Here is a 230,686-nt window from a genome sequence, read left to right as displayed (position 1 = left end):
ACTTGCCTTAAATTCACTTTGTAAAAGCTTCATACTAGCATTAATTTTACTTACACCTTTCGTAAACAAATCATCACTTATGGTAGTTTTGACCGCTAAACCTTGTATTTCATCTGCCATTCTCTCACCTCGCTTCTAAAATAAAATATCATCAATAAAACCTGTTTCTTTTTCTTGTTGCCCTTCTGGATCATTAATTTCTTGCAGAACTTCTAAATATTCTGTAAACATTCTAGGCGTTGTTTTCCAAAACTTTTCTTCTTCAAACCCTAGTTTTTTGCGCCAAATATATAAGCTTCTCGTCCAATCCCAACCTTTTTCGGAATCGGACGTATCTATTCCCCCAACTCTTCACCTGTAGGATCGCCAAAACTTTGTTCCATAGCTAAATTCATTTTTTCTATAACTCTTTCCATGAAATCAACATTCAACATTCTCTCGACTTGTCTTACTGTCAAATTCTCATTATCATCCTGTACGAGCATGTTCGCCCAAATCCATCTACTTATAGCTTTGATTTTACCTTTCTGTAGTTCTTGCATAGCTTTTTCTACAGTCCCGTAACATTCCTCTAATTCTCCCAAAACTCCGAAATTATATGTTAATTCATATTCTTTTCCGCCTATCTCCAAAGTTACTGGTTTCTTACCTTGCAATTCTTTTGCAGTTACTTTTTTCTTTGCCATTCTGCTTCACCTTTCTTTCAAAAAATAAAGAGAGTAGTAATTAACTACTCTCGAAATAATTTATTTTTATGCTGCTACTGGAACGGTAGGCACTGTAGTAAACCATTTATCTAAATCTGCTACTACTGCCCCTGTTGCATCACTGTCACCGATTAATCTCCAATTACCATCAAATTGCCTTGGCATGAATGTGCCTTTTAATTTAGCAGTTTGAGCCTTTATTTTATCTGCTGTTGTTTCATAATCTTCCTCTGCTAATTCAAATTTACCTTTATACAAACAAACATATCTATAAGCACCGTTACTCTTTTTAGATTTAAATATCAAAGCAACATAAGGGGAAGTTGTTACATCATCCTTATTTTCTACCATAACACCATTAATAAGTGTCTTGCCTAGCAAAATTGCTCTACTTGCTAAAGATAATTGATTTAATTCTATTTCTACATCTACAGAAGAAAAACTGTTTATTACTTCTTCCAAAGAATCATCACTATATTGAGGGGATGAATCTGTTTTAGGTGTTATTTTCGCTGAAACTGATCTCTCTAATTTTTTAACTGCATCATATGTTACCCCTGATATATCATCAGTTTTTAGAACTGCTATACTAAAATCTTTTAAACCTATTTGTCTACTCATTCTATACTTCCTTTCTATAATTTCTTTAAGTTGTTTTCTATTGCTTCTTTTAACCTCTTAAAAATTTTATCTTTGTTATTGCTATATGCTAATCTAACAAATTCTCTTGGATCATGTGGCTTACTTTTAGTACTTCCATATTCAACATACCAAGAATACTTTGTTTTATTATCTACATCGCCTACCCACACCATATAGCCAAATGATGTTTTTTTAACTGGACTTACTTTTAGGCTTTCTCTTAGTTTCCCTGTCCTATCTTTAAATTTTGTAGTGTTTTTCATGTCCTTCAAAACTGGCTCAACTGCTTCTTTTAAAGACTCGGCTTTTATAACTGCCCCTTCTTTTCCCAAGTTCTCTAATTTTCTAAGTAAAGTGTCTAGTCCTTCAACTTCAAAATCATTCGTACTCATATTTCCACCCAAAAATTAAACCTTAAAGCTTTATGATATATCTTTACATCATCTTCGTATAAGTCTGCTCCACTCTCATATGTGCAATTATCCAATGTTTTCATAGTTGCTTTTATGTTTTCTTTCAATGTTTCCATGTTTTGTTTGCTCCAAATATCAACTTGAATTAGATAATTTATACTTTCTGCTTCATCGTCTGAATAGTCTTCTTCGGTATCACTAACCAATATAAAAGTTACATGAGTATCATTGATATCCTTGTCATACCATCCGTAAAAGCTTTCTATTCCAAGTGGCTTAAGTAATGTTGATAATACATCATCTACTTTTTCTACAATGTCCATCTAAACCACCTCTTTAGCCTTTATTGTTATTTTTTCTTTAGTAAATCCGTAAAAATCTATTGCAATTATGTTAAATACTCTATCTTTCCAAACCACTCTGTAATCTTTAGTATTTAAAACCTCTAAATTTTTACTATATCTAACTGTAAAGTTAAGTACATTTTCCTCTCTTATTTCTAATGCTTTATATAATTCACTACCATATAAGCTATTTATAAAACACCAACAAGAATAAAAGGCATTCCATACATCAGTTGGCACACCTTTAACTTTTGATATTGTTCTGTTTTCTATTAGAATTCTATTATTCATTTTGCTTGTTTCTAACATAACATCACCTCAAAAAGAGTGGCGCTAAGCCACTCAAAAATTAGAATGATATTACATAGCAGTTTCTTGCATATCCTTTTGATACTCCAAATCTGCCTAGAACTCTTAATTTAATAGTATCATTGTTGAACCCTGCTTCTGTACTTCTTGCTATTGTTATTTCGTTTCTCTTGAAAAGTTTTACTAATTCTTTAGAATTGCACACATAAAAAGTAGCAGTTTTAGTTGCTTCTGTTGGTAATAAAGTTTCATCCACAACAACTAATTCTTTGTTATTGAAATAGTACTTTCCATTTATTTCTGTAACTAGATTTAATGGTCTTTTTTGTGCATCTTTCATATTCTTCAACAAAGAATATCCAGTTGGATTTGTAAATGTCACTAATCTAGCTTTTACTGCTGGAACAGCCTTATCTATAACTGTGTTTATGTCCTCATAGCTTCCTACTCCTGTAAATGCAACCGCATTATCCTTTATAACCTTGGTGATCCTTGCATTCTTAGTTCTAACTGTTTTTGCTGTGAAATTATTTTGTGCCAGCCCTTCAATTTCAGCTTCTGCATCATCAACTAATTCACTTGTTAAAGTATAAATTTCTCCAACCTTAGAACATTTAAAGGCTATATCAGAAGTTGTTAAAGATGAATCAGTAATATCATCACCCTCTAAAACATCCGGTAATTCAGTTTCATCTACTATAGAAACTGGCATTGTTCCCTCATTCTTTGTAACCGGGATAACATCAACATACTCTTCAAGTGATCCGTATCCTTTTTCAATTTGCATTAATTGATTTATAAATTGTTTTGGTAATACTGCTGCATTATCTGTTGTTTTTACTATTGCTCTTTCCTCTGCTGTCATTTCCTCGCCAAGTACCTTCTTGGTTATTGATCTCATTTCATTAACTTCTTCACCTAAAGTCTTTTTATTATCTCTTTGTGTTTCTAAATCTCTTTTTTCTTCTTCTTCAAGTTCTTTTGCTGCTGTTATAAGTTTCTCTAAATCTCTCTTTTCTTGTGTGGCTTTTTCAGCGTTTTCCACATCTTTAGCAGCAATATAACTTCTTATTTCTGCCTTTTTACCGTCTAATAATGCCAATAATTCTTTTAAATTCATTTTAATTCCTCACTTTCATATTTAGAAAATTGCATAAAAAAAGAACTGTTATAATTCCAGTTCTAAATTTAATAACTTAAGTTTTAATTCTGTTTCATCTTCTCTTTTTTCTTCTTCCTTTGTATCTGCTGTAATAATCTCAATTTCATCTTTTACAAATCTTTGCTCAATGCAAATTTCCTCATTGTCCCTCGCTTCTACGGAAGTACCGTAATAAGCTGGTGTTCGCGTATCATCTAATATAGAAACTTCAAACAAATCAACATCATCCAAGTACCTTCTTTCTGTTCCTGCATCACTTTTCCCCCAGCTTTGTTTATTAGCTTTAAAGCCAAATGACCAGCCGCTTAGTTTCTTGTCTTTTGCTTTTTGAATTACATCTTTATCGTAAATTCTAGCTTCTGCATAAAGTCCGATATTGTCTTCTTTAAGCTTAAGATTATCTTTAGTTGATCCTAGTTTTCTATTCCAATCATGGTTTAATAGAACAGCAATATCCGGATTTTTATTTATAGCATTTTGCCACACTCCACTTCTAACCTGTTCTACAAATGAGCCTTGCGGCGAACTCAATGCCCTGCTATCTCTCTCAACTGCATTGACATAGCCTGCTATCAAAACACTATCTTCTCTTATTTCAATTCTCAAACTATCACCTCGGTATAATTACTTAATTTATCTAAGATACTTGTAACTATCATATCTTTCTTAGTCTTGGCTTCAATCTCTGTTCCTCTGTTATCATACATATCTGATATAAGTTTCATTTGTAATAATCCTGCCAACTTAGTGGCTTTTGTGTCTATCTTGTAAGCTTCACCGACCATAGAATCGATGTAAATTTGTGATACTTCTATCAAATTAGTTAAATAATTATCTTCCTCGGTATAATCAATTTTTAGATATTCTTTAACATCATTGAGTGTCAACATTATCACCTTCTTTTTGAGTTGGTTCTTTGTTATTTTGATAACTTACATTACCTGCTAACAAGTCTTTTAATAAAACTTGACCGCTTGGTAAAGTAATTATCATATCATCGTCTATTTTCTTTACCCCCACAATATCTCTAGCGTATTCTAGGTCATAAATTCCATTCTTAACATAATTGCAAATAACCTCTGATTGTGTTTTTGCATCTGTTCGCAATAATGTACTAATATTAAACCTTATCTTGTAGCCTTTTGCACGATCCTGTGGGGTTAAAAGCTTCCAATCCATTTCCTGTTCAATCTGTTCAAAGATAATTAGCAAGCAATCTGTTAAGAATTTTATATTATCCTGTTCTTCACTTACTGCTGTATCTCTCATTATGCCAAGTTTAGAAAGTGGAACTATAAAGCTTGCTGCAATTTCTTCTTTTGATAGCTTTCTAAGTTCTGTATACTGTGCATCACTTAAAGATAAATTTAAAGAACTTACGTTATAGCCTGCTGGAACTGTGAATACTCTTCCATTATTTTGGTAGATTCTATCAAACTTATCTTGGACTTTCTTTATTTCCTTCTCTTCTTTGATATCAGAAGTCATTTGAACCACTATTTTGTTAGTAAGTCCATTACTAAACAGTTTATTGAGGTAATTTTGGCTCTTTATGCTTGTATCTAAGCTTTCCGAAAGTATAGTTCTATTAGATTTTCCCTTTATTCCATCCAGTGTAAAATCTCTTAAGATAAGTATTTCTTTATCGAAACATGATCCAATTTCGCCGTTTACGCCTTGAAAATCCCACAATATTTTATTTTGCTTAGTGCTTTTTATTAATCCAGCATCGTCTATGGTACAATTAGTTATTCTAACTGGATATAATCCCTCTATTTTGCTGCCTTGTCTATTTATAAACATGCCGGAATAACCATAATGTTTAGATAAAGCAACAAAAGTTTTGAGTGTATCAATAGCGTTCATATAAGCATTAGGTCTTAAGCTTAACATTTCGTAAAGGTAATGATCTTCTCCAAGTATTTCGCCCTTATCAGTTTTTTGTTTAACTTGCAGATTACATTTCGCTATTGATTCAGCTATTATTTTTATACAAGTAAAATAAACACTCTCTTTCATTTCCAAACCAAAAGGTGTAACATCATAACCATTCTCAAAGCTATATATAGTTTTCCATTCGTTTACGTCTGTTTCTCTTTTCTCTTGTATTCTGTCAAATATCACTGTTTATCACCTCTTTTTATTGGAAATTTAAATAAAAACACGCTGAAAAGTATTAAAATCACACCTAAAAAGTACAATCCAAGCACCAAATTTACAATAAAATTAGTGAAAACAATGATAAAAACCCCAATAAAAAAGATCGTTTCAATGATAAACAACTCATTCGAAACGGTCTTTTTGAGTAAATTATTTAGTTTTTCCTTCACATTTTCACCCCTTTTCTTACCAATCCATCTTATCTAAAGCATCAATAGCGTTGTAATGTTCCACATCATTGTCACATACTGCTAATAATAGGCTCATTAGCAATGCAATAATTCCATCTATCTTTAGTTTAGATTTTAATTTACTGTATTTAACCCCGCTTTCTGTTACTATTGCTATACAGTTCTTTGCCATAAAGTTAAATGTAGCATTATTTGCAATTATTAATCTTTCATCAGCTAATAGATTTTCAAATATATTAATTGCCTGTGTCATTGTAACGGTGCCTTGACCTAGCGGAATAACAGTCCAGTTACTTTCTAATACATTTAAAATAGTTGGAGTTCCCCAACGGTCAAACCCTAATTTTTCGGTTGGATTGTCTTCATCAAGCTTCATAATATACTCTAGTACCTCATTAAACTTTATATATCGCCCCTCAAACGCTATTAATTGTTTATCTTTAACCCAAGTTGTATATGTGTTGCCGTCTTCTTCCTCACGCTCCTGCAAAGTATCAAGCGGCGTAAATAAATGTGGGTAAACTATATACTTATCGTTGCTCTCATCGTAAAAAGTTTGTACAAATCCAGTAATATCATTCTTACTAGACAAGTCCATACCGCTCCATGCTTTCATACCTATTAACTCTTTTAGGTTTACATCTCTTAAGGCTTTATTCCATAGTTCCATATTAATAGCGTTCTTTATATTATCTGTGGCGACATGCTGATTTAAGTACAACCTTCTAAACTTAGCTTCAAAAGTTTTCATGTTTACTGCTTTCTTGGCAAGTTTAATAAAATCGTCTATCTTTTTAAATATTCCTAATGCTGGATTTGCTGCTATCCATTGCTTAACATCCATTATGTCGCAACCTTTTTCAGCTTCGTAAATATCATAGAAAAAAGTATCGTCACCGTCTTCTATATCTCCAGTTTCTAGCTTTTTAGAATAACTGTACATTTGATACTCTAAGTTTGTTTCATCTTCTCCGCTGGATGCCGTTGTTGTAGTGAACATAATTGGATTATCCCAAAGTCCCATACCTGTTATCAATTTCGAGTATGCTTCATCACTTGCATATTCATGAACTTCATCCAACACAACTATATACGAAGCGTAACTGTCTAGGTTAGAACCATCATTACTCAATACCCTTAACGTACTATTGAACTTCTTACGTTCTATCATCTTTTTGCTTTCTGTGATTTTTACATACCCCTTAAGAGTTTCATTATTCTTTATAGTTATTAATATACTGTTATATAAATTAGTAGCTTGATCTCTTGTATTAGCAACGATAATATATTCCGCTCCATAAACCGGCTCTGTAAAGAATAGATAAATCATTATCCAAGTTACTAAACTTCCTTTTCCATTCTTACGACCAATATTTAAATGTGCTTCTTTAAATCTTCTGAAACCTGTTTCTCTATCCTTAACACATAAAATAGAAGTAAGTATATTGAATTGAAATCTTAATAGTTTTACTTTCTGTCCTTTCTTGCCCTTATCTAAAGTAAGCTTACTTATAAAATCAAAAACTCGATGTGCTTCTTCAACATCAAAAAAGTATTTATCGTTGTCATACTTTTCTTGCTGCTTCTTTATAGCATGATCGAGTTTGTAATTTGTTTGATATTCTATGTTTTTTTTAATTAGTTTTAAGCTTTCTTTTAATTCTTTGCTTATCATTTAGCAATCATCCTGTCCATTTCTTCATCTACATTAGAATTAGGCTTTATTAGCTGCTTAATTTTAGATCGTGCGGCAGGGCTTAAACCAAGTTCTCTCATTGCTGACATCATTTGTTTTTGTGCATTATTAGATATTGTCACTTCGGGGTATGGTGAAGGGTACCCAGTAGAACATATATAACTATAGCCATGTTCGTCTAAAAACTTTTCTGCATTTATCCACTTTTCATAGTTCTTACAGTAGACTTCTAATAATGCAAGGTCTTTGTCTGTAAAATCTTTGCACTCTTTTTCTATTAACTTGTACATTCTTTTCCATTCTTTTTGACCTATTGTCCCTAAACTTTCTGGTGCTTTTTTTGCCATCCTACCACTTCCTTTCAAACCACCCCTTGTAAAATATTGCGAAATAACTCACGCTAGATTACCATTGCGACTTCCGCAACACAAAAATTAAAGAGTCACCCTCCCCCGGGTATTTAATTTACTTTTCCGAAAATCATTCCAATAAAAAATAAACATAATAAAAAGCTATTGAACGCTGCAATAGACTTTAACTTCTTAATATCATTTCGTTTGATTACATATCGTACATCCATCACTGTACTTATAGTCGCTATTACTGCCATTGCCTTTATAAACATAGTATCTCTCCTTCCATTCTAAAGCCAATATCTTAGTTTGTAAGCAAGCTGGCTTAAATCACTGTCATGAGCAAAAGCTACTATGCTTATGTCCTTACATGCTTTTAGTTTAAGGGTATCATCATAAGCGTTGTTATAGTATTCTTTCTTATAATCAAAGTTATCTGTAGGATTTATTATTAGCTCTCTACCTTTGCTATTTGCATTGACAACCACTACTGCTATATACTTACTTTTATTATCTATAGCTATGTCTATCATGTTCAATAATGATTCTTTATAATTCATTCTCTTACTCTCCTTAATAATATTCTTCATTAAACTTCTCTACTGCTGAATACAATATCTTTTTCATTTGTTCCTTTTCCTTCTCACCATTGTTATATTCAACGTGTGTTCTTTGGTGGCACTTACTACATAAGCATATTAAGTTGTCTTCATCTAATCTTAAATCATATCTATCGCTTAATTCCTCTATATGATGTGTTGTACTACATTCATTTATTTTACTTCTATTTGTTTTATTTCTTACCCAACATATTACACACATACCAAAGAAATGTCTTTTTATGGTTTCACTTAGATTTAGCCATGGACTAGAACTGTAAAAGTCTTGGTATACTTTCTGTTCTGCATCATGTCTGCGCTTATTCTGATACACTCTATATCTTTCTTTTTCTTCTTTTGCTGCTCTCTTAGCATGATACTCACAATACTTTGTATCTTGATCTACTATCTTTATACAATTTCTATAACTGCATTGTTTTAATATTGGCATTTTATTTACTTAATAATAATATTTGTTCTGCTAAAACCATTAAGAAAATTGCTATTGCTACACAATAACTTGCCCTTTCTGTTGCATCATAACTTTTTATTAATTCTTTAGTCATTGTTATTATTACAAGTACAGATATGAATAATAAAATTAATTCTAAAATAAACATACTATCTCTCCTTTAACAAAATACTTTATTAAAATAATCTACACTGTAAAAACATATTTCATTTGGCTTTATACTTACTATTATAAAGTTATGATTTTTCCTTAGCTTATTCCATTTTTCATTTACTTTTTCTATGTCTGTTTCTGTATGTGTTGACATATAAGACTCCACAAAGTCACGTTTAGTCCATATCTCAAATTCTGTACCATATAGTTTTTTCTTTATAGGATGCTTATTTTCTAATTCCAAAAGTGCTGAATATTTTCTGTCCATAGCTTTTAATTGCTCAATAATTCTTCTTCCAGTTATTAAAAATTTCATCTTTTTTCCTCCTTATATTATGTAACATGCAACAATACTCACACCCTTGCTAATTCTTTTTGATGGTGATTGCTGCATGACATACCTATGTGTACTATATGTGTTTAGGAAGATTTCACCTTCCTTTTATAAATTATTTTTTATTGGTATGTATTTACTATTGTTCGTGTTTATGTCAAAATTATCGGCTTTTTATTTTCCTTTATCCTCCTATTGTTCGCACTGGTTAGAACATTACTATTTTTATGCAACAAAAAAGCACCTAGCAATTAACTAGATGCTTTAATCTAATAAGGAGGGGTTCAATGAAATAATCTTACAATATCTATTTTACCTTACTTTTATGCTTAAAAATCCCAACTTTGTACCACTTTTGTACCACTTTTTTTAAAGTATGACCATTGCCCCAAATCTTGTATTATCTCTTCTCTTTTTCTATATGCTGTAGTTCTAGCACCTTGGAACATTTCTATTGCTATCCAATCCATTGACTTTTGTTCTCCATACTTCCATTCCAGGAACCTTTTATTTTCTTCGTTGAGCATTTCTATATTGCTTCTCATGTCTTCCTGTTCTTCTTCTATTGTTCTGATCCTGCAATTTGTCTTTTGCATCTTCTTTATTTTATTTATTCTCTCTTTCTCTAACTTGTCTATATATTTTATTGTTTCCCTCTCTGCTTCACTTGTACCAGTAGAACTACTTTGTATTTTCTCTCTGCTGTAGTCCACTCCTAAATTGGTGTAGGTATCTAGGCTCATGTGTTTAAGTTCTACTTTCTCTTTTGATATTGCTTCTACTTGCTTATATAGTAATACTACTTTTCTTTTAAGCTTTTCTATTAGCTTTATATCCCTATAGTATTTATATAACCTTGATTCTATTTTTCTAAATTGCTCTTTATCCATTTTACACCTCGCTTGATTTTAGAATCACTTCAATTTACTTTCTGCTTATTAATATTATTGTAATACTTTACACTTATAGTAAAAAAGTGTACAATGTTTTTGTACAGCTTGCTTGTACAAATTGTCATTTTATTATCTCTCCTTTTTATTTTTTAAATTTATTAATAATTTTAAAAAAATAAAAGGGGGGTGAGTTTATGGTTGAATTTACTTTAACCGTAAAGATTGATGTAGTAAAGCTATTAACTACTGGATTTATAGGCGGTGTGTTGGCAGGTATTCTTGCTAATATGGTTTGTAAATACATAGGGCTTTAGTACATGCCAAGGTTGGCTGTTTTGCCTTCCTTGGTTTTTTATTTACCGTCGCCCTTGTATTAGCTACATTTTGCCTGTTATTCAACTTCACACACTCTAAAATCTGCTTTGATTTCATACCCTGTACAATATAATCCTTCTTCTTCCTGCTGTTCCCTTTCTGTACACTGATAAGTTGTCAAAGCGAGCTCACCTTTACATTTGCATGTCCCTAACTCTGTACCCTCTATTACCTTGTCACACACCCAAGCATTATCTTTAACTACTGCTGAATTATATTTACATGTTAACCAACTACATAACATTTTCTAATTCTCCTTTGCTCTTGGTCTATTTTTAATCTTTTCTAAGTGCTTAGAATACCCTAATGTGATCTCGTCCGCTGGTATGCCTAATTCAATGTCTAATATTCCTAGATATACTTGCACTACGTCCCAAAATTCCTCAATCGCGTTTTCCTTGTCCTTTTTCTCTAAGGCTGTCATAAACTCTCCATGTTCTTCCGCCAGCTTTGCATATTCCTCTGTTTCTGTTATTCCTGTTAAGTCTATATTCTTAAGTTCTACTTTTCTTCGTTTGGCTGTTAATGGTGATCTCTTTTTTAAGTAAACAATTCTCCACTGATAATAATAATGTTTTGCTGTATCTGGACTTATTCCAAAATGTTTCGCTAACTTTTTAATTCCTTCTTTAGATTCCAGCTTATTTTCATATGTTTCTCGATGTTCTTCTAAATACTTCATTACTTTTTCTGTCTGCGTTGTGTTATTTTCTTTTCCGTATCTTCTATCTAATCCTTGCTTTATTGTCTGCGGAGTTTTTTCAAATTGTTTAGCTATTACTATATACTTGGCTCCGCTTTCTCTTAATTCCTTGGCTTTTTCCCAATCCTTTTCTGTCATAGTTTTCATTATATCCACCCTAATTCCTTAAAATCTCTTGCTCTGCCTGCTTTTACTCTTAACCACTCTTTGTCTTTCTTAAAAGTTAATAATGTTTCTCTTGGCTGGCATACATCCGCAAAATTAAAACTTTCTTTACTAGCCAACTTTTCATACTGAATAACAATATGATGTGGATATATAGCCACAACCTCACCGACTTTTACATTTGGTCTTGCTATTTCTGTTCTATTAAGTCTTACATTCTCTATTTTTACTTTACAACCTATATACATAAATTCACCCTCTCATTAATTTTCTTTTATTCCTTTTAAGATGTGTGTTATAACATCAACTGTCCATCCATTCCCTAGACATTTATACCTTTGTGTATTACTTATTCCTTCTGTATAATTGTCCGGTAATGTTTGCAGCCTTTCACATTCTACTGGAGTTAACTTTCTAAACCAATCTGATGTAACCTTGCAATAATTAAAGTTTGTTGCTGTAAGACAATTACTCTTTTCAATCATTAATCGTCCACGCCTTGTTTTTGACTTTATGAAAGTTAAATCTATACATTGACCTTCTGAAACCTCAACATAGCCTTTTTTAGTTGCTTCTGGAATCATCCAAACAATTTGTCTTTTGCTTTTAGTTAAATATGTTTTAACATTAGTTCCTTTAAAATAATTTGCATCTAAACAATATGCTTTGTCCTGATCCACATCACCATTTTCTAATATAGATTCTAGTAATATTCCTTTATCTTCTGGAACTTCAACGTCAGGTATATTTGTCCAATATAACCTATCCCTTTTCTGCGCTGACACCAAACTTGAATTTATCCTTATTGGCTGTACTCCTAAATAGCTTGAGATAATATCTCTATATTCTTGTTTCATACATACATTTTCAAGTAAGAAATGCTTAGGATTAAGAATTTCTAATACTTCTACGTATTCAAAAAATAATTTACTTCTTGGATCATTAAAGTTTAATTGCAATCCTGCTTTTGAAAACCCTTGACATGGACTTCCACCAATAATCAAATCTATTTTATTGTTTTTTAATTCTAAAATTAATTTTGCGTACTTATTATTTTTTAAAATAAGCTTTTTTAATACTGACATCTTAGCTTTTAAGAACCTTTTTAATTTAACTACGTCACCTAATTGAATATTATCTGGATAATTATTTTTAGTAACAGATATTGCATTTTTATCAATTTCACTTGAATAATATTTATCTACTTTTATTCCTACTCTTTCTAAAGCTACTCTCCCGCAGCTTATACCGTCAAATAGACTTACTATAATCATTTTTACCTCTCATTTGATTTTCATATGAGAATAGAGAAGTATAACAATAAAGCTTTTATTCTCTATTCCCTATTTAGTTTTTATTCTCTGTAGCAATTATAAATTTCTATAGATCATTTGATGCGTTGCATCTATACCCACACATTTCTTCGCATCCTTTACAACATTTCTTATCGCAATCTTTATCTTCACAAAGTTGCATAGTCCATACTGCCCAATAATGTGTACATGGATATTTACTATCGAATAAACATTTATCTCTTCCAAAACCTTGATCCAAGAAATTTTGCTGCCCTTTTTCTTGTTTCATATCTCTACCTTCACCCTTTCTACAAGCTAAGTATTAAAAAGGTATATCTCCATCGTCAACTGGTGTCATGTCCTCACCGAAGCTATTTGTATTGCCTTGATTTTTCTTTGATCCATAAAACTCTACATTCTCTACTACTGCTTCTAGTGTATAATGCTTAACTCCATCTTTTTCATAACTTCCGCTCTGCATCCTTGCCTCTATCTGTATACCTTGTCCTTTAATGAAGTTATTGGCTATAAACTCCGCTGTCTTTCCAAATGCTACTACTGGAATAAAGTCAGATTTATATTCATCTGTTCCCTTTTCTTTAAACTTTCTCTTACTTGCTATTGTATTTTTTAATACTGCTGTTCCTGTTCCTGCTACAAATTGTAAATCTATTTCTTTTACTAGGTTTCCATTAACTATATATTTATTCAACTTCTTCCCCTCCTAATGTTTTCATTTCATCATGTTCAATTTGTGGCACTTCTTTAATCTCCTTTATAGAATCGTTTATAAGCTGTAGTTTTTCCTTAATGACATTTATATCGTCATTAGTCCTTAAAATGTCCTGTGGAATGAATTTCAAAGCACCTTCAAAGTTCCTACAGTATGCTACTACTTTATAAACTTCTTTGCCTATATTTTCTTGCTTAGTAAGTCTGCTTTCTTCTATTACCTTTTTAGACTTAACTATGAATTGTAAGTTATCTGTTTCTATTAGATAATCTCCTATATTAATTTTCAATCAATCCACCATCCTTATTTAGATACATATCATGGTAAGTTACACCTACAGCATAAGCTTGCCAAATATCTTTTTTAAATCCATAAAACCACTCTGGATTTTTCTTCGTTCCCTTGCCTTTATTACTAGCATTAGGTGCAAACCTATCGATTAAAGCTTGAATAATATTACTATCTTTAGCTTTCATACTGCCACACAAATTCATTTTTTCATCTTTGCGGTAAATATAAGTTATATCAGAAATTCCCCACTCACTATCTATATTTTTTAGAGTTTCGTAAAATCTGCCTATCCACACGCAAGTTTCGAAAACTGTTGCCCCTACTGCCATTCCATAACTAGCTACCATTTCTATAGCTGCATATTTAATGTCATAGTTTGCATATAGGCTCCTTAAATAACCCAGCAAGGCTTTATTTTCAATCTTTGCAAATTTTACAGGTTCTAAATCTTTTTCTCTTATTAGAACATAAGCACTTTCTATATTTCCTGGATCAATTGCTAGTATCATTTTTTCCTTTAACTCCTCCTGCAACGTTCTATATTTTTTATTCTTTCATCCACTAATTGTTTAACTATTGGCTTTAATTGTTCTTTTAACCACTCAACTTCTTCCTTTGTCCAGCATTTGTGGAGTATATCTCCTATTTCTATTTCAGCCTTTGCTTGATTAAATTCTAGCTTTCCATCTTCTCTATTTAGCACTTTAAACACTTCCTTTTGTAGCTTTGGCAATCCTTACACTTGCATTTCTTATTATCTAAAGAACACCTTTCATTCCTGTTGTATAAACAAGTTTCCTTTGATAGTTCTATCCCTGCTATATAGTTTTTAAATTGAGTTATAGCTTCTTTAAATTCCATGTTTGCCCTCCTATTGATTATTCATTTCACTTCTTAGCCAAGTTAATTGGCTTCTTATGATCTCAATTTCTAGCCTTATATTCTCCGTTGCACTTATTGCCGTAAAATAAGCACTTTCAGCTATATCACTTTTTAGTTTTAATTCTGCTACCTTCTCATTGCCTTTTGTTAAATCTGCTATTAAGGTAACTGGATATTTCTCTGCTTTTAGTCTTAATATCTCCTTAGCCTTTGCCACTCTGTAGCTTTGTTCTGCTTCTGCTTTCTCTCTCCCTAGTTGCTTTTGTTCCTCGTTCTTTTTTCCCAACTGGCTAACTAGGTTTTCCATTCTATTTATTAAACCCTGTGGATTCATACTATATCTCTTTAATTTCTTTTAAAATTTTTGCTATTATTCTGTCGTACTCTTCTAAAAGTACAGTTTTAATTTTTACTATTGTTTCTTCGTTTACTAGAAGCTCTTCCCCTCTTATTAGTACAAAGCAATCACCAGATGGTATATCTTCAATCCTTTCTCTGTAGCTTTCTGCTGTTTTAAGTTGCTTAATTAAACAATCAAACTTTTCTATTCTTTCTTTAATACTCATTTTTATTGCTCCCCTTCTAAAATTAATTTACCGCCTAGACAGGCTTTTATTATTTCTAACCTCTCATAACCCTTTGAACTGTATTCAACCGTTTTTAACAGCCTTCTAACATTCTGTATAGATATTTCCAAACCTTGCCTTATATCTTCCTCGGTTAGATATTCTTTATCAAAAACAGCTTCTAAATAATTTTGAAATTCTAACTTTAATTTGTGGTCTAATGCTTTATTAAAATGAACTCCTGTTTTATGATCCCTATGGTGTTTTCTGCATAGGTAAATATGGTTTCTCTTGCAATTCTCTAGTGGCTTGCATTGGCTCCTAAAAACTATATGGTGCTTTTCTATGCCTTGCCAAGTTCCACATATTTCACAATAATGTTCCACTTTCTCACCTCAATCTATAATTATTTTCCTTTCCTTCTACTTCAATTTCATAATCTTTACACATTTCGTGTACTCTGCTGCCTATTGCTTCGTCAAACTCTAATAGCCTTTCTATGGAAAATTCCGTACTTACTATCATAGGTAAATTATTGAGGTACCTATAATTGATTAACTCAAACATGATATTAATATCTGTTTCATTTATCTTTCCTTTGTATAGATCATCCAGGAGTAAAACTTCGGCTGTTTGATACTTGCTTAAGGTCTTTTTATAGTTTTCTTCATCCACCATGTTTTGTTTTAAATTTGTGATTATATCTCGATAAGGCATGTAAACAACCCTTATACCTTTTTTAAGAAAGTTATTAGCCAGTGCTAAGGCTATATGAGTTTTACCACTTCCAGGATTCCCACACAACAATATACTGTTTTTTCTTTCTTTTCTTATAGTGTTAAAGCACCTATAGTAATCTATAGCCTTATCTTTCATTTCTTTAGCTTTAGTTGACCATTCTTCAAAATTAGTGAATGTCTTATCTAAGTTGTCAATATTTATACCACTAGCGTTCCATAGCCTTTTAAGTTTTTCTCTTTCTTGGCATTTGCAAGGAGTGAACAAAGGTTGAGAGTGTTCTTGAGGTGTCATTATATATCCTAAGTCCTTGCATAAATCACACTTATATTGGATCGTCGCCCCCTGTTGCTTTTGGTTTCCATTCGCTTGGCTTGACATTGTATTTTTTCTTATCTGCTCCAGTATTCTGTCCAGTGCTTCCATAGCTTCCCTCCTTTAATGGAAATATCCCTTGCCAACAATTAAAAATACTTTGTTCTAATATTTTTATCTGTATAGATTCATCTTTGGATAGTTCATTTAATTTATTTATCATGCTTTTCAGCGCTCGGTCTGTAACTGGCTTCTTAATCTTTTCTCGCATCTTCATAAAGTCTATTATTGTTTTTATCAAATCTTTGTTTTCTGTAAATTCTCGAATGTATATATACTTCTTATCTTCTTTATCATTCTTTTCATTCTTTTCATTCTTGTTTGTGTCGGTCAGTGGCTTTTCAGTGGCTTTTCTGTGGCTTTTTACTGGCTTTTCTTGAATAATTGTATCTTGGTAAACACTGTAATTCACTACGTTTACGATGGTTTTTTTGTGGTCGGTTTTATACGTAATCATTCCATCACTTTGAAGCAAATCTAAAAAACGCTTTGTTTTATCTCTTGACCATTTCCACCGCTCGCTTAGATGCCTTATTGAAAGTATTCTCTCGCCTCTTTTGCACTCTACTAAGCCACCATCAAATAATATTTTTTTGTCCTCATGATTAACCATTAAAAGTAAGTCAACCCAAGCTTGACCTCTGCTAAATACATCTTGTGTCCATAGAGGGTTGTTTGTTATTCCTCTATGGAGTTTTATCCAACCCTCTGCCATGTCCTTCCTCCTAGAATGGTATTAGTATTCCTGTCGTTTCAAGTTGTTCCAATCCCCTATCAATGTCCTCTATTAAAAGCTTGTCATTTTGTTTCTTAGCTTCAACCAATAGAAATTCCAAAAATTCTTTTACATTTTCTTTAACCCAATGGTCCATTTAAACCCTTCCTTTTCCAATTACTTTATACTTATAACCATTATCATTTAAGAATTTGCTTAAGGCTGCTATTTCTTCCCTAGTTCCTTCGGTTCTTAAATTTACGAAATATACTATTTCTTCCTTTGCCTTTTCTATTGGTTTAGGTTGAATAACTGGCGTTGTCTTAACTTCCAGCTTAATTTCTTCTTTTATTTCTTCTTTAGGTTCAACTTTTGGAGGATTTTCAGCTTCATAGATCATTTGTGCTCTTTGATTTACAGCTTGCAATATAGTTGATAAAGGTTGATTAGAACTAATATATCTTTCAAAATCTTCAAGTTTTAGTTTTTTATTAATGTTTCTATTAGCACTTTCTAAAGCTGTTTCTATTGCTGCTTTTCTCTCTGCCCTTTGTTGTTCTTCCCTGTCCTGTTCTTGCTTTAAAAATTTTGCTCTAAATTCTATATCCTCTTTAACTGCCTTTACACTTCCATTAAGCACTAAATATTTATCTACTATAGTAAGCTTACTAGCATAGTTTCCATTTAACTGGTGGCTTTCTATAGCTTCTTTGATAAGTTCTAAAGCCTTGTCTTTCTTTTCCTCTCTGCGCTTATTATCAAATACAGAAATTCCATTTTTAATAGGCTGCTCCGCATTTTCTATAAGTCCTATTAATTCTTTGCATTGTCCCTCAAAAGCTTTGATAGGCACTTCCATTTCTTTTTTTACATCTTTTCTATAGGTGTCTATCTTAATTCGGATTCCTGCAAGTTCTTTTTGTGTTGCTTTACAATCTTGCAATGTGTCCTCTGTTACTATAATTCCTTTGTACTTCTCCATGGTCTGCACCAAGGATTGCTTAACTTCCTCAAAATTCATTGTTACTATTGGTAGTTGTTTGTTTAATTCAATTTCTTTCATTTCTAAATTGCCCCTTTCAAATCATCTTCTATTTTTTTCATTTTTTTATCTAGCATATTTATACACTCGTAAAATGCTATGTTTGTTATGTCTTCAATACTCTTTACTTTTCTCCATTTCAAAAAGTCAACTTCTTTGGTACCTGTTTTTTCTATCAAATTTTTTAATGTCTGAACTTTACTTGAATCTATCTTTTGCATACCCTCAACGGCTTCTTTATCTTCTTCTAGCTTGTTCAGTAGATCACTTTCTGATATTTCAAACGCTGACATATATAAATACCTTCTGGCATAAGTCTGTGTTCCTCCTACATTCTGCATTTGGTTACACCCTTTTAATTGAGCAATAGCAACCGGAGTTGAAAATTCTATTTTTGAATTTAAGTCCTCGGTGTCTATAATTGTTAGAGTTGCTTTTTCTATTCCAAATTGGAATAAGGTACATAAGTTATTATTTTTAGCAACCTCGTTAACTGCTGGTAAAAAGTCTGAAAGTTCTAGGTACTCATAATTTGAATATTCATTTTTACCAGTGGCTTTAATTTTTTTGTTTTGTATCTCAACTCTGCATTTCTGCAACTTTTGATATATATTTAATTTAACTTCTGTCAATTTGAATTACCCCTTCCATAGTGATATAATAAATTTGCGTTTTATTTTTGGTTAGGCGGTTAATATATCTATTAACTGCTTATCCATTTTTCTCATTTTGCGAGAAATGGAGCCTTGTCTCATTCCTACTATTTCGGCAACTTCTCGTTGTGGAATGCCTTGTAATATACATTTCTCGAATATAGTTCTATTTATTTCATCTAAACTCGCTTTGAATTTATCTAACATAGCATTTAAAATGCTTTCATCTTCGAAACTTTGTTCATGGATGTAATAATCCATCGGAGAACTGCTGTCTTTATCTTGCTTAGATTCATTCAAACCCTCATAGAAACTAAAAGGTGTAGGCTTATGAACTCTATAAGTTCCTCTTTCTGCCTTTGAAGCTATAAAACCAGACATATCTCTTATAGCTGATTTTATTGTTCCGCTTATATAAAAGTAAGCAAATGTAGAAAATGCAGTGCCTTTGCTTGGATCATATCTTCTCGATGCTATAGTTAAACCAACCATTCCATAACCTATTAAATCATCATATTCCATTAAGTTTTGTAACCACCTGTTTTTCTTTACATATGAATAAACTAAACCTAGATTGTTTTCTATTAACTCATTCATTCTTTTTCTACCTCTATACCTGTTATTGATTTGAATTTATCATTATCAAAGTTAGGTATATTTTCAATAACTTCTTTTTCTCTTGTGGTTAGGCAGCCCCACATATTTTTGCATGCTTCTCTAAATGTAAACTCTTTAAGATAACCGCCTGTAGTTTTATAAGAAGGATGTTTCTCTTTTTCTTCGTCTGTCATATTTTCTTCATATATCCAAACTGTAGAGTTAAAATTCCAAGCTAATATACTGCAAGCTTCGCTGTTTCTCCATGCGTCGAATGTCATATCTGTTTCTTTATCAAATATCTTAAGTTTTTCTTGTTTGGTAGAAAAAACATTGCTAGATCGGTTAGTGCTATTCCAGTCACCACTATTCCTGTCACCACTATTCCTGTTACCACTATTCCCGTTACCACTATTCCCGTTACCACTATTCCTGTTACCACTATTCCAGTCACCACTATTCCTGTCACCACTATTCCAGTCACCACTATTCCAGTCACCACTATTCCTGTCACCACTATTCCTGTTACCACTATTCCCGTTACCACTATTCCCGTTACCACTATTCCTGTTACCACTATTCCTGTCACCACTATTCCTGTTACCACTATTCCAGTCACCACTATTCCCGTTACCACTATTCCCGTTACCACTATTCCTGTTACCACTATTCCTGTCACCACTATTCCTGTTACCACTATTCCAGTCACCACTATTCCTGTTACCACTATTATTTAAGCCTGTGCAATCTTTGCCAGTGTTAACTATAGTTAATAACTCTTGCCAGCTTATTTCTCTAACTATTCTCAATTCATCTGTAACAGATTTATCCTCTCTAGTTTCTACATGTCCTACTGCTTCAACTTCTGCGACTTTGTTGTTGCTGTTAAAACTGTAGTAATTAAAACAATCACTAGCCTTTTGGCAAAAGTGAAATCCTGCTCCACACATTTCGATATTTCCTTCATGTTTAAAAGTCTTACCTACCTCGTATTGATATTCCCTACATGTCCAATCATTTTCAAATACTTTAAATCCTTTTATCATTTTGAATCCTCCTAAAATTTAATTTTTTATTTATTTTTCTTATTTTCATCTGTCAACACTATTGCTACACTTGCTATCCCTGCTACGGCTGCTGCAAATGGTGTCCACGCTATTACTGCCATAGCTGCTAAACCACCGATTGCGAACAATTTATACTTGTCCATTACTTCGCCCTCCTTATTACTCTATCTACTAGAAAACTAACTCTATAAGCGAACAATGCTTTTTCTCTTAAATACTTTCCGTATTTCTCTACATCTTCCATTGACTTACTTGGATATGCCTTTCTTAGTTCCTCGTTAAGGTTTTGCTTAATAATTTCCAACATAATCATCCCCACCTATTTGTAAATTTTAAAAGTTATAGTTTCTAAAACCATTAACATTAAAAGCCATACTGTACTATAAAATACATTCGTTCTTATTTCTTTTTTGCAACTTTTAGTCATGTTCACACCTATATGGTTACTTGGCTATTTAAAAGTGTTATTTCTTCTTGTAATACCAGTGGTGCTTTATATGCTTTTACTATCTCGCAAGCACGATTTAATTGTGATCTTTTGATTGCTTCGTACCTGCTTACTCCGAACTCTCGCCTTAATTGTTGTTGTAAGTCTGAATATACTTTACTTCTTAGCCATTTTTCATTGTAGGCTTGGCTCTTATATCCTCCTAGTTCTCTAGTTGCTACCTTTTTAACTAATGCTTGGAGCTCTTTGCACTCTACATTAAACAACGGAATGTTATTTTCTAAATGATCCATTTTATTTTCTATATTCCCTAGTTTCTTTTCCTGTTCTTCTATTGCTGCGTATTGAAGTCTTAGCAACTCCAAAGGTGCTAATTGTTTTTGTGGTTGTTGTAATTGCTGTTCCATTACTGCAAATTTGTCCATATATTTATCTGTAAATAAGTTTCCTTTTGTTCCAGTAGTCTTATGTGCTAAAAACTCACAACCTCTTTTAGTAATTTGATATTCTTTATTAGATTTACCGCTTGTATCTTTGTAAGTTCCTTCAACCCAATATTTACTGAGACCAATTTTGGACTTAGTTAAATCTTCATTGATTCCTTCTATTTTTCTTAATAAATGCTTATGATCCATTTCCATCATTCCAGCTACTTCTCTGCTTGATAATTTGTTTTCTAATTTTTCCATTTTAATCACTCCTTTTTATATTTGCTGCCCCTTGCAATATTTTTTATAAATGATAATATTTAGTAATGGAAGGGGGGTGTTTTTTCATGGACTTATCTGTTTTTGACCAAAATTTAATATCAGAATTATCTAAAAAATATGTTTTTGAAACTTTTGACTTTTCTAATAAAACCGCCACAGAATTATTAGAAAGTTACCAAAAAACATTTGAAGAACTTAAGGCGAATATTTTAAAAAGTGAAGATTACCAATATAGCGCATTAAGTGGTTTAGATAATATGGAACCCTAGTTACTTTTTGATCTACAATTTTTAAACTTACAAAGTTTAATACAAACATTTAATATTGCTGTGGCTCTAAATACATTTATTCCGTTTAGATTTTCTATAATTTTTAGAGCCACTTCAAGTTCATCTGCTTCTAAAATTTCACTTTCATAAGCATTTTCTGCTAACCTCTCTAAAAATTTTCTATCCTTTTCTGATAATTGTTTTTGATTTTCCATACTCATTACTCCTTTTTTTATTGGTTTAAGAATCTTTGCAATTCTGTTTCTGTAATCTTATAAATCCCAATTTTAATTGCTTTTAACTCTCCGCTTTCTATTAATGTGTAAATTCTTTTAATACTTGTTTTAAGCATTTTTGACACTTCTTTAACTGTATAAATATTTTCCATACTAATTATCCTTTCTAAATTTTCTAACTGTATTGTGAAACTCGCATGCTTCTAATAAATCCTCCGCACTACATTGATACGTTTGTAACATTTTTATCACAATAGGTATCGGTGGCAATCTGTTAGAACACTCATATTTCCTATAAGCCGATTCACTAATCCCAAGCTTTTTAGCAGTTTGAGTAGCACTCATTTTGCTCATCTTCCTTAAATCTCCGAATGTTTTTCGTTTCATGTTTTGAACCTCCTTACAGTTATTATAATATCACCCACAGTGATATTTTCAAAACCTTAGTATCACTTTTATCACATCGTTGACAAAAATAGGCTTGTTCGATTACTTGGTTTATATCATTTGCTTTGAATTATTAAGTTTCTCTTTAATTTTGTCACACAATGTGATATAATCGATAAAAAAGTATATGTTTTGAGGTATTAATATGAAAGGTGAAGTGTTAAAAAAACTAAGAGATAGTAAGCATTTAACGCAAAATCAACTTGCAAAAGAATTAAATATTTCTGGAAGTAGCATAAGAATGTATGAAACTAATAAAAGAACTCCTACTTTAGAAACTGCTAAAGCTATAGCAGAATTTTTTAATGTTACTGTTGAAGATTTGGATGATATTGATTGTATAGAAGGAAATGATAAAGCTTCTCTAGCTGTTGTAGATAAATTAATAGATAAACTAATAGAAAGTAATATTATCACTGATGTAAATAATATAGATCCCGATACAGAAGAACTTATCGCATACGCTGTTAAATTACAAATAGACAAAAAAATAAAAGAAAAAAGCTAGCTTTTACTAGCTTTTTTCTTTTCTGCAACATAATTAATTATGGTTTGAATATCTTCTTCTTTTAATTGTTTAATTTTTTTAAATTTTAATAACCTCTGCCTTAACATAAAAGCACCCCCAAAGTTGCGTTACAAATATATTACAACTATAGGAATGCTTTTACAACACTCGATGTGACTCACATCTTGTCGAATACGTCACATTTCTAATACTATAACGGTTCTGTTGTACCTGGATCATTACTAAAACAAACTATTCTAGTTGCAGGATTCACAACTGTAAATGTACACGCTAGCATTAATCCAGCTAAAAGTATTGATATTTTCTTCTTCAATTCCAACACCACCCTTCATTTCTATAATAACCCACGTAATTTATCGTCGCAAGAAAAACTTTTCACTATATTACTTATCATTCTTACATCTATCGGCAAGTTACATTTTTTCAATATTATTTCTAAAATTTTATATGAATATGATTCGGACTTACTAAAAAACGGGAAAATATAATTATACATTTTTACCACTTCTTTTTCATTGTTCATTTTGCTAAGTAAGTATGCTACATCTGCAAATGTGTTAAAAACATTTTCTTCCGTATCTTTTTTAGCAATTTGTAAAATCATTTTATTGCTTAATACATTATATTTGTACCAGATTCTAATATTACTTATATTTGCACACGCTTTATCAATATATTTCTCTGCAGTTTTGTAATGATGTAATAATGTATATATATAAGTAATACTAGCATAAGTGTTAGCTTTTAGATTCTCGTCATTAGTTCTGCGAACTATTTTGCAATATATGTTTAATGCTTCATCATATTTTTTTAGCATAGTTAATGTATTAGCTTCTAAAGTCAATACTGTTTCTATATTTTCTTTGATTTTTAACTTTTTAATTAATTCGAGTATTTGCAAAGTCTTGCTATAATTTTTTTCTTCATAATATGCAACTCCTAAATTATAATAATAAGACAGTTTTTTCTTTTCGTCTTTTATTATCTCGATATCGTATTGTATTAACTTACTAGTATCAATTACATTTTTATAATCTCCTGTTGCATAAAAAGATTTAATTAACAATAAAAAATTATCTATTCTTTCATTGCTATTAAGATTTAGATGAATTAATTTAAGACAATTTGTTTTTATTAAAGAACTGCTTGTATATAAATCTTTTCCTAACTTTTCATTTGCTTTCATTAACATATCTTTTTGTTCTTCTGGTACAATAAATCTAAGAGCATTTTCAAATTCCTCTATTGTTTTTTCATTATTTATATCTAAATTTGCAAGGATTTCTTCAACATCGCAAGCCACTATCCCCATTAAAAAATCGGAATTTATTGCGTAATCTAAGATTATGCCTTTTTGCCTTTGCACTTCAACTGCTTTATTGGCTAACTTTATTGCTTGCCTGCGTTTTAATTTATTCTGTCCATTTTCTAACTTACTCACAGCAGTTCTGCTTAGCCCTTGGCAAGCTAATTCTTCTTGTTTTATTTTTAAATCTTTTCTTATTTGCTTAAGTCTAGTCTCCATAGCTCTCCCCCAACCACAGTATTTTTTATTTATTCAGTTTACTTATTCCATATCAATATATTACCATATAGGTTATACACTCGTCAACACTGTGGCAAAAACTTTTTGCAATTTTATTTTCGTAAACAACTTGCTTATAAGTGTATATAAGTGTATACTGAAATTGCAATGATATTGAGGTGATATAATGGCTATTGCGGAGAACAAAGACAAAATCATGGTTGTTTCAAAAAAAGCAACAAAGGACAAATTAATAGAGTTAGCGGAAAAGGATGGAAGAACTTTAAGTAATTTTTGCAATATGATTTTTGAAAATTACTTATCCGAGTTAGAAAAAGCCACTAAATAGTGGCTTTTTATTTCCAAGAAGGAGGAAAAATGAAAGGTGCTGTAAGGAAACGTGGTGACACATGGAGTTACTATTTTAACCTAGGATTAATCGACGGGAAACGTAAAAAGAAAGAAAAAGGAGGTTTTAAAACAAAAAAAGAAGCCGAAAAGGCTCTCCGTGATGCAATAAGCGAATTTGAAAAAGGATATATTGAGCCTACTAAAGTTAACTTTACAAGTGTATCTACACAATGGTTAGAGGAATATATAAAACCTCTTAGAAAAATAACGACATATAGTAGATATAAAGAAATGAATAAAAAATATTTGATTCCCTATTTAGGTTTTAAAGAAATAAATAAAATAACCGCTTTAGATATAGAACGAATGTTACTAGATATAAAAAAGAATAATATTAGCGATACTACTTTGCAAGGAATATATACGCTTTGTAATTCCATATTTGAAAGAAGTATAAAACTGCATCTGATACAAAACAATCCCTGCAAAGGCGTTGAGCGACCACAGAGAAATAAAAAACAAACCGATGTATTAGAAGTTGAAGAAATACCATTATTAATTAAAACTTTAGATTTAGAAAATGAATATGATTATATGTTTTATGTAGCTTTTAGATTAACCTTAGAACTAGGTCTTAGGCGTGGAGAATTAGCTGGGTTGACTTGGGAAGATATAAGCTACGGAGAAAATGTGGTATCCATTCACAATAATTTAATTTATAACTACGGACACACTTACATGGAAACTACAAAAACAAAAGGAAGTACCAGAACTATTTATGTTTCAAATGAACTTTTAGAGATGTTAACTCAATTAAATAAAAGGCAAGAATTCAAAAAAAATGAATACGGAGAGTTCTATGAAAATAATATTTTTAATGATAAAAGTTATGATCTAGTCATGAGGTGGGATAATGGAAAATACATTCACCCTATGTACTACACTAATAAAATAAAAAAGGTTGTAGCTGCTGCTGGAATAGATAAAACTATTCGTTTTCATGACTTAAGACATACTAATGCGACTTTATTAATTCAACAAGGTGTGGATTTTAAAACAGTGCAAACAAGACTAGGGCATGAGGATATTAATACAACTTTAAATATTTACGCTCATGTTAATAAAGAGATGCAAAAAAATGCTACAGAAAAATTAAATAATATTTTTGGTGGCAAATTGGTGGCAAAAAAATAATAGCTAGTCGTTAAACTAGCTATATTGTTGCGAGATAAGTCGTATAAGCCGAGTTCTGTATTAAGCAATCATCTATCTAGGCCTATCGTTGCCAATAGGCTCAAGCGACACACCCGGAGGCGGGACGGGCAATCCCATAATGCCCCTCTATTCGGTCTTGCTCCAAGTGGGGTTTACATAGCCATATAGTCACCTATATGCTGGTGAGCTCTTACCTCACCTTTCCACCCTTTCCCTAAGGTTTCTGGTGAACCTTAAGGTGGTATATCTCTGTTGCACTTTCCTTCGAGTCACCTCGACTGGCCATTAACCAGCACCCTGCCCTGTGGAGCTCGGACTTTCCTCTCCTAAGTAAAACTTAGCAGCGATTGCCTGGCTTACTCGCAAGATTTATATTAACATATTTAAATCTGTATTGCAAATTTTTTTAAATTAATCTTATTGGTTACAAAGATTTTTAGTACCAAGTGTTCTATTATTTTCTCTGACTTTTTCATTAGCATTGTATTATTCGTTATCTTCTTCTTTTGTTTTATCTTCCATTATTTTTTTTAAATCAATTTCTTCTCGTATGCTAATCCTAATTTCATCTACTTCCATTCCGCCTTGAGCAAAATAGATTTTTAAATAACAGTTTTGATTAAATATAACACCTAAATCTCTAGTTACATTTATCCATTCTCCATTGGTGCCATTGATAGTAATCATTGAAACTATACTTCTATCAATAGAAATTGTAACTGGCATCTGAGCTAATTCACCCGAATGGGATTTGACCTTTAAGCTGATATCATAAAGTCCTCTCTTAGCAAAATTCAAAGCAAACATAGTAGTATCTCCTCTACCTGTTTTCAATCCTGTTAAATCAAGTAAAGTGTCATCTTCTATTCTCTGATATGCTAAATCAAAAGCAATATTATCTTCATTCTGAGCATTTTCTGATGCTGCCTTTTCTTCTTCACTCATTCTTCCAAGGAAACGTTCCATAACAGGAGAATTCATTAACATATAGCAAATGTTTGCTGCATTTCTGATAAGTTCACCACGAGTAACAACACCATTGTTAAAGCTCTCTTCTAAAATGTCATTACCAGTATTTTTTGCTGCATTTTCAACTACCATATAAAGATCATTTTGAGCACGAACCATGTATTGTGTGTTGGTATGAGCTGCTGTTTCTTCGCCATCTTCATTCATCTTTGCCCACCAATCTGTCATTACGATTCCTTTAAATCCCCATTCTTTTCTCAAAATAGTGGTAAGTAAATCATAATTACCTGCTGTCCAAATTCCATTTAGTGCACCATAGGTAGACATAACACTTCTAGCTTTTCCTTCTTTTACTGCAATTTCAAAGCCCTTTAAATAAATTTCACGAAGAGCTCTTTCAGAAATTACACTATCACTTTCATTACGCCCAAATTCTTGATTATTTCCTGCAAAATGCTTTATTGTTCCTGTAACACCAAATTCATGCATACCACTTAAGCAAGCTACTGCCATCTTACCAGTTAGTAAAGGATCTTCAGAAAAATACTCAAAGTTACGTCCATTTAGTGGATTTCTATGAATATTCAAGCCTGGTCCAAGTAAAGTATCAACTCTATTCTTTCTTAGTTCTTTACCTTCCATAACGTATAATTCTTTAACAAGTTCAGTATTGAATGAACAAGCAAGACAAGTTCCGTTTGGCATACTGAAAGCATAAGTTCCACAATCCATTCTTATTCCTGATGGGCCATCTGCACAGCAACCAACTGGAATTCCAAAGCCATGAAGATTATCAGTAACCCCTCCAAAAGCCCCAGCAGTTCCTGGAGTTACCTTAGGAGAACTCATACCTTCTCCTCTAGACATATGAATTAGATCTTCGTCAGAAAGCTGTGCTAAGAACTCATCCAATGAAATCTTATTATCAAAAACATCTCCTAATTTATAACCTTTATCACCTGTATAAGGGATTTCTTCTGGGCGACCATCTATAATACGTTTTTGTAAATCAATAGTACGTAATGGTGTCGCTTCATTTACTAATTCTACTCCAGCAACTGTTTCATTTGCATGAAGTCTTTCATAAGCTATTTTAGGAGCTACTGCTTCCTCAAGTTCTTCTACCACTATCAATTCCGCAATTTCTAAAACTCCAGACAAAGCTGCATTTCTAACATCTGTTCCAACATAGAATTCGTATTTTCCAGCCTCTAATACATAGCAAGACTTATGTCCTGTTACTCCACTATCGTCATAGGATGCAATATCTTTTACAGAAATACTAAGTTCTATTGTTTCATTTGAGCCTGGTGCTAATTCTTTAGTTTTTCCAAAGGCTTTTAACTCTCTAGAAGGTTTTCCTAGTTTTCCTTGCGGTGCAGATAAATATGCTTGAACAACTTCTTTTCCTTTTACATCTCCAGTATTTGTTACCTTCACCAAAATATTAACTATTCCTGATTTATCATGCTTCAACTGACAATCAGATTCTTGTCCATCAAACTTTGGAACTTGAAACAAGATATTTTCTGTTTTGAATGTAGTATAAGAAAGACCAAATCCAAATGGATACATCACTTTATCTTTTGCTACAGTTTCAAAGTAACGATATCCAACAAAAATATCTTCAGCATAAAAATTACGCTTTTTATCTCCAAAATAAGCTGTAGAAGGATAATCTTCAATATTATAAGCAATAGTATCACTTAGCTTACCGCAAGGTGTTACCTCTCCTGTTAGTACATCTAGAACTGAATTTCCACCTTCTTGACCACCATGCCATGCATATAATACAGCTGCTGGGTTATAAGTATCTACCCACTTCATATCAATAATATTACCAACATTTAAAACAACAGCTACTCTTTTGAATGCTTTGCAAACCTTTTGAAGCATATCTTCTTCTAAATCAGTTAGAAGGTAACTTCCTTTTTCTGCAGAGCTATCCTTATCTTCTCCTGCAGTTCGGCCAATAATAACTACTGCAAGATCAGAGTTTAAAGCTGCATTAGAAACCACTTCATCAGTTAATGGCATTTCTTCTTGAGACCAAGGTTCTTCTCCCCAATGTATACCTCTGTTACATGGATGTTCCTTTACCCATTCTTCGTAAATTCCTAACAAATCTTTGTTTATATATATGTCTTTACAATTCTTTAACGCATCTAAAATACCAACCACATATCTAGTATTAACCATACCACCTGAACCAGTACCACTCTTATAGTAGTCTAATTGAATTCTTCCAAATACAGATGCTGTTTCTCCTTTTTTAATTGGTAGAGCCTTATTATCATTCTTTAAAAGGACTGCTCCTTCTGCTGCAGCTCTTCTAGAAATATCAGCATATAAATTCCAATCTATATCATACTTTCCCATTATATAATATCCATCCTTCTATCTTTTATAGTTTACGTATCTAGAAATAAATAACAAGTCCAAATAAACTAGTATCTGGACTTATTTATTTTTTGAAGATAACTTATAATTCTTTAATTGCTTTTGCAATTTCTATACATAAATCTTCTGCCTGTGGAACAATTCCTATTTTATCAATAAAGGCATGAGTCATACCCTTATATCTAAAAGTAGTAACAGGTACTCCATCATCAGATAATTGTTTTGCATAAAATTCTGTTTGAATACGTAATCCATCAAATTCTGCTCCAAACAATAAAGCTCTTGGTAAATCAGCATGAGACTTAGCCATCATTGGACTAACATATGGATTGTACATATCCTCTTTATTGGTTATATAACAACCGCTCATAGGATCACTTGAAGCATCCTTTGCTGGTCTTCCAAGCATCAAGCATCCTTTAATTATCTCTTTCTGTTCTTCTGATATTTCAAAAAGATCTTCTGACCATTCATACCCAGGAACACTAGCATCACCAATAGCTACTCCAGGATATATCAATGCTTGTAGTGCAATTTTAGGTGTTCCTTCCTCTCTTGCTTTTAAACAAACTGCAGCTGTATAGTTTCCTCCAGCACTATCTCCTGCTACTGTAATTTTATCAGGATCAATGCCATATTCTTCTGCATGGTCATACACATGCTTTACTGCATAATAATTATCATTCAATCCATTTGGATATGGTTTTTCTGGTGCAAGAGAATAATCTACATTAAATACTACTCCATCAATCAATTCGGCTAATAATCTACAGAAATTCTCTACAGTGTAAACAGAACCTCCTATCCATCCACCTCCATGAATGAATACAACTGCCGGACGTTTTCTATTCTTTTCTGATTTTCTTGGATAATAGCGCCAAAGTCCTACAGTATTCCCACTTTCCTTTAACTCCTCATATTTTGTATGAATTTCAACTGTATTTAAATTACGATTTGCAAATCCCATAAACTCACGCATTATAGGAATTAAAACTTCCATAGGTATAGGTTCCTTCGGAGGCTCTTGTTGCATGTTTCCAGCCCAGTGTTCCTTCATAATATTTAACTCTCTTGGATCTAAATATCCTGGTCTATCTTCTCCAGGGCTTGGCTTAAAAATAACATCAATTCCATTATTTTTAATAGTAATCGTTTTCTGTTGTAATTCATCTAATAAAGCTTGTTCATATTCTTTCAAACTAAACACCTCTCATCAATTTTTTTCTCAATGTTCTATATAATGTTCATATTAATGAATATATATCTATTAACCCTATAAATAACTTCTTAATAGTACTCATCAATATATTAGTTATATTTTACTATCAAATAAATGTTTGTTTATAACTATCATCATATTTTTATAACTTTATTCCTTTAGTTATCGTTTTCAATGCTTTTAATAAAGTATTATAATTTAATATTCTCCAACCTGTATTCATGATTAAGTAATTACGCACTTTCTATGTAAATAAAAATAGCATGCTAATTGGCATACTATTTTTATAAAGATATAAACTTAACTAAATTTTATAAATCTATGAATAATATATATTCAAAAAAATATATAGTGAATTTATTTCTGCCTTTTCAAATTATAACTTAATGGCATAAAACCATAGCGAGCATAGAATGGTAGCGCTTCTTCATTACCATAAATTACTCCAATGGCTATATTCGCTATCTCATTTTCCTCAAACCAACTCAAAGCTCTTCCCATTAACTTTCCACCAAGACCATACTTTCTATACTCCTTTTCAATATAAATTGATTGCACCTCTCCTGAAGCACCATCTATAGAACTTAAACAATAACCTACATATTTATTATTATCATTATCTAAAATCACATCAAATTTATAATTTCCTTGAGCATTAATAGATACAAATCTTTGATCAAAGGTAAAGTTCTCAAATCTCCTCTTAAAATATTGAGTCTTATCCTTATGCATAACATTTAACTTTTCCCATAAGGATCTTATAATATCAATTTCAGTTATATCTTTTTCAACTATACTTATATTCAAAATCTATCATCTCTCTATCATAGAAATATTATTAATTTTACTTTAATTCTTATGTGATTCCTTAAATTATAATCTATAAAATCTTACTATTGTATTTTTTTCATAAGTTCTACAGTCGCATCAACTGCCTGCTTAACTTGTTCTTCTTGAGAAATTGTAGCTTGCTTATCCCCAGATTGAGCTCCATAATCTCCAAATTGCCCATGATTTCCACCTTTTATTTCTACAAAAGTTGTATCCTTTGGCAAAGCTGCATTTCTAACCTTATCAAGCTTAGCAACACCATCATTACTTCCCCATATAGATACTACCTGCTTATTACTATTTTTAAGTTCATCACCTTGTGGATAAGAAGCATATAAAGCTACGCCTTTTATTTTGTCATGCTTTGAAGCATACTTACACGCCATAACTCCACCTAAGGAATGACCACCAATTGCCCAGGTTTGTATCTGTGGAAATTTTTCTATAACTTCATCTGCTTTGTTTGGAGAAAATATTGCAAAATTTAATGGCATTGATACTATTACTACCTTATATCCTGCATTTGCAATTTGTCTGCACAAAGGTGCATATGCCATAGGATCAACCTTTGCTCCAGGGTAAAAAATAAGTCCTTTAGTTGCATTTTCATTTTTAGAATCAAATATTATAAAATCTCCATCTGTCACTGCCATACTATTATCACTTTTAAGTGCTACAGTCGCTAAAGACTTATGCTTATAAGAATTTGTCATCCAAATTAAAGTTCCTCCAATGAATACAACTAAAACTATAGCTATACCTATAAAAATTCTTTTTTTCATGCTCTTCCTACTTGTTTTTGTGTTACTCAAATTTATACTCTCCTTCAAATTATTATATTTACCTTGTATTTTTTATAATGTAATTCTTCGTAATTATAATGATTCATATTTGTTTCTTCCTTAAGGATAATGGCATATTCTAATCTATTTTCAGATTTCCTAATACTTTTTAAGCTTGTATAGAAATTATATCATTTTTAATATTCTTCATAATATAAAACTGTTTGTAGTTGTCTATGCATCTCCCATATGTTACAATCTTGGTTACACAAAATTATAATTGTTGTATCAGCTTTAGGATAATAAGAAAGCATTGCTCCAACACCATAATTCATCCCATCTTTCCTCATACAAAAAACCTGATCCTCTATTTCAACAAATTCAAAAGCAAACCCATTTCTTATAGTTGCAGTAGGAACGGGTTTCCATTTTGAAAAAGGCTTAGAGAACTTTACCTGTGGTGAAAATATCATATTTGTATATTTCTCATTCAGTATTTCTTTATCTTTGAGCTTTCTTAAAAAGATGTCCAAATCATTTACAGTAGTATAAACGCCTGCATCTGGTGCACCTATTGGTGGATATGAATATATATTTTTTCTCCATTCTATAAACTTTCCATCCTCATCACAATATTCATAATAACCTTCTGCTGTATTTTCATTTACACAATCCATAGCTAAGAATTTTGTATTATGCATTTCCAAAGGCCTAAAAATATTTTCAGTAACAAACTGATGATAACTTATACCTGTTATTTTTTCTATAGCTAGTCCAAGTAGTACAAAAGCACAATTATTATACCTTACATCTGTCCCCGCCTTAAATACAGGCTCTTTATACGCGAACTGTGGAAGAAAATCAGCAGTGTTACGAATTGAATAATTAGGTTTTTCTTTAAATAAATCTGCATAATCTTCCCCAGCCTCTTCATCTGCATCATCAGCTATGCCTGAGGTATGAGTTAATAAATGAAAAATTGTTACATCTGTTGGTATGGTAGTTCCCTTTAGATCAATAATATCTGTAATCTTATCTTCAAGCTTCAATAAATTCTTTTGTATTAGCAGCAATATAGCTGTAGCAGTAAACACTTTTGTAATTGATGCTGTATCAAACTTTGTATTTACTTTATTCTCTATTATAAACCCCTTATGAGCTAATCCATAAGCTTTTTCGAATATCTTTTTTTCCCCTTTTTTTATTAAACATACCCCTGAAAAATTATTATTTTCACTAAATCTTTGGCATATTTCTTGAAATTTTTCTTTCATCATATCCTCCACTATAGTTATATATGAAATATTAGTTCCATTATGCTTCCTCCAGAAATTCCAAAATACTCAAATAACATAACTGTATGTATAGATCAATAATATGAAACACTAATATGCATAATTGCCATTCTAAATTATACCACCTATTTAAAATTAATGCATATAGCAAAAACTACACCGCATTATTCTCAATAAATTACAGTGTAGCTTCTATTCATAAATACCTATTCTTCTAAACATATTAAAATAAAATAAGATAAAGAATAACAAAGAGAAGGATAAGCATTACTAATGGTATTCCTATTCTGCTTAAAATAAATAGTCCTACAAGTACTGCTAATAAAATTAATATAAGATTTAATCTATTGCTTTTTTCCATCTTCTTTTTCCATTTATCAAACCAATGAGATAATTTAATTCCTTTTCCTCCAATATTGCCTTTGAAACCTTTATCTGATACGCTATCCTTAACATCATCCATTACTTTTTTAAAGTCATCCCCTAAATTATCAAATCCTCTGGATTTATCTTCACTAGTACCTTTTCTGTAATATCTACTTCCCTTTCTTTTGGCCATTTATAACATTCCTTCCCCCATTAGTTCATATTAAATTATATGATGAGAGAAGTCACTTTATTTAATAATCTTCTATTTTTATCCGATAGCTAGCATCCGTAACACTCCAATCTTATATGAAACTCCTCTTCCTAAAGTCAGATGAGTAAGCGATTCACACTAAATCATAGATTTAGGTTCTCTGCTTAAGTTGGAGATAACGGCTGCACGCTCCTGGATAAGTTCAACTAAGATTCAGATGGGGATCAAACCCCACCTGAATCAAGTTTCACTTGATATCCATATGCTTTAGATCAGCCCCATCTTTCTCCATTTACCACTTTTCCATCTAAAAAGCATTATTATTCCTCGTAACCATTCATCCATCCCACAAGCTATCCATATTCCTGCTAAAGCAAATCCAAATTTCACACCAAAAATAAATGAAAATAAGACTGATACTCCCCACATAGACAAAATCCCGCAGTATACTGGAAACTTCACATCTCCTGCAGCTCTTAATGAACTTATAATTACTACATTAAACACCTTACCAACCTCTACCAATACATCAATAATAAGCACTAAAGAGGCAATTTTTATTATTTCTTCATTTGAAGTAAATATAGATGTCAGAGCTCTGCTGAATACGGCTGACATAAGTGCTACAGAAACAGAAATTCCAATTCCAACCTTCACACTATCTAAACATATATGGTAAGCCTCTTCTTGTTTTTTTGCTCCTATCTTATTACCTACTAAAATACTTGTACCTTGTCCTATAGCTGCTGTAAATACAATGGTAAACATGGTAATATTATTTATATATGCCTTTGCAGCCAAAGTATTTGTTCCCATCTGCGTAATAAATGATGTTATTACCATTTGAGATGTATTATAAGAAATCTGTTCTCCTGCACTAGGTATTCCTATCTTTAATATCCTCTTAAGCATATCAAACGGAAAAGGCCTAAGTAACTTAAAGGATATATTTTTATCTACCTTTTTAACCAAAATAATAAACATTACTATTAAAGCTAAACTTCTACTTACTGAGGTTGAAAGGGCTGATCCTCTCACCCCTAATGCAGGCAATCCAAACTTTCCAAATATCAATAAATAATTTCCTATAATATTAAGAATGTTCATTCCTATTGCTGAATACATAGTTATCTTAGTAAAGCCATGGCTTCTAACTATAGCGGATATAGTGCTTAGCAATGCTTGTACAAAAGCCGCTCCACCAACTATAGTTAAGTAATCCACTCCATAGGGCATAACCTCTTGAGGTACATTTAGTAAGGATAATAAATTTTTTGCAAATAAAATTAGTACTAAGCTCAATACAATTCCTAAAGTAGCATTAAAAAGCAGTGATACTGTAGCTACTATTCCTAAATTTTTCTCATCTTTCGCTCCTTTATATTGAGCACAGAGTATTGCAGTACCTGTAGTAACTACTGCAAATAATAAATTTATAAATCCTGCAATTTGATTACTGACACTTACTGCTGCTACTGCCTTATCTGAGTATCTGCTTAACATTATTGTATCTACTGTTCCAAGTAGCATAAATAATGAGAGTTCGATAAATAAAGGCCACGTTAATCTAATTAGCTCTTTTCTCATAACCCTTTTATTCATTTATATTCCCCCCAAAAACTTGTTAACTTAAATAATTTCATAAGGATCTTTTATTTTAGAAGATACTATAAATTCTATATTACTATATTGTTCCTTTACTTTAGTTTTAAGCATTTCTATTGCTTGCAAGAATGATAACCACTCTGTACCAAAATGTCCTGCATCAATTATATTCATACCCATTTCTTTATAATCACTAACAAAGTGATAAGTAGTATCACCAGTTAATATAGTATCTGCTCCTTTGGCTCTTGCCAACTCAAAATAATCTTCTCCACTTCCATTTACTATAGCCAATTTTTTTACACTTGAATTTAAATTTCCTGCATATCTTAAATTCTTCAAATTCAATTTATCTTTCACTAAGTCTATAACCATTCCAAGACTTGCATCCTTAAGTTCTACTATTCTACCAATACCAGCTGCATTATAATTACTATCATTAACTTTTTCAATAATGTCTCCTTTTTCAAAACCTAATATTCTAAGAAGACTATCATTTAGGCCTCCACATACAGTATCAAAATTAGTGTGAGAACTATATAAAGCTATATCATTTTGAATTAAATTTATAACCTTTCTGCCCTGCAGAGTATCTGTAGTTATATTAGATGGTTTTATAAACAATAGAGGATGGTGGGTTACAATAAGCTCCACCTTATTCTCTACTGCTTCCTCAATTACATCCAGAGTGCAATCTAAAGCTAATAGTATTTTTGTTATCTCTTTTTGTGAATCTCCAATCATAAGACCTACGTTATCATAACTCTCTTTAAGCTCTTTTGGAGCTATACTTTCCATAATCTCAATAAAATCTTTTAACTTCATTTGTATATCATCACCTTCAATCTTTTAAATTGATTAGTTTATCATTGCCTTCAATCTCTTAACTTTTTCCTCTAAGTCATGTTTCCTCTCTTTAGCAGACTCACTATTATCTTTTAGATATCCTAATATTTTTTCATAAGATTCTATCTTGCTACTTATATAATTTTTAATAGTGCTGTCACCTTTATCAATTAATACTGAACTTATTTCATAATCAAGTTCATCATATGTACCTACATTTTTAACATCCTTATTAAACTTTACCTTGAAACACTCATAGTATTTCCCATCATCCTCGCAGATATCCTCATCTAGAACTTCAAAAGAATTGTTATATAAAAATTCTCTAAGCACCTCTGGATTTTGAGCTGGCTGTAATACTAAATAATCCATTAACTTCACCTTTGACATATCAGCTAAGATAATATCTCTTATTAGATTTCCACCCATTCCTGCAACTATAACTGCATTTACTTCTCCCTTCTTTATTGGAAAAAAGCCACCTCCAAGCCTGCAGTAAACTCTATCCAACATTCCTTCAAATCCTATATTTGTTTTAGCCTTTTCTAAAGGACCTTTATTTATATCTGTAGCAATTGCCTTTTTGCATAATTCTCTTTTTATTAATTCTACCACTACATATCCATGATCTGTTCCAACATCAGCAATACATTCACATCTATCTACTTTACTTAAAATCATGTTAAGTCTTTTGCTTAATTCCATTGACTTTTGCTCCTTTTCAACCTTTTGGAAATCTTTTTGAAGATTCCTTGTTATCCTTGCAAATTATATCACAAATAGCTCAATAATTTAAAGCTATAACCTTGCATTTTCTCACATTTATATATTCTAACAAATAAACTATATACTCATTTCTAACTGTACTTATGTTATCAATATAAAGTATTAATTACAATTTATATCTTAATCAGATATTCTTATATAAAAAAATAGCACCTAAGTGCTATTTTAGTCTAAATAATCTTTTAATTTTTTACTTCTACTTGGATGACGAAGTTTTCTTAAAGCTTTAGCTTCTATTTGTCTTATTCTTTCTCTTGTTACATTAAACTCTTTACCAACTTCTTCTAGAGTTCTAGCTCTTCCATCATCAAGACCGAATCTTAATCTTAATACTTTTTCCTCTCTTGGAGTTAAAGTATCTAAGACATTTATAAGTTGCTCTTTAAGCATTGTAAATGCTGCTGCTTCTGCAGGAGCCAATGCATCATCATCTGGAATGAAATCACCTAAATGGCTATCCTCTTCTTCTCCAATTGGAGTTTCCAAAGAAACTGGTTCTTGAGCTATCTTTAAGATTTCTCTTACCTTTTCCACTGGCATATCCAAATGCTTTGACAATTCTTCTGGAAGTGGATCTCTTCCAAGTTCTTGAATTAATTGTCTTTGCACTCTTATAAGTTTATTTATAGTTTCTACCATATGAACTGGTATTCTAATAGTTCTAGCTTGATCTGCTATAGCTCTAGTAATAGCTTGACGTATCCACCATGTAGCATAAGTACTAAACTTAAAACCTTTTCTATAATCAAACTTTTCAACTGCTTTTATAAGTCCTAGATTTCCTTCTTGTATAAGATCAAGGAACATCATTCCTCTTCCCACATATCTTTTAGCTATACTTACAACAAGTCTTAAATTTGCTTCAGCAAGCTTTTTCTTTGCTGCTTGATCGCCTTCTTCTATTTTTTCAGCAAGAACTATTTCTTCTTCAGATGAAAGTAGAGGCACTTTTCCTATTTCTTTCAGATACATTCTAACTGGGTCATCAATTGCAATCCCTTCTGGAATAGATATATCTAATTCTTCTTGTACTTCCTCATTAGCAGCAATATCACCTATTATCTCTATTCCTAATGATTCAAGCACCTCATATATTTTTTCAATATGTTCTGGATTTATATCTATCTCTTCAAGTTCGCTCATTATTTCTTTATAGGTTAAAGTCCCACTTTTCTTGCCTTTATCTATAAGTCTCTTTACTATGACCATTTTAGCATTTTTATCTTTATTAATTGCATTAGCCTTATCCTCAACTAACACTTTCTTTTCTTTCATTAATTTGCCTCCTTCCGCCATATCCTTAACTTCTGTTCAAGTTTTTTAACTTCATATCAATTTCTTTTTTAGCCTTAACAAGATTTAATGATTCCTCAAATAAATTATTTTCTTCACACTGTTTAAGTTGCTTCATAATTTTCTTTCTTTCTTCTTGAAGCTTAAACTTTTTTATTTCATACATATAATCATTAATTTCCTGCAAAACATCATTCTCATTGACAACCAACACTAACTCTTTAATTGATATCCATTCTTTTAATATCTCAGGACTTTGGCATTTAAACTCTATCTTTGATTCCAAGTTTTCTTCTTTATTATCTACAAGTTCCTTAATTATTCTATATAACTCATCATGGGACTTCATTGCAAAGTCGCCTTCTTCGATATATTGTATAATATTACTATAATATTCTTTTTGAAGCATTAATTTTAATATACTTCTTTCAGCCTTAACATAAGCAGGCTCCACATATAATTTTGTTCCATTTTTTGTATTATTATTCTCTAATTCTAAGTTTCCTAAAGAATTTGTCATTTTTTTAGATAACATATCATATATTGATTGTTCTCTTAATCCAGTTTCCTCTGATATCTTTTTTATATAAACATCTTTTTCCACTGGATTCAAATTTGCTAAAATCTCAGTAACCCTTTCCCCATACTCAATTACTTTAGTATTGTCTTTAAAGTCAATACCTTCCTTTGCTTTGAGAAGCCTATATTCAATTAAAGGTATAGCATTCTCAATAAGTTTCATAAACGCTTCTTTACCATTACTTCTAATGAACTCATCAGGATCTTTACCTTGAGGTACTGTAAGTACTCTAACATCAAACCCAACATCTCTTAATATGTCTAATCCTCTTAATGTGGCCTTCTGTCCAGCTAAATCTGCATCATAAGATATTATAACTTTTTCAGCATAACGCTTTAATAATCTAGCTTGATTAATAGTAAGAGCCGTACCAAGGGATGCTACTGTATTAGAAATGCCATATTGTTGCAAAGATATACAATCCATATATCCTTCTACTATTATAAAATACTTTTCTGGCAATCCATTTTTTATAGCATAATTAAGTCCATAAAGATTGAAGCCTTTATTAAACACAGGCGTTTCCGGTGAATTTAAGTATTTAGGTTTAGAATCATCTAAAACTCTTCCTCCAAAACCTATTACTTTTCCTTTGTAATCAAAAACAGGAAACATCACTCTATTTCTAAATCTATCAAAAACGGTGCCTCTTTCACTTTTTATAGCTAATCCTGCTTCTATAATAGTTTGGTCTTTGTATCCTTTTCCTCTCAAATACGTTAATAACGTACCCCAATTATTCATTGAAAAGCCTAAACCAAATCTATTAATAGTTTTTTCATTTATTCCTCTTCTCATAAAATATTCTTTTGCTGCAGAATTCTTTCTAAGATTAGAAAAATAAAATCTAGCTGCATCCGTGTTGACCTTAATTATTAAATCTTTTTTCTGGATTAATTTTTTATTTTTCCCTTCATCAAGATTTAATGGTATGTTTGCTCTTTCAGCTAAGTATATTGCTGCATCAACAAATCCTATATTTCTTGTTTTCATAACAAACGAAATTGTATTTCCTGCTTCTCCACATCCAAAACACTTATAAATTTGCTTATCTGGAGATACGCTAAAGGATGGCGTTTTCTCATGATGAAAAGGACAAAGACCTGAATAGTTTCTTCCGGCTCTTTTTAGCTTAACTACCTCAGAAACTATATCAACTATATCATTTTCTTCTTTTATTCTTTCAATAATTTCTTCTGGAATTTGCAATAAGAAACCCTCCACCTTTAATATTTTTTCGCAACTCACTATATATTCGACACAAAATGATAGTTTCCTTTTTTTATTTTAAAATTTTTCACATCATTTTTATTACTTAAGTTTACATAGATATTTTGAGTTACTATAAGAATATTTATACACATTTTTTAGAAATATATCTATTACCTGCTAATATACCACAATTTTAGGTACATAAATTTTATTAAATGTGCTAAGACAATAATCATCGCTCATTCCTGCTATGTAGTCTGCAACTCCTCGCTCTATTCCTTCTTCTTCAGCTATATTCCTATAAATTAGTGGCATTTGCTCAGGATGGACGAAATAATATTTTACCACATTTTCAATAACAAAACTAGCCTTTTTTCTTTCTATATCTAAGATATCCCCAAGATAAATATTTTTAAACATAAATTTTCTAAGTTCAGCTAAAGCTTCTCCTTTTTCTTTGCTTAAGGATACTTTAACCTCATTATTTTCTATATTTCTAATAGTATTATTAACTAAGTCATGAACTAAAGTGTCTATTCTTTCACTATTACTTTTCCCCAAAATCTCTACTATATCTTTAGGTAATTCTTCTTCTGATAGTAAACCAGCTCTAATAGAATCATCAATATCATGATTTACGTATGCAATCTTATCACTAAATCTAACAATTTGTCCTTCCAAAGTCTTAGCTTCAGAAAATTCATTGCTAAATCCACTATGATTGAGTATTCCGTCTATAACTTCTCTTGTTAAATTCAGACCTTTTCCATCATTCTCCAATTTAGATACTATTCTTACACTCTGCTCATTATGCCTGAATCCATCTTTAAGCATACTATTTAATACACTTTCTCCTGTATGTGCAAAAGCTACATGCCCTAAATCATGCCCCATGGCAATTGCTTCTGCTAGATATTCATTAACTCTGATTCCTACAGCTATAGTTCTTGCAATTTGTGATACTTCAATAGTATGAGTAAGTCTCGTTCTATAATGGTCGCCAGAAGTTTTTATAAATACTTGAGTCTTATGTTTCAACCTTCTAAAAGATTTGCAATGAATAATTCTGTCCCTATCCACCATAAAGACAGTTCTTATATCATCTTCCTGTTCCTTAAACACTCTACCTAAGGTGTCCTTTGAACATTTAGCCTCTTTAATCAATGTCAACTCTTCTAAACTTTGATTTTTCTCTCTTATATTCATACAACCCCTCCTTAAATATATTATTCTACTCTAATTGAAAAAATCCTCTAACTTTAAATATATATCTTTGTATCAACTTATATATTACTTATTTATTATTTTAAGTATAATAAATAAATTTCATTAATATCTTATATTAATAAGTTGCTTAATAAGGAGGTCTTCTATGCCTATGAAAGAACAAAATATACAAAAATTCAATTTATCTCAGGAAGAAATAATTAAAAATATATTACCTGAATTTAATGTTTTTAATTCAACTATAGAAGAAATTAAAGTAAAAAATACTGATAAGCAAAGGGCTGTTTACAAAATTGAATCTCAAGATAACACTTTGTTTTGCCTAAAAAAAGTATACTATAATGAAAAAGACTTGCTTTTTATTTATTCAGTAGTGGAATGGCTATATAGAAATGGCATTCATGTAGCAAGATTTTTACCTTCAAAGAATGGAAGTAGATTTGTAAATTATAATTCAATGCTTTTTATATTAACCCCATGGATTCACGGTGAAAAGTGTGACTATGATTCCATGGATACTTTGATAAATGTTACAAAAACTCTAGCTAAGCTTCACAAATGTTCAGAAAATTTCACTCCAATACATGGTAGTAATTTTAAAACCGGATATGATGATTTATACATATCCCTTGGGAAACATCTTGAACAACTATTGAATTGTTATAATAAAGCTGTCATTACCAATGATACCTTTTCCTCTATGTTTCTATCTACTTTTGAAATAAACTTACAATTAGCAAAAAAAGCATTTAATCTAGCTGCTTCAATAAATGTAGACAATCTATCTCGTTCAATATGTCATGGTGATTATGTAAATAAGAATATTTTAATAGATTCAAATGGTGAAACTTGCATCATAGATTTTGACAAATGTTGTATAGATTTTTCAGCTCACGATATAGGTTATTTCTTTAGAAGATTATTAAGACGGGACAATACTAATTGGAATCTGGATCTTACTCAAAATTGTCTAGCTGCTTACAATTCAATAAAGAAACTTAATCAAGATGACTTAGCTTATGTATTAGCTTATATTTTATTTCCTCAAAAATATTGGCGTCTTAGTAGAGATTACTATAATAATCTCAATAAAGTAAATAAAATATCATTTTGCAATTTAATGCGAAAAATAAACGATAAAGCTGAATCACAATTTGACTTTATGTGTAAAATATCTCATGATTTGCTAAATTAGTTTATATAAAAAACTTCAACTTACCAAATTAATATTACATAGGTGAGTTTGAAGTTTTTTGTGTTTATTGTTAAAGATATGGCAAATCTTCTTAATTTCTATATAAATACTTCAAAATACAAATAGGATAGTGTACTTAAAATCAATAATGAATTTAAGTTACACTATCCTACATTCTTACTTTAATCTTTTAGCAACTATATAAGCTACAGTTATATTTTTTTATTTCAAATTATCTCTTATTCTTTACTTGTGCTTGAGCTGCTGCAAGTCTAGCTGCAGGAACTCTGAATGGAGAACAAGAAACATAGTTTAGACCTATATTGTGGCAGAATTCAATTGATGATGGATCTCCACCATGTTCTCCACAAATTCCAAGCTTAATGTTTGATCTAACTGATCTACCTTTTTCAGCTGCCATTTGTACTAATTGACCAACTCCTGTCTGATCAAGCTTTGCAAATGGATCTTGTTCGTAAATCTTCTTTTCATAGTAATCTTTTAAGAACTTAGCAGCATCATCTCTTGAGAAACCAAATGTCATTTGAGTTAAGTCATTTGTACCAAAAGAGAAGAATTCAGCTTCTTTTGCAATTGCATCAGCTGTTAATGCTGCTCTTGGTATTTCTATCATTGTACCTATATGATAATCAAATTTAACATTCTTTTCTGCAAGAACAGCTTCAGCAGTTCTAACAACTATATCCTTAACATATTTCAATTCCTTAATTTCTCCAACAAGAGGAATCATAATTTCAGGAATAATTTCATATCCCTTTGATTCTCTAACCTCTATAGCAGCCTCAATAACAGCTCTAGTTTGCATTTCAGCTATTTCTGGATAAGAAACTGCAAGACGACATCCTCTATGACCCATCATAGGGTTAAATTCATGAAGTTCATCAATAGTTTCCTTTAAGTCTTCATAAGTTAAATTCATTTCCTTAGCTAAGTTTTGGATATCTTCCTCAGCTGTTGGTAAGAATTCATGTAGTGGTGGATCCAAGAATCTTATAGTAACTGGTCTACCTTCAAGAGCCTCAAAAATTCCTATAAAATCACCTTTTTGCATTGGAAGTAATTTTTCTAATGCTTTCTTTCTTTGCTCTATGCTCTTAGAAACTATCATTTCTCTAACAGCAGCTATTCTATCTTCAGCAAAGAACATATGCTCTGTTCTACATAGACCAACACCTTCAGCACCAAATTGTACTGCTTGCTTAGCATCTCTTGGGGTATCTGCATTAGTTCTTACTTGTAATTTTCTGATTTCATCTGCCCATTTCATAAATGTTGCAAAGTCACCTGATATTTCTGGAGAAACAGTATTAACAGCTTCAGCATAAACATTTCCTGTTGAACCATCAATAGAAATCCAATCATTAGTAGTTAAAACCTTACCTTGAACTTCTAAAGTTTTCTTTGCTTCATTAACTTTAAGCTCTCCACAACCAGCTACACAGCAAGTTCCCATACCTCTTGCAACAACTGCTGCATGAGAAGTCATACCACCTCTTACAGTAAGGATACCTTGTGCTGCTATCATTCCTTCAATATCTTCTGGTGAAGTTTCAAGTCTTACTAAAACTACCTTTTCACCATTTTCAGCTCTTTCCTTAGCTTCTTCTGCAGTAAATGCAACTTTACCACATGCTGCTCCTGGAGAAGCTGGTAAGCCTTTTGCCACTAATTCCGCCTTCTTTAATGCTTCTGGAGCAAAAGTTGGGTGAAGTATTGAATCTAATTGTTTTGGCTCAACCTTTAAAATTGCTTCCTCTTTTGAAAGCATTCCTTCCTCAACTAAATCAACAGCAATCTTTAATGCAGCTTGAGCTGTTCTCTTGCCATTTCTAGTTTGTAAGAAATATAATGTTCCATCTTCTATAGTGAATTCCATATCTTGCATATCTTTGTAATGATTTTCTAGAGTATGAACTATTGATTCAAATTGCTCATAAATCTTAGCATTTTGTTCTGCTAATTGAGAAATTGGTTGTGGTGTTCTTATACCAGCAACAACATCTTCACCTTGAGCATTCATTAAGTATTCACCATAAATCTTCTTTTCTCCTGTAGCAGGGTTTCTTGAGAATGCAACTCCTGTACCAGAAGTTTCTCCTTTATTACCAAATACCATTTGTTGAACATTTACGGCTGTTCCCCAGTTTCCAGGTATATCGTTCAATCTTCTATATACAATAGCTCTTGGGTTATCCCATGATCTAAATACTGCTGTAATAGATTCAATTAACTGTTCCTTTGGATCTTGTGGGAAGTCCTTTGACATTTCTTTTTTGTATAATTCTTTGTATCTTTGAATTAAAACCTTTAAGTCATCAGCAGTTAATTCTGTATCAAACTTAACACCCTTTTCAGCTTTAATTTCATCAATTCTATCTTCAAATAATCTTTTCTCAATTCCCATAACAACATCTGAGAACATCTGAATAAATCTTCTATATGAATCATATACGAATCTAGGATTATTAGTTAATTTAATCATAGCTTCAACTGTTTCATCATTTAACCCTAAATTTAAAATAGTATCCATCATTCCTGGCATTGATACCCTTGCACCAGATCTTACTGATACTAGTAGTGGATTCTCTAAACTACCAAATTTCTTTCCTGTTATCTCTTCTAATTCACCCATCTTAACAGAAATTTCATCCATTATTTCCTTGGAAATCATCTTTCCATCATCATAGTACTTATTACATGCTTCTGTAGTTACTGTAAAGCCTTGTGGAACTGGAATACCTAATAAGGTCATTTCTGCTAAATTGGCACCCTTACCTCCCAAGAGATTCTTCATTGATGCACTACCTTCTTTAAAAAGGTATACATACTTCTTATTTTCCATCTCAATACTCCTCCGTTCAATACTAGATTTAATTTATTTATATTTATATTAAAGCAAAGCAAAGCTTTGTTAATAGCTTATTGACCATTTAAAACATTTACATTTTTTCAATTGTTTTAATTTCTATATTTATATATTATTATCTGCTAACTTTAAAAATAACTTAGTTATATTAGTTTTAGATATTTTTCCTACTATTCTAAGTTGTTCTTTTTCCATTGTAGAAGCTACCCTTTCAACTACAGGAATACAATCTATTTCATGTGTTATAATCTTTTTTGCTGCACTAAATGCACTTTCCTCTGATTCTGCCCAAATAATGTTAGGCATTCTTGTCATAATAACACCAACTGGTACCTTATGTATATCTGTTCCTCCAATAGCAATCTTCAAGAAATCTTTTCTAGAAACTGCTCCAATCAAACATTGATCACTATCTACAACAAACATAGTTCCAACATCATTTAAAAAGATCAAGACTATAGCATCATAAACAGTAACCTCTTCACTAATAAAAACTGGTTTTGACATTATCTCTCCAACCTTAATATTAGATATATATTGCTTAACTAAGCTCTCAGATGGCTTTTCTACATATATATATCCAACCTTAGGACGTGCATCCAAAATTCCAAGCATGGTTAATATAGCTAAATCTGGTCGCAATGCTGCTCTGGTAACCCCTACTTTAGCGGCAAGAGCTTCACTTGTTATTGGTTGTCCATCCCTCACTAGATTGACTATAACTTGCTGTCTTGGCGTTAACTTCAAACTTTTCCCTTCTTTCTAACATCTATAATAGATATAGAATTTCAGTGATTGTAGCTTTGTTTATGATATATATTCTATATATCAATTATATAATACAAACAATTTTTTTACTAAGCTGAATTTTCTGAAAAATCGCACAAATCACTGAAATTTTTCTATCAATAGATGATTTATTTAGCAGTATATCCCTTTTACTTCAAAATGCTACTGTTCTTCATCAAAATTAACAGTATAGGAATAAATACTCTCACTTTCAGCTTTTGTATTTCCATTTTTTGTGTGATGTCCTAAATCTGATTTAACTGAAGACACTTTAGCTTTTACATTTGAAACAACATCCTGAGTCTTTTCAGAAACATCCTTAGCAGCTTTTGCTACCATCTTATTTATTACCTCTACAGTACCATCATCCTTAGTGATTTCTATTGTAAGCTTAGTAGCAATGGCAGTTATTATACCTATAGCAAGTAATTGAGGTATAACTATTGCAATGACACCAGCTGCTATTCCTGCATTAACAGGTATATCTACTAGAACTTTTTCATCTTTTCTTATCTTGACTCTGCTTACATTACCTTTATTAATCAATTCCTTTAACCATACTTTAAAATCTTCAATTGTTTCATACTTATTGTTTTCGTTCTCTTCATTCCAACAATTTGCATCGCCATATTTTTCTGTAAGCTCATCATTAATTTTTTTCTCTAAGTATATAATAGCTTCTAAAACATCTCCATCATTCATCTCTAATGCTTCTTTAGCTTCAGCATAACTTACACCCATTCTATCTTTTACAAGATCAACTTTTTCCAAAGTAATTTCGCTCATTTTTTTCACTCCTCTATAAATTTTAACATTTCCAGACTTTTTGGTTTCTTCGAATAATTAGAAAAAATAATTGAAGTATTAATCTTCTCTATTTCCTTCTTTACATCTTTGCTCAAAGATAATCTATAAACTTTATCCATAGAAGTCTTATTTAAAAATCTCAAAGCACTGAAAGCTGCTTTTGAAATCTTTAATCCATTTGTTTTTTCACAATCTTCACAAACGCCTCCATAATATGATAAATTTATGTAATCAGAGCTATTCAACTTTCTCTTGCAAATAACGCAATTATCAAAATTCAATCCATATCCTGTGGCTTTTAGCACCTTCAGCTCAAACGCTCTAATTAGCAATTCATAATCTAAAGCATCTGTATCTAGTAAGTACAGACATGTTATAAAATCCTTATATAGCTCTTCATTTGGTTCTTCATCCTGCATTGATATATCTACTAATTCACAAACGTAAGAGGAATATGTAAGCTTTTCTAAATTATCAAGTAGCTTCTGAAAGGAATTTAATAATTTTACCTCTTGTAAATTATATAAACTTTTTCCTTTGAACATTACAAATTCTCCATAAGCTAAAGGAAGAGTAGGAGACAAAAACTTACTTTTGCTTTTTTTTGCTCCCTTCGCTATAGTTGTAATTTTTCCCCTTTCCTGAGAAAATATCCATACCAACTTATCATTTTCTTTAAAATCCTTTGTTTTTATTACTACACCCTTAGTTTTTACTAAACCCAGAATAGATGCCCCCTTTATTTAGACTTTTTATAGCCTAATTCGTTAAGCAACAGTTGGTTGTCTCTCCACTCTTTTCTCACTTTTACCCAAATTTTAAGATTAACTCTAGCATCTAGGAATTTTTCAATATCCATTCTTGCTCTTTCACCAATTTTCTTTAATGTTTGGCCATCTTTGCCTATTATGATTCCTTTATGAGATGCCTTCTCGCAAATTAAATCCACTTCTATATTATACATTCCCTTATCATTTTGCTTCATCTGAATTATATCAACAGCTATTCCATGAGGAACTTCTTGACTTAAATTTCTAAGAGCTTTTTCTCTTACTATTTCGGAAATTATAAATCTTTCTTGTACATCTGTTATCATGTCCTCTGGATAATATTTAGGACCCTCTGGCATATAATCTACCATAAGTTTTAATAATGTATCTGTATTTTTAGATTTCAATGCTGAAATAGGAATTATTTCTGCAAATTCTAAAGCAGATGAATACTTTTGAAGTGTTTCAGCTACCTTTTCTCTTGTATTTTCATCCACCTTATTTAATACTAAAAATACAGGTGCCTTTGTATTTTTAAGTGCTTCTAAAATAAACTGATCCCCTTTTCCAAGATCTCCTTCTGGAGTTGTTAAGAATAAAACCAAATCAACATCCTTAAAACTATCCTTAGCGGCATTTACCATGAATTCTCCAAGTTTATGTTTTGGCTTATGTATACCTGGTGTATCTACAAATATCATTTGATAATCATCAGTTGTTAATATAGTTTGCATATTTTTCCTAGTTGTTTGTGGTTTATTAGAAACTATTGCTAACTTTTCTCCCATTAATAAATTCGTTAATGTTGACTTTCCTACATTAGGTCTCCCTACAATTGATACAAATCCTGATTTAAACATTGTTCCTCCTTGTTTTTGCAAGCCTTTAAAAAGCAACTGGCAAAATTTTTTCTATTGTCTTTTTACATAATCTTTTTCATTATATAATTCTATTCTCTCATCTTGCGCAAATCTTACAATTGTCTTCATACATATGTCACAAGAATGCTAATTTTCTTGCTTTAATAGATTCTTTCATACTTATCTTCAAAAATTAGTGTATCTCATATTATACTCACTAATTCATCTAATTACAATTATTTTTCTTACTGCCCAGCAAATATCTTAAAAACCAATATTGTTAATAAAGTTCCAAATACAGCGCCTGCTGCTACTTCCCATATTGAATGTACTTCTGCATCCACTCTACTTTGAGCAGTAATTAGTGCCATAAGAAAACTCAAAACAATACAAATTGGCTGTTCTGTAATTAAGGTTATAGCTGTTGCTAAGGAAAAAGATAATGCACTATGCCCTGAAGGCATTCCTCCCTTTAATGGAGTTCCTTCCCCAAAATATGCTTTCACTATTATAGTTAATATACATACAAGCACTAATGCAATAAAAATAGTGTATGGGCTTGAACTTTTAATTGCTCCAAGCACCTTAAAGGTTATATTAGTTAACTTATCCCAAAAAATAATATAGCCAACTACCACTGCATTCACAGCAGTTATTAACACAGCACCAGCTGCTGCATTCTTAGCAATCTTAGCAACAGGATGATAGTAATTAGCAGCCAGATCCACTACACTTTCTATGGCTGTATTAACTAATTCAGCAGAAATCACCATACATATTGTTATTGATAATATTAAAAATTCAATTTTTGATATGTCAAACAGAAGACAGGAAATCAGTACTATTACAGTAACAGCAAAGTGAATTTGCATATTCCTCTGAGTTCTTAATGTATCTAAAATTCCGTTTATTGCATAGTTAAAGCTATCTACTAATTTTCTTACTTTCATATTCCCTCACCTAATCTCTTGTTAAATATAATTTTTTAAGTATTTCTTCTTCTCTTCCTCTCATAATTATCTTTTCATCTTCTTCCATATGATCGTAACCCAATAAGTGTAATATAGAATGAACTACAAGATAAGCAACTTCTCTATTGAAAGAATGATTAAATTCTTTGCTTTGCTCTAAGGCTTTCTCTAAGCTAAGTACTATATCCCCTAGAATTAAATCTTCTCCATCCAAAAAGGTTTTATCGAAATTATATTCTTTATAAACTTCTTTAAACACCTTGGCTTTTGGATAATCAAGCATTGGAAAAGACAATACATCTGTTTCTTTATCAATATGACGAGTTTCATTATTTATTTTTCTTATATCTTCATTATCAACAAATACTAAACTTACCTCATAGGGAACTTTTACTTCTTCTTCCTGTAACGCAAAGCTTATTGTCTTTGAAAGTATTTCCTCCAACTCAGAATTAACAGTTATTTTATTCTGTCTATTATCTACATAAATCATGTCTAACTCTCCTTCTTGCTATTCTTATCTGTAGGATATTCTATTCTTTGATGATATATTCCATTTAAAGCCTTTAAAAAACATAATTTTATATTTTTTATATCTTTCAAAGTTAAGTCACATTCATCTAATTGTCCATTATCTAACTTATCTTTTATTATCTTTTCTACCATTTCTTCAATTTTTTCTTTTGTTGGATCATTTATAGATCTAACTGCCGCTTCCACAGAATCAGCTAACATTATTATTCCAGCCTCTTTACTTTGAGGTATTGGACCAGGATATCTGTATTCATCCTCATTAACTGCCTCTGGGTTTTCAGCATTATTCTTAGCAGTTATATAGAAATACTTTACTAAAGTTGTTCCATGATGCTGCTGTATTATATCTTTTATACCTGTAGGTATTTTATTCTTTTCTGCAAGCTCAATTCCATCCTTAACATGAGAAACAATAATAAGTGCAGACAAATCTGGTGATATTTTATCATGTGGATTTTCTTTTCCCATTTGATTTTCCTTGAAAAATATAGGTCTTACAGTTTTCCCAACATCATGATAGTATGCTCCGATTCTTGTCAAAATAGGGTTAGCACCAATGTTTTCAGCAGCCATTTCACCTAAATTAGCAACAAGCATGCTATGATGATAAGTTCCTGGAGCTTCCATAAGTATCTTTCTCAACAATGGATTATTAGGATTTGATAACTCTAATAACTTTACATTAGTCATTATATCAAAAGCATTTTCAAAAAAAGATAACGCTCCAATTGCTAAAATACCAGAGAATATTGATCCTAAGGCAGATATTCCAGCTTTAATCAAAACATCCATGTTATTATTGGATAGTAACAATCCCGAAGAAAATGTAATCACACTACAAATTACCGCCATATATATACTTGCATAAAGTATATCATTTCTTTGCTGCATTTTCTTAAGCAATACAGATCCCAAAATAGTACTTAGTACTCCAAGAACCATACTCTCTACATTAAAACCTGTTGCAGCACTTATTAGTAATAAATTACTCATACTTACTACCAACGAAACTTTATAATTAAGCAATAAAGCAAGAAGCATAGGTCCAAAAGCAAAAGGAATTAAAAATGGTGTAGCTATATTTATCCCTCTAGCTAAAACTAACGATAATATATTAATTAAACTAATCAACAGTAACTTACTATTATCTTCATATAATTCCTTATGCTCTTTCTTCAAAAATCCATATTGAAGAATAAATATAGCCAGTATATATACAGCCAAAGCTATATATATAATAAAATTAAATTTAGAATTATTCATTAACCCAATAGAATTTAAAAGCTGAATTTGCCTAGCTGTCACTGGCTCTCCTTCTTTTACTATTATCTGATTCTTCTTTATCAAAACAGGGGATAAATTTTTCATTGCCTCCTTCAACTTTTCATCTGTTTTTTCTTTATCATAAAAAAAGTTAGGTCTAATTTGGGAGTAAGCAATGGCTTTTAGTGTTTCTTTAAGAGATCTGCTGTAATCTAAAGTAGAAATTTTATTGTCAATAATAATCTTAGCAGATTCAATATCACTCTGCTTATCTTCTTCAATAGGTGTGGCATAAACCTTTCCCATAGCCTCAATTAAAATTGACTGTATAGTACCTATATCAGATTTATCCAATGCTAGCAGAGCCATATAACCTTCACTATCAAGCTTAACAATATCTACTTTACTTAGGTCGTCTTTCTTTTTTTTATCATCAGAATTTTGTTGTTTTATGCTAAGTAAATCAGCAAAAAAATTTCTTATATTATCTTCTGAAGTTTTTTGAACATCTTTCTTCAATGTGTACTGAAGTTCTACTTTATCACCAATTTCCTTCTTATATGCGTTAGTAGCCTCCTCATCAACAAATTCTCTAGGTGCCTTAATATCTGTCTTTGGAATTTCTCCTACCTTTAAATCGTATTTTTTAGTTACTAGTGCAGTTGTTAGGATTACATATGCTGCTAAAAATGTGATTACAAATATTAATCCTCTTTTTGTGTTGCTTAAAATACTACTTTTCTTTTTGTGCACCTCTTTCACCCTCTTGCTATTATTTAGACATCTGAAAGTATATAGGTTTATATGTTAATCTATTTGGACTTGCTATTTATCTTCAGATACCTTATTGTTTCAAAGTTATATCCCTTTCAATAACAAAAACAACTTTTAATCTAAGTTTTCCATTGCCTAAATCTTCTTGATTAATTATTTTATCTACTATTTTATCACTTTTTTCAATGTTTTGCTGAACTTCAGCTTGAAGTTTATTTACTGTTTCTTCAATTAATGATTCTTTTGAATCTGTTATAGGCACTTCTTTTTTAGGAAAATATTGAATTTGTTTTATAAAATTATCTTTACTTTCTATTTTATCATAGTCTTGATAAGATTTAGTAGCCTTTTTAAGATAAATTTTCTTTCCTGCTACTTCAATATATAAATCAGTATCTACTTGACCTGTTCTTTCTTTCTTATTTCCAGAAATCTGAATCTCAACTTGTTTTTCTTCATAAGTTTTTGCAATTACAGTACCTTCTGGTTCAACTTCATATCTATGTTCTTCATTACCTTGGGCACCTTCTATTAATAAATCACCTTTCTTAACATAGTCTCCTCTTTTAACCATTGGAGACCCTGAGCTTGAATATATCATGACAATTTCCCCGTCCATTTTTGCCACAATTTCTTTATAATGAGCTACCTGTTCATTATTCTTTTGTAAGTTTCTAGGTGGTGTTATTCTTTCTTGAACTGTCACCTTTAATACTGAACCTTCTATTCTTGCTCTAACCCACATTATATTTTCGTTGCTATCTTCTATTCCTTTTTCTAATTGTTTAATATTGATTTTATCCTTTCTAACCCCTGGCTTAGCCCCTAAAGAATATACTGCCTTTCTTACTTCATACGGAGATAGGAACTTATTATCATCTACCTCAACCCCCCATACAAAACCTGACAAGAAATAAAATATTCCTAAAAACAAAATAATTCCTACTATATAGCTGCTTCTATTTTTAAACTTAATAAGCCATACCACTATTCCTTTTTTATTTTTAATACTAATTTCTCCATGTAATTCTTTAACCATACTCCTAATTTCATTGTAATCTGCATACTTTATTTGCATGCATAAGGTGATCACATCTTTTTTTTCTATTTTTTCTACTCTAATTCCCCTGTTCCACAATAAATTGATTAATCTCTCTGGATTAAACAATTTTATTTCTACGCTTATATATCCTTTCTTCAAAAAATCTAAATACATTATACATCCTCCCTATATGCTATTGATTTAAATTTTCCTCCGATGGTTATAGTTTCTCCTCCCATAAATAATATTTCTAAACCTTCACCAACCAAAGTTATTTTTCCTATACTTGAATTAATTTCTATCTTATTTTTATCAAAGCTTTTTATTCCCTGATGATTTTCAACTGTAATTTCTTCATCTCCTAGTATTTCTATCCTCGGAAAGCCTTTAACCAAATCTCTAGGCAATTCGATTTTTTCAATCATACCATTTTTAATTTTATCTAAATTCATAAAATACCCCCTATAAATAACTGCTTTCATATTAATCTATGAAAAAAATTAAATTTTAGAATTAAAACAAAAAAACTACTGATAAAAATATCAATAGTTTTAATAGCTTAGATTAATATTTATTTTTACGCAGCAAAAAGAGTTCACATAAGTGAACTCTTATTTATTATTTAAGTATTCTTTAACAACATTACTTACTAGTTTGCCATCAGCTCTACCAACAATCTGAGGTCTAACTTCTGCCATAACTTTTCCCATGTCTTTCATGCCACTAGCACCAATTTTATCAGCTGCTTGTTTAACAATATCTTTTATTTCTTCTTCACTTAACTGCTGAGGAAGGTATTCGAGCAAAATTTCTATTTCAGCCTTTGCAGCATCAACTAAATCTTGTCTATTTCCTTTTTCAAATTCAAGCATAGCTTCTCTTCTTTGCTTGACTTCTTTTGATAGAATCTCTATCACTTGTTCATCCTCTAACTTAATACTGTCAGTTTTTTCAACTAATAGTATTGCAGATTTTGCAGTGCTTATTGTTGAAGTTCTAAATTTGTCTTTAGCCTTTAACGCACTCTTCCAATCTTCTTGTAATCTTTCCTTTATTGTTGGCATTACTTTACCTTCTTTCAAATACTAAAATACTATTTGAATTTTCTTTTTCTAGCTGCTTCTGACTTCTTCTTTTTCTTTACACTTGGCTTTTCATAGTGTTCTCTCTTTCTAACTTCTGAAAGAACCCCTGCTCTCGCGCACTTTCTTTTAAATCTTCTTAATGCACTATCAAGTGTTTCATTTTCTCCAACTTTTATTTCTGACATCTTCTCTTCCCTCCCTCCGCTAGCGATACTTCCACTATTGATATAAATCACAGCTGTGGGCTTAATAACACATGGACTATTATACACTAGTAAAATTCAAGCTGTCAAGAATTTCAGCAAATTGATTTAAATTATTTAACCAGGAGGCCAATTCAAGCTTCTTCCCCCTAGTAAATGGAAATGTAGATGATTTACAGTTTGACCACCATCTTTGCCACAGTTATTAACAATTCTATATCCACTATCTGCTATTCCGAGTTCAATAACTATTTTATTTATAGCTTTAAAGATTTGTGAAACTATTTCCAAATTTTCTTCATTTAAATCATTCACACTTTGAATATGCTGCTTTGGTATAACAACTACATGTACAGGTGCTTCTGGACTAATGTCATAGAATGCTAATACATTTTCATCTTCATAGACTTTTTTTGATGGAATTTCACCATTTACTATTTTACAAAATATGCAATCCGACATTCTTTCACCTCCTCACCTATAAAAACATTAGTTTCATTATACCATTATTTAAAATATTATTAAATAATTTTTCCTATTATATTTTCATTTTCCAAAGATATTAATTTAACGTTAACTATTTTTCCTATAATAGAGTTACAATCATGTGGAACTATAACTTTCATATAATTAGTTGTATATCCCTCATAATATCCTACTCTATCATTACATTCTTGTTCAAACAAGACCTTCATATCCCTATTTAAGAACTTCTCCATAAAATCTTTCTCATTTTTATTGCTAAGTGAAATCAAAAGTTTACTTCTCTCATCTTTTTTGTTTCCATCCACTTGTTCTTCCATTGAAGCTGCTTTCGTTCCTGTTCGTGGACTATATTTAAAAACATGAGTCTTAGTAAGTTTAACTTCTTTTAAAAACTCATAAGTATTATTAAATTCTTCATCTGTTTCTCCTGGAAAACCAACAATAACATCTGTAGTAATTGATACATCATCTATATTTTCTCTTAAAAAGTTAACTATATTCCTATATTCATCTGAAGTGTATCTTCTATTCATTCTTTTCAAAGTTTCATTACATCCACTTTGAAGTGAAAGATGATAATGAGGACATAATTTTTTAAAATTAGTTATTTTCTTTACAACTTTTTCTGTAAAAAAGGTAGGGTCTATAGAACCTATTCTTATTCTTTCAATTCCTTCCACCTTTTCAATTTCTTCGATTAAATCAATTAGTCCTATGTTTTCATCAAGATCTGTTCCATAAGAAGCCGTATGAATTCCTGATAATATTATCTCCTTAAATCCATGCTCAGCTAATTTTTTTACTTCTTCTAAAACTTTTTTTGAATCCTTTGAACAAACAGCCCCTCTTGCATAAGGAATAAGGCAATATGAGCAAAATCTATTACATCCATCTTGAATTTTTAAGAAGGCTCTAGTTTTATCTTGAAACTCTTCTATATTTAATTCTTCAAAGGATTTATTTTTAAGCACTTCATTAACTACAACCTGCTTACTACCTTCTTCTTTTGCTTTATTAACCCAGTATAATATATCACCTTTGTTTCTAGTACCTAGAACTACAGAGACTCCTTTTATATCTTTAACTTCATCTGGAGCAATTTGTGAATAGCATCCTACTACTGCTATAACTGCTGCAGAGTTAAGTCTTCTAGCTCTTCCAATAACTTGTCTTGATTTCTTATCTCCCATATTAGTTACAGTACATGTATTAACTACATAAACATCAGCTTTTTCTTCAAATCCTACTACTTCATAACCTTCTCTAATGAATTTTTCTGCCATAGCCTCAGATTCGTATTGATTTACTCTACACCCTAAGGTATAAAATGCCACCTTCATTAAATCGTTCCTCCTAAATCACCAAATTCATACTGCAATAAAGAACTGCATACAAATCCTGCGGTTTCTGTTCTTAGTATTCTGTTTCCCAATGTTATTATCTCAGCACCATTCTCAACAAGTGTGTTTATCTCTTCCTCTTCAAAACCACCTTCTGGTCCTACTACAATGGCAACAGTCTTAATTTCTTTATCTCTATACTTATTAGCAATGTACTTCATACCTTTATTTTCTGCATTTTCATAAGGAACAACTACCAAGTCAAATTCATCTGCCTGTGCTAGCAAATCCTTGAACTCTACTGGTGCTTCTACCCTTGGTACAAGAGTTCTTTTACATTGCTTACAAGCTTCATTAGCTATTCTTTGAAGTCTATCTAACTTCTTAAATTCTCCCTTTAATTTTACATCTACTCTTCCAGTAATAGTTGGGATTATCTTTTTAACACCTAGTTCTGTAGCTTTTTGTACAATCAAATCCATTTTTGCTGCCTTAGGCAAACCTTGAAATAAATATATTTCTATATTACTTTCATTATTGATTTCTAATTTTTCAATTATTTTCACCCTAACAGATTGCTTAGTAATCTCTTCTATATTGCAAAGGAACTCTTCCCCAATATAATTATTCAAAACTATCTTATCGCCTTCTACAAGCCTTACAACCTTATATAGATGCTTTACATCATCACCATATATAAAAGCTTCATCACCTTGAAAATTCTCTGCTTCTGTAAAGAACTTATGCATCTCAGTTTCATCCCTTCTTAAATTTAAGCTTAGATTCATAAATTGTATTCCTGTAACTATAATTCTTTTTATTTAAGCTTAGCTACTATACAATTCCATTCTCCATCCTTATTTACTTCTATAACTTCAAAACCATTTTCCTCTAATTTGTCTATAACCATTTGTCTTCTGTCATGAATTATTCCTGAAGAAATGAATACTCCACCTTTATTTAAAGCCTTCTTAACATCTTCAACAACAAAACATATTATTTCTGCTAAAATATTGGCAACTACTAGATCTGCTTTACCTTCAACCACATCTAATAAGTTACCTTCTAATATCTCTATGTTATCTACTGAGTTAAGTTTTAAATTCTCTTTAGCTGAATCAACTGCAACTGGATCTAAATCTACACCAACTACATGGTTAGCCCCAAGTTTTGCTGCTACTATAGCTAATATTCCTGATCCAGTTCCTATATCAAAAACTACAGTATCCTTGTTAGTATACTTCTCTAATGCAGCTACACACATTCTTGTAGTCTCATGAGTTCCTGTTCCAAAAGCCATGCCTGGATCCAAATCTACTACAACTTCATTAGCTTTAGCCATATATTCTTCCCACATAGGCTTTATAACTATGTTATTACCAATCTTAGTTGGATTGTAATACTTCTTCCAATTGTTCGCCCAATCTTCTTCGTGTATTTTGGCAACTATGACTTTACCTTCTCCTACATCTATACCAAAACTCTTTATTTCTTCAACTTTTTCATTTATGTACTTTTCAATTTGTGCTATATTTTCCTCTTCAGCAAAATATGCTTTAACTACTGCAGCTTTTCCTTTATACTCTAATATGTTTATATCAGCAAAATCCCAAGTTAATGGTCCTTGTTCTCTTGTAGTTATATCTTCTGGATCTTCTATAGCTACCCCCTTACAATCAAGTCCGTAAAAAATACCAGATATAGGTTCTAAAGCCTCACTTTTAGTTATAACTCTTATTTCTATCCAAGTTCCTTCCATTTATATCATCCTTTCAATCTCACATACTTCAATTAATAATTAATTTTACACTTTACCTTTTTCTATGTCTATAGAAATTAATAAAGTGTTCATTATACACTCTAGTGTACTAAATACAATTGGAATTTTTACACATAAAAATAATCTATATATTAAACAAATATAAAGTCCTTGAGATTTCAATAACTCTATCTCAAGGACTTTTCTAAATAGCTCTTTAAATTATGCCCTATTTTACTTTTTATTAAACATATCTTTAAGAGATTTTTTGTGTGCCTTAACTTCTACTGTTTCACCACAAGCTTCCATAAAGTTTGCTAAGGCTTCTTTTTGCTTGTCAGTTAAATTCTTAGGAATATCTACAATTATATTGACGTATTGATCTCCTCTTCCACTAGAATTTACTCTTGGTACACCTTTACCTTTTAACCTCAACATTGTGCCAGATTGAGTCCCTTCTGGAACAGTTATTTTAACATTACCGTCTACAGATGGAACTGTTAATTCTGCTCCTAAAGTAGCCTTGCCTATGCTTACATGCTCATCTATATATAAATCTGTTCCTTTTCTTTTAAATGTCTTAGAATTGGCTACATTTATTCTTATATATAAATCACCTGCTGGTCCTCCATTAACTCCATGTTCTCCTTGTCCTCTTAAAGGCATAACATTACCAGTGTCAACTCCTGCTGGAATATTAACAGTAATCTTCTTGTTCTTTCTTACATGACCTCTTCCTCTACAATCTGGACATGGTGTTTCAATAGTTTTACCTCTTCCACCACACTTATCACAAGTTGAAGTTGAAACAAAATTTCCTAGAGGAGTTTGTCTTTGTACTTTTATTTGACCTGTTCCACCACATTTGCTACAAGTTACAGGACTAGTTCCTGGTTTTGCTCCTGATCCAGAACAAGTAGTACACGTTTCATTTCTTGTAACTGATATTTCTTTTTCAACACCAAAAACAGCTTCTTCAAAAGTTAAATTTAAAGTATATTCAATATCATCGCCTCTTTGAGGTGCATTTCTTCTATTAGAACTGCCACCACCAAAACCGCCTCCAAATATAGTTTCAAAAATATCTCCAAAGCCACCTCCCATATTTGAGAAGTCAAAGCCACCATCAAAACCACCATTAAAATCAGCAGTACCATACTGATCGTATCTTGCTTTCTTTTCAGGATCTGATAATACTTGGTAAGCTTCATTTATTTCTTTGAACTTTTCTTCTGCTTCATCATTACCTTGATTTCTATCTGGATGATATTTTAATGCTTGCTTCTTAAAAGCTCTCTTTATTTCTTCATCACTTGCACCTTTCTCTAGTCCAAGTACCTCATAATAATCTTTACTAGCCATGGGTTCACCACCTATACTTATTTAGAAAAGGGAAGACGTAAATGCCTTCCCTTTGTTATTATAACTAAAACAGTGTTTTACTTCAAATTATTTTTCATCGTCTACTTTAAAATCAGCATCTACTACGTTATCGTCTTTAGGTTGTTGTCCTTGTTGTGCTCCACCCATATTGTTTGGATCAAAACCTGCTGCACCTGGATTTTGTCCTTGTGCATCTGCATACATCTTTGATGATATAGCATAGAATTCTTGAGTTACTTCTTCAGTAGCCTTCTTTATTGCTTCTAGGTCTTCTCCATCTTTAACTTTCTTTAATTCATCAAGCTTAGCTTCTACCTTTGATTTATCTTCAGCTGAAACCTTATCTCCAAGATCAGTTAATGCTTTTTCAGTTTGATAAACCATTTGCTCAGCATTATTCTTTATTTCTATTGATTCTTTTCTCTTCTTATCTTCTTCAGCAAATCTTTCTGCTTCTTTTACTGCCTTATCAATTTCATCATCACTTAAGTTTGTTGAAGCAGTAATTGTGATATTAGCTTCCTTGTTTGTAGCCTTATCAACAGCTGATACCTTAACAATACCGTTAGCATCAATATCAAAAGTTACTTCAATTTGAGGAATTCCTCTTGGAGCTGGCGCAATTCCTGATAAAGTGAATCTTCCTAAACTCTTATTGTCAGCTGCCATTTGTCTTTCACCTTGAACTACGTGAATTTCAACTGAAGTTTGGCTATCAGCTGCAGTAGAGAACACTTGGCTCTTTCTTGTTGGTATAGTTGTATTTCTTTCAATTAATGGAGTTGCAACTCCACCTAAAGTTTCAATTCCTAATGTTAATGGTGTAACATCTAATAATAATACGTCTTTAACTTCTCCAGTTAAAACTCCACCTTGAATTGCTGCTCCAACTGCAACACATTCATCTGGATTTACTCCCTTTGAAGGTTCTTTTCCAGTAAAGCTCTTAACTGCTTCTTGAACTGCTGGTATTCTTGTTGAACCACCAACTAAGATTATTTTATCTATATCGTTTATTGAAAGTCCTGCATCACTTAATGCTTTTCTCATTGGTTCTAAAGTTCTTTGAACTAAATCATGAGTAATTTCATTGAATTTTGCTCTTGTTAATGTTAACTCTATATGCTTTGGACCTGTTGCATCAGCAGTAATAAATGGTAAGTTTATTATAGTTTGATTTGAAGATGATAATTCTATCTTAGCTTTTTCAGCTGCTTCTTTTAATCTTTGTAAAGCCATCTTATCATTTCTTAAATCTATATTGTTCTTAGCTTTGAAATCATCTGCTATGAAATCTATAACCTTTTGGTCAAAGTCATCTCCACCAAGTTTAGTATCTCCATTTGTTGATTTTACTTCGAATACTCCATCACCAAGTTCAAGAATAGATACATCAAAAGTACCACCACCAAGGTCAAATACTAATATTTTGTGAGTTGAATCCATTTTATCAAGACCGTAAGCTAAAGCTGCAGCTGTTGGTTCATTGATTATTCTTAATACATTAAGTCCTGCAATCTTTCCAGCATCTTTTGTTGCCTGTCTTTGGCTATCATTGAAGTAAGCTGGTACTGTAATAACTGCATCTGTTACTTTTTCTCCTAAGTATGCTTCAGCATCTGCCTTTATCTTTTGAAGAACCATAGCTGAAATTTCTTGTGGAGTATGATCTTTTCCATCTATATTAACTTTGAAGTCTGTTCCCATATGTCTCTTTATTGACATTATAGTTTTATCAGGATTAGTAATTGCTTGTCTTTTTGCTACTTGACCAACTAATCTTTCTCCATCTGCTTGGAATGAAACAACTGATGGAGTTGTTCTTGCTCCTTCTGAGTTAGCTATAACGACTGGTTCTCCACCTTCCATTACTGATACACATGAGTTAGTAGTTCCTAAATCTATACCTATTATTTTTGCCATTTTTTATTCCTCCTAATTTTTCCATATTATATATTTAATTTGCAACCTTAACAATTGTAAATCTTAAGACTTTATCAGCTTTTTTATAACCTTTTTGAAACACTTCCACAATGGAATTTTTTCCAAAACTCTCATCTTGCACATGCATAACTGCTTGGTGAAAGTTGGGATCAAACTCGCCTGAAGCATCTATTTCTTCAACTCCTAGCTTTTCAAAAGCACCATGGAATTGTCTAACTGTCATATCAACACCTTGTTTTAAATCTTCAACTGAACCTTCAACAGCTACAGCTCTTTCCAAGTTGTCTAACACTCCAAACATCTCTTTTAATACATCTGCACAAGCATCTGTATATATAGCTTCTTTTTCTTTGGCAGTTCTCTTTCTAAAGTTTTCATATTCTGCATTTAATCTAACAAGTCTATCTTTTAAAGCATTCATTTCATTATTTAGTTTGCTGTTTTCATTTTTAACTTTGAATAATTCTTCAGTTAACTTTTCAAATTTATTCTCTTCAGTTTCAACATTGTTTTCTGTTTCCTCTGATTCAGCTTTTACTTTTTCTTTACAATCCTCATCAGAACAGCAATCACAATTATCTACAGTTTCTTCTTTTTCCTCTATTTCTTCTTTTAAATCTTCATTTTTTTTATCATCCATCGCTTTATCTACACCTCATCTCTATTTCTTTTTGAGTTACTATCTATATTTGTTTATTTTTAATAGTTTCATTTAATTCCTTCATAACCTCAGCCATAATAGAGACTACTTTAGAATAATTTATTCTTCTTGGTCCTATAAGTCCGATAGTGCCAAGCGGCATATCATCAATGAAATAAACTGCTGAAATCACACTACAATTTTGAGCTTCGGGGATGTAATTTTCATCTCCTATCTTAATTGATAGCTCTCCTTTGCTTTCTAATAATTGATTTAAATTTTGCTTATCATCAAACAAATTCAAAATTTCCTTTGCTCTTTCTATATCATTGTATTCTGGGTAATTAAAGATATTTGTAGTACCCTCTGTAAAAACTTCTGATACATCATTACTATTTAAAGTATCATATAACACCTTTATTAATGGATTAAAGATTTCTTCATAGCCTTCTAAATCTCCCCTAAGTGAATTTATAACCTGAAGGTTTATTTCATTTATAGTTAAATTTCTAAGCCTTGAATTTAATATCTCATTAATTCTTGTAAATTCAGTGTTGCTTAATATTTTAGCAACTTTTATAATATTGTTTTTTACACCCCTATCTGTAACAATTACTATTAAAACATTCTTTTCATCAATTGGCATAAGCTGCAATGATTTAATATATGCACTTTGTAGAGAAGGTGTCTTTACTACACAGGTTAACTTTGTTAGTTCTGATAATAAAGAGCTAACTTGTTTAACCATCTTATCTACTTCAAGTAATGCCATATCAACTATTTGATTTTTTATAATTAACTGTTCTTCTAGTGATAGCTTTTGATGTTCCATCAGCTTATCTACGTAGAGCCTATAGCCTTTACTTGATGGTATTCTACCAGCAGAGGTATGAGGCTGCTCCAAATATCCCAACTCTTCTAAGTCTGACATTTCATTTCTAATTGTTGCTGAACTTATTCCAAGATCATATTTTTTAGCGATAGTTCTAGACCCTACTGGCTCTCCAGTAGTTATATAGTCATTAATAATTACTTGTAAGATTTTAATTTTTCTCTCGTCTATAACTAACACCGCCTTTCTGTTAGCACTCACTTCTATTGAGTGCTAATGACTATGTTCTAAATATATTATTTCTTAGCCAATTTGTCAATTTGAATAAAACTGTTTTTTGCATTTATTTTTTTAATTTCTATGGTTATTTTAATTTTTTCTGTAACTTTCTTTATTTTTCTTTTAATATCTCATAATTTCAAAATATTTTATTTAAAATTATACTATTATTATTTTATCTATATAAAAAATTATTCTTAACTACACTTTAACAAAAATATTTAGACACTATTTGAACATTCATTGTTAAACATTAGTATTCTTTTATAAATTCATTAATTCATTTTTATACAAAACAAATTAATTATTAAGCTGTCACTCCTTCTAATGTCACATTTTTAAAATCAATATTTCTCAAAACTTTATTACTATTCAATAAGTGTATAAATAGCTGTTTTATTGCAACACAAAACTGAGTTTCCTTGTTCTTAATATCCCAAACATATAAGTTGAGATAATAATTTACATATTTTGTGGCAACCCCCATGAACTTAGCAGTATATATATTAAAATTCAAACCATTTCTTCTCGCTATTTTATTATCTAACCACTCTCCTGTTTTTGTTTTATGCTTTGTAGATTTATTTAATTCTATCTTAAGCTTACTTTGTTTTGCAAAACTCACATATGCAAAGTTTCTTGCAGTACATAATATTGATTTTGGCTTTACTAACGGGGATAAGATTTTTTTTGCATCTGTACAACTTATATCACTAGTATCTATTCCCCTTATAAATATATTTTCCGAATCATCTATACAACTCATTACTCTTATTCTTTCATTTTCTGGCGTTTCAAATACTGAATACATTAATCTACCCTTTTTCTTTTCTAATGGAACTTTCTTATTACCTTTTAGGTTTTTTCTCATTATAACGTCATCAATTTGAACATGATGATAAAGCTCTTTGGCCATCACTTTATTCTCTATAGCACTAAGTATCTTATGTCGCCACGCAAAAGCTGTTTTAACATTTATTTTTAATTCTTCTGATATTGCTCTTAATGTCATACCTTTAGCCATACAGCCTATATATTCTATCCACATATTTACGTTTTTTTTACTATAACTTAATGGGAATGTTGTAATTTCAGAAAATGTTTTATTGCAAGCTTTGCACAAATATCTTCTATGCTTATTTTCACCAGATTTCATACTCCCATACTTTATAGTATTCTTGCTACCACAGTGTGGGCAACTTGTTATTTCTTTGCTATATTTAAAAAAGTCACTATAGTAACTTATACAATCATTCATATAGTTTTCACTAGCTTCACAGTTATATTGGTTAGTTGAAAATAAGTCTAGGTCTAATTTATTAATCCACACAAGAATCACTCCATTCAGAAAATATGTTCTATTATGATTATTAACTGCGCAAATTAATTATATTCACTCATTTGGAACTTTTTATAAAGGTGATATTATATGTATCAATTTAAATCTGTATAGAACTATTCCATAATAATGTTGGTGGACAAGTTGCAAAAATTCGACACTTTTTTCACCAACATTTAAGTGGAATAGTTCTACATACGTTCTGAATACATATATAACATGTATTCTCTTATATATAAAAAACACTTGTGAATAGTGCAATCCACTACTCACAAGTTAAAATAAAATCACTCATTACATAATTTGAAAATTCTATACCTTTGGGCGTTAATGCTAAAGTATTATCTTTTCGAATCAATAATCCTTCATTTATGTGCTTATTAATAACATCCAAATATACATCATCAATCTTTACTTTGAACTTATCAAAAAATTTTTCTTCATTTATACCTTCTATCATCCTAAGTCCCATAAATATAAACTCTTCCATAGTATCTTCTAATGAATTTTCAACTTTCTCTTCCAATGCTTCAACATTTCTCTCTATTGATTCAATATACTCTTCAATAATTTCTTTGTTCTTATACCTTATTCCATCAATATAGCCAGCTGCTGATGAACCACAACCTAAATATTCTTCCAACCTCCAATAAACAATGTTGTGTCTGCATTGTTTACCTTCCTTAGCAAAATTAGATATCTCATATTGATTATAATTTTTAAACTTCAAAAATTCTATAGTCTTTGAGTACATTAATCTTTCCTCATCTTCAGACGGAAGATTAAGTTTATCCTCATTATATAATTTACAAAAAGGTGTGCCTTCTTCAATAATTAAGCTATAGGCAGATATATGTTCTGGATTCAATTCTGTAACCTTGTTCAAAGTTTCTTCCCAATCTTGCACACTTTGATCTGGCAAAGCAAACATTAAATCAACATTTATATTCTTAAACCCAACTTTTCTAGCAAGTAAAAAATTTTCTTCAAATTCCTTAAAATTATGAATACGTCCAATTGTTTTTAATAAAGTATTTTGTGTTGCCTGAAGTCCAATACTAAGTCTATTTACACCTGCGGTTTTCATAAGCAGTAATTTTTCCTCACTCAAAGTTCCTGGATTGCATTCTACAGTAAACTCTAAATCTTCGGCAAAAGCTAATTTATTGATTGAAGCAAATAGGTTGTTCAATTCTTGTATAGACAAATAGGTGGGAGTTCCCCCACCTATAAAAATAGTCTTTATTTTATATTTACTTGCCTTAAGTTCAATTTCTTTACATAAGGCATCTACATATCTTTGCTTTAAATTATCTTTACCGGAGAATGAAGGAAAGTCACAATACATACACTTATTTTTACAAAAAGGTATATGAATATATAATGAAATTTCTTTCATTTTATCACTCCATTTTCTTATTAATCTACTTTTAAAATACTCATAAAAGCTTCCTGTGGCACCTCTACAGAACCAACCTGTCTCATTCTCTTCTTTCCTTCTTTTTGTTTTTCTAAAAGCTTCTTCTTTCTAGAAATATCTCCACCATAACATTTTGCAAGAACATCTTTTCTCATAGCTTTTACAGTCTCTCTTGCTATTATCTTGCTTCCAATGGTTGCTTGGATTGGAACCTCAAACATTTGTCTAGGGATTATTTCTTTCAATCTTTCACAAATTCCTCTTCCCCTATCATAAGCTCGTTCTCTAGGTACTATCATAGACAACGCATCAACTACATCTCCATTTAAAAGAATATCAAGCTTAATTAAGTCAGACTTTTCATATCCAATCAATTCATAATCTAAGGATGCATAACCCTTAGTTCTAGATTTTAAGGTATCAAAGAAATCATAGACTATTTCATTTAAAGGAATGTGATAGTGAATCACTACTCTTGTTTCCTCAATGTAATCCATATTAATGAACTTACCTCTTCTATCTTGGCAAAGTTCCATTATAGATCCTACATAGTCAGTAGGTGATATAATAGACGCCTTAACCAATGGTTCCTCCATAAAATCTATTTCAGTTGCAGGTGGTAAGTTTGTTGGATTTGTAAGTTCCATTAACGTTCCATCTGTCTTTGTAACCTTATAAATAACTGATGGAGCTGTAGTTATAATATCTAGATTAAATTCTCTTTCAATTCTTTCTTGAATGATTTCCATATGCAATAAACCTAGGAAACCACATCTAAATCCAAATCCTAAGGCTACTGAAGTTTCAGGTTCAAAATTTAAAGCTGCATCATTAATTTGAAGCTTTTCTAAAGCATCTTTTAATTCACCATATTTTGCGCCATCTACAGGATATATACCTGAATAAACCATAGGTATAGCTGGCTTATATCCTGCTAAAGCCTTTTCTGTAGGTCTATCAGCATAAGTTATAGTATCTCCAACTCTGGCATCTCTAACATTCTTTATTGAAGCTGTAATGTATCCAACGTCTCCAGCACTTAATTCAGGCACTGGTAATACATTAGGTGTAAATACTCCTACTTCAACAACCTCATAAATCTTATTAGTCGCCATAAGCTTTATTTTAGTCCCTGGTTTTACTCTTCCATCTATAACTCTAACGTGATTTACAACACCTTTATAGCTGTCATAATATGAATCAAAAATAAGAGCCTTCAATGGAGCTTCTGCATCTCCTGTTGGACAAGGTACCTTTTCAACTACTGCCTCTAAAACATCCTCAATATTAAGTCCTGTTTTTGCTGATATTAATGGTGCATCTGAAGCTTCAATACCTATAACATCTTCTATTTCTGTTTTAATTTCATCAGGTCTAGCACTCGGAAGATCTATTTTGTTTATAACCGGTACTATCTCTAAATCATTATCTAAAGCAAGATAACAATTTGCAAGTGTTTGTGCTTGTATTCCTTGAGTTGCATCTACGACTAACACTGCGCCCTCACATGCTGCAAGACTTCTTGATACCTCATATGTAAAGTCTACATGTCCAGGAGTATCTATTAAATTCAATATATACTCTTGACCATCCTCTCTTTTATATATAAGTCTTGCTGCTTGGGATTTTATTGTTATCCCTCTTTCTTTCTCAAGTTCCATGTTATCTAGAACTTGTGCTTCCATTTCTCTTGCTGTTAATGTTCCTGTTTTCTCTAATAATCTATCTGCTAAAGTTGACTTACCATGATCAATATGAGCTACTATAGAGAAGTTTCTTATATACTTTTGTCTATCTTCTGTCATATCATAACTCTAAACTAAAACTCTATGTTTAGCTTAGAACTCACCCCCATTTTTAAATCTCGTAAAATTATATCATAACTTGCTGGAGAATTGTCAATATGATAAATTTCATCTTAGTCCAAGTTTTGCTTTTATATCTCTTAAGTCTATTTTATAAAGTTTATTATCTAAATCTATATAATACACATCATCTTTATTATACAATTTTATTTGACTTTTATCACTATAAAGTTTTGATACACCTTTTCCAAGTTCAGAACTCAATAAAGATTTATCAACAGATCCGTTTAAACTTTCTAAAGAAGCAGTATTATCGTTTAATACCAAGTTAACCTTTACCAAAGCTCCGAATACTACAAATAAAATAATAAATATACTAAAAATAAACAGTTTCCTTTTCAAAAAAGAACACCCCCTAGAATCTATATCTATAAGGATGTTCATTTACACTAACTTTTATTCACTATTTTCCACCATTTATTACTTCTGCTAATAATCTTGCAATATATTTTGCTGAAGTATTAGCCTCTTGTGGAGAATTCACTTGGGATCCAACTTCAATTAAAATAGAATTTTTACTCAAATTTTGATTAAAAGCATTATTCTTTCCATTCCTATATCCATCTACGCCTCTACAGAATCCTGGGAATAGCTTCATTGATAAATCATTTAATTTATTCATTAAATTCTGATTATCTTTTGCATGTGGATTATTATTAGCAGTAACAAACATTATCTTAGCCATTTTTTCATTATTCAACGTAGTAGTTATTGTATTTTTATCATCTATAGAATCCCTATGAAGATCAATTATTATTTTAAAGTCTCCATATTTCTTAAGATAATTTTTAACTCTATCAGCAGATCTTTCATAACTTTCATCATAAGATGTAGTTATTGATTTGTCATTTATAGCTGATATTCCATACTTCTTTAATTCATCCACTAATGTATCTCCAACACCAACTACACTTATTCCAAAATTCGTGCTGTCATTACATCCATAAGCCTCCATAGTATGACTATGATAAATCAAAACTTCTGGGTTTCCTTCATTTAAATTTTTTACTAACTTTGGATTAAATGCTTTAGATGCAGTGCTATCTTGAACCTCTTGGGTCACTTCTGGATTTACTTTTGTAATACTACTATCATTTAATGTAAAAGAGTTAATGCGAGAATGTCCCTCTTCACTTTCTTCTTTACTAGTATCCTGATTTATTACTTGATTAAAAACTGGTACCTCACACTTAATAATACTGACTGGGTTAAATAATCTATCTTTAAAGAAAGTTACGATACTATTTTCATAATTTGAATCTTGACTATACTCCTCTCTGCTCATATAAGGAATCGTATATTTAATTATATTTTTGCAAACGTTCGTATCAAATGAGCTGCCCAAATTTACAATAGTATTTAACTTAAAAATCGCAATCAATGAAATAGTTATAGGCAGCGTATATACTAAAATTATTTTTAAATTACCTGAAAGTTTATTTTTTATATTTATTTTCAGCATTATATCCCTCCTCATTTTTAATTATATGAGGAGGAAATTCCTAATATGCTAATTCATAAATTTGTTAATATCCTCCATATCCAAATTAGGCTGTAGAGCTTTGTTTATTCCCATTGATATTATTTTAGCAGTAGAATCTATAACTACATCTACTTCTTTAGGCGTAACAATTAAATCCCCTACATGTGGATTTAACACCGATTTTATTAGTGCTGCCTTTTCATTCTTATCAATATCCTTAAGCATATTATAAAATGGTCCTTCTTTGGTAGCCTGAGATATTAATTCATCAATTATTAAATCTATAGAATCATTTACTATAGTAGCTGCATCAACTACTGTTGGCACTCCAATAGCAATAACAGGTACACCTAAACTTTCTCTATTTATTGCCATTCTATGATTGCCAACTCCTGCTCCTGGTGATATTCCTGTATTCCCAACTTGAATTGTTCTATTTATTCTCTCAAGCCTTCTAGAAGCCAACGCATCTATACATATTACTAAAGAAGGCTTTATTCTATCTACAACTGCCTTAATTATCTCCACAGTTTCTATACCAGTTATCCCTAAAACTCCTGGTGCTAAAGCACATACTGGTCTAACTGAATCATCAATTGCATCCGGCATAACCTGTTTCAAATGCCTTGTTATCATTATTTCTTCAGCTACCTTTGGCCCCAATGCATCTGGAGTTACATTCCAATTTCCAAGTCCAACTACCAAAGCTGTCTTATCCTCTTTAACTTCAATTAGATTATCCAAATAATCTGCTAAAACCTGTGATACATCATTCATAATTTCACCATCATAATGAGTGTAATCTGGTATATCTATAGTTATATATTTTCCTACAGGTTTTCCTATTTTCTCAGCTCCTTGTTCTGAAATAACCTCAACTGTGGTTATATTTATATCGTCCTTTTTTTCTTCTTTAAATATTACTCCATCCGCTTCCTTTCTATGTATACTTTTATATATTTCCCTTGCTTCTACTGCTAAATCCGTTCTAACATCTATCATATTCCATCACCTCTTACTATAAAATTCTCTTTTTCTAGTATTTCCTCAAAGGAGAATTTTATTTATTTTTCATAAAAGCCTTGAATAGAGGTTATATAAATGCTATAATAACCCTTGTTGAATATGAACTCGGACGCAGATTTCCCCAAAAACTGCTGAGAACCCTAAAATAACGAAGGGGGTGAAATACCAATGGCAAACATAAAATCAGCTCAAAAGAGAATTAAAGTTACAGCAAATAAGACTTTAAGAAATAAGATGATAAAATCAGCTCTTAAGACAGAAATAAAGAACTTTGAAGCATCTGTTGCTGGTGGCAACAAGGAAGAAGCTAGTACTCTTTTCACAAAGACTGCTAAGACTTTAGACATGGCTGCTACTAAAGGTGTTGTACACAAGAACATGGCTGCTAGAAAGAAATCTAGATTAGCTACAAAGTTAAATGCTATGGCTTAATTGTTGATAAACCGGTCGTTTGACCGGTTATTTATTTTTGTACAAAAATAAATTAAATCCACAAATATAAAACAATACAATGTTTTATATTTGTGGATTTATTTTTACGCTGAACTTACTCCTATTTTTACATTATTGTTACTTTGATCCTATCTCTACTATTTGATAGCTAAATTTAGAAATAATAATTCCATCTCTGTCTTTTTATCTGCAGTTGAGCTTTTCAATTTTTTTTCAGTTTCAATACAAGACTTCATTCCCTCTTGTAATGATTTATATGAAAATTTTCTACTTTGAGCTATTAACTTTTCAACTACAAATAGAGGTCTCCTTATTTCTCTAGAAATAACTTCCTTAGACTTTCTCTCATCAATGCCAACCTTAATCTTAAATAAAAGATTTAATTGTCCTTCAACTAATGATAATATCTTTGTTATTGACTCTCCTCTAAATAAAAGATCATTCATTAAATCGATGGCCTTTTCAGGTCTTTTCAAGCTTATAAATTCAATTAAATCAAAAACATCTTCATCTTCTTTTTTTGGTAATAACAACTTTATATCGTCAAGAGTTATTTCTTTTTCACCTACATAACAAATGAGTTTTTCTATTTCACTTTGAATTATGTTAAAATTATTTTCTATTGAATCACAAAAATATTTAAGTTCGACCTTTTCAATATTTTTACCCTTTTCATCAAAAATACTTTTAACCTTTCTTAAGAATTTTTCTCCTCTTAATTTATCAGCCTTTACTACCTTACAGTTTTTATCTATTGCTTTTAAATTAGTGCTTTTTTCTGCCCTATCCCTTTTATCTTCAAATAAATAGTACATAATAAGAACACAGTGTTCAGGAATATCCTTTAAATATTTTTGCATTTCCTTAAATAAGGACTTAGAAGCACTATCTGCTTTATCCTTTAGAAAATTAGCTCTATAAATTAATACTACTTTCTTTGCTGCCATAAAAGGCATAGTTTCACACGCATCCATTATTGCTGTAAAATTAGTATTCATACCGTCAATCTTCACCAAATTTAATTCCCTAAAGTTTATATCTAAAACTTGATCTATAATCGAAGTAGTATATTCTTTGATTAACATCTCATCAAGTCCAACAAAAGCATATTTATTTTCAATTTTACCTTGCTTCAATTCAGTATCTAACACTTCTAAATCAATCATCTATTTCTAACCTTTCACTCGCTTTTTACTATTATCTTATCTCCTAAAACTAAGGTTCCACCATTACTTTCTAAATTAATTATATCATAAATCCCCTCATTCTCCACAAAATTATCACTCCAGTTAACTCTAGTATATCTATCACCTTCATCTATATATATCTTATTTAACTTACTATCATACAATAAGCTCCTTTTTCCTAACTTAAGGCCACCATTTCCCTCTAAATATTTTTCTTCATTATACTCCAAATTAATATTATTCTTATAACTATCCTTCTTACAAACTAAGGTCTTACAAAAACCTTGTTCAACTAAAATAAATTTAGTATATCTCTCCTTAAAAAAGACTATTTTAGGCTGAAAACTATAATTAATCACCATAAAGTAAACAAGTAACGGAATAGGAGTATATCCAAACTGTTTATATCCCTTCTTATAAAGAACTATAGCTATTGATAGTGAAAAGTAACAGCACACTATAGCTTTAGTACTTTTCAAGAATGGTAATGCTATAATATTCAGCACATTTATAGCTCCTTGTATCACATACAAATTCAAATGTAACACACCACATATACAACGAAATATTATAGTAATCCTAACAAGTACAATTGAAATATTGCCAAGCACCACTATTATTGTAAAGAACGGTGTCAAAATAAGATTTCCCAAAATAAAATTCAGAGAGAAATTTTTTAAAGCTAGTGATACTATAGGAAAAGATAAAATTTGAGCTGCTAATGTTAAACTCACACTATCTCTTATTAGATTAGGAAGTCTATATAATTTATCATTAATTTTTTTATAGAATAGCAATATACTTAATGTTGAAGAATAACTTAAGATAAACCCTAAATCATAAGCATTGTATGGTTTATATAATATAAGTATTAAAGCTGATAATGCTAAGGCTGATATAGCATCATAATTTTTTCTAATTTTCTTTCCTACTTTAAGAACTAGTATCATTAAAAAGGCTCTAATAACCGCTGGTTGAGCTCCTGTAAAAACTACATATACTAATGCTACAAAAGTTGAAATATAAAATCCAAATATGCTCTCTAATATTACATATATAAGGCTCATATGAAACCCTGAAACGCTTATTATATGTACCACCCCATATTCATTCAAAACGTCCTTTTCAGACTTATCTATACCCTTTGTATTACCAAAAGCAACACTTGAAATTATACCTGCTTCTTTTTCTCCCAACACTTGCTTAAAACTGTTATATACATAATCACTATATCCAGTTATTTTACCTGTAAAAGATTGCTTCATTCCTAATATTGAATTTATTTGAACCGTCCCCACAGTCCCCTTTTCTATATTAGTTTCTTTTTTAAAATTGCCTTTAATAGTATACTCATAGCCTTCATTTAATTTTTCTTTACTACTAACTACTACTCTTCTCCCATTTAGTTCTCCTTGAATTTCATAATTGCTGACTTTAGTTATTTCTATCTTAATAATTGATGATTGATTTCTAAAACCATAATAAAAAGCTGTATTCATAAAAGAAACAAAAAACATAATGATTGCAAGCATTAACATTTCTTTGCCTCTATACAGATAAATCAATAAAAAAAATAGTGCAGCTAACAAAGCTGCACCCAAAGTAGATACGGTATACACTGAAAAAGAATAAATCCCCCAAAAAGCAGCAAGACACAAACTAACTAATGGTCTGTTTAACTTCCGCACAAAACCACCTCTTGTCTCCTACTCTCTCCATTTTTTCAATATATATTCAATACAGAAGAAGAAAATTGCCATTATAACTGTTATTATTGCTTCTGTTCTTCCAATGCTATGATTAAACAAATATATTCCTATAAATCCTACTACAATTAATGCAATAATAGAGTAGTTTATAGATATAAATTTATTTCCAGATATTTTTATCTTATTGTTTATCATTGAAGAAGATAATATTGCAAGTATTATTCCCATTCCAAGTATATAGCCATGATTAATTTCAGGCTTTAAGTCTAAAATCAAAATAACTGATATAACCTGAATTACATACCCTGCGATATAATTATAATAATTGATATTTTCCACTTCATCTTGATTATTAATTAATAAAGATTGAGTGAAAAACGGTAAAATAATAGCATTAAGTACTGCTATTTCCCATCCTGATATAGATTTTAAATAACCTAAATTGTACATTGCTGATATCGTTACTAGTTGTAACACCATAAGAGCCATAATGTATTCAATATACAAGCTTATATTTCTAACAAATATTTTTCCGTAAGCAAAAGCTTTAAAAAATCCAGTTAGATAATCTTTTTCAAAATGCATATCTGAAGCTTTTATCACCATATTAGCACAACTTGGCCCTTTAGCTATAGCTAAATCTGATAAACTTAAAATAGGTAAATCATTAATATTTTCACCTAATGTTGCTACCTTATAACCATCATCTATAAATAGTTTTATTATCCTACTCTTAAGTTCAGTATCAACTCTGCAGAATATCTTTATCTTAGGTATAATTTTCATAAGTTCTTCTGAAGATAAGTTTTTAAGTTCCACTCCTGACATAACACCAAACATATCTCTTACTATTCCCAATCTCTTTCCGATAGTAGTTGCAGTTATTTTATTATCATCTGTAAAAAGTATTGGTGTAATCCCCATATTCTTCATGTCATTTATTCTTTCTTTAACTCCTGCAATCATTTTAGCCTGCATACCTATTATAGAAACAAAAACTAGATTACTTTCAAGATTTTCATCATCTGTAGGTTCATACCCAAAACTTCTATAGGCTATTGCTAAAGTTGTTAATCCATTGTTAGACATCTCAAAATCTGCTGCTTTAATCTTGGTTATATCCTCCTGAGTGATCTCTCTTTCAACTCCATCCTTCATGATATGAGTACATTTTTCTAATATCTCATCAACGGCTCCTCTTAAATTTGCTCTATAATTTCTATTATATCTGTTTAAACTTGTCATGATTCTTCTATCTGAATCAAAAGGAATCTCAAAAATTCTTTTTTGAGTTTTATATAAATCCCCACGATATACTTCAAGGCTATAACATAATTTTAATAATGCAATCTCTTGATTGTCTCCTCTAGCCTCATCTTTTTCAGGATTATAAATAGCATTATTACATAGCACTGCTATTTCCATCATTCTTTGCATAGTTAAATCCGACTTTGTCACTTCAGCTGCTCTATTAATTCTATTATTTACATAAACACTCTTAACTTCTAAGTCATTTTTATATACTCCCCCATCCTTAGGGATAAACACCATATTAATTTGAGTTATCTTTTCCATAGAAGTTAATCTATTTAATTCAATATTACCTTTGTTAAAAAACTTGTTTATATATATTAGTCCAATAACTATATTTAAGAAACATGTTAAAGACAATGCTGCACTTATTAAAAAACTTCCTAATTGTATATCTACAGAATTTTTAGCAAAAAACTGTCCTCCAAACAATCCAAGAACAATCCCAGCTATTATTAAGCTGTATATATTTATTTTTCTATTTATTAATTGTATAAAGCCATTACTTTTATTTTTAGTATTAGACATTAATTTTATAACATTACCAATTTCTGTACTAACTCCTGTTGCTACTACTATACCATATCCGCTGCCACTAACAACGTTTGTCCCTCTAAAAAGCATATTTCTTATTTCTGTGAAAGATGTTACATTCTCTTCTACCCTAGCAGAATACTTTTCCACAATGAACTTTTCTCCAGTAATATTCTTTTCATAGGTTTTAATATTTTCACTTTCCACTATTCTTATATCCGCAGCTACTGTGGAATTTTCTTCAATTCTTACTATGTCTCCTACAACTAATTCTTCTGCTTTTAATACTTTCGTATGTCCATCCCTTATAACTCTAACTGGAATTTCATTTAAATTCCTAAATGATTTATATTGTTTTATTTCTTTTATTTTAGGGTATAGCTTCATTACTAATAAGCCTATATATAAAATAATAACTATAGAGACTTCGATAAACTTTCTATTTACTAATAAAAAAATTATTCCTACTATATAAAATATTACCCAAGGAGTAAAAAGAACTTTAACTATATTTTTAATCTCATCTTCTATATTTATATCAAGTTTGTTGTCACCGTAATTTTGTTTTCTATCCTCTACTTCTGCCTCCTTAATCCCCTTATATATATCACTATCTAGCATCGAAACTACCTTATACCAAGATAAATTGTACCACTTCACTAAATTCACTTCTCCTCATGTATATAAAATCACAACTTACAGTCCAATTAATTATCGAACTGTAACTTGTGAACTTGATAAACAATTGCATAATTATCTATTTTTTGGTCTTAGGATTAAAAATCACTGCCATAATATATCCGAAAAATATTGATGCAGTTATGCCTCCTGCTGCCCCTTTGATACCTCCTGTAAATGCGCCTAGCAACCCTTTTTCTGTAACTTCTTTTTTTACAGCCTTTGCAAGACCATTTCCAAAGCTAGGTAAAGGCACTGTTGCACCTGCTCCACCTATATCCACTAGCTTATCATATATGCCAAAAGCTCCAAGTATAACACCTAAAGTAACAAACATAACTAAAATTCTTGCTGGAGTCAATTTTGTTTTATCCATTAGTATTTGGGCTATTAAGCATATAGTTCCACCTACAATAAAAGCCATTATATATGATTTCATATTTTCTCCTTCTTTCATTACATTATAAATTAAAAAGCTATATAAATTCAATGGAAACTGCATGAGCAATTCCAGGTATTGATTCACCTTGAAGAGAAGAAGTTGGACTCATCAATGCACCTGTGGATAGTAGAAGCATTTTACTTATCTCTCCTTTCATAAGTTTCTTATAATAATATCCACAATTTACTACTGCTGAACAACCGCAGCCACTTCCACCTGACTTAGTTTCCTGCTTCTCATTATCAAAAATTATAGCTCCACAATCTTCATAGACCTTACTGACATCATAACCATATTCCTTCAAAAGATCGGTAGTTATCTTTTTTCCTACAAGTCCAAGGTCTCCTGTACAAATTACATCATAATAATCAGGGGTTCTTCCAGTATCCTCTAAATGCTTATATATAGTATCTACAGCTGCTGGTGCCATAGCTGCTCCCATATTATCTGCACTAGTAATTCCATAATCTTTTACTATACCTGTAGTCACATGAGTAACAGATGGATAATTCCCTTCCTTTCCAAGTAACATAGCACCTGCGCCAGTAACAGTCCATTGAGAAGCTTCTGCTCTTTGTGAACCATACTCTAATGGAAATCTAAACTGCCTCTCTGCTGAGCTAAAATGTGATGAAGTACTTGCAATTATGTAATCTGCATATCCACCATCCATGAGAAGAGAAGCTAAACTTAATGATTCTGCCATTGTTGAGCATGCTCCATAAAGTCCAAAAAAAGGTATCTTAAGATCTCTTGCAGCATAGTTTGAAGATATAATTTGATTTAATAAATCCCCTGCTAAAAGATAATCTATATCTGATTCGGACAAATTGGCTTTTTTAATTGTTTCACTTATAGCTGTATACATAATAGAGCTTTCTGCCTTTTCATAACTATCCTTTCCATTAGTATCATCTTGAAGAATAATATCAAAACTATCCTTCAATGGACCTTGCCCCTCCTTAGGTCCAACTACACTAGTTGTAGCTATAATCTTTGGCGGATGTTCTAACTTTACTGTCTGACTTCCTATTTTTTTAGTACTCATAAAATTTCACCCCTTCTACATGTTCAATATCCAATATATTATTCCAATAATAACGGAACTTCCAATCCCATATACTAATACTGGACCTGCTATATTAAACATTTTTGCTGCCACACCAAATACAAATCCTTCTTTTTTATATTCTATGGCAGGCGAAACTACAGCATTAGCAAAACCTGTAATTGGCACTACAGTACCTGCTCCCGCAAATGAAGCTATTTTATCATAAGCTCCAATTCCTGTGAGAAGTGCCCCCAAAAATACCATTATTATAGGCACAGCATTACTTACATCCTCTTTAGGCAAGCCGTAAGCTGTAAGTAAATTCACTAAAAATTGTCCTACATCGCAGATTAAACCACCTACAATAAATGCACTTATGCAATGTTTAAAAAGGTCCGGTTTAGGTTCTTCTGTTTGTGCAAGCTTATCAAATTTTCTTTTTACTTTGTCTTCTTTAGTAGTCATAAATTGTATCACCATCCTATGTTACATTAGCTAATTTGTACTATATTATTTGTAATTATTAATAAAAATATTACTATTCACATATTTTATAAATTTAAATGCGACTATTAACAATTTATAGTAATTATTTTCACACATAATTAATAAATATAATGTAAGAAGAAATCCTGGAGGCTTATACATGCACAGAGACAGAAGAGATTTAGAAAAAATATTATCGGCTGTTATTAACAAGTTAAATGACAACAAGGAATTTTCATCAAAAGTAATAAATAATTTATTAAATAAAATAGAATTCAAAAAAATTAATTCTATTTTTAATCTCTCAGTAATTGATTGCTTTAATATTTCTACTGAGGAACTTTGTTTAATAACTTTTGAAGTAAGGAAGAGCATCCTTTCTCTATCAGATCTAAATTATAGAGTTGATAAAAAATATCTCTTAGAGTTTGTAAAACAGAGTGAGCTTAATCTCTGGTTTGAAGATAAAGAAATAGCAGCTAGTAAAAAATTGTTCATATCTTATGACTAGGTTTTGTTTTTAGCACTTTTTGGGGGGAACTATGAAAGGATATAATTATGACCAAATGATTTCAAATAAATTAAACTTTTTAGAGGCTGCTAAAAATGATTATTCTGTAGGAACTCTAAAAACTATTCAAACTCTTTTCCATAAAGTAGAGAAATTTGAAGAACTCTTCAACAAGGATTTATGTGATTTTAATATCCTTGAATTGAAAACTTTTCTTGCTAGTTTAAGAAGCAGTAAAACAACAGTCATCTCCAGTAATGTAAGTCGAATTCGTGCTTATACGGATTATGCCAAGAAAAACAATTTAACTAATATTGCTACCCCTGGTGTAGATCTAATAAGCAACAATGACTTTGATGAAATACTATTTCATGCTAAATATGAAGGTAAATTTGTCACATATACTGAATTGTTTAGTATAGTTGATAAACTTAAAAATTATCAAGATAAGGTTATTCTTGTTCTTGCATGGAATGGTATTATGGGAGAAGGATATAAGGACATGCTTTCATTAAAAGCAACTCAGTTCAATTATAAGACTGCTACTATTAAATTAGCTAATCATAACATTAAACTTGATGATAAATCCTGTGATATAATCAACAGAGCAATAAGCGAATGTAAATATTTAACCTACAAAGATGGTAAAGATTTTAAAACTTTAAATGAGGACAGCCCTTATATAATTAAAGGAAGAAAATATGATAATTACACAGGTGAAATAAATCCTCCACTAAAGGAAAATGCAATCAAAAGAAGAATGATGATGTTCAAAAAAATTCTTGGTGTCCAGTATATATCTAACAAATCAATTTGGCTCTCAGGAATAGCTTGGCGTTTGATTGAATTAGAAAGACAAAGCAATAAGGTTTTTACATTAAATAATATCATGGAATATCTGTATATGCATGACTATAGGAGTAATCCATCTGATATTAAAGGCATTATGAAATTATTAAAATTGAAGATTGAACAAGAAAATCAATTATAATTGTTACTCAACACAAGGGCTCTTGATAGGTTTGATTATGCATCTCTATTAAGAGGCCTATTTCTTTTATTTAAAAATAGATTATATAAAATCATTTTAAAACTGAATTGATATACTATTTTACTCCTTATAAATTTACCTAATACTTGCGAAAAATATAAAATAACAAGGCGCAAGACAACTTCCAAATTATAACACATGCATATCTACAATCTATTATCAATTATCTCTATAGAACTATTCCATAATAATGTTGGTGATAATGTTGATGGACAAGCCACAAAAATTCGACATTTTTCTACCAACATTTAAGTGGAATAGTTCTATATGAATCTTTATAAACATACTCGACATACATTCTAATCATATAAAATCTAAGAAACATTGTTCATCAAACTTTAACTTGTAAATAAAATATAAGAGAAACTAGTTACAAAGTACGATTTAAAATTCACTGTAATCATAAGTAAGCAATAACAGATAACTACACGTTCCTTCACTTTAAGGCAAAAAAAATAACTGAAAATCCTGTTTTCAGCTATTAAACTCTCTATATTTATTCTTCTTTACCAATCTGCATACTATCTCTTATTTGACCAAGTACCTTCTTTTCTATTCTTGATACCTGCACTTGACTTATTCCTAATAGCTTTGCAACTTGAATTTGGGTTTTATCCTTGAAATATCTTAACATAATTATTTGCCTTGGAACTGCTTCTAATTTATTTAAAGCTTGCTTCAATGCAATTTTATCAATTAAATCTGAACTTTCATCTGCAACCTGAGTAATTTTATCAATAAGTAATACTGGCGCACCATCATCCTGATGTACCGTATCATATAAATACTGTATACCCATAGAAGATTCCATAGCAAATAAAATATCTTCTTTATTTACCCCAGAATATTGTGCTAATTCTTCCACAGTAGGTTCTCTATTTAAACTTTTTGCTAATTCCTCTTTTGAGAAATGAAGCTGTTTTGCAAGACTCTTTGTGTTTCGGCTAACTTTTATTATTCCGTCATCCCTTAAAAAACGTTTTATCTCACCCATAATCATTGGAACAGCATAAGTTGAAAACTTTACATTAAAGTCTGCATTAAAATTTTGAATAGCTTTAATTAAACCAATAGATCCAATTTGATAGAGGTCCTCATATTCGTATCCTCTATTTATAAACTTCTTGCTTATTGATGACACCAGCGGTAAATTCAATTCAATAAGTTGATCCATTGCCTGCTTATCACCGGATTTAGCCAATTCTAGCAATCTACCATTATCTTCATAGCTTAACCCCTCTTTTTTTAAATTATCTATACCCATATTCTCACCTAACTAATAGCCTTAAATATTTTCTTCATTACCACCTTAGTTCCTTTGTTCTTTTCACTAAATACCTCAACCTCATCCATAAAAGTTTCCATCATGGTAAATCCCATACCTGATCTCTCTAAATCTGGCCTTGAAGTATATAGTGGTTCCCTTGCTTCTTCTATATTACTTATTCCTACACCACTATCCTCAACTACTACAGTAACTGTTCTTCCTTCTATACAGCACAAAATAGCCACAGTATTTTCTGGCTTATTCTCATATCCATGTATTATGGAATTTGTAACAGCTTCTGAGACAGCTGTTTTTATATCTGTTATTTCATCCATTGTTGGATCTAATTGTGCTACAAAGGATGCAACAGCAACTCTGGCAAAAGCTTCGTTCTCAGATTTACTTAAAAATTCTATTTTCATCTTATTATCTATCATAAATATTCCCTCCGCTAAACACACTTAATAGCCTCATCTATATTGTCATAATCTTTGATTACTTTAAACATACCTGATAATTCAAAAACTCTTTTTACTCCTTTATTCAATGCTACCACAACTAAATTGCCTTTTTTTACAGCTATCTTTTTATATCTACCAAGAACCATACCAATTCCAGAGCTATCCATAAATCCAACAGATGAAAAATCTAAAATTATTTTGTTTACATTTTCTCTATCTATTCTATCATCTATCTTTATTCTAACTTCTTCTGCACTATGATGATCTAGCTCTCCTATCATTGTAACTATAATAACATCTGATACTTTAGAAAATTTTAAATACATATGCCTACTCTAAGTTTTACCTTATGAGTAATTCACCTCCCTGTCCTGTTTTTCAATATTTTACCATATAATCCTATATAAGGTCAACTGTTTTTGACAAAAATATCCTATGTAGTGTTTTATAGAAAACTCTACATAGGATATTACTTACCTATTACCTTCCTATTACTTACTTATTACATGTCAACTATCAATGCTTACCTATTATGCCTTATCTCTTACCTCTTAACTACTAATTATTGTTTACTCCCTATTGTTTCTTATCTGAAAATAAATCCATCTGTTCTTTAATTTTTCTTGTCAAATCCTTAATTTCTATTTTATTCTCTAGCATCATCACATCAATAGCATCATATATGCTATCCATACAGTAAATTTTAAAATCACCTTTATTTATTGCTTCTTCAATTTTAGGAGGAAGTATTAACTCGTCTATATTAGTAGACGGAATTAATACTCCTTTACCAATGCAATCTCCTAATTCTTCACAAACATTATAGAATCCTTCAATTTTTTCACTTACACCACCTATTGGTTGAATATCTCCAAATTGATTTATAGAACCAGTAACTGCTATATTTTGGTTTATAGGTACCTTACTTAAAGCTGATAGCATACAAAGTACTTCGGCTACAGAAGCACTATCACCTTCTATCTTTCCATAAGTTTGCTCAAAACTCAAATTGAAATCCACCGAAATTTTGCAATAAGACTCTATAAACATACTAAGCAATGAAGTCAAAATATTAATTGATTTTTCATGGATATGTCCGCTTAAATTATTTTCCTTTTGAAAATCTATTACCTTTCCATCTCCCTTAGTACAAATGCAGGTAATTCTTATTGGTTTTCCAAACATATAATATCCTGTATCAATGACTGACAATCCATTTATACTGCCAACAATATGAGAATTAATGTTTATATTTATTTTTTTATCTTTATACATTTCTAATATTTCTCTCTCTTCAATACCCTTTTTAGTGCAAAAATCTAAAACATTATCTTGGGTTATAGAAGCTTGATTTTTGCTTAAAGCTGAGTCATTAGATAATAATAAAAGTTTTTCTATTTCTAGTCCATCAAAAACAACCTTTTTCTTACTTCCAGACTTCCTGGCTAGATATTTAGCTATCTCTACTATGGCCCCTTCTTCAATTGGTAACAAATCATTATTTTTTGCTACCTCAAGCACATATGCTCTTAATTTAGAAGCTGAGTTTGCATAGCTAATAATAGGATCATACTCCACATTTAATTTGAAAATTCTTTTAAATTCTTCATCATAGGAATACAATAAATCATATATTTTATAATCACCAATCAATATAATCTTTGTGTTAATTTCAATAGGTTTTGTCCTTAATGTGTTTAAAGTAAGCAGTTCTAAGTAGCCACGATTATAATCAAAATTCAATTTTCCTGTTGATAATATTTTTCTCATTCCTTGGTAGCTACCTGCATTATTGAGTAATGAGTTAGCATCTATTATCAAAAAACCTTCATTGGCCTTTAATATTGATCCTGCTTTTATTAATGTCATATCTGTTACATAAGTTCCCTTATGTGCTTCATATTCTATTTCACCAATTAAATTTTGTAAATTGGGGTCCTCTTCATATATAATCCTTGGAACAGCATTATCCTTGTTATCAACCAATACATTTATATTATATTTGTCAAAAATAATACCAAGTTCCTCTTCTTCCTCTTCATAATTCATGTTATAAACTTCCACTGAACTCTCTTCTATAAAATTGCACATTAATTGAATATACTCTATTATCTCTTCCTCATCACTGAATAAATTCTTAAATTCTTTTTTTATTTCTTCAGTTTCTTTAGATAGATTTGTGATAAGAATTTTCTTAAGCTTCTCTACTGCATCTACCTCTATAACTTTTAGCTTATCTAAAATATTTTTAGCTTCTTCCTTTAACTTACTGGCTTTTTCGATAATGCCATCCTTTTCTTCATTCTTTAATTCATCATACTCCTTTTCTGTCATAGCCATTTCGTTTTCTTTTAAAGGGATAAAGGCTACTCCACTAGAGGTAGTCTTAATACTAAACCCCTGCTTTTCTGCTAAATCCTCTAACGTTTCCATTGATGAATTTCTTGCACGTTGAAGCTCCTCTATAATATTTTCTTTATCAATATCTGAAGATGAATTATAAAAATCAAATAATTTTTCCCGATAAATATCCTTAATTTTATTTACCATATCTTGAACTTCTTTTCCTCTGCCATTACCTACAAACAACGGAGCAGGTTCTCTCTCCTCTTCATAAGTTACATACAAAATATCTTTAGGAGCATGTCTTAATTTTATTTTTTCTTCTAGATAGTTGATAATTACACCAAGCTTTTCTTTAGAAAGGCTATCTACTATATATAAATTGTACCCTTCTTTTTTAATGTTGAACATCCTACTAATTTCCTCATATATATTCTGCATATTGGGAATATAAGTTTCTTTACCTTCTTCAAGCCCTTTATTTATATCTAATTTAGGAAAATCAAATATAACTTGAGCTGGAGTTAACTCTTTAATCATATTAACACCCACAAGCAAGAAAAGTATCCTTTCCTCCTTAAGAGTTTCCCTCCCTCTTTTTATAGAATTATATTATATTAATATTCTTAATGGGTAGGGATAGATAATCTATTTTCAAAAATTTATTCAAACTTTTTATCTGCTTTATTAGAATATTTTTCATACCCATGTTATTAAAAAACTAAAAAATAAAAGTCCTAGAATTGCTCATGAATATACAAATACAAATCTGTATATTTACGTAGCATCCTAGGACTTAAGGCATCTTCAAAAATAAAATTATTTAATTAGATTAGTAGTTTTCAGTACTTACTCCACCTTCAACTATGGCTATTGAAGCAGAAGCACCAATTCTTGTGGCTCCATTATTTATTACAGCCTCAGCATCCTTATAAGATCTAACTCCACCAGATGCTTTTACCCCTAAATCAGGTCCCACAGTTTCTCTCATAAGCTTAATATCTTCTGGAGTTGAACCACCAGTTGAGAAGCCTGTTGAAGTTTTAACAAAATCAGCACCTGCTTCTTTTGCTAGCTTACATGCTATAACTTTTTCTTCATCTGTTAAAAGACAAGTCTCAATTATAACCTTTGTAAGCGCTTTACCTTTTGCTGCATCAACTACAGCCTTTATATCATTCTTTACATATTCATAATCTTTATCTTTAAGCTTTCCTATGTTAATAACCATATCAACTTCATCAGCACCATTGCTTATAGCATCTGTTACTTCAAAAGCTTTAACCTTTGATGTATTAGCTCCCAAAGGGAATCCTATAACTGTACATACCTTTACAGTACTTGCTTTAAGTAATTCTGCTGCTAAAGCAACATTTGCTGGATTTATGCAAACTGATGCAAATTCATATTTTAATGCCTCTTCACATACAGTTCTTACTGCACTTTCAGTAGCTTCTGCCTTAAGTATTGTATGATCAATCATACCTGCTAACTTCTTCTTATCCATATGTCCGTCCTCCTAAATTTAGTTGCATTTTAGGCATTCCAAAGGAGATGCCTTGTATTCAATTTATTATAATTCATGAGAAATCTAAATGCAATTCCTTTAAGTTACTCTTGATTTATACTTCCCCAATAGAATAAGTTCTCTAGAAATATAAAAACACTTAAAAATAGTCCTGTTAATGAAAAATTCATAAACAAATATATTAATATAGATAAGATTATTCCTGATGGTACCAAAGCATCCTCAAAAAAACTGATATTAAATGAGGCAATAGTAACAAAAATTAAATAAATTACTCCTACAATTGAAAGCATAAATCCTTGAAACTTAGTAACAAACAGTTCTTGTAGAACTGGGATCTTTAAATCAATATAAAAATAAGATAAAGAAACAAAAACTGCAGATATATATAATAGAACAAGGTTAACAGCTTGCATTAAGCTCTTTTTTCTTTTTTCTTTTTTCTTTTTTTTCTGTTGCTTCTGCCCTTTTCCTTTATTCTTAGTAATAAGTCTTCTCTCCCTTCCATGGGTAACCTGCTAGATAATATTCTACATCAATAAACAGTACAGTTTATCCAAATATGTAGTTTATTTATTGGCACATACACTATATCTACTTAAAATTTAATTTACTGATGATAATAGTGAATTAGTTTGCCCTTCTATTTCATCATTAATGCATACAGCTATAATCGAATTTAAAATAACCTTATTAATTTTTCTGTCATTAAGTACAGTTATTATTGCTAATATACATTTAAATGATTTATCCATAAAAAAATTATATTGATGAAATTGACTTAAGTATTCGATTGCAACTTCCACTTCGCTCAATAATTCATTAGTATCTTTTATAAACAATGTAGCTATTCCTATAACGGTCATATAGTGATTTGGAATTTGATATCCTATTTTTTCACAGCCATAAATTATGGCTCTTACTCTATCTAAATTACTCTCACATTCTTTTCTATCCATAGTTAATGCATTTGCCAATGCTTGAGCTCTATTATTGCTAGTGTATTCTTGTCCCTTTTTTAAATTTTTCAATATATAATCTAGAGTAGATTTATACTCTAACGGAGATAAATTTGCAATTGCCAAAAAAACACATACTAAATAGTCATCACTTGATGTAATATTGGAATAATTTTTTTTGATAAAATTATAAAACCCAATAACTCTTCGCAATACATCTTCTTTATCTTCTTCATCTCCTATAGATTTTGCCAATACCCAAGAAGACATAACTAGATATGTTCCCTCTCTAAATCCTGCTGAACGTAAATGTTCTTCCCAAAAAGCTACTTTCTCAAAGACATTATTCCAATCCTCTTCAACAGATAATAATATTGACAACATATATAAGGAGTTACCTCTAAAGCTAGAAAACCATGGAGTTTTACTACTTATATGTTTTCTTATATCCTTAATAAATTTATAATCTAGCTCCTTATCTATATCTGAATACACTATAGATGTAAAATTATTAATAAGATTTCCGTCATATCTTAAGTTTTCTTCTGCATATTCATAGGCCGCAGCCAATTTATCTACTTTATTTTTTAAAGTTTTGTACATCATTCTCCACCCCCAAGATGTAGTTTTAAATACCCTTTAATAAGATTTTAATAAAATTATGTGAAGATTTCAATTAATTTTATGTGATATTTTTGTGAATATCTCTAAAACTCCTATTACATTATACCATATAAAGCCAAGCTACTCGAACCATAATCCTTGCTGCTACATATTTTATAAATAATATAATTTGTAATTTCATAATATTATTAATTAATAAAAAGTATATAATTATTTAAATATCTCTATACATACGTATTACTATTATGCTTATAATTTGTATGTAGAACTATTCCACTTAAATGTTGGTGAGAAAATTGTCGAATTTTTGTAGCTTGTCTATAAAGTCCACCAACATTATTATGGAATAGTTACATACAGATAATAAAATACCTCTATATAGGCAATGTTACCCTATGCCATACAATACAAGTATTTTGATAAAATCCAAATCTAATAATTTACAACAAAGTAGTTTGATACAATATATTAATACTTTCTCTATCAACAACTTTAAGTTCTTGTATTGATTGAAGGATGGTTTTTATAGCTAGATCTTTAAGACCATTTTTATTATATATCTTTCCTAAATTAATTAAAACCTGGTCACTATTAATTTTATTTAATATATCTACACTATCATTAAAAAGATCATATTCTTTAACTTTCAATAATTTATCCAAGAATGAAACTGCTGTCTGTAAAACTAAACCAGCATCTTCATCACCTGTTAATACATCTTCACATAACTTTGCATGCAAACAATATATTTGTCTATATATTTTATATATTTCGTTCACCTGCTTTTCTTTTATCAAATTTAATACTGAAGTTATATCTTTATCACTTTGAAGTAAAGCTATGATAACTAGATACTGCAAGCTTTCTGTTCTTATATTAGCTAAAATGTTTTCTGTGTCATGAAAATTTTCTACCTGCATGAAGCCTTCATAAGCCATATGGTACTTTTTCTTATAAAAATGTACTTTAGCTTTTAAAAACAAACCATCTACATTGCTGTTTTCTTTATCTAATATCTTATCTGCATACAATTCTGCAATATCATAAAAATCCAAATTTATCAATATATCTGTTAATAAAATCAGATTTGGTACATATTCTTTTGCTGAAAAATATCTTAGCAACATATCTGATACTATATTCCCATCTTTATATTGTTTCTTTACTATACTTCCTATTGTATATAGAATATAATACGCATCTTTGTTGGAATTAAGCGCTTTATTATAAAAGTCAATTGCCTTATCATAATCACTTACACTCTCATATAACTCTCCCAAAGCAATATATGGTTTGAAGCTACAGCAATCACTTAAGAACTTTAAGTAACTAGGCGGTTCACCCATCTCTATACACTTGTTAAAAGAATCTATGGCTAGGGTTACCATGTTGCACTCAAAATAAACTGTTCCTTTTAAATACTCAAAATCTGTAGATTTAGGGTACTGGTTCAAAGCTTGATTAGCAGCTGTTATTGCTTCTTCATATCTCTTTAACTGCATTAAACAAGTAAGACGTCTATAAAATAGATGAGGCGCATAAGGTTGATTAACATCTGCATAATTCATAGCTTTATTATAAATTTTCAAAGCCTCATTTATATCTTGTTTTGCAAGATACTCATTCCCCAAATTAAATAAATAGAATGCATTTTCTGGTTCTAACTCTAATTGCTTAAGAATAATTGGAATATTCCTGTCACGTTTTTTCTTTTCATTTATTACAGAATTTAAATAGCCATAATGCTTTATTACTATATCACTTACAGCAAAAAGTCCTACTATCTCTTTCTTATCTTTTCTGACTATCTGTTCGTGTATTTCTCCTTTAAAATTGTATTTACCATTATTTCTTAACAACCTAAAGGCATTATGCACTGTATACTCAGAAGAAATATCATTTCCAGTATAATTGTATACAACAAAATTACAACCATCCAATGAAGTTTTATTAATAAAATTTAATATCTTTTCACAACCATCTTCTATAACTTCTTCATCTGCATCTAAAAGCAAAACCCAATCACTACTCGCTTTACTTATGGCAAAATTCCTTGCTTCAGCAAAATTATCATTCCACTCATAGCTATAAACCTTAGCTGAGTATCCCTTAGCAATTTCTACAGTTTTATCTGTTGAACCAGTATCTACAATAATAATTTCACTTATAATTTTCCGTACACTATCTATACACTTTGATAAAAACTTTTCTTCATTTTTTACAATCATGCATAAACTTAAGGTTTTATTCTTATTTATCAATATCCACCACCTCCATCCTTAAATTTCAGTAAAAAGGGGTTAATTCCAAAAAGTTTGAAATAGCCCCATTATTTTTATTTGCATGCTCAATTTTATCTATTTATACCTGTAACACGCTTACTAAACTTTCACTATGCTTGACCATTATAATATGCTGTTACATTGCTTGATGAAGAACCCATTGCATATTGTAATCTTGCATAGTGTGCAAATGGCTGTATAGGAATCATTTTGCTACCATTTCCAGCTATAGCTACATTAGTGAAGTTAGGATCACTAATATAATCTCCATCAGTAGTAGTTGGGCTTAGCTGCAAAGATAAAGTTATTGTTGTAGCACTTAGATTGTATATAAACATTGATGCAGTACTTATTTGAGATATATCTGTGCCGTCAAGTAAAACACCTGTACCTGTAATTGATTGATTAGTTACTGTATTTGAAACAAAGTTATTTCCTGTTATCACAGTATTTACTGTGTTTCCTACAGTTACTGTATTTCCAACAGTAACTGTACCTGCTACAGTCACTGTGCTTGATACCGCTGCTACGGTTACTGTTCCTTCCACTGGCAATGTTGCTGTTGCAGCTACTGTTACTGTATTTCCTACGGTTACTGTTCCCGCCACAGTCACTGTGCTTGATATTGCTGCTACTGTTACTGTTCCTTCCACTGGCAATGTTGCTGTTGCAGCTACTGTTACTGTATTTCCTACGGTTACTGTGCCTGCTACAGTCACTGTGCTTGATACTGCTGCTACTGTTACTGTTCCCTCTACTGGTAATGTTGCTGTTGCAGCTACTGTTACTGTATTTCCTACAGTTACTGTGCCTGCCACTGTTACTGTGTTTCCTACTGTGACTGTACCATCTACTGTACCAGCAATAGATAACCTACTCTGCCCATCTACTTTTAATGGTTGGGCATTTCCAGAAGAATCTTGAGCATAAACTGTGGTGTTAAAATCTGATGCCACTTTATTAAAAATCAAATTGTTCATCTTACGATTTCCTCCAAAAGTTATTTGTTTCCTATAAACTATATTATGTATAGACTTATGTGAGCGTTACATTATAGATAATCAGTTTAAAGAAAGATATATTAACCATTTGAATATCTGAAACATAATTTATATATAAATGTATGAAACATAAGATAAAAATCATTAATTGAATTTATGAAAAGAGGTGTAGTAATTATGATGTCTTCAAATTTAAATCAATATTTACGGAGTATATATAGTGACAATCCTTCAGTAAACTTTAGACTTGTAAATTACGAGTTTTATAATAAATTTATTTCATTAAAATATTGCGTTAAGCTAAAATCTAAAAATAAAGAACGAATAGTTTTTAATAATAGCTATTTTTCAATTTATACTTTTTCAGTGGAAAACCTAACTGATAATAATTTAATCATAAACATAGAGATATCACCAGATAATCAATTTTTTTGTAAACAAAGCACTCCCAAAGCAGAAATTGAACCCAAAACCATGGATGTATTCGTACCTTCAGTATTTTTAAAGTATACAGCCTTAGTTTTTGAAAATCCAACTGATGGTTACGTATATATTTATCTGCAAGGTCAATTATGATAATTTAGTATATCCGTATAAATAATATTCTAAATCTACAATAAATACATTAGATAGAACATAGAACTTATTTAATAAAATTCAATTAAAATACGTATACTTAACTTGCAAATTTACCATAATAAAGCTAGTACATTAATTGCATACTTTACCAGCAAACCACATTTCACTACAAAATCCACTCTACTCTAATGGATTTTGTAGTATTGTGCTTAAAATAATTAAGAAAACTATTGAGTTCAATGGCTTTTATGTTTAATATTTTTATGATAGAATTATATTGTATAATCTAACTTGTAAACCTTATGCTATGTTGAATTCGCTCCATAGCATAATAGAAACATATATTTATAATAAAGGAGTTCTAAATATGGGATTTAAAGAAAAGTTATCTAAATACTACTCTGATTCTTACTTAGAGAAAAATGGAGACAGACTAACTCAACTTCAAGGTAGTGTTATTTCAATAAAAGTTGAAGAAAAAACTATTTTATGGATTTTTCACAAAATCCAAGCATTTTTAATAGTAAAACCTGAAAGAAGTAAAAATGTTGTTAAATGCAGATATAAAAAACATAAGTGGTTTAAAAAACCAGAGTTTATGAAAATATCTCAAGGTCATGTTGTAATTGTTCAAGGGTTAAAGAATATAAAATCGAAGAAGGACCCTAATGATGTAGTTGATATAATGAACATTCTTAATTTAACTACTAAGAAAGACTTAGTTCCTGTAGATCATTCAAAAATGAAGAGACAAACACAGAAAATGAGAAATAAATAATTTATAAATTTAAAAATCCTTCAAGCAATTATTTACTTGAAGGATTTTTACTTTAGGCATCTGAAAATATATAACAAGTGGAAATATGCAAGGCATATAAACCTATTTGGTTTTAGATGCCTTACATATAGTTTATCTATCTCTTCTCCTATCCTGAATATATAGATAAACACTATTAATCAAGGCTATTATTCCAGAGAAGAACACAACTATCCCCCATTGAGACAATTGTAAAGCTGATGTGTGAAAAATTGCTCTAAAGAAAGGCATATATATTGCACACAATAACATTATTAAAGAGATTGCAACAGCTCCTACCAAATAAGGATTGGTGAAAAGCTTAATCTTAAAGATTGAATGTCTTTCAGATCTGCATTCAAATACATGAATAAGTTGTGAAAGAACTAGAGTACTTAATGCCATAGTTCTAGCAGTTGTCATTCCTAGATCAAAATATATCCCTGCCATAAATGCAAACAAAGTACATAATCCTATTAAGGTTCCCCTAACTAAAATCTTTTCTGTTAGTCCTCTTGCAAAAATACTTTCGTTTCTTTGTCTTGGTCTTTGGCTCATTATATCTGCATCTGGTGGATCTACCCCTAATGCTATAGCTGGCAACCCATCTGTTGCTAGATTTACAAATAAAATCTGTATTGGAGCCAGTGGAGTTGGTAAATAGAATAATGAAGCTAGGAACATGGTTAAAACTTCTCCTAAGTTACATGAAAGTAAGTATCTAATAAATTTTCTGATATTATCATAGATAACTCTTCCCTCTTCAACAGCAGAAACTATAGTTTTAAAGTTATCATCCATTAATATCATAGAAGAAGCTTCCTTGGTTACGTCAGTTCCTGATATTCCCATAGCAACCCCTATATCTGCTTCCTTTATGGCTGGTGCATCATTTACACCATCTCCAGTCATTGCAACTATATTGCCATTCTTTTTAAAAGCTTGAACAATTCTAAGCTTATGATTTGGACTTACCCTTGCAAATACTCTAATCTTCTTAACCTTTTCCCTAAGTTCCTTATCTGAAATACTCTCGATTTCATCACCTGTAATAACCTGTGATTGATCCTTACATATGCCTAACTCTTCTGCAATAGCATAAGCTGTATTCTTATGGTCACCTGTAATCATAACAGGTGTTACTCCTGCTAACCTACATTTTAATACTGAATCCTTTGCCTCTATTCTTGGTGGATCAATACTTCCTGCCACTCCTACAAAGATAAGATTTCTCTCAAGAGAACTTCCTTTAGTAATGTTGGTGTCCTTATATGCAGCACCTATACATCTTAATGCTTTATTTGACATTTTATCTATATCTTCCATTACCTTTTTCTTTTTAGATGGTTCAAAGGTTGTTACTCTACCATTCTCTAAAATATGACTACATCTTTCAATTAGTTTTTCTGGAGCACCTTTTACTAAGCAAATTTCTCTTCCTTTATCTTTTACAATAACGCTCATCATCTTTCTGTTAGAATCAAAAGGTATTTCATAAACCCTTTGATATTGAGATAAATACAACTTTAATTTTTGCAAATCATCAAAAAACATAGTTACTAAAGCTGTTTCAGTAGGATCACCATTCAATCCTTTATCTAAATTGCTTGCATTAAAATCATAATTTGTATCATTACAAAGCACAAATATTTTTTTAAGTATTTCATTGGTACATAGCTTTCCCTTATCTAAAAGCATGCCTTTTCCTGAAGTATATACCTCTTTTACTGTCATCTTGTTTTGAGTTAATGTTCCTGTCTTATCACTGCAAATTATAGATGTGCAACCTAGAGTTTCTACTGCTGGAAGCTTTCTTACAAGAGCATTTCTTTTTATCATTCTGTTTACACCTAAAGCTAAAGCAACTGTTACAATAGCTGCAAGACCTTCTGGAATGGCTGCAACAGCCAATGAAACTCCTAGTAGAAACATCTCTGCTACATTGTTTCCTCTTATGATACCAAGTATTGTTACCACCGCACAAATAACCACACACATGATAACAAGAATTTCTCCAAGAGAGTCTAATTTCTCTTTTAATGGGGACCTTTCTGCTTCTATTTCTTGAATCATATTGGCTATCTTCCCCATCTCAGTATCCATACCAATATAATTTACCTTTACTAAACCTTTGCCTTTTAAAACTGTCGTCCCCATGTATATCTTTTTATTTTTATCTGTTACTCCTTTATTTACTCCAACTGATTCACCACTTAGTATAGACTCATCTACTACTATGTTCATACCATCAATTAGTTCACCATCTGCTGGTACCTTGTCCCCAGCTTCAAGTATAACCACATCGCCTACAGTTACATATCTAGTGTTAATGACCTTTACTCCACCATCTCTAATAACTTTACAAGTAGGTGCGGATAAACTTTTAAGTGCTTCTAAAGACTTTTCTGTCTTATATTCTTGTGCAAAACCTAAGATTGCATTTATTATGACTATTATCATTATGGTTATAGCATCTGCTTTCTGTCCCATAATGCCTGAAATCACAGTAGCTCCAATCAATACCCATATTATAAAGTCATTAAATTGACTAAGAAATAAGGCTATGGCAGAAGTCTTTTTCTTCTCCTCCAGCTCATTATAACCAAAAGTTTCATTTCTTCTCCCTGCTTCCTTTTCCGTTAGTCCATAAATTAATTCATTCTCACGAATCAAAATTTTACCCTCCTAAATCTTATTAGCTACTGTAATATATGAAACAAAGATTTTAATTAGAACAATTTATTAACAAACCCTAATTTTATAAAAACTATTTTTTTATTTTTTCTGTCAAAATTCTACCTATTCTCTTTACTTTTTCACCATTAATTTATACAATATAGTATGGATAATTAAATAGTAAAAGGAGGACGAAACAAGTGAAGGACTTAATATATATTAGTGGACATAAAAATCCTGATTCTGATTCAATCTGCGCAGCTGTAGCATATTCAGAACTTAAAAATAAATTAGGATCTACTCCTACAGTTCCTGTAAGATTAGGTGAAGTTAGCAGAGAAACTCAATATGTCTTAGATTATTTCGGTGTTCCATCACCAATGTTTTTAGAGACAATAAAGTTAAAAGTAGAAGACCTAGAGTTTGATAGAATCAACCCTGTAATAGGTGGAACATCACTTAAACAGGCTTGGAATATAATGAAAGAAAACAATTTAAAATCTATCCCTGTAGCAGATAAGCACAAACAACTAATAGGAATGCTTTCAACTGCAAATTTAACTTCTAGTTATATGGATGAATGGGATAACTACATTCTTGGAAAAAGCAACACTACATTTGAAAATATAGTGGACACTCTTTCAGCTTCAGTTGTATATAGAAATGAAGCTACAGAAAACTTCCCAGGAAAGATAGTTGTGGCAGCAATGCAACCAGAAAGCATGAGAGAAAGAATTTCTGCTGGTGATATTGCTATCGTTGGAGATAGACCAGATTCTCAAAAAGAACTTATAAATATAAAAGTTTCTTTAATCATAATTACAGGTTCTCATACAATGCATGAAGACCTAATAGAATTAGCTAAAACTAATGGAGTTACTGTAATCTCAACTCCTCACGATTCATTTACATCATCTAGATTAATTGTACAAAGTATCCCTGTAGATTATGTTATGATCTCTAAGGATTTAGTTTCTTTCAACCTAGATGATTTAGTTGATGACGTAAAAGCTATAATGAGCGAAACAAGATACAGAACTTACGCTGTACTAGATGAAGAAGGTAAGGTAATAGGTTCAGTTTCAAGATATCACTTAATTTCTGAACACAAGAAAAAGATAATTTTAGTGGATCATAATGAAAGAGGCCAATCTGTTGATGGTATAGAAGAAGCAGAAATCCTTGAAATTATAGATCACCATAGAGTAGCAAACGTTCAAACTACAAACCCTCTATATTTTAGAAGTGAACCAATAGGAAGTACTTCTTCAATAGTAGCTAAGATGTTCTTTGAACATGATATAACTCCTTCAAGAGAGGCTGCTGGATTATTATGTGGTGCTATAATATCTGATACATTATTATTCAGATCACCAACTTGTACTCCAATTGACAAAGAAATCTGCTTAAAGTTAGCTAAAATTGCTGGTATTGATGCAGAGAAATTTGCTCAAGATATGTTCAAGGCTGGCACTTCACTAAAGGGTAAAACTATTGAAGAGATATTCAACCAAGACTTCAAACCATTTGTAATCAATGGAATTAAGATTGGTGTGGGTCAAGTTAATACAATGGATATCGAAGGATTCATGCCTTTAAAGAACGAAATGTTAGACTACATGAACAAGAAGTGTGAAGAAGGTTCTTTTGAGATGTTAATGCTTCTTCTTACTGACATCATCAATGAAGGTTCTCAAGTTCTAGTAGCTGGTAGAAAACCTGAAATTGCAGAGATAGCATTCAAGATGAAGTTAGAAGACAATACTGCTTACCTTCCAAAGGTTCTTTCAAGAAAGAAACAAGTAGTTCCACCATTAACAAGCACTATATTAAATATGTAATATGAAAAGCAAGTAGTTTATGCGAAGTGTACTTCGTAAACTACTTGCTTCTTTATTTATCCTTTTAGCCCTCATCAACTAAAAATCCACCAATTACAATTTCATGACCTAAGCTTTTTGAATTGCTTTGATTACTTATCTTCATTAAAAGATTATGTGAACCTTCACTTAAATCTTTTGTATTTACCACAAAATTAAAATAACCTTCATGCTCCATGTAAAGATCTAAATTAAATGTGTATTTATAATCTAATATGCACTCTAGCATACCTGCATTCCTTGACAAAATAGTTACTATTGATAAATATTTTCCTTTAAAATTAAGTTCAACACACTCACCTATATTTTCATTTATAGCAACCATATCAACTTTATTATTTAGGTTTACTTCTCTCTCACTCCAATTACCAAAAAAAGTACACTCTTCATAAGACTTTATTCTTGGATTCTTAAATATAACTTGAGTAATTGACTCCTTTTCAGGACATTGCATCATTGATAATACATCTATATTTTTTAGTTGCTCAATGATTTTTTCTGCATAAATTTTATGTCCTTTATCATTTGGATGAAGATTATCTATAGATATATCTTGCCATGAATATTGATTATCATTAATTTCCTTCCATACTTTTTCTTGAACATCTATTACAGGTATATTATAATAACCTGCAATATCAGCATGGATACTAGCACAAGCATCACACAGCCCTGTTGGAGCCTCTATAGATATAATCTTACAATTCTTGTTCCATCTATAAACTTGACGAATTAAATTTTCATAGTATATTTTTAAATCTTCTATAGGATAAATTCTATCATTAACAGCAAATTCTAAGAACACAATATCAGGAATTTGCTTTTCAAAATGCTTACCTATTCTAAAAGCGCCAAAATGAGAAGCAGTTCCACCTGCTCCTAAATTTATTATGTTGATTTGTTTGTAAGTACTTTTTAAATAGTCACTAATTAAATTAGCATAACTATTATTAATATTTGAAGCTCCTGCACCTTCTGTAATTGAGCCTCCTACAAAGTATATATTCACAAAAATATCCCCTTTACTTGCTCGTTTTATTTCTTTTCTATTGATTTAAGCTTTATTAACAACATCAATAATATTATAGGTGATATCACTATTGTCCCTATAATAGATACAAATTTCATTAAAAAGTTTTTAATCTCTCTTAAATAAATATCTCCCATTGTAAAGTTAGTAATATCTGATACTACATTACATATTACCCTCTCACTACATTTTATTGATTTTGAAAACTTTAATACATTAAAAAAGCCTCCGCCATTGATATTAGTTACTGGCACTACTACTACATCAAACTCTTTATTTTCTAACTCTTGAACCTTATTATCTATTGAAAAACCTGATTTATATGGGTATACATATATTTTTTCAATATCACTATATTTTTCTGCAAGTTTCACTCCATGTTCATGAGTAAGCAGAGAAATTCTACATTCACCATACTTTTCTTTAATAGCTGGAAGATTCAAATCAAGCTGTTGAAAACTTACTGAACGAATTATTAATATTTCTTTCATCTTATCCTCCTATCTATTTAAAGAATGTAAAGGAAACATTAAAAGGAATCCTTAAATTTTCTTCTATATATTTATCTACAGGCTTTCTCTTGCCTTTTAATTTTTTTGAATCTTTGAATGCTAAAAACATAGCTTTTATATACACTGTAGTATGTTGTTCCATAGAATAATATAAACAGTCTTTTATCATTTTAAAAGTAAGTTTAATTGACTCTCCGAAAGAATAATTTTTCCATATAAGCCAAAATGCATTTCTAGTATAATAAAGTGGTGCTCTCCATGAAGCTCGATTTTTAGGAGAATACTTATGATAAGACACTACATCTGAAAAGAATTGAATCTTATATCCACTATCAAGTATTCTAAAAGCTGTATCCTGCTCATTCCAATACAAAAAGAATTCTTCTGGATAAAATCCTACCTTTTCTAGTAAATCTTTTCTTACACCTGCTCCTGCTCCATTGAATGCCATAAGATAATTTTGAGCTTCTGCCTTGGTATCCTTATTGTCATCAACAATTTCTTCCATAGTTACAGCATCATAATTATAAAAGTTTCTTACATCAAAGGCTACCATTCCTAACTTTTCATCTTTTTCAAACTTATCTACCATTCTCTTGATAGCCTGCTTATGCGGAAAAGAGTCATCATCAATTATCACTATGTACTTACCTTTTGCATTCTTAAAGCCTATATTATATGCCTCTATTCCTATATTTTTAAACATTTTTATAAGTTTAACTTCTTTAAAGTTTTCTTCAACTTCTTCTACTGTGCCATCAGTTGAATAATTATCAACTAAAATAACCTCAAGATTATCATAATCTATTTCTCTTATCTTTCTTAAACTTTCACAAATATCTGTCTTTCTATTCCAACAGATAGATACTATACTAACTAAAGGAGTACTTATCATATTTTTCTCTCCTAACTTTATTAATAATTAATATCCTAACTTCGCTATGCTATATATTAAATAGCTTATTGTTTTATTCAATTAAATCATTTAGTATCTTTATAAACTTTTCTGCTCCCTTTTTATTTAAATGAGTCACATCTCTAAAATCATCATCATCAAATAAATCAGATTTAAAATAATCTATATATTGAAATTCATATTCTTTACTAACTTCATTAATTATTTTATGGAATTCATCTTCAATTCTCTTTAAAAAATGTTTTGTATAGTACTTGCTAGCTGGAAATACAACTACTACAGGTTTAATATTATTCTCCTTTAATAGTTGTAAATAATCTTTAAATATTTGAGTATTCTCTATCACTGTTTTAGGATAATTCTTTTTACAATCTATATAAGATTGTTGTTTTCCTACCTCCTCATTAACAATATAATTTATATCGACTGGATTTATTGAAGGCTTACCATCTCTAACAAGCTTTATGATTTGCTGTGCAATTTTTTCACTAATCTCCAATGAATCTAAAATTTCAACTATAGATTCATTATGATGATATAATCTTAAATTCTTATAATATAAACTTCCTTTGTTTTTCAAAGATGATAATGACATATCATATTGAAAACTATAGTAACTTAACCCAATTAATACTTCCTTAACCTTTTTAAGATTAGAATTTTCCAAGCAATATTTCACCAAATTATAATCATAGTATAAATCCTGACTTGCATTTGCCATGTTGAAAGCAAATCTTTTGTAAACATCAGACATCTGCAAAAAACCATATTGAGCATAAGAAATTCCTGTAACTAAAGTTTCAATTTTCTCTGAATAGTAAGCAGTTGCCCTGATACAACTCTCTACATAATCATAGCAATTATCAATATACTGATAAAACATAAATATTTTATCTTTAGTTACTTTTAACTCCATTAATTGATTATATATAGTTGATTCATACTGACTAGCTATTAGAATATAATCAAATTCATATGTCTGTATCCTACTTGGAGCAATTACTAATTTATTTTGAAAAGTATGATTCCATTTTTCTTTATTATTATCTGCATATGCAATTATATCAACTTCATCATTTAATATATCTATTAATGTTTCTGCTGCTTTTCCAGTACCAAATATAATTACCTTTTTCATTCTTAATTTCCCTCGTATATATCTTCAATAGAGATTATTTTTAAATTATTTTTTATATTACTTATATCATTTATTATTTCATCCATATATGGAATAGGAGTGATAATGATGCAATCAATATTATAGTTGTTTATTTCGTTCAATGAAATTATAGGAGTTTGCTCATACATCTGAAAGTTTTTATCCTTATCTATTATACATATAGGAGTAATTTCATCATTCTTTAATATCTTAAAAAGCAATTGTCCTAGTTTTCCATTACCATATATAGCAACCTTGCTATTTTTGATGTTTCTGTTAATTACTTTTCCTTCTAATTCATAATTCATTAATTGCAGTAGACAAAAGTAATATTTCTTATAACTTTTTAATTCATTAACTATTTTATCATATGAATACCACGATCCATCTCCATGATGAACGGTATAATTTATTTCTTTTACACTACCATTACAGTTAGCAAAATAACCACTATTAAAAACATGAATATCACCATTCAATAATTGATTGCTATCGTCAAGACGTAAATTAAATTTATCAACACAAACATCAGTTATTAATCTATTGTTTATAGTCATATCCATTTGTCCATTAACTAAAAATTTCTTACCATTATATTTATCAAGTAACAACTCAATGAACTTATTTTTAGCTTCTGCTCCCATTACTGCTGTTAATATAGAATCATGAGAATGGAAACCTAAAAAAACAGGATATTCTAGAAAACACTCCAAATCTTTAAAAACTTCAACATCTGTGTCAAAATATATTCCTCCATGATTATATAAAGCATAAAGCCTAACATAATCACTTACAAATGCCCATTTGCCATTCTTATAGGCTTCTTGACAATATTCATTACTATTTATATCAAAATTTTCTTCATTCCACTCTATTATCTCATATTCAGAAAGATGCCTTTTCCAAGATTCTATACAATGCTGTATTTTCTTATCTTTCTGTCCTTTTCCAAACCAGCAATAATGAATAATTTTAGGTATCATATCAATATCCTTCCATTCCATATTATATTAATTGTTAATAATAAACATCTTATGTATATATAGTGAAATATTGAATACTGCTGTCTACATTCTCATCAATAAACTTTTGAGCAAAAAGCTTTCCAGGTTTTGTTGAAATTAATATTACATCTATATCAATATTTCCTATATTATCAGGCTTAATAATTGGGATTGAATCCACTTCTCCCTCTTTATATGAATCTATAAATGTAACTACTCTAGCTTCTTTTATTTTTCCATCAATGTATTCTTTTAGTATTTCTCCACCTTTACTGGCTCCCCAAATAGCTATATTCTTATTATTCAAAGAATAGTTTCTAGCAATGTAATCCATTCGTAATTTCATTGTTTCCTTTGCATTATCTACACGTTCTATTGTAGACTTAGAATCATCATGCTTCCTTACTTGCATTAAAATTGCATCTATCATTTTTATTTTCTTAGAATTCTCAATAAACTTAATTGGATAAGCTAAATCTTCTGCATAAGGATACTGTTCGTCATATGGTCCAAGTTCTTCTATGGCTGACTTACGAATAAAAAAGCTTGGTTGGCATATAGAATATCCTCTTTTTATAATGATTTCTTCACCTTCTGCATCTCTTATATTTTGAAATTCTCCCTTTAGAACATCATTTTCTTTACTAAAATCACCTTCACCAAAATATCTAAAATCAGTTCCACAAAAATCAACATCTATATTCTTTTCCATGAAATCATATTGAATCTGGAGTCTTCTTAAATCACTAATATCATCTGCATCCATTCTTGTGATATACTCTCCCTTTGCAATACTAATTCCACGATTCACATTTCTTACGACCCCTCTATGACCTTCAGAAATTACAATTACTCTTTTATCTGATTTTTCATATTCTCTTAAAATTTCAAGTGAATTATCTGTTGAGTCATCATCTACTATTATAAATTCTAAATCTGAATAAGTTTGGTTAAGTATACTTTTTACACTTTCATCCAAGTACTTTTCAGCATTATATACTGACATTATAACACTTATCATAGTTGAACACCTTCCCTTGTAAATATTTACATTATACGATCATTAAGAATTTGATTTACTTCTTGTACTGTATCAGCTCCGTATATTCTAATAATATTTACCTTATCATTTAAATAATTAATTCTATTATATATCTCGTATTCGTAATCAAAAGAAGAAATAATTATTGAATCTGCATAGTTTTGTGCTTCTTCTATCGTAAGCTTATTGTATCCTTCAAATACCTTATTCTTCTTATCTACTTCTCTATCTATAATTCCCATTATTTTATCTTTAATGTCACTTGGTATATACCTCAATAATTTCTTTGTATGCATTCCACAACCATAAATAAATATCTTATTCCAATTATTTTTTCTAATAGTATTAATTAATTTATCCCATAGAAATTTCACTTGAGAATTCACTTCTGTATTTATTGAAAATGGAATAGGATTATGGCCATGTTTTTCTTTAACTGCTAAAGTTTCATTTTTGCATTTTTCAATACTTGTTGTTGATAGACCGCCTTCTCTAAAATTAGCAATAACTTTATTAATAAATTTAAATTGAACGTTATTATCAAATAACCTTAACATAAAATCATAGTCAGCAGCAATTCTATAACTTTCATCATAAAGACCAAACTTATTATAAATTGATTTTGGAACAAATGCAGTAGGGTGACCAAACATACAATTTGATAACTCTTTATAACTACTCATATCAATCTTTGTAATTTCGTTATCTTTTCTGTTAACCATACCACCATATAATACACACTCTTCATTATTATAATTATTTACTACATTCTCAACTGCATCCAACTCATACCAATCATCACTATTTATTATTCCGATAAGTTCACCAGTAGCTCTTTTTATTCCTTTATTCATTGCATTATATATACCACTATCTTTTTCACTCACAACAGTCAATCTACCATTAAATAAAGGCTTATATTTCTCTACTATATTTAAAGTATTATCTGTTGACATTCCATCAATTATAATATACTCAATATCTTTATATATTTGATTCAAAACTGATTGTATAGTCTGTTCTATATATTTTTCACTATTTAAACATACAGTTATAATTGAAACCTTCATTTGCCTTCTCCATTTCTAATTAAATATCATTTTAATATACTGATAATTATTATTCATCTTAAAATAGAAAACTATATACTCGCATAACATACAGTATCAAAGCCATGATTTCTAATCTTAATTTTATATTCTGGAACTAATTCCTTAATATATATTGGAACCCTCCAAAACTGATCATATGCATTTCTATGGTATATGCATATTGCTAATTTAGGTTTAAATTTTATTATCGTTTCCTTTAAGCCTTCGAGCGCTCTCATTTCCTCACCTTCAATATCCATTTTTATATAGGTTGGCTTTTTATCAATAAATAATTCATCGCCTCTAATTGTATCTATATAAAAATCAAATTCTTCATTATCATCACAACTTCTAGAGCCTGCCCCTTCACTTTTGAATTTTAACCTTGTATTTTTACTAGATAACCCTAGTTTGAATAATTCAAGATTTTTTATATTTTTTGTATTTTCACATGCTATTTCATATAAACTTGTTTCTGGTTCAAATCCATATATACACTTATATTTACCATTAACATAATTTTTAAATTCAATAATTGTATCACCATTATATGAACCTATATCTAAAAATACTTCATTATCAGTAAGTTCAAATATTTCGTTATTAAAATACTGTGGATGTATTGCTATTTTTTGTTCTCTTTTATCAACTTCTAAAAAATCATCATATCTTATTTGAAGTACATCCTTATATATAAATTTTGATTTTTCATCATCCAACATATTAATTACTTTTTCTATTTCATTAATATTAGCCTGTATTATTTGTCGATCATTTATCCCATCCCCTAAAAAGTAAGCAAATCTATCACTGATTAGATCTGGAGTAATAATATTTTGTTCTTTTACACCATTTTCTAGTAATTGATTTTTCATTTGCTCTAAATAGTTATTACTTCCAATTAACACAAGCATATCATTAAATTGTTTTTCATGCGTAAATTGTTCTACTGAAATAATTTTAATCTTGTTAATATATCCTTGCTGTAATTTTTGATTATTATCCAAAATATACTTTACTTTCATATTATATTGTGAAAGATAATCTATAATTTTCTTTCCTCCTGTGGAAGCTGAGAAAACGACAAGATCTTTATCTTTAATTATTTTATAAAATTCACTTTTCTTAAAATATTCTACTTTATGTTTTCCTAATTCTCTTATTAGATCCATTTTAATCACACCTTATTCTTTAAAATATATTATTTTTAATAATTGATCTCTTTAATAAATTAGTTCAAATATTTCAATATATACATCCTATTAAAATACTATTTTCTATTTTAAGCTTAATTAATATTTACCAAGTTATTCTTGTATTATATCGAATATCTCCTAACAAACTTGAATCTACTATTTTAAATATTCTTTCTAAATATTAGTACTAATGCACTTTTATGATTACATCAAATAAATCAGTAGTACTTTAAAAATAAAGCATATATCATAAACTGCTGAAATTGATATAGAAAAATAAAGAGAATTTTCACAATAACGCTGACATGAAAATTCTCTCCTATTATAATAATGTAAAAACTCATAATTTGCGAATAAATTTTCTTTCTATAAACATCTTAATTTTTAAAATGTTCTTACTTATACAGTTAAATTTCTTCTATTTCTAAATTCTTCTACTGACATTCCAACAATTTCTCTCATATCTGAATCCATCATCATAGATATCAGCTGATTAAAACTCACTTTTCTTTTCCAACCTAACTTTTCTTCAGCCTTTCTACAATCACCATGCAATAAATCAACTTCTGCTGGTCTAAAATACCTTGGATTTATATCAACTAATATATTTCCTGTTTTCTTATCATATCCTCTTTCATCTACTCCTGAACCATCCCAGAGGATATCAATGCCTACTTCTTTAAATGATAACTCTACAAACTCACGTACTGTATGAGTTTCATTGGTTGCCAAAACATAATCTTCTGGTTCATCTTGTTGTAACATCAACCACATACCTTTTACATAATCTCCAGCAAAACCCCAATCTCTTTTTGCATCTAAATTTCCTAGAGACAATCTCTCTTGCTTTCCTGCAATAATTGAAGCCACTGCCCTTGTTATTTTTCTTGTTACAAATGTTTCTCCTCTTCTAGGGGACTCATGATTAAATAATATTCCGTTGCACGCAAATACCCCATAGGACTCTCTATAATTAACTGTTATCCAGTAAGAATAAAGTTTAGCAGCTCCATAAGGACTCTTGGGATAAAATGGTGTCTTTTCATTTTGAGGGGCTGTTTCTGGCAACCCTCCATACAATTCTGAAGTTGATGCTTGATAAAACTTGCACTTTAATCCTGATTCTCTTATAGCATCTAAAAGCCTTAATGTTCCTACACCTGTAGCTTCAGCTGTGTATTCTGGTACTTCAAATGACACTGCAACATGACTTTGAGCTGCTAAATTATATATCTCATCTGGTCTTATTTTTTCAATTAACCTATTTAGATTACTTGAGTCTGTTAAATCACCATAATGAAGAAATAAATGCTTATTTCCTATTTCAGGATCTTCAAAAAGATAATCTATTCTTGTAGTACTAATCATACTATGCCTTCTTATAATTCCATGAACTTCATATCCCTTTTCTAACAAAAACTCTGTTAAATATGAACCATCTTGACCTGTTATTCCTGTTATCAATGCTTTTTTCTTCATATCTTTTACCTCAATCTCTTTACTATGTATAATTAAATTAATCGTTCAAATACCTAAAAAACTTTATACCCATATACATAATCTTTACCATATAACAAACCATTATCCAACATAAACTCTTCAGCATCTTTTTTCCCTATAGTAGTACAAATAAAAATAATATCACATTTAATTTCATGTAATTGTTCCTTCCTGTATATATCTATGCCTTTATATTTACCTGTTTTGAAATTATCTATTACTGATATCAATTCAAAATTATTACTATGCTTATTTATTTCACAAATTGTTTGTTCTGCAACTCCACCTGTTCCCCATATACAATATTTTAAGTTCTGATGTCTTTGTATTAAGAAATCTATTGTTCTCTTAAACAATACACTTTCTTGACTATCAGTTAGTAATTCACTCTTTTTATATACATTATTTGTGTTAATTTCAGTTATATACTTTATTATACTACTGTCTAAGCAATCAGATTGCTCAATAATCAGACTAAGTTCATTAACAGAACTTGGCATAGTAAAATTCCAATCGTATATTGTATCAAACTTTTCTACATTTTTCATTACTTCTTCATTGAAAATATCAACAAGCATTGGCACAATGATTTTTTCCAGCAATCTCCATAGGCATACTACTCTTATTTTTGTTTGTTTATTAATAATTTTAGTATTAAATTGAACTGCTGTCGGAAATATTGTAAAAAAGAACTCAGTATTTTGCTCCAACGCTTCAAGATTATTCAAATAAACAACTTCCCATGGTACATTAACATTTTTAATTATTCTTTGAAATATTCTAGATTTACTATATAAATCATCATTAGGATGTAATTTTACTATCATACTTTTATTCAATTCTAATAGAGCTTTATCTAGATCTACTTCATCTAATTTGTTCATTATCCCTGCCTTAGAGAAATAAGTATCAAATAATATCACTTGGCTATCTAATTCTTCTGGTTTATAACTAAATATATAATTTAAATCCTTTAGAAACATTTCCCTAATATTCACATCATTAATTAAGTATTCTGTTTCTATCTTTTTCACAATAATATTATGCCTATAAGGTATCAATCTCTCCTCAAATGCCCATACTTCTTGAATTCTTTCAAGTATATCTAGTTCACTCAAATCACATTTAGCATATCTCATTGTGTTTAAATAATTCCAAGTTGCTGTCCCTTCTTCGGTGAAAATAATTCTTGTCTTATAATTCCAAAATTTCTTCATTAAATAACTTGTAAGAATTCCACAACCAAAAGTAAATATATGTAGTACATCTACCTCTTCTATTTGATCTATTAAATCCATATTCTTATTATTATCTCTTTCCTCTACATATATAACTTCATCCCATACTTTTGATTCTTTTATGCGTTCTATTGTTGCCAAATCTATTACACTATCATTAGTAACTAAAATATTATATGAGTCCCTATATGTAGTTTTAGTCAAAATATATGCAACAAATAATGTATAGTTTGTTGCCACCGAAAAAATAACTCTCATATTTTTTCTCCTTTAAAAATTTTAATTTTTGCAAATATTTTCTCATAAACTTATTTATATATCTAATTTAAATAGATTCATTTTCTTCATCCTATTTTCAGGATAAAATAAAATAACTTTTTCATCTTCTTTTTTTATAAATCCATTATTAATTAAACACTTTCTAGAACGAACATTGTCTTCTAACACCCAACATTGTATTTTTTTCACACTTATATATGTATCTCTGCAATAATTAATTGCTAACCCCACTATTCTGGTCCCTAAGCCCCTATTTATATATTCTTCTGATAGTGCATATGAGAGTTCTATAAGTTCAGATTTAGCTCCAACAAAATCCAAATATACATACCCAATAACTCGCCTATTCTCAATATACTTCAAACCTAATATCACTCTATTTTTATTACCCATTTGTTCTGTAAACCACTGAAAAAGCTTTTCCTTATTTGGCTTCTCTAAATTATTAGTCCAAAATATATTCTGCTTTTCACATTTTAAATTGTAATAGTCTTCAAAATCATCAATAATTAATTTTTCTAAATGCACTTTTTCCATACTCATCTTCTCCACATATTCCTGTTAGTTTCTGTTTAGTTATATTTATTACAATCTTTAGTTTACTTACAAACTTTGTATTGTAATAACATAGTTGCCTTTTTATTATTTTTTCTTTCCCATTCTTCTATTAAACTATCATAAACTTTTTTATTATGTACTCTTTTCCCTATATAAAAATCAGCAAGTTCATTAGAAAAACTCTTTTTAAATTTAAAAAGATTATCATCTACACTATTAGTAAGTCCTCCACCAAAGTGCATTATCCTACATCCTTTTGCCTTAGCATATTTTATAGCTTCCCATAAAAGAAGATTATTCGGCGAATAGTTCAAATACTCTTTTAAACTTCCGGACAGATGATAATGAAAATATTGCCCATAAATCATAAATACAGCACTTGCAATGATTTGATTTTCTTTTTTTACATTTAGGATAATATAATTATCACTATTCTCCATAAAATCATAATAATCATTTTTAAAATAATAATATGAATCTGCTGTCACCTTTTTCATAGTTGCTTCATATATATTTTTAAAACATTGAAAGTCCTTGCTTTCTTCTACTGTTAACCCGCTTTTTTCTGCCTTTCTTATCATATTTCTATTCTTGCTTTTTATTTCTTCCTTCCAAATTACATCCACATCTCTTGTCAAATCTAAATATACAGTAATACGATTATGTAAAACTTCTATATTTTCATTAAAGATCTTCTCATTTTTAATTAATGGATGAAACCTAATAAATTCCGCAACTATTCCATTTTCATTACAGTATTTCAAAAATTCATCTTCAAAATTGCTTAAAAATTTTTTATTATAACTGTTAGTTAATGGTCCTCCATATCCATATGCTGACTCAATATCATAATACTTAGATTCAAAATTATTATTCTCTATTTCATTTAGCATAAAAGGATATATAGCTATATTATTTGATTCCCTATAGACAAATAATTTTCCCTTTCCATCCCCATTTTTTTCATATAATTTATAATAGTCAGATGTATAATATATATCTTGAAAATCTATATTAATATCATATAAGTATTTATTCCAATCCTTTGAACTTGCATCTAAAACAACATACACTTCTTCAATACTCCTTAATAAATTATTTATACAAACATGCTTACATACAATTAATATTTTCAAATATCATTACTTACTAATCTATTAATTTCATCAAGTAATCTATTCATATCGTAAAGATCATATCTTTGATCTATAGGAAGCGTTATAATTCTTTCAGAAATATATCTGCTATCTACATATTTACTTGACCATTCTTCATTTAAAATATTCCAATGTACAGGACAATATATATTAGCTTGCCTTAACTTTTTTCTAACCTCATTTCTGTTTTCTATTAAAATTGGTAACCCTAATACAGTGTTATCTTTAATTAAATTTTTGTTATAAATTATTTGTATCTTATTATTTCTTACTAAATTATCATATAAGTAAGAATAATTTTCTTTTCTCTTATTTTGAATAAATTCATAATCTACTCTTGTAAGCACTTTTTTTGATTCATCATCTATACCAATTATTTTTTCTCTTCTATAGTATTCTTCTTCAGCATTTCCATATAAACTTAAAAATTCTTCTTCATTTCCAATATCGAATTGTTGAAAAAGAGTTTTTTTAGCCCTTGCTAAATTAACATTTTCATAATAGCTATCTTTTTCGAAATTATATTGTTTTATTTTATTACATAATACGATTGAACCATCAATTGGCAAAAACTTTCTATAACTATTAAAAACATAGTCTCCTATAAAGCTTTTAAAACTAAACCATAGCATCTGTACTGCGTCTTCAATTAGTACAATATTCTGCTCTTTTAAGCCTTTAAAATATTGTAACGTCGCTTGGTCATAATAAAAGCCAAAATAATCTATAAAAAATACTGCTTTTATTTTATATTTATTTATCTTTTCCTTTACATCACATAGATCTATAGATAAATCTTTATTAACGCTATAAAATATATAATCTACTTTTAGCCTATGAAAATTATAGAGAATACTAGGGCATAGATATGATGGCACTAGTATAAATTCTCCATTTTCAATATTAATGTTTTCAAGTATAAATTGAATAGCACTCTGTCCACCACTTAAAAAAACTGCTTCTATATCTCTAAAATTATCTAATTTTTTATCAAATAAGTTAATATCAAGCCATTGCTCTCCACCTATAGGCTTTATATATCTTTCCATTCAAAGACCTCATCTTTCTTTAGGTCACGATTAAGCTTTCTACCAATTAAAATATAATCTAGTTCAGGTTTTATACCATTTCCTGGTCTTTTATATGAAAGCATACTCTGTTCTATTATAGTGTCTTTTTTTAGATTGCAAGTTGCCACTATACTCCTTCTTGAATCCTTCATTATTGCAATTTCTCTATTAGTAGGTTTCTTTATTCCATTTCCCAAAAGCTTTTCTGTATTTCTTATATGCTGAATATATTGTTTAAATTCATCTTTAGGCATAGATGCTTTATGATCTGGTCCTTCCATGTTTCTATCTAAAGTAATATGCTTTTCTATAAATTCAGCACCCAGTGCTACGGCTGCTATTGCAGCTTCTGAACCAACTGTATGATCTGATAGTCCAACGGACACTTTAAAAGCATCTCTCATAGTAACCATCGCTTTTAAATTTACATCCTGTATTTTAGTTGGATAATCTGTAGTACAGTGCATTAACCTAACATTTTTATTTCCAGTGGAATATATGACTTCAAGAGCCTTTTCAACCTCTCCTAGTGTACTCATCCCAGTAGACAGTATTATATTTTTTCCTGTTTCGCCTATTTTGTGTAAAAACCTGTAATTTGTCACCTCTGTAGATCCAATTTTTATTAAAGGTACATCTATACTTACTAAATACTTTAAGCTTTCTTCACCATCTGGAGTAGATATGAATATAATACCTTTTTCATTGCAATAGCTTTGAATTTCTTTGAACTTTTCAAACGGAAGCTCAAGCTTTCTTATCATTTCAAGCTGCGATTCTTCTTTAACAGTATTTTCTTTTTGATACTGTGCCTTTTCCGCAAAAGAACCTGTGCTTTCCTCTGCCTTAAATGTTTGAAATTTTATAGCATCAGCTCCACATTCAACTGCCATATCTACAAGTTTCTTTGCTATATCAATATTCCCATTATGATTAACCCCGGCTTCTCCTATTATAAATACAGCCATATTATCAACTCCAAACTAGCTTCTTTTTTAGTAATTTATCATCAATTTCAATATTTTCAAGAATTTCAACTATTTCTTTACTAGTATTTCCTTCTCCATAAAGGCTTTTAGTATTGTGTACTTTTTCTCTAAATTCACTACTTAGAGATTTATTTATAGCTTCTATTATATCTTCACGCTTATTGCTACAACTTATAATATTATCTGCCATAAGTCTGCCTTTTTGTCTGTTGCCTATATTAATAGCTGGGATTTTTAAATATGGAGCTTCAACTAAGGCACTTGATGAATTGCCAACTACAGCTCCACATAATTTCATAACACTAAGATACTTTAAAATGCCTAGATTAGGAAATAAATGCACATTGGAATTTGATTGTTTAAACTCTTGTAGTTTTTTTATTATATAATCTCCACCATTATCTGCATTAGGATATGTTATTATCATTTTTTTGTTTATAGTATTTAACGAATTAAGTAAATTTTCTATTTGATATGAAAGTTCATTTATTTCTAAGGTTACTGGATGATATGTAATAAGCAATGTATCTTCATCTATATCAATCCCCAATTGCCTTTTTAGTTCTTCTTTATTTAAAAACTTTGTTATTTTAATATTTTCAATTCCAGGGTCTCCAACATTAAAGACTCTCCAAGACTCTTCCCCCATATTAATGATATTCTGAGCATATATTTGAGCACCAGGAAAATGAATATGTGACATTTTGGTTATTGCATGCCTAATTTGCTCATCAATTGCTCCTTCTGTTATTTCACCACCTGAAATATGGGCAATAGGGATATTCATTGACATCGCTGTTGCAGCTGCTGCAAATATCTCATACCTATCCCCTAGAATAAGTATCAAATCTGGTTTAAGCCTTTCAAAAGCTTGAGAGAGTTCAAACATTAATAGCCCCATTTCTTTGGCAATATTACTAGTATTATTGCCTTCCAATAAAATAGGTATTTTCTCATCAATTTCAAAGTTATCTTCTAATATTTCGTTTACAGTATAACCATAATGTTCTGACAAATGTGTTCCTGTAACTACTAATTGAAGTTTAAGCTTAGAGCTCTTTTTAATATTAATTAATGTATTTCTTAGCAAACCATACTCTGCTCTAGTTCCAGTAATCACACATATTTTTCTCATCAAAAATTACTCCTTACAATGTTTTTTCCGATGTATGAAAAATTATATCTTATAAAATAATTCTTAATACTATATTCTTACATTTAAAAATTTCTTTGTTTAATTAGTAGCTCTGCTAGCATAAAATCCTCATTATTATCAATATCTATGGATCTATTATTATTCATAATAAATCCTGTAAGATTTTCTGGCTCAAAAGTTTTATTTTCAACAAAGACCTTAGTTTCTATTAAATAAATAGCACCATTTACTCTATATACTTTGGGTAATTCTTGTCTTCTGGTAATTTTTCTGCCTTCTTCAAGAAAATACTCTAATTTATCTCCATTAAGAATCGTTGTCCAATAAGGATTAACCTCTGCTTCACATATTGATACTACAGCATCCATACCTATTTCTATAATCTTTTCTATAGCTCCATCAATATCATCAGAATCTCTCAATGGTGATGTGCATTGAAGTAAGCAAACATAATCTGGTGTATAATTCTCACTATATTTTAACCACTTTAGCATGTGTAATACACAATCTACCGAAGTCGAATAATCTTCTGCAAGTTCTTGTGGTCTTAGACAGGGAACTTGAGCACCAAATTGCTTGCTTACTTTAGCAATTTCTTCATCTTCAGTTGATACCACAATCCTATCAATATATTTGCTTTTTTTAGCCTCTTCAATTGTATAGGAAATAAGTGGCTTTCCATCTAATTCTTTTACATTTTTTCTTGGTAATCCTTTTGACCCACCTCTAGCAGGAATTATTGCTAATATATTCTTATCATTTATCATACACACTACTCCTATATTTATGAATTATAGTTTCAATTGCTCTAACATCCTATCCATCTCTTTCATTTCACCCATATCGAGCCATGAATTTTCTGTAATTGGATAAGTTCCTACCTTCTTACCTTCTTCAATATATTTATTAATTAGATCTGTTATATGAAAGAATGTATCCTTAGGAATATCATCTAAAGCTTGAGGTTCTAAAATATAAAATCCTGTATTTACAAGATAATCATAGTCAGGTTTTTCAGTAGTCCCAATAACTTCACCATAATCATTTAACTTTATTACACCATATGGTATCTGGTAATTCTTTAATGAAGTCACCATAGTTATTAGATTTTTCTTATCTTTGTGATATTGTAAAATATCTGAATAATTTGCTTCTACTAAAATATCACAATTACTCACAAAAAAAGTTTCTTTTATCTTTCCTCTTAGTAAAGATAAGCTTCCACCTGTGCCCAAAAACTTTCCTTCCTCTACATATGATACCTCATAGTCCTTTTTTAATTCATCAAAGTATGCCTTTATCATATTTTTCTTATAATTAACAGTAAGATAAAAATTTTGACATCCACATCTATAGAATCTATTAATTATTCTTTCAGTTATAGATAAATCTCCTATTGGAATCAATGGTTTGGGCAATATCTTAGTATATGGATATAATCTTGTACCTTTGCCTCCAGCCATGATTACTACAGGATTAGATATTTTATTATATTGATGAAAATCTTCATTATATTTTTCATTCCAGAATACTACATCTAGAACTCTATTTTCATAGTCTACTAATGGCAATGCTTCTATACATTTTTCATGCATATATTGTTTTGCTAAATGTTTTTCTTCTATATTTAAAACTATAGGAGAAGTATTCATAATATTTTCTACTGCTGAATTCAAATCTCCATTTTTCAAAATCCATCTTCTTATATCTCCATCGGTAATGGTTGCTATAAGCTGACCATCTTCCACGACTAATAGTATTTTCTTTGCTGTGACATCAATTTTTTTTATAGCCTCTTTAATTGATTTTTCTTTACTAATAAATATCTCTTCCAATATGCACACTCCTCTTACTTTAATAAGATATTCTTTATACTTTTTGCAACCCTACAAACCTCTTCTGTACTAAGATTTGAGCTGCAAGGTATATTAACAACTGTATCATGATAATAAAGAGCCTTTTTAATTCTGTAAGTTTCTGATTCTTTATAAGGTTTTTGTTCATGTATCAATCCCCAAATAGGGCGAGTTTGAATTTTATTCTTGCTTAGCTCTTTTATTAGTTCATCTCTTCTTAGCTTCGTACTGTCTAATAATAAAGAATAAAACCAATAATTAGATCTAACATTCTCATTAAAATCTAGTATCTTCACCCCATCTATTGAACCAAGTAACTCTTTATATAAAAAATAGTTTTCTTTTTTTACTTTGATAAACTCTTCAAGTTTTTCAAGTTGAGCAGTGCCAAGGGCTGCTTGAAGGTTTGTCATCCTATAGTTATATCCAACCTCATCATGTATGTAATAAAGTAAGTCATCCTTTGCTTGGGTAGAAAGATATTTTACTTTATTCAAATCCTCATCACTTTTTGCTACAAGCATACCACCACCACCTGTAGTTATAATTTTATTACCGTTAAAGGAATACGCTCCAAAATCTCCAATAGTGCCTGCAAACATTCCTTTATATGGCCCTTCTGTATAGTAGGAACCTAAAGCTTCAGTGGCATCCTCAACAACTTTTAAATTATATTTTTTTGCTATTTTCATTATTTCTGACATATTAGCTAAGTTTCCAAAAACATGAACTACCACTACAGCTTTTATAGTTCTTCCTGTCTTTTTATTAATTAATTTACCATAGTTGAAATTACAATTATTCTCACAAAATTCTCTTAATTTAGCTGTATCCATAGTAAGTGAATCATCACAATCCATAAATATAGGATAAGCACCACAATACTTAACAGGATTAACTGCTGCGATAAAGGTTAATGTAGGAACTATTACCTCATCTCCACTTTCTACCTCACTTTGAATTAGTGAAAGATGTAAAGCTGCAGTTCCACTTTGACAAGCCACTGCAGAATTAACTTTTAAATAGCTAGCTATATCTTTCTCAAATCTATCAATATATGCACCACCTGTAGATACCCATTCTGCTTCTACAGCCTCTGTTACATATTTAAGTTCATTTCCTTTTAGATTTGGTACTGATAAAGGAATAAATTCATTCATGTTATCACCCGCCTAAATGTTATATATATCAGTTTTATAACCTTGTATATTTTCTTTAACCATAAACCACTCAATCGTTTCCTTTATCCCCTGCTCAAAAGTATATTGTGGCTTCCAGTTAGTAAGTTCCATTATCTTTTTATTTGAACCAAGCAATCTATTTACTTCACTTTTATCTGGCCTTATTCTTTCATCATCACATATGATTTGAGCATTAGGATTAATTTGTTTTATTAACTCCTCTGCTAATTGCCCAATAGATATCTCTGCTTGAGTTGCTATATTTATCTCTTGCCCTATAGTTTTGTTACTCTTTGCTATCTCAATAAATCCTCTTGCTGTATCTTTAACATAATTGAAATCCCTAGTAGGAGATAAAGTTCCTAGTTTAATTTCTGTCTTTCCAGACAACAACTGAGTAATTATAGTTGGAATTACAGCCCTTGCTGACTGTCTTGGTCCATAAGTATTAAACGGCCTCACTATAGTTACTGGCAAATTAAAGCTTCTATAAAATGACTCAGCCAATCTATCAGCGCCTATTTTAGTAGCAGAGTATGGTGATTGCCCCTGAAAAGGATGATTTTCATCTATAGGTACATATTGAGCTGTTCCATAAACTTCTGAAGTTGAAGTCACCAAAACTCTATCTAATTCTAAATCCTTAGCTGCTTGAAGTACATTCAAGGTTCCTTTTATATTAGTATCTACATAGGAATCTGGTGAATGATAACTAAAAGGAATGGCAATAAGTGCTGCTAGATGATATACTTCATCCGCTCCTTTCATTGCTTGTCTTACCCCATTAGGATCTCTTATATCCCCAGTAAAAACTTCTATTTCATTTAGTTTTGCTTTTGGCATTGTATCAAGCCATCCCCATGAATTGAAGGAATTATAATATGCAAATGCTTTAACATCATATCCTTCTTCCAACAACATTTCTGTTAAATGGCTTCCTATAAAGCCATCTGCTCCTGTTACTAATATCTTTTTACTCATAGTTGCTCCTTTGTATATTAAAATTCACTTATACTCTATAAAATTATTTAATCAATTTAATCCTATCTATTATTTCATCTCTCTTATTAAAACAATTATCGTCAATTTTTGCAGAAAGTTTAGATTCTAATGGTAAAATTTTATCATTTTTGTTTTCAACACAATTAAAACATAATGTTCCTTCTAAAGTATTTTCTATATGCCTTCTTCTCAATTGTATAAATGTTTCATTGTTCCACGCATCAATTAATTTTGTATTGTTTAAATCAGCCACAGCTAAATAATTTTGGAAATCTGCACAACAAGCTGTAATATATCCTTCACAGGTTATATGTAGTTTGTTAAAAGGGAGTGGGCAATATGTACTCATTGGGACATCTTCTGTGTTATCCACCTCAAGAAGATTATTGATTTCATACATTACTCCACATTGATTTTTACAATTCAAAAAGGCTATATTGTCAGAAATTTTGCCAAATTTTTCAACAAAAATTTCTTTCTCTACTGCAGTATATTTTGTCAAAATACAAGAAACAAAGATTTTAAAATTAAGTTCATGCTCTTTTCTGTATTCAAATAAATACTTGAGATTATTGTAAACCTCTTCAAAATTATCTTGCCCATGTATCGCTAAATATTTTTCTTTAGTACCTGCATTTATTGAAAACTTTATACTATCTATTCCAGATTCTACTATGCTTCTTGCTCTTTCTGGCATTAGCAACGCCCCATTAGTAGTAATATATACATATTCATATCCTATATCTTTAGCTAGTTTAATATATTGCTCCAAATCTTTATTTATCAAAGGTTCCCCTGTAGAATAAAATCCCACTTCTCTAGTTCCTAAATCGTATGCTTCCTTTAATATTCTACAAGCAAAATTGAAATCAATTAATGATTTTTTTCTAGTCATCTTAGAATTTGCACAAAAAACACAGCTATGATTACATGCATTTGTAACTTCAAGAAGCATATTTTTAGGGAAGTCTGGCATTAACTCTTTATTTTCACTATAATATTGATTCATTCTATCTTTAAAACTTATGTTTTTATTCATTTTTAATTCTCCTTAGTATAATCTTTACTTAATAATAAATTAAATTTTAATCTTATTTTGTTCAAAATACATTCTATATATTCTTTTACAATTACTTATAATAGCTTTTTTACATTCTTTTTGGATAATTAATAAGAGTTTAGATTTTATAATTATATAGATAATTTTTATTGAAAATAGAGAAATGAATTTAGATAAATATAATGTATAACTTATACTTTTGTCAATATAAAAAGCAAATTAATATACCTAAATTCAATAAAAGATATACTAATTTGCTTTAAATCTTTAGACAATTAGAAATATTATAATACTTTATTAATTAAAATCCTTGTGAATTTTTCCCCTCCACTTTTATTTAAATGTGATCCATCTCTAAAATCTTCATCTTGCATTTCATCACAATCAAAGTAATCAAATATTTGAAAATTAAATTCTGTTCTTAGAGACTCCATTATTACACTAAATTGCTTTTTTAACTTTTCATCAAAATACTTAGAATAAACTTTATTAACTGGGAAAACAACAAATTTTATTTCACATCCATAATCTTGTAACATATTAACGTATGCTTTTAAGATCTCAATGTTGCTTTTCACTGTTAATGGATAATCCTTCCGACTATCTCTAATAGCTTCCTCTTTACATCTTGCATTTCTTTCATTCATTTCATATTCTAGTAAGGAAGTATTTGCTAACACTTCAGATTTCATTTCACCTAAATTATCATAATCAAAATTATCTAATACTTCATAATTATAATTACAAAACTCATTTTCTAATCTTCCCCTATTATCATCAACTAAATCTTTATATATCATTTGACAGTCATATTTATAATACTCTTTTATCTTTGACGAATCGTATTCAAAACTAAAATAACTTAGTCCTATTATAACCTTCTTAATTTTGTTATTTATCTGTAATGCTTTTTTACAAATTAAGTAATTAGTATATAAATCTGAGGAATCCATAGCTAAATTCACTAAGCTTTTTGGTGCTAGTGTTGAATCAATTCCCCATCTTGCATAAGATAATCCTGTAACAATAGTATCTATCCTTTTAGAACTTACTTCCTCTAACTTTTTTTCTAAGTACCTCTTCATCTGATAACAACGTTCTAAGTAATTATATATCTCCCATAAATATATTATCTTATCTTCAGTAACATTTAAATTTATCAATTCTTTAGTTATTTCATTCTTAGCACTTGATGCTATAAAAATCGAATCATAATCATATTTTTTTATTTCACTAGGAGTAATAATTAACTTTCCTTCTTTATATTGTTCTATATCTCTCCTTTGTGTCTCTATAAATCCAACTATTTCTATATTATCTTCATAAATTATAACTTTTGATTTATCCCACGCTGAACCTGTTCCCCAAACTAATACTCTGCGCATAATATCCATTCCTTTCTATAAATAGTATTCTTTTTATAATACCTAAATAAAATATTAATTCTATTTTTATGTTTCTATCAGTACAATTACTTTTAAATTGAAGATTTTAATTTAAATATTATTAATAACTTTCATCTTTGTCAATACTTTTAGCCTACCTTGTCGCCCAAATGTCTCCACCTATAGTTAACTTTTCATTATATTAATAATCTTTTTCCTTGAATTTATCAATTGAAAGACAGTTATTTAGTCCATAATTTTTTACACTTATCCAGGAACGTGTAGCCGTTATCTCCAACTAAAAAAAGTTGGAGTGTTACAAATGCTAGCTGTCGGATAAAAAAGTTAACACATAGACTAAGATATCATTTTGTTAATAAGAATGTACTAAGACACAAATAAAAAAGCAAATTAAAACATCTCATAAAAACATAAGATATTTCAATTTGCTTTACTTTTTAATAACTAGATTTTATATTAAAATTTAATTCATATTTTCCTTATACCATTGGTATACATCTCTTATACCATCTTCTAAATTAATGCTATATCTCCACCCTATGGATTTTAACTCGCTTACATCACAAACTTTTCTTGGTGTACCATCTTTCATTTTTGTATTAAATATAATTTTCCCATTGTATCCCACAATTTTTTTTATCAACTTAGCTAGATCTTTTATTGATATTTCTTCTCCTGTTCCTATATTTACATGCTGTTCTCCATCATAATTATTCATTAAAAATACGCATGCATCTGCCATATCATCTACATGCAAGAATTCTCTTAACGGAGTGCCAGTTCCCCATACTTCAACTTCTTCTGAATTATTAACTTTAGCCTCATGAATCTTTCTTATCAATGCTGGCATAACATGGGAAGTATTTAAATCAAAGTTGTCGTTTCTTCCATAAAGATTAGTTGGCATACAACTAATAAAATTATCCCCATACTGCCTCTTAAAAAATTTACACATTTCAAGACCAGCTATCTTAGCCACTGCATAAGCTTCATTAGTAGGTTCAAGTTCTCCTGATAACAATTCACTTTCTTTAATCGGCTGTTCTGCAAATTTAGGATATATACAGCTACTTCCTAAAAATAATAATTTCTTCACTTTATTATCATGAGCTGCTTTTATTACATTGCTTTCTATCATTAAATTTTCATATATAAAATCTGCTGGATATACATCATTAGCATATATCCCTCCAACTTTAGCTGCTGCTAAAAAAACATATTCTGGTTTTTCAATCTCAAAAAATGAACTAACATCTGATTGATTAATTAAATCTAATTCAGCATGAGTTTTCAAAATCAAATTATTATACCCATTATTTTTTAAACATCTAACAATAGCTGAACCAACTAATCCTCTATGGCCTGCAACAAATATTTTCGAACTTTTATTCATAATATTCACCTTTCAAATAATCTAAACTTCTATCTGATTATCTATTCCATATATTATCTCTTTTAATCCAATAAAATTCGCTTTTTCTCTAAAACCATACTCTACCAATACATCTTTTATTTCATCATAATAATCAATTGATAATACCACCACATATATATCTTCTATATTTTCTTCTAATAGTTTATTAGGTGAAAATACTCTTAGTCCATCTTTTTCTGTTCCTTCATCAAATTTATTAGATGAAATTAAGTAATCTATATTTAATTCAAAAAATTCTCTGTAAAGGTTTATTCCACTTCCAGTTCCCCACCCAACAATTTTTTTATTATTTATTTGTAATTCTTGCGAAAAATTATTCCAATATATATTTCTTAAAAAACTGCTTACTTCTTCTTGATGATTATAACCAAATTCTTTATTCAAATATTTACCTATTACATCAATTGTCTTTTGTCTCTCGTCATCATCATAATCATCTCTATAACTTCTTATTATATTTAATAAAACTCTCTCAGAAATATACACATGATTCTCTTCCTCATCTTGCCACTTTTGTGTTGTATAATTAAAATATTTTATATCGCTACTATTTAAATCCATATACTTCACAAAATCATTCATATATTTCTTATCTTTTCCTTGGAAATGGACTGCATTTATCTTAATAAATTTTTTAGAAAATATACCTCTTACGTACAATTTCCCATTCATAGTATATATCTTTTTCTTATTTTCTATCCTCTCATAATTTTCATAGTTATGTATGCATATATCAAAGACACTACCATCTCGTTCTACAGAAATATCTTCTGTAATATTTCTATGTTCATTTGCAAACATCATAAATAATGTCATATCACATATTCCACCATGTTTTATATAAGATAAAATGTTAAAAAATTGCTCATTCTTATCCTTATAAGAATAACACTCTACTATAAAATCACATACTCTCTTAAGCATTTCATAGGTAAAAAAGCATTCATTAGCACTAGTACCGCAATAATATATCTTTCCTTCATTTTTAAATTTATTTATATCATAATCTAAAATAACATCTGAGTCTTGATAATACCCCTCAAATATAGATTTTTTTTCCATGTACTCTAAGATATTAAACCAACGTTGTATGCATAATAATTCATATTCGTAGGGGTTACTACTTAAGTGTATATATATTTTTTTAAATTCATTTGCATATTTACTATATTCATCAATATACGCATGCTCCACAAAATCATATACATCATTTGATTTATCCCCTAATAAAACAATATTACAATTAGGATTTTTTATTTTTGCACATCTTAAACTAGTCTGCAAATATTCTGCATTACCTGTATGTACATAAAAAATGTGTTTCATAATTATTTTCTCCTACACTTTATATAATAATATTATTTAATTGACATTCCAGCAATCTCTATCATATCCGAATCTACCATCATAGATATCAACTGATTAAAACTTACTGCTCTTTTCCAACCTAACTTTTCTTCCGCTTTCCTACAATCTCCATGCAACAAATCAACTTCTGCTGGTCTAAAGTACCTAGGATTGATGTCTACTAATAAGGTGCCAGTTTTGGTATTGTAACCTTTTTCTTCTACTCCTGAACCTCTCCATTCAATTTCTATGCCAACTTCTTTGAATGATAGCTCTACAAATTCTCTTACTGTATGAGTTTCATTTGTTGCTAATACATAATCATCTGGTTTATCCTGCTGTAACATCAACCACATACCTTTTACATAATCACCAGCAAAGCCCCAATCTCTTTTTGCATCCAAATTACCTAGAGATAACTTGTCCTGTTTTCCTGCAACAATTGATGCTACTGCTCTTGTTATCTTTCTTGTTACAAATGTTTCACCTCTTCTAGGTGATTCATGATTAAACAATATTCCATTGCACGCGAATACACCATAAGATTCTCTATAATTAACTGTTATCCAATATGAATATAACTTTGCCACTCCATAGGGGCTCTTAGGATAAAAAGGTGTTTTTTCATTTTGAGGTGCTGTTTCTGGCAATCCTCCAAACAATTCTGATGTTGATGCTTGATAGAATTTACACTTTAATCCTGATTCTCTTATTGCATCTAAAAGTCTTAAGGTTCCAACACCTGTAGCTTCAGCTGTATACTCTGGGACTTCAAAAGATACAGCAACATGACTTTGAGCTGCTAGATTATATATTTCATCTGGTCTTATTTTTTCAATAAGCCTATTTAAATTACTAGAATCAGTTAAATCTCCATAATGAAGAAATAATGACTTATTTCCAATGGTAGGATCTTCAAATAGATAATCAATTCTAGTTGTACTTATCATACTATGCCTTCTTATAATTCCATGAACCTCATATCCTTCTTTTAAAAGGAATTCTGTTAAGTATGATCCATCTTGTCCTGTTATTCCTGTAATTAATGCTCTTTTCATTTTTTCACCAACTTTTATTCTCTTAATTTAGTCTATAGTAGCATAACATACTGTATCATATCCATGGTGACGAATTTGAATTTTATAATCTGGACTCAATGTCTTAATATAAAGTGGAACTTCCCATAATTGCTTAAATTCATTTCTATGATAAATACATATTGCAAGTTTAGGTTTATATTTCTTTATTGTCTCTTGCAATCCTTCTAATGCATTTATTTCCTCGCCTTCTATATCCATTTTAATAAAAGTAGATTTAATTTTTAAATCATCCCCTTTTATCACATCTATACTACAATCTGCTTCTTCTGCACTTTGTATTATATGGGAACCTGCATCAGAATTTATAAAATTTAATTTTCCTGTTACATTGGATAGTCCCTTATTATAAATTTCTATATTCATATAATCATTAAGATTCTTTTTTAATAATTCATACAAACCTATTTCTGGCTCAAAGGCATATATTTTATTATATTTATTATTCACAGCTTTAAGAAAGTTAGTAATAGAATCTCCATCATATGCTCCTATATCTATATATGTCTCATTTTCATTTAAACTCATTATTGACTTATCAAAATATTGATTAGGAATTATTATATCAGCATAAATTTTTTCCGAATTCAAATAATTTTCATACCTACTTTGAACTATAGTTTTATACACATAAATTGATTCTTCATCATCTAATAGTTCTATTACTTTTTGAATTTCTTGTATATTATCCTCTATATGTTTTCTATCATCAATATCATCACTTAAGTAATAACCAAATCTATCACTGATATTTAATGGAGAAATTAATAATTCTCTATTAAACCCAAGTTGCAATAATTGCTTTCTGATTTCCCCTATATATGTTAAACTACCTAAAAAAACAACAGTATTGTTGATATTAACTTTTTCAATTACTAGATTAGGTGCAATTATTTCAATTCCTTCATAATAAGTATTTTGAGCATTAGGATTATTATCCAATATATAATCAACTTTTATATTATTATATCTAAGAAATTTCACTAATTTCTTACCACCTTTAGAAGCAGAAAAAACTACTACTATATTATTTTTTATCCTTTCATATAAGTTGCTCTTTAAAAAATTAACTTCTCTTTTTTTTTCTAATTCTGCTAACAAACTCATCATTATGCCTCCAACTTATCATAAATTAAAACTATACTTAATTTATACTATCTATGTATCCAATAAGTGATTCCATACTAATAAAATCTCTCTCTTCTTGTAATCCAATAAATTTAAGAAATCCTCGTATTTCTTGATAATATGAAATACTCAATACTATTATAAATATATTGTTTTTATCTTCGCTCAATATATTGGATATATTGAATATTTCTGCTTCATTAAACGCATGTCCAACTTTTTTCTCATCCACATCAACAAAATAATCAAACTTAATATCATAATATTGTTTTAAATGATTTATACCATTACCACAACCCCAACCTATTATTTTTCTACTCTTTATATTTAATTGTTTATAATTTCCATTTGATACTTTCTTAATATTATTATCAATGATATTAGCACTAATATCATTCAATTTAGCATATTCTCTAATAGCATCATATGCATCAACATTCTTAGAATTATTTTTTTTCAAATTCATCAGCGCTTCTTTAGAAACTTTATAATCTATAATGTCCATTTCTTTCTTGCAATCTTCTTTTTCCCATTGGGATAAGTTAAAGTTAAAACAATATATACCATCTACACTATCTATTTCATTATATTTTACAAATGATTTAATATAGCATTTATTGTCGGAATGAAAATGAATTGAGAATAATCTTTCAAACTTATTAATTATTGAATCTTTAGCATATAGCTTACCATTAATTAGATATATTTTTGTTTTATCTCCAATAAAATCATATTTATGCATATGAAAAGCATTAGTATGATCTTGTGCATTTACATTAAATCCAAATATTCCTCCATTTGTTCTTTCTCCAATATTACTTACTCTACTTTCATTATAATAAATATATAAACTTAGCAATTCCATATCAGTTACGTTTGTCCATTTATTAGTTTCTTTAATATGTTTCATATGAGATCTAATTTCACATAACTCCATTAGTTTTTCTTTTTTCTTATAATAACTCAATATAAAATCACAAAAATCATTTAGAATATCAACTGTAAAAGCAGATGTATGTCCACTGCAATCGCAATACCAAAACTTGTTATCATATACTATATGCTCAATATCACAATCTAATATACAATCGGAATCTTGATAAAACCCTGCCTGTATATTATTTTTTACCATATACTCTAAAATAATAAACCATCTCTGTATGCAAAAGATTTCATAATTATATTCTTTATCACTTAAATGAATATAATATTTTTCAAATTCATTTGCATATCCATTATATTTATTTATATTTTCATACTGTATTCCTTCACATATAGAGTTATCAATTTCATCTCCCAGTAAGATAATCTTACTATTAGGACTCTTTACTTTTACCTGCTTTAAACTTTCTAATAAATAATCTGAATTTCCCTTATGAACATAAAAAATATATTCAAAATAATTATTATATTTTTGCATAATAAATATCTCCCTTCACTCAACATGCTTAATCTAAAAACAATATTTATTACACAAGTAACTTTTCTATTGAAACAACACTGATTTTATCTATTTTTTTCCTTATATCATCTTTTATATCTTTATAATAATAATAAGGAGTAATTATTATCAAATCATTTTCATTTACTTTTTTACAATATTCTTCTAACGTAATGCAATCTAATTCAGTACTGTCATTAATAAAGTGTTTATCAATAAAACATTTTATTTGCAAAATACCTTCTTTTCTAATTTGTTTATATAAGTTAATTCCAATGGTTCCATGTCCATATATCACCACACATTTTATACCATACATACTAATTATATTGTTACTAATAGTTTGTCCTTCAAATATTGTATTTAACCATCTATTCATAAAATCAAATTTATTTTTATAATCTTGCAATAATTCTCTATAAGATTTAGGCATAAATTTTATTCTAATTTGATTCATGATATCATTATTAATTTGTAATTTTTCAGAAAAACTCCATTGGAAATCATCATCAACATCTAACTCAAATTGATTAGTATTACTACAATGTATTCCACTTCCATCTAGTCCTATATTTTTTGTTAATGATTTAACTGGTATAATTGTGTATTTATTTCTTATCATCTGATTAAAACAAAAGTATACGTCCCAAGCATTAAGTTTTCCTTCTAATTGTTGCTCGAGCATCTCTGTAAAATCCTCTCCACATTGATTGAATTTTTCCACTAAATTTCTATTTTTTCTAAATTTATCGTATACATCAACATTCCATGTCACTTCTTCCCATCTATCTTTCCAAGTAGCCCACCCCCATGAGCAACTTCGTAAACTTAAATAAATATCTTCATTGTAATATTGTGGAATACTATTTGCAAAATTAAAACCACCTATTGATGTTATATGGTTGTATTTTTCATAATACGATAACGCTTCATTCATGAATCTTAGAAATTTTGAAGATGTTATTATATCATCTTCGACAACAATCACTCTTCTATGATTTTCCAAAACATAACTAATACCTTCTCTTATAGATCTATCAACGCCTTTATTTTCACTTGATTCAAATAAAATGCACTTTTTAAATCCACTAATTTGGCTTACTATTCTTTTCACTTCATTAATTTTATCTAAATCATCACTAGTCCTGCATCCATCCAAAAATACATATAAAATACTTTTATCTGCCAATTCATTCTTCTTTAATGCATCTATCGTCATTTGTATATGATTAGGTCTATTATATCCAAACAACGCTATTGGAGCCAATTCCATACTATCCTCTTCCTTTCATTCTATTCACAAAGATTTACTTCAAATCTATCTAAATCAAATCTTTTGCATTAACTTATCTAATTACTAAATTGTAAAATGCAACAACATGTTTATTGGTATAGACTTGTCTTGATTCAACTTAGTATTTAACTGGATAAATTGCACAATGATTCTTTGATGTGATAATTATCCCTTTTTTTAAAAGGGTTTTTTAAAATGCATACCTACCTCTTATTTTCTTAAGAAGTAATGCATGCATTTCCACTATCTTATTTGATTTATCATGCCCCACATTTCGTCTGCGGTGCTTATAGCTTTTGAGCCTAATTGGAAGGCTCTTTGTGTCATAATCATATCAGTGAACTCTTGTCCCATATCTACATTGGAACCTTCAACATAGCCTTGAACTATGTCCACATTTTTTTCTCTATACACATTGGTACCTGTATTAGGAACATATAAATTATCTCCCTTTGAAACAAAAGCCTTGCTCCCCATAGCATTATATACTGGTATTTCAGCAACCTTAGTATAATTTCCATCTGCTTTAGAAAAAACATTTCCAGCTGTATCCACTGTGAATGTACCTGAATATAACCTTACATTTTTTTCGTTATATCCATTTTCATATTTCATCTGAAGAACATTTCCTGAAGAGTCAACAATTTTACCATCTCTGTCTATTTCAAAATTGCCTTGTCGCTCATATGCATAGGTTCCATCTTGAGTTCTTACCATAAAGTACCCCTTACCATCCAAAGCAAAGTTAGAATCATTTTTAGTCTCATTTAATGGTCCTTGCTCATCATATCTTACCCAATCAACAGCTCTAACACCTGTACCAGTATATGCTTTGTTGCCATCAGTAGGATACCCTTTTCTATCTAAGGTTTCAGTCATAAGATCTTTGAAAGATACATCAATTCTCTTATATCCATCTGTAGTTGCGTTTGCTAAATTATTTGAAATTGCATCTAATTTCTCCTGATTAGCATTCATGGCTGATTTTCCATTCCATAAAACTCTAAACATATATCATTCCTCCAATTTCCAAGTCATGTATAATATCTTATACTTTACCTACCTCAGTAGCTGCTTTTCCCATGCTTTCATCTATCATCTTTACAATCTTTTGATTTGTTTCAAAACTTCTCATTGTAGTCATCAAATCTATCATAGTGTCAGTTAGATTAACATTTGATTTTTCAAGAGCCTTATTTTGTACATCTAAGTTATTGTTGTATGTAGGATTAGTCCCCTTGTACAAGTTATCTCCTGCTTTTTCTAAACTTTTATTATAATCATTAAAATCTGCACCTAACAACTTATATTTTGGCACACTATTTATAGTCAAATTTTTACTTCCATCCATAGCTAAAGATCCATTTCCTATATAAATTGGACCTGTAGCTCCTGAAGTTAAATCTGTACCAAGCACGCTGTCACCACTATCTGTCACTAAATATCCTGCATTATCTATTCTAAAATGGCCATCTCTTGTAAAGTAATTTTCATTATTATGCTTTACTGTAAAAAATCCTCTACCTTGAATTGCAAAATCAGTAGTATTATCTGTAATTTGAGTAGCACCTTGTGTAAACTTAACAGTAGTTCCATCAATTCTTGATCCTAAATTCAATTTTCCTAATTGGTTTGGAACATTAACCCCACCACTTATTTTATCTCTATTTTGAATCATTACGTCTTTAAAACTCTTAGTTATAAGTTCATCTTCTTTATACCCATTAGTATTAACATTTGCCATATTGTTTGAAATAACATCTTGTTTTGCTTCAAGATTTATCATTCCTGATACTGCTGTATACAAACTTCTTATCACTTTTTATTCACATCCTTATTAAAAAAAACTTTATCTTCATCCGAATAGTGCATACCATAGCTTCGTGCTTTTTCCTCTATTTCTGCCTTAGTTGGAGTCCTATCTAATTTATAAAGTAACATCATAGATGTTGCTAGAACAATTCCTATACCAATGCCAATCAATATTTTCCTGTCACTTAAAAAGTTAAAGATATCTTTTAATATTTTAATAATCCTTTTATTAATAATATCTCCCCCTTTCCAAAGCCTAACTCATTACATATTTCCTCATCAGATTTTCCTTGATCTACTAATTCTTTTACTTTTAGAATTTTTGAGTTTACATTATCTTTATTAAAATCAGACTGTTGTGAGCTTTCATTATCTATATTAACATTATTGTCTTCCTTTTCAATTGTAACTTGATCTTCTACAATATCTTCCTCGACTTTTATTATATCGTCTATTGTTTCACTTTTTTTAGTCATTTTTATAATATTATTTATACTTTTTTTCAAATCTTCTATTTCCACTTGAACTTCAGTTATATTTTCTGCATATTCTCTTCTAACTTCACCTAATTTGAATTCAAACTCTTTTAAATCTTCCTCTTTTGATTTTAATATATCGCCAAAATTATTTTTGTTTTTATGTTCTTCTTTTTTAATTGCATTTCTATTTATTATTATAAGTGCAATACCTATTATCAATAAAATTATTGGTACCATAATTAATCCTCTTTTATCTTATATATAGTTTTTGCATTTCTTTTCTTAAATTTGCAATAGCTCTACTATGTAACTGACATACTCTAGATTCCGAAACCTCTAGTACTTTACCTATTTCCTTTAATGTTAACTCTTCATAATAATATAAACTCAAAACCGTCTTATCTCTCTCATTTAACTTATTTATTGAAGCCTCTAATAGTTTTATTTCTTCTTTCTCTTCGTATATCCTCTCAGGACTAGGACTATTCTTATCTTCAATTAACCCTTTAAATGTTACTTCTTCATCCTCAGAATAAATGGCATTTTCCAATGAAATTACAGATATGTAGTTTATGTAATTTTCTATTTCACCAATTTCTTTAAAGCTCATATTTAATTCCTTAGATATTTCTTCATTGGAAGGCTCTCTCATAAGCTTATTCTGCAAATTTTGTACTGCATCATTATACCTATTCAGCTTATCTATAGCACCTTTAGAAATAGGACTATTTTTTCTAATTTCATCAATCATAGCCCCTCTTATTCTAATGGACGCATAGGTAGAAAATTGCATTCCCTTGCTTTCATCAAACTTATTGAAAGCATCCATAAGTCCAACCATCCCACAAGCTATTAATTCTTCATATTCAAGATGCTTGCTTTTACCCAAAATAACACGCGATGCTATATATTTTACTAGCGGTATATATTTTTCTATTATTTGTTCTTTAGGTAATGATTTAATGGACATATTCCTTTCCCCCTTAAATATTAAGTAAGTTCTCTTTGTTTTCTCATCAACTTAAATACATTGCTTATAATAACTTCTCTATCTCTTTCACTAATGTCTGTAAATTCAACTCCATAAAGATATCTTCCATCGTCAGTTTTTTCTTTGCGCACAACTTTCCCTGTCACTTGCAAATTTTTATTGTATTGTTCTAATTTTAAGTAAACTTCATCATTCTTATTATGTTGTATCTTAGAGATAAATCTTATACCACCGCCACTTAAATCTGTAACCCATTCTTTTGTATAAGCTATTTTATCATCTACCTTTGTACCAACCTCTACTGAATCTACCAAACCAACTCTCACATAATTTCTACGTTGTATTTGAGTTATCTTATAAGGTTTAGTAAGTTTAATTAACCTTACATTTCCTGATATTTCCCTGCCTATGACTTTGCTGGTAAGTCTAAAGGTATTTCTTTTATGGTCGAAATATATCATATCAACCTCTTCATTTATTTTTAGTAATAGATACTCACCATCTACAACAGGTAAATATAATGAAATGAAGTCTTCTTCTACATCCTGAATTTTGCTTTTATATATCTTGTCACCATACTCAACGTCTATATTAGTATTAACAAGAATATCGAAATTTTCCATGCTAGTTCCCCCTATTTAAGAAAAGATATTAAATATTTTTTTAAACAATCCCCTAGCACCAATTCCATTGTTACTTTCATTTCCTCCACCAAGAGTGCTGCTAATTTGTTTTATACATCTTGCCGCATCAGAATTGGGAAATTGTACAGAAAAGGGTACTTGGGATCTTACAGCTTCCACTAGCTTCTTATCATCATAAATTTGCCCTAAATAATTTAATTCAATACTTAGAAACCTATTAACTGCACTATTAAATTTATAATAAGTGTCTGTTCCTTCCTCTTTACTATAAGTTTTATTTACAATGACGCTAGCCTTATCTTTTATTTTAAAGTGATTTACTGCTTTTAGCAAGCTGTAAGCATCGGTTAAAGAGGTTGGTTCTGGAGTTGTAATTACTATTAATTGGTCACAACAAGTGATAAATGCCAAAACACTTCTGTTTATCCCTGCACCTGTGTCCATTAAAATATAATCAAAATCATCAAGACTTTCTAACTTTTCCAAAAATATTTCTCTTTCTCTTTCATTTAAGTCTTCGATTTTGTTTATACCTGAACCTCCTGATAATAATTTTATTCCTTCTGGTCCCTCACATAAAACATCTAGTATATCCATGTTATTTGATATCACATTGAATATGTTATATCTTGGATAAATGCCCATTAATACATCATCATTTCCCATGCCTATATCAGCATCAAATACTAACACCTTATTACCCATTCTTTGCAATTGTATAGCCAGATTTACTACTATATTGCTTTTTCCAACTCCACCCTTACCGGATGTAATAGTAATTATTTTAGCTTTTTTTCTTGGCTCATCATCACTTTCTCTTGCAAGTCTTCTCAATCTTTCTGCTTGATCTAACATATATTATCCTCTCCTAATGATAATTTCACAAGTTTATCTACAGATAGTTCTGCAATATCATCTGGAACATTTTGACCTACAGTTAAAAAACTAACTGGAGTTTTTGCTTTATAAATTATATTAATTATAGAACCATATACTGTGGTTTCATCAAGCTTTGTTATAATTGTATTCTTGTAATTTAAAGCCCTAAACCCTTCTGTAATAGCTGAAATATCTTTATTCTTAGTGGTTGCACTTATAACTAAATGAATGTTATCTGTTTTTACCTTTGATATAAACGCTCTAAGTTCTGATATTTGCATTTGATTTTTACTACTTCTTCCTGTAGTATCAACAAGTATAACATCACAATCTTTTAATGCTTCAATAGCTTCTTCCATTTCCTTAATAGTTATTACAACCTTAAACGGTATATTCATTATTTCAGCATAAGTTTTAAGTTGTTCTACAGCACCTATCCTATATGTATCTATAGTGATTAATCCAACTTTCCTCTTTTCTATTAAAGCTAATCGTCCTGCTAACTTTGCAATAGTAGTAGTTTTCCCCACACCTGTAGGGCCAACTAGAACCATAGCTCCTTCTATTGATTGTGTTGTTAGCCTAATTTTCTTGGACAGTATTTCTTTAATACAATCTATCCAGAGAGCATCGGTATCACTATAATTATTTTTGTACTCTACTAAGATTTCATCAATGACCTCCGCATCGAAATCATTTTTTTCTAAAAATTCTTCTATCTCCTTAATAATAGACTCTTCCTCATTCTCTAAAGGAGATGTTCCCTTTGAAAGATTCTCCAACATCTTTTTCATATCCTTAAGCTCAGTTGCAAGGTTTGGTTCTTCTTTTACATCATTGGTAGTTTCTTTTAATTCTTTATTTTTATTTTCTAAAATTTCTTTAACTTTACTTTGAAGTGGATTGATTTTAAGTTGTTCAACTTCATCAGATTTTTTTTCTGAATTTTCTATAGCAGCGGTAACTTCTATGAGCTTATTTGAAAAGAATCCTTTTATACCTGGCTTTCTTATTTTTCTTTGGCTAATAATAATTGCATCTTTCCCAAGTTCGTATCTTATTCTTGTCATGGCTTCATTCATGTTATTTACTATATATCTTTTTATCAACATCTATATACTCACTACTCCCTCAGTTCTTATCTCAACGTCATTTGGTATCTCATTTAATGATAACACAATTATATGTGGGAATGCCATCTCAATTAGACGTCTAAATGCTGGTCTTATATTGGGAGAAACTAAAATAATTGGTTGATTGTTATGGAAATACACAGAATCAACTGCGTCTCTTATATTGGTAAATATTTTTGTCGTTGTATCTGGGTCAATAGCTGGGAATGAGCCTTGAACTGATTTTTGAAGATTGTTTGATATCATATTTTCCAATTCAGGACTTAATGTTACAACTGTAACTGCTCTATTTTCATTAATCAATTGATTACAAATAGTTCTTGCCAATGAATATCTTACATACTCAGTTAACACTTCAATATCCTTAGTATTTCTTGAGTTATCTGCTAAAGATTCCATGATTGTAACCATATCTTTTATTGGAACCTTTTCTCTTAATAAATTTTGTAATACTTTTTGAAGCTCTCCTATAGTCATTAAATCCGGAATCAACTCATCAACAACTGCGCTGTATTTTTCTCTAGTTGCATCAACAATATCTTTAACTTCTTGTCTTCCTAATAACTCATATGAATGTGATTTTATGGTTTCTGTTAAATGAGTAACCATAACTGTTGTAGGATCAACCACAGTTAAGCCCTTTATTTCAGCTTCTTCCCTTTGATCTTTATTTATCCAAGTTGCTGCCAAGCCAAAGGTTGGTTCAACAGTTCTAATACCAGGAATATCGGCATTATCTCCTACTGGATCCATACATAAAAGCATATTTGGCATAAGCTCTGAAGATACTATTACAGTTCCTCTCAATTTAACAACATATTCATTTGTCTTCAATTGTAAATTATCTCTTATTCTTATTGGTTGAACTACTATACCCATTTCTATAGCACACTGTCTTCTTACTGAAGAAATTCTTTGAAGTAAATCTCCACCTGAACTTTCATCTGCTAATGGGATAAGTCCATATCCAACTTCTATTTCTATAGCCTCAACTGAAAGCAAATTCATTACACTCTCAGGTTCTTTGCTTTCCATTTCAACAATTTCTTCTTCACTTCTTGTATACTCCATAACCTTCTTCTCTTTTTCTGCATTAAATAATACATAAGAAAGAGCTCCTGATCCAACTGCTAATGTCCAAAATGGTACTGTTGGCATGGCTGGAATTATTCCCATAAAAAACATAACTCCAGATGCAAGTGCTAAAACTATTGGAAATCCAGTAAGCTGTTTTGTAAGTGTAGTACCAAAATTGTCATCAGTTCCTGATCTAGTAACCAAAATACCTGATGCAGTAGAAATTAACAATGCTGGAATCTGTGCCATAAGTCCATCACCAACCGTTAGTTTTGTATAGGTTGATGCTGCAGAGGCTACATCCATATTTTTTTGCAACACACCAATTATAATTCCACCAATAATATTAATAAATACAACTAATATACCTACTGTGGCATCTCCCTTTACGAACTTAGACGCACCATCCATTGAACCATAGAAGTCTGCCTCTAATTGAAGGTCTGCTCTTCTTTTCTTCGCTGTAGCTTCATCTATAAGTCCTGAGTTTAAGTCAGCATCAATGCTCATTTGTTTACCTGGCATAGCATCAAGAGTAAATCTTGCAGATACTTCTGAAACTCTGCCTGCACCATTAGTGATAACTATAAATTGAACTATTACTATAATCATGAATATAATAATACCAACTACATAATTTCCTCCGATAACAAACTCACCAAATGCAGCTATAATTTTACCTGCATTGGCTTCGCTTAGAATCAATCTTGTAGATGATATATTAAGTCCCAATCTAAATAAAGTAGTAATCAATAATAAAGTAGGAAACACTGATAAATCTAAAACGTTACTAGAGAACATAGTTATAAGAACTATAACTAATGATATAGTTAAGTTTAAAGCTATCAATAAGTCTAGAATTGCAGGTGGGAATGGTATAATTATCATCAAAATAATACACAAAACCCCTATAGCTACTATAATATCTTGATTGTTCTTCAAACTAAATTTTCTTTTGCCAACTTCCAAGTTGAATTCCTCCTTTATTACTTAAGTTACTTTTTTTGCATCTTATAAACTATAGCTAGGATTTCCGCAATTGCTTGATACAAGTCTTGTGGAATATCTTCTTCTAATTCTACCCTATCATATATTAATCTTGCTAATGGCTTATTTTCTATAATAGGGATATCATTTTCTTTAGCTTTCTCCTTTATATTAAGAGCTATAAGATCTGCTCCTTTTGCTACTAATTTTGGAGCTTGCATTTCACCTTCTATATATTTAAGAGCTACAGCATAATGGGTTGGATTTGTGATTACCACAGTGGCATCTGGAACTGCTTGCATCATTCTACTTCGAGCCATTTCTCTTTGCTTCTGCTTTATCTTTCCCTTAACCTGTGGATCTCCTTCTGCTTGTTTAGCTTCTTCCTTAACTTCTTGTTTTGTCATTTTCATTTCTTTTTTAAATTTGAACTTTTGATATGTAAAATCTGCTATAGCTATTATCACCATAACAATTGTTATTTTTCTAAATATATCTACAATAAGAGATTTAAGCTGTAATCCTATTGTAGGCATATAGGTATTTCCAAATTGCAATATAGTACGAAAATTATCTCTAATAAATCCATATCCTATAAAACCTACCACTGAAACTACTATTAAGTTTTTGCCTAAATCTACGAGACTTCTAGTAGAGAACATATTTTTAAAACCGTTAATTGGATTCAACTTACTAAATGTTGGCTTAAGCGGTTCCTTGATAAACATAAATCCTGTTTGAATAAGGCTAGACACAACCCCTGCAACCATTATGGCGAAAGCTATAGGTAAAAAAGCTTTAGCAACTTGCAATAGTGAAGTTTTTATCATCTCACCCGCAAATACTGGATTAAATTCAAATTTATATCCCATAGAAAAGAAATATACAAAAGCATTCTTTAAATTTGTTACAATATAATTTCCTAAACTTGCTATTACAAATGTACAGGTTAATAAAGTAATTGCTAAATTTACGTCCTTACTTCTTGCTACCTGACCTTTCTTTCTAGCATCTCCTTGTTTCTTTGGAGTTGCTTGTTCTGTCTTATCATCTCCGGCGAATATGAAGAACATAGGTACTGCACCAAATATTCCTTTATATAAATCAGGAAAATAATTAAATGCACTAACAATAAGTTTAACCATTATAGGTAGAGAAATTAAAAAGCTTACAATTCCCACCAATATTTTTATTGGCATGCCAAGAATCATTACTTGAATTTGAGGTACTGTTCTTGAAATCAAGCCTAATACTACATCTGTCATTAAAATAATAAAAACGATAGGTAACGCTATTTTGATTCCAATAATAAAATATTGCACAAATGCATTAAAAACCATCATAATTGATTGTTGAAATATCATTGTTTGCCCCATTTTTACTACAGTATAGCTTTTCACCAACTCTTTAATGACTAAATGGTGCGTATCTGTAACAAAAAATAAGATTATAGCCATCCAATGCAATAATCTTGCAAGTAATGTATTTGTACTTTGTGAAGTAGGATCATACATTGATAGCATTCCAAGACCAATGTGTATATCCATCAAACTACCCGCTAGATTTACCATATGAAATATTAATGAAGTAACAAATCCCATTACAAGTCCAGTCATGATTTCATTAAAGCAATACATTATTAACATATAATTATTTGATATATTATTAACACCGCTATAGTCCACTGTAAAAATTAATATGTATGATACCAGCACTGTAAAAAAGACTTTAAATGTATTGGGCACACCTTTTGGGAAGAAAGATGGAATGATCATAAAAAAAGTTGACATTCTTAGAAATATCAAAAGTATTCCCAATAGATAAGCTGTATTTATCAAGTTTCTTCCTCCTATTTACTTATGGATGCTATAAGATTAAAAATTCTTTCAGTAAATTGTGCCACCTTACTTAGTATAAAACTTCCCAAAAGTAATCCTGTTAATGCTATTCCTACTAACTTAGGTACAAAAGTTAAGGTCTGCTCTTGGATCTGAGTAGTTGCTTGAAATATACTTATCACTAAACCAATTACCAATCCTACAACTAAAAATGGCCCTGCCACATAAAGAGATGTCATCATTGTGTCCTTTATTATTCCAATGACCATACTTTCTGACATTTAAATCACCTCACATAAAACTTGAGATCAGAGATTTCACCAACAAATACCATCCATCTACCATAACAAATAACAATAACTTAAATGGTAAAGACACCATTGCTGGAGGTAACATGAACATACCCATAGACATAAGCACACTGGCTACAACCATATCTATAATCAAGAATGGTAAGTATATTAAAAATCCTATTTCAAAACCTTTCTTTAATTCTCCAATTGCAAAGGCTGGTACTACTGCTGTTAGTGGAACATTATCTTTAGTTATTTTTGATCTATCATATTTTCCAGCTTCCAAAAACAACTCTAAGTCTTTCTGCCTTGTTTGCTTAAGCATAAACTCTCTCAAAGGCTTGGAGCCTTTATCAATAGCTTCCTGCTGAGTTATCTTATTTTCCATATATGGTTTAAAGGCTGAATCATTAATTTGATTATAAACAGGCATCATTATAAATACTGTTAAAAATAATGCAAGACCTACCATTACCTGATTAGGTATAGCCTGCTGAGCACCTATGGCACTCTTCAAAAATGAAAATGTAACTACTATTCTTACAAAGCATGTCATCATTATTAAAAATGACGGCAATAACGTAAGAGCAGTTAAAAATATAAGTAATTTGATATTAGATACATAATCCTTAGGTGTGCTCTGCTTTCCGTCTACTGAAATATTTACATTAGGTATTCCTGTTGTATTTGGAGCAGCCTGTGCTGTTTTAGAATTAACATAGGTTGCAATTACTACCCCTAGTATGGTTAAACACAGTACTAATAAGACCTTCCATTTCTTCTTCATTTTCCTCTTCCTTTAAAGTTTATATTACGTAGCTTCTGTTTTAAATTAGAAGCTACGTCATTGTATTTATTCATCATTTCTTCTCTATATTTCTTTTGTTCTTCTTCCATATCTTCAATTTCTTCTTTAGATATCTCATCCAATATTTCAACTTTCTTAGGGTTACAAGACATTACATATCCCTTTCCCCTTATCTTAACTATCATTATTGAATTTTCCTTTGATATTTGTGCTTTTTCAATTACTTTTATCTGTTTGCTTCTTCCTGGAGAGTCCATAGTTTTGTTTCCAAACTTAGCCAACAAGTATATCATTAATAATATTATGGCTAATGCTATTATAACCTTTATAAATTCTAGCAATAGATCTGCCAACCCTATCTCCTCTTTCCTATTGGATAATTAAATCTTGAGTAAGTACTTCTATAAATCTACCCTTAGTCAACTTTTTATCAAGCAATTCAACTAATTGTTTTTTAGTTATTTCTAATGAATGAGCATCTGTAGCTTGAGCAGCTGCAAAAAAGTCCTCTTGTTTCTTAGATTGTAAATATTCAAGGGTTATACTCTTAAGCTCAGGTTGCAATTCTGTTAATTCTGTTGCTAAATCCTTATTAGTAGAATCATAACTAACCTTAAGACTGGTTTTTAAATATTTATTAGTGTTTCTATCTCCTGTTAAATTAACTACAAATTCACCTAAATCAAAGTAAGCTGGTTTTACTACTGCTACAGCTTTAGTTGTAGTTCCAGAGTCTTGTTTACCCTTCATTAAGAAGTAAACTCCTCCACCTACTCCTCCTCCTACAAGTAATATCGATATAAGTAATATTATAACAAACTTTATACTTCCTCCACCTGATTTTACTTCAGTATCTTTTTCTTTCTTTTTCTTTGCCATTTTATTATTCCCCCTTATTTGATGTTAGTATAATTATATTTATCCTTCTATTTTGGGCTCTATTTTCTGGTGTATCATTACTAACCAAAGGTCTATATTCACCATATCCTTCAGCACCAAATCTTTTAGGATCTAATTTCTTATATTCAACAAAATATCTTAATACATTAACGGCCCTGTTTGTAGACAGTTCCCAATTGCTTTCAAATTTAAAGGTATTTATAGGCACATTATCTGTATGCCCTTCTATTTCAATATTATTCTTCACCTGACTTATAAATTTTGCAATTCTATCTAGCAAGTCTTTTGAACTTGGTATCAAATCTGCCTTAGCAGATTCAAATAATACACTATCTTTTACTTGTATTATCACACCTCTACTATCATTTTTCACTTCAACATCATTTTTCATTGAATTGCTATTAACATAATCTTCAACTATTTTAAACATATCTTGTGGTTCTAATGTGTCTACTTTATTATCTATTCCATCTTTTGAATTGTTATTTGAGTTCATATTATTCTGTGCTGCAGATATAGAGTTATTATGTGAATATGTTCCTTTAGATTTTGCAGCTACAAAATCAACTTTTTTTTGTTCTTTCTCTGTGATACAAAACAAAAATATAAAGAAAGCAAGTATTACAGTAATGCAGGTAGAATAAGTATTAATCCACAGATTCTCCGTAAAATCATCACCACTTTTCTTCTTTCTTCTAGCCATTTTATATCACTTCCTCTTGTTTTAGTGCAGTTTTTTCTTTTATAAGTTCTAATCTTTCCTTTGGTGATAAATAGGCTATCAATTTTTCTTCTATAATCCCTGCACTTGCACCAGATTGTATTAGTAAAATACCTTCAAGCATCATTTCTTTTACCTTAGTTTCTTTTTCGGATTTTACATTTAAATTTTGTGCTGTTGGAAGTAACAACAAGTTTGACAAAAGAACTCCATAAAAAACTGTAACAAGCGCCTTTGCCATACCTATAGTTATACTTGACACATCTGACATACCTGACCCTAACATTTGAATTAACCCTACTAGAGTACCTATCATCCCAAATGCAGGAGCATAATTAGCCCAAGTTTTAAATATGTTGATTCCTACTTTATGCCTAGCTTCAGCTTCGTCAATTTCCAGATTCATTACTTCTTTTATTACCTCTGGCTCAACTCCATCAATAACCATCTGTAATCCCTTTTGCATGAAAGAATCCTGAAATTCCACAAGGTTATCCTCTAAAGAAAGTAAACCTTCAATTCTTGCTTTTTTTGATACCCCTATAAATTGGCTTAAAATGATTTTGCAAGAAGTATTATCTCTTTTAAAGCTTTGCTTGAATATTTTACCGATATCTTTAAGCTCTTCCAAGCTATATGTAATAATTAATGCACAAAAAGAACCTCCGACAGTTATTAAAATAGCTGTCAGATTATAAAATACAGTTAAATCAGTCCCCCCTATACTCATTCCAAATAGAATCAATATAGTTCCACCTATAATGCCTATTGGAGTTAAGGTATCAGATTTCTTCATTTCAAATTTCATCTCCTAAAACTTCATATTAAAAATCTTATTTTTATATGAGATAACTTTACTTACAACTTCATCAGAAGAATCTATTACTAGATACTTCTTTCCATTGGTTAATGTTATTACAGTTTCAGGAACTTCTTCTATCTTTTCAATATGTTCTGCATTTAATATGAAACTTTCATTGTTTAATCCTGTAACTTCTATCATAATACCCCTCCAAATTATTTATTATGAGGAAGTTACCAAATGGCAACATCCTCATAACAGAATTTCTTATCTATTTAACTATCTCTTTAAGTTTATGATTTCTTGAAGTATTTCATCACCAGTATTTATCATCTTTCCTGATGCTTGGAAAGCTCTAGTTGCTGTAATCATATCAGTGAATTGAGCTGCTAAATCAACATTTGATAATTCTAGCATTCCCCCAAGTACTTGTCCAAATCCCTTTGAATTATCATCACCTTTTGTCTCAAGACCACTTTTAACAATAGCATCTCCTGAGTTGGCTGATTTAGTATATAAATTTCCACCAAGCTTTTGTAAACCTTCTGGATTCTTAAAGCTTGCTAAAGCTATTTGTCCAACAGCTGCTGTAGAACCATCCTCTAAAGCACAGTTAATAACACCAGTACTATCTATACTAAATGATTTTACCTTTAATTCAGTATCTGTACCTGCTATCTTAATCTTATCTGGAATCTTTAATGATTTTAATGTTCCATCAAAAGCCTTTGGTTTCTTACTTCCATCAATAAAACTAACATTTCCATCTGCATCTAAACTTTCGATAGGAGTACCACCCGCTGCTTCGTCTGACGGAATTCCTGTTAATGTTGTTATTGCACCTGCTGATGAAACCTTAATAGTCTGATCGATACCTTTATCTTTTAGTGCTGATGCTATAGCTCTTTGAACTTCAGTTGTTGTTAATGTACCTGATGTAAAATCACCATTTATTGATATTGTTTTGCTTGCTTCATCTACCTTAGCAGAAGTTTGTGTACCTGATGTCACTTTTCCTATAGTTATTTGGTATCCATTTAAAGCTGATCCAGCCCCTATTGTAAAATTCATACCGAAAACAGGCTTGTCTGGTTGCACTGGTGCCTTAAGATCAGCACCACCATCTATTGAATTAGAATCTAAGCCAGTTATCGCTTTTGGACTACCCTGAATATTAACTGATTGAGAATCAGACAATGAACTAGCACTATAATATGTTTTTAATTTATCATTTATAAGACTTTCCAAATGTGTAATGTCTACATTTGGGTCTCTGAAATTTGATGAAATTTGTATTTCTTGAACAGGTGTACCAGTAGTGGCTGTAGCTGGTACAAAATTAACAGCATCAGGTCCATCTATATCTACAATTTTTATACTTGTATTATTAAAATCAACACCTTTTGGTAAGGTGATTTTAAGACCATTTAAATTAACAGTAGAAGGTGATGCTAAATCCACCCCTAAAGTATTTGAAGTGGCAGTATTAGCAGTAATAGTCACCGAACCGCTGGTTGTAGCTGAACCAACTGAAGTAACTTGAACATCTTGTATACCACTATCATACAATTTATCATTGATTGCAGTTGATATTGTATTGGAATCAGCAACCGTACTACCAGAAGTAGTGTTAGTTGAAACAACTACCTTTATTTTTCTAGAACTTGCATCTATTGATACTGCAGGAGCAGTGGCTGCATCTTTGGTAGAATCTTGTGAAATTTCAAAAGTATATCCATTAAGTTGAGATCCTTTTGTTCCATCTGCTGAATAAGATCTTGTTGCTCCTGTATTTGATAATAAATTTGTTCCGCTTGAAACCATTCCAAAGGTTATTGAAGGAGAAGTTCCAAATGTTCCACCTGGTGCTGATTGCTTAGTACCTGCATTATCAGCCTTTGTAACTAACTGTGAAAGTGTGGATTCTTGTCCTGTAACAGTAACTGTTTGTGAAATACCATTAGTCTTTAATGCATCGTTTATAGCTTGTCTTAAGGACTCTATTGAAACATTCCCTGAAGTTAAGAAATCACCATTTATTTTTATCATTTTTGTTCCTGAAGTAATTAGACTAGCAGTAGTTTGTCCACTTTGGTTTATCTTTCCTAGTTCAAGAGAATACCCATTTAAACCAGATCCTTCAGTGAATTTAAATGTAAAGCCAGCAAGACTTACAGTGTTTGGAGCTGTTGCATCTGATCCTCCTGAAATAGCTTTAGTATTTACATTGTCATACTTATGTGGAGGATTATAAGCTGTAACTCTTTGAGAAATTCCTACACCTGATAATCCTTTATTAATTGCACTAGTAACTTGGTCTGCTGTTAAAGTTGAATCTGTAGTAAAGTCTCCATTTACAACTATAGTTTTAGAAGCTGTATCTATATCAGCAGATGTTGCTGTACCAGCACTAATTGTTCCCAAAGTGAATTTATATCCATTTAATTGCGTTCCTGGTCCTAACTTAAAGTTCATATCAAAAGCACCAATATCTGATGGACTCTTGCTAGTTGGTGCTAATCCATTATCATCATTTGTTACCGCATATCCTAAAACTCTATATCCTTTTGATGTAAGAAGATTTCCTTGTTGATCAAGAATAAATGATCCATCTCTTGTATACATCATTTCTGAACCTGAGTTTGCTAAAGACTGATCTGTTATTCCATGAGAACCTGCTCTATGACTTACTTGAAGTGTTGAATCTCCATATATTGAAGGTCCCTTACTTACCATGAAAAATTGGCTATCTCCGTCAATAGCTAGATCAAGAGCTCTTCCTGTTGAATTTAAAGTTCCTTGAGTCATTACTGTATCTATACTTGATAGTTGAACTCCAAGACCTACTTGTTGTGAGTTTAAACCACCTTGAGTTGCTGTTGGTGCTGTAGCATCACTTATATTTTGAGATAGCATATCTTGAAACTTAGCTGTTGATGACTTGAACGCAGTTGTTCCAACGTTTGCTATATTATTACCTATTACATCTATTCTTGTTTGATTTGCCTTCATACCAGATATTCCTGAGTACATTGATTTTAACATATTGTGACCTCCATAAATTTGTTTATTTATCTTGCTTCTATCGTTCCACAAGAATGAGCCCCCTTATATAAGGTCCAGCTCTATAAAATTACTACACTATCGATATTTGTAAAAACATTATCCTTTGCTCTTTCATTATCAATGGCGGTTATTATAGTATTATTTTCAACACTGGCCACTATAGCCATATTTTTATACAACATTAAGGTATTCTTTGAACCCTTTTCCCTAGCCTTCTCTAATCCAGTAGCAATAGAATTATAATCTTCCGAACTAAACTGAACTCCTTTAAGCCTTTCTGCCGCATGATTTGAAATGGTATATCCTGCATTATGACTAGTTTTACTAATTTCATTTTTTAATAATTCTGAGAAGTTTGCATCTTTTACTTTTTGATTTAAATTCTTACCTGATACTGAATCTATACCTTGTTGAGTACTACCAACATTTATTTTTCCTACAGAATAAACTTGTCCATTAACTATTCTATATCCCATTAGTTGCCTGTACTTTTACTTGTAGTATCTGATGGTAATTCAACTTTGTTAATCTTGTCTAGGGTAAATTGTTTTATTTCTGTTGAACCTGAAAGTTTCACATTTACTTTTACTACACCATTATCTTTAACGGCTCCAATAACTGTTCCACTATAGCTAATGCTTTTACCATTAGCATCTGTATCTGCTGCTTCAATATTCTTGCCAATAAATGATGTTGCAAGCGAGAAAGTGCTGTTTCCATATATATTACTTATACCATCTAAAGTATAATCTCTTGGATATAATGTAGATTTGATATCTGATACATCAAAATCCTTTACTGCATTTTGTCCATTGTTGTTGTATTCTACACTGATAGTATGAGTATTTCCACTATTAGTTACTGCTCTAATTATTCCTGAAATCGGGTTTCCAGCTGGATCTGTTTCTTTAAGAGTAACTGCTTTTCCAAGTAATGAGTTATATGATGAATTTGTCATTGTAGATGTCATGTTTTGCATCTGTTCTAAACTTGAAAATTGAGCAAGTTGAGCTACATATTGTGTAGAATCTTGGTTATTTGTTGGATCTTGATTGCTTAACTCTGCTGATAAAATCTTTAGAAAAGCATTCTTATCCATATCTTCTCCCGGCTTTCTAATTGGAGTTCCTCGTGTGGTAGCTCTAGAGGTTCCAGTAGCATAAGTTTTAGCTGCATCCATAAAGTCTGACATAATTTATTCTCCTTTCTCTATACAAAAATATTTAAACTTGATAATCCTGTATCTTCAGCTTCATCTTCGTCTAAAATTTCTCCTGATAAACTCGTATTTGTTTGATTTGAGTTATCTTTATTTCCACTATTACCTTTTGATAATTGTTGGCCAAAGCTTGACTCATTTCTATAGAAGGTTGTATCCTCGTTGTAAAGTGATATATTCACTTCCGTAATCTTAATATTTTCATTGTTTAATGCATTCTTTATTTCCTGGGAATTAATTAAGTTATAAGTATCTTTTGATGAAACTTGCAAATTAGCCTTCATAGAATCTCCTTGAGCCACTAATTTAATAGTTATTTCTCCAAGAGTTCCTGGGTTAACTTTTACAGTAAGTTCTCTCATATCATTTGATTGCATATACTTAACTGATTTTACAATATCCTGCGCCATTGTGTTTCTGTTCACTATAGGTTCTTCTAGCTTTTCAAGATTTTCAAGAGGCTTGAATTCAGTTAATCTATTAGCTATATTACTAAATTTTGAATTATCATTATCGTTATTTAGTATTTTGCTCAATACTTCATCATCCTTAGATTCTTTTGAACCTTCTGCTTGTTTTGTTAAATCAGTACTTAAAAAGTTATTTTTTGTAGCTGATTTATTGTTAGATTGATTAGGGTCAAAATTACTATCACTTTGATTTGCTTTTACTTCATCAATCTTAGTTAATTTATTACTTATTTCCGATATAATTTGCTTAAATGTAGAATTCTGATCATTAGCAGAATCCTTACTAGAAACTTTTGCATCTACAGTTTGTAATAAAGTCTTTATTGTTTGTAGAGTTTCTTTTAAACTTACAAGTTGCTGTGGATTTTCTCCTTTAGCAGTCACTTGCTCTATTAATTTTGAAATTTTATCGAAAGCATTTTTAAATTGTTCGTGCAAACCTTCAACTTTTTTTCCATCACCTGTATTCAAATTGTTATTAAGTAACTTTTGAATATTGGTATCTGCACTGCCATTTAATAACTCTTGAATATTAACTGAAGCATCACTGTTTAAAAGTTGTAGCAGCTCATTTGCATTATTTGCTAAAGTAACATTTAATACATCTGTGTTTAGATTTGTATTTGTATTTGTATTTGAATCTTTTAATTCTTTAAAGGACTCTAACATATTCTTAGCAAATTCTTTTAAATCTGAATTTGAAGAATTCAACAATTGTTGTAATGCTTGCTCTATTGAGCTATTAACATTTGCTACTTTTAAGTCAGTAGCAACCACATTACCTTCTTCTGCTTTAGAACCTTCATTAGAAATCTTGACATTATTTGAACTACTATCTGCTTTTACAAGTAACGCTTGAAGAAGCTCTGCAAGTATAGTTTCCATACTTTCTTCTACATCTTTAACTGATACTACTTTCTTATCATCGTCTTCAACTGTTTTCTCATCTACTCCTACATTATCATTTTGAGATTTTGCAGTTACTTTCGTAGAATTTTTTGCATCAGTTGAAATATTATCAGCATTTTTTGTCTCTGAATTTGATGTATCATCTTTTTGAGAAATAGAATTTGTATTGCTTACTGTGGAATCACTAGCAATTTTAGAATTACCACCATTTGCATTACTACTCTTTGTACTCTCATCTAATACTTCCTTAAATGATTTTGAATTATCATTTTCATTGCTTTTTGAACTTGAAGCATTAACATTAGAAGTTTGTGTTGTATTTACTGAAATTTGAATATTATTTACTATATCCACTGCTTTTTCACCTCCTTTCAATATCTACTGTTCTTTTCTTAGAAAAGCATACAATGCTAACTCATCTATAGTAACCTGCTCTTTTCTATTCTCTTCTGCTACAAACTGTGCATATCTCTTATCCTTGATTATCTCAACTGTCTTTCTTTCCATTTGTTTTATTTTTAAATCATTTCTTCTAATCTCTAATTCACTTTCTTTTACAGCAAGTTCTTTTTCTTTTTGCTTAATTCCTCTGTTTAATGCATTTATGTAATTTCTCTTTATTTTTTGGTAGGCCGCATTTTCATTCTTTTTCAAAATTTTATTTTTTTCATACTTCTCATTAAGATCATTTATCTCATTTTCGACCTTAAGCTTCTCTTCTTGGATTTTCTTGAACAGCCTTACACTTTCATTTTCTTTTTCTTGTCTTATTTCCAGTACCTTTTCTAATTTAAATTTAAATGCTTTCTCCATACTCCTAACCTCTAAACATATTTACTAATTCATTAATATTATCATCAAAGGTTGTTTTCTCATCAATCTTTTGTCTCAAATATTGATTTAAAGCATCATTATATGCAATAGCTTTATCTATTTTATTATTACTTCCTCTTGCATAAGCTCCTATATTAATCAAATCTTCTGATTCTTTATATGTTGCCAATAAATCTCTTGCTGCAGAGGCAGCTTCTTTATGAATATCTTCTGCAATGCTAGGCATAAGTCTTGAAACTGAATTTAATATATCTATAGCTGGATAATGGTTTTTATGAGCTAAGGCTCTTGATAAAACTATATGTCCATCTAGTATACCTCTCACAGCATCCGCTATTGGTTCATTGAAATCATCACCATCAACTAGAACTGTATAAAATGCTGTAATAGAACCTCTTTCTGATGTTCCTGATCTCTCCATAAGTTTAGGAAGCTTTGCAAATACTGAAGGAGTATATCCTTTAGTTGCTGGAGGTTCTCCTATTGCAAGACCAACCTCTCTTTGCGCCATAGCGAATCTTGTAACTGAGTCCATCATCAGAATCACTTTTTTTCCTTTATCTCTAAAGTACTCTGCTATAGCTGTTCCTGTAAGTGCTCCTTTAAGTCTAACAAGAGCTGGTTGATCTGAAGTGGCACACACAACTACAGATTTCTTCATACCTTCTGGTCCCAAATCTTTTTCAATAAAATCTAGAACCTCTCTACCTCTTTCACCTATTAGTGCAATTACATTCACATCTGCTTCCGCTTCTCTTGCTATCATACCTAAGGTTGTACTCTTACCAACACCACTACCTGCAAATATACCAATTCTTTGACCTTCTCCACAGGTTAAGAATCCATCAATAGCTCTTACTCCTGTTGGCATGATTTCTTTAATTCTTTTTCTTTTCATTGGATCTGGAGGTTCATTTTCCAGAGGATAATCTTCTCCGAATTTTATTTCTTGTCCATCTAAAGGAGTTCCCAAACCATCAAGAATTTTTCCTAGAAGATCATCACCACATTTAACGCTTAATGGTTTGTTTTCTGGTACTACTCTGCATCCTGCAGAAATACCAATTAACTCTCCTAAAGGCATTAAGATAACATATCCATCTTTAAATCCAACCACTTCACATTTTATAGCCCTATTTTTCTCGTTATATATAGTACATAGCTCCCCTACAAAAGCTGTTATACCTTCTACCTCAATAGTAAGACCTATTACTTTTACAACTTTACCTTCATTAAAATAAGTTTCTGTGTTTCTAATTGTACTTTTTAAGCTTTCATAATTTATATCTATCATGTTATCACCCTTAGAAAATTTCTTCTCTTATTTTCTCTAAGCCTATATCTATTCCTACTGTGGTTTTTCCATTTTCCTTTTCAATTATTGCATTACCTGGATCTAATAATTTATCAACTACAATAAAAATACTTGCCTCTTGAGCATAAGTTTGTTTCCAAAGTTCAACTTTGCTGTTAAGCTCCTCCACATGAACTTCATTACATCTTATTACAAATGATTTAGAATTCTTAGATTTTTCTATAACTTCATCAACCATATGGGTTATTCCCTCTGGTGTCTCTAATTCTTTTCTTATAACTGTATTGGCAATCTGCATCGCTAATTCAATGATGCTCATTTTCTTTTCAATCATGTAAGCTTCATAATCCTTTTTGGCACTTAACATAATAGAGTTTGCATTTTCTATTATTCTATTTGCTTCTTCTAATGCTCTTTCTATATTATTTTCATATGCTTCATTGTAACCAGCTTTTTGCCCATCTTCGTAACCATTTTGATTTCCTTGAGTATATCCTTTTTCATAAGCTTCTCGTTCAATTTCTATTGCACGAATATTAGCTTCACTTATAATAGACTCTCTTTTATCACTTGCTGCTTTTACTATCTTATCTGCCATAGCTCTATAATCTTCTAAATTTATTGATTCGGTACAAACTTGTCCACCTTCTGTTTCAATTAATCGGTTTACCTTTTTTTCGTACTCTGTAACTATGGCTTTTTCACCAGCTGTAATAACATTAGTGTTCTTTATTACATTATACGATGATTGCATCTTCTCCACCTCTTGAAATTATTATTTCTCCAGCGTCGTCTAACCTTCTAATAATTGATACAATCTTCTGTTGAGCTTTTTCAACATCTGTAATTCTTACTGGACCTAGATATTCCATATCTTCTTTTAAAGATGCAGCAGCTCTCTTAGATTGGTTCTTAAATATAGCATTTGCAACTTCTTCTGAACATCCCTTAAGTGCAAGAGCAAGTTCCTTATTATCAACCTCTCTAAGAACTCTTTGAATTGCAACGTCATCAAGAAGAATGATATCCTCAAATACAAACATTGAGCTCTTGATTTTATCAGCAAGCTCAGCATCTTCTCTTTCAAGTCCTTCTGTAATATTCTTTTCTGTAGTTCTATCAACTTGGTTAAGAATATCAACAATAGTTTGAAGACCTCCTATAACAGTAGTTTCAGTTCTAACTACACTAGATAACTTGCTTTCAAGAACCTTTTCTATTTCCTTTACTACCATAGGTGAAGTACTGCTCATTGTAGCCAATCTATATGCCACATCACTTTGTAAATCTTCTGGTAATTCAGCAATAACTTGAGCTGCCTTATCGGATTGAAGATAACATAAAATTAAAGCGATAGTTTGTGGATGCTCATTAGCTATAACATTTATTAATTGATGCGCATCTGCCCTTCTTGCTATAGCAAAAGGTCTGTATTGTTGAGTTGCTTCAGAAACTTTTTCTAAAATTTCTTGTGCTTTTTGCTGACCTAAAGCTTTTCCAAGAAGAACCTTTGCATAATCTAATCCGCCTTCTTTTATATAATCTCTAGCTTGATTCATAGCTAGAAACTCATCTAATATTTCCTTTCTTATATCTGAAGAAACTGTTGTTATATTAGCTATTTCATAAGTTATTTTTTGTATTTCACTTTCTGGCAATCTCTTAATTATTGCTGAAGAAGCCTCTGGACCAAGAGTAATAAACAATATAGCTGCCTTTTGTATTCCTGTTAATTTACCTTCTTTGGTCATTATTATCACCTCTCATTTTCAACTAACCAAGATTTAATTATGTCTGCTACCTGTTCTGGTTTTTCTGTTGCATATTTCTTTATTTCTTCCTCGACATGATTCTTTTGATTCTTAGTTTCGAAATTAATTGGTTCAAATACTTCTTCTGGTTGTACTTTTTCATTCAATGTAACATCTAATAAATGTTGTTTTTCCATCTCTTCTTCTTCTAATGCCTCTTCTAAATCACGTTTTTTCTTTAATTTTATTATGAAGAAAATAATTCCTCCTAACAGAACTACTCCAATTCCACCTAAAATCATATACATCTTTGTTTTTGCAGCATTTTGTTCATCTAATTTAATTTGATCAAATTCTTTTTGTAGTTGTGTCTTTTCTGCTTGATTATAAGCCATTCCAACAACGCTAATCTGATCTCCTCTATCCTGCTTATATCCAATTGCTGATTGAACTAAATCTTGAATTGCCTTTGTTGTGGCAGCATCCATTTGTCCATCAACTACAACTGAAGCAGTAATTCTTTTCACTTCTCCTGGTGCAGTAATAGTTTTAACCTCTGTATTTCCAACAGTATATGTTGTATCATTTTCTTCTTTAGTACTTGTTCCATTCCCATTAGTACTTATAGTGTTACTCATGTTATTATCTACTGTACTACTGCTATTTGTTGTAGTGCCCGAACCATTACCATTAGTTTCCCTTATAGTCTTTTGACTATTAATTACTTTATTTGGATCTGGTGTTACTACAGTTTTTTGAGTTGAATCAAAATCCATATCTACAGTAACTTTCGCTGTAACTTTTCCATTACCTAATACTGGTTGTAAAAGTTCTTTAATATTCTTCTCTAAACCACTTTCATAATTGCTTTCTAATGTTTTCTGCTTTTCAACTGTTTGAGAATCAGCATTCTCACCATTTTCAGAATATAAGTTTTGTGATAAAAGATTCATTTTATCATCTACAACTTGTACATTTTCTTTTGGTATGTTTTCAGTACTTGCAGAAACTAGTGCTACTATAGATTTTACTTGATCCTTACTTAAAGTTGCACCTGCTTTTATTTTAATAGCAACCGAAGCCTTTCCTGGTTGACTATCTTTCACAAAAACTGAATCTTGTGATGGCGTTATATGTACTATAGCACTGTCTACATTGCTAAAGCTCTTTATTGTCTTTTCGATTTCACCTTCTAGCATTCTTTGCTTCTTTATTTTAAATTCCTCATCAGTCATTCCAAAAGAACTTTGACTGTCCATCAATTCATACCCTACACTGCCTCCAGATAACTCAGGAGATAATTTAAGCTTTAATTCACTCGCCTTATCTTTTGCTACATAAATAGTATTTCCATCAACCTTATAATCAACTTTCTGATCTGTCAACTTAGAAATTATCGTCTGTGAATCTTTAGCTGGAAGGTTAGAAAAAAGGACAGCATACTTATTAGACCTACTTATAAATATAAGTGAAATCAATCCTATCAAAACAGCTGCAATCCCAATTATCAAAGCTATTTTCATGGATTTCTTTAATCCACTTACTTTTTCTCGTATCTTCGTTATTATTCCTTTTAGTTTGTCCACTTAAAAGCCTCCTTAATATTACAATTGAATCTTTGATATTTCTTGATAGGCTTCTACTAACTTATTTCTAACTTGTATAGCTAAATTCACTGACATGCTAGCTTCTGTTGATGCTAACATAACTTGATGAATATTTACGCCATCTTCACCTTTTATTAATTTATTTGCAAGAACATCAGAATCTATTTGCTTTTGATTAACTTCATCTAATTTAGACTTTAAAGTTTCACTGAAACTTTCTATAGGGCTCCCCGTAGATGTATTATTTTCAGTGCTTTGCTTTGTATTAAATATCTCTGAACTAGGCACAAACCTATTAACTATCATTTCTTAATTCCCCCTACGTATACTTTACTCTCCACTACTTTCCTATTTCTAATGCTTTCATGAACATGCTTTTATTTGCATTCAATGTATCTGTATTCGCATCATATGATCTTGTTGCTGCGATCATATCTGCCATTTCATTTAATATATTTACATTTGGTTTTGTAACAAATCCATCTGCATCTGCTTCTGGATTTGTAGGATCATATTCTTTTCTTAAGGCAGATTTATCTTCTTCAATCTTAACAGCTTTTACACCATTCATTCCCATAGCATCATCTAAGTTTTCTTGAAAAACTGCTACTTTTCTTACATAAGGTTTCCCATCCGCACCTTTAGTAGTGTTTGCATTGGCTATGTTTGAAGATATTGTATCCATTCTAAGTCTTTCTGCTGAAAGTCCACTGGCACTTATTCTTAAAGCTCTAAATAAATCACTCATATTCTACTACCTTCCTGCAATTATTGACTTTGTAATATTTAATCTATTATTTGCTTCTGTAACTAACGCATTATACATCATTGTATTCGCAGCCTGATTAACTTTTTCTACATCTAAATCTACGTTATTGCCATCAGATCTCATACTTGTACTATTATCTTTTTGCACAGTAATTGTCCCAAGACTATTTGAATCATCTTGCACATAACCATCCTGCTCCATATCACCAGTAACATCTTTAAGTGAATCTTCAAATGATACATTAGACTTTTTGTAATTTGCTGTATTAATATTAGCCATATTGTTAGATATAACTTGTCCTCTTATTGATGTAGCATCAAGTCCTCTTTTAATCAAATTATAAGTATATGTATCTGAATCTATCCTATTAATACTCATAATAGTTCTCCTTCCTTAAACTCTATTTTATTATTATTTCTATATCACTATATGTATATAGATATTTTTTGCTTAGCTACTTTGATTATCATAATATATTATAATACATAAATATTATCTCTGTATATATTAAAATTTAATTATTTTAATTATTTTTATTATTATATAATAGTAAAAAACTAAATTTTTGCATACATAAAGAATGTTTGTCGTTTCTATATTCCTTTTTTTATATAAAAAAGCAAGAATCATCCTTTATCTGGAGAATTCTTGCTTATAGAACAAATTACTTTATGCCTTGTAATATTTGTAGAACTTCTTGTGGAAAGTTATTACTTTGCGCCATCATCGCAATGGAAGATTTGACTAATATGCCACTCTTGGAATATCCTAACATCTCCTCAGCTAAATCAGCATCTCTTATGCTACTCTCTGCCCCCTGCAATGTCTGCTCAAATTGACCGGAATTATCAGTTGTTGATTCAAATCTTTGTTGTAACGCACCATATTTGCCTCTTACTTGTATTACTTGCTTCAAAGCATTATCTATTGCTGACATATTAGAATCTGCTTTTGAAGGATCTGTTACATCTAATTTATCTAGTGTATTGCCTTTTTTATCTCCAAGTAAATTTGCTTTTAAATTATACATTGGAATTTTTATATTTTCACCAACATTAGCTCCTGACATCATATTAAAATTTACAGGATCATCTGTCGAAAACGATCCTTTATTATCCAATAACTTCACACCATTAAATTCTGTATCTTTAGATGTGGTATTAACATGATCCTTTAATTGATCAATTTCCTTTTGTATCGCAGATAATTCACTTGGAGTATAAGAACCATTTCCTGCTTGTACAGTAAGTTCTTTAATTCTATCTAAAGCACTAGTAATGGAATCAAGTGCACCATCAAAAGTTTGCATCATTGATGCTCCATCTTGAGTATTCTTTTGAGCTGCTTGAAGTCCTCTTATCTGAACTCTTAAAAGTTCACTCTGTCCAATTTGACTTGCACCTTCCTTAGCAGAATTTATCTTACTTCCTGATGAAATTCTTCCTAAAGCTAATGATTGCTCTGATAAATCTTTAGTATACGTTCTATATATATTTAAAGAATTTAAATTATGATTTAATCTCATATGCTCACTCCACTCTTTTAAAATAATTCACAAAAATCTTCTATATATATCGTTTATAAATTATATTTCTTAATATAAATCAATATATTAATTTTTATTTTTTGAAGATGCCTTATGCTCTTCTATCTAAAAGAGTTCCTAGATTAGGATCAACAGCCATATTGGACATCATTTTGTCTATTGTTGTTGATGTTTCATTTTCTGAATTCATAGCCATTTTCATTACTGATAAATCTACTGCATTAGCTATTGAATTTTGACTCATAGCCATTGATAGTGCTCCAACATCCATTAACCTCACCTCCTTTACTTCTTATAATAGTTAATTACTTTATTAACAGATGTAATTACATCTAATATATCTTGCTCTTTCATTGATGGAAATAATGGTAAAGTTATTATTCTATTATAATACTCTTCACTTTCTTTACATAAACCTGCTTTGTAACCTATTCTTTTATAATACGGATGTAAATACACAGGTAGATAATGCACATTTACACCTATATTTTCTTTTTGAAGTGCTTCAAAAATTTCTTTTCTTCCTACATTTAATTCTTGTAGATTTAATCTGATTACATATAGATGCCATCCTGAATTTGAATACTCATGCTCAAAAGGTATCTCAATTTCCTTTATATCTTTGAATGCCTCATTATATCTTCTTACTATTTCTCTTCTTCTTGCAATAAAAGCATCTATCTTATTTAATTGACTTAATCCTAAAGCACAGTTAATATCAGGAAGTCTATAATTATATCCAAGTTCTAATTGTTCATAATACCAAGGCCCATGATTTTCAACTAGTAACGATTCTTCTCTTGTAATACCATGAGATCTAAAAAGTATTAAATTACTATATAACTTCTCATCATTAGTTACTATCATTCCACCTTCCCCAGTAGTTACAGGTTTTACCGGATGAAAAGAGAATGTAGTTAAATCTGCTTTTGTACCAACCTTTTCACCTTTATATTCGCTGCCTAAAGAATGAGCTCCATCTTCAATAACAATTAAATTATATTTTTTAGCTATTTCTTTTATTTTGTCTATATCTACTGATTGACCTGTAAAATCTACAGCTACTATTGCCTTAGTCTTGCTTGTTATCTTTTCTTCTATTTTGCTTACATCAATGTTTCCCGTAGCAGCCTCTATGTCTGTAAAAACCGGTATCCCCCCACAATAAAGAACGCAATTTGCTGAAGCAGCAAAAGTTATTGGCGGAACTATCACTTCATCACCCTTACCAATACCTGCAGCCAAACAGGCTACATGCAAAGCTGCAGTTCCATTTGATACTGCTACTGCATATTTTACTCCAACATATTTAGCCACAGCTTCTTCAAAAGCCTTCACTTTAGGACCTGTAGTTAAATAATCTCCTCTAAGTGTATCTGCTACTGCTTGTATATCGTCCTCATCAATGGTTTGTCTTCCATAAGATAAAACAGTTTTCCTTATAGGTTCACCACCATTTATAGCTAATTCTTTCATACTTTCCACCTCTATTTTAAATTTTACTTATTCTATTAAACAACCATATAAAATTTAAGTATCTGCAAATCCGCATTAATACTATAAATATTTATATATATAACTATTTATCTTTTTATATGGTTATATAGTTATCTATAAATATATTTTAATATATAAATTTTAATTAATACTCTATTTTATATTAGAGTTAATAAGTAAGCACTAGGAGAGAATTATGAAGAGGTAACAACTTTAATCTTTGTCTATAGTTCAAATCATTAAAATAATCCTTCAATTTCCCGAACAAGTTTACTTACACCATTAACATTAACCAATACTTTCTGCTTTTCTATAATATTCATTCTCAATTCATTATTCTGTATAGCTTCCATTAATAAAGCTTTAATATTACAGTTTTCTAATTCATCTGAATTTATTGCATCAATAATGACGCCTTGTCCTTTCATTATGTCAGCTAAAAGTTCTTGATTCTCTGCCACAACTATTCCTATTGTTGGCACTCTCATGGCACAAAGTTCGTATAGAGTAGAGCCACAAGCTGCTATAGCAATATCACACTCAATCATTAATTGAGACATATTTGCATCCTCATGCAAAATAATATTATGTTTTTTTTCTGCAATTTGCTTTAGCTCTATTTTAATACTTTCTTGAAAAGCTTTGCCTATAACTACATGAATAGTTTGAGAGCACTCTGAAATCTGGTTAAGTATTTTTACAGTATTAAAATCTTTATCCATACCACCTAGAGTCAATAGGATATGTTTTACTTTTTTTCGGATTTCCTTCTTATTATATGTTTCTCTAAATTCTTTTCTTAACATACAAAAAGTAGTTCCTAAAAAAAGCTTAGTCTTACTGTTTATATTATTAAAATAGTCCATATTAGGAGCATACATATTTTGATTTATTATAAAATCTACATCCATCTTACCTTTATTTACATCATCTACATAGCAAGTCAAATCAAAATATGGTTTTAACTTCACGAAATACTCTTCGTTTACTTCATAACTATCTGTAATTAAAAGTTTAGCTTTATGCTGTATCTGTAATTTTATAATGTCATTAACAACATCATCTTCAGATATTTTAAGAACTTTAAATCCACCCTCTTGTATTTTGTCAATTCCAGCTTTATATTTTTCTTGTATCTTAGCAATTCTACAAAGAAAAATCACTTCATGTTTTTTACTAAATTCCTCTGCTAAAACCAGCATCCTCATTATGTGCCCAAGTCCTATAAAATTCCCACCATCTGCTCTGATAAAAATCTTCATTTTTAATTTACTCCTAATTACTTAAATAATGGACTGGATTCTATTGTGTTATATAGATTTCTAAAGTGTTTTTTTGTATCCATCAATTCTGCTGCTCTCTTTTTAGCCTTTTTGCTTTTATCATCATAGAAGTTTCTATCATTTATATATTTATCTGCTACTTCTAACATTTCATCATAATCATCAACTGTAAATTCATCTTCTACAAGAATTGATACATCTCCATGGTTTAGAGCTAATACAGGCTTTGATTTATACATAGCTTCTACAGCTGAAGTTCCGCCTCCAATTCTATTGGGATTTATATACAAATCTACTTGCTCAATGCAGGCTAGTATATCTTCTTGAAATCCCAAATCTTTAAAATTATCTTTTAAATTAATATATTTTAACTGATGCCTTTCACTGAGATTATACCCTCCGATAGAAACAATAAATGCGCCTTTTAAAGCTAATTTATCTAAAATATCTAAAAACTCTTCATCTACTTCTCTTTGTAGTCTTCCTCCTATCATGGCTATTATGAATTTATCTTCTGGTACAGTAAACTCTTTTCGTGTATATTCATGCTCTTGTGCCTTCAAATCAAATGTAAATAAACTTTCAATCAAGGCTTCTTTCTTATTCCCTTGAGAAATCACCTGATTATAATCATTTTCTGTTGGTTTACGTCCTATGACAAAGAATTGCCCCTTAGAAGGGGGTACAGCATATCCCCCTGCAGTTGATATTGTAACTGTAGGAACTATCTTTGAACTCAAGTCTGCTACAACACTATTACCACCTATATTAAATATCATATAAGGTTTATATTTTTTAACCAAGTTCAATATATTTATACACTCGCTTACATCTGGCATTGCACAATTGGGTTGATAATATGGCACTTCTATATCCTTGTATGGAAACTTATCCAACTTAGTATATTCAGCAATATTGCTTCCAAAAGTTATGTTATTCATTGCTACAATACCTCTAGCAGTCAATAATTCAGCAGTATTTATAAGAATAACTCTTTTATTCATGTACTTAATCAAACTATAGCACCTATCTAAAGCTGTTTTGGTTGGTCCATGTTCTAGAGTCAAAAATTGACTTGTAATAACAAACACTAAATCTTCATTTCTTTTCTTTTTAGGTATAAACTTATATTCTCCAACATTTTGAGAGAACTCCTCAAATACTTTATCATATAACTGCTTTTGCAATTCTCCCCGCACTGCATTACTGATATTAATATCAGTAAAACCTGCAGATATAAGCTGATACCTAATAAAAAATCTATTATTAGCATCTAAAGACTTAGAATTGATAGCAGTATTTAATATCATTTCTGCATATTCAGATTTTTTAAATGTATTTAATAGAAACGAGGATAAATATATTTTTAATAATTCATTAGCAGCATTAAACTTTTCACAAATAGTTTTTTCTATATTATCTATAGTATTTCTATCTAAATCTAAAATATATTCTTTAATCTTATTTGCCTTATAATCAACTTTATAATAGTTACTTAGTAATTCATCATAATCATCACTTATTTCCTCAGCAGAATTTAAAAAGTTAGTTAACTTACTAAATGAAAATTCAAAATCCGCTAATTGATTGAATATATTACTATAGTTGCATTTCTCCCACTTTTTCAACGAATACAAATTAAAGTTAAGTTCACATACATTGTCATTGTTTGATTTAGCAGTACATTGATTTACTTCTGTATTATTATCAAAAATAAATGAATTATAATCCCAACTGTGCTTTTTATGCAAATCCAAAATAAGTTTTTCTATATCACTAATAATACTTATTTCATACTTCTTCGGATTTTCTTTTAATATTTTCCATAAAATAGGTTTTAATTCTATATCACCAGCTGCTTGGATATCTACATTATCAAACACATGCACTTGATACTTCCACCCATCAAATCTTTCTAATATATTCATATGATTATCAGCTGAATCATGGTATAAGGCTAACAATACCTTTTTATCATTCATTTCTTTTCTCCAATCACTTTCATTGTTTATTCTATATTATTAATAGTATAAACTACTCTTACTCAATCAAGTTCCATGCCATTGGTGTTCCTTTTTTAATATCCTGCTTTGCTTTTTTACCAAGTATATCTTTAATGTATTTTGTTTCTAATCCAAATCCCGGTCTTATACTTCTAAGATTATCTTCAGTAAATACTTCCCCTACTTTTACATCCTTAACTATAAATAGACTTCTTGAATGTTCTCTTGAATTTCTTTGTTTTTCTGTTAAATCATAAGTTACTTTTCCTAAAGCTTTTTCTACTATTCTAATATTATCTACCATTTCTTTAAACTCTTCTGGCTCCATTGAAAACTTAGAATCAGCACCACCATCAGCTCTTCTTAATGTCATATGTTTTTCTATAATATGAGCTCCCTTAGCTACACCTGCTACTGAAACACAATTTCCCATTGTATGGTCTGATAAACCTACTACGGCATTAAAAGTTTCTTTCATATTAGGTATAGTATTTAAATTAATCTCTTCTACTGGCGCCGGATAAGCTGAAGAACATTTTAACAATGCTACATTCTCATTGCCCATTCTTTTACAGGCATCTATAGCTTCTTGTATATCTCCCATTCTTGCAATTCCAGTCGACATTATTACTGGCTTGCCCTTTGATGCAATATACTCAATAAATGGAATATCATTTATCTCAAAAGAAGCTATTTTATATGCTGGAACATTCATTTCTTCTAAAAAATCTACCGCTGAAAAGTCAAAAGGAGATGAGAAGAAAACTAATCCTTCCTCTTCAGCAACCTTCTTCAATTTAGGCTGCCAATCCCAAGGAGTGTACGCAGTTTGATAAAGTTTATGTAGAGTTGTTCCATCCCAAATAGTTTTTTGCTTTATTTGAAAATATTCATTGTCACAATCTAGGGTTATTGTATCAGGAGTGTAAGTTTGAAGCTTTATTGCATCTGCTCCAGCCCATTTTGCTTTCTTAATTATCTCTACCGCTCTATCATAATCTTGAAGATGATTGGCAGACATCTCTGCTATTATAAAGGTTGGTTGACCTTCACCTATCTTTACTCCATCTATTTCAATTAACTTATTCATTTACTTCACCTCGTAAAATATTTCTTTTTTTATTATCGTTACCTTATACCTAATTCTTTATTCTAATAACAAAGTTTAACTATTATATAAAAAATATAGCTGCTCTAATAGAAGTAACTTCCACTAGAAACAGCTATATTCTCTACATAGTTAACCCAACTAGTTTAAAATCTTCTTCTGTATCCACACTTAAATTTATTTCTTTATTCTTAAGATAGTCTTGTTCACCTTTAACTACTCCAACCTTAAACTCCTCTTTGTGATTATAGATATATAAAGTTACATGTTCTCTAAATTGAGAGTATTCAGTTCTATGTATATTTTCATTGCTACAAGCAATAGAATATACCTTTTCTAAACTTTCCTTTGAGAAAACTTCTGTATCAAAGCCCCTTTGGAAGGTATTAGGTACATCTAGTCTAACATAATCATAATTATACATTAGATAGTGAGTTATAACGTTATCACAAATTATTGGATTTATCAATGGACAATCTCCAGTCACCCTTACAATTACATCACCTTTATACTTATCAGAAGCAAGCTTATATCTTTCAAGTACATTGTCTTCATCACCTCTAAAAACTTCTATACCTAAAGTTTTCACATACTCAGCTAAAGGATCATCTATACTCTTATTCGAAGTTGCTAAAATGACCTCATCTATATATCTGCTTCTTTTTAATGCTTCTAAGGTATAAGTAATCATAGGTTTTCCCATAAGATCCTTCATTACCTTTCCTGGTAATCTGCTAGATCCCATTCTTGCTTGAACAATACATAAAACCTTCATAAATATTCTCTCCTAACTTTAGATTAATTCTTTTATCTCTTTTAAATTGACGACTTCATCATCTGCTTCAAATTCAATACCTAATCTCTTGCTTATATGGTCACCATTTTCCCTTATTATTCTTATTGTTCTCAATCCAAGCTTTCTTGCTCCAATAAAATCTTTAACAGGATTATCTCCTATATAAACACATTCATCAGCAGATACCTCAAGTTCCTTCAACATTAGCTTGTATGGTTTCTCATTAGGTTTCCAAAATTCCCTGCCAAGTTCATCAGTAAGAACAATACAATCTACATATTTATTAATTTCTAATGCTTCAACCTTATTCTTCTGAACTTGAACACATCCATCTGTAATTATCCCCAACTTATAACCAGCATTCCTTGCCCAAACCATAACTTCTTTACTGTCATCATAAAGCTTTAATTTAGGTTTTGAAGCTCTATATATATCAACTAAATCTTCGATTTTCTCATCAAAACCATGTTTATCACAAATTATATCAAAAATCTGTCCTCTTCCCATGGTATCAAGAATTATTGTCATCTCTGTATATATCTCTTCAAATGATTCATTGTACTTATTTCCAAGATAAGCTGCAACTTCTTTAAAAGCTCCCAAAACATACTCTTTTTCATAATACAAAGTATCATCTAAATCAAAAATCAAAGCCTTTATCAACTTTTTCACCTACTCAATATAAATTGCTTCATCGTATCTAAGCATTGTAACTTCATCAAATTCATCTACATATTTTAACTTTTTACCATCTTTTATTGACATTATTGCCATGCCATAATCTGCTCCTGCTTTAAAAGAAAGAGGAACTCCTCCACCAAACCGAGGGTTAATCTCTAATAAATATATTTCATTGTTTTTATCTCTAAAAAATTGTATTGTCAGTGGTCCCACAGCTGCCAAACCAACACTATCCTTTGCAGTATTAAGATGTTTAATTACCTTCACAGTTTCATTTATAATTTCTACATCTCTTGTAGTGGAACTCTTTACAACTTCACCTGCTCTTACTTCAAGTCTTTTTCTAGGGACTATATATACTGGATTTCCACTCAAATCTACTAGTGCATCAACAGTATATTCTTCGCCTTCTATGTATTGTTGTACTATAGAATTCTTAACGTATTGACTAAAAAACTGTACTTCCCTAATATTATTTGCTTTAAAAACATTAGAACTTCCCATTCCGTCCTTAGGCTTTATTATTACAGGTAATTCTGCACCAGCAATTTCCTCTTGTGCATATACCTTAGGTACTTTTACATCTGTTTTTTTAAAGTATTCATACGTGTAATATTTATCCTTACATATATCTAATACTTGTTTACTACTTAATAAAAGTAAAGTCCCTAAATCTCCAAAGCATTTTCTTTTTTCACATAAAATTTTAAATTCTCCTTCATATAAAGGTACTAACACATCTACTTTTTCTTCTTTACATATAGCTAATAGACTATTAATATATTTATCTTCTTCACTAGCTTTAGGAATTTTATAAAATTTATCAACAAAAGATTTAGCTGGAGTTAATTCTCCAGCATCCACCCCTATTATATTGAAATATTGCTTTAAATACTTTATTAATTGAACTCTCTTTCCAATAGAAGTTATTAAAATATTCATACTTCAACCTTTTCCAATCATTAAATTAATTTTAGTTGTATTTTGGGTATTGATATAAACCAAGAATATTTAACTCATGTCTTAATTCTTCAACAGACAACCATTGTGAGTTTGTTCCTGAATTATATTCAAAGCCATCCTCCACTTTTTCACCGCCTGGTGTCATATAATTAATAGAATTCCACCAATCAAAAACAGGATAGATAATATAGTGCTTTTCATATTCGTAAGTATTTCGAGAATCATCTTTAGTTACCATAACTTCATGTAACTTTTCTCCTTCTCTAATACCAACTTCCTTCATTTCCACATCATTAAGCATAGCCTTTGCTAGGTCAGTAATCTTAAATGAAGGTATTTTAGATATATAAGTTTCTCCGCCTCTAGCTTCTTTAAGAGCCTTAAAAACTAAGTCTACACCTTGATCTAAAGTTATCCAAAATCTAGTCATACCATAATCAGTTATAGGAAGTTCTCTCTTACCTGCTTCAATCAATTCCTTAAAGAATGGAATTACAGATCCTCTACTTCCTGCAACATTTCCATATCTAACAATAGAAAATATAGTACCAGCTCCACCAGAGTAAGCATTACCTGATATAAATAACTTATCTGATACTAGCTTTGTACCTCCATATAAATTGATAGGGTTAACTGCCTTATCAGTAGAAAGTGCTACTACCTTCTTAACCTTACAATCTATAGCTGCATCCACTATATTTTGAGCTCCATGAATATTAGTTTTTATAGCTTCAAAAGGATTATATTCACAAGCTGGAACTTGCTTCATTGCAGCTGAATGAACAACATAATCCACTCCATCAAATGCTCTATAAAGTCTTTCTTTATCTCTTACATCACCAATAAAAAATCTTAATTTATGTACTTTATCAGGAAACATAATTGAAAACTTTTTTTTCATCACATCTTGCTTAAACTCATCTCTTGAATAAATTATTATCTTCTTTGGATTGTACTCTCTTAGCACTCTTTCTGTAAATCTATTTCCAAATGATCCTGTGCCACCTGTAACAAGTATCGCTTTATCTTCAAACATTTCTCTACCCCCTACTTATTTAATTTTGTATAACGCTGTTTATTGAAACTTGTGCTTGCTCTAAAATAGGTAATATTTCATAATTAAACAAGTCTCCTACTAAAGTATAATCTTCATTTTCTAATGCTTCAACTATTTCTTCTAATTTTTGATTTATTGAATCCAAAGAAACTTTGCCTTCATGAAACTCTTGTGTTAAATCAACAACATTCATCAACCATTCTATTCCATCTGCAACCAAAGGAATATATCCACAGCCTTTTTCTTCCTCACCTTCTTCTATAAACTTCACCAAGGTGTTAATTCCACCTTTCAAATTATCTATATACTCACTAGCGGTTTTAAGGGCCTCTATTTGTTCATTCATATTACTGCCTCCAATTTCTTTATCCTTCCAAAAAATATTATATTATTTTTATCGACTAATTTAATTTATTCTTTAATGTAATTATTTAAATACTGACTTAATGACATATGAACCGCTCCATCAATAAGAGCTCCCTTACTACAGTTAATGAAACTTATAGATTTACTTTCATTTATAATAAGTTCTATCTGTGCTTTAAAATAAAGATATCCTTCTGTTGTTTCTAACATCTTTCCATCAATACTTTTAACAAATTTATTCACACCAGATTTTCTGATAACATCTTTAAATCCATAGGTTGCTTCAAAGGTTTCTGTATGAGATTTGTTTTCTAAGAAAGCTAAATCTTGACCTAATAATATTATTTCCTGTGCACCAGATTTTAATGCTATATCAATCGCAGCTACTGCAACTGTTTTTCCTGTTCTTATTATTACTTCATCTTCTCCAACACTATTATAAAAAATATATCTAGGACCATTATAGGCTTCTACAGCCCATCTAGAAGCTGTTGATAAAAAGCATAACGAGATACCACTATTTTCATAATCCCTCAATTGATTTTTCACAATTTCTTTCCCATCGATTATGACAACTGCATCTGGTTTTATTCCTTTATTCATCAAACTTCTCAAAGCACTTCCTACTGAAATAATATTGAATCTTTCTCTATTTTCTTTTAATAAATCTAAATCAAAATCTAAAGAAGGTCCTGCTGCTACTATTATATAAGGCTTATGACTATTTACTTGTGTAAAATCATCTATTAGTTCTTTAATGCTCTTAGCATTAATCTTACTGTTATAAATATAATTTTCTTCTAATAAACTGCCATTATCCTTAATCCATTGTTTAGTAATCAAATATCCTTTGATTAACATGTATAATTTATCATTAGTTTCACTAATTGTTTCCAAGGATGGCTTATGCACTATAATATCATTAACTTTCTCTAAATATGAAGAAAGTTTTTCGTAGAAATCCTTTTGAGTACCACTAATTATTTTTATATTTTTCTCTATAAACAAATCTGCATTTACCATCTTACAAGCCTCAATTAAATCTTTGTTCCATTCAAATATATATATCTTAGTGCCATCTGTAATATAATTCAAAATACAATTAATATGATAACCTAATCCTAATCCATATATTACGATTATATTATTTTTAATAAAGTGAATATTATTTACAACAAATTGTTCACTTTCCTTAATGGGATCATACTTACTATGTATATATTTATTGTTATATCTCATTGTAAGCACTCCTGTTTTGCTTTTCTCTAACTCCATAATTTATTCTTCTTTCATCTCCATTATAGTTTTTTCAACTTTTTCGTAACATTTTTCAATTACAGATTTTAAACCAGAATATATCGCTTCATTTTTATTAATATTTTTATTAAAAATCTCCTCCTTATTATCAGAAGATGTTATAATAAATTCCGACTTATTTTCGATATCAAACATAGTGTTGAATAGTATAGTATCAATCAATGTTATACTTGCTATACCTTCCCTTATCTTGTTATCTATCTTATCTAATTGTTCTATATTATAGCTTAGCTTATTTTGATTTTTCAAATAATAATTAGTTTTAAAGTCGCCTAAAATTCTTCTTCCTTTATTACATAATAATATACACTCTTTAAATATTTCTAAAGTTTTCTCAAGCTTATTAATTATATCTTTTTTTCTATTTTCATTTCTTAAGAACTTTTCCATAGTAACAATTGGCTCTTTATCCAGTTCAGATAAAGCTTCTTCTAGTGTTTTATTTTCAGCACCTTTTATATTAGCTCCGCCTTCTGTAGCATTAATAAATCTTGTATCAGAAAAGGCTTCAATTATTTCTTCCAAAGCTAACCTATATCCATTTAAAGTTAGACTAGTTCTAACTTTATTTCCGTAAATATCATCCACATAGATATCATTATCTTTTTTATAGTCATTAAATGTCATATTCTGCCATTTGTTTTTAGCAATATCTGCATGACCTTTTTCCCCTGTATAAGCTAAATCTTGACCTATAAAAACAATTGGATTGCATCCCATATAAGCAGCAAAAATAGTCATTACATGGGCCACAGATCCTCCTCCAGACAAAGTTATAATATCTTCTTTCCAAATATCATTTATAAATTTATTATTTGTACTAAATATCTTGTCCCCTTTATGCTCTTTAACAACTTTTGGGTTAGTTCCATCATAAAATACTAGAGGACATTTTACATTCCCAATTGCTCCATCAACTAACTTGTAAGACACTTCTCCGGGATCTATAACACATAGGCAAGTAGGTTCTATATTTTCTTCAAGTAACGGCTTTAATGTTCTCCCTCCACTAATAATCAAAGCATTTTCCACACCTTTAAGTTTTCCTATATTCTTGTTTAATGAAGGTCCTGCCGAAACTATGATAGCAGGCTTATTCTTGTATTTCTCATAAAAATCATTTGCTGGAGTACCTTGCGCCATATATTTTAAATTTGCTAACAAAGATTCAAACCAATCTTCGCCAAAAAATATAGATGTATTTCTATCTGCCATTATTCTTTCTGCTTCACTTTTTATAATTGCGTAAATATATGCAAGATTATCTTTATAAGCCCTATCATATTTACAATAATACGCAATCTGTGTATTATTTACATTCATTTGATTAATATATTCTCTGAAAAACTTTTTTACCTCTTCCTCCGTTTGAGCTATTGTTATTCTAGGATTATTTATTATCTTACTAATATGTTCATCCTCTTTACAATAATTTATTAATTCCTCATTTATCTCAACAATCAATATTTTACTTTCATTTTGTGTTAACTGTAATAACTTCTCAATATGTTCTCCAAAAGACAAACCAAAAACTATATAATTATCTTTATCGGTAAATTGCTCAAAACTACTTATAAAACTTTCTATTTCTCTAGCATGATTATACTTGCTTCCTATGTATTGTTTTTTTCCATCTATCTCAACTTGTAGTATTTTATATCCATCTTTAGATCGCTCAATATTTAAACTCATAATCTCACTCCTTATGAGGTATTTATCGTATTTTTCTCAACTTTCTTTAACAAAAAAAAGAGTGTCAATTGACACTCTTTCTTCCAATAGAATTCTACTATTGTAATAATTGTAGAACGTTTTGTGGTGCTTGGTTAGCTTGAGCAAGCATTGATTGAGCAGCACTAGCAAGGATCTTACTCTTTGAGTAGCTCATCATTTCCTTAGCCATATCTACGTCTCTAACTCTACTTTCTGCAGCTTGGATGTTTTCTGATGTATTATCATCAGCAGCTATTGTGTGTTCTAATCTGTTTTGAACAGATCCTAAATCAGCTCTGAATGATGAAACATCTTCAATTGCCTTTTGAATAGTTGTTATTGCAGATTGAGCTCCAGCTTGAGTTGATACTGTAGCACCTGTAATGTTTAATCCAGTAGCTCCCATAGATTTTAAATCGATAGATATAGTTTGTCCACTATTTGCTCCAACTTGGAAAGATATAGTCTTTCCTGCATTTAATAACTTTTGAGTATTAAATTCAGTTTGTTGTCCTATTCTTGTAACTTCTGATCTTAATTGATTGAACTCCTTTTGTATAGCAGCTCTATCTGTAGATGTATAAGTTCCATTTGAAGATTGTACTGATAATTCTCTCATTCTTTGTAGAATTGAGTGAGTTTCATTTACAGCACCTTCAGCTGTTTGTAATAAAGAGATACCATCTTGTGAGTTTCTTGAAGCTTGATCAAGACCTCTGATTTGTCCTCTCATTTTTTCAGAAATTGCAAGACCTGCAGCGTCATCTCCAGCTCTGTTGATTCTTAAACCTGAGCTTAATTTTTCAATTGACTTTGATTGAGCTCCAGTGTTAACACCAAGTTGTCTTTGAGCATTCATTGCGCTCATATTGTGATTAATTACCATAATAAATTCCTCCTTGATTTTTAAAGCGGACTTCCTTGTCCTTTATTTTTTAAGGTTTTTCAACCTTATGTTTATATTATCGCTAAGCTTTTTATTTACTTTAGAGTTTTTTTATTTTATTAACTATTTTTTTATCTATTTTAACAACTTATTTTTCATACATTTTAAGTCAATTCTAGCAGAGTCTTTATGCTCTCTGAAATAGTATTGATCAAACTTTATTTAACAAAAAAAGAGTGTCAATTGACACTCTTTCTTCCAATAGAATTCTACTATTGTAATAATTGTAGAACGTTTTGTGGTGCTTGGTTAGCTTGAGCAAGCATTGATTGAGCAGCACTAGCAAGGATCTTACTCTTTGAGTAGCTCATCATTTCCTTAGCCATATCTACGTCTCTAACTCTACTTTCTGCAGCTTGGATGTTTTCTGATGTATTATCATCAGCAGCTATTGTGTGTTCTAATCTGTTTTGAACAGATCCTAAATCAGCTCTGAATGATGAAACATCTTCAATTGCCTTTTGAATAGTTGTTATTGCAGATTGAGCTCCAGCTTGAGTTGATACTGTAGCACCTGTAATGTTTAATCCAGTAGCTCCCATAGATTTTAAATCGATAGATATAGTTTGTCCACTATTTGCTCCAACTTGGAAAGATATAGTCTTTCCTGCATTTAATAACTTTTGAGTATTAAATTCAGTTTGTTGTCCTATTCTTGTAACTTCTGATCTTAATTGATTGAACTCCTTTTGTATAGCAGCTCTATCTGTAGATGTATAAGTTCCATTTGAAGATTGTACTGATAATTCTCTCATTCTTTGTAGAATTGAGTGAGTTTCATTTACAGCACCTTCAGCTGTTTGTAATAAAGAGATACCATCTTGTGAGTTTCTTGAAGCTTGATCAAGACCTCTGATTTGTCCTCTCATTTTTTCAGAAATTGCAAGACCTGCAGCGTCATCTCCAGCTCTGTTGATTCTTAAACCTGAGCTTAATTTTTCAATTGACTTTGATTGAGCTCCAGTGTTAACACCAAGTTGTCTTTGAGCATTCATTGCGCTCATATTGTGATTAATTACCATAATAAATTCCTCCTTGATTTTTAAAGCGGACTTCCTTGTCCTTTATTTTTTAAGGTTTTTCAACCTTATGTTTATATTATCGCTAAGCTTTTTATTTACTTTAGAGTTTTTTTAATTTCTTTTTAAATTTTTTTATAGAATTTTAAGTATTAAATTTTAGCATAAAAACCATTTGATTTAACCTTACTATTCTCATACATATTCCTAGCTAATTTTGTTTTTCTCACCCTATCAAGCTTGGTTCTGAGTTCATTCTTCTCCTTGGCTACAGCTAAAGTTAATTCTTTTTCTAATTCCATTAGTCCTAAAGATTTAGCAATATTAATAAATTCATCTTTACTGTATTGCAACGAATCAACATTATTAATAATAGCTTGCCTCTTTTCAAGCAACGGTTGAATATTAGCTTCACTCTTTGCCTCTAAAATTATTTGCTCTGATAAATGCTTATATTCAATAAGCAGTTCTTCTAACCTCATTATTGACCCATCTGTTGTGAGAACCAAGATTGTTGAGAATTTAATGAATTCATAGCACTTTCAAGCTTAGAATATTTTGAATATAACTTATTTTCTCTATCAGTTAAGTCAGCTGTCATCTCGTCAATTTTCTTCTTTTCTTCAGCCAGCTGTCTAGTTAATTCATTATCATAGAAAGTAGCTGTTCCTTCAAAACCTGCCTTCTTAGACAAAGGTGAATCTGAACTAATTGTCTCATCATTCAGCACTTTCTTTAATTTTTGTAGTATTCCACCATCCTCAGCCGTATCACTAGATGGCAATTTAGTAAACATAGTTTTAATTTGATCTCCATTAGTTTGAAGTGCAGTAGTTAATTTTTCTTCATCTACTGTATAAAGCCCATTCTTATCTTGATAGTTCTGTACAGGCTTTATCCCTATTTTCTCCAAGCTCAATCCACTGGATTGTAATAATGATTGTGTTGCTCCCATGGCACTCTTCATATTGTCAGCAATTCTTTGAAGATCTGAATCTCTTCTTAAAAGCCCTGTCTGAGCCTTAGTTTCCCACTTTTGAATTTGAGAATCACTCATAGATGCTTTTTGATCATCTGTTAACGGCATATAATTCTTATCTCTTGTCTCATAAATCTTAGTATTTATTTTCCCAAGCAAAGTATTATAGTCATTTATAAAACCAACTATCTTATCCTTTAAATCTTTAACATCTGTTCTTCCTGTTAAATTAACTGCTGTAGCACTAGGAACATGGTTTCCATTAATATCAGTAGTATTTCCAAATGCTCCAGTAACTCCATTAAAGTTAAATTGTACATTATCTATAACAGTAGTATTACTATCTCCATTATAATCAACAGTTTGTCCCGCAGAATTTGTTATTTTTACACTAGCCTTAGTTCCTTGTATTCCAGCGGTAGTTGTTGCTCCTGCTTGGCTTGTATCAATTATAGTATTACCCTTTGCATCTACAGTAGTGGTATTAGTACCTGCTGTAGTAGTAATTAAATCAAATTTAGCAGATTCACCTGTATTATTAGTTGATAATGTATAATTACCACCATTAAAAGCACTTTGAGTTAATCTCATTCCCAAAGAATTAAACTTAGAATTAATACTACTTATAAAATCAGTATCATTTTGTGTCCCTCTTACTACCGTTACATCTTGTCCATTTATTTTAACTTCCAAAGCTTTCATAGCAGATAGTTGTGCAGGAGTAATTGTCTGTTTGGCAGGCTGCGCCAATGCTTGTACTTCTACCTTATAATTATCTACTGCTGCACCAGCTAATCCTTTAGCTGTTACAGGTGCACTATTAGTTGCTGTATCAGAACCATCTCCTGCACTAAAACTTACAGTTTTATAAGATCCATCTCTTAACAAACTATCTGATTTTGTAATATCAAAATACTTATTATAAAAATCTTGAGATGCCTTTACTAGTTCTCTATATTGATCCTGTTGATATTGAGTTACATCTCTTTCTTGTTTCTTTTGATCAACCTTTGTTTGATAAGGCTTCATAGTTTCCTTAATAATTGAATCAGTATCTAAGCCGGAAGCCAATCCACTTATTCTTGTAGTCATACTAACACCATCCTTTATGCTCTTTTAGCTCTTTTATCTACTTCATACCAAAGATCTCTTATTTCCTCTATCAATGGTATTGCTTCATCTATTACCTCAACTTTTTTGGTTAAGTTAGCTTCTACTAATTTATAATTTATAAATTCATAAACACTGAATATTTGGTCAGTCCATTCACCTTGTGATCTGTCTAAACTTACCATTAATTCTCCAAATATATTTTCAGTCTTTATAATATTTTCATGAGCTTTTTTAATGTTTTTATCAATTATAGCTTGTCTAGCCATCTTAGAAAATTTTACAGCTCCGTCTACCAACATTAATAATAATTTATCCTTCGATGCATAATTAACACTGTTATTTTTATAAATGCTATATCCTTGAGTATACATCTTATTCCTCCTATTTCTTTATATCTAAGAATACTCCTTTTTTTTCTATTTTCTTTTCTTTAGAATTTAGCTGTGCATCAATTTTTACAGACTCTAGCTTCACTGCTTCCACTGTAACCTTTTTTACATCCTCTAGAACTTCAGAAAAATGCTTTTCCTCATTTTTCTTTTTAGATTTCTCATCTAAATGTTCTCCATGATCCTTCATCTCATTAATTCTACTAATTTCATCTTTTCTATGAACTTTCCCATCTTTGGTTTTTTCTAAAACCTTTCTTCTTATATCCGTATCAATTTTATTAATTATATATTGCATAGAAAACCACCCCTAAACTATGCCTTCTTATCGAATATAACTCCAGCCATTTCACACATCTTAGCTACCATATCAAGAATTTTCTTAGAAGGGACCTGCATTACTACTTCATTTGTCTTCTTATCTATTATCGTAACTATAATTTCATTCTTGAATTTATCATGTGCTGTAAGTTTAGCATAAGTTCCTTCATCTTCTAAAAATTTATTAACCTTATCTACTGCTTTTTGCACAGATTTTTCATATTCTTCTCTTGATTTTTCATCATTTTCTTGGTTTGATTCATTTTTAGCAGTTGTATTTTCTATAGATTTTGAATATACTTCAGCACTATTTACTCCATTTACGGACTTAACATCCATATTTTTCTCCCCCTACTTTTTTATATCTTTTAAAACTTTTAAATCTATCACTGCTGCCTCTATATTTTCTTGCTCAACTTGTTTATAAATCTCTTTTCTTAAAATTCTTATATCTTTAGGTGCCTCAATAGCTATCTTCACACTACCATCTTCTATTTTAGAGATTGAAACCTCTATGTTATCACCTATTAATATGCTTTCTCCAATTTTTCTTGTAACTACTAACATATTCTCACCCCTGAATTATAGGTTCTTTTATCTTATATTTACTATTTTCTATAATCACTTGTTGGCCAAGCTTCTTTTCAACATTTATAACAATAGGTGCCATAAGGTTAGCTGTTATCTTACTTGAGTCAGAATTTAAAGTCACTATACTATACAAGACAACATCTTGTTCTTTCTCTATTTGAAGTTCTGCAATTACCTCTTCACTTAATTTAATCTCATAGTCTTCAACAACACTAAAAGGAGAGAGTATGATTAAACCTAATGATGGATCCTCTAGAGAATGAATTAATTTAAATACATCATTATCCTCTACATCCAATATGACAAACTTAGTCAATCCTTTAAATCCAGGAATGCCTTTTTTTATTGTTATTATATCTTTTTCTTCATAATTTATTTCACCATTATAGGCTGTATTAAACTTCATTTTTCTCCTCCTACTAAAATATTAAATTATACGTAATCTAATAGAGTTGGTTGTATAACCTTTGAACTTGTTTGCAAAGATGCCATGTATACAGAACGTAAAACTGAATAATCCATCATCTTTTCTGTATAATCTATATCTTCATTTGAAGAAAGTATATCAGTTAAATTATAATTTTCAGACTGATTCTTTTCTTGAGCCGATTCCATTCTATTTTGTTTTGCACCTACTTCTGCTCTTACCTTTAAGAGATTAGTAATAGTATCCGTAATTCCTTGAAGATTATCCCCAGTAATCTTATTTTTTGCATCTTGAGATGGATCATCTAAATTATTTACAATTTGATTTAACAAATCTGATACATTAATAGATTTTCCTTTCTCATTTGTAAAACTAAGAAGCTCAGAAGATGTTACATTATAGTCCATAGAAACTCCTTGAGAAACTTCAGTATTTAACTTTGTAGATAACATCTTTAATTGATTATCTGTATTTGGATCTCCAGTACCTGGTACTAACTCAGAACCATCTTTACCAGCAAACGCTATTCTATTATTTCCATTTAAATCTGCCTTTACCGCAACTGGGGTTGATGTTACCTTTGTTCCGCCAAAAAGATACTTGCCATCAAAGTTAGTATTTAATATTTGTCCAACTTCTTCTATCCTTTGATTCAACTCATCCTTTATTGCTAATCTTTCATCTGAACCATAAGCTGCATTACCAGCACTAACAAGAAGTTCCCTTACTCTTTGCATATTATTTGTTATCTGATCTAATGATGTATCTGTTGCATCAAGCCAGTTAGATGTATCCTTAATATTTTCATTATATTGCTTATTCGCTTGTATACCTGAATACAATTCCATACTTCTTGCAACCTTAAACGGATCATCTGATGGTTTGCGTATTTCTTTTCCTGATGAAAGTTGTGATTGCACAGTTTTTAAGTTTGAAAGATTATTTCTCATGTCTGTTAGAAAGTTATTTGCTAACATTCTATTTGTAACTCTCATTTAAACTCCTCCTATTTCATTAACCCATTTACTACAACATCCAATAATTGATCAATCGTTGATATAACCTTAGCATTAGCCGTATATGAATGTTGAAATTGTATTAAGTTTGCCATTTCTTCATCTAAACTTACTCCTGAAACAGAGTCTCTTTGTTGTTGTAAAGAATCCAAAACATTTTGTTGACCTTTAACTACTTCCTGAGCTTGTTTAGATTGTACACCTAAGGTGTTAATTGTATTTTTAAAATAAGAATCTAAAGTCATCCCACTTAAATTATTTTGTACAGTCATTCCATTATTAGTAAGAAGATTTCCCTCTTTGTTGGTATTAAACAGATCTTCTCTAGTATTTATTGTTTTTCCTACATCTTGAACCATTAATAATGAATTTCTAAGTTGAGCTATAGCTAATGCTCTGTTTCCATCTCCTTCACCATCTTGGGTATTCAATGAAGTATACGCATAAGAATCATCATTAGTTTTAGTCTTTATTTTCATTACATCCGCTACTATTTCTTTGTTCACAGTTATATTTTCAGCAGTAATTCCATCCTCACCTTCAAGAATACCATCTAAATTTGTCATTTCGCCTCTAGCATTATATTTAGCAACAGATCCATTTACAAAAAACGGCATATAATCTCTATCAGGATTTCCATTTGACGGTTTTCCATTGGCTAGTCCACTATGAATTGTATTTACAGCAAAAGCTAAAGTTTTAGCTAACTTATTTACTTCATCAATATATTGATCTATATCTGTTTGAACTGAAGCATTACCCGCTACTTCTCCAGAGCTTGGACTAAAAATTTTCAACTCTCCTGATGTAATAGCATTTCCATTGTTAATAGTAGAGCCATCACCTCTAGTTGCAACCCCTTCTGAATTTGCCCAAAGGATTCTACTTTGTTTTATTTGAGCCAACTGATCATCTGAAACATTAGTTACAATCATAGTTTGTCTATTTGTCTCATCATTCATTGCACCAAGCTTATAATATGTTATCTTATAAGTTTTTCCTGAAGCATCTGAATCATCCTTTTGTATATCTGTTATATAAGAGAAACGAGCTGCCTCTCCATTTAAATCAGCCGTAACAACCTTAGAACTAACCATACCATTAGAATCAGTAGCTCTTACATCTATTCCATCATAATTTTTTTTATCTACAGAAATATTAAATTGCTTACTTAATTCATCCAGTATATTGTCCCTTTTATCCATAAGATCATTAGGATTTTGTCCTGTAGCCTTAATACTAACAATTTGCTGATTTAGTTGTTGTAAATCATTCAATTTAGAATTAATATTTACTACGTTATCTTTTACTAATTGTTCTGCATTATCCTTTAACCTTTTTAGTTGAGTATAAGTACTATTTAATTGATCTGCTAAAGCAATAGATTGTTGCGCTACAACAGTTCTAGTATTTGAACTTTGAGGTTGTTTAGATAATTGCTGCCATGAATCAAAAAAAGCGCCTAATTTTGTTGATAATGCTGAATCACTTGGTTCATTAAAAATACCTTCTATTTCACCAAGAAATTTTTCTCTAGTATCATATTTAGATAATACACTGCTCTCATTTCTAACTTGAAAATCTAGAAATGTATCTCTTACTCTGCTTACATCATCTACATTTGCACCAGTTCCCATCTGACCAGCATTCGTACCTGCTACTGATTCTGGCCTATTGGTTACAATTGTTGCTACCTGCCTAGAGTATCCCGTTGTACTTGCATTAGATATATTATGCGATGTAACATCAATGGTTTTTTGTGCTACTGACATACCACTTCTTGCTATATTAAAGGTTGAAAATAATCCTGCCACTATCTATTACCTCCGTTTACTTTTTTAAATATCCATAGGAATTATATGTTTTTTGATCTCTATTAGGATTCATTATCGCTAATAATTTATTTGTTAATATTAATTGCTGTTTAATTAGAAGTTCATTTGTATCTTTTTGAAGAGTAATTTCCCTAATGACATCTTTAATGCCAATATATTCCTTCATTAAATCATCATCAGTTTCAATAACGTCTTTTAACGGCTTCCCTGCCAAAACTCTCCTTCTATTCACTTCACATTCAGCAATTTTCTTATTGCTTTGTTGTATTCTATCAACAATTTCATCCAACTTAAATACATCATTTTTCATTATATATTGATATTGTTCGTTTAAAAGCTCCTTTAGATAATTTAGAGCTTCCTTTTCCGATTTCATTATCTCTAATAATTCCATTAAGTTGTACTCTCCTTTATAGCTTTCATAATTGATTGAGCTATTAATTTGGCATCACAATTATATGTCCCATTTTGGATTTGATTTCTAATAGATTCAACTTTTTTGTTTCTATCTATATCCAATCCACTGTTTCCTAAACCATTTAATGCTCTAGCTGCAGAAGATATTTCTATCTTATCTGTTTTTGCTGGCATTACATTTGGTTTTGAATTAACTTTATTAGAATTATATAATTTAGTAAGCTTGCTCACTTCATTAATTTTATCTATATTCATTTTAAAAGCCTCCTCACTCATCTCCTAAATCTATTATCGTTTATCTGCTAATTAAATTTAGCTTTTAAACATATATTTATAACTTTATTAACTTTTTTTTCATATTTTCAACCTTAAATCAATTATTATATGTTTTATTATATTATTTGCTATTTTGGAAGAATTAATTACAAATTTATCATTTTGCTTAAAAAAAACCAAAAAGATGATTCTTATATTACTAAGAAATCATCCTTTTAATTTTTATATATTATATTGCATTTTAAGCTATCTTAATGATCTTATTCTTTCTTCACCACTAATTACACTAGTAACTCTAACACCAAAGTTTTCATCAACGACTACAACTTCACCATTAGCAATCTTTTTGCCGTTAATTAATATTTCAACTGGCTCATCTGCCAATCTATCTAACTCTATTAATGAACCATTTCCTAATGCTAAAATATCTTTAATACTTTTTTTAGTTCTTCCAAGAACTACAGATATTTCCAATGGCACATCTAAAATTAAATCTATATTATCTGGGGCTGGTCTCATAACTGGTTGATTTGTAGGTAATGGCTCAAAAGAAACTTCATTCACATTAACTGGTTGTCTCTTTGGCTCTTCTATTGGTTTAGATGTAAAATCATAGTTAGTTGGTTGAGGCGAATTATTAACTTCAGCTCTCTGTGTTTGTGGAGCAGGTGCTGGTGTAGGAGCTGCTTTAGCAACAGCTGCTTCTTCCTTTTCCTCCTCACCCATCATAATTGATACAATCTTTTTAGCTGTCTGCACTGGCAATAACTGCATTATACTTGAATCCACTAAAGTTCCTATTGTTAAACTAAATGAAACTTGAACTAATTCTTCATCTTCGCCTATATCTTGTGATTCTGGTATAGTATCCTCAGTCCAAGTCTGAGAAACTGGTGGTGAAATATTTACTTCTCTAGCAAACATAGTTGCCATTGACGTTGCAGCAGATCCAATCATTTGATTCATAGCTTCCTGAACTGCACTAATTTCTATTTCGCTAAGTTCAGTAGTCATTGGTTTCCCATCTCCGCCCATCATAAGGCTTGCAATAACCGCTGCATCTGTGCTTTTCATTACTAAAATATTCTTACCAGTTATTCCTGATACATACTTTACTTCTAAAACTATATTAGGAACCTCAAAATTCTTGCTTAGCTCTCTAAAATTTGTAATTGAAACTACAGGTGTAGTAATATTAACTGGTTGGTTCGTAACTTGAGAGAGAGCAGTTGAAGCTGATCCCATTGATATGTTTCCAATTTCACCCAATAAATCTTTTTCAATATCTGTTAATAAATCTTGCTTTGGTTTCTCTTCATTAACAGGTTGTTCATTCGATGAAGGACCTCCATTTAATAGAGAATCTATTTCTTCCTGTGAAAGAAATCCATTACTCATCGCTTTCCACATCCTTCCTTACACTATCTAATATCGATATTCCCATCTTTTTACCCATAATGCCTGGCTTTGCATAGTAGCATAATTCATTTTCGATAAATACATCAACTGGACTACTTGCTTTGTTGTCTAAAACAAGCACATCTCCAGCAGCTAATCTTAGAAAATCATCTACAATAATATCAGTCTTACCAAGCTGTACGGCTACGTCTACTTCAACATTATTAATTCTATTTCTAATCTTTTTCCTAATATGTTCGTTTTCTTCATCTTCATTGCTTTGGAACCAATTTTGCATAACCAATTTATCCAAAAACTTTTCAATGCTTAAATATGGTATACAAAGATGTATGAACGTGCTGCTTTTTCCCATTTCTACAGAGAAAGTTATTAATGCTACTGGCTCATTTGGAGCTAGTGTTTGGTTAAGTGCTGGATTTGTTTCTATATTTTCAATTTCAATAGATACATCTAATACATCTTCCCATGCCAGCTTCAAATTTGATACTAGTCCAGAAGCAACATTAAATATTATGTTTTTATCTATATCTGTAAATTCCTTATTTACATGCGTTCTTTCCCCATTGCCACCTAATAAAATATCAATTACATTAAATGAAAATGTAGGGTTCATTTCAAACAATACTGTTCCATTTAATGGTGGCATTTTAAATACCGTCATGATAGTTGGATTTGGTACTGAATGTATAAATTCTTCATAAGTAATCTGCTCTACAGTTTGGATATTTATTTTAGTATTTTTTCTAACCTGGGCTGTTAAATAGTTAGAAATAATTCTCGCAAAGTTATCATGAATTACTTCTAACGCTCTTATATGTTCCTTAGAAAATTTCTGTGGACTTCTAAAATCATATACCTTTACTTTTTGCTTTTCTTCTTCCTTAGGAAGTTCCTCTGCTTCTAGTTCACCAGCTGACAGGGCAGATAAAAGAGCATCAATTTCACTTTGCGATAATACATCTGCCATAGCGATACCTCATTTCTAAATTAGTTTGTTAAAAGTTTATCTATATCTATTACAGTAACCACTCTATCAGAAAAATTTAATATTCCTTTAATATATGCTTGATTTTTGTCATCATTAAATTTTTGAATTGATTTTTCTTCTACATCCAAGACTTCATGTACTTGGTCTACAGATATACCAATTTGCTCATCATTTACTTTAAGAATAATAATATTTTCTGCTTCAGTCTTATTTGACTCACTATTATCTAAACCTAAAAGTAAATTTATATCAAGAAGAGATAAAATACTTCCTCTTAAATTAATTAATCCTCTTATATGGGCTGGAGCTTTTGGTACTCTTGTAACTTTCATAACATCAGTTATTGTTTGTATTTTTGAAGTTTCAACTGCAAACTGTTCATTTCCTAAATTAAATACAACCACTTGCATCAAAGCTGATCATCCCCTATCCTAATACTTTTGTAACTGCTTCTAATACTCTATCTGCTTGGAATGGCTTTACTATAAAGTCCTTTGCACCTGCTCTTATTGCATCCATAACCATTCCTTGTTGACCCATTGCGCTACACATAATAACTTTAGCAGCTGCATCAAATGCCTTTATTTCTTTTACTGCTTGTATTCCATCCATGTCTGGCATTGTGATATCCATTGTAACTATATCTGGCTTTTCCTTTTTATAAATTTCTACTGCTTTTAATCCATTACTAGCTTCTCCAATAACTTCAAAGCCATTCTTCTCTAAGATATCCTTTATCATCATTCTCATAAACGCTGCGTCATCTACTATTAATACTTTTGCCATCTCTAAATCTCCTCCATTAATTCACACCTATTGAATTTAGTATTTTTTCAAGTGAACCAGGCATAGGAATATAATAAAAATCCCCGCCTATTTTTTCATCTTTATTTTCAACCAGCATAGTTTGAATTTCTAATACATTTTCTGAAAACTGTGCTGTTTCGATAAACGTAGTTGTTAATATTGCTCCTAACATATCATTAGCCACTGCTGGCACAGAAGGCATAAGCCTTAAATTTGTTAAGGTAGCAATTGCATTCATATATGAACCAGATATTATATTACCTATTTCACATAATACAGATATCCCCATATCATCAATGGGATTTTCGCGACTTCCAGTTAATGTAGTTATTATGTTTTCTGCCACTTCTTGCTCAAAAACAAATAAAATATTTCCTGGTGCATCTCCTAATACTCTAACAAGAATTCCGATTACTATTTTTTCTTCAGCATCTGAAGTAAAAATTTCATCAAAATTAATTATATTCACTGCAGGTACTGTCATATCAACTTTTTTATTTAAAAGTTGTGACAGTGCTGTTGCAGCATTCCCTGCACCAATATTAGTAACCTCCCGCAACGCATCTAACTGTAAGCTATTTAAGCTTGCGTAGTCCATATTTCTCCTCCTTGAAATTATATCAATGCTGCCACATCAAGTATTAATGTTACAAGTCCATCACCTAGGATTGTAGCTCCAATATATTCTTTAGATTGTTCTAAAGTTTTTCCTAATGGCTTTATAACAATTTCTTGTTGTCCTAATAAGCTGTCTACTAATAATCCAACAACTTTTTCTCCCACCTTAACTATTATAACAAAATTCTTGCCATTATGATTAGTATTAATATCAAGTTTTTGTCCTAATCTTACAAGTGGAATTACAGTATCTCTATAGATTATAACTTCTTTTCCATTAGTCTTCTTTATTTTGTCTTCCTTATAATCTATTACTCTATCAATAAATCCAAGAGATATAGCTAAAGTTTCTTCTCCTACCTTTACCAATAAAGCTTGAATTATTTGAAGTGTTAAAGGTAATTTTATTATAAAGCTTGAACCTTTACCTTCTTCACTTATTACATCTACAGTACCCCCTAACGCAGAAATCTTAGTTTTAACAACATCCATTCCTACTCCTCTTCCAGAGATATCTGTTACAACTTCATTAGTACTGAAACCTTGTGAGAAAATAAGATTTTTAATATCAAAATCACTCATACCATCTGTATTTATTCCTACACGTTCAGCTTTAGCTTTAACCTTTTCTACATTTATTCCTGCACCATCATCTTGAACCTTAATAACAGCCTTTGTACCTTCTTGATATGCTACAAGCTTAATTGTTCCCTTAGGATTTTTGCCACTAGCTATTCTCTTTTCTCTTGATTCCACTCCATGATCTGCAGCATTTCTTAATAAGTGGATTAATGGTTCTCCAATTTCATCAATTACTGTTCTATCAAGTTCTGTATCTTGACCTTCAATAATAAATTCCATTTCCTTATCTAGTTCCACTGATAAATCTCTTATCATTCTAGGGAATCTATTAAATACAACATCTAATGGTAGCATTCTTATCTTCATTACTATATCTTGTAAATCAGAAGTTATTCTTGCCACTTGTTCTAATGTTTCATTCAATTCAGGCGATCTGTAAGATGAACTTATTTGCTCTAATCTTGTTCTATGAATTACAAGTTCTGAAACCATATTCATAAGTTTATCAATTCTTTCCAAGTCTACTCTTACTGATTGATGAACTTTTTTATGTTCCTTATTTTGAGTATTTGGTTTATTTTCTTTTGTAGCTGCTTTAGTTGCAACTGGTTTAGCTTGATTGCCTCCAACTGCAGGTTCTATTTCCTTAGCTTGAACTTTATTTTTTGATGCTTGTGAGTTTATAACATTATTAGTTTCGATTTGTTTTACAAAAACTTTATCTACTTCTGAAATATTTAATATTAATTCTTTCATTGAATCACTAGTTAACTTTGTTAAAACCACAAGTTCCATAGTAAAATCAAAATTTTCATTTTCTATATCTTCTGCACTTGGTGAAGATTTTATTATCTCTCCGTGCTCTTCTATATCTTGGAATATAAGAAATGCTCTTGCTGATTTTAATAAAGTTTGCTGACTTAATACTATCTTGCATTCAAATGCATTAAACTCTTTATTAATAGCCTCACTAATTACATCTTTATCATACTCATTAAGTTGTAATAAAAATTCTTCTTCACCAACTGAAGTGGCTACTATTTCATGTTGTTCTGATGAAGTATCTTCTACCTTTTCATTACTATTTCCTTCTGCTATTTTTTCTAATGACTTCATTATATTAGTTATATCTACTTTTTCATCAACTTCTTCTGAAATGTTATTTACCATCTTTTCCAAAGTATCCAAACAATCAAATAAAACTGTTACAACATCTTGTGTAACTTTAAGTTGACCTTCTCTAAATTCAGATAATACATCCTCCATTTTATGTGTCAATTCAGCAATATCACCAAATCCCATTGTAGCAGCCATTCCTTTTATTGTATGTGCCACCCTAAATATTTCATTTAGTCTGTCTATATCTTCCGGATTTTGTTCCAACTCCAATAATGACTCATTAAGCGTTTGTAAGTTTTCCATTGATTCTTCTAAGAACATTGATAGGTATTGAGATGTATCCATATATTTCCCTCCTAAATTTTTCTATATATAAATGTAGATGATTTTTCAAGACCAAAATCTTTATAGCCATATATGCTTTCAGTAGCTCCAACAAAAAGGTATCCAGCACTTTTTAAAGATTTATTAAACTTCATATATATCTCATTTTTCACATCTGTATTAAAATAAATTACTACATTTCTACAAACGATCAAATCAAAATTTTGTTCATATTCATCTAATATTAAATCTTGCTTCTTTAAAGTAACCATATTTTTCACTACATCATCTATATAGTATTTTTCGTCTATTTTCTTAAAATATTTACTTAAATTTTCTGGTGATACATTTTTCATTTCATTATCTGTATATTCACCTTTTTTAGCTCTCTTTAGAATTGTTTCATCTATATCTGTAGCTATTATATTATGCTTTATATTAGGATTGATATTTCTTAAAATCATAGCAATAGAATAAGGTTCACACCCTATAGAACAAGCTGCACTCCATATTTTTAACGGTTTTGTACCTGCTTGCATTTCATTTTTAAGTTTACTTTCTAGATCCTTAAACAATTCTGGATTTCTAAAAAATTCTGTTACATTGATGGTTATAAAATCTAAAAACTTCTGTCTTTGTTCACCATCACTTTTTATTAGTTTGGTATATTCCTCTAAACTTTTCACTCCAACTCTAGTCATAAGACTTTCTATTCTTCTATGTAATTGAGCGGGCTTATACGCAGATAAATTAATTCCAATTTCTTTGTGCACCCATTTCTCAAATTCTTTAAAATCCATTTTGTCCCCCCTACATTATTCTACTTTTTCTTACTAACTCATCGATTCTTGTTCCAATTCTATCTAGAGGTAGCACCTCATCCACCATACCTGTTTCGTAGGTAGCTTTAGGCATTCCATAAATTGTTGATGTAGCTTCATCCTGTGATATAGTGTATCCACCCATTTTCTTCACTTCAACGGTTCCATTGGCTCCATCCTTTCCCATCCCGGTGAGTACTACTGATAATAAATTTCCTTTATATATTTCTGCTGCAGAAATAAATAATTTATCAACTGCTGGCCTCACTCCCCATATAGGATTTTCTGAAGACAAAACAATTCTATTTTTTTCAACTTTCATATGGCTTCCGCCCTGCGCTATGTATATTGTATCTTCCCTAATTTCCATTCCATCATCAGCTTCCAAGACTCTTAAATTACAATAATCATTTAATCTATTAGCAAAAGCTTTTGTAAAACCTATGGGCATATGCTGCACCACAAATACTGGAACTCCTAAATTAGCTTTTATTGCAGTCAATACTGTTTGTAAAGCCTTAGGCCCACCTGTAGATGCTCCAATAACAACTGCATTAATTTTATTATTTAATTGTTTTTTTGTAGTAATTGTTTCTTTTTTTGCTACATTGCCATTACTGTTATTTTCACCATAAATTCTGCTTTTATCTATAGAATTAAATGATTTATTAACAGTATGTGCATTGGCTTTTTGACTACTTCTAATTTTTCTGATTAGTTCTTCTTTTACCTTGCTTATATCTAATGATATAGAGCCAGAAGGCTTTAACACAAAATCAAATGCGCCCAAATCAAGACATTCCAAAGTTACTTCAGATGAACTTCTTGTCAAAGAACTTAACATAATAACTTTTGAATTAATTTTTAACTTCTTTAATTCTTTTAAAGTATTGATTCCATCTAATTTTGGCATTTCCACATCAAGAGTTATCACTTCTGGTTTATATAAATCTATTTTTTCAATCAACTCTAGACCATTTCTAGCAATAGCTACGACTTCCATATCCTCTTCTGCATTTATCATATCTGATACTATTTTTCTCATTAAAGCCGAATCATCAACAACTACTACTCTTATTTTACCCAAAACAATCACTCCATTATATTTCGATTATTCCTTGCCCGACTATCTTTATAGTTACTTGCCCATTAGAAGAATCTAAGATCATTGTTCTTCCTTTGTTGCCTCCCAGATGTTCGGACACAATTGGGATACATAATTTTTTCAATGCTATTTTTACTGCTTCACCATTACGTTCTCCAATATCACTAATCATGCTTTTATCCGAAAACGCAAACATAGAAGCTCCCCCTGCAATCTTAGCAGTAATATTTTTCTTATTGCACCCTAATTGCACTAACTTATCTAGCAATATAGGAATTGCTAAATCTGCAAATTTAAGCGGATTAGTGACACTTTTGAATTGAGAACTATCTGATAACATAATATGAGCAAGTCCACCTATTTCTTTAACTTTATCATACATAACTATTCCTACACAAGATCCTAATCCAATGGTCATAATTCTGTCTGGAGAATTTACTACATTTAAGTCTGCTATACCCACTCTTACATCTTTCTGTATCATCGTAATTCCTCTATCTCAATTGATCTTTTTCTTCTTGATTTAAAATCTTAGGTACATCCAGCAGAATTACTATTTTGTCATCTAATCTTATCAAGCCACTCATATATCTTTGCGATATACTAGCTCCTATAGTCGAAGGTTTTTCAATCAAATCCGTTTTGACATCCATAACTTCATAAACATTATCAACTATAATACCTATTTTAAAATCATTATCTTTTATTACAACAATCTTAGCTTCAGGTTTTATTTCCTTATCACCAAAGTTAAACTTAGCAGAAAGACTCATTATTGGTAGAATCCCATCTTCATAATTAATTACACCTTTCACAAAATCAGGTGAGTCTGGCAATTCTGTTGGAGTCTCGTAACCTAATATTCTTTCAACATCCATAATATCTGTGGCATATTTTTCGCCATTCAAGCTGAAAATTAATAATTTCACTTCATTATTATTCATTTTTCTCCTCCTATAGACTCAATTTATCTATATCTATCATATTCATCTCATCTAAATATACATGAATATTCTTAGAATCATCTTGTAAAGTTAAAGTCTTCCCTTTAATTTTAAATATCGTATTAGCATAGGCAACTTCTGCCCATATATCCCCTTTACCTACTATCTCCACAACGGTTGTCACATGACCGTCACTTCCAATTACTCCACACTTTATCTCTTTTTCCGCCTGAAGTCTTCCACCTCGTAAAACACTGTCTTTTCTTGTAAAATAAATCGAGTTGTTAGCTATTATATTAGATGTGTAGGCTCCCCTACCATCAATAAATATATCTCCTGAACAACTTACATTTGTTCCTTGAATATATGAGAAAATAGCTTTAGAATGAATCTTTATACCAGTTGATATTTCCTTTATATATTCCTCAACTAATGTACGTATACAATCAAGTTCATTTACATGTTTTATTTTTACTGGTGCAAGGCCAATTAACTTTTCCCTTGCTAACATTACCAAATCATCAAATTTGCCTTTTTCTTTTAAATTAAATCTGATTATACTCATACAGTCTGTACTTATTGATTTGAATTTACTCTCAACCAATACTTTTATTAACTCTCCATCATCATATCTATTCACTGCAACATTCTTTTCCTTAATTGAATAGACAGTTTCTTGTAATTTTGAAAGTTCTTCTTTCAAGTTTATCAATGTATTAAGTTCTTGCTTTTTATCAACATCTTCTCCACCAATAACTATGGTGCTTCCAATTACATTTCCGCTAATATGTAAATCACCTTTAGCCAAAACCTTGGCTAATTCAACATTTCCAGCTATATTAACGTCACTACCTGCAACTACTGTCATTCCTTCAGATACATTTCCTTTTATCAGAACACTCCCTATAAAATTAACATTACCTGTAGACAAATCAACATTGCTATCAACTTGATATAATTTTTTAACACAAAATGTATTATTTTTAAATTCAGGCATTCCTTCTATAGTTGAAATTACTAAATTGTCTTTTTTAGCTGCACCTTCACCTATATTGAATGCACCTGCTATATACTTGGCACATTTGATAGGCTTATTATTCACATTAATTCCATCTTCGCCTTGTTTCCCAAGTATAATCTCTCCAATTTTTTCTCCTGGTTTTACCATAGCAATATCTTTTACTTCTCTAAAATCAATATTGACAGCATCATCAGCTACCTTGTGAATTTTTTCCTTCTCAAACTCTAATTTCACAGTATCTTGAACTGTTTCAATTATTTCTTTTGCTTCAGCAACCATGTATTCAGTGCCATTTTTATCTTCACACAAACTTTTAATATTTTCTAGATTTAAGCCGTATACTACATTTTTGCTTTTCAATATTTCTTTTACTTCATCTATTGTATATAATGGAGGTTGTATTTCTTTATCAAACTCCTCAACAAAATCTAGACGTCTTGATATAGGTAAATCTTTAAGCTTGTATTGATGTTGAGATATATATTCAACACATGCATAAACTTTTAATTTATCATTAGAAATATTGATATCTAATCTTCTTTCCGCCTTACTCGAAACCAATTCCACTTTAACATCATTCTTACATGTGACTTCACAAGCTGTTTCATACTCACATCCATCGACAATTATTTTCATATGTTTTGAAGGATTTAATTTCACGGTGAATTTACTATCATTTGATCCATCGGTACTAAACATTAATTTCCCATCTTTAACGTAAGCACCTTCATTTTTAACTTGTATATCTTCTGAATCCCCATCCATATAAATATACCCCCCCTATAACAACTTCTCATCATTTGAATTATACCATATTTCATTTGTGGTAACGATATATTTCATTTAAAAATCACATAATTTTCGCAACGAAATCACTCATTTCTTCATTTATATTATAAATTATATCACATTTTTTATATTAACGACACTTTTTTTGATTCCATGCATATTTTGTATTTAAATTCTTATATTTTTATTATACATTTATACATTTGATTATATTTTAAATTATATTATGAATTTTATCAATTCCAATTTAATTTTTTAATATATTCATGGTTTTTCTTAAAGTTAATCAAATACGGATTACCTACTAAATCAAATAATGGTTTATCAGACAAAGAATCTGAAAACATATATGAATTTTTAAAATCCACTTCTATTTTTTCCTTTTCTAATTCTTCCTTTAGTCTTTTTACCTTTTCCTCTCCCTTACAATTTTCGCCATCCATACTTCTTATGAATCTTCCATCTTTTATAGTAAATTTTGTTCCTATTATCTTATCTACTTCCTTAATCGCATACATCTCATTTAAATAAAATTCAGGAGATGCAGAAATCAAATAAATTTTATATCCTTTACCTTTTAATTCTTTAATTTTATCAATTGCATCTTTATATAAAATTTTGCTCAATCTTTCTTTATAATACTTTTTCACTATTCTTGCTAATTCTTCAGCCTCAATTCCATCCAAAAACTTCAAGAATGTTTCTTTAGTTTTTCTCTCATCATATATTTTAAGAACAAACATAAGCCCACTAAATACAGCCCTCGGAATAAACTTTATATTTTTACAATCTTCATGCATCATGAACTTGAATAATTCCATTAATGTTTCTTTTTTAGTTATTGTAAAATCAATGTCGAATATAGCTAATTTCTCCATAATATCACCTCTATTTATACAATCAAATAAAGCACTGAATTAAGATTACATCCTAAAAATCAGTGCTCATTTTTGTTTAATTTAAATTATTCTGCTAATTCTTCTTGATAATATTTTGTCACTTCATCAAATTCAGCTTCATCAGGCACTGTTAATTCGCCTTCTTCACCTTCAGATCTGAATAAGTATACTGATGCATCTTCTGGATTTTGAACTAAAACATATTCCTTTTCTTTATATTCAAAAGAATCAATTACATCACAACTGATTATGTTTCCATTTTCATCTTCTAAATCCACTACAAATGATTCATATTCATCTTCACAGCCACATCCACATTCATGGTCGTGTCCATGATCGTGTCCGCCGCAACCACACTCATGGTCATGATCATGTCCGCCACAACCGCATCCTTGTTTTTCTTCGTGTTCATCTGATTGACAATTACATTTATTTAAATCTTTTTCTGACATATTTAACTCACACATACTATTTGTGTGAATTCACCTCCTTATTAAGATAATTTGTTATGTTCTAATTGTAACCTTAAATTTCAATTAATAAAAGCTTTTTTTTCATCTTTACTATTTTTTAGTTAATATTCTGTATTTATATTAGTTTCACATATATTTTTACAAGTATATTTTTTCAATACCACAGCATTTATATTATTTTTCTCTGCAGTTTATATTCTCTTTCGATTTATTTTGTGTATGCAGTTTTCAAAATATACAAAATTATTTTTCAATATCAAAAGAGCTAGGCTTAATGCCTAGCTCTTCATTATCATCAATCTATTTTCTAAAATTATTTATTAGCTAATGCTTTGTATCCTTCTAATCTTTCCATAGCATCTTTATGAGTCTTTTCGAATAAAGCTTCAGCTTGTTCTGGGAATGCCTTAGCAAGTGAAGAGTATCTTACTTCGCCCATTAAGAATTCCTTGAAGTCTGCTGTTGGTTCTTTAGAATCTAAGCTGAATGGATTTGTTTCAGTTCCCTTTAATTCAGGATTGAATCTGTACATTTGCCAGTATCCACAAGCTGTAGCTCTCTTAGCTTCTTCTTGGCTGTTACCCATACCAATTCTTAAACCGTGGTTTATACATGGTGCATAACCGATTATTAATGATGGTCCCTTGTAAGCTTCTGCTTCAGCGATTGCTTTAAGAACTTGGTTCTTATCAGCTCCCATGTTAACTTGAGCTACATATACGTAACCATAAGTCATAGCCATCATTCCAAGATCCTTCTTCTTTGTTCTCTTACCTGATGCAGCAAATTTAGCTATTGCAGCAGTTGGTGTAGATTTAGAAGATTGTCCACCTGTATTTGAGTAAACTTCTGTATCAAATACAAATACATTTACGTCTTCTCCTGAAGCTAATACGTGGTCAACTCCACCGTATCCGATGTCGTAAGCCCATCCGTCTCCACCGAAGATCCATTGAGATCTCTTAACGAAGTAGTCTTTTTCAGCTAATATAGCTTTTGCTATATCACTTCCTGATTTTTCTAGAGCTTCTACTAATTTATCAGCTCTTTCTCTAGTTCCAGCTCCTTCATTCATGTTGTCTAACCAATCTTGAAGAGCATCCTTTGCAGCATCTCCTGCAGCGATTGCTTCTTGAGCTCTTTCAGCTATTCTTTCTCTTATAGCCTTAACTCCTAAGAACATACCTAATCCATATTCAGCATTGTCTTCAAATAAAGAGTTTGCCCAAGCTGGACCATGTCCATTTTTGTTAGTTGTGTAAGGTGTAGAAGGTGCTGAACCTCCCCAAATTGAAGAACATCCTGTTGCATTAGCAACCATCATTCTATCTCCAAATAATTGAGTTATAAGCTTAGCATATGGAGTTTCTCCACAACCTGCACAAGCTCCTGAGAACTCAAGTAATGGTTGTTCAAATTGGCTACCCTTAACTGTATTCTTGTTCATTGGGTTCTTCTTAGTAGAAACTTCATAAGTTAAGTAATCCCAAGCATCTATTTGATCATGTTGAGATTCTTGTGGTTTCATAACTAATGCTTTTCCTGGTGCTGGACATATTTGAGCACAGTTTCCACAACCTGAACAATCAAGTGGTGTTACACCCATTGCATATACTAAAGTTTCTTCAGTCTTTATTCCCTTAGTAGCTACTGTCTTAGTTGCAGCTGGAGCAGCATTCTTTTCTGCTTCTGTTAATAAGAATGGTCTTATAGCAGCATGTGGACATACTAAAGAACATTGGTTACATTGAATACATTTTTCTGAATCCCATTCTGGAACGTTAACTGCAATTCCTCTCTTTTCGAAAGCTGCAGTACCTGCTTCAAATGTACCATCTTCCATTCCTACAAATGTAGATACAGGAAGTTGATCTCCTTCTTGTCTGTTCATTGGGATAACTATATCCTTAACGAATTTAGAAGCATGTTTAACTGGAGCTGCTTCTTCATCTACAGCTGTTTTCCAAGCTTCTGGGATCTTAATTTCAACTATTGATTCAACACCTCTATCGATAGCTGCGTTGTTCATGTTAACAACTTTTTCACCCTTCTTACCATAAGAAGCAACAACTGCATCTTTTAAGTATTTTATTGCATCTTCTAGTGGTATGATTCTAGCTAACTTGAAGAATGCTGATTGCATTATCATGTTAATTCTTCCACCAAGACCAATTTCTTGAGCTATAGCAATAGCATTTAAAGTATAGAACTTAATATTGTTATTTGCTAAGAATCTCTTATATGATGCTGGTAACTTTTCTTCTAAATCTTCTGGAGTCCAGATAGTATTTAATAAGAAAGTTGAACCTGGTTTTAATCCATCAAGTACATTGTATTTGTGGATGTATGATTGGTTAGAACATGAAACAAAGTCTGCTTTGTTTATTAAGTATGGTGACTTAATCGCCTTCTTACCAAATCTTAAGTGAGATACTGTAATTCCACCAGATTTCTTTGAATCGTAGAAGAAGTATCCTTGAGCATACATGTCTGTATGGTCTCCTATGATCTTTATAGCACTCTTGTTTGCTCCAACAGTACCATCTGATCCTAGTCCCCAGAACTTACAAGCTGTAGTTCCTTCTGGAGTAGCATCTATATCTTCAGTAACTACTAATGAAGTATTAGTAACATCATCATTGATTCCTATTGTAAATCCATTCTTTGGTGCATCTTGTGCTAAGTTAGCATAAACTGCAGCAATATGTCCTGGATTTGGATCCTTTGATCCTAAACCAAATCTACCACCAATAACTAGTGGAGCATTTTCTTGACCGAAGAATGCATTTCTAACATCTAAGTATAATGGTTCTCCAGCTGATCCTGGTTCCTTAGTTCTATCTAAAACAGCAATTCTCTTAGCTGTCTTTGGAATAGCTGCTAATAATCTTTCATTTGAGAATGGTCTGAATAATCTTACTTTAACAACACCGACTTTTTGTCCGTTTGCATTTAAGTAATCTATAGTTTCTTCACATACATCTGTAGCAGAACCCATAGCTACGATTACTCTATCTGCATCTGGTGCACCATAGTAATCGAAACAGTGATATTCTCTTCCAGTTAACTTAGTGATTTCATTCATGTATTTTTCTACTGTTTCTGGTAATTCATCATAGAATTTGTTTACAGATTCTCTTTCTTGGAAGTAGATATCTGCATTTTGAGCTGTACCTCTTGTTACAGGGTGGTTTGGATTTAAAGCTCTTGCTCTAAATGCGTTAACTGATTCCCAGTCAAGTAATTTAGCTAATTCATCATATTCAAGAACTTCGATCTTTTGAATTTCATGAGAAGTTCTAAATCCATCGAAGAAGTTTAAGAATGGAATTCTTGTCTTAATAGCTGTTAAGTGAGCTACTGCTGATAAATCCATAACTTCTTGAACTGATCCTTCTGCAAGCATTGCAAAACCTGTTTGTCTTGCTGCCATAACGTCTTGATGATCTCCAAATATATTTAATGCTGAAGTTGCTAATGCTCTAGCTGATACGTGGAATACTCCTGGTAACATTTCTCCAGAGATTTTGTACATATTTGGTATCATTAATAATAGACCTTGTGAAGCTGTAAATGTTGTTGTTAATGCTCCAGCTTGTAATGAACCGTGAACAGCACCAGCTGCTCCAGCTTCTGATTGCATTTCCATAACTCTTACAGGTTGTCCAAATATATTTTTTCTTCCTTGCGCTACCCATTCATCTACATGTTCAGCCATTGGTGATGATGGTGTGATTGGATATATTGCAGAAACTTCTGTAAATGCATACGCTATATGAGCTGCTGCAGTATTACCATCCATAGTTTTCATTTTTCTCATCGCATAGACCCCTCTTTCATTATATAAGTATAATCTTTTTTATTAATAAATTTCTAACTTTCATTAGAAATCTAAAAATCAACTGTTAGTTTATAAGTTCTCTTACGAACTCTGTACATTTTACAAAATCATCTTCTGTACTAGAATCCTTTATTGGCAACTCTCCAATTACATTGAATCCATAACTTGTCATCTTTTCTGCCCATTTATGAATAAATGTAGCATCATTCCATCCACAAGATCCAAATAACATCATTTTCTTGCCATCATTTTTTAATTCATTAAGTGCATCTACAAATGGCTGCATTTCTTGCTGCTCAATCTTATCACCATCAGTCACTGGACTACCCAATGCTACAGCATCTGCATTAATAACATCGTCAATAGAAGCCTCTTGAACATGCTTCATTAAAACTTCTGCACCACATTCAACTCCTACCGCCTTAATATGCTTTGCAAGAGTTTCTACAGCTCCGCCACAGCTCCAATATATGATAGATATTTTTTTCATTTGTTGCACCTCTTTCATTTTTGTTAAATTATTAACAATTTTATTTTATCAATGCAAACTAATCTTTTTGCACAATATTAATTATACCTTATGATTTTGTTTTTTCAACCTTATTTTAATATTATTCTTAATTAGAACTATTGCCAAAGTTCTGTATTGAGTTTATTTTCAGAAAATTAAAAGATAATTTCCATAGAAATTATCTTTTAATGGCATTCATAATTACTTTCAGTATCTTTTCATTTCCATTGCTATATTCTGATTTTTCCATGTTCTTTATAAATGTATTTCTATTTTTTTTCAAATCTTCCAAAGCAGCCATCAAGCTATCAGATGTTAACTGTTCTTCTTCTATTACCTTACTAAAACCAAGTTTTTCAAAAGACATTGAATTTAATATTTGATCACCTCTTGATGCATTTCTGGATAAAGGTACTAACAAGTTTGGTTTTCTTAAAGCTAAAATCTCAAAAATTGAATTAGCTCCAGATCTAGAAATAATGAAGTCTGCTACAGCAAATATATTCGGTAACTCTTCTGAAATATATTCAAACTGTTTATATCCTTTTTTATTATTAAGTGAAGAATCTAAATTTCCTTTTCCACATATGTGGATTACATTCATTTCTTTAAGAATTTTAGGTAACGTGCTTCTAAGTGTATCATTCAAGAATTTTGATCCAAGGCTTCCCCCTATCAATAAAAGTATAGGCTTGTCGTCACTAAAACCAGCTATTTTTTTACCTTTTGTCTTATCACCTTTTAATACTTCTTCTCTAATTGGAGTTCCAGTTACTACTCCTCTATCTCCGCTTATATATTTTACAGTTTCAGGAAATGTAACACAAATCTTATTACAAAATGGTGTTGCTAACTTATTGGCAAGACCAGGTGTCATATCTGATTCATGAGAAACTACTGGCACTTTCTTCAAATGAGCTGCAATAACAACTGGAACTGATACAAAGCCTCCTTTTGAAAATATCACATCTGGCTTTTCCTTTCTTATTACCTTCAACGCATCGCCTATTCCTTTTATAACTTTAAACGGATCACTAAAATTTTTTAAATCAAAGTATCTTCTTAACTTTCCTGAAGATATTCCATAGTAAGGTATTTTTGCTTTTGTTATTATATCTTTCTCTATTCCATCCTTTGAACCAATATATTTTATTTCAAAACCCTGCTTTTCTAATAAAGGTACAAGAGCTAAATTAGGAGTAACATGACCTGCACTTCCTCCACCTGTCATAATTATTTTGTGTTTTTTCAAATTTACCACTCCCTTAATCATTAAATCAAATCTTACACTATAACCTTAAACTCTTTATCTCAAGTTGTATGTTCTTATTACCATTATATTCATTTACTTTAGGAACATAAATAAAATCCATATTAAAGTTCCCGTAAGTACTTTCCAATACTTCAATCAGTCTTTCATTACCATACTTTTCTTCGAAAGATTCTTTAAATCTATCTATTATATTTCCAAATCCTATAGCATCTATAGTTTTATAACTATTGGGGATATTCACCCTAAACTTAATTACATTTCTATCTTTACCAAGAATCCACACTCTGGAAATCTCCAATCCCTTTTCAGCACATAAAGGCGCTGGATTTCCCTTGCCATAAGGCTTTATCTTTTCAAAATTCTCTATTATATTTTCATTGATTTTATCTACAGACAGCCTAAAATCTATTCTTTGTTTAGGCATTAAATCTTCTTTAGTCAAAGCGCAATTTCTCAGCAAGGCTTCTCTCACTAAATGCAACTTCTCTTCCTCTACTGAAAGACCTGCTGCCATTGGATGACCACCAAACTTACTTATATACTCTTTGCAACGAGAAAGTTCCTCGAAAATATTATATTCATCTATACTTCGCCCGGACCCTTTAGGCATTTCCTTCCCTTTTGTCATAATAATAGTAGGCCTATAATATTTTTCTTTTATTCTTCCTGCAACTATTCCTGCTATACTTTCATGAATATTAGGACTGTATATTAATAATACTTTATCTTTGCTCATGTTACTCTTCTCAATTTCTTCAATGACATTTTCAGTACTTTCAGTGGTTAACTCTTGTCTTTCCTTGTTTAATTCCACTAATTTCTTTGCTAATGCTTTTGCTTCCTCTTCTGTTTCACTCAAAAATAAGTCTACTGATAATTTTGCATTTTCAAGCCTTCCTGTAGCATTTATACATGGACCTATCACAAATCCCAGGTGTGTTACAGAAATCACCTTATCCTTTAGTCCTGTTTCTTCAATCAATGCTTTTAAACCTAGGTTCTCTGTGGACATAATTTTTTTCAATCCATAACTAACTATATCTCTATTCTCTTCTTTTAAATCAACCACATCACATACAGTAGCGATAGCAACATATTGAATAAGATTTATCCACTGCTCATCATCTATATCGAACTTATTATATAAGCATATTATAAATTTTAATGCTATACCAGCTCCACACAAATTCTTAAAAGGATATGGACAATCTTCTCGTTTTATATCTATGATAGCATCTGCTTCTGGCATTCTCCTCACCAAAGTATTATTTTCTTCAAAAGCTGGTATTTCATGATGATCAGTTACAACAACCTGCATACCTAGTGATTTAGCTAAATTTATTTCTTCAAAAGCTGCAATACCATTGTCACAAGTCAATATAACTTCATAGCCTTCTTCTTTTAACTTTTTTATTCTATCTATATTCATACCATAGCCTTCTGATTCTCTATCAGGTATATGATAATTAAAATTAGCATTTAGCTGTTTTAATGCCTTAGTTAAGACCACTGTACTAATAACCCCATCACAATCATAATCGCCATAAACTATTATCTTCTTTCCTGATTTTATGGCATTACAAATAATTTCTACTCCCCGTTCCATATCCTTCATTAAAGTCTCAGAGTAAAAATTAGCAATAGTCGGATTCAAAAATTTCTTTGCTTCTCCAATCTCCTCTATTCCACGGTTAACCAATAACTTTGCAGTATAATAATCTACATCTAGTTCATTAATTAAATTTTCAATGGATGTTTTCTCATCTTTTCTATTTATCAAAAACCATTGTTCCTGCATTTCTTCCTCCAATAACTACACTATAATCTGACTGCTTGCTTTACTAAATATTTTGCACACAACATCAGTCATCTGTTCAAAATCCAAATTAAAGTTGCCTTCTAATTCATCTATAAGCCTTTTGCCTTCCCCGTACATTATACTATAGGTTGTAAGCCTAACAGCTAATATTATACCTCTTTCCACATCCAAATTACGCTTTCTTTTTAATCTCTTTTGCAATTTTACCCATTGTTCTTTTGATATATCAACGTCTTTTGACCTTAGCCTATTTATTATCATATCAATAATATTTTTCACTTCACCTATTTTATCTTTTGATGTACTTGCATTAATTACAAATAACTTAATGCCTTTTTCATTCTTTACTGTTGCAGAAACATCATATACAAGCCCTTTTTTTGTCCTTAACTCATTATATAAAAGTGAAGAAACTCCTTCACTAAACCATAAGTTAAATAAATTCAATACCTCTATTTCATCTGAATTCAATTCACTTATATCAAAGGCATACTCAATTTTTGCTCCCGTAAATCCTGGAACCATTACTTCAAATGCACCTTGTGTTAGCTCTTCATAAATGACACCATTGACCATCTTGCTTCCTCTTGGCAAAATTCCCATGTTTCCTTCAACAATTTTCCTGACCGCTTCCTCATCAATTGAAGTTACAACAGTTACTGTGCAGTTAGAACCAATATAATATCTATTATAAAATGCTTTTACTTCTTCTAAAGTTATCTTTTTTACCTGTTCTTCACTTCCTATTATGGTATGCTTTATCCTTCTCTTATCAAAGGAATTATAAAACAATACATCTTCACAATATTGTTCCAAGTCTTCCTTCCACTCTCTACTCTCTGTACATATTACATCTATTTCTTCATTAAATCCACTATTAAAAATAGGAGCAACTAATATATCACTATATAATGAAAAAGCTTTATTAAAATCCAACTTATCACATACTCCATAGTATATTACATAAGGAAAATTAGTCATAGCATTATTAAAGGCAAAAAGCTCATCACACTGTTCATTTATTTCATCTTCTGATTTTGTTGAAGTTCCTTTAAACACCATATGTTCTAGTGCATGTGCCACCCCTATTTCTGAAGGTTTTTCCATGTTTGCTCCAGCTTCAAAACCTATACAAAAAGAAGTAATTGCCCCTGGAATATTCTTATATATTAATTTTATACCATTCTGCAATATATATTCTTTCATCTTCTAACTCCATTCATATCTTCAAACTCTAAAAGGGACTGTTATTCAAAACAGCCCCTTTTATGTATATTCCTTAACCTATTTATTAAATTAATTGATTTGCATCAATTTATTATATATCATACCTTCCATTAGCTCATCAACTTCATCATTTAATTCTAAAGCCTTTAATATTTCAAATGAAAACGCTAAAGCTGTTGCTGGTCCCCTGCTAGTTATTATACTACCATCTCTCACAACTAAATCTTCGCTGTATATACAATTACCCAAATGTATATCAAAAGATGGATAAGATGTTATCTTCTTACCTGATATTATTCCTGCCTTTTCTAAAACAATAGGTGCTGCACATATTGCTGCTACAATTTTGCCAACTGCAGCATACTCTTTAATTAACTCTACTACCCTAATATTATTCTTTAAGTTATTTGCTCCTGGCATACCACCTGGTAACACCAAACCATCATATGAGTTCAGTTCAGCCTCATCTATAGTTTTATCAGCCTTCACTAAAATATCATGTGATCCAAGTACCTCTTTACCATCAATACTTACCATATCACATTCTACATTAGCTCGCCTTAATACATCTACTACAGTTAGTGCTTCAATTTCTTCAAATCCTTCTGCCAACATCACCGCTATTTTTTTCAATTCACAAGACCTCCTTAATCAATACCTCTTTAACATAATCATCAAAAGCTAATGAAATCATGTTATTACCTCTACCTGCTCTATTTTGCACCCTAACTTCATTAATAGCAATCTCAGCTCTTTCATTATTTTTCGATAAAATTACAAGTTTATACTTTTCTAAACCTGAAACTGCAATTTCATTATATACTTTATTGGTAACATCTTCAACATTATTAGGCACATATTGGGCAAATACAACTTCATCCTCTTCTTTTAAAGATATAGCAACTACCCCTGAAGCTACTTTTCCCATAAGGTTTATTCCTTGTACTTCAAATTTTATACCCATACCTTTTCGTGTAACTAATAAAAATTCACCATCATCTTTAGCAGCAAGTTCTACCGTTGCAACTCTATCTGCTGAAGTTCTCAACTTGTAGGCTATTTGACTAACTCCACCAGCCTCAAATTCTGATAATATAGTCTTCTTTATTAATCCTTTTTGAGTTATAAAATATACCACAAAATCATCTGTATAGCTGTCTATGCTTATAACATTTATAATCATTTCATCCTTTTCAAAATCATCTACAAGCTCGCTAATATCTATAGATTTTTGAAGTTTACTAAAATAGCCTCCTTTAAATCTATGAACCTTACCTAAATTAGTGAACATCAATATATCATCTAAACATTTTATTTCTACCTTCATGTAGGAATCTTTTCTCTTATTGCTAGCTATTTTTATTTCACCATTAGATTTAACAGCCAATATATACTTTTCTTGTAAGTATTCCTCTGTATAAGAGATCTCACTTATACTATCATTTTTAGAAATAAAGCATAACTCTGTACCCATTATATTTCTATCAACAAGTTCTGTTTTCGGTTCCTTCACAGTAAATGTCAAGCCCTTTTCAGTTTTAATCTCTACAAATTTTGGTTCTTCACTCTTATCTACCAACACCACATTAGCAAGTTTCTCACCATGCTTAAGTTTTAGCGCTAACAACTTAGAATAACTTGTATTAAATGCCTCAAAACTAGTATTTTTAATATAACCTGATGAAGTTATAAATTTTAACATTTTATCTTCAGAAAAACTTTCCACAGATTCTACTGTTATTATATTTTCTTCCTCTAAATTTAACCCTCTTATTAAAGTATCTAGTCTTTCACCTTTTTCTTTCCACTTATATTCAGGAATTGAATTTCCTTTAAGCTGATACATATATCCTGTATCAGTAAACAGAAGTAGATTATCTCTAGTATTCGCCTTTATAAGATGCTTCAACAAATCTCCTTCTCTATATTCGATACTCTCAGCATCTTGATTAGATCTGTTATAAGTTTTTAATGGAACTCTTTTTATAAATCCATCCTTTGATAAGGTGATCATTATATCTTCAACAACGATGAGTTCTTCTAAGTCAATCTTAGCTTCATCCTCATTAGCAACAATCTCAGTTCTTCTAGGATTTTCAAACTGCTCTTTAACTGCTATAAGTTCTTTTTTGATTACCTTTAGAAGTTCTTTTTCATTTTCTAATATCTTCTTTAATGCTTTTATTTTCTTTGCAAGCTCTGCATATTCATTTTGAAATACCTTAATTTCTAGTCCAGTCAATCTATAAAGCATTAATTCTAATATTGCATCTGCTTGCATTTCTGTAAATTCAAATTTTTCAATAAGATTTTCTCTAGCATTAGCTTTAGATTTAGAAGCTCTAATAGTTGCTATTACTTCATCAAGAATTTCTATAGCTTTAATAAAACCTTCTACCACATGATATCTTTTTTCAGCTATTTCTAGTTCTCTTTTAGTCCTTCTAGTAACAACATCCTTTTGATGGTTAACATAATGTTTTAATATTTCCTTAAGTCCTAAAGTTTCTGGCTTTCCATCTGCTAAAGCTACCATATTAAAACTCAAGTTGCATTGAAGATCTGTTTTCTTAAATAAATATTTTAAGACCTTTTCTGCTGTATCTTCATCTACATTTTTCTTGAATTCTATAACGGATCTTATTCCAGTTCTATCTGATTCATCTCTTATGTCTGCTATAGATTCTAAAGCTTTTGCATGTCTCTTATCACCTGTCATTTCTGAAATAGTTTGAAGAAGTTTTGCTTTATTTCTTCTATAAGGGAACTCTGTTATTACTATACCTAATCTTCCATTTTCTAAAGTATCTATAGAAGCTCTAGATCTTAAAGTTACCTTGCCTTCACCAGTTTCATAAGCTGCTTTAAGAGGATTTTCACCAATTAGAATTCCTCCTGTTGGCAAATCTGGTCCCTTAATATATTTCATTAAATCACCAGTTGTCAATTCGTTATTGTCAATGTATGCTAGAGTTCCATCAATAACCTCACCTAAATTATGAGGTGGAATATTAGTTGCAAGACCAACAGCGATTCCAAAAGTTCCATTTACCAAAAGGTTTGGATATCTTGCCGGAAGCACTTTAGGCTCAATTTCACTATCAGAGTAGTTTGGAACCATTTCTACTACATCTTTATCTATATCTTGAAGCATTGTTAATGCGATTTTAGATAATCTCGCCTCAGTATAACGCATCGCAGCTGCACTATCTCCATCTACTGATCCCCAGTTTCCATGTCCATCTATCAACGGCTCTCTTGTAGAAAAATCTTGAGCTAGTATTGTCATTGCATCATATACAGAAGAATCTCCATGTGGATGAAATTTACCTAGTATATCTCCGACAATTCTAGCAGATTTATAATATGGTTTGTCTGGAAATGCTTTAAGTAAATAAGCTCCATACAAAATTCTTCTATGAACTGGCTTCAAACCATCTCTTACATCGGGTAATGCTCTATCCTTTGCCACTTCTACTGCATAAGGCAAATAATTATCTGGCATCAACTCTTCTAGAGGCATTCTTATTATATTATTATCCTTAGGTATAAGGTTATTTTTCTTTGCCATGATGTTCTCCTCTTTTCTCTGCCTTAAAATTCTGCATATTTATATAAATAATTTTTTCTTGGTTCAACTACATCACCCATTAATAAAGAAACCATTTTTTCAGCTTTAGCTGCATCTTCTATATTTACTTGATATAAAGTTCTGGTTTCAGGATTTAAAGTTGTGTCCCATAACTGCTCTGGATTCATCTCTCCAAGTCCCTTGAATCTCTGTATAAGCGCATTTTTACCTATCTTTTTCTTACACTCCTCTAGTTCAGCATCTGAATAAGCATATGCATATTCTTCTTTGCCTTTTACTATCTTATAAACTTTATATAAAGGAGGCTGCGCCATATATAGATGTCCATTTTGAATTAATGGCCTCATGTATCTGTAAATATATGTCATCCATAAAGTTCTGATATGGTAACCATCCACATCCGCATCACTCATAATTATTATCTTGTCATACTTTAAGTCTTCTTCTTTATAATTATCTAATGTACCAGTTCCTACAGCTGTATTGAATATTTTAAGTTCTTCAGAAGCAATTACATTCTCAAGCTTTTGCTTTTCTGTATTCATTATCTTACCTTTAGATGGCATTATTGTTTGAAATCTTCTATCTCTAGCTTGCTTGGCTGAACCACCAGCAGAGTCTCCTTCCACCACAATAAACTCATTAACAGTGTTATCCTTTAAAGTACAAACTGCAACCTTACCTGCCAAAGGTGAAGTCCCTTTACCTATTTTCTTCTTTTCTGCTTCATTTATCTTTTTTATTTTATCTTTTCTTGCTGCAGCATCCATAGCATTATTAATTATTGCTGTAGCTATATCCTTATGATCTTCAATCCATTCACCGAATTTAGTATAAGCTAAATCATTCATCATGGTGTAAGCTTCATTATTGCCAAGTTTAGTTTTAGTCTGTCCTTCAAATACTGGATTGGTAAGCTTTATTTTTATAATAGCTGTCATACCCTCTCTAAGGTCATCACCCTCAAATTCCTTATCCTTCTCTTTGATTATTCCTAGTTTCTTTCCCCATTCCTTAAAAGCTCTTGTCATTCCTGTTTTAAAACCAGTCTCATGAGTTCCTGCTTCTGTAGTAGGAATGTTATTTACATAACTAGCAATATACTCTGTAGTAGAATCAGTAAACTGTAGGCATACTTCACCGTACATATCTATATTTGAAACACTTCTTTCTCCTTCAAACAAAATAGGCTCTGGATGAATAGGTGTTTTACTTTCATTTAGATATTCAATAAAATCTAAAAGACCTCTCTCCGAAAAGTATTCCTTCTTAAATTCCTCTTCTTTCCTGTCATCAATAAATTCTAATCTGATACCTTTATTTTGAAAGGCTAACTCTTGCAATCTTTCATCTATCATATCAAATTTGAATTCTGTAGTTGAAAAGACTTCTTTATCAGGCATAAAAGTTATCTTACTACCAGTTTTATCTGTTTTGCCTATAACCTCAAGCTTAGTAACAGGTGTACCAGGCATCACCCTTTTAAGTTCCTTGTCATAAGCTTGCTCAAATCTTTGCCTAAATACTTTTCCATCCTGATATACTTCAACCTCTAACCATTTTGAAAGCGCGTTAACTACAGCTGCACCTACACCATGAAGTCCACCTGAAGTTTTATAATTTTTATTATTAAATTTTCCACCTGTATGTAGTTCAGTAAATACCATCTCTACTCCAGATTTCTTTTTGATTGGATGAATCCCCGTTGGAATCCCTCTACCATTATCTATAACAGTAACACTTTTATCTTTATTTAAAATAATAGTTGCTTTATCTCCATATCCATTAGTTATCTCATCAATAGCATTATCTAGGATCTCCCATATGCAATGATGCAATCCTTTTGTTCCTGTAGACCCAATGTACATACCTGGTCTTACTCTTACCGGCTCTAATTTTTCTAATGAAGTAAGGTCTGTTACATCATACCCTTTGTGTAACTCGTCTTTATTCATAACTTGCCTCCACTCCTTTTACTATATAGTCCTATTTCTATTATATTGTGAAATCATTTAGATTCAAGTCCAATTTTTTCAAGTATATAATCATTTACTAGCTAAGTATATTGTTTTTTATCATCTATGTCAAACATCCGTTCTCATATAGTCTTATAAAAAATAAGCACTAGTTCACAAAATTAAGTTAGAAATGAACCCAATAATAAAAAGTTGTTTTAAATAATTTAAAACAACTTTCATTTTATCATATATCTATTTACTTTTGCTACCCTTCATACTTTACTTAACTATACATCATATATACCAATTTCTCTTACATGTTTTGTATGATTCCATTCCTTATTGTTTTTATTCAACATACCTTGAATAGTAATAGGAATCCAAGTCAATGTGTATATAGAATACATCAAAAATCTAAAGAAATACATAAATCCTTTTTTTCCTGATAATAAAGCGGATAAAATCATAAATATTGCTAAGTAAGCTACATTAGCTGATATATTAACAAGCATATTCTTTTGAGCTTCTCCAAGCAGTGCCGGTAATACTATTACATTTAAAGAATATAATACAATAATAGAAAACATTCTTTTTGATATTTTCTTATCCACTAGCAAATATAAAGGAGTAAGAATAAATTGAAACATAACAAATAGCTTCCATACATCAGCATTAAATAAATAATTTATTACGAATATGTGCATACCTGTCGTATTGTTTTGCACTAAAGTTATTACCAACGAAATTGCTAGCAATATTGTAGTTATTGGCTGCATTACATATAATGCACAATCAAACATTTTAAAGCTTCTTTCCTTTATACTTTTCTTAAGTAGTTTAAAGAAGAACCTTGACGCAACATCTGAAAAGCCTTGCATCCATCTTTTTCTTTGATTCCATGATTGTTTAAGCGTAAGAGGTTTTTCATCATATATTTTTGCTTCATGCGCCCAACCTACCATCTCACCATTTAAGATAAGTTTACATGTAAATTCCAAGTCTTCTGTTAAGCATGTAGCTCCCCATCCTAATTCTTTTAATATGTTTATATCAATTACAAATCCTGTTCCACCTATTTGATTAGACAAACCTAAATTACTTCTTGATAATTGAAAGGCCCTATTTTGAGACCAAAAAGCCATTGAATAACTTTGAGTAATCCATGAATCATATGGGTTTTTAGAATCTAAATAACCCTGAACCACCTTGTAACCTTCAAGCATTTTAGAATTCATTTCTTTTAAGAAGTCTGAATCTATAATATTATCTGCATCAAATATAGTAATCGTATCATAGCAATTATCCATCTTGAATATTTTTTCAAACATCCACTCTAAAGCATAACCCTTACCTCTTTTTTCCTTGTTCTTTCTTTCAAATACTTTTGCTCCATGCTTTCTAGCTATCTCAGCAGTTTTATCAGTACAATTATCAGCTATTACGTATATATCATACATATCTGAAGGATAGTTTTGTTTTTTTAAACTATCTACACAATTGCCTATAACTACTTCTTCATTATGTGCTGCTACTATACAAATGAATTTCTTTTTAGGCTCAAAATTCTTTTTTTCTTTCTTTCTCCATAACCCAACTACTCCAAGTATCAATGAATATAATGTTAACATAAATACTATAATTTGAAATATAGCTGTTGCGCTTAAAATATAATTGCCCATTTAATCACTTCCAAACTTATTTATGAATATATTTTTACATAATTACTATACTATTAAAATATATTAATAGCCTTATATAATATATTTCAATCAAAATGAAAAATCAAGCTAACTTTAATTTACATTTTCCACCATTTCATATGCTTTTTATTAATATAATATTTTTATATGATTACAAAAACAATTTTAATATCAGAAAACATTTTCTATATACGTATATATCATTATTTCTTAAATAAAAAATAATATAAAATTAGCATGTGTGCAATCAAAAACACTGTAAAAAGAAACTTAAAATACCAATGTTTTGTTTTGTGTCTAAAAACATACATACCAATCATCGCTCCTAAACTACCACCTATAGCAGCAATGAAAAATATATTTTTTTCTGGAATTCTCCACTTTTTCTTTTCAGCTTTTCTTTTATCAATTAACATAGTGAAAAATCCAATAGTATTTATAATTATTAAATACGCCACTATTATCTTAACCATAATTTCTCCTTCTAATATATATTTTTTCTTCTAATTAAAATTATTTTTTAGTTTTCTTTCCTAAGGCATCTTGAAAAAATAAATAATTCCATATGTTATTTATTTTCAGACGTCTAAAAACAAAAAAGAAAACAAATTGAACTTCTACAGTTATAATAACACATAGTCTCTAATTTGTTTTCCCTTTGTTTATATTTTTCATATTATATTATTATTGGTTATACTAATAATCTTTTTCAATTCTCTGCGGAATCAAAAATTATTAAATGTAAATATTTCTTTAAGGCCTAATTTCCAAGATATTCATTAACCTTTGTAGCTGCATCTCTACCTTCTCTAATTGCCCAAACCACAAGTGATTGACCTCTTCTCATATCTCCAGCTGTAAACACCTTATCTACATTAGTTTTGAATTCGCCATATTCAGCCTTTACATTGCTTCTAGCATCCTGCTCAATCTTAAATTCATCAACTACATATTGTTCTGCTCCTAGGAATCCCATGGCCAAAAATACAACATCTGCTTCAAAAATTTCTTCTGATCCTTCTATTTCCTTTGGAACCATAGCACCCTTTTCATTCTTTTCCCAATTAACTCTTACTGTCTTTACAGTTTTTAAATTTCCAGACTCATCACCTTCAAAAGTTTTTACACTTATGTTGTACTCACGTGGATCTCTTCCATACATTTCAATGAATTCCTCTTGACCATAGTCCACTTTTAGAACTCTTGGCCATTGTGGCCATGGATTGTTAGCAGTTCTCTCTTTTGGAGGCTCACCCATAATCTCAAATTGCTTTACACTCTTACATCCATGTCTTAAGGAAGTAGCAACACAATCTGTTCCTGTATCTCCACCACCAATGACAATAACATTCTTATCTTTCACAGATATATAATTATCATCTTCATGATTTGAATCTAAAAGACTTTTTGTATTTTGTTTTAAGAAGTCTACAGCAAAATATATTCCCTTTAATTCTCTTCCTGGTGCTTTCAAATCTCTAGGATTAGATGCTCCACAAGCCAAAACAACAGCGTCAAATTCATTTAAAATATCATCTTTTTTATAATTTTGTCCTACATTCGCATTATTGATAAACTTAACACCCTCAGTTCTCATTATGTCTAGTTTTCTTTCAATAATTCTCTTTTCAAGCTTCATATTTGGTATTCCATACATTAATAATCCACCAAACCTATCACTTCTCTCAAAAACAGTCACTTCATGTCCATACTTATTAAGAGAATCTGCTGCTGCAAGACCAGCAGGACCTGAACCTATAACAGCAACCTTTTTTCCAGTTCTATTCTTTGGAATATTAGGTTTAATTACACCTTCTTCATACGCTCTTTCAATAATTGAGCATTCATTTTCCTTAATAGAAACAGATGGTCCATTTAACCCTGCTGTGCATCCAGCTTCACAAGGTGCTGGGCAAACTCTTCCTGTAAATTCAGGGAAGTTATTAGTTTTAAGCAATCTCTCAACAGCTTCCTTCCATTGTCCTCTGTATATTAAATCATTCCATTCAGGTATTAGGTTGTTAAGAGGACAACCTGATACCATACCTTTAATCAATATTCCTGATTGGCAGAATGGAACTCCACAATCCATACATCTAGCGCCCTGAATTTCCTGATCTTCTTTACTTAAATAGGTGTGAAATTCATTATAATGTTGGATTCTATCTTTTGGAGATTCTGCTTCACTTACTTTTCTTTCATACTCTAAAAATCCTGTTGGTTTTCCCATTATAAATACCTCCTATCTCTGTACCTTTCCTGTTCTAATATTGAAGGCTGCTATTGTAGCTTCTTCCTCACTAAGACCTTCTGCCTTCTTTTCTTTGATAAGTTGAAGCATAATTTCGTAATCCTTTGGCATTATCTTTACAAACTTTTTAGCTTCCTCATTGAATTTATTTAATATACCTTGAGCCTTTTGAGATTTAGTGTATTTATAATGATTGTTTAATAGTTCTTTTAAGTTTACTATATCCTCAGAATCTAGCTCTTTAATTGTAATAAATTCTGTATTTATATTTTTAGCAGCTAATCCTGACTCATCATACACATATGCTAATCCCCCACTCATACCTGCTGCAAAGTTCTTTCCGATAGTTCCAATGATTGCAACCATACCACCTGTCATGTATTCACAACCATGGTCGCCAACACCTTCAACTACAGCCTTAGCACCTGAGTTTCTTACGGCAAACCTTTCTCCAGCTATACCTGAAAAATAAGCTTCTCCACTTGTAGCACCATAAAGCGCTACATTTCCAACAATTACATTTTCATCATATTTAAATGTTGATTTTGCATTTGGATAAGCAATAATCTTTCCACCTGAAAGGCCTTTACCTACATAGTCATTTAAATCTCCTTCCATTTCAAGAGTAATTCCTCTTGGTATGAAAGCACCAAAACTTTGACCACCTGAACCATTGCACTTAATTTTAATAGTATCCTCTGTTAAAGCTTCTCCCTTATAGATTTTAGTAACTTCTGAACCTAATATAGTACCTAAAGTTCTGTTCACATTAGTAACATTTACTTCAAATTCTACCTTCTCACCCTTTTCCAAAGCTGGTTTAGCTTTTTCTAAGAATTCAACAACATCTACGCTGTTTTCAAGTTTGAAATCATAAGCTTCTGCTTTATCAAAGACCTTTGAATATCCTTCGGCAACTGGTTCTTTATATATTAATTGAGATACATCTAATTTACTAGCTTTCCATCCCTTGACTTCTGATTTCTGAACTAGCTTATCTACTCTTCCAACCATTTCATCAATTGTTCTGAAGCCAAGTTTAGCCATATACTCTCTAAGCTCTTCAGCAACAAAGTGCATAAAGTTAACAACATATTCTGGCTTTCCTTTAAATCTCTTTCTTAATTCTTCATCTTGAGTTGCAACTCCTACTGGACAAGTGTTTAAATTGCATACTCTCATCATTACACAACCTAAAGTTACTAATGGTGCTGTTGCAAATCCAAACTCTTCTGCTCCAAGCAAAGCAGCTATAGCAACATCTCTTCCTGTCATCAACTTTCCATCTGTTTCAATAACAACTCTGCCTCTAAGGTTATTTTTAATTAATGTTTGGTTTGCTTCCGCAAGTCCTAATTCCCATGGAAGTCCTGCATGCTTAATTGAAGTTCTAGGAGCTGCTCCTGTTCCTCCATCATAACCTGAAATTAATATAACCTCCGCTCCACCTTTAGCAACTCCAGCTGCAACTGTACCTACACCTGCTTCAGATACAAGTTTTACAGAGATTCTTGCATTTCTATTTGCATTTTTTAAGTCAAATATTAATTGTGACAAATCCTCTATTGAATATATATCATGATGAGGTGGTGGTGATATAAGTCCAACTCCTGTTGTAGAATGTCTTGTCTTTGCAACCCATGGATATACCTTAGATGCTGGAAGTTGACCTCCTTCACCTGGTTTTGCTCCTTGTGCCATCTTTATTTGAATTTCTTTTGCATTTACAAGATATTCTGAAGTAACTCCAAATCTACCAGAGGCTACTTGCTTAATAGCTGAACATCTATTTTCTTCAGTACCTTCTGTTAAGAATCTTTCTCTGTCTTCTCCACCTTCACCAGTATTAGATTTTCCACCTAGTCTGTTCATAGCTATTGCTAATGCTTCATGAGCTTCTTTTGAGATAGAGCCATAAGACATTGCTCCAGTTTTGAATCTCTTTACTATAGATTCAACACTTTCAACCTCATCTAAAGGAATAGGATTTTGTTCAAATTTGAAATCTAAAATTCCTCTTAATGTGTTGTACGCTTCATCTTGATTTAATAACTGAGAATATTCTTTATATAATCCGTAATCACCTGTTTTAGTTGACTCTTGTAATTTATGAATTACTAGAGGATTATATAGATGTTCCTCTTTTCCACTTCTGAATTTAATGCTTCCATCACTATCTAATGAGTCTGCAAAAGCACTCTCCTTAAATGCAACCTTATGCTTCATCAAAGTCTCTTTTTGAATTTCATCAATCCCTATTCCACTGATTCGACTTGCTGTACCAGTAAAATATTTTTCGATAAAATCACTATTTAATCCAATAGCCTCAAATATTTGTGCCCCTTGATAAGATTGTATTGTAGATATACCCATTTTTGATAATGTCTTTACTATTCCTTTGGTTGCTGCTTTATTAAAATTGTACACTGCCTTATCATAATCAACATCTAACTTACCTTTAGCAATTTGATCCTTTAATGTTTCATATGCTAAATATGGATTTACTGCTGATACTCCAAATCCTAATAATGCTGCAAAATGGTGAACTTCTCTTGGTTCTCCACTCTCCAATACTATTGATACCTTTGTTCTTGTACCTTGCTTAATTAAATGATGATGTAATCCTGCAACTGCAAGTAATGAAGGAATAGCTGCTTTTTCTTTGCTTATACCTCTATCTGTAAGAACTAATATATTGTTTCCTTCTGTTATCTTAACATCTGCTAAAGTAAACAATTCTTCTAAAGCTTTCTCTAAAGAGCCGTTCTCTTCACAATTATCAAATAGCATAGGCAATTCAACTGTCTTAAATCCATCTCTGTTTAAAGCTTTTATCTTTCTAAGCTCTTCATTTTTTAGTATAGGAATCTCTAATTTAAGCTGCTTACAGTTTTCTTCTACCTCATCAAGAAGATTTCCTTCTGAGCCTAAATAAGTTTCTGTAGCTGTTACTATCTCTTCTCGCATAGCATCAATAGGAGGATTAGTTACTTGAGCAAAAAGCTGCTTAAAGTAGTTATATAAAGGTTGAGGTTTTTCAGACAATACAGCTAATGGTGCATCAATTCCCATTGCTCCTATTGGTTCTTCTCCTTTTGCCCCCATAGGAATTAAGTTACCATTTACATCTTCGTAAGTATAGCCAAACGCCTTTTGCTTCTTCACTAGGTTTTCAACAGCTTCATCTTCTCCTTGAACTTCAAGCTCATCTAAAGTTAATAGATTCTTTTCAAGCCATTCCCCATAAGGATGCTTTGTTGCGTAACTTTGCTTTAATTCCTCATCATTTATTAGTTCACCCTTTACAGTATCAACTAATAACATCTTTCCTGGTCTTAGCCTCTCTTTAATCTTAACTTTGCTTTGATCTATAGGTAAAACTCCAACTTCAGATGATAAGATTAAGTAACCATCCTCTGTTACATAATATCTAGCTGGTCTTAATCCATTTCTATCTAACACTGCCCCTAATTTTTCTCCATCAGTAAACACTACTGCAGCTGGACCATCCCAAGGCTCTAATAGATTTGCTTGATATCTATAGAAGTCCTTCTTTGTTTTGTCCATATCCTTAACTTTGCTCCATGGCTCAGGAATTGCCATCATAACTGCTAATGGTAAATCCTTGCCATTCATCATTAGAAACTCTAATGTATTATCTAAAATAGCTGAATCAGAGCCCTCTTTATTTATTATTGGAAGCACCTTCTTGATTTCATCACCAAGAACTTTTGATTCCAATGTATTTTCACGAGTATAGAACCAGTTAACATTGCCTCTTAATGTATTAATCTCCCCATTATGAATCATGTATCTATTAGGGTGAGCTTTTTCCCAGCTTGGGAATGTATTAGTACTATATCTTGAATGTACTAATGCCAATGCACTTTTGAAATCATCATGCTTTAAATCTCCATAAAAATCTCTAAGTTGTGTTGCTAAAAGCATTCCTTTATAAACGATAGTTCTTGATGAGAACGATGCAACATAAAAAATATCTTCTTTAAATTCTTCAAATTGAGATATCTTCTTTTCTGCAATTCTTCTACTTATATATAATCTTCTTTCAAAGTCTATACCAGCTTGTATATCCTGAGGCTTCTTAACAAAAGCTTGTATAAAATATGGCATTCCCTTTAAAGCTGTTTTTCCTAAACCATTAGGATCTGTAGGCACTTCTCTCCAAGTTATGAATTCAATACCTTCAGCTTCTAAACATTGTTGAAACTCTCTTTTTGCTAACTCCCTTTTACTTTCATCCTTTGATAAAAATAAATTAGCTACAGCATAATCGCCTTCTTTTGGCAGTTCAATGTTTTTCTGCGCAAGAATTCTTCTAAAAAATTCATCTGGTATTTGCACTAGTATTCCTGCACCATCACCTGTATTTTCTTCAGCACCCATTCCCCCTCTATGCTCAAGTCTTACAAGTATTTCCAAAGCATCACTAACTATTTTGTGATGTTTTTGTCCCTTAATATTAGCAATTGCTCCAATACCACATGCATCATGCTCAAACTTTGAATCATATAATCCTGAATTTAGTCTTTCCTTTCCCACCATTTACATCACCTTTCCTATTTTCTATGAAACCACATTAACATAAATGTCATTTATTTCACGTTTTTTATGATAATATGTTATTTTTATCTTCAATATATTATATATTTTACAACAGTATAGCACACTTCTTATTAAAATAATATATTATTTTGAACTTTTTCTTTATATTTTTAAGCAAAATTTATTTATTCTAAATTATTTTAAGTAAAATCCGTTTAAACAAATTTATTTTAAGTAAATAAAAAAAATACTAACAGTATAATATATTATACTGTTAGTATTTCAAAAAGATATTAGGCATATTCCAAAAGAACAACTACCTCAATATACCTTAAATTATATTTTCTTTTTTTACACTTATGCTATTAGCTAACACTACTGCTTCCCTAAAATTCTTTGTAAATCTTTCTCTTCCTATTCTTGTTGTCATTCCCATATTCTTAAGTACCTTTAATGGGCCTGGTTGAATACCTGAAATTACAAGTTTTATATTTTCTCTTCTACATTTCTCTTCTACCTTTTTAAGTACATTATAGGCTGTAGCATCCACAACTGAAACATGTTTCATTCTTAAAATTAGAACTTCTGCAGATGAATCCACCTGTCTCATCATATCCATAAAGGTATCTACTGCACCAAAGAATAATGCTCCTTCAATGTCATAAATAATAACTTCATTTCCTATCTTGCTTGTATCAATTCCTTCTAATTCATTGAATATTTCACAGCAATCATCCTCTTCTAACTTATTTACTTCAATAGTTCCAGCCATTCTTCTCATAAATAATAACATAGCAATTACCATACCTATTTCAATTGCTAAAACTAAATCAAAAATAACTGTTAAGAAAAACGTAAATAATAATATGATTACATCACTCTTAGGTCCTTTAATCATTGCTTTAAATACTCTCCATTCACTCATGTTATATGACACAACTATAAGTATGGCACCTAGAGTAGTAAGTGGAATATACTTTGCTAATGGCATAAATATAACCATTATAAGAAATAATGTTATAGCATGCACAATACCTGCTATAGGGGTTCTACCACCATTCTTAACATTTGCTGCTGTTCTTGCTATAGCTCCTGTGGCTGGTATGCCTCCAAATAAAGCTGAGGCTATGTTCGCAACACCTTGAGCAACTAATTCCATATTAGAATTATGCTTTTTACCTATCATACCATCGGCAACAACTGCTGATAACAGCGACTCTATGCTTGCAAGGAAAGCGATTGTTATCGCTGGTTTAATAAGTTCTCCTACAGTACTAAGATCCACATGAGGAATATGTGGCATTGGAATACTTGATGATAAATTACCAAATTGACTTCCTATTGTCGCCACAGGTAACTTAGCAAAATATACAATCAACGTTGCAACAATCAACGCTATTAAAGAACCTGGAACCTTCTTATTTACCTTAGGCCAAAAGACTATTATTAATAAAGATAGTATTCCTATAAGAACTGTAACCCAATTTATAGTTCCAATATTTTTTATGTACGCTGCCCATTTTGGTAAAAATTCAGATGGAACCTTATTTATTGTAAGTCCAAGAAAATCTTTTACTTGTGTTGATAATAAAGTCACTGCAATTCCCGCTGTAAATCCAACAGTAATTGGGTATGGTATGTACTTAATTAATGAGCCAAACTTTAAAATTCCAAATACTATAAGTATAGCTCCTGCCATAAAACTAGCAATTATTAATCCGTCTAAACCATACTTCTGTATTATCCCATAAATAATTACAACAAAGGCTCCCGTGGGACCTCCTATTTGTACTCTGCTACCACCTAATAAAGAAATACAAAAACCTGCTATAATTGCTGTAATAAGACCTTTTTCCGGTGTCACTCCAGACGAAATTGCAAGGGCTACTGATAGTGGTAAAGCTATAATAGCTACAATTATCCCAGCTACTATATCCTTCATTAACTGTCCATCTGCCAGCTCTCTATCACGATGCTTCAATATGTAGTATAATTTTGGTTTCATTATATTCGTTGCTAATAATCTATAAAAATCTATGGAGATTGTTTTGCTATGGTTTTATAGAATAATTGCAACAATTCACCCCCCTTATAAAATTTTTATATACTTTTTTATTATACGTTATTCGTAAGAATTTACAAACATTTTTTCATCTACATATAGAAAAACAGCTGTTACAGATTATTCCTATTATAATCTGTAACAGCTGCTTAAAAAATTTATTTTATTCCTTTTGATTCTAGATATTCATCATAAGTCATCTTTCTATCTACAAAAGTTTCTGGACTTACTTCAATAATTCTATTTGCTATAGTTTGCATAAATTGATGGTCATGAGTTGCAAATAACACATTACTCTTAAAATCCATCAAACCATTATTAACTGCAGTTATTGATTCAAGGTCTAAGTGATTTGTTGGTTGATCTAGAATTAATACATTAGCATTTGAAAGCATCATTCTAGATAACATACATCTAACCTTTTCTCCCCCTGATAAAACATCAGCTTTTTTAAGAGCTTCTTCTCCTGAGAATAACATTCTACCAAGGAATCCTCTTAAATAACTTTCTGTTTGGTCAACAGAGTATTGACGTAACCAATCTACTAGACTTAATTCACATTCATTAAAGTATTCTGTATTGTCTTTAGGAAAATATGATTGTGAAGTAGTAACTCCCCATTTAAGTTCTCCTGCATCTGGCTCTAATTCCCCTACTAATATCTTAAATAAAGTAGTAATTGAAATTTCGTTTCCTACAAATGCAATTTTATCGCCCTTTTCAATTCTAAAAGAGATATTATCTAGAACCTTAGTGCCATCAACTGTCTTTGTTAATCCTTCACAATAGAAAACTTCATTTCCTACTTCTCTTTCCATGTTAAATCCTACGAAAGGATATCTTCTAGTGGATGCTGGTATTTCATCTAATGTTATCTTATCAAGAAGCTTCTTTCTTGAAGTTGCTTGCTTTGATTTAGAAGCATTAGCTGAGAATCTCGCTACGAAATTTTGAAGTTCTTTTATCTTATCTTCCTTTTTCTTGTTTTGATCTTTTGCCATTTGCATTGTTAAATTACTTGCTTCATACCAGAAGTCATAGTTACCAACATACAATCTAATCTTTCCAAAGTCTACATCACAAATATGAGTACAAATCATATTTAAGAAATGTCTATCATGAGATACAACTATAACTGTACCTTCAAAATTTGATAAGAAGTTTTCAAGCCATGCAACTGAATTAACATCTAAGTGGTTAGTAGGCTCATCTAGGATAAGCACTCCTGGCTTACCAAATAAAGCTTGAGCTAAAAGTACTTTTACCTTTTCTCCACCTTCTAATTCTGACATCTTTTTAGATTGTAAATTTGTACCTATTCCAAGTCCTTGTAAAAGCATAGCCGCTTCTGACTCAGCTTCCCATCCATTAAGGTCTGCAAATTCTCCTTCTAATTCTGAAGCTTTTATTCCATCTTCATCTGTAAAATCAGCCTTTGCATATAATTCGTCTTTTTCTTTCATTATTTGGTAAAGTCTTTCATTACCCATAATTACTGTTTCTAGTACTTCTTTTTCATCGTATTGATAATGATCTTGCTTTAAAACTGAAAGTCTTGAATTAGGATCTATTGATACATCCCCTGTATTTGCTTCAATTTCTCCTGAAAGAATCTTTAAAAACGTAGACTTTCCTGCTCCATTAGCACCAATAACTCCATAGCAGTTTCCTGGAGTGAATTTTAAATTTACATCATCAAATAACTTACGTGAACCATATCTTAAGCTTACATTAGTAACTGTTATCATTAACATTGCTCCTTATTAATATATTTTATAAGATGAATATTTTGCATTTTATTCAACTTAATCTTCTCTAAAAAAATTTAATTGATTGTGCTAATTTGTGACACAATCAATTTATTATAACAAACTTAATGTAAATTGCATATACCTTTTTATCATTCCAGATTTTCTCTTCTCTGAGAAGACTTTTTAAATATCTCCAATAGATTATCCGTATTCTCTGAGATCAAATTTTCCTTTATAATATCAATTTGATTTTCAAATTCTTCTATTCGTTTTAATAAATTTCCCTTGTTATTTAAAAATAGCTCAGTCCACAACTCACCATTTATATTTGATATTCTAGTAAGTTCCCTATAACTATCTCCTATAAATCTCCCCGTATCATATTTTTCATTATCACTATTAATTAAGGCTACTGCAATTATATGAGGTAATTGAGAGGTAAAAGAAATCAATTCATCATGCTCTTCAGGCGTTACCTTAGTGACTCTCTTAAACCCTATTTGAAATGCTATATCCTCGACTACTTTTATGGCACTTTCACTGGTTCTTGCTGTAGGAGTTATTATGTAATTTGCCCCCGTAAAAACTTTGCTATTCGCATAGTTAATTCCCTTTTTCTCTCTTCCAGCCATAGGATGGCCAAAAACAAATTGAATATCTTCTCTTAAAACTTCCTCTACCTTAGAAACTATAACACCTTTTACTCCTGTCGCATCAGTTATTATTGCTCCACTTTTAAAATTACCATTGTTTTCTTTTAGGAAGTTTACTATAGAATCAGGATAAATACTCATAATTATAAGATCACATTCAGCAACTATTTCTTCTGCATTTCTATATCCCTTTTTAATTATCTTCTTTTCTTCTGCTATATCTAATGTATTTTTATCTTTATCAATTGCAAAAACATCTTCATACCCTGCCTCAGTTAAAGCCATGGCATAAGAGCCTCCAACTACACCTAAGCCTACTATGCAAATCTTCATAGCTATACTCCTTCTATACCATAACCCAAATTTTTCAATGCATTCAATGCCAGTACATATCCATACTCACCTAAGCCAACTATTTGTCCAACACAACCAGCTGCAGTAACAGATTTGTGCCTAAACTCTTCTCTTTTATGAACATTGCTAATATGAACCTCAATAGCAGGAATTTCTACTGATTTTAAAGCATCTAAAATCGCATAAGAATAGTGAGTATATGCACCTGGATTTATAACAATTCCATCAAACTTATTAAAGTACGCTTCATGAATAAAATTTATAATTTCACCTTCAATATTGCTCTGTCTGCAGTCTACTTCTAAATTCAACTTATCTGCCTCTTCTTTTATATATCTGATAATATCCTTATAGTCTCTTTGTCCATATATATTTTTTTCTCTGATTCCTAATAAATTCAAATTAGGTCCATTAATAACCATAACCTTCATATTCTATCCCTCATTCTCTATTTTCATAATATCTAAAATCTTTATTATACAACTTTCTTCATCTTCATCATTTATAACACGATAATCACAGCATTTTTCATAAAGTTCTTTTCTTTCATTATATAATTGGTATAACTTATCACTACCATCTTTTAGCAGTGGTCTTTCTTCTGCATTTATATCCTTCAAAATACACTCAACAGGTCTATCAATATATATAATCATTCCATATTGCTTTAGTATTTCAGAATTTATTTTTCTTTTTACCACGCCTCCACCACAGGATATCACTGTATTGTCTTTACAAGACAATTCTTTTATAGCTTCAGTCTCTTTTTCTCTGAAAAAATCTTCCCCGAATTTAAACATGTCATTAATAGACATTTCACTTTTCTCTACTATATACTCATCCACATCAATAAAATCCATATTTTTTAACGATGCAATCTTTTTTCCTAATGTGGTTTTACCTGCTCCCATCATTCCAATTAAAACTATATTCATAGCTTTTCCTCCAAAAGAGGTCTAATCTTTAAATATATCTCTTCCTCTACTGCATTAGATATTTCAGTATCCAACCAAATTTCTTCAGCCTTAACCGCCTGACCAACCAACATATACAATCCATCTATTGTCTTTAATCCATTTTCCCTAGCAAGTCTTAAAAATTCTGTTTCTATTGGATTAAAAATTATATCCACAGCTGTATTATATTTTTTTATTATTTCTGTACCAACAGGGCTCTCGCCCATATTAGGGTACATGCCAACAGGAGTTGTATTCACAATAATATCTCCTACTATATTTTTTAAGTCTTTATAATCAAAGACATCATATTTTTTAAATGTTCTTTTTGCTTTTTCCTTGTTTCTTGCAATCAATACAACATCCCTAGGCTTACTATCAGATACATATTGAGCAACAGCTTTTGCTGCTCCTCCTGTTCCTAATATAACAACTTTTTTATTCTGCAAAGAAACACTAAACCTATTTAACATTCTACCAAAACCATAATAATCTGTATTATATCCTTTTAATACACCTTCACAGTTAATTATAGTGTTTATTGCTCCTATCTTTTCCGCTTCCTTGGATAACTCTTCTACTGAATTTATAACCTCTTCTTTATATGGTATTGTAATATTAACACCTTTTATATTAAGGACTCTTATAGCTTCACCTACCTCAGCTATATTATTGTTTTCCACTTCAAATAAATTGTAAGTTGCTTTAATTCCCAACTTCTGAAAAATAACATTGTGTATTTCTGGGGATAAACTATGAGATAGTTTTTCTCCTATAAGACCAAAAGTTTTCATAAGACATCTCCCCTTATATTTCCATACTCATTTTCTTATAACAGCCTAAAATTCTAAAATATGATGAATCTTCCTCTAACTTTTTCAAAGCATTTTTAACTGCTTCGCTTCTTAAGTTTCCTTCAAAATCAATATAGAAAAAATATTCCCAATTAGATTCTTCCATCGGTCTAGACTCTATCTTCAATAAGTTTATAAAGTTTTCAGCAAAGAACCTTAATGAATTATATAGATTTCCTGCTTCATGCTTCAAGGTGAATACAACAGAAATCTTATCCGACTCTTCTTGTACTTCTAGTGACTTTCCAATAACAATAAATCTTGTGGTATTATTTCTATTATCATTTATTCCTTCTTTTATTATTTGCAGTCCATAAATTTTAGCTGCCTCTCTGCTTGCAATGGCTGCCTTGCTCTTATCATTTAATTCCATAACATATTTTGCACTCATAGCAGTATTATGATACGGTATCAATCGCCAATCACTATACCCTGATACAAATCTAGAACTTTGTTCAAAACCCTGAGGATGTGAATACACTTCTTTTATATCCAAAAGGGTAGTTCCCGGAATACCTAAAATATTTTGATCTATTTTTATACATTGTTCTCCCACAATGCTAAAGCCATACTTTCTTAATAGGTCATAAACTTTATTAATTGCACCCGTTGATGAATTTTCTATAGGAAGAATACCGTATTCTATCTCTTCTTTTTTCATGCCAATAAATATATCTTCAAATTCAGTATAATTCTTTGAGCCCTCATCTAATTTGAAATATTCCACCATGGCTTGATATCCAAAAGACCCCTTTACTCCTGGATATCCAACTGATACCATTGTATTTTTAGAACTCTTTCCCTCATTAAATATAATCTTCTGCTGATACGCTCTGCTAACTGCCATTAGATTTTCAAAAAATTCTCTTCCTTCTTCTTGTAAATCTTCTCTCAATCTCTTTGCATTCTTCTCTAATACTTCTTCTTCTCTTTTTCTATTTAATATTGGAATGTTATTTTCCTTTTTATATTGGCCAACTTTAGTTACTGTATCCATTCTCTCTTGAAAAAGTTGTGCAATTTTCTTATCTATTTCATCAATCCTATTTCTATATTCTTCTAATGCCATACTAAATTCACCTACTTTATCAAATCATAAATTCCTATAGCTGCAATAGCTTCTATTACAGGTACAGCTCTTTGCACAATACACGGATCGTGCCTACCTACTATTTTAAGCTTATCATTAGTTTTTGTACTTATATTAATTGTATCTTGTTCTTTATAAATTGAAGGTGTTGGCTTTATTCCAACCCTAAATATAATAGGCATACCATTAGTAATTCCTCCAGTTATACCTCCATTGTTATTAGTATTAGTTTTAACAACATCTCCTTCATAATAATATTCATCATTTGCCTTAGAACCTGTCAGTTTTGTTATATCAAAACCTTTACCAAACTCTATTGCTTTCACTGCAGGTACAGAAAAAGCTAAATGAGCAATAGTACTTTCCACTGAATCAAAAAAAGGATTTCCCACTCCACCTGGTACGCCTATGATAGCACATTCAATTACTCCACCAATAGAATCTTCTTGCTGCTTCACCTCTAAAATTTTATCCTTCATTTTCAGCAAAGCTTCATCATCTAACACAGCCATTTCTTTAGATTGAGCCTTCTTAAACTCTTCTATGTCAATGCTGCAATAATCTATCTGCTTATCTTCTACCTCTCCAATAGCTTTAATATGTGAAACTACTTCAATTCCCTTAGCTTGTAACAACTGCTTGCAGATTGCTCCTGCAAAAACAATAGGTGCTGTAATTCTACCTGAAAAATGTCCTCCACCTCTATAATCATTAAAACCGTTGTATCTTAAATGCCCAGGATAATCTGCATGGCCTGGTCTCATCAATATCTGTTGCGTAGTATAATCCTTAGATTTAGTATCCTGATTAAATATCACACCACATAAAGGAGTTCCTGTGGTTTTTTCATTAAAATAACCACTCATAATTTCAACTTTATCTCCTTCTTTTCTTGCAGTGCTCATAGAATTTCTTCCTGGAGCCCTTCTTTCCATTTCCCTTTGAACTTCATCAAAATCTACTGAAAATCCACTTTCTAAACCATCTACTGTAATACCTATTCCCTTTCCATGTGATTCTCCAAATATAGATATCTTTAATTTATTCCCCCAAAATCCGCTCATCAATATTTCCCCCTAGCCTTTCATAATCCTGCCAAAAGTTTGGATAAGATTTACTAACACATTCTGCATAATCTATAGTTACTTTTTCTACGCAACAAGTAGCTGCTATAGCAAGAGACATGGCAATTCTGTGATCTTTCCAGCTATGAACCTTTCCTCCTGTAAGTGTGTCTACCCCTTCTATTATTAGTCCATCTTCTTCCTCAATTATATTAGCGCCCAACTTATTTAACTCTGTACTAATAGCCTTTAATCTATCACATTCTTTAATTCTAAGCCTCTTAGCATTTATAATGCGACTTTTCCCTTTGCTTAATGCACAGACTACTGCTGTTATAGGAATAACATCTGGGCATTGAGCCCCATCAATTACTGTGCCTACTAATTCCCAACCTTGCACTTCTATTTCTTCTGCTTTCAAAACCTTTGCTCCAAGAGATTCTAATATATCAATAATTTCTTTATCTCCTTGAAGTGAGTTTAGGTCTAAATCTTTAATTTTAACTTTATTTCCTAAGGCATCTGCACAAAGATAAAAAGCTCCTTGAGAATAATCTCCCTCAACCCTATAATTCATAGGTGTATATTCCTGATTACCTTTAATTACAAATTGTTTATAATCATTATTAATAATTTTAATTCCAAACTTATTTAACATATCTAAGGTTAAATCTATATATCCCTTAGACTCCAATTCAGTAGTAATTTCTATTATTGAATCTTCCTTAAGCACAGGTAGAGTAAAAAGTAAGCCTGTTATAAACTGTGAGCTTATGTTTCCTTCTACTTTATATTCTCCACCCTTTAATTCACCTTCTATGCATAAGTCTAAAACGTCCTCTTTATATGAGTACTTTATTTCCTGCTTATCAAAAATATTATAGAAAGTTGTGAGTGGCCTTTTTCCCAAATTCCCTCTTCCTAAAAATTTTACTTTATTCTTTCTTGCAATGGATAGAGGCACTAAAAATCTCAAAGTAGAACCTGACTCATTGCAATCTATAATTCCCGCATCTTTTTCAAAAATATTAGTTCCATCTATTATCAATTTTCTTTCTTCTTCTATTATATCTGCACCTAGAGCTCTCATAGCATTAATTGTAGCAATTATATCATCTGAATAATCTATATTAGTAATAATTGATTTTCCATTAGATAAAGAAGCACAAATAACTGCTCTATGTGCCATACTTTTTGATGGTGGTATATTTACATCACCACTTAACTTTTTAGGGCTAATACTTATTTCTTTCATACTTCACCTCTACATCTAAATTATATGTAATGAAAGAGGCACATATTGTTGCCTCTCTCATTTTCAGATTCCTTATTTAAAAAAGTCACTACTTTCTTTTATTATATTCGCATTTCCTATTTCCTTTAAAATAATTAAATTTAATACATTGTTCAAATTTTTCTTATCTAAAGAAATAGCCTCTATTATCTTTTCTTTTTCATCTATTTGAATTTCATAGGGCAATTTATATCTTTGAAGAATAGATTGGATTTTTTGTACTGTACCTAATTTGGTCAAACCTTTCTTCTCACTAAGCTTAGTAATCTCGTACATACCTAATGCAACACCTTCACCGTGAGTAAATTTCTCATAGTTAAAATATTTTTCAATAGCATGCCCTAAAGTATGACCAAAATTAAGAATCATTCTTTCACCTGTATCTCTCTCATCTCTTTCTACTATTTGACGTTTTATATCACAACAGGTAAAAATCACTTCATCTATATATTCCATCAGCTGCTCTCTTCCTTCAAAAGAATCTAGTTTATCAAAAAGATTCTTATCTAGTATGCAGCCATATTTTATAACCTCAGCCATACCATCTGAGAAGAATTTTTCTTCTAAAGTTTCTAACATTTCACTATCAATAAATACAGCCTTAGGGTGATGAAAAGCACCTATTAAATTTTTTCCTTCCTCTAAATCGACTGCAACCTTGCCACCTACAGAAGAATCTACTTGAGCCAAAAGTGATGTGGGAAATTGTATAAAATCTATACCTCTTAAAAAAGTTGCTGCTACAAATCCTCCCAAATCCCCAATTACTCCACCACCTAAGGTTAATATTAAATCGCTTCTTGTAAGCTTAAATTTTAGCAATTCATTATAGATATAAGGCAATGTATTAAAAGATTTTGTTTTTTCTCCTGGTTCAAGAACTATTCTTATAGTTTCATATCCTTCATGTTTTATTAATCTTTCAACTTCATTTCCATAATAAGAATCTACATTTTCATCAGTTATTATAGCAATTTTTTTTCCTTTAAAAATTTGCTTAATATGCTTTCCAATTTTCTTTCTTATACCTTTTTCTATGTCTATATTATAGCTTCTATCACCTAAATTAACTCTTATTGTTTCCATATTAGAACCTCTTTTTCAAAGATTAAATTGTTTTTCCCATAGCTTGTGCTATTAATCTAATATCATCTACTAACTTATCAAACTTGCTTGGTTTAATTGACTGTTGACCATCACATAAAGCATTTTCTGGATCATTGTGTACTTCAATAATCAAACCATCAGCTCCTGCTGCTACAGCTGCCTTTGATAATGGTTCCACTAACCACCATTTACCTGCTGAGTGTGATGGATCTATAACTACAGGTAAGTGTGATAATTTCTTTATTACAGGAATAGCTGAAATATCCAATGTATTTCTTGTGTAAGTTTCAAAAGTTCTTATTCCTCTTTCACAAAGTATTACATCCTCATTTCCTCCTGCCATAATATATTCAGCAGACATTAAAAGTTCCTCTATGGTAGCTGACAAACCTCTCTTAAGCAAAATAGTCTTTTTTGTTCTACCTAGTTCTTTTAATAACTCGAAGTTTTGCATATTTCTTGCACCAACTTGAATTACATCAACATCTTCCACGAATCTTTCTAAGTATTCTGTTGACATAATTTCAGTTACTATTGGAAGTCCTGTTTCCTTCTTAGCTTTTAATAACAAGTCTAACCCTTCGTCCTTTAACCCTTGAAAAGAGTATGGAGAAGTTCTAGGCTTAAAAGCCCCACCTCTTAACATGTTTGCACCAGATTTCTTTACCGCTTGAGCAATTCCAATGATTTGATCTTCACTTTCTACAGAACACGGACCTGCGATTAATCCAAAATGTCCTCCTCCAATTTTCACTCCATTAACATCTATAATGCTATCATGAGGCTTAAACATTCTGTTTGCTCTCTTGTATGGTTCTTGCACATGTACAACCCTTTCAACACACTCATTAGCTTCTATAGTCTTTGGATCTAACTTACTTGTATCTCCTATTAAACCTAGAATAATTAATTCTTCACCAATTACTGGACTTACCTTTACTCCAAATCTTTGGATACCTCTTGATATTCTCTCAAGTTCTTCTTTTGATGTTCCTTTTTTCAAAATAACTACCATAAATATTTCCTCCCCAATTAAAATTATTTTCCTATAATTTATTTTTGAATAAAAAAAAAGGAACTACAATGAGTTCCTTTTTGTATAAATACAGAAAACTATAGGTTTATATTAAATCACACTCTAACTCATCACGAAGTCTGACTAACTATTTTTTTGTAGCAAAAAGATCCAGCGCTAAAATAAAAGCCCCAGTTAAAGTAATAAAAGTTATAAAATTTTGCTACTAGCCCTTTCGTAATTTTTAAAGCCATAATAAACCTCCAATTTTATTCAAAAACAATTTATAAAATTTTTCTTATTTTTTTGATTTATTTTATAAATATAATATTCCTCTATTTATACTTTGTCAATAGAAATTACTTTAAATTTCTTTTTTATTATTATCTTTTTCTTCAAAATTGATTTTTTCATCAACAATATACAAAGGTCTATTCTTACTTTCATCATAAATTCTTGCAATGTATTGACCTATTATTCCTAAAGATAATAACTGCACTCCACTAAATAAAGATATTGCAACTATGATTGATGTCCATCCTGGTTGTGCATTCACTCCAATTATTCTTATTATCAAAGAATAAATCAACAATATTATTGAAATAAATATAGTTATACCTCCAAGATAAGATATCATCTTTAATGGCTTCGATGAAAAAGCTATGATTCCATCTGATGCAAATTTAAGCATCTTCTTCAATGGGTATTTTGTACTACCTGCAAAACGCTCTTGCCTTTCATACTCAAAAGCATATTGTTTAAATCCAACCCAGCTCATCATACCCCTTATAAATCTGTTTCTTTCAGGCATATTCTTAAAAACTTCTCCAACTTTTCTATCAATAAGTCTAAAATCTCCTGTATCTTTTGGAATTTCAACTTCTGACATTGAGTGTAAAAATTTATAAAAACATTTAGCTGTAAATAGTTTAAACCAAGTTTCACCTTTTCTCTGCTTTCTCTTAGCATATACCACATCATAACCTTCTTGCCATTTCGCCACTAAATCAGGTATTAATTCAGGTGGATCCTGCAAGTCAGCATCTATTATTACTAATGCATCTCCTGTAGCAGCAAATATACCAGCTGTAACAGCATTTTGATGACCAAAGTTTCTAGAAAAACTTATAACCTTTGCCCGTTCATCTTTTAAAGCTATTTCTTTTAATATTGGTAATGTTTTATCTGTAGAGCCATCATTAACAAATATTAACTCATAATTTAATTGACTTTCTTTCATTACCTTAGTTAATCTATTATAACATTCCTGTGCCACTTCCTCTTCAAAGTACATAGGCACAATAATAGATATTAATTTATCTAACATCTTACTTCCCCCATTTTTAAGTTAGGCATTTTGAAAAATAAGTAAGTCCATATGCAACAAATATTGAGACTTAGTATTTATTTCTAGCCACCTTATTTTACTCACTATAAGATTATAGTATAACATTATAAAAGTGTAAACAATATGTATTTATAAATATTTTCCATAGTGAATTTGATTTATAAATACATTTGCTGTAGAATAGCACTGTAAAGCATCTAAAAATGTAGATTAGGAAGGAGCAGCATACAAATGATAGACTTAAGTGCAAATGATGCATATAATCTAATAAAAGAAAAAAAAGATGTTATTATCTTAGATGTAAGAACAAAAGATGAATTTAATGATGGTCATCTAGAAAATGCAAAATGTTTTCCTCTAGGACGTATTGATATGGATTTAGATGAATTGTACGGATATGAAGATACGCCTATCCTTGTATATTGTGAACGAGGTGGAAGAAGCTTTCAAGCTTCTGAAGTCCTTGAAAATAATGGATTCAATAATATTTATAATATGCTTGGAGGTTACACTAGTTGGGTTAATGCCTCCTTTAACAAAAATAACAGAGGTTAACGAGAACCTCTGTTATTTTTATATTTAATCTTAACCAATACCTAAGATGTTATTAATCTCATTTTTATACGCATCTGCTTTAGCACCGAAGATAGCTTGAATTCCACCAGCACCAACTTCCATAACTCCAGCAGCTCCTAATTCTTTAAGTTTAGCTTTATCAACTTTAGACTTATCTCTAACCTCAACTCTTAATCTTGTAATACAAGCATCAAGATTGGTTATATTGTCCGCTCCTCCTAAGGCTGCCAATACAGCTGGGGCTTTTTCTACTATTTCATTATTAGCATTTTTAGCACCCTTAGTATTTTTATCTGGACTTATACCCTTAGCTTCTTGGAAATCTGCCTTTGTATAAAGTCTAGCTTCTTCTTCACTTTCATCTCTACCTGGAGTCTTTAAGTTTAATTTTTGAATTAATAATGAGAATACAAAATAGTATATTACTGCATAAACTAATCCAACAATAACAAGCATAAACCAGTTGGTTTTAACTCCGGCACCTGCTGGTAATAACCCAAATAGTGTAAAGTCTAAGAATCCACCTGAGAATGTCATTCCTATAAATACACTAAATAGATCCATTAATAAGAATGATATACCTGCAAGCACACAATGTACTACATAAAGTACTGGTGCAACGAACAAAAATGTAAATTCTATTGGTTCTGTTATACCTGTTAAGAATGAAGTAAGTGCAGCAGAAGCAAGTAGTGAGCCTACTAACTTTTTCTTTTCTGGAAGTGCATTTTTATACATAGCGTAGGCTGCTGCAGGTAAACCAAACATCATGAATGGGAACTTACCAGCCATAAATCTTGTTGTTCCACTTACTATAGTTTTCATATCAGCAGCTGACATACCAACTAAATCTGACATGCTTGACAATTGAGCAAAGTATGCTGTATTAGCTCCTGCAACTGTCTTCCATGCACCTGCTACATGTACTTGAGCTTCTACGAAAGAAGCATACCAGAATGGTGTATAGAAAATGTGATGCAATCCAAATGGGATTAATGATCTTTCAATTAATCCAAATAAGAATGTACCAAAGATTCCTGAGTTTTTAACAAATATAGCTATGTATGAAATTCCTGTCTGCACTACAGGCCAAGCAAATGCTAATATTGCTCCTACTAATGCCATTGCTAAGGCTGTAACTATTGGAACAAATCTTGACCCTGAGAAAAATCCAAGCACTGGTGGTAATTGAATATTGTAATACTTATTATGTAATATTGATGTAATAATCCCTGTTATAATACCACCAAACACTGACATATTTAATGTAAATATTCCTAATGTATTTGTTGTAAAGGTTGCATAACTTCCTACATTAGCAGCAGTTACAACCCCCAATTGGGTAACTCCTAAAGCTAACATTACTGATATAACTTTATTCATTACAAGGAAACCAAATACAGCTGCTAGTGCTGCAGTTCCTTTGTCTCTTGTTGAAAGACCAACAGCAACACCTACTGCAAATAGTAATGGTAAGTTTCCAAATACTATATCTCCTATTCCCTTCATTATCTGAAGAACACCTGTTACAAAAGGTATGTTAACAAAAGATATTAATGGCCCATATACTGCTGGTGGATTTGTCAATCCAGATATACCCAGCAAAGCACCACCTAAGCCTAATAAAATACCTGCTATAGGAAGAGCTGCTATTGGTAACATTAAGGCCTTTCCTATTCTTTGTAAATACTGAAGCATTATAATTCCTCCTCTTGTTATATAAGGCATCCTAAAAAAATAAGTAAACCCGTATGCTAGCTATTTTACTTCTTACCGCGTCAAAAAAGCCATTAGATAATTCACTCTCTGTGAAATCTGCTTTCTTTTGCCTAACTTAAAATATCCTTAGCATATTCAGACTTCTTATCTATTTTTAGATACCTAAAATCATGTTTACTTATAACTAGTATGTATTTTTACTTAAACAACTATTCAAATTTATTAAATAAAAAAAACTAATAATTTATCAACGATATAATTATTTATACCGGAGATAAGTTTATTAGTTTTCCTTACATAACATTATATTAATATTCTTTACATATGACCTTTATTTCACACTAAAAGTTGGACTTTTTGTGTAAACACCATTCTTCCAATCTATATAACACGCTTCTATTGAATCTCCTGATTTAACACTATCTTTAGCTACTTCTAAAGTAGTTGTATCTACAAAAGTAGTATCAATAATCTTATTATGTTTCAGTACTCTACTCTGCTCTGTAAAACCAGTTCCCTTTATAACAACTTTATCATCTTTTATTTCAACTGATGTAACAGTTAAAGGAATCAAACCTATGGTCATATCTTTTATTTCAAATGGTTTTGAATCTGTATAGGTATAATCCTTACCATATAGAAGATCATATTCCATCAATTTAAATTCTTCTTCTGTTGCATTACCTTGTTTATATTTTCTTTGGAACTGAGCCATTGTAGTCCCTTTTAGATTTAGTATATCAAATATCTTTGGAGATAACTGATAAGCTTTGATATCCTCATCATTCTTTTTAAGTCCTATATTATCCCATATTAAATATGGTGTGGCGAACTTTTGACCGTCTGTTAACTTTACTTTGTCATATACACTAAAATTATTTCCTAAAGCTGGCAAATGATCTCCGTACATATATAGTATTGTAGGTTTGCCTGTACTGTTTATTAAATCTACCACTGATTTAATAAATTTATCAGCCTGTTCAAGTTGGTAGGCATAATTTTCAAGTTGTATTTTTTCATTTTCATTTAAAGGTCCTTCTACTACCTTAGGTCCATCTTCAGAAATAAGTTTTGTACCATCATAAGGTCCATGAGTTTGCACTGTTACTCCAAATATATAATTTCCATCTTCTCTTTGAGATAGAACTTTACTGATTGGATCTAACATCACCTTATCTTCTTCCCATTCCCCACTATGTGTTTTATATGGAATAGTTTCTCCACTTATAAATCTATCAAAACCTATATTCTTGTATACATCTACTCTATTATAAAAATTTCCCCAGTGATCATGAATTGCAGTTGTTGTATATCCATTATCTCTTAGTACACTTGCAACTGATTCTACTGACTTTGTTCTAAGTGTTTGCACATATGGGGTATTACCTGGACTCAATAACTTTGTACTCATTGAAGTAAATGCCTCAAACTCAGTATTTACTGTTCCTCCACCTATTACGGGCACAGTCATTTTACCTGATGAATACTTTTGACTTAATGCTCTAAAATTAGGTATTGGATCTCTAGAAAATTTAACTCCTGGTAAGGTTGTAGGATCAAAAAAAGCTTCCAATAAAAATCCTATAACATTTGGCTTAACATCAGAACTAATAGTATTCTTGGCTTTTGATGTTTCTTCTACTTTTGCCATAACTTCAGTACTAAGCTCATTTTTTATTGATTGAATCTTATCTTTAGAATATGTATCTGGCTTGCTAGGCTTTAGTGAAGTTACTGTTTCACCAAATGAATAAGCAAATCCAAATTGATAATAAGAACTTCTCATATCCCATAATACCGGCTTTATATTCAGTGCTTGTACGATTCCTCTTGATAAAAATGGAAATCCAAGAACTAATGCTACAGCAATTATTGTAAAAAATTTATTTGGAAATCTCACACTTGTCTTCTCATTTTTCCAAGTATAAACTACTGCAAAAATAGAAGCAATAATTAATACTCCTATTAAAATCATTTTAGCTCCACTTAAATATGAATTAGCAACATCTCCTGCTTCCTTTATTAAAAAGAAGTCTTGAGCCATAAGAGGATCTCCTCTAAAAACAGACTTTATTCCACTTGCACAGCTTAATATAGCCCATAAAATAGAATAAATAACAAACCCTAATTTTTTTCTCTTCAGTAATAATATAAAGCAACTCAAGCAAACTATAATGCTCATATTATACAAAGATATTAGTGGGTGTTGAAATATATATGTAACAGCTTGCAATAAACTACTTCTTTGAAATGCTTCAATAAGCATAAATAAGCATAAATACATTAAACACCAAGTTAAAATATTTTTATTTTTTTCAGATATATTTAACTTTTTCATATGCTCTCTCCTTTACAATTTCATAATCGACTACATTATTATACTCTTTTTTTTTTAGAAATTGCACTGTTATTAGCATCTTATACCAAAAATAATTTATTAAATTTTTTTGAATGAAAGAATAGGTAATACTTTATCCAATTTATTTATTGAAAGTATTACCTATCTATATTAACTAAAATTTTTTATTTAAGTATTCCATATTGGTTCTCAAATACTTAAATTTTCTATAAAGCACTAAATTTAATGCTATATAGTTAATCATAAGTCCAATATATACACTATTAAGCTTGTAATCTAATATGCAAACAAATATATAAATTAACATCATAGATAAAATAGAAATTATAGAAGTTACAAAAAACACAAACTTCTCTCCGCCTAAAGCTTGTATACTATATTTAAGCACACAACTAGGAACATTAGCTGCATTAGCAATAATACATATAAACACGTATTTAGGAACATTGTTAATTAAATTAATATCGTCAGTAATTACTTTTGGAATGTAGTTTCTAAAAATAAACATTATCGAACATATCAACATATAAAAGACTAAAGCTCTTCTAATGCAAGCCTTAACTGTTACATCTATTTCATTCAAATCTTTAGCACCAATTCCTTCGCTGACTATATTTAATGCAGCTTGAGAATAAGCATACATTGGCATTAATGCTATATTTATGATACTAAAAATCAAATTATATATTGATACTTCTAATAGACCTATATGAGACAATATATAATTCATCATAAAAATTATAATTGTTGACTCTACCAAATCTTGCAAAGCTAAAGGTACAGATATTTTCATCATCTCTTTAGCATCCCTAAACATATTTATTTTAGTGCTTTTAAACAATTTGTTCTTTATAATGATAATAATATAAAATACTATGCCTAACCCCAACGCCATAACAGATCCAATTGCATTTCCCGCTATACCTAACTTTGGGAAACCAAGCTTTCCAAAAATAAGTACATAGTCTAACATAGTATTAGAAACTGATGAAATTATACTTGAGTACAAGATATATTTTGTTCGATTTATTATCTTAAAATAAGATGAGAAATTAAACAAAATCATATTCAAACCAATAGATAAACTAAATATTTTAAGATATATAGTTGCATCAATTAGTGTATTACCATGAATATTAAAGAAATTTTCTAAAATATTTGCTCCAAATATCACACTTAGAGTAAAAAATGCACTTCCAATTATTATACTGAAAAACATACTAAAAAACAAATTATTGTTTATCTGTTTATAATCATCTTTTCCTTTAGCCCTTGAACCTAAGATATTAAAAGCTACTGAAATAGCCCCAAGTATTCCTGTAACACTATATATGTTACTTCCAATTATTCCAACTGAAGCAAACCCTTCTAAATAAGTTCTTCCTACCATTGCTTGATCACAGATGCCTATAACCATAGAAGATACGTTGTTTAACATAAGTGGTATTGCTAATTTATTTATTTTCATATTTAATCACCCTTCTTTTTTATTATCTAAAAAGAAGGGTTGTTAAAAGCAGCCTCAAAGGATCACCTCCTAATAAATTAAAATTACTTCTAAATAAAACTCTAGATTAATTATACCAATTATACAGAAATGTATCAAACATCCATAATAACCAAAACCATAAAAAATCGCAGGCGACTGTGGAGCAGGAGATTTTTTTTACACATCTGCCTTTTCGAACGAATGTGAGAAAAATTTGGCAGGCGAATATAATTTCTTTTTTATTCTTTTCCATACGAAGCCTAATCAAATAGCCTTTTTTATAAGTTATCCACAAATTTGATTTTATTATAATTTCCTAAAGAATAAAAAATAATGGTCTTAGGATATTGGCTCTATCCTAAGACCATTTGAGTTATTTTGCAAATAATTTATGCATTATTTAGCATCTCTTACTCTTCTTCTACTTCTAACAACTAAAACTGCTCCAGCTGAAGTTAATAGTAAAGCTAGTATAATTA

Annotated in this window: 235 protein-coding genes and 1 other RNA gene (2 of these 236 running past the window's edge); 12 read left to right on the top strand and 224 right to left on the bottom strand. The window is 30.6% G+C overall.

Translation table 11 applies throughout. From position 1 onward, the window contains the following. From OCU47_RS04715 to OCU47_RS04515, 41 genes are all read right to left on the bottom strand, one after another. Window positions 1–120 carry the beginning of a phage tail tape measure protein gene (locus tag OCU47_RS04715; RefSeq protein WP_261827438.1) on the bottom strand. The gene continues 2,202 nt to the left of window position 1, outside the view, so only the first 120 of its 2,322 coding nucleotides appear in the window; its start codon is at window positions 118–120; its stop codon lies off the left edge, out of view. 215 nt (window positions 121–335) lie between these two features. Continuing rightward, on the bottom strand, window positions 336–686 hold the full coding sequence (locus OCU47_RS04710; RefSeq protein WP_261827437.1) for a hypothetical protein: 351 nt from the start codon (window positions 684–686) through the stop codon (window positions 336–338). Window positions 687–752: 66 nt separating this feature from the next. After that, complete coding sequence (locus tag OCU47_RS04705) at window positions 753–1,328, bottom strand: major tail protein (RefSeq protein WP_261827436.1); 576 nt, start codon at window positions 1,326–1,328, stop codon at window positions 753–755. Between the two features lie 14 nt (window positions 1,329–1,342). Further along, window positions 1,343–1,741, bottom strand: a complete 399-nt coding sequence (locus tag OCU47_RS04700; RefSeq protein WP_261827435.1) for an HK97-gp10 family putative phage morphogenesis protein — start codon at window positions 1,739–1,741, stop codon at window positions 1,343–1,345. Then, the gene (locus tag OCU47_RS04695; protein WP_261827434.1) at window positions 1,738–2,085 is read right to left on the bottom strand and encodes a hypothetical protein; all 348 of its coding nucleotides are present in this window, start codon (window positions 2,083–2,085) and stop codon (window positions 1,738–1,740) included. The genes OCU47_RS04700 and OCU47_RS04695 overlap by 4 nt, the downstream gene beginning before the upstream one ends. Beyond that, window positions 2,086–2,415, bottom strand: coding sequence for a phage head closure protein (locus tag OCU47_RS04690; RefSeq protein WP_261827433.1), 330 nt, complete (start codon window positions 2,413–2,415; stop codon window positions 2,086–2,088). Window positions 2,416–2,455: 40 nt separating this feature from the next. Beyond that, a complete protein-coding gene (locus OCU47_RS04685) occupies window positions 2,456–3,535 on the bottom strand; it encodes a phage major capsid protein (RefSeq protein WP_261827432.1) in 1,080 nt (359 codons plus the stop codon). A gap of 48 nt (window positions 3,536–3,583) precedes the next feature. Further along, on the bottom strand, window positions 3,584–4,183 hold the full coding sequence (locus OCU47_RS04680) for an HK97 family phage prohead protease (protein ID WP_261827431.1): 600 nt from the start codon (window positions 4,181–4,183) through the stop codon (window positions 3,584–3,586). Further along, window positions 4,180–4,467, bottom strand: a complete 288-nt coding sequence (locus OCU47_RS04675; RefSeq protein WP_309297432.1) for a head-tail connector protein — start codon at window positions 4,465–4,467, stop codon at window positions 4,180–4,182. Before OCU47_RS04675 ends, OCU47_RS04680 begins: the two co-directional genes overlap by 4 nt. Next, window positions 4,451–5,701: a phage portal protein gene (locus OCU47_RS04670; protein ID WP_261827430.1), complete on the bottom strand. Its 1,251-nt coding sequence runs from the start codon at window positions 5,699–5,701 to the stop codon at window positions 4,451–4,453. Before OCU47_RS04670 ends, OCU47_RS04675 begins: the two co-directional genes overlap by 17 nt. A 222-nt stretch (window positions 5,702–5,923) precedes the next feature. Continuing rightward, window positions 5,924–7,603 carry a terminase large subunit gene (locus OCU47_RS04665; protein WP_261827429.1) on the bottom strand — a complete coding sequence of 560 codons (1,680 nt, stop codon included), beginning with the start codon at window positions 7,601–7,603 and terminating at the stop codon, window positions 5,924–5,926. After that, entirely contained in the window at window positions 7,600–7,971 is a 372-nt protein-coding gene (locus OCU47_RS04660) for a phage terminase small subunit P27 family (RefSeq protein WP_261827428.1), read from the bottom strand. The genes OCU47_RS04665 and OCU47_RS04660 overlap by 4 nt, the downstream gene beginning before the upstream one ends. A 113-nt stretch (window positions 7,972–8,084) precedes the next feature. Next, window positions 8,085–8,249 carry a hypothetical protein gene (locus tag OCU47_RS04655; protein ID WP_261827427.1) on the bottom strand — a complete coding sequence of 55 codons (165 nt, stop codon included), beginning with the start codon at window positions 8,247–8,249 and terminating at the stop codon, window positions 8,085–8,087. A gap of 18 nt (window positions 8,250–8,267) precedes the next feature. Next, window positions 8,268–8,537 carry a hypothetical protein gene (locus OCU47_RS04650; protein ID WP_261827426.1) on the bottom strand — a complete coding sequence of 90 codons (270 nt, stop codon included), beginning with the start codon at window positions 8,535–8,537 and terminating at the stop codon, window positions 8,268–8,270. 13 nt (window positions 8,538–8,550) lie between these two features. After that, complete coding sequence (locus tag OCU47_RS04645; protein ID WP_261827425.1) at window positions 8,551–9,027, bottom strand: HNH endonuclease; 477 nt, start codon at window positions 9,025–9,027, stop codon at window positions 8,551–8,553. A 1-nt stretch (window position 9,028) separates the two neighbouring features. Next, window positions 9,029–9,196 (bottom strand): hypothetical protein, encoded by a 168-nt coding sequence (locus tag OCU47_RS04640; RefSeq protein ID WP_261827424.1) that lies wholly within the window; start codon window positions 9,194–9,196, stop codon window positions 9,029–9,031. Window positions 9,197–9,208: 12 nt separating this feature from the next. Further along, on the bottom strand, window positions 9,209–9,517 hold the full coding sequence (locus OCU47_RS04635; protein WP_261827423.1) for a hypothetical protein: 309 nt from the start codon (window positions 9,515–9,517) through the stop codon (window positions 9,209–9,211). A 347-nt stretch (window positions 9,518–9,864) separates the two neighbouring features. After that, window positions 9,865–10,425: a hypothetical protein gene (locus OCU47_RS04630; protein ID WP_261827422.1), complete on the bottom strand. Its 561-nt coding sequence runs from the start codon at window positions 10,423–10,425 to the stop codon at window positions 9,865–9,867. Between the two features lie 394 nt (window positions 10,426–10,819). Beyond that, window positions 10,820–11,047, bottom strand: coding sequence for a hypothetical protein (locus tag OCU47_RS04625; RefSeq protein ID WP_261827421.1), 228 nt, complete (start codon window positions 11,045–11,047; stop codon window positions 10,820–10,822). A gap of 3 nt (window positions 11,048–11,050) precedes the next feature. Next, window positions 11,051–11,653 (bottom strand): nucleoside triphosphate pyrophosphohydrolase family protein, encoded by a 603-nt coding sequence (locus OCU47_RS04620; RefSeq protein ID WP_261827420.1) that lies wholly within the window; start codon window positions 11,651–11,653, stop codon window positions 11,051–11,053. Further along, window positions 11,653–11,919: a hypothetical protein gene (locus OCU47_RS04615; RefSeq protein ID WP_261827419.1), complete on the bottom strand. Its 267-nt coding sequence runs from the start codon at window positions 11,917–11,919 to the stop codon at window positions 11,653–11,655. Before OCU47_RS04615 ends, OCU47_RS04620 begins: the two co-directional genes overlap by 1 nt. A gap of 15 nt (window positions 11,920–11,934) precedes the next feature. After that, the gene (locus OCU47_RS04610; RefSeq protein WP_261827418.1) at window positions 11,935–12,945 is read right to left on the bottom strand and encodes a DNA cytosine methyltransferase; all 1,011 of its coding nucleotides are present in this window, start codon (window positions 12,943–12,945) and stop codon (window positions 11,935–11,937) included. A gap of 106 nt (window positions 12,946–13,051) precedes the next feature. After that, window positions 13,052–13,255 (bottom strand): hypothetical protein, encoded by a 204-nt coding sequence (locus OCU47_RS04605; protein WP_261827417.1) that lies wholly within the window; start codon window positions 13,253–13,255, stop codon window positions 13,052–13,054. 33 nt (window positions 13,256–13,288) lie between these two features. After that, on the bottom strand, window positions 13,289–13,678 hold the full coding sequence (locus OCU47_RS04600) for a single-stranded DNA-binding protein (protein ID WP_261827416.1): 390 nt from the start codon (window positions 13,676–13,678) through the stop codon (window positions 13,289–13,291). Continuing rightward, window positions 13,671–13,988 (bottom strand): hypothetical protein, encoded by a 318-nt coding sequence (locus tag OCU47_RS04595; protein WP_261827415.1) that lies wholly within the window; start codon window positions 13,986–13,988, stop codon window positions 13,671–13,673. Before OCU47_RS04595 ends, OCU47_RS04600 begins: the two co-directional genes overlap by 8 nt. After that, window positions 13,978–14,499 carry a hypothetical protein gene (locus OCU47_RS04590; RefSeq protein WP_261827414.1) on the bottom strand — a complete coding sequence of 174 codons (522 nt, stop codon included), beginning with the start codon at window positions 14,497–14,499 and terminating at the stop codon, window positions 13,978–13,980. Before OCU47_RS04590 ends, OCU47_RS04595 begins: the two co-directional genes overlap by 11 nt. A gap of 8 nt (window positions 14,500–14,507) precedes the next feature. Further along, window positions 14,508–14,693 (bottom strand): hypothetical protein, encoded by a 186-nt coding sequence (locus tag OCU47_RS04585; protein ID WP_261827413.1) that lies wholly within the window; start codon window positions 14,691–14,693, stop codon window positions 14,508–14,510. Further along, window positions 14,687–14,851 carry a hypothetical protein gene (locus tag OCU47_RS04580; protein ID WP_261827412.1) on the bottom strand — a complete coding sequence of 55 codons (165 nt, stop codon included), beginning with the start codon at window positions 14,849–14,851 and terminating at the stop codon, window positions 14,687–14,689. Before OCU47_RS04580 ends, OCU47_RS04585 begins: the two co-directional genes overlap by 7 nt. A 10-nt stretch (window positions 14,852–14,861) precedes the next feature. Next, window positions 14,862–15,206: a hypothetical protein gene (locus tag OCU47_RS04575; RefSeq protein ID WP_261827411.1), complete on the bottom strand. Its 345-nt coding sequence runs from the start codon at window positions 15,204–15,206 to the stop codon at window positions 14,862–14,864. Window position 15,207: 1 nt separating this feature from the next. Continuing rightward, a complete protein-coding gene (locus OCU47_RS04570; protein WP_261827410.1) occupies window positions 15,208–15,438 on the bottom strand; it encodes a hypothetical protein in 231 nt (76 codons plus the stop codon). 2 nt (window positions 15,439–15,440) lie between these two features. Then, window positions 15,441–15,824, bottom strand: coding sequence for a hypothetical protein (locus OCU47_RS04565; RefSeq protein ID WP_261827409.1), 384 nt, complete (start codon window positions 15,822–15,824; stop codon window positions 15,441–15,443). A 4-nt stretch (window positions 15,825–15,828) separates the two neighbouring features. Next, complete coding sequence (locus OCU47_RS04560) at window positions 15,829–16,557, bottom strand: ATP-binding protein (protein WP_261830583.1); 729 nt, start codon at window positions 16,555–16,557, stop codon at window positions 15,829–15,831. Then, a complete protein-coding gene (locus tag OCU47_RS04555; RefSeq protein WP_261827408.1) occupies window positions 16,502–17,266 on the bottom strand; it encodes a hypothetical protein in 765 nt (254 codons plus the stop codon). The genes OCU47_RS04560 and OCU47_RS04555 overlap by 56 nt, the downstream gene beginning before the upstream one ends. A gap of 10 nt (window positions 17,267–17,276) precedes the next feature. Beyond that, window positions 17,277–17,423, bottom strand: a complete 147-nt coding sequence (locus OCU47_RS04550; RefSeq protein ID WP_261827407.1) for a hypothetical protein — start codon at window positions 17,421–17,423, stop codon at window positions 17,277–17,279. After that, complete coding sequence (locus OCU47_RS04545) at window positions 17,424–18,329, bottom strand: DUF1351 domain-containing protein (RefSeq protein ID WP_261827406.1); 906 nt, start codon at window positions 18,327–18,329, stop codon at window positions 17,424–17,426. A gap of 2 nt (window positions 18,330–18,331) precedes the next feature. After that, window positions 18,332–18,940 (bottom strand): ERF family protein, encoded by a 609-nt coding sequence (locus tag OCU47_RS04540; protein WP_261827405.1) that lies wholly within the window; start codon window positions 18,938–18,940, stop codon window positions 18,332–18,334. A gap of 51 nt (window positions 18,941–18,991) precedes the next feature. Further along, window positions 18,992–19,558: a sigma-70 family RNA polymerase sigma factor gene (locus OCU47_RS04535; RefSeq protein WP_261827404.1), complete on the bottom strand. Its 567-nt coding sequence runs from the start codon at window positions 19,556–19,558 to the stop codon at window positions 18,992–18,994. Next, a complete protein-coding gene (locus OCU47_RS04530; protein WP_261827403.1) occupies window positions 19,555–20,604 on the bottom strand; it encodes a DUF7666 domain-containing protein in 1,050 nt (349 codons plus the stop codon). Before OCU47_RS04530 ends, OCU47_RS04535 begins: the two co-directional genes overlap by 4 nt. A gap of 26 nt (window positions 20,605–20,630) precedes the next feature. Continuing rightward, on the bottom strand, window positions 20,631–20,768 hold the full coding sequence (locus OCU47_RS04525; protein WP_261827402.1) for a hypothetical protein: 138 nt from the start codon (window positions 20,766–20,768) through the stop codon (window positions 20,631–20,633). Further along, window positions 20,768–20,932: a hypothetical protein gene (locus OCU47_RS04520; protein WP_261827401.1), complete on the bottom strand. Its 165-nt coding sequence runs from the start codon at window positions 20,930–20,932 to the stop codon at window positions 20,768–20,770. Before OCU47_RS04520 ends, OCU47_RS04525 begins: the two co-directional genes overlap by 1 nt. Window positions 20,933–21,060: 128 nt before the next feature. After that, a complete protein-coding gene (locus OCU47_RS04515; RefSeq protein WP_261827400.1) occupies window positions 21,061–21,762 on the bottom strand; it encodes an ORF6C domain-containing protein in 702 nt (233 codons plus the stop codon). 86 nt (window positions 21,763–21,848) lie between these two features. On the opposite strand from OCU47_RS04515, the gene OCU47_RS04510 reads away from it, so the two are divergent. After that, window positions 21,849–22,052, top strand: a complete 204-nt coding sequence (locus OCU47_RS04510) for a hypothetical protein (protein WP_261827399.1) — start codon at window positions 21,849–21,851, stop codon at window positions 22,050–22,052. On the opposite strand, the gene OCU47_RS04505 is transcribed toward OCU47_RS04510, so the two are convergent. The 3 genes from OCU47_RS04505 to OCU47_RS04495 are packed head-to-tail and all read right to left on the bottom strand — an operon-like array spanning window position 22,049 to window position 22,675. Then, entirely contained in the window at window positions 22,049–22,267 is a 219-nt protein-coding gene (locus OCU47_RS04505; RefSeq protein WP_261827398.1) for a hypothetical protein, read from the bottom strand. The two genes, OCU47_RS04510 and OCU47_RS04505, sit on opposite strands and share 4 nt — an antisense overlap. A gap of 17 nt (window positions 22,268–22,284) precedes the next feature. Then, on the bottom strand, window positions 22,285–22,440 hold the full coding sequence (locus tag OCU47_RS04500) for a helix-turn-helix domain-containing protein (RefSeq protein WP_261827397.1): 156 nt from the start codon (window positions 22,438–22,440) through the stop codon (window positions 22,285–22,287). 1 nt (window position 22,441) lies between these two features. Then, window positions 22,442–22,675 carry a helix-turn-helix domain-containing protein gene (locus tag OCU47_RS04495; protein ID WP_261827396.1) on the bottom strand — a complete coding sequence of 78 codons (234 nt, stop codon included), beginning with the start codon at window positions 22,673–22,675 and terminating at the stop codon, window positions 22,442–22,444. Window positions 22,676–22,880: 205 nt separating this feature from the next. Between OCU47_RS04495 and OCU47_RS04490 the strand changes: the two genes are divergently transcribed. Further along, window positions 22,881–23,243, top strand: coding sequence for a helix-turn-helix transcriptional regulator (locus OCU47_RS04490; protein ID WP_261827395.1), 363 nt, complete (start codon window positions 22,881–22,883; stop codon window positions 23,241–23,243). 211 nt (window positions 23,244–23,454) lie between these two features. On the opposite strand, the gene OCU47_RS04485 is transcribed toward OCU47_RS04490, so the two are convergent. Together OCU47_RS04485 and OCU47_RS04480 are read right to left on the bottom strand one after the other, a co-directional pair. Beyond that, window positions 23,455–23,577 carry a hypothetical protein gene (locus OCU47_RS04485; protein ID WP_261827394.1) on the bottom strand — a complete coding sequence of 41 codons (123 nt, stop codon included), beginning with the start codon at window positions 23,575–23,577 and terminating at the stop codon, window positions 23,455–23,457. A gap of 21 nt (window positions 23,578–23,598) precedes the next feature. Beyond that, the gene (locus OCU47_RS04480; RefSeq protein WP_261827393.1) at window positions 23,599–24,789 is read right to left on the bottom strand and encodes a helix-turn-helix domain-containing protein; all 1,191 of its coding nucleotides are present in this window, start codon (window positions 24,787–24,789) and stop codon (window positions 23,599–23,601) included. 187 nt (window positions 24,790–24,976) lie between these two features. Between OCU47_RS04480 and OCU47_RS04475 the strand changes: the two genes are divergently transcribed. Both OCU47_RS04475 and OCU47_RS04470 read left to right on the top strand, forming a co-directional pair. Further along, a complete protein-coding gene (locus tag OCU47_RS04475; RefSeq protein ID WP_261827392.1) occupies window positions 24,977–25,138 on the top strand; it encodes a hypothetical protein in 162 nt (53 codons plus the stop codon). Window positions 25,139–25,167: 29 nt separating this feature from the next. Continuing rightward, window positions 25,168–26,334, top strand: coding sequence for a tyrosine-type recombinase/integrase (locus OCU47_RS04470; RefSeq protein WP_261827391.1), 1,167 nt, complete (start codon window positions 25,168–25,170; stop codon window positions 26,332–26,334). A gap of 26 nt (window positions 26,335–26,360) precedes the next feature. Here the strand turns inward: OCU47_RS04470 and rnpB are convergent. The 13 genes from rnpB to OCU47_RS04405 all read right to left on the bottom strand — a co-directional run bounded on the left by rnpB (window position 26,361) and on the right by OCU47_RS04405 (window position 41,959). Next, an RNA gene (gene rnpB, locus OCU47_RS04465) (RNase P RNA component class A) lies at window positions 26,361–26,718 on the bottom strand. A 123-nt stretch (window positions 26,719–26,841) separates the two neighbouring features. Then, window positions 26,842–29,703, bottom strand: coding sequence for a glycoside hydrolase family 3 protein (locus OCU47_RS04460; protein ID WP_261827390.1), 2,862 nt, complete (start codon window positions 29,701–29,703; stop codon window positions 26,842–26,844). A gap of 103 nt (window positions 29,704–29,806) precedes the next feature. Beyond that, the gene (locus OCU47_RS04455; RefSeq protein ID WP_261827389.1) at window positions 29,807–30,922 is read right to left on the bottom strand and encodes an alpha/beta hydrolase; all 1,116 of its coding nucleotides are present in this window, start codon (window positions 30,920–30,922) and stop codon (window positions 29,807–29,809) included. Between the two features lie 378 nt (window positions 30,923–31,300). Beyond that, window positions 31,301–31,750, bottom strand: coding sequence for a GNAT family N-acetyltransferase (locus tag OCU47_RS04450; protein WP_261827388.1), 450 nt, complete (start codon window positions 31,748–31,750; stop codon window positions 31,301–31,303). 86 nt (window positions 31,751–31,836) lie between these two features. Beyond that, entirely contained in the window at window positions 31,837–32,586 is a 750-nt protein-coding gene (locus OCU47_RS04445; protein WP_261827387.1) for an alpha/beta hydrolase, read from the bottom strand. A gap of 167 nt (window positions 32,587–32,753) precedes the next feature. Further along, on the bottom strand, window positions 32,754–33,830 hold the full coding sequence (locus OCU47_RS04440; protein WP_261827386.1) for a serine hydrolase domain-containing protein: 1,077 nt from the start codon (window positions 33,828–33,830) through the stop codon (window positions 32,754–32,756). A 244-nt stretch (window positions 33,831–34,074) separates the two neighbouring features. Beyond that, window positions 34,075–34,410 carry a DUF2207 domain-containing protein gene (locus OCU47_RS04435; protein WP_261827385.1) on the bottom strand — a complete coding sequence of 112 codons (336 nt, stop codon included), beginning with the start codon at window positions 34,408–34,410 and terminating at the stop codon, window positions 34,075–34,077. A 288-nt stretch (window positions 34,411–34,698) separates the two neighbouring features. Beyond that, the gene (locus OCU47_RS04430) at window positions 34,699–36,033 is read right to left on the bottom strand and encodes an MATE family efflux transporter (RefSeq protein ID WP_261827384.1); all 1,335 of its coding nucleotides are present in this window, start codon (window positions 36,031–36,033) and stop codon (window positions 34,699–34,701) included. A gap of 27 nt (window positions 36,034–36,060) precedes the next feature. Beyond that, a complete protein-coding gene (locus OCU47_RS04425) occupies window positions 36,061–36,861 on the bottom strand; it encodes a Nif3-like dinuclear metal center hexameric protein (RefSeq protein WP_261827383.1) in 801 nt (266 codons plus the stop codon). 33 nt (window positions 36,862–36,894) lie between these two features. After that, window positions 36,895–37,587: a tRNA (adenine(22)-N(1))-methyltransferase gene (locus OCU47_RS04420; protein WP_261827382.1), complete on the bottom strand. Its 693-nt coding sequence runs from the start codon at window positions 37,585–37,587 to the stop codon at window positions 36,895–36,897. Window positions 37,588–37,833: 246 nt separating this feature from the next. Next, entirely contained in the window at window positions 37,834–38,964 is a 1,131-nt protein-coding gene (gene rpoD, locus OCU47_RS04415) for an RNA polymerase sigma factor RpoD (protein WP_376778025.1), read from the bottom strand. A gap of 4 nt (window positions 38,965–38,968) precedes the next feature. Then, on the bottom strand, window positions 38,969–40,750 hold the full coding sequence (gene dnaG / locus OCU47_RS04410; RefSeq protein WP_261827380.1) for a DNA primase: 1,782 nt from the start codon (window positions 40,748–40,750) through the stop codon (window positions 38,969–38,971). Between the two features lie 180 nt (window positions 40,751–40,930). Further along, entirely contained in the window at window positions 40,931–41,959 is a 1,029-nt protein-coding gene (locus OCU47_RS04405) for a deoxyguanosinetriphosphate triphosphohydrolase (RefSeq protein ID WP_261827379.1), read from the bottom strand. Between the two features lie 166 nt (window positions 41,960–42,125). Here OCU47_RS04405 and OCU47_RS04400 point away from each other — a divergent pair, with 166 nt between their 5' ends. Then, entirely contained in the window at window positions 42,126–43,175 is a 1,050-nt protein-coding gene (locus tag OCU47_RS04400; protein WP_261827378.1) for a CotS family spore coat protein, read from the top strand. 232 nt (window positions 43,176–43,407) lie between these two features. Here OCU47_RS04400 and ppdK read toward each other — a convergent pair whose 3' ends face one another. The 26 genes from ppdK to gpr all read right to left on the bottom strand — a co-directional run bounded on the left by ppdK (window position 43,408) and on the right by gpr (window position 70,932). Beyond that, window positions 43,408–46,038, bottom strand: a complete 2,631-nt coding sequence (ppdK, locus tag OCU47_RS04395; RefSeq protein ID WP_261827377.1) for a pyruvate, phosphate dikinase — start codon at window positions 46,036–46,038, stop codon at window positions 43,408–43,410. Window positions 46,039–46,167: 129 nt separating this feature from the next. Beyond that, window positions 46,168–46,809: a transcriptional regulator CcpN gene (ccpN, locus tag OCU47_RS04390; protein WP_261827376.1), complete on the bottom strand. Its 642-nt coding sequence runs from the start codon at window positions 46,807–46,809 to the stop codon at window positions 46,168–46,170. A 204-nt stretch (window positions 46,810–47,013) separates the two neighbouring features. Then, entirely contained in the window at window positions 47,014–47,637 is a 624-nt protein-coding gene (locus OCU47_RS04385) for a DUF4342 domain-containing protein (RefSeq protein WP_261827375.1), read from the bottom strand. A gap of 5 nt (window positions 47,638–47,642) precedes the next feature. Continuing rightward, the gene (gene recO, locus OCU47_RS04380; RefSeq protein ID WP_261830582.1) at window positions 47,643–48,383 is read right to left on the bottom strand and encodes a DNA repair protein RecO; all 741 of its coding nucleotides are present in this window, start codon (window positions 48,381–48,383) and stop codon (window positions 47,643–47,645) included. 14 nt (window positions 48,384–48,397) lie between these two features. Further along, window positions 48,398–49,288: a GTPase Era gene (era, locus tag OCU47_RS04375; protein WP_261827374.1), complete on the bottom strand. Its 891-nt coding sequence runs from the start codon at window positions 49,286–49,288 to the stop codon at window positions 48,398–48,400. A gap of 245 nt (window positions 49,289–49,533) precedes the next feature. After that, window positions 49,534–50,238 (bottom strand): diacylglycerol kinase, encoded by a 705-nt coding sequence (locus tag OCU47_RS04370; RefSeq protein ID WP_261827373.1) that lies wholly within the window; start codon window positions 50,236–50,238, stop codon window positions 49,534–49,536. Between the two features lie 10 nt (window positions 50,239–50,248). After that, window positions 50,249–50,752, bottom strand: a complete 504-nt coding sequence (ybeY, locus tag OCU47_RS04365; RefSeq protein ID WP_261827372.1) for an rRNA maturation RNase YbeY — start codon at window positions 50,750–50,752, stop codon at window positions 50,249–50,251. 2 nt (window positions 50,753–50,754) lie between these two features. Further along, on the bottom strand, window positions 50,755–52,818 hold the full coding sequence (locus OCU47_RS04360; RefSeq protein WP_261827371.1) for an HD family phosphohydrolase: 2,064 nt from the start codon (window positions 52,816–52,818) through the stop codon (window positions 50,755–50,757). An 82-nt stretch (window positions 52,819–52,900) separates the two neighbouring features. After that, complete coding sequence (gene yqfD / locus OCU47_RS04355; protein ID WP_261827370.1) at window positions 52,901–54,046, bottom strand: sporulation protein YqfD; 1,146 nt, start codon at window positions 54,044–54,046, stop codon at window positions 52,901–52,903. Next, window positions 54,046–54,324: a sporulation protein YqfC gene (yqfC, locus tag OCU47_RS04350; RefSeq protein WP_261827369.1), complete on the bottom strand. Its 279-nt coding sequence runs from the start codon at window positions 54,322–54,324 to the stop codon at window positions 54,046–54,048. The genes yqfD and yqfC overlap by 1 nt, the downstream gene beginning before the upstream one ends. A gap of 159 nt (window positions 54,325–54,483) precedes the next feature. Then, window positions 54,484–54,936 carry a GatB/YqeY domain-containing protein gene (locus OCU47_RS04345; RefSeq protein ID WP_261827368.1) on the bottom strand — a complete coding sequence of 151 codons (453 nt, stop codon included), beginning with the start codon at window positions 54,934–54,936 and terminating at the stop codon, window positions 54,484–54,486. A 29-nt stretch (window positions 54,937–54,965) separates the two neighbouring features. Beyond that, the gene (gene rpsU / locus OCU47_RS04340) at window positions 54,966–55,142 is read right to left on the bottom strand and encodes a 30S ribosomal protein S21 (RefSeq protein WP_261827367.1); all 177 of its coding nucleotides are present in this window, start codon (window positions 55,140–55,142) and stop codon (window positions 54,966–54,968) included. A 135-nt stretch (window positions 55,143–55,277) separates the two neighbouring features. Next, window positions 55,278–55,622 carry a histidine triad nucleotide-binding protein gene (locus OCU47_RS04335; RefSeq protein ID WP_261827366.1) on the bottom strand — a complete coding sequence of 115 codons (345 nt, stop codon included), beginning with the start codon at window positions 55,620–55,622 and terminating at the stop codon, window positions 55,278–55,280. A gap of 59 nt (window positions 55,623–55,681) precedes the next feature. Beyond that, complete coding sequence (mtaB, locus tag OCU47_RS04330; RefSeq protein WP_261827365.1) at window positions 55,682–56,986, bottom strand: tRNA (N(6)-L-threonylcarbamoyladenosine(37)-C(2))-methylthiotransferase MtaB; 1,305 nt, start codon at window positions 56,984–56,986, stop codon at window positions 55,682–55,684. Next, complete coding sequence (locus OCU47_RS04325) at window positions 56,986–57,735, bottom strand: 16S rRNA (uracil(1498)-N(3))-methyltransferase (RefSeq protein ID WP_261830581.1); 750 nt, start codon at window positions 57,733–57,735, stop codon at window positions 56,986–56,988. Before OCU47_RS04325 ends, mtaB begins: the two co-directional genes overlap by 1 nt. Window positions 57,736–57,803: 68 nt before the next feature. Further along, the gene (gene prmA / locus OCU47_RS04320; RefSeq protein ID WP_261827364.1) at window positions 57,804–58,745 is read right to left on the bottom strand and encodes a 50S ribosomal protein L11 methyltransferase; all 942 of its coding nucleotides are present in this window, start codon (window positions 58,743–58,745) and stop codon (window positions 57,804–57,806) included. A 234-nt stretch (window positions 58,746–58,979) separates the two neighbouring features. Then, complete coding sequence (gene dnaJ / locus OCU47_RS04315) at window positions 58,980–60,107, bottom strand: molecular chaperone DnaJ (protein WP_261827363.1); 1,128 nt, start codon at window positions 60,105–60,107, stop codon at window positions 58,980–58,982. 87 nt (window positions 60,108–60,194) lie between these two features. Next, window positions 60,195–62,051: a molecular chaperone DnaK gene (dnaK, locus tag OCU47_RS04310; RefSeq protein WP_261827362.1), complete on the bottom strand. Its 1,857-nt coding sequence runs from the start codon at window positions 62,049–62,051 to the stop codon at window positions 60,195–60,197. 34 nt (window positions 62,052–62,085) lie between these two features. Next, a complete protein-coding gene (grpE, locus tag OCU47_RS04305; RefSeq protein WP_261827361.1) occupies window positions 62,086–62,712 on the bottom strand; it encodes a nucleotide exchange factor GrpE in 627 nt (208 codons plus the stop codon). 43 nt (window positions 62,713–62,755) lie between these two features. After that, on the bottom strand, window positions 62,756–63,805 hold the full coding sequence (gene hrcA, locus OCU47_RS04300; protein WP_376778024.1) for a heat-inducible transcriptional repressor HrcA: 1,050 nt from the start codon (window positions 63,803–63,805) through the stop codon (window positions 62,756–62,758). Window positions 63,806–64,130: 325 nt separating this feature from the next. Beyond that, the gene (locus OCU47_RS04295; RefSeq protein WP_261827360.1) at window positions 64,131–65,153 is read right to left on the bottom strand and encodes an IS1595 family transposase; all 1,023 of its coding nucleotides are present in this window, start codon (window positions 65,151–65,153) and stop codon (window positions 64,131–64,133) included. 274 nt (window positions 65,154–65,427) lie between these two features. Further along, on the bottom strand, window positions 65,428–66,561 hold the full coding sequence (gene hemW, locus OCU47_RS04290) for a radical SAM family heme chaperone HemW (protein ID WP_261827359.1): 1,134 nt from the start codon (window positions 66,559–66,561) through the stop codon (window positions 65,428–65,430). 20 nt (window positions 66,562–66,581) lie between these two features. Further along, window positions 66,582–68,387, bottom strand: coding sequence for a translation elongation factor 4 (gene lepA, locus OCU47_RS04285; protein ID WP_261827358.1), 1,806 nt, complete (start codon window positions 68,385–68,387; stop codon window positions 66,582–66,584). Window positions 68,388–68,495: 108 nt separating this feature from the next. Next, window positions 68,496–68,789, bottom strand: a complete 294-nt coding sequence (locus tag OCU47_RS04280; RefSeq protein ID WP_261827357.1) for a hypothetical protein — start codon at window positions 68,787–68,789, stop codon at window positions 68,496–68,498. Window positions 68,790–68,850: 61 nt separating this feature from the next. Then, entirely contained in the window at window positions 68,851–69,909 is a 1,059-nt protein-coding gene (locus OCU47_RS04275) for a stage II sporulation protein P (protein WP_261827356.1), read from the bottom strand. 48 nt (window positions 69,910–69,957) lie between these two features. After that, the gene (gene gpr, locus OCU47_RS04270; protein ID WP_261827355.1) at window positions 69,958–70,932 is read right to left on the bottom strand and encodes a GPR endopeptidase; all 975 of its coding nucleotides are present in this window, start codon (window positions 70,930–70,932) and stop codon (window positions 69,958–69,960) included. A 192-nt stretch (window positions 70,933–71,124) separates the two neighbouring features. Between gpr and rpsT the strand changes: the two genes are divergently transcribed. Then, window positions 71,125–71,388 carry a 30S ribosomal protein S20 gene (rpsT, locus tag OCU47_RS04265; protein ID WP_261827354.1) on the top strand — a complete coding sequence of 88 codons (264 nt, stop codon included), beginning with the start codon at window positions 71,125–71,127 and terminating at the stop codon, window positions 71,386–71,388. A gap of 158 nt (window positions 71,389–71,546) precedes the next feature. Here the strand turns inward: rpsT and holA are convergent, their stop codons facing one another. The 6 genes from holA to spoVAC all read right to left on the bottom strand — a co-directional run bounded on the left by holA (window position 71,547) and on the right by spoVAC (window position 78,786). Continuing rightward, entirely contained in the window at window positions 71,547–72,575 is a 1,029-nt protein-coding gene (holA, locus tag OCU47_RS04260) for a DNA polymerase III subunit delta (RefSeq protein ID WP_261827353.1), read from the bottom strand. A 14-nt stretch (window positions 72,576–72,589) separates the two neighbouring features. Beyond that, a complete protein-coding gene (locus tag OCU47_RS04255; protein ID WP_261827352.1) occupies window positions 72,590–74,284 on the bottom strand; it encodes a ComEC/Rec2 family competence protein in 1,695 nt (564 codons plus the stop codon). Window positions 74,285–74,302: 18 nt separating this feature from the next. After that, window positions 74,303–76,810 carry a P-type ATPase actuator domain-containing protein gene (locus OCU47_RS04250; RefSeq protein ID WP_261827351.1) on the bottom strand — a complete coding sequence of 836 codons (2,508 nt, stop codon included), beginning with the start codon at window positions 76,808–76,810 and terminating at the stop codon, window positions 74,303–74,305. A 97-nt stretch (window positions 76,811–76,907) separates the two neighbouring features. Continuing rightward, complete coding sequence (spoVAE, locus tag OCU47_RS04245) at window positions 76,908–77,267, bottom strand: stage V sporulation protein AE (RefSeq protein ID WP_261827350.1); 360 nt, start codon at window positions 77,265–77,267, stop codon at window positions 76,908–76,910. A gap of 37 nt (window positions 77,268–77,304) precedes the next feature. Continuing rightward, window positions 77,305–78,318: a stage V sporulation protein AD gene (spoVAD, locus tag OCU47_RS04240; protein ID WP_261827349.1), complete on the bottom strand. Its 1,014-nt coding sequence runs from the start codon at window positions 78,316–78,318 to the stop codon at window positions 77,305–77,307. Window positions 78,319–78,333: 15 nt separating this feature from the next. After that, window positions 78,334–78,786 (bottom strand): stage V sporulation protein AC, encoded by a 453-nt coding sequence (gene spoVAC / locus OCU47_RS04235; protein ID WP_261827348.1) that lies wholly within the window; start codon window positions 78,784–78,786, stop codon window positions 78,334–78,336. 181 nt (window positions 78,787–78,967) lie between these two features. Here spoVAC and OCU47_RS04230 point away from each other — a divergent pair, with 181 nt between their 5' ends. Both OCU47_RS04230 and OCU47_RS04225 read left to right on the top strand, forming a co-directional pair. Then, window positions 78,968–79,318, top strand: coding sequence for a hypothetical protein (locus OCU47_RS04230; protein WP_261827347.1), 351 nt, complete (start codon window positions 78,968–78,970; stop codon window positions 79,316–79,318). A 31-nt stretch (window positions 79,319–79,349) separates the two neighbouring features. Beyond that, entirely contained in the window at window positions 79,350–80,309 is a 960-nt protein-coding gene (locus OCU47_RS04225; RefSeq protein ID WP_261827346.1) for a phage lytic cycle repressor MrpR family protein, read from the top strand. A 556-nt stretch (window positions 80,310–80,865) separates the two neighbouring features. Here the strand turns inward: OCU47_RS04225 and sigF are convergent. The 9 genes from sigF to OCU47_RS04180 form a co-directional block, all read right to left on the bottom strand. Then, window positions 80,866–81,633 (bottom strand): RNA polymerase sporulation sigma factor SigF, encoded by a 768-nt coding sequence (gene sigF, locus OCU47_RS04220; RefSeq protein WP_261827345.1) that lies wholly within the window; start codon window positions 81,631–81,633, stop codon window positions 80,866–80,868. Between the two features lie 8 nt (window positions 81,634–81,641). Next, the gene (gene spoIIAB, locus OCU47_RS04215) at window positions 81,642–82,073 is read right to left on the bottom strand and encodes an anti-sigma F factor (protein WP_261827344.1); all 432 of its coding nucleotides are present in this window, start codon (window positions 82,071–82,073) and stop codon (window positions 81,642–81,644) included. 14 nt (window positions 82,074–82,087) lie between these two features. Continuing rightward, complete coding sequence (spoIIAA, locus tag OCU47_RS04210) at window positions 82,088–82,423, bottom strand: anti-sigma F factor antagonist (RefSeq protein WP_261827343.1); 336 nt, start codon at window positions 82,421–82,423, stop codon at window positions 82,088–82,090. Between the two features lie 250 nt (window positions 82,424–82,673). Further along, window positions 82,674–84,980, bottom strand: a complete 2,307-nt coding sequence (locus OCU47_RS04205) for an AAA family ATPase (protein WP_261827342.1) — start codon at window positions 84,978–84,980, stop codon at window positions 82,674–82,676. 292 nt (window positions 84,981–85,272) lie between these two features. After that, window positions 85,273–85,947: a deoxyribose-phosphate aldolase gene (gene deoC, locus OCU47_RS04200; RefSeq protein ID WP_261827341.1), complete on the bottom strand. Its 675-nt coding sequence runs from the start codon at window positions 85,945–85,947 to the stop codon at window positions 85,273–85,275. Between the two features lie 104 nt (window positions 85,948–86,051). Next, a complete protein-coding gene (locus tag OCU47_RS04195; protein WP_261827340.1) occupies window positions 86,052–86,384 on the bottom strand; it encodes a hypothetical protein in 333 nt (110 codons plus the stop codon). Between the two features lie 189 nt (window positions 86,385–86,573). Next, entirely contained in the window at window positions 86,574–87,533 is a 960-nt protein-coding gene (locus OCU47_RS04190) for a DUF4003 domain-containing protein (RefSeq protein ID WP_261827339.1), read from the bottom strand. 458 nt (window positions 87,534–87,991) lie between these two features. Then, entirely contained in the window at window positions 87,992–89,812 is a 1,821-nt protein-coding gene (locus tag OCU47_RS04185; protein WP_261827338.1) for a tetratricopeptide repeat-containing glycosyltransferase family 2 protein, read from the bottom strand. A 131-nt stretch (window positions 89,813–89,943) separates the two neighbouring features. Further along, window positions 89,944–90,813 (bottom strand): DUF6385 domain-containing protein, encoded by an 870-nt coding sequence (locus OCU47_RS04180; RefSeq protein ID WP_261827337.1) that lies wholly within the window; start codon window positions 90,811–90,813, stop codon window positions 89,944–89,946. Between the two features lie 198 nt (window positions 90,814–91,011). On the opposite strand from OCU47_RS04180, the gene OCU47_RS04175 reads away from it, so the two are divergent. Together OCU47_RS04175 and OCU47_RS04170 are read left to right on the top strand one after the other, a co-directional pair. Beyond that, window positions 91,012–91,410 (top strand): DUF6385 domain-containing protein, encoded by a 399-nt coding sequence (locus OCU47_RS04175; protein ID WP_261827336.1) that lies wholly within the window; start codon window positions 91,012–91,014, stop codon window positions 91,408–91,410. A 370-nt stretch (window positions 91,411–91,780) separates the two neighbouring features. Next, window positions 91,781–92,191, top strand: coding sequence for a hypothetical protein (locus tag OCU47_RS04170; RefSeq protein ID WP_261827335.1), 411 nt, complete (start codon window positions 91,781–91,783; stop codon window positions 92,189–92,191). A 132-nt stretch (window positions 92,192–92,323) separates the two neighbouring features. On the opposite strand, the gene OCU47_RS04165 is transcribed toward OCU47_RS04170, so the two are convergent. After that, window positions 92,324–94,882 (bottom strand): calcium-translocating P-type ATPase, PMCA-type, encoded by a 2,559-nt coding sequence (locus OCU47_RS04165; RefSeq protein WP_261827334.1) that lies wholly within the window; start codon window positions 94,880–94,882, stop codon window positions 92,324–92,326. Between the two features lie 203 nt (window positions 94,883–95,085). Here OCU47_RS04165 and OCU47_RS04160 point away from each other — a divergent pair, with 203 nt between their 5' ends. After that, on the top strand, window positions 95,086–96,726 hold the full coding sequence (locus tag OCU47_RS04160; protein WP_261827333.1) for a putative manganese-dependent inorganic diphosphatase: 1,641 nt from the start codon (window positions 95,086–95,088) through the stop codon (window positions 96,724–96,726). A 64-nt stretch (window positions 96,727–96,790) separates the two neighbouring features. Here the strand turns inward: OCU47_RS04160 and OCU47_RS04155 are convergent, their stop codons facing one another. From OCU47_RS04155 to OCU47_RS03565, 119 genes are all read right to left on the bottom strand, one after another. Next, window positions 96,791–97,774, bottom strand: coding sequence for an SGNH/GDSL hydrolase family protein (locus tag OCU47_RS04155; RefSeq protein WP_261827332.1), 984 nt, complete (start codon window positions 97,772–97,774; stop codon window positions 96,791–96,793). A 26-nt stretch (window positions 97,775–97,800) separates the two neighbouring features. Then, window positions 97,801–98,286 carry a glycosyltransferase family 9 protein gene (locus OCU47_RS04150; RefSeq protein WP_261827331.1) on the bottom strand — a complete coding sequence of 162 codons (486 nt, stop codon included), beginning with the start codon at window positions 98,284–98,286 and terminating at the stop codon, window positions 97,801–97,803. 13 nt (window positions 98,287–98,299) lie between these two features. Next, window positions 98,300–99,202 (bottom strand): glycosyltransferase family 2 protein, encoded by a 903-nt coding sequence (locus OCU47_RS04145; protein ID WP_261827330.1) that lies wholly within the window; start codon window positions 99,200–99,202, stop codon window positions 98,300–98,302. A 73-nt stretch (window positions 99,203–99,275) separates the two neighbouring features. Then, on the bottom strand, window positions 99,276–100,361 hold the full coding sequence (locus OCU47_RS04140; protein ID WP_261827329.1) for a nucleoside-diphosphate sugar epimerase/dehydratase: 1,086 nt from the start codon (window positions 100,359–100,361) through the stop codon (window positions 99,276–99,278). Between the two features lie 2 nt (window positions 100,362–100,363). Next, window positions 100,364–101,365 (bottom strand): glycosyltransferase, encoded by a 1,002-nt coding sequence (locus OCU47_RS04135; RefSeq protein WP_261827328.1) that lies wholly within the window; start codon window positions 101,363–101,365, stop codon window positions 100,364–100,366. Between the two features lie 49 nt (window positions 101,366–101,414). Next, window positions 101,415–102,407, bottom strand: a complete 993-nt coding sequence (locus tag OCU47_RS04130) for a glycosyltransferase (RefSeq protein ID WP_261827327.1) — start codon at window positions 102,405–102,407, stop codon at window positions 101,415–101,417. A 26-nt stretch (window positions 102,408–102,433) separates the two neighbouring features. Continuing rightward, complete coding sequence (locus OCU47_RS04125; protein ID WP_261827326.1) at window positions 102,434–103,498, bottom strand: glycosyltransferase family 2 protein; 1,065 nt, start codon at window positions 103,496–103,498, stop codon at window positions 102,434–102,436. A gap of 71 nt (window positions 103,499–103,569) precedes the next feature. Further along, window positions 103,570–104,691, bottom strand: coding sequence for an FkbM family methyltransferase (locus tag OCU47_RS04120; protein ID WP_261827325.1), 1,122 nt, complete (start codon window positions 104,689–104,691; stop codon window positions 103,570–103,572). Between the two features lie 423 nt (window positions 104,692–105,114). Continuing rightward, window positions 105,115–106,194, bottom strand: coding sequence for a GDP-mannose 4,6-dehydratase (gene gmd, locus OCU47_RS04115; protein WP_261827324.1), 1,080 nt, complete (start codon window positions 106,192–106,194; stop codon window positions 105,115–105,117). A gap of 53 nt (window positions 106,195–106,247) precedes the next feature. Further along, entirely contained in the window at window positions 106,248–107,711 is a 1,464-nt protein-coding gene (locus OCU47_RS04110) for a hypothetical protein (RefSeq protein WP_261827323.1), read from the bottom strand. 54 nt (window positions 107,712–107,765) lie between these two features. After that, window positions 107,766–108,269: a GNAT family N-acetyltransferase gene (locus OCU47_RS04105; RefSeq protein ID WP_261827322.1), complete on the bottom strand. Its 504-nt coding sequence runs from the start codon at window positions 108,267–108,269 to the stop codon at window positions 107,766–107,768. Window positions 108,270–108,331: 62 nt separating this feature from the next. Then, window positions 108,332–109,363, bottom strand: coding sequence for a lipid II:glycine glycyltransferase FemX (locus OCU47_RS04100; protein WP_261827321.1), 1,032 nt, complete (start codon window positions 109,361–109,363; stop codon window positions 108,332–108,334). A 59-nt stretch (window positions 109,364–109,422) separates the two neighbouring features. After that, complete coding sequence (locus tag OCU47_RS04095) at window positions 109,423–110,496, bottom strand: DegT/DnrJ/EryC1/StrS family aminotransferase (protein WP_261827320.1); 1,074 nt, start codon at window positions 110,494–110,496, stop codon at window positions 109,423–109,425. Next, window positions 110,481–111,485 carry an N-acetylneuraminate synthase gene (gene neuB, locus OCU47_RS04090; protein ID WP_261827319.1) on the bottom strand — a complete coding sequence of 335 codons (1,005 nt, stop codon included), beginning with the start codon at window positions 111,483–111,485 and terminating at the stop codon, window positions 110,481–110,483. The genes OCU47_RS04095 and neuB overlap by 16 nt, the downstream gene beginning before the upstream one ends. Before the next feature lie 4 nt (window positions 111,486–111,489). Next, window positions 111,490–112,641 (bottom strand): UDP-N-acetylglucosamine 2-epimerase, encoded by a 1,152-nt coding sequence (gene neuC, locus OCU47_RS04085; RefSeq protein ID WP_261827318.1) that lies wholly within the window; start codon window positions 112,639–112,641, stop codon window positions 111,490–111,492. Between the two features lie 83 nt (window positions 112,642–112,724). Then, window positions 112,725–113,429 carry an acylneuraminate cytidylyltransferase family protein gene (locus OCU47_RS04080; protein ID WP_261827317.1) on the bottom strand — a complete coding sequence of 235 codons (705 nt, stop codon included), beginning with the start codon at window positions 113,427–113,429 and terminating at the stop codon, window positions 112,725–112,727. A 24-nt stretch (window positions 113,430–113,453) separates the two neighbouring features. Continuing rightward, window positions 113,454–114,506, bottom strand: coding sequence for a nucleotidyltransferase family protein (locus OCU47_RS04075; protein WP_482026987.1), 1,053 nt, complete (start codon window positions 114,504–114,506; stop codon window positions 113,454–113,456). 5 nt (window positions 114,507–114,511) lie between these two features. After that, window positions 114,512–115,678 (bottom strand): LegC family aminotransferase, encoded by a 1,167-nt coding sequence (locus OCU47_RS04070; RefSeq protein WP_261827315.1) that lies wholly within the window; start codon window positions 115,676–115,678, stop codon window positions 114,512–114,514. A gap of 12 nt (window positions 115,679–115,690) precedes the next feature. Beyond that, a complete protein-coding gene (locus tag OCU47_RS04065) occupies window positions 115,691–116,680 on the bottom strand; it encodes an NAD-dependent 4,6-dehydratase LegB (protein WP_261827314.1) in 990 nt (329 codons plus the stop codon). Between the two features lie 43 nt (window positions 116,681–116,723). Then, window positions 116,724–117,740 (bottom strand): radical SAM/SPASM domain-containing protein, encoded by a 1,017-nt coding sequence (locus OCU47_RS04060; protein ID WP_261827313.1) that lies wholly within the window; start codon window positions 117,738–117,740, stop codon window positions 116,724–116,726. A 305-nt stretch (window positions 117,741–118,045) separates the two neighbouring features. Continuing rightward, on the bottom strand, window positions 118,046–119,146 hold the full coding sequence (locus tag OCU47_RS04055) for a D-alanyl-lipoteichoic acid biosynthesis protein DltD (RefSeq protein WP_261827312.1): 1,101 nt from the start codon (window positions 119,144–119,146) through the stop codon (window positions 118,046–118,048). Between the two features lie 484 nt (window positions 119,147–119,630). Further along, window positions 119,631–120,560, bottom strand: coding sequence for a GDP-L-fucose synthase (fcl, locus tag OCU47_RS04050; RefSeq protein ID WP_261827311.1), 930 nt, complete (start codon window positions 120,558–120,560; stop codon window positions 119,631–119,633). A gap of 21 nt (window positions 120,561–120,581) precedes the next feature. Next, window positions 120,582–121,928: a hypothetical protein gene (locus OCU47_RS04045; protein ID WP_261827310.1), complete on the bottom strand. Its 1,347-nt coding sequence runs from the start codon at window positions 121,926–121,928 to the stop codon at window positions 120,582–120,584. Between the two features lie 32 nt (window positions 121,929–121,960). After that, entirely contained in the window at window positions 121,961–123,007 is a 1,047-nt protein-coding gene (gmd, locus tag OCU47_RS04040) for a GDP-mannose 4,6-dehydratase (RefSeq protein ID WP_261827309.1), read from the bottom strand. A 27-nt stretch (window positions 123,008–123,034) separates the two neighbouring features. Next, a complete protein-coding gene (locus OCU47_RS04035) occupies window positions 123,035–124,153 on the bottom strand; it encodes an FkbM family methyltransferase (protein ID WP_261827308.1) in 1,119 nt (372 codons plus the stop codon). A 37-nt stretch (window positions 124,154–124,190) separates the two neighbouring features. Next, a complete protein-coding gene (locus OCU47_RS04030; protein WP_261827307.1) occupies window positions 124,191–125,594 on the bottom strand; it encodes a hypothetical protein in 1,404 nt (467 codons plus the stop codon). Between the two features lie 49 nt (window positions 125,595–125,643). Beyond that, complete coding sequence (locus OCU47_RS04025; RefSeq protein WP_261827306.1) at window positions 125,644–126,888, bottom strand: glycosyltransferase family 2 protein; 1,245 nt, start codon at window positions 126,886–126,888, stop codon at window positions 125,644–125,646. Window positions 126,889–127,152: 264 nt separating this feature from the next. Further along, window positions 127,153–127,920, bottom strand: a complete 768-nt coding sequence (locus OCU47_RS04020; RefSeq protein ID WP_261827305.1) for a flagellar hook-basal body complex protein — start codon at window positions 127,918–127,920, stop codon at window positions 127,153–127,155. A 37-nt stretch (window positions 127,921–127,957) separates the two neighbouring features. Beyond that, the gene (locus OCU47_RS04015) at window positions 127,958–128,728 is read right to left on the bottom strand and encodes a flagellar hook-basal body complex protein (protein ID WP_261827304.1); all 771 of its coding nucleotides are present in this window, start codon (window positions 128,726–128,728) and stop codon (window positions 127,958–127,960) included. Further along, window positions 128,725–128,892 carry a hypothetical protein gene (locus tag OCU47_RS04010; RefSeq protein WP_261827303.1) on the bottom strand — a complete coding sequence of 56 codons (168 nt, stop codon included), beginning with the start codon at window positions 128,890–128,892 and terminating at the stop codon, window positions 128,725–128,727. Before OCU47_RS04010 ends, OCU47_RS04015 begins: the two co-directional genes overlap by 4 nt. Before the next feature lie 35 nt (window positions 128,893–128,927). Then, window positions 128,928–129,437, bottom strand: coding sequence for a DUF4349 domain-containing protein (locus tag OCU47_RS04005; protein ID WP_261827302.1), 510 nt, complete (start codon window positions 129,435–129,437; stop codon window positions 128,928–128,930). A gap of 13 nt (window positions 129,438–129,450) precedes the next feature. Continuing rightward, the gene (locus tag OCU47_RS04000) at window positions 129,451–130,170 is read right to left on the bottom strand and encodes a FliA/WhiG family RNA polymerase sigma factor (protein WP_261827301.1); all 720 of its coding nucleotides are present in this window, start codon (window positions 130,168–130,170) and stop codon (window positions 129,451–129,453) included. A 20-nt stretch (window positions 130,171–130,190) separates the two neighbouring features. Continuing rightward, a complete protein-coding gene (locus tag OCU47_RS03995; protein ID WP_261827300.1) occupies window positions 130,191–130,814 on the bottom strand; it encodes a flagellar brake protein in 624 nt (207 codons plus the stop codon). Between the two features lie 15 nt (window positions 130,815–130,829). Continuing rightward, window positions 130,830–131,690, bottom strand: a complete 861-nt coding sequence (locus OCU47_RS03990) for a MinD/ParA family protein (RefSeq protein ID WP_261827299.1) — start codon at window positions 131,688–131,690, stop codon at window positions 130,830–130,832. After that, window positions 131,684–132,826 carry a flagellar biosynthesis GTPase FlhF gene (flhF, locus tag OCU47_RS03985; protein ID WP_261827298.1) on the bottom strand — a complete coding sequence of 381 codons (1,143 nt, stop codon included), beginning with the start codon at window positions 132,824–132,826 and terminating at the stop codon, window positions 131,684–131,686. Before flhF ends, OCU47_RS03990 begins: the two co-directional genes overlap by 7 nt. Further along, complete coding sequence (gene flhA / locus OCU47_RS03980) at window positions 132,827–134,893, bottom strand: flagellar biosynthesis protein FlhA (RefSeq protein ID WP_261827297.1); 2,067 nt, start codon at window positions 134,891–134,893, stop codon at window positions 132,827–132,829. 26 nt (window positions 134,894–134,919) lie between these two features. Continuing rightward, window positions 134,920–136,749: a fused FliR family export protein/FlhB family type III secretion system protein gene (locus OCU47_RS03975; protein WP_261827296.1), complete on the bottom strand. Its 1,830-nt coding sequence runs from the start codon at window positions 136,747–136,749 to the stop codon at window positions 134,920–134,922. Window positions 136,750–136,760: 11 nt separating this feature from the next. Continuing rightward, window positions 136,761–137,030, bottom strand: coding sequence for a flagellar biosynthesis protein FliQ (gene fliQ / locus OCU47_RS03970; RefSeq protein ID WP_261827295.1), 270 nt, complete (start codon window positions 137,028–137,030; stop codon window positions 136,761–136,763). A 10-nt stretch (window positions 137,031–137,040) separates the two neighbouring features. Beyond that, window positions 137,041–137,829 (bottom strand): flagellar type III secretion system pore protein FliP, encoded by a 789-nt coding sequence (gene fliP / locus OCU47_RS03965; RefSeq protein WP_261827294.1) that lies wholly within the window; start codon window positions 137,827–137,829, stop codon window positions 137,041–137,043. Next, window positions 137,826–138,203 carry a flagellar biosynthetic protein FliO gene (locus tag OCU47_RS03960; RefSeq protein WP_261827293.1) on the bottom strand — a complete coding sequence of 126 codons (378 nt, stop codon included), beginning with the start codon at window positions 138,201–138,203 and terminating at the stop codon, window positions 137,826–137,828. Before OCU47_RS03960 ends, fliP begins: the two co-directional genes overlap by 4 nt. Window positions 138,204–138,219: 16 nt before the next feature. Then, a complete protein-coding gene (locus tag OCU47_RS03955; protein WP_261827292.1) occupies window positions 138,220–138,729 on the bottom strand; it encodes a flagellar basal body-associated FliL family protein in 510 nt (169 codons plus the stop codon). A gap of 4 nt (window positions 138,730–138,733) precedes the next feature. Beyond that, window positions 138,734–139,453, bottom strand: coding sequence for an OmpA family protein (locus tag OCU47_RS03950; protein ID WP_261827291.1), 720 nt, complete (start codon window positions 139,451–139,453; stop codon window positions 138,734–138,736). A 1-nt stretch (window position 139,454) separates the two neighbouring features. Beyond that, on the bottom strand, window positions 139,455–140,267 hold the full coding sequence (locus OCU47_RS03945; RefSeq protein WP_261827290.1) for a motility protein A: 813 nt from the start codon (window positions 140,265–140,267) through the stop codon (window positions 139,455–139,457). A gap of 15 nt (window positions 140,268–140,282) precedes the next feature. Then, the gene (locus tag OCU47_RS03940) at window positions 140,283–140,474 is read right to left on the bottom strand and encodes a flagellar FlbD family protein (protein ID WP_261827289.1); all 192 of its coding nucleotides are present in this window, start codon (window positions 140,472–140,474) and stop codon (window positions 140,283–140,285) included. A 78-nt stretch (window positions 140,475–140,552) separates the two neighbouring features. Next, window positions 140,553–143,318, bottom strand: a complete 2,766-nt coding sequence (locus tag OCU47_RS21815; RefSeq protein ID WP_261827288.1) for a flagellar hook-basal body complex protein — start codon at window positions 143,316–143,318, stop codon at window positions 140,553–140,555. A gap of 80 nt (window positions 143,319–143,398) precedes the next feature. Further along, window positions 143,399–143,815 (bottom strand): TIGR02530 family flagellar biosynthesis protein, encoded by a 417-nt coding sequence (locus tag OCU47_RS03930; protein WP_261827287.1) that lies wholly within the window; start codon window positions 143,813–143,815, stop codon window positions 143,399–143,401. Next, entirely contained in the window at window positions 143,815–144,531 is a 717-nt protein-coding gene (locus tag OCU47_RS03925) for a flagellar hook assembly protein FlgD (protein WP_261827286.1), read from the bottom strand. The genes OCU47_RS03930 and OCU47_RS03925 overlap by 1 nt, the downstream gene beginning before the upstream one ends. Window positions 144,532–144,548: 17 nt before the next feature. Beyond that, window positions 144,549–146,291, bottom strand: coding sequence for a flagellar hook-length control protein FliK (locus tag OCU47_RS03920; RefSeq protein WP_261827285.1), 1,743 nt, complete (start codon window positions 146,289–146,291; stop codon window positions 144,549–144,551). 24 nt (window positions 146,292–146,315) lie between these two features. Continuing rightward, window positions 146,316–146,750 carry a flagellar export protein FliJ gene (fliJ, locus tag OCU47_RS03915; protein ID WP_261827284.1) on the bottom strand — a complete coding sequence of 145 codons (435 nt, stop codon included), beginning with the start codon at window positions 146,748–146,750 and terminating at the stop codon, window positions 146,316–146,318. A gap of 4 nt (window positions 146,751–146,754) precedes the next feature. Beyond that, entirely contained in the window at window positions 146,755–148,065 is a 1,311-nt protein-coding gene (fliI, locus tag OCU47_RS03910; protein ID WP_261827283.1) for a flagellar protein export ATPase FliI, read from the bottom strand. Between the two features lie 10 nt (window positions 148,066–148,075). Continuing rightward, the gene (locus OCU47_RS03905; protein WP_261827282.1) at window positions 148,076–148,840 is read right to left on the bottom strand and encodes a FliH/SctL family protein; all 765 of its coding nucleotides are present in this window, start codon (window positions 148,838–148,840) and stop codon (window positions 148,076–148,078) included. Then, on the bottom strand, window positions 148,824–149,837 hold the full coding sequence (gene fliG, locus OCU47_RS03900) for a flagellar motor switch protein FliG (RefSeq protein WP_261827281.1): 1,014 nt from the start codon (window positions 149,835–149,837) through the stop codon (window positions 148,824–148,826). The genes OCU47_RS03905 and fliG overlap by 17 nt, the downstream gene beginning before the upstream one ends. 5 nt (window positions 149,838–149,842) lie before the next feature. Continuing rightward, window positions 149,843–151,423 carry a flagellar basal-body MS-ring/collar protein FliF gene (fliF, locus tag OCU47_RS03895; RefSeq protein WP_261827280.1) on the bottom strand — a complete coding sequence of 527 codons (1,581 nt, stop codon included), beginning with the start codon at window positions 151,421–151,423 and terminating at the stop codon, window positions 149,843–149,845. 18 nt (window positions 151,424–151,441) lie between these two features. Beyond that, window positions 151,442–151,750 (bottom strand): flagellar hook-basal body complex protein FliE, encoded by a 309-nt coding sequence (gene fliE / locus OCU47_RS03890; RefSeq protein WP_261827279.1) that lies wholly within the window; start codon window positions 151,748–151,750, stop codon window positions 151,442–151,444. A gap of 34 nt (window positions 151,751–151,784) precedes the next feature. Then, window positions 151,785–152,192 (bottom strand): flagellar basal body rod protein FlgC, encoded by a 408-nt coding sequence (gene flgC / locus OCU47_RS03885; protein ID WP_261827278.1) that lies wholly within the window; start codon window positions 152,190–152,192, stop codon window positions 151,785–151,787. A gap of 6 nt (window positions 152,193–152,198) precedes the next feature. Beyond that, window positions 152,199–152,591 carry a flagellar basal body rod protein FlgB gene (gene flgB / locus OCU47_RS03880; protein WP_261827277.1) on the bottom strand — a complete coding sequence of 131 codons (393 nt, stop codon included), beginning with the start codon at window positions 152,589–152,591 and terminating at the stop codon, window positions 152,199–152,201. Window positions 152,592–152,877: 286 nt separating this feature from the next. Further along, window positions 152,878–153,738, bottom strand: coding sequence for a flagellin N-terminal helical domain-containing protein (locus OCU47_RS03875; RefSeq protein ID WP_261827276.1), 861 nt, complete (start codon window positions 153,736–153,738; stop codon window positions 152,878–152,880). Window positions 153,739–153,850: 112 nt separating this feature from the next. Continuing rightward, window positions 153,851–154,030, bottom strand: a complete 180-nt coding sequence (locus OCU47_RS03870) for a YjfB family protein (protein ID WP_261827275.1) — start codon at window positions 154,028–154,030, stop codon at window positions 153,851–153,853. Window positions 154,031–154,044: 14 nt separating this feature from the next. Then, window positions 154,045–155,235, bottom strand: a complete 1,191-nt coding sequence (gene pseC, locus OCU47_RS03865) for a UDP-4-amino-4,6-dideoxy-N-acetyl-beta-L-altrosamine transaminase (protein ID WP_261827274.1) — start codon at window positions 155,233–155,235, stop codon at window positions 154,045–154,047. Between the two features lie 260 nt (window positions 155,236–155,495). Next, on the bottom strand, window positions 155,496–156,518 hold the full coding sequence (gene pseG / locus OCU47_RS03860; RefSeq protein ID WP_261827273.1) for a UDP-2,4-diacetamido-2,4,6-trideoxy-beta-L-altropyranose hydrolase: 1,023 nt from the start codon (window positions 156,516–156,518) through the stop codon (window positions 155,496–155,498). Between the two features lie 17 nt (window positions 156,519–156,535). After that, window positions 156,536–158,521, bottom strand: a complete 1,986-nt coding sequence (locus OCU47_RS03855) for a glycosyltransferase (protein ID WP_261827272.1) — start codon at window positions 158,519–158,521, stop codon at window positions 156,536–156,538. A gap of 58 nt (window positions 158,522–158,579) precedes the next feature. Beyond that, window positions 158,580–159,632 carry a pseudaminic acid synthase gene (pseI, locus tag OCU47_RS03850; protein WP_261827271.1) on the bottom strand — a complete coding sequence of 351 codons (1,053 nt, stop codon included), beginning with the start codon at window positions 159,630–159,632 and terminating at the stop codon, window positions 158,580–158,582. Window positions 159,633–159,774: 142 nt separating this feature from the next. Further along, window positions 159,775–160,425 (bottom strand): cytidylyltransferase domain-containing protein, encoded by a 651-nt coding sequence (locus tag OCU47_RS03845; RefSeq protein ID WP_261827270.1) that lies wholly within the window; start codon window positions 160,423–160,425, stop codon window positions 159,775–159,777. Window positions 160,426–160,443: 18 nt separating this feature from the next. Beyond that, window positions 160,444–161,109, bottom strand: a complete 666-nt coding sequence (locus OCU47_RS03840) for an HAD family hydrolase (RefSeq protein ID WP_261827269.1) — start codon at window positions 161,107–161,109, stop codon at window positions 160,444–160,446. Between the two features lie 9 nt (window positions 161,110–161,118). Further along, the gene (locus OCU47_RS03835; RefSeq protein WP_261827268.1) at window positions 161,119–162,069 is read right to left on the bottom strand and encodes an ATP-grasp domain-containing protein; all 951 of its coding nucleotides are present in this window, start codon (window positions 162,067–162,069) and stop codon (window positions 161,119–161,121) included. Between the two features lie 31 nt (window positions 162,070–162,100). Continuing rightward, on the bottom strand, window positions 162,101–163,126 hold the full coding sequence (pseB, locus tag OCU47_RS03830; RefSeq protein ID WP_261827267.1) for a UDP-N-acetylglucosamine 4,6-dehydratase (inverting): 1,026 nt from the start codon (window positions 163,124–163,126) through the stop codon (window positions 162,101–162,103). 19 nt (window positions 163,127–163,145) lie between these two features. Beyond that, window positions 163,146–163,493: a DUF8042 domain-containing protein gene (locus tag OCU47_RS03825; protein ID WP_261827266.1), complete on the bottom strand. Its 348-nt coding sequence runs from the start codon at window positions 163,491–163,493 to the stop codon at window positions 163,146–163,148. Window positions 163,494–163,558: 65 nt separating this feature from the next. Then, window positions 163,559–164,788 carry a motility associated factor glycosyltransferase family protein gene (locus tag OCU47_RS03820; protein ID WP_309297429.1) on the bottom strand — a complete coding sequence of 410 codons (1,230 nt, stop codon included), beginning with the start codon at window positions 164,786–164,788 and terminating at the stop codon, window positions 163,559–163,561. 3 nt (window positions 164,789–164,791) lie between these two features. After that, a complete protein-coding gene (locus OCU47_RS03815; protein ID WP_261827265.1) occupies window positions 164,792–166,522 on the bottom strand; it encodes a motility associated factor glycosyltransferase family protein in 1,731 nt (576 codons plus the stop codon). 97 nt (window positions 166,523–166,619) lie between these two features. Further along, entirely contained in the window at window positions 166,620–167,429 is an 810-nt protein-coding gene (locus OCU47_RS03810; protein WP_261827264.1) for a flagellin N-terminal helical domain-containing protein, read from the bottom strand. A 272-nt stretch (window positions 167,430–167,701) separates the two neighbouring features. Further along, the gene (locus OCU47_RS03805; protein ID WP_261827264.1) at window positions 167,702–168,511 is read right to left on the bottom strand and encodes a flagellin N-terminal helical domain-containing protein; all 810 of its coding nucleotides are present in this window, start codon (window positions 168,509–168,511) and stop codon (window positions 167,702–167,704) included. Between the two features lie 149 nt (window positions 168,512–168,660). Continuing rightward, window positions 168,661–168,990: a flagellar protein FliT gene (locus OCU47_RS03800; protein ID WP_261827263.1), complete on the bottom strand. Its 330-nt coding sequence runs from the start codon at window positions 168,988–168,990 to the stop codon at window positions 168,661–168,663. After that, window positions 168,990–170,579: a flagellar filament capping protein FliD gene (gene fliD, locus OCU47_RS03795; protein WP_261827262.1), complete on the bottom strand. Its 1,590-nt coding sequence runs from the start codon at window positions 170,577–170,579 to the stop codon at window positions 168,990–168,992. Before fliD ends, OCU47_RS03800 begins: the two co-directional genes overlap by 1 nt. A gap of 14 nt (window positions 170,580–170,593) precedes the next feature. After that, window positions 170,594–170,971, bottom strand: coding sequence for a flagellar export chaperone FliS (gene fliS, locus OCU47_RS03790; RefSeq protein ID WP_261827261.1), 378 nt, complete (start codon window positions 170,969–170,971; stop codon window positions 170,594–170,596). Window positions 170,972–170,981: 10 nt separating this feature from the next. Then, complete coding sequence (locus OCU47_RS03785) at window positions 170,982–171,287, bottom strand: hypothetical protein (RefSeq protein WP_261827260.1); 306 nt, start codon at window positions 171,285–171,287, stop codon at window positions 170,982–170,984. 17 nt (window positions 171,288–171,304) lie between these two features. Continuing rightward, on the bottom strand, window positions 171,305–171,649 hold the full coding sequence (locus tag OCU47_RS03780) for a flagellar protein FlaG (protein WP_261827259.1): 345 nt from the start codon (window positions 171,647–171,649) through the stop codon (window positions 171,305–171,307). Between the two features lie 12 nt (window positions 171,650–171,661). Beyond that, on the bottom strand, window positions 171,662–171,877 hold the full coding sequence (gene csrA / locus OCU47_RS03775) for a carbon storage regulator CsrA (RefSeq protein ID WP_261827258.1): 216 nt from the start codon (window positions 171,875–171,877) through the stop codon (window positions 171,662–171,664). A gap of 4 nt (window positions 171,878–171,881) precedes the next feature. After that, window positions 171,882–172,307, bottom strand: a complete 426-nt coding sequence (fliW, locus tag OCU47_RS03770) for a flagellar assembly protein FliW (protein WP_261827257.1) — start codon at window positions 172,305–172,307, stop codon at window positions 171,882–171,884. 26 nt (window positions 172,308–172,333) lie between these two features. Beyond that, the gene (gene flgL, locus OCU47_RS03765) at window positions 172,334–173,323 is read right to left on the bottom strand and encodes a flagellar hook-associated protein FlgL (RefSeq protein WP_261827256.1); all 990 of its coding nucleotides are present in this window, start codon (window positions 173,321–173,323) and stop codon (window positions 172,334–172,336) included. An 11-nt stretch (window positions 173,324–173,334) separates the two neighbouring features. Further along, window positions 173,335–175,158: a flagellar hook-associated protein FlgK gene (flgK, locus tag OCU47_RS03760; RefSeq protein ID WP_261827255.1), complete on the bottom strand. Its 1,824-nt coding sequence runs from the start codon at window positions 175,156–175,158 to the stop codon at window positions 173,335–173,337. A 16-nt stretch (window positions 175,159–175,174) separates the two neighbouring features. Continuing rightward, window positions 175,175–175,573, bottom strand: coding sequence for a flagellar protein FlgN (locus tag OCU47_RS03755; protein ID WP_261827254.1), 399 nt, complete (start codon window positions 175,571–175,573; stop codon window positions 175,175–175,177). Further along, window positions 175,573–175,851 carry a flagellar biosynthesis anti-sigma factor FlgM gene (gene flgM, locus OCU47_RS03750; RefSeq protein ID WP_261827253.1) on the bottom strand — a complete coding sequence of 93 codons (279 nt, stop codon included), beginning with the start codon at window positions 175,849–175,851 and terminating at the stop codon, window positions 175,573–175,575. Before flgM ends, OCU47_RS03755 begins: the two co-directional genes overlap by 1 nt. Window positions 175,852–176,118: 267 nt before the next feature. After that, window positions 176,119–177,270: a flagellar motor switch phosphatase FliY gene (fliY, locus tag OCU47_RS03745; RefSeq protein ID WP_261827252.1), complete on the bottom strand. Its 1,152-nt coding sequence runs from the start codon at window positions 177,268–177,270 to the stop codon at window positions 176,119–176,121. Beyond that, the gene (fliM, locus tag OCU47_RS03740; protein WP_261827251.1) at window positions 177,263–178,258 is read right to left on the bottom strand and encodes a flagellar motor switch protein FliM; all 996 of its coding nucleotides are present in this window, start codon (window positions 178,256–178,258) and stop codon (window positions 177,263–177,265) included. The genes fliY and fliM overlap by 8 nt, the downstream gene beginning before the upstream one ends. A gap of 20 nt (window positions 178,259–178,278) precedes the next feature. Continuing rightward, window positions 178,279–178,689 (bottom strand): chemotaxis protein CheW, encoded by a 411-nt coding sequence (locus OCU47_RS03735; RefSeq protein ID WP_261830578.1) that lies wholly within the window; start codon window positions 178,687–178,689, stop codon window positions 178,279–178,281. 16 nt (window positions 178,690–178,705) lie between these two features. Next, window positions 178,706–179,065 carry a response regulator gene (locus tag OCU47_RS03730; RefSeq protein ID WP_261827250.1) on the bottom strand — a complete coding sequence of 120 codons (360 nt, stop codon included), beginning with the start codon at window positions 179,063–179,065 and terminating at the stop codon, window positions 178,706–178,708. Between the two features lie 16 nt (window positions 179,066–179,081). Next, window positions 179,082–179,684 (bottom strand): chemotaxis protein CheC, encoded by a 603-nt coding sequence (locus tag OCU47_RS03725; protein WP_261827249.1) that lies wholly within the window; start codon window positions 179,682–179,684, stop codon window positions 179,082–179,084. A gap of 17 nt (window positions 179,685–179,701) precedes the next feature. Next, a complete protein-coding gene (locus OCU47_RS03720; protein WP_261827248.1) occupies window positions 179,702–181,750 on the bottom strand; it encodes a chemotaxis protein CheA in 2,049 nt (682 codons plus the stop codon). Between the two features lie 11 nt (window positions 181,751–181,761). Further along, complete coding sequence (locus tag OCU47_RS03715) at window positions 181,762–182,529, bottom strand: CheR family methyltransferase (protein ID WP_261827247.1); 768 nt, start codon at window positions 182,527–182,529, stop codon at window positions 181,762–181,764. A gap of 10 nt (window positions 182,530–182,539) precedes the next feature. Continuing rightward, a complete protein-coding gene (locus OCU47_RS03710; RefSeq protein WP_261827246.1) occupies window positions 182,540–183,637 on the bottom strand; it encodes a protein-glutamate methylesterase/protein-glutamine glutaminase in 1,098 nt (365 codons plus the stop codon). A 13-nt stretch (window positions 183,638–183,650) separates the two neighbouring features. Further along, on the bottom strand, window positions 183,651–184,139 hold the full coding sequence (locus OCU47_RS03705; protein ID WP_261827245.1) for a chemotaxis protein CheD: 489 nt from the start codon (window positions 184,137–184,139) through the stop codon (window positions 183,651–183,653). Between the two features lie 10 nt (window positions 184,140–184,149). Continuing rightward, window positions 184,150–184,599 carry a chemotaxis protein CheW gene (locus tag OCU47_RS03700; RefSeq protein WP_261827244.1) on the bottom strand — a complete coding sequence of 150 codons (450 nt, stop codon included), beginning with the start codon at window positions 184,597–184,599 and terminating at the stop codon, window positions 184,150–184,152. Between the two features lie 10 nt (window positions 184,600–184,609). Further along, window positions 184,610–186,385: a DUF342 domain-containing protein gene (locus OCU47_RS03695; protein ID WP_261827243.1), complete on the bottom strand. Its 1,776-nt coding sequence runs from the start codon at window positions 186,383–186,385 to the stop codon at window positions 184,610–184,612. A gap of 260 nt (window positions 186,386–186,645) precedes the next feature. After that, on the bottom strand, window positions 186,646–187,287 hold the full coding sequence (locus OCU47_RS03690; RefSeq protein ID WP_261827242.1) for an HAD-IB family hydrolase: 642 nt from the start codon (window positions 187,285–187,287) through the stop codon (window positions 186,646–186,648). An 86-nt stretch (window positions 187,288–187,373) separates the two neighbouring features. Then, window positions 187,374–187,760, bottom strand: a complete 387-nt coding sequence (locus OCU47_RS03685) for a DUF1292 domain-containing protein (RefSeq protein WP_261827241.1) — start codon at window positions 187,758–187,760, stop codon at window positions 187,374–187,376. Between the two features lie 334 nt (window positions 187,761–188,094). Next, complete coding sequence (gene nifJ / locus OCU47_RS03680; protein WP_261827240.1) at window positions 188,095–191,601, bottom strand: pyruvate:ferredoxin (flavodoxin) oxidoreductase; 3,507 nt, start codon at window positions 191,599–191,601, stop codon at window positions 188,095–188,097. Between the two features lie 85 nt (window positions 191,602–191,686). Next, window positions 191,687–192,112 carry a flavodoxin domain-containing protein gene (locus OCU47_RS03675; RefSeq protein ID WP_261827239.1) on the bottom strand — a complete coding sequence of 142 codons (426 nt, stop codon included), beginning with the start codon at window positions 192,110–192,112 and terminating at the stop codon, window positions 191,687–191,689. Window positions 192,113–192,311: 199 nt separating this feature from the next. Beyond that, entirely contained in the window at window positions 192,312–193,385 is a 1,074-nt protein-coding gene (locus OCU47_RS03670; protein ID WP_309297428.1) for an undecaprenyldiphospho-muramoylpentapeptide beta-N-acetylglucosaminyltransferase, read from the bottom strand. Between the two features lie 37 nt (window positions 193,386–193,422). Continuing rightward, window positions 193,423–195,204: a single-stranded-DNA-specific exonuclease RecJ gene (recJ, locus tag OCU47_RS03665; RefSeq protein ID WP_261827237.1), complete on the bottom strand. Its 1,782-nt coding sequence runs from the start codon at window positions 195,202–195,204 to the stop codon at window positions 193,423–193,425. A gap of 15 nt (window positions 195,205–195,219) precedes the next feature. Continuing rightward, a complete protein-coding gene (locus OCU47_RS03660) occupies window positions 195,220–196,431 on the bottom strand; it encodes a M16 family metallopeptidase (protein ID WP_261827236.1) in 1,212 nt (403 codons plus the stop codon). 90 nt (window positions 196,432–196,521) lie between these two features. Then, window positions 196,522–197,085, bottom strand: coding sequence for a DJ-1 family glyoxalase III (locus OCU47_RS03655; protein ID WP_261827235.1), 564 nt, complete (start codon window positions 197,083–197,085; stop codon window positions 196,522–196,524). A gap of 1 nt (window position 197,086) precedes the next feature. Further along, window positions 197,087–200,023, bottom strand: a complete 2,937-nt coding sequence (locus tag OCU47_RS03650) for a DNA topoisomerase IV subunit A (RefSeq protein ID WP_261827234.1) — start codon at window positions 200,021–200,023, stop codon at window positions 197,087–197,089. A gap of 23 nt (window positions 200,024–200,046) precedes the next feature. After that, window positions 200,047–201,999: a DNA gyrase/topoisomerase IV subunit B gene (locus OCU47_RS03645; RefSeq protein ID WP_261827233.1), complete on the bottom strand. Its 1,953-nt coding sequence runs from the start codon at window positions 201,997–201,999 to the stop codon at window positions 200,047–200,049. A 290-nt stretch (window positions 202,000–202,289) separates the two neighbouring features. Then, window positions 202,290–203,681, bottom strand: coding sequence for a glycosyltransferase family 2 protein (locus OCU47_RS03640; RefSeq protein WP_261827232.1), 1,392 nt, complete (start codon window positions 203,679–203,681; stop codon window positions 202,290–202,292). Between the two features lie 224 nt (window positions 203,682–203,905). Beyond that, a complete protein-coding gene (locus tag OCU47_RS03635) occupies window positions 203,906–204,175 on the bottom strand; it encodes a DUF1294 domain-containing protein (protein ID WP_261827231.1) in 270 nt (89 codons plus the stop codon). Window positions 204,176–204,462: 287 nt separating this feature from the next. Then, entirely contained in the window at window positions 204,463–205,932 is a 1,470-nt protein-coding gene (locus OCU47_RS03630) for a glutamate synthase subunit beta (RefSeq protein ID WP_261827230.1), read from the bottom strand. A gap of 12 nt (window positions 205,933–205,944) precedes the next feature. Beyond that, window positions 205,945–210,516: a glutamate synthase large subunit gene (gltB, locus tag OCU47_RS03625; RefSeq protein WP_261827229.1), complete on the bottom strand. Its 4,572-nt coding sequence runs from the start codon at window positions 210,514–210,516 to the stop codon at window positions 205,945–205,947. 331 nt (window positions 210,517–210,847) lie between these two features. Further along, window positions 210,848–212,524, bottom strand: a complete 1,677-nt coding sequence (locus tag OCU47_RS03620) for a SulP family inorganic anion transporter (RefSeq protein ID WP_261830577.1) — start codon at window positions 212,522–212,524, stop codon at window positions 210,848–210,850. Window positions 212,525–212,736: 212 nt separating this feature from the next. Then, window positions 212,737–214,326, bottom strand: a complete 1,590-nt coding sequence (locus OCU47_RS03615) for an ABC-F family ATP-binding cassette domain-containing protein (protein ID WP_261827228.1) — start codon at window positions 214,324–214,326, stop codon at window positions 212,737–212,739. A gap of 152 nt (window positions 214,327–214,478) precedes the next feature. Beyond that, window positions 214,479–215,315 carry a prephenate dehydrogenase gene (locus tag OCU47_RS03610; RefSeq protein WP_261827227.1) on the bottom strand — a complete coding sequence of 279 codons (837 nt, stop codon included), beginning with the start codon at window positions 215,313–215,315 and terminating at the stop codon, window positions 214,479–214,481. Between the two features lie 2 nt (window positions 215,316–215,317). Further along, window positions 215,318–215,767, bottom strand: coding sequence for a type II 3-dehydroquinate dehydratase (gene aroQ, locus OCU47_RS03605; RefSeq protein ID WP_261827226.1), 450 nt, complete (start codon window positions 215,765–215,767; stop codon window positions 215,318–215,320). Window positions 215,768–215,770: 3 nt separating this feature from the next. Then, entirely contained in the window at window positions 215,771–216,271 is a 501-nt protein-coding gene (locus tag OCU47_RS03600; RefSeq protein ID WP_261827225.1) for a shikimate kinase, read from the bottom strand. Next, entirely contained in the window at window positions 216,268–217,086 is an 819-nt protein-coding gene (gene aroE / locus OCU47_RS03595) for a shikimate dehydrogenase (protein WP_261827224.1), read from the bottom strand. The genes OCU47_RS03600 and aroE overlap by 4 nt, the downstream gene beginning before the upstream one ends. A gap of 13 nt (window positions 217,087–217,099) precedes the next feature. Continuing rightward, window positions 217,100–218,215 (bottom strand): chorismate mutase, encoded by a 1,116-nt coding sequence (locus tag OCU47_RS03590; protein WP_261827223.1) that lies wholly within the window; start codon window positions 218,213–218,215, stop codon window positions 217,100–217,102. 11 nt (window positions 218,216–218,226) lie between these two features. Then, the gene (aroC, locus tag OCU47_RS03585) at window positions 218,227–219,300 is read right to left on the bottom strand and encodes a chorismate synthase (protein WP_261827222.1); all 1,074 of its coding nucleotides are present in this window, start codon (window positions 219,298–219,300) and stop codon (window positions 218,227–218,229) included. Further along, a complete protein-coding gene (gene aroA / locus OCU47_RS03580; protein WP_261827221.1) occupies window positions 219,278–220,555 on the bottom strand; it encodes a 3-phosphoshikimate 1-carboxyvinyltransferase in 1,278 nt (425 codons plus the stop codon). Before aroA ends, aroC begins: the two co-directional genes overlap by 23 nt. Before the next feature lie 72 nt (window positions 220,556–220,627). Beyond that, window positions 220,628–221,680: a 3-dehydroquinate synthase gene (gene aroB, locus OCU47_RS03575; protein WP_261827220.1), complete on the bottom strand. Its 1,053-nt coding sequence runs from the start codon at window positions 221,678–221,680 to the stop codon at window positions 220,628–220,630. A 22-nt stretch (window positions 221,681–221,702) separates the two neighbouring features. Beyond that, on the bottom strand, window positions 221,703–222,716 hold the full coding sequence (aroF, locus tag OCU47_RS03570) for a 3-deoxy-7-phosphoheptulonate synthase (RefSeq protein WP_261827219.1): 1,014 nt from the start codon (window positions 222,714–222,716) through the stop codon (window positions 221,703–221,705). A gap of 364 nt (window positions 222,717–223,080) precedes the next feature. Then, complete coding sequence (locus OCU47_RS03565; protein ID WP_261827218.1) at window positions 223,081–224,043, bottom strand: glycosyltransferase family 2 protein; 963 nt, start codon at window positions 224,041–224,043, stop codon at window positions 223,081–223,083. A gap of 252 nt (window positions 224,044–224,295) precedes the next feature. Here OCU47_RS03565 and OCU47_RS03560 point away from each other — a divergent pair, with 252 nt between their 5' ends. Further along, complete coding sequence (locus OCU47_RS03560; RefSeq protein ID WP_261827217.1) at window positions 224,296–224,619, top strand: rhodanese-like domain-containing protein; 324 nt, start codon at window positions 224,296–224,298, stop codon at window positions 224,617–224,619. A gap of 30 nt (window positions 224,620–224,649) precedes the next feature. Here OCU47_RS03560 and OCU47_RS03555 read toward each other — a convergent pair whose 3' ends face one another. The 4 genes from OCU47_RS03555 to OCU47_RS03540 all read right to left on the bottom strand — a co-directional run. Then, entirely contained in the window at window positions 224,650–226,338 is a 1,689-nt protein-coding gene (locus OCU47_RS03555) for a PTS transporter subunit EIIC (protein ID WP_261827216.1), read from the bottom strand. 352 nt (window positions 226,339–226,690) lie between these two features. Further along, entirely contained in the window at window positions 226,691–228,697 is a 2,007-nt protein-coding gene (locus OCU47_RS03550) for an LTA synthase family protein (protein WP_261827215.1), read from the bottom strand. A 175-nt stretch (window positions 228,698–228,872) separates the two neighbouring features. Continuing rightward, the gene (locus OCU47_RS03545) at window positions 228,873–230,186 is read right to left on the bottom strand and encodes an MATE family efflux transporter (RefSeq protein WP_261827214.1); all 1,314 of its coding nucleotides are present in this window, start codon (window positions 230,184–230,186) and stop codon (window positions 228,873–228,875) included. A 417-nt stretch (window positions 230,187–230,603) separates the two neighbouring features. Then, a protein-coding gene (locus OCU47_RS03540) for a pullulanase X25 domain-containing protein (RefSeq protein ID WP_261827213.1) crosses the window boundary here: on the bottom strand, window positions 230,604–230,686 show its 3' end. 4,774 nt of this gene lie beyond the right edge of the window; 83 of the gene's 4,857 nt are visible here — the last part of the coding sequence; its start codon lies off the right edge, out of view; its stop codon occupies window positions 230,604–230,606.

Source organism: Clostridium sp. TW13, assembly GCF_024345225.1.
Taxonomy (GTDB): domain Bacteria; phylum Bacillota; class Clostridia; order Clostridiales; family Clostridiaceae; genus Inconstantimicrobium; species Inconstantimicrobium mannanitabidum.
The sequence above is the reverse complement of the archived record's forward strand: the minus strand, read 5'-3'. Positions and strand labels throughout refer to the sequence as shown.

Excerpts from the sequence above, each read along its gene's own strand:
- OCU47_RS04105 (WP_261827322.1), bottom strand. The coding sequence starts at position 108,269 with ATGGAAAAAGTGCATTTAGAAAAATTAATTATTGATGATTTTGAAGAC.
- pseG (WP_261827273.1), bottom strand. The coding sequence starts at position 156,518 with ATGAAGATTTTTATCAGAGCAGATGGTGGGAATTTTATAGGACTTGGG.
- OCU47_RS04180 (WP_261827337.1), bottom strand. The coding sequence starts at position 90,813 with ATGAACAATTTGATTTTTAATAAAGTGGCATCAGATTTTAACACCACA.
- OCU47_RS04550 (WP_261827407.1), bottom strand. The coding sequence starts at position 17,423 with ATGGACCATTGGGTTAAAGAAAATGTAAAAGAATTTTTGGAATTTCTA.
- OCU47_RS04705 (WP_261827436.1), bottom strand. The coding sequence starts at position 1,328 with ATGAGTAGACAAATAGGTTTAAAAGATTTTAGTATAGCAGTTCTAAAA.
- OCU47_RS04035 (WP_261827308.1), bottom strand. The coding sequence starts at position 124,153 with ATGAGTTTGTTAGCAGAATTAGAAAAAAAAAGAGAAGTTAATTTTTTA.
- OCU47_RS04690 (WP_261827433.1), bottom strand. The coding sequence starts at position 2,415 with ATGTTAGAAACAAGCAAAATGAATAATAGAATTCTAATAGAAAACAGA.
- OCU47_RS04005 (WP_261827302.1), bottom strand. The coding sequence starts at position 129,437 with ATGGTACCAATAATTTTATTGATAATAGGTATTGCACTTATAATAATA.
- spoIIAA (WP_261827343.1), bottom strand. The coding sequence starts at position 82,423 with ATGTATTTAAAATTTTCTAAAGTATCAGATGTTATTATAGTTACAATG.
- OCU47_RS04610 (WP_261827418.1), bottom strand. The coding sequence starts at position 12,945 with ATGATTATAGTAAGTCTATTTGACGGTATAAGCTGCGGGAGAGTAGCT.
- neuB (WP_261827319.1), bottom strand. The coding sequence starts at position 111,485 with ATGGCTGTATTTATAATAGGAGAAGCCGGGGTTAATCATAATGGGAAT.
- OCU47_RS04060 (WP_261827313.1), bottom strand. The coding sequence starts at position 117,740 with ATGAATAAAAACATAAGTTTTAAAGATAGAATGAATCAATATTATAGT.
- OCU47_RS03855 (WP_261827272.1), bottom strand. The coding sequence starts at position 158,521 with ATGAATGATAAAAAGGTATTGTTAGCCTTATACCATGATTCAGCTGAT.
- aroB (WP_261827220.1), bottom strand. The coding sequence starts at position 221,680 with ATGGAAACAATAAGAGTTAATTTAGGTGATAGAAGCTATAATATAGAC.
- csrA (WP_261827258.1), bottom strand. The coding sequence starts at position 171,877 with ATGTTAGTAGTTACAAGAAAAATTGGAGAAAGCATATTAATAGGTGAT.
- OCU47_RS04400 (WP_261827378.1), top strand. The coding sequence starts at position 42,126 with ATGCCTATGAAAGAACAAAATATACAAAAATTCAATTTATCTCAGGAA.
- rpsT (WP_261827354.1), top strand. The coding sequence starts at position 71,125 with ATGGCAAACATAAAATCAGCTCAAAAGAGAATTAAAGTTACAGCAAAT.
- OCU47_RS04575 (WP_261827411.1), bottom strand. The coding sequence starts at position 15,206 with ATGAATCCACAGGGTTTAATAAATAGAATGGAAAACCTAGTTAGCCAG.
- OCU47_RS04430 (WP_261827384.1), bottom strand. The coding sequence starts at position 36,033 with ATGAATAAAAGGGTTATGAGAAAAGAGCTAATTAGATTAACGTGGCCT.
- flgM (WP_261827253.1), bottom strand. The coding sequence starts at position 175,851 with ATGAATATAGATAAAATTAATGAAGTGAGCAAGCTTACTAAATTATAT.
- OCU47_RS04500 (WP_261827397.1), bottom strand. The coding sequence starts at position 22,440 with ATGGAAAATATTTATACAGTTAAAGAAGTGTCAAAAATGCTTAAAACA.
- OCU47_RS03735 (WP_261830578.1), bottom strand. The coding sequence starts at position 178,689 with ATGCAAGTGGTTGTATTTAATTTAGGAAATGAACAGTTTGCAGTTGAA.
- OCU47_RS03950 (WP_261827291.1), bottom strand. The coding sequence starts at position 139,453 with ATGGCTAGAAGAAAGAAGAAAAGTGGTGATGATTTTACGGAGAATCTG.
- dnaJ (WP_261827363.1), bottom strand. The coding sequence starts at position 60,107 with ATGGCTAGTAAAGATTATTATGAGGTACTTGGACTAGAGAAAGGTGCA.
- OCU47_RS04620 (WP_261827420.1), bottom strand. The coding sequence starts at position 11,653 with ATGAAAACTATGACAGAAAAGGATTGGGAAAAAGCCAAGGAATTAAGA.
- OCU47_RS03635 (WP_261827231.1), bottom strand. The coding sequence starts at position 204,175 with ATGGTTAAGATAATAGTGGCGTATTTAATAATTATAAATACTATTGGA.
- OCU47_RS04590 (WP_261827414.1), bottom strand. The coding sequence starts at position 14,499 with ATGATACTAGCAATTGATCCAGGAAATATAGAAAGTGCTTATGTTCTA.
- OCU47_RS04495 (WP_261827396.1), bottom strand. The coding sequence starts at position 22,675 with ATGAAACGAAAAACATTCGGAGATTTAAGGAAGATGAGCAAAATGAGT.
- OCU47_RS03755 (WP_261827254.1), bottom strand. The coding sequence starts at position 175,573 with ATGGAATTATTAGAGATAATGAAATCGGAAAAGGAAGCTCTAAATTAT.
- era (WP_261827374.1), bottom strand. The coding sequence starts at position 49,288 with ATGTTTAAATCAGGATTTGTATCAATTGTAGGGAGACCTAATGTAGGA.
- flgC (WP_261827278.1), bottom strand. The coding sequence starts at position 152,192 with ATGAGTGATTTATTTAGAGCTTTAAGAATAAGTGCCAGTGGACTTTCA.
- OCU47_RS04530 (WP_261827403.1), bottom strand. The coding sequence starts at position 20,604 with ATGATAAAAGGATTTAAAGTATTTGAAAATGATTGGACATGTAGGGAA.
- hemW (WP_261827359.1), bottom strand. The coding sequence starts at position 66,561 with ATGAAAGAAATTTCATTATATATTCATATACCTTTTTGTAAAAATAAG.
- aroQ (WP_261827226.1), bottom strand. The coding sequence starts at position 215,767 with ATGAAGGTTATGGTTATTAATGGACCTAATTTGAATTTATTAGGAATC.
- OCU47_RS04045 (WP_261827310.1), bottom strand. The coding sequence starts at position 121,928 with ATGAAACACATTTTTTATGTACATACAGGTAATGCAGAATATTTGCAG.
- ybeY (WP_261827372.1), bottom strand. The coding sequence starts at position 50,752 with ATGATTTATGTAGATAATAGACAGAATAAAATAACTGTTAATTCTGAG.
- spoVAC (WP_261827348.1), bottom strand. The coding sequence starts at position 78,786 with ATGACTACTAAAGAAGACAAAGTAAAAAGAAAATTTGATAAGCTTGCA.
- OCU47_RS04190 (WP_261827339.1), bottom strand. The coding sequence starts at position 87,533 with ATGATGTACAAAACTTTAAAAAATAAAGTAGATAAATTGGCTGCGGCC.
- OCU47_RS04065 (WP_261827314.1), bottom strand. The coding sequence starts at position 116,680 with ATGAGTAAAAAGATATTAGTAACAGGAGCAGATGGCTTTATAGGAAGC.
- OCU47_RS04420 (WP_261827382.1), bottom strand. The coding sequence starts at position 37,587 with ATGGAATTAAGCAAAAGACTTAACATGATTTTAAGTAAAGTAGATAGA.
- spoVAE (WP_261827350.1), bottom strand. The coding sequence starts at position 77,267 with ATGAAATCATATATAATGGCTTTTATTGTAGGTGGAACTATATGCTTA.
- fliE (WP_261827279.1), bottom strand. The coding sequence starts at position 151,750 with ATGATAGTTAATAGGTTTGTGCCTAGTTCAGAGATATTTAATACAAAG.
- fcl (WP_261827311.1), bottom strand. The coding sequence starts at position 120,560 with ATGAATAAAAGTTCGAAAATATTTGTTGCAGGCCATAGAGGATTAGTT.
- OCU47_RS03820 (WP_309297429.1), bottom strand. The coding sequence starts at position 164,788 with ATGGAGTTAGAGAAAAGCAAAACAGGAGTGCTTACAATGAGATATAAC.
- OCU47_RS04205 (WP_261827342.1), bottom strand. The coding sequence starts at position 84,980 with ATGATTAAAGAGTTAACTCCAGCTCAAGTTATATTTGATTTTCCTAAA.
- OCU47_RS03925 (WP_261827286.1), bottom strand. The coding sequence starts at position 144,531 with ATGTCAGACTTTATGGATGCAGCTAAAACTTATGCTACTGGAACCTCT.
- OCU47_RS03615 (WP_261827228.1), bottom strand. The coding sequence starts at position 214,326 with ATGATAACAGTTACTAATGTAAGCTTAAGATATGGTTCACGTAAGTTA.
- OCU47_RS04615 (WP_261827419.1), bottom strand. The coding sequence starts at position 11,919 with ATGTATATAGGTTGTAAAGTAAAAATAGAGAATGTAAGACTTAATAGA.
- OCU47_RS04665 (WP_261827429.1), bottom strand. The coding sequence starts at position 7,603 with ATGATAAGCAAAGAATTAAAAGAAAGCTTAAAACTAATTAAAAAAAAC.
- OCU47_RS04480 (WP_261827393.1), bottom strand. The coding sequence starts at position 24,789 with ATGGAGACTAGACTTAAGCAAATAAGAAAAGATTTAAAAATAAAACAA.
- OCU47_RS03870 (WP_261827275.1), bottom strand. The coding sequence starts at position 154,030 with ATGGATGTTGGAGCACTATCAATGGCTATGAGTCAAAATTCAATAGCT.
- OCU47_RS04070 (WP_261827315.1), bottom strand. The coding sequence starts at position 115,678 with ATGAATGAATTTATTCCTTTATCAGTACCAAATCTAAAAGGAAATGAA.
- aroA (WP_261827221.1), bottom strand. The coding sequence starts at position 220,555 with ATGAAAGAAATAAGTATTAGCCCTAAAAAGTTAAGTGGTGATGTAAAT.
- fliW (WP_261827257.1), bottom strand. The coding sequence starts at position 172,307 with ATGAAGTTTAATACAGCCTATAATGGTGAAATAAATTATGAAGAAAAA.
- OCU47_RS03725 (WP_261827249.1), bottom strand. The coding sequence starts at position 179,684 with ATGGACTACGCAAGCTTAAATAGCTTACAGTTAGATGCGTTGCGGGAG.
- yqfD (WP_261827370.1), bottom strand. The coding sequence starts at position 54,046 with ATGTATTTAGATTTTTTGAAGAAAGGATATATAAGCGTAGAAATAAAA.
- OCU47_RS03835 (WP_261827268.1), bottom strand. The coding sequence starts at position 162,069 with ATGAATATTTTAATAACTTCTATTGGAAAGAGAGTTCAATTAATAAAG.
- OCU47_RS03550 (WP_261827215.1), bottom strand. The coding sequence starts at position 228,697 with ATGAAAAAGTTAAATATATCTGAAAAAAATAAAAATATTTTAACTTGG.
- OCU47_RS03685 (WP_261827241.1), bottom strand. The coding sequence starts at position 187,760 with ATGTCAGAAAAAGATTTAAATAAATGTAATTGTCAATCAGATGAACAC.
- OCU47_RS04505 (WP_261827398.1), bottom strand. The coding sequence starts at position 22,267 with ATGGAAAATCAAAAACAATTATCAGAAAAGGATAGAAAATTTTTAGAG.
- OCU47_RS03930 (WP_261827287.1), bottom strand. The coding sequence starts at position 143,815 with ATGGGATATAGAATAGTTAATGGACAAGTTTATTCTGTAGGAAAAATA.
- OCU47_RS03590 (WP_261827223.1), bottom strand. The coding sequence starts at position 218,215 with ATGGCATTAGAAGAATATAGAAATAGGATTGATGAAATAGATAAGAAA.
- sigF (WP_261827345.1), bottom strand. The coding sequence starts at position 81,633 with ATGGGTATAGATAATTTAAAAAAAGAGGGGTTAAGCTATGAAGATAAT.
- OCU47_RS04525 (WP_261827402.1), bottom strand. The coding sequence starts at position 20,768 with ATGGACAAGTATAAATTGTTCGCAATCGGTGGTTTAGCAGCTATGGCA.
- fliG (WP_261827281.1), bottom strand. The coding sequence starts at position 149,837 with ATGACCAAAGAAGGTAAATTAACAGGAATACAAAAGGCAGCTATATTG.
- OCU47_RS03560 (WP_261827217.1), top strand. The coding sequence starts at position 224,296 with ATGATAGACTTAAGTGCAAATGATGCATATAATCTAATAAAAGAAAAA.
- OCU47_RS03695 (WP_261827243.1), bottom strand. The coding sequence starts at position 186,385 with ATGGATGGGGATTCAGAAGATATACAAGTTAAAAATGAAGGTGCTTAC.
- OCU47_RS04275 (WP_261827356.1), bottom strand. The coding sequence starts at position 69,909 with ATGCTGAAAATAAATATAAAAAATAAACTTTCAGGTAATTTAAAAATA.
- OCU47_RS03610 (WP_261827227.1), bottom strand. The coding sequence starts at position 215,315 with ATGAAGATTTGCATAGTAGGCTTAGGTGTAGTTGGAGGCTCTTATGCC.
- OCU47_RS04660 (WP_261827428.1), bottom strand. The coding sequence starts at position 7,971 with ATGGCAAAAAAAGCACCAGAAAGTTTAGGGACAATAGGTCAAAAAGAA.
- OCU47_RS04095 (WP_261827320.1), bottom strand. The coding sequence starts at position 110,496 with ATGGAAAGATATATAAAGCCTATAGGTGGAGAGCAATGGCTTGATATT.
- OCU47_RS03800 (WP_261827263.1), bottom strand. The coding sequence starts at position 168,990 with ATGAGGTTAGAAGAACTGCTTATTGAATATAAGCATTTATCAGAGCAA.
- spoVAD (WP_261827349.1), bottom strand. The coding sequence starts at position 78,318 with ATGAGTACTAAAAAAATAGGAAGTCAGACAGTAAAGTTAGAACATCCG.
- yqfC (WP_261827369.1), bottom strand. The coding sequence starts at position 54,324 with ATGAATTTAGATAAAATTAAAAATGGTATGATTGAAAAAATCGAATTG.
- OCU47_RS21815 (WP_261827288.1), bottom strand. The coding sequence starts at position 143,318 with ATGTTAAAATCAATGTACTCAGGAATATCTGGTATGAAGGCAAATCAA.
- OCU47_RS04570 (WP_261827410.1), bottom strand. The coding sequence starts at position 15,438 with ATGAGTATTAAAGAAAGAATAGAAAAGTTTGATTGTTTAATTAAGCAA.
- OCU47_RS03600 (WP_261827225.1), bottom strand. The coding sequence starts at position 216,271 with ATGAATATAGTTTTAATTGGAATGATGGGAGCAGGTAAAACCACATTA.
- OCU47_RS04140 (WP_261827329.1), bottom strand. The coding sequence starts at position 100,361 with ATGAAAAAGGTAATTATATTTGGTACTGGAAAAGCAGCAGAAACATTA.
- OCU47_RS03545 (WP_261827214.1), bottom strand. The coding sequence starts at position 230,186 with ATGAAAATAAATAAATTAGCAATACCACTTATGTTAAACAACGTATCT.
- aroF (WP_261827219.1), bottom strand. The coding sequence starts at position 222,716 with ATGGTAGTTATTTTGAAAAAAGGAACATCAAAAGAAGAACTTGAGAGA.
- OCU47_RS04135 (WP_261827328.1), bottom strand. The coding sequence starts at position 101,365 with ATGATACCTAAAATTATTCATTATTGCTGGTTTGGAAAAGGACAGAAA.
- OCU47_RS03640 (WP_261827232.1), bottom strand. The coding sequence starts at position 203,681 with ATGGGCAATTATATTTTAAGCGCAACAGCTATATTTCAAATTATAGTA.
- OCU47_RS03780 (WP_261827259.1), bottom strand. The coding sequence starts at position 171,649 with ATGGATGTTAAGTCCGTAAATGGAGTAAATAGTGCTGAAGTATATTCA.
- pseB (WP_261827267.1), bottom strand. The coding sequence starts at position 163,126 with ATGTTTGAAGATAAAGCGATACTTGTTACAGGTGGCACAGGATCATTT.
- OCU47_RS04120 (WP_261827325.1), bottom strand. The coding sequence starts at position 104,691 with ATGGATCTAATAAGAGAATTAGGAAAACATAAAGTAGAATATTTTAAG.
- OCU47_RS04150 (WP_261827331.1), bottom strand. The coding sequence starts at position 98,286 with ATGAAAGAAATATTAATAATTCGTTCAGTAAGTTTTCAACAGCTTGAT.
- OCU47_RS04645 (WP_261827425.1), bottom strand. The coding sequence starts at position 9,027 with ATGCCAATATTAAAACAATGCAGTTATAGAAATTGTATAAAGATAGTA.
- OCU47_RS04655 (WP_261827427.1), bottom strand. The coding sequence starts at position 8,249 with ATGTTTATAAAGGCAATGGCAGTAATAGCGACTATAAGTACAGTGATG.
- OCU47_RS03660 (WP_261827236.1), bottom strand. The coding sequence starts at position 196,431 with ATGAAAGAATATATATTGCAGAATGGTATAAAATTAATATATAAGAAT.
- OCU47_RS04520 (WP_261827401.1), bottom strand. The coding sequence starts at position 20,932 with ATGTTGGAAATTATTAAGCAAAACCTTAACGAGGAACTAAGAAAGGCA.
- OCU47_RS04510 (WP_261827399.1), top strand. The coding sequence starts at position 21,849 with ATGGACTTATCTGTTTTTGACCAAAATTTAATATCAGAATTATCTAAA.
- aroE (WP_261827224.1), bottom strand. The coding sequence starts at position 217,086 with ATGAAAACTTTTGGTCTTATAGGAGAAAAACTATCTCATAGTTTATCC.
- OCU47_RS03805 (WP_261827264.1), bottom strand. The coding sequence starts at position 168,511 with ATGGTAATTAATCACAATATGAGCGCAATGAATGCTCAAAGACAACTT.
- OCU47_RS04175 (WP_261827336.1), top strand. The coding sequence starts at position 91,012 with ATGATGTCTTCAAATTTAAATCAATATTTACGGAGTATATATAGTGAC.
- OCU47_RS03955 (WP_261827292.1), bottom strand. The coding sequence starts at position 138,729 with ATGGCAAAGAAAAAGAAAGAAAAAGATACTGAAGTAAAATCAGGTGGA.
- OCU47_RS04080 (WP_261827317.1), bottom strand. The coding sequence starts at position 113,429 with ATGATAAATGATAAGAATATATTAGCAATAATTCCTGCTAGAGGTGGG.
- fliY (WP_261827252.1), bottom strand. The coding sequence starts at position 177,270 with ATGAGTAATGGATTTCTTTCACAGGAAGAAATAGATTCTCTATTAAAT.
- OCU47_RS04225 (WP_261827346.1), top strand. The coding sequence starts at position 79,350 with ATGAAAGGATATAATTATGACCAAATGATTTCAAATAAATTAAACTTT.
- OCU47_RS04685 (WP_261827432.1), bottom strand. The coding sequence starts at position 3,535 with ATGAATTTAAAAGAATTATTGGCATTATTAGACGGTAAAAAGGCAGAA.
- OCU47_RS04325 (WP_261830581.1), bottom strand. The coding sequence starts at position 57,735 with ATGCATAAGTTCTTTACAGAAGCAGAGAATTTTCAAGGTGATGAAGCT.
- OCU47_RS03650 (WP_261827234.1), bottom strand. The coding sequence starts at position 200,023 with ATGGCAAAGAAAAATAACCTTATACCTAAGGATAATAATATAATAAGA.
- gmd (WP_261827324.1), bottom strand. The coding sequence starts at position 106,194 with ATGAAGAAAAAAGCATTGATAACAGGAATAACAGGTCAAGATGGTTCA.
- neuC (WP_261827318.1), bottom strand. The coding sequence starts at position 112,641 with ATGAGAAAAATATGTGTGATTACTGGAACTAGAGCAGAGTATGGTTTG.
- OCU47_RS03700 (WP_261827244.1), bottom strand. The coding sequence starts at position 184,599 with ATGAATAATAATGAAGTGAAATTATTAATTTTCAGCTTGAATGGCGAA.
- OCU47_RS04370 (WP_261827373.1), bottom strand. The coding sequence starts at position 50,238 with ATGAAAGTAAGAAAATTAGTAGATAGCTTTAACTATGCAATAAACGGA.
- OCU47_RS04545 (WP_261827406.1), bottom strand. The coding sequence starts at position 18,329 with ATGAAAGAAATTGAATTAAACAAACAACTACCAATAGTAACAATGAAT.
- gmd (WP_261827309.1), bottom strand. The coding sequence starts at position 123,007 with ATGAAAAGAGCATTAATTACAGGAATAACAGGACAAGATGGATCATAC.
- OCU47_RS04130 (WP_261827327.1), bottom strand. The coding sequence starts at position 102,407 with ATGATAAGTGTTATAATGTCAGTATATAATGCTGAAAAGTACTTGGAT.
- OCU47_RS03845 (WP_261827270.1), bottom strand. The coding sequence starts at position 160,425 with ATGAAGGTTTTATGTATTGTTCAAGCAAGAATGGGATCTAGCAGATTA.
- aroC (WP_261827222.1), bottom strand. The coding sequence starts at position 219,300 with ATGAGCGGATTTTGGGGGAATAAATTAAAGATATCTATATTTGGAGAA.
- recJ (WP_261827237.1), bottom strand. The coding sequence starts at position 195,204 with ATGCAGGAACAATGGTTTTTGATAAATAGAAAAGATGAGAAAACATCC.
- fliQ (WP_261827295.1), bottom strand. The coding sequence starts at position 137,030 with ATGTCAGAAAGTATGGTCATTGGAATAATAAAGGACACAATGATGACA.
- fliS (WP_261827261.1), bottom strand. The coding sequence starts at position 170,971 with ATGTATACTCAAGGATATAGCATTTATAAAAATAACAGTGTTAATTAT.
- flhF (WP_261827298.1), bottom strand. The coding sequence starts at position 132,826 with ATGTTGATAAAAAGATATATAGTAAATAACATGAATGAAGCCATGACA.
- rpsU (WP_261827367.1), bottom strand. The coding sequence starts at position 55,142 with ATGTCAGAAATAAAAGTTGGAGAAAATGAAACACTTGATAGTGCATTA.
- fliP (WP_261827294.1), bottom strand. The coding sequence starts at position 137,829 with ATGAAGAAGAAATGGAAGGTCTTATTAGTACTGTGTTTAACCATACTA.
- OCU47_RS03715 (WP_261827247.1), bottom strand. The coding sequence starts at position 182,529 with ATGGATTTTAAAGAATTTGAGAAATGGGTGCACAAAGAAATTGGAATT.
- OCU47_RS03720 (WP_261827248.1), bottom strand. The coding sequence starts at position 181,750 with ATGGATACATCTCAATACCTATCAATGTTCTTAGAAGAATCAATGGAA.
- OCU47_RS04490 (WP_261827395.1), top strand. The coding sequence starts at position 22,881 with ATGAAAGGTGAAGTGTTAAAAAAACTAAGAGATAGTAAGCATTTAACG.
- deoC (WP_261827341.1), bottom strand. The coding sequence starts at position 85,947 with ATGGATAAGAAGAAGTTAGCAGGTATGATTGATCATACAATACTTAAG.
- OCU47_RS03555 (WP_261827216.1), bottom strand. The coding sequence starts at position 226,338 with ATGCTTCAGTATTTACAAAGAATAGGAAAGGCCTTAATGTTACCAATA.
- OCU47_RS04020 (WP_261827305.1), bottom strand. The coding sequence starts at position 127,920 with ATGTTTAGAGTTTTATGGAATGGAAAATCAGCCATGAATGCTAATCAG.
- OCU47_RS04335 (WP_261827366.1), bottom strand. The coding sequence starts at position 55,622 with ATGTCGGATTGCATATTTTGTAAAATAGTAAATGGTGAAATTCCATCA.
- OCU47_RS03875 (WP_261827276.1), bottom strand. The coding sequence starts at position 153,738 with ATGAGATTAAATCATAATTTAAATTCTTTAAATATATATAGAACGTAT.
- OCU47_RS03705 (WP_261827245.1), bottom strand. The coding sequence starts at position 184,139 with ATGATACAGAAAGATGTAAGAGTGGGTATAGCAGACTTAAATGTAGTA.
- OCU47_RS03630 (WP_261827230.1), bottom strand. The coding sequence starts at position 205,932 with ATGGGAAAACCAACAGGATTTTTAGAGTATGAAAGAAAAGTAAGTGAA.
- OCU47_RS04230 (WP_261827347.1), top strand. The coding sequence starts at position 78,968 with ATGCACAGAGACAGAAGAGATTTAGAAAAAATATTATCGGCTGTTATT.
- OCU47_RS04515 (WP_261827400.1), bottom strand. The coding sequence starts at position 21,762 with ATGGAAAAATTAGAAAACAAATTATCAAGCAGAGAAGTAGCTGGAATG.
- OCU47_RS03945 (WP_261827290.1), bottom strand. The coding sequence starts at position 140,267 with ATGAAGAAATCTGATACCTTAACTCCAATAGGCATTATAGGTGGAACT.
- OCU47_RS04440 (WP_261827386.1), bottom strand. The coding sequence starts at position 33,830 with ATGAAAGAAAAATTTCAAGAAATATGCCAAAGATTTAGTGAAAATAAT.
- OCU47_RS03905 (WP_261827282.1), bottom strand. The coding sequence starts at position 148,840 with ATGCAATCATCGTATAATGTAATAAAGAACACTAATGTTATTACAGCT.
- OCU47_RS03815 (WP_261827265.1), bottom strand. The coding sequence starts at position 166,522 with ATGAGTTTAAATATTGAGCGATCTAAAGATGGATATAAAATACTACAA.
- lepA (WP_261827358.1), bottom strand. The coding sequence starts at position 68,387 with ATGACAGAAGATAGACAAAAGTATATAAGAAACTTCTCTATAGTAGCT.
- rpoD (WP_376778025.1), bottom strand. The coding sequence starts at position 38,964 with ATGGCGGAAGGAGGCAAATTAATGAAAGAAAAGAAAGTGTTAGTTGAG.
- OCU47_RS04030 (WP_261827307.1), bottom strand. The coding sequence starts at position 125,594 with ATGCAAAAATATAATAATTATTTTGAATATATTTTTTATGTTCATAAG.
- fliD (WP_261827262.1), bottom strand. The coding sequence starts at position 170,579 with ATGACTACAAGAATAAGTGGATTGGCTTCCGGCTTAGATACTGATTCA.
- mtaB (WP_261827365.1), bottom strand. The coding sequence starts at position 56,986 with ATGAAGGTGGCATTTTATACCTTAGGGTGTAGAGTAAATCAATACGAA.
- OCU47_RS03785 (WP_261827260.1), bottom strand. The coding sequence starts at position 171,287 with ATGCAATATATAATTAATAAAATTGATACGGATATAAGAAGAAAGGTT.
- OCU47_RS03730 (WP_261827250.1), bottom strand. The coding sequence starts at position 179,065 with ATGGCAAAAGTATTAATAGTAGATGACGCAGCGTTTATGAGAATGATG.
- OCU47_RS04345 (WP_261827368.1), bottom strand. The coding sequence starts at position 54,936 with ATGCCAACAATAAAGGAAAGATTACAAGAAGATTGGAAGAGTGCGTTA.
- OCU47_RS03995 (WP_261827300.1), bottom strand. The coding sequence starts at position 130,814 with ATGGAAAATTTCGATATTCTTGTTAATACTAATATAGACGTTGAGTAT.
- OCU47_RS04675 (WP_309297432.1), bottom strand. The coding sequence starts at position 4,467 with ATGTTGACACTCAATGATGTTAAAGAATATCTAAAAATTGATTATACC.
- OCU47_RS04700 (WP_261827435.1), bottom strand. The coding sequence starts at position 1,741 with ATGAGTACGAATGATTTTGAAGTTGAAGGACTAGACACTTTACTTAGA.
- OCU47_RS04695 (WP_261827434.1), bottom strand. The coding sequence starts at position 2,085 with ATGGACATTGTAGAAAAAGTAGATGATGTATTATCAACATTACTTAAG.
- grpE (WP_261827361.1), bottom strand. The coding sequence starts at position 62,712 with ATGGATGATAAAAAAAATGAAGATTTAAAAGAAGAAATAGAGGAAAAA.
- OCU47_RS04640 (WP_261827424.1), bottom strand. The coding sequence starts at position 9,196 with ATGTTTATTTTAGAATTAATTTTATTATTCATATCTGTACTTGTAATA.
- OCU47_RS03810 (WP_261827264.1), bottom strand. The coding sequence starts at position 167,429 with ATGGTAATTAATCACAATATGAGCGCAATGAATGCTCAAAGACAACTT.
- OCU47_RS04055 (WP_261827312.1), bottom strand. The coding sequence starts at position 119,146 with ATGCGCAGAGTATTAGTTTGGGGAACAGGTTCAGCGTGGGATAAATCA.
- OCU47_RS04405 (WP_261827379.1), bottom strand. The coding sequence starts at position 41,959 with ATGAATATAAGAGAGAAAAATCAAAGTTTAGAAGAGTTGACATTGATT.
- OCU47_RS03690 (WP_261827242.1), bottom strand. The coding sequence starts at position 187,287 with ATGGAGAAATTAGCTATATTCGACATTGATTTTACAATAACTAAAAAA.
- OCU47_RS04110 (WP_261827323.1), bottom strand. The coding sequence starts at position 107,711 with ATGAGAGTTATTTTTTCGGTGGCAACAAACTATACATTATTTGTTGCA.
- OCU47_RS04535 (WP_261827404.1), bottom strand. The coding sequence starts at position 19,558 with ATGAATGAGTTAATAGAAAACAATCTAGGTTTAGTTTATTCATATGTA.
- spoIIAB (WP_261827344.1), bottom strand. The coding sequence starts at position 82,073 with ATGATAGATAATAAGATGAAAATAGAATTTTTAAGTAAATCTGAGAAC.
- gltB (WP_261827229.1), bottom strand. The coding sequence starts at position 210,516 with ATGGTGGGAAAGGAAAGACTAAATTCAGGATTATATGATTCAAAGTTT.
- OCU47_RS03675 (WP_261827239.1), bottom strand. The coding sequence starts at position 192,112 with ATGAAAAAAATATCTATCATATATTGGAGCTGTGGCGGAGCTGTAGAA.
- OCU47_RS04000 (WP_261827301.1), bottom strand. The coding sequence starts at position 130,170 with ATGTCCATTAAATCATTACCTAAAGAACAAATAATAGAAAAATATATA.
- OCU47_RS04605 (WP_261827417.1), bottom strand. The coding sequence starts at position 13,255 with ATGAAACAAGAAAAAGGGCAGCAAAATTTCTTGGATCAAGGTTTTGGA.
- pseI (WP_261827271.1), bottom strand. The coding sequence starts at position 159,632 with ATGAATAAGTTAATTGAAATAGATGGAGTAAAGATAGGTGAAGGTCAA.
- prmA (WP_261827364.1), bottom strand. The coding sequence starts at position 58,745 with ATGGAAGGAACTTGGATAGAAATAAGAGTTATAACTAAAAGTGAGGCT.
- ppdK (WP_261827377.1), bottom strand. The coding sequence starts at position 46,038 with ATGGAAAATAAGAAGTATGTATACCTTTTTAAAGAAGGTAGTGCATCA.
- OCU47_RS04635 (WP_261827423.1), bottom strand. The coding sequence starts at position 9,517 with ATGAAATTTTTAATAACTGGAAGAAGAATTATTGAGCAATTAAAAGCT.
- OCU47_RS04460 (WP_261827390.1), bottom strand. The coding sequence starts at position 29,703 with ATGGGAAAGTATGATATAGATTGGAATTTATATGCTGATATTTCTAGA.
- OCU47_RS04385 (WP_261827375.1), bottom strand. The coding sequence starts at position 47,637 with ATGAGCGAAATTACTTTGGAAAAAGTTGATCTTGTAAAAGATAGAATG.
- dnaK (WP_261827362.1), bottom strand. The coding sequence starts at position 62,051 with ATGGCAAAAATAATAGGTATAGATTTAGGAACTACTAACTCATGTGTA.
- OCU47_RS04475 (WP_261827392.1), top strand. The coding sequence starts at position 24,977 with ATGGCTATTGCGGAGAACAAAGACAAAATCATGGTTGTTTCAAAAAAA.
- OCU47_RS03990 (WP_261827299.1), bottom strand. The coding sequence starts at position 131,690 with ATGTTAGATCAAGCAGAAAGATTGAGAAGACTTGCAAGAGAAAGTGAT.
- OCU47_RS04025 (WP_261827306.1), bottom strand. The coding sequence starts at position 126,888 with ATGGAATTGGCTCCAATAGCGTTGTTTGGATATAATAGACCTAATCAT.
- OCU47_RS03565 (WP_261827218.1), bottom strand. The coding sequence starts at position 224,043 with ATGTTAGATAAATTAATATCTATTATTGTGCCTATGTACTTTGAAGAG.
- OCU47_RS04145 (WP_261827330.1), bottom strand. The coding sequence starts at position 99,202 with ATGATAAGTACTCCTTTAGTTAGTATAGTATCTATCTGTTGGAATAGA.
- OCU47_RS04580 (WP_261827412.1), bottom strand. The coding sequence starts at position 14,851 with ATGGAATTTAAAGAAGCTATAACTCAATTTAAAAACTATATAGCAGGG.
- flgL (WP_261827256.1), bottom strand. The coding sequence starts at position 173,323 with ATGAGAGTTACAAATAGAATGTTAGCAAATAACTTTCTAACAGACATG.
- gpr (WP_261827355.1), bottom strand. The coding sequence starts at position 70,932 with ATGATAGATGTTAGAACGGATTTAGCAGTAGAAGCAAGGGAAATATAT.
- OCU47_RS04125 (WP_261827326.1), bottom strand. The coding sequence starts at position 103,498 with ATGAAGGTTTCAATTATAACTGTATGTTTAAATAGTGAAAAATATATA.
- OCU47_RS04560 (WP_261830583.1), bottom strand. The coding sequence starts at position 16,557 with ATGTCAAGCCAAGCGAATGGAAACCAAAAGCAACAGGGGGCGACGATC.
- OCU47_RS04195 (WP_261827340.1), bottom strand. The coding sequence starts at position 86,384 with ATGCAAGCTGTTAACCTTGTTCTATTATATATATCTGCAGTTTTTGTT.
- fliJ (WP_261827284.1), bottom strand. The coding sequence starts at position 146,750 with ATGGAGAAAGCATTTAAATTTAAATTAGAAAAGGTACTGGAAATAAGA.
- OCU47_RS04710 (WP_261827437.1), bottom strand. The coding sequence starts at position 686 with ATGGCAAAGAAAAAAGTAACTGCAAAAGAATTGCAAGGTAAGAAACCA.
- OCU47_RS03940 (WP_261827289.1), bottom strand. The coding sequence starts at position 140,474 with ATGATAGAAGTTACAGGATTAAACAATGAAAGTTTCATATTAAATGCA.
- flgB (WP_261827277.1), bottom strand. The coding sequence starts at position 152,591 with ATGAGTATTAATAGGATAGATTCAGATACATATACTTATAATTTGATT.
- OCU47_RS03645 (WP_261827233.1), bottom strand. The coding sequence starts at position 201,999 with ATGAATAAAGACGAGTTACACAAAGGGTATGATGTAACAGACCTTACT.
- pseC (WP_261827274.1), bottom strand. The coding sequence starts at position 155,235 with ATGAAAGAATTAGCTATAAATGGTGGTGAACCTATAAGGAAAACTGTT.
- OCU47_RS04625 (WP_261827421.1), bottom strand. The coding sequence starts at position 11,047 with ATGTTATGTAGTTGGTTAACATGTAAATATAATTCAGCAGTAGTTAAA.
- OCU47_RS03825 (WP_261827266.1), bottom strand. The coding sequence starts at position 163,493 with ATGAATGAACAAATAGAGGCCCTTAAAACCGCTAGTGAGTATATAGAT.
- OCU47_RS04470 (WP_261827391.1), top strand. The coding sequence starts at position 25,168 with ATGAAAGGTGCTGTAAGGAAACGTGGTGACACATGGAGTTACTATTTT.
- fliM (WP_261827251.1), bottom strand. The coding sequence starts at position 178,258 with ATGGCAGATGTATTATCGCAAAGTGAAATTGATGCTCTTTTATCTGCC.
- fliI (WP_261827283.1), bottom strand. The coding sequence starts at position 148,065 with ATGATAGATATAAATTATGAAAGCTTAAAAAGTACAATTAGAAACACA.
- OCU47_RS04425 (WP_261827383.1), bottom strand. The coding sequence starts at position 36,861 with ATGAAGTTAAAAGATTTTATTGAGATTATGGAAAGTATAGCTCCAAAA.
- OCU47_RS04435 (WP_261827385.1), bottom strand. The coding sequence starts at position 34,410 with ATGGCCAAAAGAAAGGGAAGTAGATATTACAGAAAAGGTACTAGTGAA.
- OCU47_RS04170 (WP_261827335.1), top strand. The coding sequence starts at position 91,781 with ATGGGATTTAAAGAAAAGTTATCTAAATACTACTCTGATTCTTACTTA.
- OCU47_RS04650 (WP_261827426.1), bottom strand. The coding sequence starts at position 8,537 with ATGAATTATAAAGAATCATTATTGAACATGATAGACATAGCTATAGAT.
- holA (WP_261827353.1), bottom strand. The coding sequence starts at position 72,575 with ATGATTGATTTAGAAGTGTTAGATACTGAATTGAAGCAAGGTAAAATT.
- nifJ (WP_261827240.1), bottom strand. The coding sequence starts at position 191,601 with ATGAGAAAAATGAAAACTATGGATGGTAATACTGCAGCAGCTCATATA.
- OCU47_RS04630 (WP_261827422.1), bottom strand. The coding sequence starts at position 10,425 with ATGGATAAAGAGCAATTTAGAAAAATAGAATCAAGGTTATATAAATAC.
- OCU47_RS04555 (WP_261827408.1), bottom strand. The coding sequence starts at position 17,266 with ATGGCAGAGGGTTGGATAAAACTCCATAGAGGAATAACAAACAACCCT.